At 70.7% G+C, this 213234-nt stretch carries 188 protein-coding genes, 3 tRNA genes and 2 pseudogenes (1 of these 193 only partly in view); 103 read left to right on the forward strand and 90 right to left on the reverse strand.

Annotated features, from left to right (window positions below; translation table 11 throughout):
• Together ACFY5C_RS12100 and ACFY5C_RS12105 are read left to right on the forward strand one after the other, a co-directional pair.
• On the forward strand, positions 1 to 2518 hold the 3' portion of the coding sequence (locus ACFY5C_RS12100) for a M14 family zinc carboxypeptidase (protein ID WP_389443486.1). Its footprint begins 92 nt before the window's first position; the window shows 2518 of its 2610 coding nt (coding positions 93-2610); its start codon lies off the left edge, out of view; its stop codon occupies positions 2516 to 2518.
• A 9-nt stretch (positions 2519 to 2527) separates the two neighbouring features.
• The gene (locus ACFY5C_RS12105; RefSeq protein WP_389443488.1) at positions 2528 to 3679 is read left to right on the forward strand and encodes a serine hydrolase domain-containing protein; all 1152 of its coding nucleotides are present in this window, start codon (positions 2528 to 2530) and stop codon (positions 3677 to 3679) included.
• A gap of 68 nt (positions 3680 to 3747) precedes the next feature.
• Here the strand turns inward: ACFY5C_RS12105 and ACFY5C_RS12110 are convergent, their stop codons facing one another.
• Both ACFY5C_RS12110 and ACFY5C_RS12115 read right to left on the reverse strand, forming a co-directional pair.
• Positions 3748 to 4167, reverse strand: coding sequence for an organic hydroperoxide resistance protein (locus ACFY5C_RS12110; RefSeq protein ID WP_389443490.1), 420 nt, complete (start codon positions 4165 to 4167; stop codon positions 3748 to 3750).
• A gap of 128 nt (positions 4168 to 4295) precedes the next feature.
• The gene (locus ACFY5C_RS12115) at positions 4296 to 5294 is read right to left on the reverse strand and encodes an NADP-dependent oxidoreductase (protein ID WP_389443492.1); all 999 of its coding nucleotides are present in this window, start codon (positions 5292 to 5294) and stop codon (positions 4296 to 4298) included.
• A 101-nt stretch (positions 5295 to 5395) separates the two neighbouring features.
• Between ACFY5C_RS12115 and ACFY5C_RS12120 the strand changes: the two genes are divergently transcribed.
• From ACFY5C_RS12120 to ACFY5C_RS12130, 3 genes are all read left to right on the forward strand, one after another.
• Entirely contained in the window at positions 5396 to 5836 is a 441-nt protein-coding gene (locus tag ACFY5C_RS12120) for a MarR family winged helix-turn-helix transcriptional regulator (protein WP_389443494.1), read from the forward strand.
• A gap of 174 nt (positions 5837 to 6010) precedes the next feature.
• Entirely contained in the window at positions 6011 to 8653 is a 2643-nt protein-coding gene (locus ACFY5C_RS12125) for a LuxR C-terminal-related transcriptional regulator (protein ID WP_389443496.1), read from the forward strand.
• A gap of 56 nt (positions 8654 to 8709) precedes the next feature.
• Positions 8710 to 8907 carry a hypothetical protein gene (locus tag ACFY5C_RS12130; RefSeq protein WP_389443498.1) on the forward strand — a complete coding sequence of 66 codons (198 nt, stop codon included), beginning with the start codon at positions 8710 to 8712 and terminating at the stop codon, positions 8905 to 8907.
• Between the two features lie 41 nt (positions 8908 to 8948).
• On the opposite strand, the gene ACFY5C_RS12135 is transcribed toward ACFY5C_RS12130, so the two are convergent.
• Complete coding sequence (locus ACFY5C_RS12135; protein WP_389444116.1) at positions 8949 to 9362, reverse strand: SHOCT domain-containing protein; 414 nt, start codon at positions 9360 to 9362, stop codon at positions 8949 to 8951.
• Between the two features lie 325 nt (positions 9363 to 9687).
• Between ACFY5C_RS12135 and ACFY5C_RS12140 the strand changes: the two genes are divergently transcribed.
• Positions 9688 to 11625 (forward strand): glycoside hydrolase family 15 protein, encoded by a 1938-nt coding sequence (locus tag ACFY5C_RS12140; protein ID WP_389443500.1) that lies wholly within the window; start codon positions 9688 to 9690, stop codon positions 11623 to 11625.
• A gap of 41 nt (positions 11626 to 11666) precedes the next feature.
• Here the strand turns inward: ACFY5C_RS12140 and ACFY5C_RS12145 are convergent, their stop codons facing one another.
• The 3 genes from ACFY5C_RS12145 to ACFY5C_RS12155 form a co-directional block, all read right to left on the reverse strand.
• Complete coding sequence (locus tag ACFY5C_RS12145; RefSeq protein WP_389443502.1) at positions 11667 to 12986, reverse strand: hypothetical protein; 1320 nt, start codon at positions 12984 to 12986, stop codon at positions 11667 to 11669.
• 102 nt (positions 12987 to 13088) lie between these two features.
• Complete coding sequence (locus ACFY5C_RS12150; protein WP_389443504.1) at positions 13089 to 13505, reverse strand: hypothetical protein; 417 nt, start codon at positions 13503 to 13505, stop codon at positions 13089 to 13091.
• A 131-nt stretch (positions 13506 to 13636) separates the two neighbouring features.
• Positions 13637 to 15073 carry a DUF2252 domain-containing protein gene (locus ACFY5C_RS12155; RefSeq protein WP_389443506.1) on the reverse strand — a complete coding sequence of 479 codons (1437 nt, stop codon included), beginning with the start codon at positions 15071 to 15073 and terminating at the stop codon, positions 13637 to 13639.
• 151 nt (positions 15074 to 15224) lie between these two features.
• On the opposite strand from ACFY5C_RS12155, the gene ACFY5C_RS12160 reads away from it, so the two are divergent.
• Positions 15225 to 16607: a diacylglycerol/lipid kinase family protein gene (locus tag ACFY5C_RS12160; protein ID WP_389443508.1), complete on the forward strand. Its 1383-nt coding sequence runs from the start codon at positions 15225 to 15227 to the stop codon at positions 16605 to 16607.
• Between the two features lie 26 nt (positions 16608 to 16633).
• Here ACFY5C_RS12160 and ACFY5C_RS12165 read toward each other — a convergent pair whose 3' ends face one another.
• Positions 16634 to 17713 carry a hypothetical protein gene (locus ACFY5C_RS12165; RefSeq protein ID WP_389443510.1) on the reverse strand — a complete coding sequence of 360 codons (1080 nt, stop codon included), beginning with the start codon at positions 17711 to 17713 and terminating at the stop codon, positions 16634 to 16636.
• Between the two features lie 313 nt (positions 17714 to 18026).
• On the opposite strand from ACFY5C_RS12165, the gene ACFY5C_RS12170 reads away from it, so the two are divergent.
• The 10 genes from ACFY5C_RS12170 (at position 18027) to ACFY5C_RS12215 (ending at position 31035) form a co-directional block, all read left to right on the forward strand.
• Positions 18027 to 19190 (forward strand): mandelate racemase/muconate lactonizing enzyme family protein, encoded by a 1164-nt coding sequence (locus ACFY5C_RS12170; RefSeq protein ID WP_389443512.1) that lies wholly within the window; start codon positions 18027 to 18029, stop codon positions 19188 to 19190.
• The gene (locus ACFY5C_RS12175) at positions 19187 to 20191 is read left to right on the forward strand and encodes a zinc-binding dehydrogenase (protein WP_389443514.1); all 1005 of its coding nucleotides are present in this window, start codon (positions 19187 to 19189) and stop codon (positions 20189 to 20191) included. The genes ACFY5C_RS12170 and ACFY5C_RS12175 overlap by 4 nt, the downstream gene beginning before the upstream one ends.
• A gap of 129 nt (positions 20192 to 20320) precedes the next feature.
• Entirely contained in the window at positions 20321 to 21283 is a 963-nt protein-coding gene (locus ACFY5C_RS12180) for a hypothetical protein (protein ID WP_389443516.1), read from the forward strand.
• A 139-nt stretch (positions 21284 to 21422) separates the two neighbouring features.
• Positions 21423 to 22535 (forward strand): multiple monosaccharide ABC transporter substrate-binding protein, encoded by a 1113-nt coding sequence (chvE, locus tag ACFY5C_RS12185; protein WP_389443518.1) that lies wholly within the window; start codon positions 21423 to 21425, stop codon positions 22533 to 22535.
• A gap of 32 nt (positions 22536 to 22567) precedes the next feature.
• Positions 22568 to 24118: a multiple monosaccharide ABC transporter ATP-binding protein gene (gene mmsA / locus ACFY5C_RS12190; RefSeq protein WP_389443520.1), complete on the forward strand. Its 1551-nt coding sequence runs from the start codon at positions 22568 to 22570 to the stop codon at positions 24116 to 24118.
• Positions 24115 to 25359 carry a multiple monosaccharide ABC transporter permease gene (gene mmsB / locus ACFY5C_RS12195; protein ID WP_389443522.1) on the forward strand — a complete coding sequence of 415 codons (1245 nt, stop codon included), beginning with the start codon at positions 24115 to 24117 and terminating at the stop codon, positions 25357 to 25359. Before mmsA ends, mmsB begins: the two co-directional genes overlap by 4 nt.
• A 69-nt stretch (positions 25360 to 25428) precedes the next feature.
• The gene (locus tag ACFY5C_RS12200) at positions 25429 to 26574 is read left to right on the forward strand and encodes an aldose epimerase family protein (protein ID WP_389443524.1); all 1146 of its coding nucleotides are present in this window, start codon (positions 25429 to 25431) and stop codon (positions 26572 to 26574) included.
• Between the two features lie 183 nt (positions 26575 to 26757).
• Positions 26758 to 28428 (forward strand): pyridoxal phosphate-dependent aminotransferase, encoded by a 1671-nt coding sequence (locus ACFY5C_RS12205; RefSeq protein WP_389443526.1) that lies wholly within the window; start codon positions 26758 to 26760, stop codon positions 28426 to 28428.
• Between the two features lie 136 nt (positions 28429 to 28564).
• Complete coding sequence (locus ACFY5C_RS12210) at positions 28565 to 28942, forward strand: hypothetical protein (protein WP_389443528.1); 378 nt, start codon at positions 28565 to 28567, stop codon at positions 28940 to 28942.
• Positions 28939 to 31035 (forward strand): caspase family protein, encoded by a 2097-nt coding sequence (locus ACFY5C_RS12215; protein WP_389443530.1) that lies wholly within the window; start codon positions 28939 to 28941, stop codon positions 31033 to 31035. Before ACFY5C_RS12210 ends, ACFY5C_RS12215 begins: the two co-directional genes overlap by 4 nt.
• A 6-nt stretch (positions 31036 to 31041) precedes the next feature.
• Here ACFY5C_RS12215 and ACFY5C_RS12220 read toward each other — a convergent pair whose 3' ends face one another.
• The 4 genes from ACFY5C_RS12220 to ACFY5C_RS12235 form a co-directional block, all read right to left on the reverse strand.
• Positions 31042 to 31593, reverse strand: a complete 552-nt coding sequence (locus ACFY5C_RS12220) for a zinc ribbon domain-containing protein (RefSeq protein ID WP_389443532.1) — start codon at positions 31591 to 31593, stop codon at positions 31042 to 31044.
• Complete coding sequence (locus tag ACFY5C_RS12225; RefSeq protein WP_389443534.1) at positions 31590 to 32543, reverse strand: M48 family metalloprotease; 954 nt, start codon at positions 32541 to 32543, stop codon at positions 31590 to 31592. The genes ACFY5C_RS12220 and ACFY5C_RS12225 overlap by 4 nt, the downstream gene beginning before the upstream one ends.
• 350 nt (positions 32544 to 32893) lie before the next feature.
• Positions 32894 to 33871, reverse strand: coding sequence for an arabinan endo-1,5-alpha-L-arabinosidase (locus ACFY5C_RS12230; RefSeq protein ID WP_389443536.1), 978 nt, complete (start codon positions 33869 to 33871; stop codon positions 32894 to 32896).
• 103 nt (positions 33872 to 33974) lie between these two features.
• On the reverse strand, positions 33975 to 34466 hold the full coding sequence (locus ACFY5C_RS12235; protein ID WP_389443538.1) for an ATP-binding protein: 492 nt from the start codon (positions 34464 to 34466) through the stop codon (positions 33975 to 33977).
• A gap of 130 nt (positions 34467 to 34596) precedes the next feature.
• Between ACFY5C_RS12235 and ACFY5C_RS12240 the strand changes: the two genes are divergently transcribed.
• Both ACFY5C_RS12240 and ACFY5C_RS12245 read left to right on the forward strand, forming a co-directional pair.
• Entirely contained in the window at positions 34597 to 35433 is an 837-nt protein-coding gene (locus tag ACFY5C_RS12240) for a Scr1 family TA system antitoxin-like transcriptional regulator (RefSeq protein WP_389443540.1), read from the forward strand.
• Complete coding sequence (locus ACFY5C_RS12245; protein WP_389443542.1) at positions 35430 to 35687, forward strand: DUF397 domain-containing protein; 258 nt, start codon at positions 35430 to 35432, stop codon at positions 35685 to 35687. The genes ACFY5C_RS12240 and ACFY5C_RS12245 overlap by 4 nt, the downstream gene beginning before the upstream one ends.
• Here the strand turns inward: ACFY5C_RS12245 and ACFY5C_RS12250 are convergent.
• From ACFY5C_RS12250 to ACFY5C_RS12265, 4 genes are all read right to left on the reverse strand, one after another.
• Positions 35663 to 38545 carry an NACHT domain-containing protein gene (locus ACFY5C_RS12250; protein WP_389443544.1) on the reverse strand — a complete coding sequence of 961 codons (2883 nt, stop codon included), beginning with the start codon at positions 38543 to 38545 and terminating at the stop codon, positions 35663 to 35665. The genes ACFY5C_RS12245 and ACFY5C_RS12250 overlap by 25 nt on opposite strands.
• Complete coding sequence (locus tag ACFY5C_RS12255; RefSeq protein ID WP_389443546.1) at positions 38542 to 38880, reverse strand: trypco2 family protein; 339 nt, start codon at positions 38878 to 38880, stop codon at positions 38542 to 38544. Before ACFY5C_RS12255 ends, ACFY5C_RS12250 begins: the two co-directional genes overlap by 4 nt.
• Before the next feature lie 42 nt (positions 38881 to 38922).
• The gene (locus ACFY5C_RS12260; protein ID WP_389443548.1) at positions 38923 to 39921 is read right to left on the reverse strand and encodes a winged helix-turn-helix domain-containing protein; all 999 of its coding nucleotides are present in this window, start codon (positions 39919 to 39921) and stop codon (positions 38923 to 38925) included.
• Between the two features lie 140 nt (positions 39922 to 40061).
• Positions 40062 to 40439, reverse strand: a complete 378-nt coding sequence (locus ACFY5C_RS12265; RefSeq protein WP_389443550.1) for a peptidase inhibitor family I36 protein — start codon at positions 40437 to 40439, stop codon at positions 40062 to 40064.
• A gap of 213 nt (positions 40440 to 40652) precedes the next feature.
• On the opposite strand from ACFY5C_RS12265, the gene ACFY5C_RS12270 reads away from it, so the two are divergent.
• Entirely contained in the window at positions 40653 to 41417 is a 765-nt protein-coding gene (locus tag ACFY5C_RS12270) for an intradiol ring-cleavage dioxygenase (RefSeq protein ID WP_389443552.1), read from the forward strand.
• Between the two features lie 71 nt (positions 41418 to 41488).
• Here the strand turns inward: ACFY5C_RS12270 and ACFY5C_RS12275 are convergent, their stop codons facing one another.
• The 6 genes from ACFY5C_RS12275 to ACFY5C_RS12300 form a co-directional block, all read right to left on the reverse strand.
• Positions 41489 to 42148 (reverse strand): DUF4360 domain-containing protein, encoded by a 660-nt coding sequence (locus ACFY5C_RS12275; RefSeq protein ID WP_328881902.1) that lies wholly within the window; start codon positions 42146 to 42148, stop codon positions 41489 to 41491.
• 195 nt (positions 42149 to 42343) lie between these two features.
• On the reverse strand, positions 42344 to 43228 hold the full coding sequence (locus tag ACFY5C_RS12280; protein WP_389443554.1) for a sulfite exporter TauE/SafE family protein: 885 nt from the start codon (positions 43226 to 43228) through the stop codon (positions 42344 to 42346).
• An 86-nt stretch (positions 43229 to 43314) separates the two neighbouring features.
• Complete coding sequence (locus ACFY5C_RS12285; protein ID WP_389443556.1) at positions 43315 to 44829, reverse strand: alpha-N-arabinofuranosidase; 1515 nt, start codon at positions 44827 to 44829, stop codon at positions 43315 to 43317.
• 106 nt (positions 44830 to 44935) lie between these two features.
• Entirely contained in the window at positions 44936 to 45823 is an 888-nt protein-coding gene (locus ACFY5C_RS12290) for a carbohydrate ABC transporter permease (protein ID WP_389443558.1), read from the reverse strand.
• Positions 45820 to 46767: a carbohydrate ABC transporter permease gene (locus tag ACFY5C_RS12295; protein ID WP_389443560.1), complete on the reverse strand. Its 948-nt coding sequence runs from the start codon at positions 46765 to 46767 to the stop codon at positions 45820 to 45822. Before ACFY5C_RS12295 ends, ACFY5C_RS12290 begins: the two co-directional genes overlap by 4 nt.
• Positions 46764 to 48122, reverse strand: a complete 1359-nt coding sequence (locus ACFY5C_RS12300; RefSeq protein ID WP_389443562.1) for an extracellular solute-binding protein — start codon at positions 48120 to 48122, stop codon at positions 46764 to 46766. Before ACFY5C_RS12300 ends, ACFY5C_RS12295 begins: the two co-directional genes overlap by 4 nt.
• A gap of 249 nt (positions 48123 to 48371) precedes the next feature.
• On the opposite strand from ACFY5C_RS12300, the gene ACFY5C_RS12305 reads away from it, so the two are divergent.
• The 4 genes from ACFY5C_RS12305 to ACFY5C_RS12320 all read left to right on the forward strand — a co-directional run bounded on the left by ACFY5C_RS12305 (position 48372) and on the right by ACFY5C_RS12320 (position 52610).
• Positions 48372 to 48983 (forward strand): toxin-antitoxin system, toxin component family protein, encoded by a 612-nt coding sequence (locus ACFY5C_RS12305; protein WP_389443564.1) that lies wholly within the window; start codon positions 48372 to 48374, stop codon positions 48981 to 48983.
• Entirely contained in the window at positions 48980 to 50209 is a 1230-nt protein-coding gene (locus ACFY5C_RS12310; protein ID WP_389443566.1) for an MAB_1171c family putative transporter, read from the forward strand. The genes ACFY5C_RS12305 and ACFY5C_RS12310 overlap by 4 nt, the downstream gene beginning before the upstream one ends.
• Positions 50206 to 51609 carry an NAD(P)/FAD-dependent oxidoreductase gene (locus tag ACFY5C_RS12315; protein ID WP_389443568.1) on the forward strand — a complete coding sequence of 468 codons (1404 nt, stop codon included), beginning with the start codon at positions 50206 to 50208 and terminating at the stop codon, positions 51607 to 51609. Before ACFY5C_RS12310 ends, ACFY5C_RS12315 begins: the two co-directional genes overlap by 4 nt.
• 254 nt (positions 51610 to 51863) lie before the next feature.
• Entirely contained in the window at positions 51864 to 52610 is a 747-nt protein-coding gene (locus ACFY5C_RS12320; protein WP_389443570.1) for a phosphotransferase family protein, read from the forward strand.
• Positions 52611 to 52683: 73 nt separating this feature from the next.
• On the opposite strand, the gene ACFY5C_RS12325 is transcribed toward ACFY5C_RS12320, so the two are convergent.
• Together ACFY5C_RS12325 and ACFY5C_RS12330 are read right to left on the reverse strand one after the other, a co-directional pair.
• Entirely contained in the window at positions 52684 to 53532 is an 849-nt protein-coding gene (locus ACFY5C_RS12325) for an SMP-30/gluconolactonase/LRE family protein (protein ID WP_389443572.1), read from the reverse strand.
• Positions 53529 to 54302 (reverse strand): IclR family transcriptional regulator, encoded by a 774-nt coding sequence (locus ACFY5C_RS12330; protein WP_369270835.1) that lies wholly within the window; start codon positions 54300 to 54302, stop codon positions 53529 to 53531. Before ACFY5C_RS12330 ends, ACFY5C_RS12325 begins: the two co-directional genes overlap by 4 nt.
• A 258-nt stretch (positions 54303 to 54560) precedes the next feature.
• On the opposite strand from ACFY5C_RS12330, the gene ACFY5C_RS12335 reads away from it, so the two are divergent.
• Positions 54561 to 56714 (forward strand): TerD family protein, encoded by a 2154-nt coding sequence (locus tag ACFY5C_RS12335; protein WP_389444117.1) that lies wholly within the window; start codon positions 54561 to 54563, stop codon positions 56712 to 56714.
• A gap of 63 nt (positions 56715 to 56777) precedes the next feature.
• Here the strand turns inward: ACFY5C_RS12335 and ACFY5C_RS12340 are convergent, their stop codons facing one another.
• A complete protein-coding gene (locus ACFY5C_RS12340; RefSeq protein WP_389443574.1) occupies positions 56778 to 57254 on the reverse strand; it encodes a hypothetical protein in 477 nt (158 codons plus the stop codon).
• 201 nt (positions 57255 to 57455) lie between these two features.
• On the opposite strand from ACFY5C_RS12340, the gene ACFY5C_RS12345 reads away from it, so the two are divergent.
• Positions 57456 to 58034 carry a DUF2269 domain-containing protein gene (locus ACFY5C_RS12345; protein WP_389443576.1) on the forward strand — a complete coding sequence of 193 codons (579 nt, stop codon included), beginning with the start codon at positions 57456 to 57458 and terminating at the stop codon, positions 58032 to 58034.
• A gap of 27 nt (positions 58035 to 58061) precedes the next feature.
• Here the strand turns inward: ACFY5C_RS12345 and ACFY5C_RS12350 are convergent, their stop codons facing one another.
• Positions 58062 to 59345: a PucR family transcriptional regulator gene (locus ACFY5C_RS12350; RefSeq protein WP_389443578.1), complete on the reverse strand. Its 1284-nt coding sequence runs from the start codon at positions 59343 to 59345 to the stop codon at positions 58062 to 58064.
• 2 nt (positions 59346 to 59347) lie between these two features.
• Positions 59348 to 59500: a hypothetical protein gene (locus tag ACFY5C_RS12355; protein ID WP_199830190.1), complete on the reverse strand. Its 153-nt coding sequence runs from the start codon at positions 59498 to 59500 to the stop codon at positions 59348 to 59350.
• Between the two features lie 200 nt (positions 59501 to 59700).
• On the opposite strand from ACFY5C_RS12355, the gene ACFY5C_RS12360 reads away from it, so the two are divergent.
• The 10 genes from ACFY5C_RS12360 (at position 59701) to ACFY5C_RS12405 (ending at position 72446) form a co-directional block, all read left to right on the forward strand.
• On the forward strand, positions 59701 to 60687 hold the full coding sequence (locus ACFY5C_RS12360) for a DUF3068 domain-containing protein (RefSeq protein WP_389443580.1): 987 nt from the start codon (positions 59701 to 59703) through the stop codon (positions 60685 to 60687).
• Between the two features lie 217 nt (positions 60688 to 60904).
• Complete coding sequence (locus ACFY5C_RS12365) at positions 60905 to 62056, forward strand: glycosyltransferase family 4 protein (RefSeq protein WP_389443582.1); 1152 nt, start codon at positions 60905 to 60907, stop codon at positions 62054 to 62056.
• Between the two features lie 46 nt (positions 62057 to 62102).
• Entirely contained in the window at positions 62103 to 62879 is a 777-nt protein-coding gene (locus ACFY5C_RS12370) for a class I SAM-dependent methyltransferase (RefSeq protein WP_389443584.1), read from the forward strand.
• A complete protein-coding gene (locus ACFY5C_RS12375) occupies positions 62876 to 67567 on the forward strand; it encodes an alpha-(1->3)-arabinofuranosyltransferase family protein (RefSeq protein WP_389443586.1) in 4692 nt (1563 codons plus the stop codon). Before ACFY5C_RS12370 ends, ACFY5C_RS12375 begins: the two co-directional genes overlap by 4 nt.
• Positions 67564 to 69159 (forward strand): condensation protein, encoded by a 1596-nt coding sequence (locus ACFY5C_RS12380; protein ID WP_389443588.1) that lies wholly within the window; start codon positions 67564 to 67566, stop codon positions 69157 to 69159. The genes ACFY5C_RS12375 and ACFY5C_RS12380 overlap by 4 nt, the downstream gene beginning before the upstream one ends.
• Entirely contained in the window at positions 69156 to 69893 is a 738-nt protein-coding gene (locus ACFY5C_RS12385; protein WP_389443590.1) for a class I SAM-dependent methyltransferase, read from the forward strand. The genes ACFY5C_RS12380 and ACFY5C_RS12385 overlap by 4 nt, the downstream gene beginning before the upstream one ends.
• 22 nt (positions 69894 to 69915) lie before the next feature.
• On the forward strand, positions 69916 to 70842 hold the full coding sequence (locus ACFY5C_RS12390) for a hypothetical protein (protein WP_389444119.1): 927 nt from the start codon (positions 69916 to 69918) through the stop codon (positions 70840 to 70842).
• On the forward strand, positions 70839 to 71081 hold the full coding sequence (locus tag ACFY5C_RS12395) for a Trm112 family protein (protein WP_389443592.1): 243 nt from the start codon (positions 70839 to 70841) through the stop codon (positions 71079 to 71081). The genes ACFY5C_RS12390 and ACFY5C_RS12395 overlap by 4 nt, the downstream gene beginning before the upstream one ends.
• The gene (locus ACFY5C_RS12400) at positions 71078 to 71881 is read left to right on the forward strand and encodes an FkbM family methyltransferase (protein WP_389443594.1); all 804 of its coding nucleotides are present in this window, start codon (positions 71078 to 71080) and stop codon (positions 71879 to 71881) included. The genes ACFY5C_RS12395 and ACFY5C_RS12400 overlap by 4 nt, the downstream gene beginning before the upstream one ends.
• Positions 71847 to 72446, forward strand: coding sequence for a hypothetical protein (locus tag ACFY5C_RS12405; protein ID WP_389443596.1), 600 nt, complete (start codon positions 71847 to 71849; stop codon positions 72444 to 72446). The genes ACFY5C_RS12400 and ACFY5C_RS12405 overlap by 35 nt, the downstream gene beginning before the upstream one ends.
• Here the strand turns inward: ACFY5C_RS12405 and ACFY5C_RS12410 are convergent.
• A complete protein-coding gene (locus ACFY5C_RS12410; protein WP_389443598.1) occupies positions 72443 to 73333 on the reverse strand; it encodes a RimK family alpha-L-glutamate ligase in 891 nt (296 codons plus the stop codon). The genes ACFY5C_RS12405 and ACFY5C_RS12410 overlap by 4 nt on opposite strands.
• Before the next feature lie 132 nt (positions 73334 to 73465).
• Between ACFY5C_RS12410 and ACFY5C_RS12415 the strand changes: the two genes are divergently transcribed.
• Positions 73466 to 74542 carry a MerR family transcriptional regulator gene (locus tag ACFY5C_RS12415; protein ID WP_389443600.1) on the forward strand — a complete coding sequence of 359 codons (1077 nt, stop codon included), beginning with the start codon at positions 73466 to 73468 and terminating at the stop codon, positions 74540 to 74542.
• Between the two features lie 21 nt (positions 74543 to 74563).
• On the opposite strand, the gene ACFY5C_RS12420 is transcribed toward ACFY5C_RS12415, so the two are convergent.
• Entirely contained in the window at positions 74564 to 75277 is a 714-nt protein-coding gene (locus ACFY5C_RS12420) for a FadR/GntR family transcriptional regulator (RefSeq protein WP_389443602.1), read from the reverse strand.
• 183 nt (positions 75278 to 75460) lie between these two features.
• Between ACFY5C_RS12420 and ACFY5C_RS12425 the strand changes: the two genes are divergently transcribed.
• The 6 genes from ACFY5C_RS12425 (at position 75461) to ACFY5C_RS12450 (ending at position 82194) form a co-directional block, all read left to right on the forward strand.
• Positions 75461 to 76843, forward strand: a complete 1383-nt coding sequence (locus ACFY5C_RS12425; protein WP_389443604.1) for an SLC13 family permease — start codon at positions 75461 to 75463, stop codon at positions 76841 to 76843.
• Positions 76844 to 76972: 129 nt separating this feature from the next.
• A complete protein-coding gene (locus tag ACFY5C_RS12430) occupies positions 76973 to 78418 on the forward strand; it encodes an acyl-CoA synthetase (protein ID WP_389443606.1) in 1446 nt (481 codons plus the stop codon).
• Positions 78411 to 79751 carry a carboxyl transferase domain-containing protein gene (locus ACFY5C_RS12435; RefSeq protein WP_389443608.1) on the forward strand — a complete coding sequence of 447 codons (1341 nt, stop codon included), beginning with the start codon at positions 78411 to 78413 and terminating at the stop codon, positions 79749 to 79751. Before ACFY5C_RS12430 ends, ACFY5C_RS12435 begins: the two co-directional genes overlap by 8 nt.
• A gap of 130 nt (positions 79752 to 79881) precedes the next feature.
• On the forward strand, positions 79882 to 80325 hold the full coding sequence (locus ACFY5C_RS12440; protein WP_389443610.1) for a hypothetical protein: 444 nt from the start codon (positions 79882 to 79884) through the stop codon (positions 80323 to 80325).
• 170 nt (positions 80326 to 80495) lie between these two features.
• Positions 80496 to 81530, forward strand: a complete 1035-nt coding sequence (locus ACFY5C_RS12445; RefSeq protein WP_389443612.1) for a rod shape-determining protein — start codon at positions 80496 to 80498, stop codon at positions 81528 to 81530.
• A gap of 352 nt (positions 81531 to 81882) precedes the next feature.
• Positions 81883 to 82194 (forward strand): DUF1876 domain-containing protein, encoded by a 312-nt coding sequence (locus tag ACFY5C_RS12450; RefSeq protein ID WP_389443614.1) that lies wholly within the window; start codon positions 81883 to 81885, stop codon positions 82192 to 82194.
• On the opposite strand, the gene ACFY5C_RS12455 is transcribed toward ACFY5C_RS12450, so the two are convergent.
• Together ACFY5C_RS12455 and ACFY5C_RS12460 are read right to left on the reverse strand one after the other, a co-directional pair.
• A complete protein-coding gene (locus ACFY5C_RS12455) occupies positions 82191 to 82925 on the reverse strand; it encodes a response regulator (protein ID WP_389443616.1) in 735 nt (244 codons plus the stop codon). The two genes, ACFY5C_RS12450 and ACFY5C_RS12455, sit on opposite strands and share 4 nt — an antisense overlap.
• Complete coding sequence (locus ACFY5C_RS12460) at positions 82922 to 84613, reverse strand: ATP-binding protein (RefSeq protein WP_389443618.1); 1692 nt, start codon at positions 84611 to 84613, stop codon at positions 82922 to 82924. Before ACFY5C_RS12460 ends, ACFY5C_RS12455 begins: the two co-directional genes overlap by 4 nt.
• 163 nt (positions 84614 to 84776) lie before the next feature.
• Here ACFY5C_RS12460 and ACFY5C_RS12465 point away from each other — a divergent pair, with 163 nt between their 5' ends.
• The 9 genes from ACFY5C_RS12465 (at position 84777) to ACFY5C_RS12505 (ending at position 95428) form a co-directional block, all read left to right on the forward strand.
• On the forward strand, positions 84777 to 85739 hold the full coding sequence (locus tag ACFY5C_RS12465; RefSeq protein ID WP_389444121.1) for a Bug family tripartite tricarboxylate transporter substrate binding protein: 963 nt from the start codon (positions 84777 to 84779) through the stop codon (positions 85737 to 85739).
• Complete coding sequence (locus ACFY5C_RS12470; RefSeq protein WP_389443620.1) at positions 85736 to 86275, forward strand: tripartite tricarboxylate transporter TctB family protein; 540 nt, start codon at positions 85736 to 85738, stop codon at positions 86273 to 86275. Before ACFY5C_RS12465 ends, ACFY5C_RS12470 begins: the two co-directional genes overlap by 4 nt.
• Before the next feature lie 7 nt (positions 86276 to 86282).
• Positions 86283 to 87788, forward strand: coding sequence for a tripartite tricarboxylate transporter permease (locus ACFY5C_RS12475; RefSeq protein ID WP_389444123.1), 1506 nt, complete (start codon positions 86283 to 86285; stop codon positions 87786 to 87788).
• An 85-nt stretch (positions 87789 to 87873) separates the two neighbouring features.
• Positions 87874 to 88263, forward strand: a complete 390-nt coding sequence (locus tag ACFY5C_RS12480) for a universal stress protein (protein WP_389443622.1) — start codon at positions 87874 to 87876, stop codon at positions 88261 to 88263.
• A gap of 563 nt (positions 88264 to 88826) precedes the next feature.
• Positions 88827 to 90578: a VanW family protein gene (locus ACFY5C_RS12485; RefSeq protein ID WP_389443624.1), complete on the forward strand. Its 1752-nt coding sequence runs from the start codon at positions 88827 to 88829 to the stop codon at positions 90576 to 90578.
• 163 nt (positions 90579 to 90741) lie between these two features.
• The gene (locus tag ACFY5C_RS12490; protein WP_389443626.1) at positions 90742 to 92556 is read left to right on the forward strand and encodes an APC family permease; all 1815 of its coding nucleotides are present in this window, start codon (positions 90742 to 90744) and stop codon (positions 92554 to 92556) included.
• Between the two features lie 338 nt (positions 92557 to 92894).
• Positions 92895 to 93800 (forward strand): NADP-dependent oxidoreductase, encoded by a 906-nt coding sequence (locus ACFY5C_RS12495; protein ID WP_389443628.1) that lies wholly within the window; start codon positions 92895 to 92897, stop codon positions 93798 to 93800.
• Between the two features lie 79 nt (positions 93801 to 93879).
• Positions 93880 to 94941 (forward strand): alkene reductase, encoded by a 1062-nt coding sequence (locus ACFY5C_RS12500; RefSeq protein WP_389443629.1) that lies wholly within the window; start codon positions 93880 to 93882, stop codon positions 94939 to 94941.
• Between the two features lie 7 nt (positions 94942 to 94948).
• Complete coding sequence (locus tag ACFY5C_RS12505) at positions 94949 to 95428, forward strand: MarR family winged helix-turn-helix transcriptional regulator (protein WP_389443631.1); 480 nt, start codon at positions 94949 to 94951, stop codon at positions 95426 to 95428.
• 177 nt (positions 95429 to 95605) lie between these two features.
• Here ACFY5C_RS12505 and ACFY5C_RS12510 read toward each other — a convergent pair whose 3' ends face one another.
• The 4 genes from ACFY5C_RS12510 to ACFY5C_RS12525 form a co-directional block, all read right to left on the reverse strand.
• Positions 95606 to 95881: a hypothetical protein gene (locus ACFY5C_RS12510; RefSeq protein ID WP_389443633.1), complete on the reverse strand. Its 276-nt coding sequence runs from the start codon at positions 95879 to 95881 to the stop codon at positions 95606 to 95608.
• Between the two features lie 10 nt (positions 95882 to 95891).
• Entirely contained in the window at positions 95892 to 96497 is a 606-nt protein-coding gene (locus tag ACFY5C_RS12515; RefSeq protein ID WP_389443635.1) for a DUF5994 family protein, read from the reverse strand.
• A gap of 147 nt (positions 96498 to 96644) precedes the next feature.
• Positions 96645 to 96992: a hypothetical protein gene (locus ACFY5C_RS12520; protein WP_389443637.1), complete on the reverse strand. Its 348-nt coding sequence runs from the start codon at positions 96990 to 96992 to the stop codon at positions 96645 to 96647.
• Positions 96993 to 97351: 359 nt separating this feature from the next.
• Positions 97352 to 97921: a DUF5994 family protein gene (locus tag ACFY5C_RS12525; protein WP_389443639.1), complete on the reverse strand. Its 570-nt coding sequence runs from the start codon at positions 97919 to 97921 to the stop codon at positions 97352 to 97354.
• A gap of 317 nt (positions 97922 to 98238) precedes the next feature.
• Here ACFY5C_RS12525 and ACFY5C_RS12530 point away from each other — a divergent pair.
• Positions 98239 to 98485: pseudogene (locus ACFY5C_RS12530) on the forward strand (DUF5994 family protein); the annotation flags it as partial.
• 153 nt (positions 98486 to 98638) lie between these two features.
• Here the strand turns inward: ACFY5C_RS12530 and ACFY5C_RS12535 are convergent.
• Positions 98639 to 99817 carry a N(5)-(carboxyethyl)ornithine synthase gene (locus ACFY5C_RS12535; protein WP_389443641.1) on the reverse strand — a complete coding sequence of 393 codons (1179 nt, stop codon included), beginning with the start codon at positions 99815 to 99817 and terminating at the stop codon, positions 98639 to 98641.
• A gap of 245 nt (positions 99818 to 100062) precedes the next feature.
• On the opposite strand from ACFY5C_RS12535, the gene ACFY5C_RS12540 reads away from it, so the two are divergent.
• On the forward strand, positions 100063 to 100347 hold the full coding sequence (locus ACFY5C_RS12540) for a hypothetical protein (protein ID WP_389443643.1): 285 nt from the start codon (positions 100063 to 100065) through the stop codon (positions 100345 to 100347).
• A gap of 148 nt (positions 100348 to 100495) precedes the next feature.
• On the opposite strand, the gene ACFY5C_RS12545 is transcribed toward ACFY5C_RS12540, so the two are convergent.
• The 3 genes from ACFY5C_RS12545 to ACFY5C_RS12555 form a co-directional block, all read right to left on the reverse strand.
• Positions 100496 to 100572 (reverse strand) — tRNA-Ile (locus ACFY5C_RS12545).
• Positions 100573 to 100751: 179 nt separating this feature from the next.
• A tRNA-Asn gene (locus tag ACFY5C_RS12550) sits at positions 100752 to 100824 on the reverse strand.
• A gap of 5 nt (positions 100825 to 100829) precedes the next feature.
• Positions 100830 to 100902 (reverse strand) — tRNA-Asn (locus tag ACFY5C_RS12555).
• A 160-nt stretch (positions 100903 to 101062) separates the two neighbouring features.
• On the opposite strand from ACFY5C_RS12555, the gene ACFY5C_RS12560 reads away from it, so the two are divergent.
• The 4 genes from ACFY5C_RS12560 (at position 101063) to ACFY5C_RS12575 (ending at position 106867) form a co-directional block, all read left to right on the forward strand.
• On the forward strand, positions 101063 to 101371 hold the full coding sequence (locus ACFY5C_RS12560) for a YtxH domain-containing protein (protein WP_389443645.1): 309 nt from the start codon (positions 101063 to 101065) through the stop codon (positions 101369 to 101371).
• A gap of 201 nt (positions 101372 to 101572) precedes the next feature.
• A complete protein-coding gene (locus ACFY5C_RS12565; RefSeq protein WP_389443647.1) occupies positions 101573 to 103027 on the forward strand; it encodes an FGGY-family carbohydrate kinase in 1455 nt (484 codons plus the stop codon).
• A 178-nt stretch (positions 103028 to 103205) separates the two neighbouring features.
• Complete coding sequence (locus ACFY5C_RS12570) at positions 103206 to 104939, forward strand: ABC transporter ATP-binding protein (protein ID WP_389443649.1); 1734 nt, start codon at positions 103206 to 103208, stop codon at positions 104937 to 104939.
• Complete coding sequence (locus ACFY5C_RS12575) at positions 104939 to 106867, forward strand: ABC transporter ATP-binding protein (RefSeq protein WP_389443651.1); 1929 nt, start codon at positions 104939 to 104941, stop codon at positions 106865 to 106867. Before ACFY5C_RS12570 ends, ACFY5C_RS12575 begins: the two co-directional genes overlap by 1 nt.
• A 156-nt stretch (positions 106868 to 107023) precedes the next feature.
• Here the strand turns inward: ACFY5C_RS12575 and ACFY5C_RS12580 are convergent, their stop codons facing one another.
• The 5 genes from ACFY5C_RS12580 to ACFY5C_RS12600 all read right to left on the reverse strand — a co-directional run bounded on the left by ACFY5C_RS12580 (position 107024) and on the right by ACFY5C_RS12600 (position 114115).
• Positions 107024 to 108334, reverse strand: coding sequence for an RNA polymerase sigma factor (locus ACFY5C_RS12580; protein WP_389443653.1), 1311 nt, complete (start codon positions 108332 to 108334; stop codon positions 107024 to 107026).
• A gap of 113 nt (positions 108335 to 108447) precedes the next feature.
• Entirely contained in the window at positions 108448 to 110349 is a 1902-nt protein-coding gene (dnaG, locus tag ACFY5C_RS12585; protein WP_389443655.1) for a DNA primase, read from the reverse strand.
• A 29-nt stretch (positions 110350 to 110378) separates the two neighbouring features.
• Complete coding sequence (locus tag ACFY5C_RS12590; protein WP_389443657.1) at positions 110379 to 111644, reverse strand: NAD(P)/FAD-dependent oxidoreductase; 1266 nt, start codon at positions 111642 to 111644, stop codon at positions 110379 to 110381.
• A 171-nt stretch (positions 111645 to 111815) separates the two neighbouring features.
• The gene (locus ACFY5C_RS12595; protein ID WP_389443659.1) at positions 111816 to 113069 is read right to left on the reverse strand and encodes a deoxyguanosinetriphosphate triphosphohydrolase; all 1254 of its coding nucleotides are present in this window, start codon (positions 113067 to 113069) and stop codon (positions 111816 to 111818) included.
• A 173-nt stretch (positions 113070 to 113242) separates the two neighbouring features.
• Positions 113243 to 114115: a sirohydrochlorin chelatase gene (locus ACFY5C_RS12600; RefSeq protein WP_389443661.1), complete on the reverse strand. Its 873-nt coding sequence runs from the start codon at positions 114113 to 114115 to the stop codon at positions 113243 to 113245.
• 223 nt (positions 114116 to 114338) lie between these two features.
• Between ACFY5C_RS12600 and ACFY5C_RS12605 the strand changes: the two genes are divergently transcribed.
• From ACFY5C_RS12605 to ACFY5C_RS12615, 3 genes are all read left to right on the forward strand, one after another.
• Positions 114339 to 115025: a vancomycin high temperature exclusion protein gene (locus tag ACFY5C_RS12605; RefSeq protein WP_389443663.1), complete on the forward strand. Its 687-nt coding sequence runs from the start codon at positions 114339 to 114341 to the stop codon at positions 115023 to 115025.
• 175 nt (positions 115026 to 115200) lie between these two features.
• Complete coding sequence (locus ACFY5C_RS12610) at positions 115201 to 115497, forward strand: hypothetical protein (protein WP_389443665.1); 297 nt, start codon at positions 115201 to 115203, stop codon at positions 115495 to 115497.
• A 202-nt stretch (positions 115498 to 115699) separates the two neighbouring features.
• Positions 115700 to 117898, forward strand: coding sequence for a molybdopterin oxidoreductase family protein (locus tag ACFY5C_RS12615; RefSeq protein ID WP_389443667.1), 2199 nt, complete (start codon positions 115700 to 115702; stop codon positions 117896 to 117898).
• Between the two features lie 436 nt (positions 117899 to 118334).
• Here ACFY5C_RS12615 and ACFY5C_RS12620 read toward each other — a convergent pair whose 3' ends face one another.
• Positions 118335 to 118769 (reverse strand): gamma-glutamylcyclotransferase family protein, encoded by a 435-nt coding sequence (locus ACFY5C_RS12620; RefSeq protein WP_389443669.1) that lies wholly within the window; start codon positions 118767 to 118769, stop codon positions 118335 to 118337.
• 285 nt (positions 118770 to 119054) lie between these two features.
• Here ACFY5C_RS12620 and ACFY5C_RS12625 point away from each other — a divergent pair, with 285 nt between their 5' ends.
• The 3 genes from ACFY5C_RS12625 (at position 119055) to ACFY5C_RS12635 (ending at position 122850) form a co-directional block, all read left to right on the forward strand.
• Positions 119055 to 120701: a M4 family metallopeptidase gene (locus ACFY5C_RS12625; protein WP_389443671.1), complete on the forward strand. Its 1647-nt coding sequence runs from the start codon at positions 119055 to 119057 to the stop codon at positions 120699 to 120701.
• Positions 120702 to 121488: 787 nt separating this feature from the next.
• Positions 121489 to 122007 carry a hypothetical protein gene (locus ACFY5C_RS12630; RefSeq protein ID WP_389443672.1) on the forward strand — a complete coding sequence of 173 codons (519 nt, stop codon included), beginning with the start codon at positions 121489 to 121491 and terminating at the stop codon, positions 122005 to 122007.
• 81 nt (positions 122008 to 122088) lie between these two features.
• Positions 122089 to 122850, forward strand: a complete 762-nt coding sequence (locus ACFY5C_RS12635) for a class F sortase (protein WP_389443674.1) — start codon at positions 122089 to 122091, stop codon at positions 122848 to 122850.
• Here ACFY5C_RS12635 and ACFY5C_RS12640 read toward each other — a convergent pair.
• Complete coding sequence (locus ACFY5C_RS12640) at positions 122788 to 123234, reverse strand: winged helix-turn-helix transcriptional regulator (RefSeq protein WP_389443676.1); 447 nt, start codon at positions 123232 to 123234, stop codon at positions 122788 to 122790. The genes ACFY5C_RS12635 and ACFY5C_RS12640 overlap by 63 nt on opposite strands.
• A 97-nt stretch (positions 123235 to 123331) precedes the next feature.
• Between ACFY5C_RS12640 and ACFY5C_RS12645 the strand changes: the two genes are divergently transcribed.
• Complete coding sequence (locus ACFY5C_RS12645) at positions 123332 to 124234, forward strand: NAD(P)-dependent oxidoreductase (RefSeq protein WP_389443678.1); 903 nt, start codon at positions 123332 to 123334, stop codon at positions 124232 to 124234.
• Between the two features lie 21 nt (positions 124235 to 124255).
• Here ACFY5C_RS12645 and ACFY5C_RS12650 read toward each other — a convergent pair whose 3' ends face one another.
• Entirely contained in the window at positions 124256 to 125038 is a 783-nt protein-coding gene (locus tag ACFY5C_RS12650; RefSeq protein WP_389443680.1) for a sulfite exporter TauE/SafE family protein, read from the reverse strand.
• A 230-nt stretch (positions 125039 to 125268) separates the two neighbouring features.
• Between ACFY5C_RS12650 and ACFY5C_RS12655 the strand changes: the two genes are divergently transcribed.
• The 3 genes from ACFY5C_RS12655 to nirD are packed head-to-tail and all read left to right on the forward strand — an operon-like array spanning position 125269 to position 129436.
• Positions 125269 to 126480: an NAD(P)/FAD-dependent oxidoreductase gene (locus ACFY5C_RS12655; protein WP_389443682.1), complete on the forward strand. Its 1212-nt coding sequence runs from the start codon at positions 125269 to 125271 to the stop codon at positions 126478 to 126480.
• A complete protein-coding gene (gene nirB / locus ACFY5C_RS12660) occupies positions 126480 to 129086 on the forward strand; it encodes a nitrite reductase large subunit NirB (RefSeq protein ID WP_389443684.1) in 2607 nt (868 codons plus the stop codon). Before ACFY5C_RS12655 ends, nirB begins: the two co-directional genes overlap by 1 nt.
• Complete coding sequence (gene nirD / locus ACFY5C_RS12665; RefSeq protein WP_389443686.1) at positions 129083 to 129436, forward strand: nitrite reductase small subunit NirD; 354 nt, start codon at positions 129083 to 129085, stop codon at positions 129434 to 129436. The genes nirB and nirD overlap by 4 nt, the downstream gene beginning before the upstream one ends.
• An 80-nt stretch (positions 129437 to 129516) precedes the next feature.
• Here nirD and ACFY5C_RS12670 read toward each other — a convergent pair whose 3' ends face one another.
• The 4 genes from ACFY5C_RS12670 to ACFY5C_RS12685 form a co-directional block, all read right to left on the reverse strand.
• Entirely contained in the window at positions 129517 to 130446 is a 930-nt protein-coding gene (locus ACFY5C_RS12670; protein ID WP_389443688.1) for an oxidoreductase, read from the reverse strand.
• Positions 130447 to 130484: 38 nt separating this feature from the next.
• On the reverse strand, positions 130485 to 130922 hold the full coding sequence (locus tag ACFY5C_RS12675; protein ID WP_389443690.1) for an LAETG motif-containing sortase-dependent surface protein: 438 nt from the start codon (positions 130920 to 130922) through the stop codon (positions 130485 to 130487).
• Positions 130923 to 131065: 143 nt separating this feature from the next.
• Positions 131066 to 132886, reverse strand: coding sequence for a SulP family inorganic anion transporter (locus ACFY5C_RS12680; protein ID WP_389443692.1), 1821 nt, complete (start codon positions 132884 to 132886; stop codon positions 131066 to 131068).
• Positions 132883 to 133488: a carbonic anhydrase gene (locus tag ACFY5C_RS12685; RefSeq protein ID WP_389444125.1), complete on the reverse strand. Its 606-nt coding sequence runs from the start codon at positions 133486 to 133488 to the stop codon at positions 132883 to 132885. Before ACFY5C_RS12685 ends, ACFY5C_RS12680 begins: the two co-directional genes overlap by 4 nt.
• 192 nt (positions 133489 to 133680) lie before the next feature.
• On the opposite strand from ACFY5C_RS12685, the gene ACFY5C_RS12690 reads away from it, so the two are divergent.
• The 3 genes from ACFY5C_RS12690 (at position 133681) to ACFY5C_RS12700 (ending at position 137440) form a co-directional block, all read left to right on the forward strand.
• Complete coding sequence (locus ACFY5C_RS12690; RefSeq protein ID WP_389443694.1) at positions 133681 to 134643, forward strand: response regulator transcription factor; 963 nt, start codon at positions 133681 to 133683, stop codon at positions 134641 to 134643.
• Entirely contained in the window at positions 134640 to 136124 is a 1485-nt protein-coding gene (locus tag ACFY5C_RS12695) for a sensor histidine kinase (protein ID WP_389443696.1), read from the forward strand. The genes ACFY5C_RS12690 and ACFY5C_RS12695 overlap by 4 nt, the downstream gene beginning before the upstream one ends.
• Before the next feature lie 155 nt (positions 136125 to 136279).
• Positions 136280 to 137440 (forward strand): alkaline phosphatase PhoX, encoded by a 1161-nt coding sequence (locus ACFY5C_RS12700; RefSeq protein WP_389443698.1) that lies wholly within the window; start codon positions 136280 to 136282, stop codon positions 137438 to 137440.
• A gap of 156 nt (positions 137441 to 137596) precedes the next feature.
• Here ACFY5C_RS12700 and ACFY5C_RS12705 read toward each other — a convergent pair.
• The 3 genes and pseudogenes from ACFY5C_RS12705 to ACFY5C_RS12715 all read right to left on the reverse strand — a co-directional run.
• Positions 137597 to 137824, reverse strand: a pseudogene (locus tag ACFY5C_RS12705) (alcohol dehydrogenase catalytic domain-containing protein); the annotation flags it as partial.
• 189 nt (positions 137825 to 138013) lie between these two features.
• Entirely contained in the window at positions 138014 to 138487 is a 474-nt protein-coding gene (locus tag ACFY5C_RS12710) for a hypothetical protein (RefSeq protein ID WP_389443700.1), read from the reverse strand.
• An 11-nt stretch (positions 138488 to 138498) separates the two neighbouring features.
• On the reverse strand, positions 138499 to 139473 hold the full coding sequence (locus ACFY5C_RS12715; protein ID WP_389443702.1) for a Ku protein: 975 nt from the start codon (positions 139471 to 139473) through the stop codon (positions 138499 to 138501).
• Between the two features lie 204 nt (positions 139474 to 139677).
• Here ACFY5C_RS12715 and ACFY5C_RS12720 point away from each other — a divergent pair, with 204 nt between their 5' ends.
• Positions 139678 to 140313, forward strand: a complete 636-nt coding sequence (locus tag ACFY5C_RS12720; protein ID WP_389443704.1) for an MSMEG_1061 family FMN-dependent PPOX-type flavoprotein — start codon at positions 139678 to 139680, stop codon at positions 140311 to 140313.
• A 226-nt stretch (positions 140314 to 140539) separates the two neighbouring features.
• Here ACFY5C_RS12720 and ppdK read toward each other — a convergent pair whose 3' ends face one another.
• On the reverse strand, positions 140540 to 143260 hold the full coding sequence (gene ppdK / locus ACFY5C_RS12725) for a pyruvate, phosphate dikinase (RefSeq protein ID WP_389443706.1): 2721 nt from the start codon (positions 143258 to 143260) through the stop codon (positions 140540 to 140542).
• Positions 143261 to 143666: 406 nt separating this feature from the next.
• Positions 143667 to 144869, reverse strand: a complete 1203-nt coding sequence (locus ACFY5C_RS12730) for an ROK family protein (RefSeq protein ID WP_389443708.1) — start codon at positions 144867 to 144869, stop codon at positions 143667 to 143669.
• Between the two features lie 120 nt (positions 144870 to 144989).
• Here ACFY5C_RS12730 and ACFY5C_RS12735 point away from each other — a divergent pair, with 120 nt between their 5' ends.
• The 3 genes from ACFY5C_RS12735 to ACFY5C_RS12745 all read left to right on the forward strand — a co-directional run bounded on the left by ACFY5C_RS12735 (position 144990) and on the right by ACFY5C_RS12745 (position 150842).
• Complete coding sequence (locus ACFY5C_RS12735) at positions 144990 to 146597, forward strand: hypothetical protein (protein WP_389443710.1); 1608 nt, start codon at positions 144990 to 144992, stop codon at positions 146595 to 146597.
• Entirely contained in the window at positions 146594 to 148531 is a 1938-nt protein-coding gene (locus tag ACFY5C_RS12740) for a glycogen debranching N-terminal domain-containing protein (protein WP_389443712.1), read from the forward strand. The genes ACFY5C_RS12735 and ACFY5C_RS12740 overlap by 4 nt, the downstream gene beginning before the upstream one ends.
• A gap of 175 nt (positions 148532 to 148706) precedes the next feature.
• The gene (locus tag ACFY5C_RS12745) at positions 148707 to 150842 is read left to right on the forward strand and encodes a sulfatase-like hydrolase/transferase (RefSeq protein WP_389443714.1); all 2136 of its coding nucleotides are present in this window, start codon (positions 148707 to 148709) and stop codon (positions 150840 to 150842) included.
• Positions 150843 to 150858: 16 nt separating this feature from the next.
• On the opposite strand, the gene dusB is transcribed toward ACFY5C_RS12745, so the two are convergent.
• Positions 150859 to 152025: a tRNA dihydrouridine synthase DusB gene (gene dusB, locus ACFY5C_RS12750; RefSeq protein WP_389443716.1), complete on the reverse strand. Its 1167-nt coding sequence runs from the start codon at positions 152023 to 152025 to the stop codon at positions 150859 to 150861.
• Positions 152026 to 152089: 64 nt separating this feature from the next.
• Between dusB and ACFY5C_RS12755 the strand changes: the two genes are divergently transcribed.
• Complete coding sequence (locus tag ACFY5C_RS12755) at positions 152090 to 153535, forward strand: MFS transporter (protein WP_389443718.1); 1446 nt, start codon at positions 152090 to 152092, stop codon at positions 153533 to 153535.
• A gap of 8 nt (positions 153536 to 153543) precedes the next feature.
• Here the strand turns inward: ACFY5C_RS12755 and ACFY5C_RS12760 are convergent, their stop codons facing one another.
• Positions 153544 to 154452 (reverse strand): helix-turn-helix transcriptional regulator, encoded by a 909-nt coding sequence (locus tag ACFY5C_RS12760; RefSeq protein WP_389443720.1) that lies wholly within the window; start codon positions 154450 to 154452, stop codon positions 153544 to 153546.
• Positions 154453 to 154553: 101 nt separating this feature from the next.
• Here ACFY5C_RS12760 and ACFY5C_RS12765 point away from each other — a divergent pair, with 101 nt between their 5' ends.
• The 3 genes from ACFY5C_RS12765 to ACFY5C_RS12775 all read left to right on the forward strand — a co-directional run bounded on the left by ACFY5C_RS12765 (position 154554) and on the right by ACFY5C_RS12775 (position 156955).
• The gene (locus tag ACFY5C_RS12765; RefSeq protein ID WP_389443722.1) at positions 154554 to 155981 is read left to right on the forward strand and encodes an MFS transporter; all 1428 of its coding nucleotides are present in this window, start codon (positions 154554 to 154556) and stop codon (positions 155979 to 155981) included.
• Positions 155982 to 156116: 135 nt separating this feature from the next.
• Entirely contained in the window at positions 156117 to 156335 is a 219-nt protein-coding gene (locus ACFY5C_RS12770) for a hypothetical protein (protein ID WP_389444126.1), read from the forward strand.
• Entirely contained in the window at positions 156332 to 156955 is a 624-nt protein-coding gene (locus ACFY5C_RS12775; RefSeq protein ID WP_389443724.1) for a GNAT family N-acetyltransferase, read from the forward strand. The genes ACFY5C_RS12770 and ACFY5C_RS12775 overlap by 4 nt, the downstream gene beginning before the upstream one ends.
• A gap of 4 nt (positions 156956 to 156959) precedes the next feature.
• Here ACFY5C_RS12775 and ACFY5C_RS12780 read toward each other — a convergent pair whose 3' ends face one another.
• Together ACFY5C_RS12780 and ACFY5C_RS12785 are read right to left on the reverse strand one after the other, a co-directional pair.
• Positions 156960 to 157559: a TetR family transcriptional regulator gene (locus tag ACFY5C_RS12780; protein ID WP_389443726.1), complete on the reverse strand. Its 600-nt coding sequence runs from the start codon at positions 157557 to 157559 to the stop codon at positions 156960 to 156962.
• Positions 157560 to 157600: 41 nt separating this feature from the next.
• Positions 157601 to 158608 carry an aldo/keto reductase gene (locus ACFY5C_RS12785; RefSeq protein ID WP_389443728.1) on the reverse strand — a complete coding sequence of 336 codons (1008 nt, stop codon included), beginning with the start codon at positions 158606 to 158608 and terminating at the stop codon, positions 157601 to 157603.
• A 160-nt stretch (positions 158609 to 158768) separates the two neighbouring features.
• On the opposite strand from ACFY5C_RS12785, the gene ACFY5C_RS12790 reads away from it, so the two are divergent.
• Positions 158769 to 159815, forward strand: coding sequence for a chitinase (locus tag ACFY5C_RS12790; RefSeq protein ID WP_389443730.1), 1047 nt, complete (start codon positions 158769 to 158771; stop codon positions 159813 to 159815).
• 3 nt (positions 159816 to 159818) lie between these two features.
• On the opposite strand, the gene ACFY5C_RS12795 is transcribed toward ACFY5C_RS12790, so the two are convergent.
• Both ACFY5C_RS12795 and ACFY5C_RS12800 read right to left on the reverse strand, forming a co-directional pair.
• Complete coding sequence (locus tag ACFY5C_RS12795) at positions 159819 to 160430, reverse strand: LysE family translocator (protein WP_389443732.1); 612 nt, start codon at positions 160428 to 160430, stop codon at positions 159819 to 159821.
• 206 nt (positions 160431 to 160636) lie between these two features.
• Positions 160637 to 162019 carry a glycine--tRNA ligase gene (locus tag ACFY5C_RS12800; protein ID WP_389443734.1) on the reverse strand — a complete coding sequence of 461 codons (1383 nt, stop codon included), beginning with the start codon at positions 162017 to 162019 and terminating at the stop codon, positions 160637 to 160639.
• Between the two features lie 162 nt (positions 162020 to 162181).
• On the opposite strand from ACFY5C_RS12800, the gene ACFY5C_RS12805 reads away from it, so the two are divergent.
• From ACFY5C_RS12805 to ACFY5C_RS12820, 4 genes are read left to right on the forward strand one after another with little or no spacing between them, the layout of a single operon-like run.
• A complete protein-coding gene (locus ACFY5C_RS12805) occupies positions 162182 to 163147 on the forward strand; it encodes a metal ABC transporter substrate-binding protein (RefSeq protein ID WP_389443736.1) in 966 nt (321 codons plus the stop codon).
• Between the two features lie 19 nt (positions 163148 to 163166).
• A complete protein-coding gene (locus tag ACFY5C_RS12810) occupies positions 163167 to 163934 on the forward strand; it encodes a metal ABC transporter ATP-binding protein (RefSeq protein ID WP_389443738.1) in 768 nt (255 codons plus the stop codon).
• Positions 163934 to 164836 (forward strand): metal ABC transporter permease, encoded by a 903-nt coding sequence (locus ACFY5C_RS12815; protein ID WP_389443740.1) that lies wholly within the window; start codon positions 163934 to 163936, stop codon positions 164834 to 164836. The genes ACFY5C_RS12810 and ACFY5C_RS12815 overlap by 1 nt, the downstream gene beginning before the upstream one ends.
• A gap of 59 nt (positions 164837 to 164895) precedes the next feature.
• On the forward strand, positions 164896 to 165312 hold the full coding sequence (locus ACFY5C_RS12820) for a Fur family transcriptional regulator (RefSeq protein WP_389443742.1): 417 nt from the start codon (positions 164896 to 164898) through the stop codon (positions 165310 to 165312).
• Positions 165313 to 165321: 9 nt separating this feature from the next.
• On the opposite strand, the gene ACFY5C_RS12825 is transcribed toward ACFY5C_RS12820, so the two are convergent.
• From ACFY5C_RS12825 to ACFY5C_RS12855, 7 genes are all read right to left on the reverse strand, one after another.
• On the reverse strand, positions 165322 to 165861 hold the full coding sequence (locus ACFY5C_RS12825) for a YcxB family protein (protein ID WP_389443744.1): 540 nt from the start codon (positions 165859 to 165861) through the stop codon (positions 165322 to 165324).
• A gap of 28 nt (positions 165862 to 165889) precedes the next feature.
• On the reverse strand, positions 165890 to 166729 hold the full coding sequence (locus ACFY5C_RS12830) for an isoprenyl transferase (protein ID WP_389443746.1): 840 nt from the start codon (positions 166727 to 166729) through the stop codon (positions 165890 to 165892).
• Positions 166730 to 166745: 16 nt separating this feature from the next.
• The gene (recO, locus tag ACFY5C_RS12835; protein ID WP_369270916.1) at positions 166746 to 167492 is read right to left on the reverse strand and encodes a DNA repair protein RecO; all 747 of its coding nucleotides are present in this window, start codon (positions 167490 to 167492) and stop codon (positions 166746 to 166748) included.
• A complete protein-coding gene (locus ACFY5C_RS12840; protein WP_389443748.1) occupies positions 167489 to 167620 on the reverse strand; it encodes a hypothetical protein in 132 nt (43 codons plus the stop codon). Before ACFY5C_RS12840 ends, recO begins: the two co-directional genes overlap by 4 nt.
• 67 nt (positions 167621 to 167687) lie before the next feature.
• Positions 167688 to 168317, reverse strand: coding sequence for a DUF1266 domain-containing protein (locus ACFY5C_RS12845; protein ID WP_389443750.1), 630 nt, complete (start codon positions 168315 to 168317; stop codon positions 167688 to 167690).
• Positions 168318 to 168346: 29 nt separating this feature from the next.
• Positions 168347 to 168562, reverse strand: coding sequence for a hypothetical protein (locus ACFY5C_RS12850; protein ID WP_328427765.1), 216 nt, complete (start codon positions 168560 to 168562; stop codon positions 168347 to 168349).
• Entirely contained in the window at positions 168559 to 168765 is a 207-nt protein-coding gene (locus ACFY5C_RS12855; protein ID WP_389443752.1) for a hypothetical protein, read from the reverse strand. Before ACFY5C_RS12855 ends, ACFY5C_RS12850 begins: the two co-directional genes overlap by 4 nt.
• A gap of 114 nt (positions 168766 to 168879) precedes the next feature.
• On the opposite strand from ACFY5C_RS12855, the gene ACFY5C_RS12860 reads away from it, so the two are divergent.
• The gene (locus tag ACFY5C_RS12860; protein WP_389443754.1) at positions 168880 to 169713 is read left to right on the forward strand and encodes a helix-turn-helix domain-containing protein; all 834 of its coding nucleotides are present in this window, start codon (positions 168880 to 168882) and stop codon (positions 169711 to 169713) included.
• Positions 169695 to 169970: a DUF397 domain-containing protein gene (locus ACFY5C_RS12865; RefSeq protein WP_389443756.1), complete on the forward strand. Its 276-nt coding sequence runs from the start codon at positions 169695 to 169697 to the stop codon at positions 169968 to 169970. The genes ACFY5C_RS12860 and ACFY5C_RS12865 overlap by 19 nt, the downstream gene beginning before the upstream one ends.
• On the opposite strand, the gene ACFY5C_RS12870 is transcribed toward ACFY5C_RS12865, so the two are convergent.
• From ACFY5C_RS12870 to ACFY5C_RS12900, 7 genes are read right to left on the reverse strand one after another with little or no spacing between them, the layout of a single operon-like run.
• Positions 169954 to 170820: a DUF6879 family protein gene (locus tag ACFY5C_RS12870; RefSeq protein ID WP_389443758.1), complete on the reverse strand. Its 867-nt coding sequence runs from the start codon at positions 170818 to 170820 to the stop codon at positions 169954 to 169956. The two genes, ACFY5C_RS12865 and ACFY5C_RS12870, sit on opposite strands and share 17 nt — an antisense overlap.
• Entirely contained in the window at positions 170804 to 171808 is a 1005-nt protein-coding gene (locus tag ACFY5C_RS12875; RefSeq protein ID WP_389443760.1) for a hypothetical protein, read from the reverse strand. Before ACFY5C_RS12875 ends, ACFY5C_RS12870 begins: the two co-directional genes overlap by 17 nt.
• Before the next feature lie 32 nt (positions 171809 to 171840).
• The gene (locus ACFY5C_RS12880; RefSeq protein WP_389443762.1) at positions 171841 to 172818 is read right to left on the reverse strand and encodes an SCO2521 family protein; all 978 of its coding nucleotides are present in this window, start codon (positions 172816 to 172818) and stop codon (positions 171841 to 171843) included.
• 1 nt (position 172819) lies between these two features.
• The gene (locus ACFY5C_RS12885) at positions 172820 to 173800 is read right to left on the reverse strand and encodes an SCO2522 family protein (protein WP_389443763.1); all 981 of its coding nucleotides are present in this window, start codon (positions 173798 to 173800) and stop codon (positions 172820 to 172822) included.
• Entirely contained in the window at positions 173797 to 174714 is a 918-nt protein-coding gene (locus ACFY5C_RS12890; protein ID WP_389443765.1) for an SCO2523 family variant P-loop protein, read from the reverse strand. The genes ACFY5C_RS12885 and ACFY5C_RS12890 overlap by 4 nt, the downstream gene beginning before the upstream one ends.
• 4 nt (positions 174715 to 174718) lie before the next feature.
• Positions 174719 to 176569 (reverse strand): SCO2524 family protein, encoded by a 1851-nt coding sequence (locus tag ACFY5C_RS12895; protein ID WP_389443767.1) that lies wholly within the window; start codon positions 176567 to 176569, stop codon positions 174719 to 174721.
• Between the two features lie 48 nt (positions 176570 to 176617).
• Positions 176618 to 177394 carry an SCO2525 family SAM-dependent methyltransferase gene (locus ACFY5C_RS12900; protein WP_389443769.1) on the reverse strand — a complete coding sequence of 259 codons (777 nt, stop codon included), beginning with the start codon at positions 177392 to 177394 and terminating at the stop codon, positions 176618 to 176620.
• Positions 177395 to 177463: 69 nt separating this feature from the next.
• Here ACFY5C_RS12900 and ACFY5C_RS12905 point away from each other — a divergent pair, with 69 nt between their 5' ends.
• Positions 177464 to 177970, forward strand: a complete 507-nt coding sequence (locus ACFY5C_RS12905; RefSeq protein ID WP_389443770.1) for a GNAT family N-acetyltransferase — start codon at positions 177464 to 177466, stop codon at positions 177968 to 177970.
• A 31-nt stretch (positions 177971 to 178001) separates the two neighbouring features.
• On the forward strand, positions 178002 to 179483 hold the full coding sequence (locus ACFY5C_RS12910; RefSeq protein ID WP_389443772.1) for an alpha/beta hydrolase: 1482 nt from the start codon (positions 178002 to 178004) through the stop codon (positions 179481 to 179483).
• An 8-nt stretch (positions 179484 to 179491) separates the two neighbouring features.
• On the opposite strand, the gene ACFY5C_RS12915 is transcribed toward ACFY5C_RS12910, so the two are convergent.
• Together ACFY5C_RS12915 and ACFY5C_RS12920 are read right to left on the reverse strand one after the other, a co-directional pair.
• On the reverse strand, positions 179492 to 179926 hold the full coding sequence (locus ACFY5C_RS12915) for a VOC family protein (RefSeq protein WP_389443773.1): 435 nt from the start codon (positions 179924 to 179926) through the stop codon (positions 179492 to 179494).
• 14 nt (positions 179927 to 179940) lie between these two features.
• Positions 179941 to 181119, reverse strand: coding sequence for an abortive phage infection protein (locus ACFY5C_RS12920; protein WP_389443775.1), 1179 nt, complete (start codon positions 181117 to 181119; stop codon positions 179941 to 179943).
• A gap of 153 nt (positions 181120 to 181272) precedes the next feature.
• Between ACFY5C_RS12920 and bla the strand changes: the two genes are divergently transcribed.
• Complete coding sequence (gene bla, locus ACFY5C_RS12925; RefSeq protein ID WP_389443777.1) at positions 181273 to 182154, forward strand: class A beta-lactamase; 882 nt, start codon at positions 181273 to 181275, stop codon at positions 182152 to 182154.
• A gap of 17 nt (positions 182155 to 182171) precedes the next feature.
• On the opposite strand, the gene ACFY5C_RS12930 is transcribed toward bla, so the two are convergent.
• The 4 genes from ACFY5C_RS12930 to ACFY5C_RS12945 all read right to left on the reverse strand — a co-directional run bounded on the left by ACFY5C_RS12930 (position 182172) and on the right by ACFY5C_RS12945 (position 186573).
• A complete protein-coding gene (locus ACFY5C_RS12930; protein ID WP_389444128.1) occupies positions 182172 to 182597 on the reverse strand; it encodes a helix-turn-helix transcriptional regulator in 426 nt (141 codons plus the stop codon).
• 123 nt (positions 182598 to 182720) lie between these two features.
• A complete protein-coding gene (locus ACFY5C_RS12935; protein ID WP_389443779.1) occupies positions 182721 to 185084 on the reverse strand; it encodes an ATP-binding cassette domain-containing protein in 2364 nt (787 codons plus the stop codon).
• 73 nt (positions 185085 to 185157) lie between these two features.
• Positions 185158 to 185568, reverse strand: coding sequence for a VOC family protein (locus ACFY5C_RS12940; RefSeq protein ID WP_328427750.1), 411 nt, complete (start codon positions 185566 to 185568; stop codon positions 185158 to 185160).
• A 207-nt stretch (positions 185569 to 185775) separates the two neighbouring features.
• A complete protein-coding gene (locus ACFY5C_RS12945) occupies positions 185776 to 186573 on the reverse strand; it encodes a FadR/GntR family transcriptional regulator (protein ID WP_389443780.1) in 798 nt (265 codons plus the stop codon).
• Positions 186574 to 186812: 239 nt separating this feature from the next.
• Between ACFY5C_RS12945 and ACFY5C_RS12950 the strand changes: the two genes are divergently transcribed.
• From ACFY5C_RS12950 to ACFY5C_RS12970, 5 genes are read left to right on the forward strand one after another with little or no spacing between them, the layout of a single operon-like run.
• Positions 186813 to 188441 carry an ABC transporter substrate-binding protein gene (locus tag ACFY5C_RS12950; RefSeq protein ID WP_389443782.1) on the forward strand — a complete coding sequence of 543 codons (1629 nt, stop codon included), beginning with the start codon at positions 186813 to 186815 and terminating at the stop codon, positions 188439 to 188441.
• Positions 188442 to 188451: 10 nt separating this feature from the next.
• Positions 188452 to 189411 carry an ABC transporter permease gene (locus ACFY5C_RS12955; RefSeq protein ID WP_328427747.1) on the forward strand — a complete coding sequence of 320 codons (960 nt, stop codon included), beginning with the start codon at positions 188452 to 188454 and terminating at the stop codon, positions 189409 to 189411.
• Entirely contained in the window at positions 189408 to 191396 is a 1989-nt protein-coding gene (locus ACFY5C_RS12960) for a dipeptide/oligopeptide/nickel ABC transporter permease/ATP-binding protein (protein ID WP_389443784.1), read from the forward strand. The genes ACFY5C_RS12955 and ACFY5C_RS12960 overlap by 4 nt, the downstream gene beginning before the upstream one ends.
• Positions 191393 to 192412: an oligopeptide/dipeptide ABC transporter ATP-binding protein gene (locus tag ACFY5C_RS12965; RefSeq protein WP_389443786.1), complete on the forward strand. Its 1020-nt coding sequence runs from the start codon at positions 191393 to 191395 to the stop codon at positions 192410 to 192412. The genes ACFY5C_RS12960 and ACFY5C_RS12965 overlap by 4 nt, the downstream gene beginning before the upstream one ends.
• Positions 192412 to 193347 carry a dihydrodipicolinate synthase family protein gene (locus ACFY5C_RS12970; protein WP_389444130.1) on the forward strand — a complete coding sequence of 312 codons (936 nt, stop codon included), beginning with the start codon at positions 192412 to 192414 and terminating at the stop codon, positions 193345 to 193347. Before ACFY5C_RS12965 ends, ACFY5C_RS12970 begins: the two co-directional genes overlap by 1 nt.
• Before the next feature lie 277 nt (positions 193348 to 193624).
• Here ACFY5C_RS12970 and ACFY5C_RS12975 read toward each other — a convergent pair whose 3' ends face one another.
• Genes ACFY5C_RS12975 through ACFY5C_RS12990 form a run of 4 tightly spaced genes read right to left on the reverse strand, consistent with a single transcriptional unit; the run spans position 193625 to position 198910 of the window.
• Positions 193625 to 194830, reverse strand: a complete 1206-nt coding sequence (locus ACFY5C_RS12975) for an exo-alpha-sialidase (RefSeq protein ID WP_389443788.1) — start codon at positions 194828 to 194830, stop codon at positions 193625 to 193627.
• A gap of 39 nt (positions 194831 to 194869) precedes the next feature.
• Positions 194870 to 195529, reverse strand: coding sequence for a response regulator (locus tag ACFY5C_RS12980; RefSeq protein WP_389443790.1), 660 nt, complete (start codon positions 195527 to 195529; stop codon positions 194870 to 194872).
• A complete protein-coding gene (locus tag ACFY5C_RS12985; protein ID WP_389443792.1) occupies positions 195526 to 196767 on the reverse strand; it encodes a sensor histidine kinase in 1242 nt (413 codons plus the stop codon). Before ACFY5C_RS12985 ends, ACFY5C_RS12980 begins: the two co-directional genes overlap by 4 nt.
• 46 nt (positions 196768 to 196813) lie before the next feature.
• Positions 196814 to 198910, reverse strand: coding sequence for an MMPL family transporter (locus ACFY5C_RS12990; protein ID WP_389443794.1), 2097 nt, complete (start codon positions 198908 to 198910; stop codon positions 196814 to 196816).
• 207 nt (positions 198911 to 199117) lie between these two features.
• On the opposite strand from ACFY5C_RS12990, the gene ACFY5C_RS12995 reads away from it, so the two are divergent.
• The gene (locus ACFY5C_RS12995) at positions 199118 to 199540 is read left to right on the forward strand and encodes a DUF6234 family protein (RefSeq protein WP_389443796.1); all 423 of its coding nucleotides are present in this window, start codon (positions 199118 to 199120) and stop codon (positions 199538 to 199540) included.
• Positions 199541 to 199550: 10 nt separating this feature from the next.
• Here the strand turns inward: ACFY5C_RS12995 and ACFY5C_RS13000 are convergent, their stop codons facing one another.
• Positions 199551 to 200249 carry a TerB family tellurite resistance protein gene (locus ACFY5C_RS13000; protein WP_389443798.1) on the reverse strand — a complete coding sequence of 233 codons (699 nt, stop codon included), beginning with the start codon at positions 200247 to 200249 and terminating at the stop codon, positions 199551 to 199553.
• Positions 200250 to 200540: 291 nt separating this feature from the next.
• The gene (gene leuA, locus ACFY5C_RS13005; protein WP_389443800.1) at positions 200541 to 202262 is read right to left on the reverse strand and encodes a 2-isopropylmalate synthase; all 1722 of its coding nucleotides are present in this window, start codon (positions 202260 to 202262) and stop codon (positions 200541 to 200543) included.
• Between the two features lie 320 nt (positions 202263 to 202582).
• On the opposite strand from leuA, the gene ACFY5C_RS13010 reads away from it, so the two are divergent.
• Genes ACFY5C_RS13010 through ACFY5C_RS13025 form a run of 4 tightly spaced genes read left to right on the forward strand, consistent with a single transcriptional unit; the run spans position 202583 to position 206554 of the window.
• The gene (locus tag ACFY5C_RS13010) at positions 202583 to 203653 is read left to right on the forward strand and encodes a M4 family metallopeptidase (RefSeq protein WP_389443802.1); all 1071 of its coding nucleotides are present in this window, start codon (positions 202583 to 202585) and stop codon (positions 203651 to 203653) included.
• Between the two features lie 21 nt (positions 203654 to 203674).
• Complete coding sequence (locus tag ACFY5C_RS13015; RefSeq protein ID WP_328427737.1) at positions 203675 to 203941, forward strand: protealysin inhibitor emfourin; 267 nt, start codon at positions 203675 to 203677, stop codon at positions 203939 to 203941.
• 46 nt (positions 203942 to 203987) lie between these two features.
• On the forward strand, positions 203988 to 205304 hold the full coding sequence (locus ACFY5C_RS13020; RefSeq protein WP_389443804.1) for a GH1 family beta-glucosidase: 1317 nt from the start codon (positions 203988 to 203990) through the stop codon (positions 205302 to 205304).
• The gene (locus ACFY5C_RS13025; RefSeq protein ID WP_389443806.1) at positions 205301 to 206554 is read left to right on the forward strand and encodes an MFS transporter; all 1254 of its coding nucleotides are present in this window, start codon (positions 205301 to 205303) and stop codon (positions 206552 to 206554) included. Before ACFY5C_RS13020 ends, ACFY5C_RS13025 begins: the two co-directional genes overlap by 4 nt.
• A gap of 91 nt (positions 206555 to 206645) precedes the next feature.
• On the opposite strand, the gene ACFY5C_RS13030 is transcribed toward ACFY5C_RS13025, so the two are convergent.
• A complete protein-coding gene (locus ACFY5C_RS13030; RefSeq protein WP_389443808.1) occupies positions 206646 to 207500 on the reverse strand; it encodes an NAD-dependent epimerase/dehydratase family protein in 855 nt (284 codons plus the stop codon).
• A 119-nt stretch (positions 207501 to 207619) separates the two neighbouring features.
• Here ACFY5C_RS13030 and ACFY5C_RS13035 point away from each other — a divergent pair, with 119 nt between their 5' ends.
• Positions 207620 to 208468, forward strand: coding sequence for a helix-turn-helix transcriptional regulator (locus tag ACFY5C_RS13035; RefSeq protein WP_389443810.1), 849 nt, complete (start codon positions 207620 to 207622; stop codon positions 208466 to 208468).
• 197 nt (positions 208469 to 208665) lie between these two features.
• On the forward strand, positions 208666 to 209142 hold the full coding sequence (locus ACFY5C_RS13040; RefSeq protein ID WP_328427733.1) for a hypothetical protein: 477 nt from the start codon (positions 208666 to 208668) through the stop codon (positions 209140 to 209142).
• A gap of 55 nt (positions 209143 to 209197) precedes the next feature.
• Here the strand turns inward: ACFY5C_RS13040 and ACFY5C_RS13045 are convergent, their stop codons facing one another.
• Positions 209198 to 209536: a P-II family nitrogen regulator gene (locus ACFY5C_RS13045; RefSeq protein ID WP_389443812.1), complete on the reverse strand. Its 339-nt coding sequence runs from the start codon at positions 209534 to 209536 to the stop codon at positions 209198 to 209200.
• The gene (locus tag ACFY5C_RS13050; RefSeq protein WP_389444132.1) at positions 209533 to 210864 is read right to left on the reverse strand and encodes an ammonium transporter; all 1332 of its coding nucleotides are present in this window, start codon (positions 210862 to 210864) and stop codon (positions 209533 to 209535) included. The genes ACFY5C_RS13045 and ACFY5C_RS13050 overlap by 4 nt, the downstream gene beginning before the upstream one ends.
• 165 nt (positions 210865 to 211029) lie before the next feature.
• On the opposite strand from ACFY5C_RS13050, the gene era reads away from it, so the two are divergent.
• Entirely contained in the window at positions 211030 to 211998 is a 969-nt protein-coding gene (era, locus tag ACFY5C_RS13055; RefSeq protein WP_389443814.1) for a GTPase Era, read from the forward strand.
• A gap of 306 nt (positions 211999 to 212304) precedes the next feature.
• The coding region (locus tag ACFY5C_RS13060; RefSeq protein ID WP_389443816.1) for a PhoH family protein at positions 212305 to 213234 on the forward strand (930 nt) is incomplete at its 3' end.

Below are 213234 nucleotides of genomic sequence, written 5' to 3' on the forward strand. Positions count from 1 at the left end.
GGCGGGCTCCCTGCTCCTCACCCCGCAGACCGCCGTCGCGGAGCCCCGGCCCCCGGGCCCCTCCCCGGTCCATCGCGAGGCCGCGCTCGACCGGGATGCGGCGCGCACGCCTGCGAGCGCCGCCCAGCGGGCTCTCGGCACCGCCGAAGCGCCCTCCGAGGCGATCGGCGACGACAGCCGCGGCTACCCGCGCCGGCAGGTCCTCACCCCCGACCCCGAGAACCCGGCCGACAAGTCCATCAAGTTGGGCCTGACCCCGTACCACGCCATCGCGCCGAAGCTGAACGCCCTGCAGGCCCTCGGCGACCGCGTGAGCGTCGAGATCGCGGGCCGCTCGGCGGGCGGGCACCGGCTCTACCTCGTCACCGTGACCGCCCCGGAGACCGCCCGCCAGGCCCGCACGCAGGCGTCGATGCGCGAGCTCATCGAGAACGCGCCCGCCCTGGCCGCCAAGTCCCGGGAGATCAAGGAAAGTTACAAGGCGCCCGTCTTCCTCAACAGCAACATCCACGGCAACGAGTGGGAGGGAACCGACGCAAGTCTGAAGCTCGTCGAGCGGCTCGCCACCGCCACGGACGCCAGGACGCGCGACCTTCTCTCCCACAGCCGCCTGTACTTCAACATCACCGCCAACCCGGACGGCCGTATCGCCGGAACCCGCGCCAACGCGGGCGGCTTCGACATGAACCGGGACTTCGTCACCGCCTCCCAGCCCGAGACGCGGGCGATGCGGCAGATCATGGTCGACAAGCAGCCGGCCGTCCTGCTCGACCTGCACGGCTACGTCAACGGCACCCTCATCGAGCCCACCACTCCCCCGCACGGCGAGAACTACGAGTACGACCTGTTCCTGAAGAACACCTACGCCAATGCCCTGCGCATGGAGGCCGCCGTCAACGGCCTGGGCTACACGCCGCAGAAGGACGGGGTCCAACCCGCGCAGATTCCCTTCCGGGACCAGGAGGAGGGCTGGGACGACTGGCCTCCCATCTTCACCCCGCAGTACGCGGCCTTCCACGGCACGGTCGCCGCGCACACTGTGGAGATCCCGATGCAGGTGAACAACAACGCCTACAACACGCTGCCGCAGGCCGAGCTGCGGCGCCGCTCCGCGATCAACGTCGACGTCGCCGGGGCGGCCCTGCGCGCCACCCTCGACTTCGTCCAGGAAAGGCGTACGTCTCTCGTCGCCGACCAGATCGAGGTCTTCCGGCGGGGAGCGGCGGGAGCCGCGCAGGTGCCGGTGTCCGAGGAGACCGTCCCGGGCGTCCCCGGCATCGGCCCCGAGGACGTCTACACGACCACCTTCCCCCGCGCCTACGTCATCCCGGCCGGCACCGGTGCCCAGCGCTCGGCCCCGGCCGCCGCCCGCCTCGTCGACCACCTCCTCGCCAACGACGTGCGGGTCACCCGCGCGGCCCACTCCTTCCGGCTGGAGGGCCGTCCGTACGCCAAGGGCTCCTACGTCGTCGACATGCGCCAGCCCAAGCGCGGCCTGGTGAACGCGCTGCTCGCCGACGGGCGGGACATCAGCGCCGAGGTCTCGGCGATGTACGACATCTCGGGCTGGAGCCTCGGCCGTCTGTGGGGCGCGGCGGTCGAGACCCTGCCGCGCATGCCCTACGGCACAGCCCTGCGCCCCGTGCGCGCGGCGGCCCCCGTCGCGTACGCCGCCCCGCGCGGTGACCTCCGGCTGCGGCTCGACGACCCGAACGAGGTCGCTGCCCTCAACGCCCTGCTGCGGCAGGGCATCGAGGCGCGCCGTGCCGCCGACGGCAGTGCGATCGTGCCGGGCTCGGCACGGCGACAGGCCCTGGAAGCAGCCCGCGCGTACGACGTCGCCTTCCACTCGACGAAGCTCACCGGCACGGCCCCGCTCCACCGCACCCGCGTCGCCGCCGCCGTCACCGCGGGCGAGCTGTTCGCGTTGCGGGAGATGAACTTCGAGGTCACGCCGGTCTCGACGGACGTGCTGAACGCCGGGTTCGACTGGTCGTCGGTGGACGTGCTGTTCGTGTCGGCGGGATTGGACTACGGCGACCTCACCGCCCCCGCCCGCACAGCCCTCGACGCCTTCCTCGACGGTCACGGGCTGGTCGGGCGGGGTGCCACCGGTGCCGCGCTCAACACGGCGACGGGGCTGCTGGCGGCGAAGCCGGTCGAGGGCAACGGGGACGCCAACGGTGTGGTACGCGTCGTGAATTCGGGCAGCACTCTGATGTCCGGCGCTTTGGGCCACGGCTTCGTCTACGCGCCCGTGTGGTTCACCGACCTCGGTCCGGGCGTGCGGGTCGAGCAGGCGTACGCGCCCGGGAACCCGCTCGTCTCCGGGCACTGGCGGGCGTCGGCGGACGGCTCCGGCGGGCCGGCGGACGCGGCGGGGCGGGCGTCGGTAGTGAGCGGGCGGGGAGCCGTGCTGTTCGGCACGGAACCGCTCTTCCGGGACCACCCCAAGGGAGAATTCGCCCAGGTCGGCAGGGCGTTGTTCGGTATGGCGCAGGCCAGCGGCACCAGATGAGGAGAGCGGATGACACCAGTGATCCACGGCACCGTAGCGGACGGCTTCGAGCGGGTTCGTGAGGAGTTCGCCGCGTTCGTGTCGGGTGAACTCCCCGACTACGAGGGCCAGTTGTGCGCGTATATGCATGGCCGGAGGGTCGTCGACCTGTGGGCCGGTGACGGCTGCGAGGCCGACTCCCTCTACGGCGTGTTCTCGTCCAGCAAGGGGGCCGCTCACCTCGTGGTCGCGCTCCTGATCCAGGACGGCACACTCGAAGCTGACCGCAAAGTGACGTACTACTGGCCGGAGTTCGGCGCCGAGGGCAAGGGCTCGCTGACCCTGCGCGATCTGCTCGCCCACCGGGCCGGGCTGGTCGGGCTCGACGCCGGGTTCAGCGACGAGGAGCTGGCCGACGACCGGGCCATCGCCGAACGCCTCGCCGACCAGCGGCCGTTCTGGCGCCCCGGCACGGCCTTCGGCTATCACGCGCTCGTCGTCGGGGCGCTCACCGGCGAGGTCGTACGCCGTGCCACGGGCCGTACGCTCCAGGAGGTGTACGAGGAGCGGGTCCGGGCGCCGTACGGCCTGGGCTTCCACCTCGGGCTGCCCGCGGAACTGGATCACCGCTACCGCTCGGTTCTGCCGATGGCGCCGACTCCGGAGCAGCAGGCGGTGCTGGACTCGGTGCCGCAGGGCCCGCACACGCTGTCGTCCATCGCCTTCAACACGCATGTACCGGAGCCGGGGGGACTGGCGGACTACCCCAACTCCCGTACCGTGCGCGCCAACGGGCCCGCGTCGGCGGGCGGCGTCGCCTCCGCGCGCGGGCTCGCCGGCATGTACGCGGCGGCGATCAGCGAGCTGGACGAACGGCCGCCCCTGCTCAAGCCGGACACCATCGCCGAGGTCGGGCAGATCCACTCGACCGGGTACGACCTGGTGGCCCGGGCCCACAAGTCGTACGCCCTCGGCTTCCAGGCGACGGCCGACACCTGGTACCCGTTCCTGGGCGCCGGCACCTTCGGCCACAGCGGCGCCGGGGGCTCCCAGGCCTTCGCCGACCCCCGCAGCGGCCTGTCCTACGGCTACACCCGCCGCCGCTGCGCCTTCCCGGGCGGGGCGGCACCGGAGAACCAGCGGTTCGTGAGGGCGGTGCATTCGGCAGCGCCGGCGAGCTGAGCAGCGGGCACGACAGAGGCCGCACCCCGTGTACCGGGGTGCGGCCTCTGTCGTACGGAAGGAACTGCTCAGACCAGCGTCACGGTGATGTTGCCGCGGGTCGCCTTCGAGTACGGGCAGACCTGGTGGGCCTTGTCGAGCAGGTTGCGGGCCGTCGCGGCGTCGACGTTCGGGATGGCCGCCGAGATCTCCACGATGATCCCGAAGCCGTCGTCGTTCTTGCCGATGCCGACCTTCGCGGTGACGGTCGAGCCGGTGATGTCGGCCTGCTCCTGGCGGGCGACGACGCCCAGGGCGCCCTGGAAGCAGGCGCTGTAGCCGGCCGCGAAGAGCTGCTCCGGGTTGGTGCCGGCGCCGCTGCCGCCCATCTCCTTGGGCGGGTTCACGACGACGTCGAGCTTGCCGTCGTCGGTGGCGACCCGGCCGTCGCGGCCGTTCTCCGCGGTGGCGACGGCGGTGTACAGGACCTCGGACTGCTGGATGGACATGCGGTGTCTTCCTCCTCGGTCCGCCGCGACTCGCGCCCACGATCGCGACGGATTTCGGAAAGAAGTTACCGCATGTCGGAAATCCAGCACAGGGCCCGCCCGGATCCCGGCACAGGACCGGCCCGGCCCTACAGCTTGACGATCATCTTCCCGGTGTTGTCGCCCCGCAGCACCCCGAGGAACGCCTCCAGGTTGTTCTCGATGCCCTCGACGAAGGTCTCGCGGTACTTGAGCTGCCCCGAGGCGACCCAGGGGCCGACCTCCTGGACGAACTGCGGCTGCAGGTCGTAGTGGTCGCCGACGAGGAGGCCCTCGATGCGGGCGCGGGTCGCGATGAGGCGGGCGAGGTTCTTCGGGCCGGGGGCGGGCTCGGTGTTGTTGTAGACCGAGATCATGCCGCAGACGGCGATCCGGCCGTGGAGGTTGATCTGCCCGATGGCGGCCTCGAGGTGGTCGCCGCCGACGTTGTCGAAGTAGACGTCGATGCCGTCGGGGGCGGCCTCGCGCAGCTGCTCGGCGACCGAGCCGTTCTTGTAGTTGAAGGCGGCGTCGAAGCCGTACTCCTCCACGAGGAGCTTGACCTTCTCGTCGGACCCGGCGGAGCCGATGACCCGGGAGGCACCCTTGAGCCTGGCGATCTGCCCGACCTGGCTGCCGACGGCACCGGCCGCACCGGACACGAAGACGGAGTCGCCCTCCTTGAAGACGGCGGTGCGCAGCAGGCCGGCATAGGCCGTGAGGCCGGTCATGCCGAGGACGCCGAGGTACGTGGACAGGGGCGCGGCGTCCGGGGCCACCTTGACGGCGCTCTTGGCGTCCACTGCCGCGTACTCGCGCCATCCGAAGAAGTGCAGGACGTGGTCGCCGACGGCGATGCCCTCGGCGTTGGACTCGACGACCTCACCGACGGCGCCGCCCTGCATGACCTTGCCTAGCTCGAAGGGGGCGACGTAGGACTTGGCCGCCGACATGCGTCCGCGCATGTACGGGTCGACGGAGAGGTACTTGTTCCGTACGAGCACCTGGCCCTCGCCGGGGGTCGGCATCTCGGCCTCGACCAAGGCGAAGTCCTCGGGCTTGGGCCAGCCGACGGGGCGGGAGAGGAGGTGCCATTCGCGGTTGATCATCGGGGGTGCGCCTTTCCGTCCGTGCGTTTTTACTTCAGTACCTGAAACAACCATGCTCCTGAATATTTCAGGATGTCAAGTAATGGGGGTACGCTGAGAGCATGGCCACCATTCCGCAGAAGACCCACCGTCCCGATGACCTGACCCTGGAAGTCGTCGACCTCATCGGCTCGGTCGTGGCCCGCTATCACGAGGAGTACGAGGAGGCCGCCGCCGAGCACGCCCTGACCGGCGCGCAGGCGCGGCTGCTGAGCCTGCTGTCGCTGGAGCCGCTGCCGATGCGGAAGCTGGCACAACGGCTGCGCTGCGAGCCGTCGAACGTGACCGGCATCGTGGACCGGCTGGAGTCCCGCGGGCTGGTGGAACGCCGGCCGGACCCGGCGGACCGGCGCGTGAAGCTGGCCGCGGCGACCGACGAGGGCAGCCGCGTGGCGCGCAGCCTGCGGGAGTCCCTGCGGTTCGCCCGGGAGCCGCTGGCGGGGTTGTCGGACGAGGAACGGCTGGCTCTGCGGGACCTGCTGCGGCGGATGCTGAACGCCTAGACATCCCGTGGACGCCCGCGAGCGTCCGCGACGCCCGTGATCGCTTGCGGGCGGGCCGGTCCGGGGTGACGATCGGATGGTGGGTGTTGAGGGAGTCGTATCGCTCGGGCATCCACGAGGCGTGTGATGGGTGCGAAGTCACGCTCCGCCGACGGGAGCCACGGCGATGCCGTCATGAGGGCGGTGACCCCGGGCGGTGACCCGGTTCTCGCCGCACGGTTCGCCGTGCCGGCGGTCCCCCGGACGTTCGTGCGCAGGGCACGGCTCCTCGATCAGCTGGCCGAGGGCCTGCGCACTCCGCTGACGCTGGTCAACGGGCCCGCTGGAGCCGGCAAGACCCTGCTGGTCGCCGACTGGCTCACGGCCCGCGAACCGGGGGACGTCGCCTGGCTGACGGTGGAACCGGAGGACAGCGCTCCCGGCGTGTTCTGGACCTATGTCCTGCATGCCTTCCGGCATCACGGCATCGCCCTGCCCGCGGACATCGGCAGCCCCGCCCGCCCCGGCGAGGTGGACCACTCGCTGCTGGCACGGGTCGCGGCCTGGCTGGACGGACGGGACAGGCCGGTGACCCTCGTCCTGGACGAGTTCGACCGGGTGGCCGGATGCGCCGAGGTGGCCGACGGGCTGCAGTTCGTGCTCCGCCACGCGGGTGACGGCCTGCGCCTGATGGTCGTCAGCCGTACGGAGCCGCTGCTGCCGCTGTACCGCTATCGGGCCGCCGGTGAGCTCGTCGACATCCGGGGCGCCGACCTGGCGTTCCGCGCCGAGGAGACGGCTGCCCTCGCCGACCGGCACGGGCTGGCGTTGTCGGGCTCGGGCGCGCGTGTGCTGACCGCGCGCACCGGAGGCTGGGCGGCGGGGCTGCGGCTGTGCACCCTGGCCGCGCAGCGGGCCGACGACCCGGAGGGCTTCCTTGCGGAGTTCGAGCCGGGGCACAGCACGGTGGCCGACTTCCTGCTGGGCGAGGTGCTCCGCACCCACCCGTCCGAGACCCAGGATCTGCTGCTGCGCGCGAGCATCCTGGAGGAGATCCACCCCGAGCTGGCCAACGCCCTCACCGGGCGGGTCGACGCGGAGCCGATTCTGGAGGGTCTCCAACGGGCGAACGCGTTCGTCGAGCCCATCGGGCACTCCTGGTACCGGCTGCACCCGCTGTTCGCCGAGATCCTGCGGGTGCATCTGGGCGTGCGCCATCCCGGTCTGGAGCCCGAGCTGCACCGTACGGCCGCCCACTGGCTGAGCAGGGCGGGGCTGCTCGACGAGGCCCTGTCGCATGCGGCGGACGCGGGCGACTGGGAGCTGGCCGCGGACGAGTTCATCGGCAGGCTGGCGATCGGCCGGCTGCTGACGGGGCTGTCCGCCGAGCGGCTGGACGGCCTGTTCGCCAGGATGGCGCCGGAAACGTCCGGGCCGGCCCCCGATCTGGTGCGCGCGGCACGCGAGTTGGCCCATCACGACGTCGAGCGGGGCGTCACCTACCTGCGGCGAGCGGAGGAGAACCTGCCCGCCGGCGACTCCGGCGACGCCGCCGCGGTGCGGCTGAGCTGTGCGGTGCTGCGGGTGCTGGCCGCCCGGGTGGCGGGCTCGGCGGACCTGGCCGAGCTGGCGGCGAAGGCCGTCGCGGAGGCGGAGCGGGCCCTGCCCCCCGACCGGCTGGAACAGTGCCCGGAGCTGACGGCCCTCATGCTCACCGACCTCGGGTCGGCGCAGCTGTGGGCAGGCCGCTTCGATGCCGCGCGCTCGACGCTGTCCGAGGCCGTCCGCTCCCCGCAGGAGCCCTCGACGGCCTTCGCCCGGCACGAGGCGCTCAGCCGCCTGGCGCTGATCGACTTCCTGCAGGGGCGTCCCGGCCGGGCCGAGTCGCATGCCCGGGGCGCGGTCGCCGAGGCGGAGCACTCGGGGCTGCCGGCGTCCGACCGGTCCGGGATGGCACAGCTCGTCCTGGCCGCCGTGGCCATCGACCGCGACGACCTGGCGGCCGCTCAGGGCCATCTCGACCGGGCCGCCGCCACGTCCGCCGCCTCCCGCGATCCCGTGGTGGCCGTGGAGCTGGCGATCCTGCGTTCGCGGATGCTGTTCGCGAAGGGGGACCCCCGCTCGGCGCTGCTGGCCCTCGACGACATGGCGAGGCAGCCGCTGGTCTCCGTCGAGCCCTCACCCTGGGTGAGCGACCGCATTGCGATGGCCATGGCCGCGGCACATCTGGCCGACGGCGATCCGAAGGCCGCGGTGAAGGTCTTCGAGGACCGGCCGGCAAACGGTTTGGAGAGCCTGGTGGCCGAGGCCAGGGCGCGGGTCGCCGCCGGTGAGGGCGAACGGGCCCTGCGCATCCTGGACGAACTCGACCTCCCCGAGCACCGCGACGCGGGACCCGTCATCGACGTATGGACTCTGCTGACCCGGGCGCAGGCCGCCGACGCGCTCGGCGATTCCGCCGCCGCCGAGGGCCTGCTGCTGCGGGCCCTTGCCGCCGCGCGCCCGCATCACCTCCGGCGGCCGTTCCTGGACGCCGGGCCCTGGGTCAGGCGGCTGCTGCTCCACCGGCCGGCGCCGGCCCGGGAACATGCCTGGCTGACCGGCGCGCTCACGCCCGGGCGGGAGGAGTCCGTGGGCCCGCGCCCGGAAACGCTCAGCGCGCGGGAGCGGGACGTCCTGGAGCGGTTGGCGCAGCTCATGTCCACCGAGGAGATCGCCGCCGACCTGCATCTGTCGGTGAACACGGTGAAGACGCACCTCAAGAGCATCTACCGCAAGCTCGCCGCCACCCGGCGCGGCGAGGCGGTCCGCCGGGCCCGTGAGTTCGGTCTGCTCTGACGTGTCACCTCGCCCGGGTGATGTCACCCGGGCCGCCGGTCGCCGAGCATGAGGTCATGCGCTACGAGATCCGCGTCGACGGGCAGATGTCGGACGAGTTGACCACGGCGTTCCCCGAGTTCGACAGCTTCGTCGTCCCCAACCAGACGGTGCTGTACGGCCAGGTCGACGACGAGGCGCATCTGTACGGGCTGTTGATCCGGTTCCAGTCCCTGGGGCTGCGCATAGCCGAGTTCCGCCGGCTTCCGGAGTGAACCTTCCGCAGGCGGGTGCGGGTCCCGTGCCGCCGTACGGCTCAGCCCGCGAGCACCTTCGCCTTGGCCCGCTCGTACTCGGCGTCGGTGATGTCGCCGTGGTCGTGCAGCCCGGCGAGCTTGGTCAGCTGGTCCGCATGGGTCGTCCCGGTGGGTCCGGTCGTCCTGGTCGTCCCGGTGGGTCCGGTCGTCCCGGTCGACGGGCCTTCGGCGGCCACCTCCTGGACGTAGGAGCGGAACGCCTCCTCCTGCCGCCGCTGCTGGCGCGCCTCCCGCTCACCCATGCCACGCCCGCGCGCGACCAGATAGATGAAGACGCCGAGGAACGGCAGCACACAGACGAAGACCGCCCAGCCCGCCTTGCCCCAGCCGCTCATGCTGTCGTCCCGGAAGATGTCCCCGAAGACCCGGAACAGCATCACGAACCACAGCACCCACAGGAAGAACCAGAGCATCGTCAGGAAAGCGTTGAGCAGCGGATAGTCCACGGTCGCCTCCACCTGCCGGCCGTCGTGGGGCCACGGCGGCACTCCAAGCCTGATGTCCTCCACGCTGCTCCAGTGGCCCCGGGACGGCATCACCCGGAACGGGTGGGGTGCAGCCGTCGTCCGCGGCTGCCGGTGCGTGGTGCGCGGTGCCCGGTGCGGACCGCGCAGCCGCTGCCGCAGGGGTTCACCTGCCAGGGGTGAAGCCTTGCCCCGAGCGCTTTCGAACAATGAACGTCGAGCCGTGTCAGGCGCGCTTCGGCTCCCGGGGCCCACCAGGTGGAGGGAGGCAGGCATGGGCGACCGCTATCCGCCCATCGCCGAGCACGGAATGGTCGGCGACCTGCAGACCGCCGCGCTGGTCTCGTCCGCCGGAACCGTCGACTGGTGGTGCACGCCGCGCTTCGACTCGCCCAGCGTCTTCGCCTCACTGCTGGACAGCGAGCGCGGCGGCCACTGCCGGTTCGCCGTGGAGCTCCCGGAGGGCGAAAGGCTGACGGTACGACAGCTGTACCTGTCCGACACGGCGATCCTGATCACGCGCTACATGGCCCCCGGCGGCGTCGGCGAGGTCGTCGATTTCATGCCTCCTGTCGACTCCCCGACGCCGACGGACCGGCACCGGCTGATCCGGATCGCCCGCGTCGTCCGGGGCAGCCTGCCCTTCACCTTCGCCTGCCGCCCCCGCTTCGACTACGCCCGCGCCCCGCACACCCTCACGCGCCCGGGGGACGACGCCCGCTCGGCGGTCTTCCACGGCCCGGGAATCGACCTGCATCTCCAGGGCACCGGCGGGGTCGCCTTCCACGCGGACGGCCACGACGTCACCTGCCGCTTCACCCTCTCCGCCGGGCAGGCGGTGGCCGTCGTGCTGACCGCTACGGCGAGCGGCGGCGCCCCCGGCCCCGCGCCGACCCTGGCCGGCCTGGTCGACGACATGGCGTCGTGCCGCACCTTCTGGCTGTCCTGGCTGCGCCCCTGCACCTACCGAGGGCGCTGGCAGGACACCGTGAACCGCTCGGCGATCGTGCTCAAGCTGCTCACCTACGCCCCCACCGGCGCGCCCATCGCCGCCGCCACCATGGGACTGCCCGAGCAGATCGGCGGCGAGCGCAACTGGGACTACCGCTACACGTGGGTGCGTGACGCCTCGCTCTCCGTGCGGGCACTGATCGATCTGGGCTTCGAGGCGGAGGCGTACGCGTACCGCCGCTGGCTGCGCGACCGCGTCGACGCCGGGACCACCGCGACCGGCGACCCCCTGCAGATCATGTACCGGGTGGACGGCGACCCTCATCTGACCGAGGAGACCCTCGACCATCTGGAGGGCTACCAGGGCTCACGGCCCGTCCGGGCCGGCAACGCGGCCGCCGGCCAGCTCCAGCTCGACATCTACGGCGAGGCCGCCGACGCGCTGACGGTGCGCGGCGACATCGGGGCGATCCGCGGCTGGGACGCCATGCGTGACGTACTGGACTGGCTCTCCGACCACTGGGACCGGCCGGACGAGGGGATCTGGGAGACCCGAGGCGGCCGGCAGAACTTCACCTACAGCCGCCTGATGGCCTGGGTCGCCTTCGACCGGGGCATCCGCGGGTCGATGGCCCACGCCCGCCCGGGCCGGATCGGCCACTGGACCGACACGCGTGACGCGATCTTCCGGCAGATCGTCGAACGCGGCTGGCACCCCGAGCGCCGGGCCTTCGTCCAGCACTACGACACGGACGTCCTGGACGCCTCGCTGCTGCTGATGCCCCGGGTCGGCTTCATCTCACCGCACGACCCGGACTGGCTCACCACCCTCGACGCCATGGAGGAGGAGCTGGTCAGCGACAGTCTCGTCTACCGCTACGACCCCAAGGCCTCCCCCGACGGACTGCGCGGCTCCGAGGGCACCTTCAACCTCTGCAGCTTCTACTACGTCGAAGCCCTGGCCCGCAGCGGCCGGCTCGGGCGGGCCCGGTACGCCTTCGACAAGATGCTCACCTACGCCAACCCCGTCGGCCTCTTCGCGGAGGAGATCGGACCCTCGGGCGAACAACTCGGCAACTTCCCCCAGGCCTTCACCCACCTCGCCCTGATCACCGCGGCCACGGCCCTGGACGAGCAGCTCGGCCGGGCCGAGGCGAGTCCGACACACGGCGCCGGCCAGTACGCGAAGCCCCACGGCTACACGGCGCCCGCCCCGTCGGCCGACGGCGACGGCGATGGCGATGACGGTGACGGCGCCTGACAGTCAGGCAGGACAAGACCCTCGACTTGGCTGCTCGGGCATCACCCCTCACGGGTGGTGGGCCCCGGTCCGGATGGGCCGGTCACGGGTGGGCCTCCTGGCGGGTGGGCCTCCTCGCGGGTGGGCGGCGAGGCCTCGGCCCGGCCGCCGGCCGCGAGCAGCGCGAGGACCGTCAGAGTGCCGAGCAGGACGAGCGCGAAGGCCAGGATCGTGAGCGGGGTGGGGCGGTTCCACACGGCGAAGACGAAGGTTAGGACCGCCAGCGCGGACAGGGCGATCGACCGGCGGTGGGTCTGTGCCCACGCGCCGACCCGGCCGGCCCGGATCTCGTGCCGGTAGGCCCAGGTGGCGAGCGAGTCCGCGGTGCGGTCGCAGGCGCGCCGGATCGCGACCGGCAAGCGGCCGGGGCCGATCAGGTAGGCGCCGAGCGCGACCACGATCCCGAGCACGATGGTCGTGCGCAGGGCGGCCTTCAGGAAGCGCAGCAGTGTGTCGAAGACGGCCGCGGCGGCCGCGTCCGACTGCACGGCGGCCGGGAGGTGGTCCAGGTAGTAGCGGCGTACGACGACCAGGGCGATGACCACCACCAGGCAGGCGAAGGCGGCGCCCAGCGCGGTCCAGGCGAGCGCGCGCCGCCGGCCGCGGGCCAGGAGCACCCCGGCCGCGCCGATGACGACGGTGAGGACGGGCAGCCAGTAGCCGACGACGTCCAGCAGATGTGCGCCGTCGCGGACCTTCTCCAGCTCCTCGGACTGGAACAGCACCAGCTGCTTGTCGACCTGGGGGATCGCCTTCGCGGGCGACAGGCCGGCGTTGACGAGTTCCTCTTTCACCTGCTCGACGAGCGCCCCGACGTCGAGTGTGACCGTGCCGCCCGCGACCCCGACGGCGCCCCGGCCCTCTCCGGTCAGGGCGTGCACGACGGCGCGGTGGGCCTCTTTGTTGGCGTTGCGCCACACGGTGTCGAAGGCACCGCTGTGCACGATCCGCGTGACGACTCTCTTCACCGCGCCGTCCACGGCCGAGTCGATCTGCGGCCCCAGCCCCTGGATGGCGGTGGCGGCCTGGGGCGGCAGGCCCTGGGAGCGCAGCCAGTCGGCGAGCTCCGCGGCGGCCCGGTCCCCGTCGATGCGCACGTCCACCGCCTCGGAGATCCGGTCGACGGCGGCGGCCTGGATGGCGGGCTCGGTGGCCAGCGGGGCGACCGTCTTCACGTACCGGTGAGTGTCGAGTGCGATGTCGTGGACCCACACCGTGATCAGCGCGACGGGTACGAGGATGCAGGTGACCACGATCAGCACCGCGGAGGCCGTGGCTCGGGCGATGCGCCCGGGCGCGGAGGGCTGGTGCGCGGCGCTCATGCGGACTCCAGGTGTTCCGGGGTCCCCGCCCTCCCTTCAATTGCGTCCGTGCACCGCGCAAACGGCATGCCGAACTGGCCCATACGGGCGCCGGTGAAGGCGCTAATCGCCGAATTGGTCCCGCTTCACCACGCACAGGGCCCAGATGATGAACGCGTACAGCGCGATCAGCGTGAGCGACCAGACCGGGTAGTACGGGATGGACAGGAAGTTGGCGATCAGCAGCAGTGCCGCGATGCCGATGCCGACGACCCTCGCCCAGGTCTTCGCCCCGAACAGGCCGAAGCTCACGACCACGGCGAGCGCCCCGAACAGCAGGTGGATCCAGCCCCAGCTCGTCAGGTCGAACTTGAAGACGTAGTTGGGCGTGGAGACGTACACGCCATCGTTCGCGATCGCCATGATCCCGCGGAAGACGTCGAGGATCCCGGAGATGAAGAGCATCACTCCGGCGAACAGTGTCAGGCCGGTGGCGGCTGTCTGCTTCCCCTCACCGTGGCGGGTAGCGGTGGTGGCCATGTCCGGCCTCCTTTCCTCACGGGGCTGCTGCACGCAGCCGTACATCACCGAGCCTGATCCCTTGGGGCCACGCTCGTCGTCACCCCCGAAGGGTGAGGACGCGCCGACCGCGGCGTTGCTGCCCAGCCCCGTCACACCGCCAGGTCGCTCCGGGCGGTGACACGGCCCGTGGTGACCGCGTCGGTCAGAGCCTGGTGGTCGCGTTCGTTCTGGTCGGCGTAGGAGCGGGCGAAGTGGGCCAGGGCGCGGTCGAAGGTGTCGCCGCGGCCGAGGTAGGCGGCGATGGCGATCGGGTCGCCCGAGCGGGCGTGGGCGCGGGCGAGGGAGGCGCCGCACAGCCGGGCGAACAGGCCGAGGGTCCGGGCGCCCATCGTCTCGGGGCGGGCGATGCCCTTCCAGTCCCGCAACTGCCGTATGTAGAAGTCGCGTTGGCGGTCGTCGATGCCCGTGACGTGTTCCCAGCCGAGGAAGATGTCACCGGCGGCCTGCATGAGCCGCTGCCCGGCGACCACCCGCTCGCCCTGGTTCTCGTACGTGCTCGCACCGCAGTGGGGGGCGAGGACCGAGTCGCCGGCCTCCTTGGCCTGGAGCAGGAGCGGGTCGTCGTCGTCACGGCCGAGCAGCAGGATGATCCAGCAGCGGGTGCCGACGCTGCCGACCCCGACGACCTTGCGCGCCACGTCGACCACGCGGAACCGGCTCAGCAGATGCCGCCGCTCCGACGACAGGCTGGTCCGGTAGTCGTTGACCAGCCCCCGCAGGGTCTGCGCCACATCCTCGCCCTCCGCCCCCGGCAGCAGCTCCGAGAGCGGTGTGATCAAGGGGGGATCCGAGATGATCCGGGGTGCGCCGTCCACGACCCGGGTCAGTTTCGCGGCCGCCTGCAGACTCGTCCGGCCGCGTGCCTTCTCCGCAGCCCGCACGGCCCGCCGCTTGTCCTGCTTGCCCGGCCGCTCGGGCAGCAGCTCCTCGATCTGGTCGAAGTCGTCCCGCGCGTACCAGACGTCGAGGGTGCGCTGCCCGGCGAACTCCCGCATGCGCTCCCGGTAGGACCCCACACCGGCCTGGACGACGGCGTCGCAGTCCTGCGCCGAGAACCCGTTGGCCCGTCCGGCGATCACCAGACTCGCAGCCAGCCGTTTGACGTCCCACTCGAACGGGCCCGGCAGGGTCTCGTCGAAGTCGTTGATGTCGAAGACCAGGTGGCGTTCCGCGGAGCCGAGGAGCCGGAAGTTCAGCAGATGCGCGTCCCCGCACAGCTGGGCGTACAGCCCGGTGTGCGCACCGGCGCCGAGATCGGACGCCATGATGGCCGCGGCTCCGCGGTAGAAGCGGAACGGCGATTCGAGCATCCGGCCGTACCGGACGGGGACCAGTTCGGGGACCCGTTCGGCGGACTGCCTCTCGATGATGTCGATCGGATCGGGCCGCTTCTCGTCGGGCGCGAAGACGGCCTGCTCGGAGCGCGGCACCCGGGCGCGCGCGTCCTTGCCGAGGGCCGCGCGCTCGGCCGGGGTGAGCGGACGGTCGTGCATCACCGAGAGCGGACCGCGGTGCGTGCTGGCCATGGTCGGACCTCCTTGCCCGCAGGGTCGACCGGCCCTCCCTGCCCGCATGGGCGACCGGCTCCCCTGCCCCGCATGCTCACAGCCCCGCGCTCCGGTGGGATCACCCGGAGCAGGTGATGCGGAGCCCGGGCGCGCGAGGTGGGATGCCGCTGTGGGCGGTACGCGAAAGCCCGCCGGGACGTCCGGCACGCCGGATGGTCCCCGTGCGGCGGCTCAGCGGTGGGCGGCACGCCTGGCCCTGCTGGTCGCGGCAGCCGCGATCGCCGTGCTGCTGACGGCCGCCGGCATCAAGAGCCTCGCTCTGGTGGCCGTCGGCCTGGCGGGCCTCGCCGCGACAGCCGCAGCCCTGTGGTGGGCGCTCTCCCGGCGCGGCCTGGCCCGGCTGCTGGCCGCCGCACTCGCCGCCCTGCTGCCGATCGCCCTGCTGCTGAACTACGCCGTGGTGGGCCTGCTCTGGGCCGCGCTGTCCGCCGTGACGCTGTGGATCGCGGCGCTCCTGATCGGACGGGCCGCCCTCGCCGCGGACGCCGGCCGGACCGGCCCCCGGGAACACCCGGCCGCACCGCCGCGAACACCGTTCCTCATCATGAACCCGCGCTCCGGCGGCGGAAAGGTCGGCAGATACGACCTCGTGGCCAAGGCCCGATCCCTGGGCGCCGACGTCGCCGTACTCGATCCGGATCACCCGCAGGACGTCGCGGAGCTCGCCGAGCGGGCCGTGGCGAGGGGCGCGGACCTGCTGGGGGTCGCGGGAGGGGACGGCACGCAGGCACTGGTGGCGGGTGTGGCGGCCCGGCACGACCTGCCGTTCGTCGTCATCTGCGCGGGCACCCGCAACCACTTTGCCATGGACCTCGGCCTCGACCGGAGCGACCCGTCGACCTGCCTCGACGCGCTCACCGACGGCGTCGAAGTACGGATCGACCTCGGGCTCATCGGCGAGCGCGTCTTCGTCAACAACGCGTCCTTCGGCGTGTACGCGGCGGTCGTGCAGAGCCCCGCCTACCGCGACGACAAGGTGCCCACCATTCTCCGGGAGCTCCCGGACCTGCTGACCCATCAGGTCGGGCCCCGGCTGACCGTCCGCGCGCGGGACGTGGTCCTCGACGCTCCTCAAGGAGCCCTGATCAGCAACAACCCCTACGAGTGGGGCGACGCGGCCGGTCTCGGCCGGCGGGCGCGGCTGGACTCCGGTGCCCTCGGCGTCCTCGGCGTCCAGGTCGACAACGCCGCGCAGGCAGCCGAGCTGCTGCGCGGCCCGCAGTCGCGCGGGCTCACGGTGCTGGCCGTGCACGAGGCGGTGGTCGAGGCCGACGCCCCTGACATCCCGGTCGGTGTGGACGGCGAGGCCCTCCTGCTGCCCACGCCCGTCGTCTGCCGCATCACGCCCGGCGCCCTGCGGGTCCGCGTGCCGCGCGACCGTCCGGGCGTGCCCGTGGCGAGGCCGCGGATGGACTGGCGGACGCTGGGCCGGCTGGCGTTGCCCCGCACTCGTGACCCAGGCGGTCACGAGCATCCTCATTCGCGAAGGTGAACGATCCTGGTCGGCCTACGGCCGGTTCACGTGCACCACCACAGGAACCGGTCGCAGGTCTCCGTGGGCGTCGGGTCCGGGGTCGGGTCCGACGTGGTCGGTTCCTCGCTCGGGGTCGTGGGGTCAGGGTCGGACGGCGGGGTGGGCGCCGAGGTGGTGTTGCCCGAGCCGCCGCCCGCCGGCGCCGACTGGCCGTCCTTGTCGGGGGTCTGGTCCTCGTCCTTCTTCTCGTCCTCGTCCTTGGGCGACTTGGAGGACGAAGGCGACGCAGAGGGACTCGCCGACGGCGAGTCCCCGTCCGTCCGCGGCGTCCCGTCCGTCGCCTCCGGGGACGCGGTCACCTCTTCCGACGCCGCGCCCTCCGCCGACTCGTCCCCGGCGGCCGCGGGCTTGGGGCTCGTGCCCGGGGCGTCCATGCCGAGTTCCGCGAGGCTCAGACCCCCGGCGGCCAGGACGAAGCCCGCGGCCACCAGCAGGACCCGGCGACGGCGGCGACGGTGCGCGGCAGCCTTGCGATCGCGACGGCTGGCGCCGGCCGACGCGGACCCGTCGTCCAGGTCGTCGCCCTCGTCGCCGTCCACTTCCTCGTCGTACGCGTCGTCATGCGAGTCCTCGTACTCGACGACGTACTCGTCACGGCCGCGCCCCCGGCCACGCCGTTGCGCCGCCCGCCGCGCGGCCCGTCCACCAGCCGGCGGGACCGGCGCAGCCTCCGAGGACAACTCGCCGGTGTCCGCAGCCTCTGCGGTCTGCGCGGGACCCGCTTCGTCGTAGCGGTCGTCGTAGCGTTCGTCGTGGCGACTCGCGCCGTACTCGCCGCCGCCGTACTGCCCGGCACCGCTCCCGTGCTGCCCGGAGCCTTCCCCGTACTGCCCGGAGCCGACCCCGTACTGCCCGGAGCCTTCCCCGTACTGACCGGTGGCGCCGCCGTACTGGCCCTCGTACCCCTCGTACGCCCCCCGGCCCCCCACACCCCGCTCGGCCATCTGCGGGTACACCTCGTTCGGGGCGCCCGCGTACACGCGCAGCTCTTCGATCGCGGCGCCGCACCCCGGGCAGGCGAGGGCGCCATTCAGGTGCCGTCGGCACGGGTGGCAGTAGTCCATGACGCGGGAAGACTAGGTTCCGCACAGGCACCGTAGATAGTCACAGCTGTGAAAGTTGTGTATGGAACTTTCCGTTCCGGCATGGCGAGTTGACGGATATGCCGGGACTCGCCAGACACGCCCCCCACACTCCGCGACCGACTGCCCGAAATCCGTATCGAAAGCGGTGTCGAAACCGTTATGCGTTCGACCCATTGACACTCCCGGCGCCGCCTCCCTACTGTCACGTCAGCATTTCGAACGTGTGACGAAATTTCGAACACGCCGGGATGCGAACCCAAATGAGCCGACGACGCAGCAAGGGGCAACTGCCGTGCGCATCACCGGAATCAGCACACACGTGGTCGGGACGCCGTGGCGCAACCTGACATACGTCCTGGTGCACACCGACGAAGGCATCACCGGAGTCGGCGAGACCCGGATGCTGGGCCACACCGACGCGCTGATCGGCTACCTGCGGGAGGCCGAGGCCAACCACATTCTCGGTTCGGACCCGTTCGCTGTCGAGGACCTGGTCCGCCGCATGAAGTACGGCGACTACGGGCGGGCCGGCGAGATCGTGATGTCCGGGATCGCCGTGGTGGAAATGGCTTGCTGGGACATCAAGGGCAAGGCCCTCGGCGTGCCCGTGTGGCAGCTGCTCGGCGGCAAGGTCACCGACAAGGTCAAGGCGTACGCCAACGGCTGGTACACCACGGAGCGGACGCCGGAGGCGTACCACAAGGCCGCCCAGGGCGTGATGGAGCGCGGGTACAAGGCGCTCAAGATCGACCCCTTCGGCACCGGCCACTTCGAGCTCGACCACGAGCAGACCCTGTACGCCGTCTCCCTGATCGAGGCCGTGCGCGACGCCATCGGCCCCGAGGCCGAGCTGATGCTGGAGATGCACGGCCGCTTCTCCCCCGCCACCGCCGTACGCCTCGCGCGCGAGCTCGCACCCTTCAAGCCGGCCTGGCTGGAGGAGCCCTGCCCGCCGGAGAACCTGAAGGCGCTGGAGAAGGTCGCCGCCAAGGTCGACATGCCGGTCGCGACCGGTGAGCGGATTCACGATCGCATCGAGTTCCGTGAGCTCTTCGAGAGCCAGGCCGTCGACATCATCCAGCCCGACGTCGGCCACATCGGCGGCATCTGGGAGACGCGCAAGCTCGCCGCGACGGCCGAGACCCACTACGTACTCGTCGCGCCCCACAACGTCGGTGGCTCCGTCCTCACCGCCGCCTCCCTCCAGGTCGGGTTCACCTCCCCGAACTTCAAGATCCTGGAGCACTTCAACGACTTCGCCGACGCGGAGATCAAGAAGGTCGTGAAGGGCGCCCCGCAGGTGAATCCCGAGGACGGCTGCTTCCACCTCTCCGACGCCCCCGGCCTCGGTGTCGAGTTCGACGCCGACGCCGCCGCCGAGTTCCCGCAGCAGCAGGCCCGCTTCGACCTGTGGGCCGAGGGCTGGGAACAGCGCAAGCCCAAGGGCACGCAGTGAGCACCGCCGTCGTCGTCGAGGCGCCCGGCGAGCACCGGCTCACCGAGTACACGCCGCGCGAGCCGGCGGCCGGCGAGGCGCTGGTCCGCGTCCACGCGGTCGGCATCTGCGGCAGCGACCGCGAGGTGTACCAGGGCAACCGGCCCGAGGGATACGTCCGTTACCCGCTCACGCCGGGCCACGAGTGGTCCGGGACCGTCGCGGCGGTCGGCGCCGGGGTGCCGGACTCGCTGGTCGGCCGCAAGGTCGTCGGCGAGGGCTTCCGCAACTGCCAGGTCTGCGACCGCTGTCACGCCGGAGAGACCACGCTGTGCAGCGCGGGGTACGAGGAGACCGGGTTCACCCAGCCCGGCGCCATGGCCGCCACGCTCACGCTCCCGGCCCGGCTGCTGCACGTCCTGCCGGACGACTGCGACCTGACGGCCGCCGCCCTGCTGGAGCCGGCCGCCTGTATCGCCGCCGCGGCGATCAAAGCCAACGCGCTGCCGGGCGAGCGCGTGGCGGTCGTGGGGACCGGAACGCTGGGCATGTTCGCCGTTCAGTTCCTGAAGGCGGGCTCGCCTGCCGAGCTGCTCGTGGTGGGCACGCGGGGCGACCGGGAGGCGCTGTCGCGGCAGTACGGGGCGACCGACTTCCGCACGAAGGACCAGCCGCTCCCGGACGACTTCGACGTCGTCATCGAGACCGCCGGGTCCGCCGACGCCGCGCGTACCTCCGCCGCCCTGCTCAGGCGCGGCGGGCGCCTCGTCCTCACGGGGATCCCGGCGCCGGGCGCCCACGGACTCGACCCGACCGATCTCGTCGTACGGCAGTTGGAGGTGCACACCGTGTTCGGGGCGCCGCCGGATGCCTGGGCGCACACGGTGCGGGTGTTCGCGGCGGGGCTGCTCGATCCGCTGCCGCTGGTCACGCACGAGTTGCCGCTTCAGGAGTTCCCGCAGGCGATCGAGCTCGTCGGGTCCGGAGATCCGAAGGTGGGCAAGGTCCTCCTTCGCCCCTGAGTGCCCCTCAGCCGTACGCCGGTACGGGGGCAACCTGACGGTCCCCGTACCGGCGTACACCCAAGGTCCTGGCCCCGCACACCCTGAGCCGCGAACCTCGTCCGACATATCGAACAAGAAGGACAGCTTGTGACCGACGCTTCCGCAGCCCGCCGACCCGGTGAGCAGGCGCTCGCCGCCCTCGGCCTGGCCGCGCCCGACCTCTCCCCCGCCGACGCCTCGCCCCACACGTTCCCTGGCGGCGGCCGCTGGCGCACCGAGATCCCCTCGTGCGAGGGTCCCGAAGCGCTGGCCGTCGTCCTGAAGGAAGCCTCGCTGCTCGACGTGCCGATCCACCGGATCAGCCAGGGCAGCGGCGTGTGGATGCTGACCGACACCGAGATCACCGAGATGGTCCAGGCAACGGCCGAGCGTGACATCGAGCTCTGCCTGTTCACCGGCCCGCGCGGCACCTGGGACATCGGCGGCTCCACGCGCACCGACTCGCGGGGGGCCGGCCTGCGCGCCCGGGGCCACGACGCCGTCGCCGGTTGCATCGAGGATGCGGTACGGGCCACGGAGTTGGGCGTGAAGTGCCTCCTGGTCGCCGACGAGGGCGTGCTGTGGACGCTGCACCGGGCGAGAGCCGCCGGGATCATCCCGGCCGACACGACGCTCAAGGTGAGCGCGCTGATCGGACCCGTCAACCCGGCCGCTTACGCGGTGTACGAGAACCTCGGCGCCGACTCGGTCAACGTGCCCAGCGACCTGACGCTCGACCATCTCACCGAGATACGGCGGGTTTCCGCCGCCCCCATGGACATGTACATCGAGGCCCCCGACGACCTCGGCGGCTATGTGCGGATGTACGAGGTCGCCGAGCTGATCCGGCGCGGCGCACCGCTCTACCTGAAGTTCGGGCTCTCCAAGGCCCCCGGCATCTATCCCTACGGCCACCACATGCGGGACCTGACGCTGGCCACCGCCCGGGAACGCGTACGGCGCGGACGGCTGGCACTGGACCTGCTCGCACGGCACGGAGCTGACGGCGACATGGCGCCTCTCGGTTCACGGCTGCCCGGAACGCTGAGGCGATTCGAAACTCCCGCATAACGTTCCGGACAAACCCCCTTCACAGAAGAAGACGCAGTCGAACACAATCCCACACACCCTCGCTCTACTCCGTTCAGTCCTCGAAGCGTCTTCGCACCGCCCGACCGAGCCCTGCTCACACACATCAAGGATGATGATCATGCGTACTCGCAGAGCCGCACTCGCCGCCATAGCCTCCGCCGCGTCCCTCGCGCTGACCCTGACCGCCTGCGGCCAGAGCGGCGAGGGCGGCTCCAAGGAGGACTCGGGCAGCTCCGAGGGAGCCACCATCGGCATCGCGATGCCGACCAAGTCCTCCGAGCGCTGGATAGCCGACGGCAACAACGTCGTCGCGGACCTGAAGTCCAAGGGCTACAAGACCAAGCTGGTCTACGGCGAGGACGACCCGGACCAGCAGGTCTCGCAGATCGAGAACCTGATCACGCAGGGCGTCAAGGCGCTGATCGTCGCGGCCATCGACAACAAGTCGATGAACAACGTGCTCCAGCAGGCCAAGGACGCGGACATCCCGGTGATCTCCTACGACCGCCTGATCCTCGGCACGGAGAACGTCGACTACTACGCGTCGTTCGACAACGAGAAGGTCGGCGAGCTCCAGGCCGACTACATGGTCGACAAGCTCGGCCTGAAGGACGGCTCCAAGAAGGGCCCGTTCAACATCGAGCTGTTCGCCGGCTCCAACGACGACAACAACACCCGCTACTTCTTCGGCGGGGCGATGAAGGTCCTGCAGCCCTACATCGACAAGAAGCAGCTCGTCGTCCGCTCCGGCCAGACCAAGCTGACCCAGGTCACCACCCTGCGCTGGGACGGCGGCACCGCCCAGAAGCGCATGGACGACATCCTGACCTCGGCCTACAAGAGCGAGCGCGTCGACGCGGTCCTCTCGCCGTACGACGGCATCTCCATCGGCATCCTGTCGGCGCTGAAGTCGGACGACTACGGCTCCAAGAGCAAGCCGCTGCCGGTCGTCACGGGTCAGGACGCCGAGGTCGCCTCGGTGAAGTCGATCATCGCCGACGAGCAGTCGATGACCGTCTACAAGGACACCCGCGAGCTCGCCAAGGTCGCCTCGGGCATGGTCGACGCCCTGCTCAACGACAAGAAGCCCGAGGTCAACGACACCAAGACCTACGACAACGGATCGAAGGTCGTCCCGGCGTACCTGCTGGAGCCGGTCGCGGTCGACAAGACCAACTACCAGAAGGAGGTCGTCGACTCCGGCTACATCAAGGAGAGCGACCTCAAGTAACCGCCGGCCCACTCTGATTGGAAGGCACGACCATGGCGGGACCCGTCCTGGAAATGCGCTCGATCGTCAAGACCTTTCCCGGCGTCAAGGCGCTGTCGGACGTCACGCTGACCGTCCGGCAGGGCGAGGTCCACGCCATCTGCGGGGAGAACGGCGCCGGCAAGTCGACCCTGATGAAGGTCCTCTCCGGCGTCCACCCGCACGGTACCTACGAGGGGGACATCCTCTTCGAGGGGGAGGTCTGCGAGTTCAAGGACATCCGGGCGAGCGAGCACCGCGGCATCGTCATCATCCACCAGGAGCTGGCGCTGTCGCCGTTCCTCTCCCTCGCGGAGAACATCTTCCTCGGCAACGAGCACGCCAAGGGCGGGTTCATCGACTGGCGGGAGACCCTGCGGCACGCCACCGAGCTGCTGCGCCGGGTCGGTCTCTCCGACCACCCGGACACCCGCGTCGCCGACATCGGCGTGGGCAAGCAGCAGCTGGTGGAGATCGCGAAGGCGCTGTCGAAGAAGGTGAAGCTGCTCATCCTCGATGAGCCGACCGCGGCCCTGAACGACGAGGACAGCGGCAAACTCCTGGATCTGATCCTGGAGTTGAAGAAGCAGGGCATCACCTCGATCATCATCTCCCACAAGCTCAACGAGATCCGCAAGGTCGCCGACTCGGTGACGATCCTGCGCGACGGGCAGACCATCGAGACGCTCGATGTGAAGGCCCCCGAGACCACCGAGGACCGGATCATCAGCGGGATGGTCGGCCGGGACCTGGAGCACCGCTTCCCCGAGCGCACCCCGCACGAGCCGGAGAAGGGCGCGGCCCCCGCCCTGGAGATCCGCAACTGGACCGTGCACCACCCGATCGACCAGCAGCGCAAGGTGGTCGACGATGTGTCACTGTCGGTGCGGCGCGGGGAGATCGTCGGCATCGCGGGCCTGATGGGCGCCGGCCGCACCGAGCTCGCGATGAGCGTCTTCGGGCGGACGTACGGCCGTTACGCGGGCGGCACGGTCCTCAAGGACGGCACTCAGATCCGTACGAAGTCCGTCCCCGAGGCGGTCAAGCACGGCATCGCGTACGTCACCGAGGACCGCAAGCACTACGGCCTGAACCTCATCGACACCATCAACCGCAACATCTCGCTCAGCGCGCTGGGCAAGGTCGCCAAGCGGGGCGTGGTCGACGAGCACGGGGAGCGGCAGGTCGCCGAGGGCTTCCGCAAGTCCATGAACATCAAGGCGCCGACCGTCTTCGAGCCGGTGGGCAAGCTGTCCGGCGGCAACCAGCAGAAGGTCGTCCTCAGCAAGTGGATCTTCGCGGGTCCCGATGTGCTGATCCTGGACGAGCCGACGCGAGGCATCGACGTCGGCGCCAAGTACGAGATCTACACGGTCATCGACCAGTTGGCCGCCCAGGGCAAGGCGGTCGTCTTCATCTCCTCCGAGCTGCCGGAGCTGCTCGGCATGTGTGACCGCATCTACACGATGGCCGCGGGGCGGCTGACCGGCGAGTTCTCGCGGGCCGAGGCCTCGCAGGAATCGCTGATGCGTCAGATGACAAAGGACAAAGAGGTAACCCGATGAGCACGGATGTGACCGCCAAGAGCCCGGCCCCCGCGCCGCCGGGCAAGAGCTCGGGGGCCGCGGGCGCCGGCCTGCTCCAGCTGGTGATGGACGGTATGCGCCGCAACATGCGGCAGTACGGCATGCTGATCGCGCTCGGCCTGATCGTGGTGCTGTTCGCCGTGTGGACCGAGGGCGACCTGCTGCTGCCGCGCAACGTCTCCAACCTGGTGCTGCAGAACAGCTACATCCTGATCCTCGCGATCGGCATGATGCTGGTCATCATCGCGGGCCATATCGACCTGTCGGTGGGATCGCTGACGGCGTTCATCGGCTCGATGGCGGCCGTGTTCATGGTGAAGAACGATCTGCCGTGGCCGGTGGCGGTGATCCTCTGCCTCGCCATGGGCGCCCTCGCGGGTGCGGCACAAGGGTTCTTCATCGCCTACGGCGGCATACCGTCCTTCATCGTGACCCTCGCGGGCATGCTGATCTTCCGAGGTCTGACGGAGATCTTCCTGGAGGGCCAGACCCTCGGCCCGTTCCCGGAGGGGCTGCAGAAGGTAGCCAACGGCTTCCTGCCCGAGGTCGGACCGAACACCAACTATCACAACCTCACACTTCTGCTCGGCTTCGCGATGGTCGCCTTCGTGGTCTTCCAGGAGTTCCGTGACCGCCGCCGGCAGCAGGAGTTCTCCCTCGAGGTCCCGCCCTTCAACCTGTTCCTGCTGAAGCTGGTCGCGCTCGGCGCCGCCATCCTCACGCTGACGCTGCTGCTCGCCAGCTACAAGGGCGCCCCGATCGTGCTGCTCGTCCTGGGCGTGCTGCTCGTCGGCTTCGGCTACGTGATGCGCAACGCGATCATCGGCCGCCACATCTACGCCATCGGCGGCAACCTGCCCGCGGCCAAGCTGTCGGGTGTGAAGGACAAGAAGGTCACCTTCCTGGTCTTCCTGAACATGGGCATGCTCGCGGCCCTGGCGGGTCTGGTCTTCGCCGCCCGCTTCAACGCGGCCTCTCCCAAGGCCGGCCTCAACTTCGAGCTGGAGGCGATCGCGGCCTCGTTCATCGGCGGCGCGTCGATGAGCGGCGGCGTCGGCACCGTCCTCGGCGCGATCATCGGTGGCCTGGTCCTGGGCGTGCTGAACAACGGCATGAACCTCGTCGGCATCGGCACCGACTGGCAGCAGGTCATCAAGGGCCTGGTGCTGCTGGCGGCGGTCGGGTTCGACGTGTGGAACAAGCGCAAGGTCGGTTCGTAAGTCCAAGGGGCCCTGTCGGAAGGCGGGGCCCTTCCACTCTCGGTTCAACTTCCTGAGCAGGAGCCGCACATGGACATGAGCAGACGTACGGTCATAGCCGGAGCCGCGGCGGCGGGGATCACCGCCGCGACCATCGGCAGCGCACACGCCACGGGAGGCAGGACCCCGGTGAAGTCGCTCTTCGGCAAGCTTGCCGACGGCACCAAGGTCCACAGCTGGTCGCTGGCCAACGGCGGCACCCGCATGAAGGTCCTCTCCTACGGCGGCGTCGTGCAGTCCCTGGAGATCCCGGACCGCCGCGGCCGGCTCGCCAACGTCTCCCTGGGCTTCGACAACATCGAGGACTACGCCGCGAAGAGCCCGTACTTCGGCGCCCTGATCGGCCGGTACGGCAACCGCATCGGCAAGGGCAGGTTCACGCTCGACGGCAAGGCCTACCAGGTCAACGTCAACGACGGCGAGAACAGCCTGCACGGCGGCGCGCAGGGCTTCGACAAGCGCGTGTGGGACGTCGAGCCGTTCACCAAGGGCTCCGACGTCGGCCTGCACCTGTACTACACGTCCGTCGACGGCGAGATGGGCTACCCGGGCACGCTCAAGGTGAAGGTGACGTACACCCTCACCAAGTACGGCGACTGGCGCATCGACTACGCGGCCACCACCGACAAGGCCACGGTCGTCAACCTCACCAGCCACGTCTACTGGAACCTCGCCGGCGAGGGCAGCGGCACGATCGAGAACCACCAGCTGAAGATCGACGCCTCCCGCTACACCCCCGTCGACTCGGGCCTCATCCCGACCGGGCAGCTGGCCCCCGTCGGGGGCACCCCCTTCGACTTCCGCCGCACCAAGGCGATCGGCGAGGACCTGCGCGAGGCCCACCAGCAGCTGCTGTACGGCAAGGGCATCGACCACAACTGGGTCCTCGACAAGGGCATCTCGCCGCGCCCCGAGTGGATCGCCACCCTGAAGGACCCGTCCTCCGGCCGCACCCTGCGCATGGCGACCACCGAGCCGGGCCTGCAGTTCTACTCCGGCAACTTCCTCGACGGCACCCTCGTCGGCACGAGCGGCCGTACCTACCGGCAGGGTGACGCGCTGTGCCTGGAGACGCAGCACTTCCCGGACTCGCCGAACAAGCCGTCGTTCCCCTCGACGGTGCTGCGACCTGGGCAGACGTACCGTTCGACGACGGTCCACTCGTTCAGCTGCTGAGCCCGTTACGACCGTCTCTGACGGTTCTTCACAGGTGGCACACAAGTTCTCACCGATTCCTCAGTGGTTGAACAGCGCCACCCCAGCCTCCGTATGTAAGGGCGGCCCGTGCTCCCCCGCGCGGGCCACCCAAAGACGACGGGCCCGGTCGTCCCCGCCGGGCCCGCCCCATACGGAGGTTCCATGGCCGACAACGTCACCTCGCTGTTCCGCAGCACCGCGGCACACAGCCCGTCGATGGCGGCGCTGACGCGTGAGGGCGGCGACGGGGCCGGTCCGGTCGACTTCTGCATTCCCTGCAACCCGTACTTCCCGACGCCGGAGATGTTCCAGGACATGGGGGCCCGGCTGCGGGACATCATCACGTACTACCCGAGCAGCGCGGACACGATCACGGCCGAGCTGTGCAGTCTGCTCCAACTCCCGCCGCAGTGCGTGGCGATGGGCAACGGCTCCACGGAGCTGATCACCTGGATCGACCACCTGATGGTCCGGGAGTCCCTCGCCATCCCCGTCCCCACCTTCGGCCGCTGGACCGACCAGCCCATGGAGACCGGCAAGCGGGTCGACATGTTCCCGCTCCAGGAGTCCAGCGGCTTCGCCCTCGACCTCGCGCAGTACGCCGAGTTCATCCGCGCCCGGGGGACGCGGGTGGCGGTCATCTGCAACCCGAACAACCCCGACGGCGGCTACCTCCACAAGCACGCGCTCGTGCAGTTCATGGACGCCATGGCCGACCTGGACCTCGTCATCATCGACGAGAGCTTCCTGGAGTTCGCCGACGCCGAGCAGGAGCCCTCGGTCGTCCAGGAGGCGATGATCCGCCCCAACGTGATCGTCCTGCGCTCCCTCGGCAAGAACTTCGGCCTGCACGGCATCCGCTTCGGCTACCTGGTCGCCAACCCGGCGCTCGCGGGCATGGTCCGCTCGATGCTGCCGAAGTGGAACCTCAACGCCTTCGCCGAGCACGTGGTGTTCATGCTGAAGAACCACGGCGCCGAGTACGCGCAGAGCCTGCACCAGGTGCGCAGGGACCGCCTCGACATGGCCAGCCAGCTGTCCTCGCTCCCCGGCCTGACGGTCTACCCGTCGCAGGGCAACTTCCTCTTCGTACGCCTCCCCGTGGGCGCCGAAGGCACCGTGGTCCGGGATCGGCTGCTCACCGAGCACCGGATCCTGGTCCGCGAGTGCGGCAACAAGATCGGTTCGTCCAGCCGCTTCCTGCGACTCGTGGTGCGCCCCCAGGTGGACGTGCGTCGCCTGGTGTCCGGCCTGGAGCAGGTGCTCTACGGGTCCAGGAGGGGAGCCGCCGTACCCGAGCTGGGTACAGGGACCAACTACAGCTCGGGTACGGCGGCCGTGGACCGGTTGGTCAGCTCCACGAACGGTGCGGGGATGCCGGGGCTTGCCGCCCAGGCCATGGCGTCGCCCATGCCGGCACCTGCGCCTGCACCGGCTCAGCCTCAGCCGGTGGCGCCGGCCGCTGCCGCGGTGCCTCCGCAGGGTATGGGGATGCCCATGCCCGCGCCGGTTCCGGTGACTCCGGCCCCGGCGCCCACGCCCATGCCCACGCCGATGCCCACACCTGTGCCCGTACCTGTGCCCGTACCGGCGGCTGCGCCCGCTCCTGCTCCGGCGCCCGCTCCGACACCGTTCCCGTCGCCCATGGCGCCGATGGCACCCGCCGCGGCGGCGATGCCCGCGCCTACGCCGCCCGGCGTGCCGGCCCGCGGTGGGCTTACGGCCGCGCAGGTGCGGGGGACTACTGGGCCGGGGCTTACTCCGGCGCCGGCGACGGGGTGGCCGAACAGTCAGAGTTGGCCGAATGCGGCGGGGATGGGGCAGGTCGGGTGAGCCCGGCGCAGGTTTGGTGGAGCTGAACTCGCCCACGGATGCGGCCTGTTCGACCGTCCTCGACCCGCCCGCCCGATCTCCCTGAATCTCCGCGATCCGGCCTCGGCGGAAGCACCTGCCGTGGCACAGTACAAACGTGGACATCACCATCACAGTCAAGTCCGACCAGGTCGAAGCGGACCTGCGTTCCTTGCAGCAGTGGCTCCTTCGGGAGCCCGGTCTGCGGCAGGTCCGTTTTACCCGCCCGGCGCCCGTGACCCGCCCGGGCGACATGGGTGGGGTCAGCGAAATCCTCCTCGCGTCCTTCGGGGCGGGGGGTGCCGGGGCGATGCTGGCCGAGACCGTCTCGGTGTGGCTGCAGAGCCGTGTGACGCCGGTGAGGATACGGATCGAGGGCCCGCGGGGCAGCGTAGAAGTGGAGGCGAGCGTCAAGGATCCCGCCGCCTTGATCAACCGGGTTCTTGAGGAACAGTCCGGCCCCGAGGACGAGGCACCCGCTGACGAGGCGTCGTGACCGACACCGCCGATCCGCTCCAGTCCATGGCGGTGCTGATCGGCAATGGGGTGTACGAGGACCTGGATGGTCTGCCTTCTGTCGGCAACAACCTCACCGATCTGGCCGAGGCGCTCCGTGACGCGGCCAGATGGGGGCTGCCTCCGGAACGCTGCGTCGTCCTGCCGGACAAGAGGGATCCGGCCGATGTCAGCACCGTACTGGCCGAAGCCGCGGGTGAGACCCTGGACACCCTGCTCGTCTATTACGCCGGGCACGGACTGATCCATGAGGACACCGGCGAACTGATTCTGGCCACCGGCCGCACAAGCCCCAAGCTGCCGCTGCTCACCGGGCTGAGATACTCCGACGTCCGGGACATCCTCGCGGTCCGTCGGGCCCGAAGACTCGTGGTCGTCCTCGACTGCTGCTACAGCGGGCGAGCGGTCGGCGTCATGGCGGACGCGTCCTCGCTAGTCATGGGGCAACTGGGCATCGAGGGGACGTACGTTCTGTCCTCGACGGTTTCCACCCTGCCGAGCAAGGCCCCCGCGGGCCACCGGCACACCGCGTTCACGGGTGGGCTGCTGGAGGTCATCGGCAACGGAGTCCCCAGCGGACGGCCGTATCTCACCCCTGGGGACCTCTTCGACTGGACCCGCAAGATCATGATCGACCGTGGCTGGCCACGACCGGCGCAGTGCCACGAAGACACGGTTCGGGAGCTCCAGCTCATGCGCAATCCATGGTCGGGCGCGCTGCGATGGTTCTCACAGCGTCGGCGCGGCGCCCCGGGGAGGGACGAAGCCGCGGAGACGAGGACGGACGCCTCGGATCTCGTCGTGGGGATCCACGTCGGGGTGAGCGCGGTGCGGCCCCTTCTCGGCCCCGGCGGCCCGGACTCCCTCGCCGCACTCGAAGCGGTCGTCGAGAAGACCGTCCCCCGGTGGCTGCCGGGTATGGAACTGGTCCATGGCGTGATGACGGACATGCGCCGGGACTACGGCGACGGGGCCGCGACCGCCGCGATCGTCGCCGATGAGCTGCTCTCCGCGATCCATACGGCGGTACGCGCCGGCGCCCGCTGGGAGGAGGTCACCGACCGCGTCGAGGAGGAGGCCGCTGCCGTCCTGCGCCGACTGGACCGGCCGCGGCGGGACGACCTGAGAGCGCCCTCGCAGGCAGAACTGGACCAGGCCGTGACGACCACCCTCGGGGACGCCGAGGAAGGGAAGTTGGTGATGTCGGCGGTCACCCGCGTGGGATCGGACCAGGTCGAGATCGCCGCCGGCACCCGAGCCGCCGCCGACCCCGAACCGGGGCTTTCCTTCGTCAGCAGGCTCACCCTGGACACGTCGGTCCTGGTGCCGAACTCCGCCAGTCGTCCCGTGGCCCTCCACGAGCCGTATGTTCTCGTCGCACCGGAAGGAAAGGTGCCGGTCGAGGAGTTGCAGCCGATCGGCTGGCGTGAGCGGAAACCGCTCCTGATCATCGCACCGCGTGTCGACGTCTTCGCCATGAGCTCCCTGCACAATCTCTTCGCGGGGACAGTGGTGGTGCGCCCCACGGACGCCGTCGTCGACTGGGACGCACTGTGCGCCCGGACCGGCCACGCTCTGTTGACCGGGCACCCGCTCGGCCTGGCCGGCCGGGCGCTGGTCACACCGTCCTCCACCACGGTGACCGGGCTTCCCGGGACGGCACCGTCCGACAGCGGGCGGCTCCGCGTCTATGCGGGCCCGACCGGAAGTGCGGCACACGTGGCGGCGGTCCGGGCGCTCGCCGTCGCCCGCTCGGCGGCCCGCACCGGTGTGCTGTCCGGCGGCGGGACCGGGCTGTACCGCGCCGGGCAGGCACTCGGCGCGGACGCCGTACTCTTCCGGGCCGCGCTCGCCGCCCCGCTGCGGCAGCTCGTACGCAACGCGGGCCAGGATCCCGACCGTGTGACGGCCCTGCTGGACACCGACCCGGCCGATGTGTCGGCCGGGTTCGAGTGCGTCAGTGGCGCGGTGACCGACCTGCGGAGCGCGGGAGTGCTGGATCCGCTGGCCACGGTACGGGGCGTGGTGGAGAACGCGGTCGCCGCGGTCTCCCGCTACGTGGCGACCATGTGACCGGCGCTAGGTGGCTGCCATGTGGTCCAATCGCGGAGCGCCGCACTTCGTGCAGAAGTCGGCGCCGGTGGACCGTGCTTGGCCGCACCGATGGCAGAACCCAGGCGATCCGTCGGGTGACTGGGCAGGCCCACCCGCGGTGTCCGGCCGACCCGCCAGTCGGGACAGGCGGTTCAGACTCAGCTCGGTCACCTTGATCGCCTCGTCGTCCAGCCCGGCCTGGTTGATGAGCCCCCAGATCTGCGTCAGCAGAACCGGCCAGGTGACGAGCATGGCGATCGCGAGGGGTACCGCCTGCTTGCCGAAGATCCCGACTCCCGCCCGGACCAGCGTCCCTGTCGGCTGCGGCAGGATCTCGATCTTGAGCGCGGTGCGCAGACCGAGCGCCTTCTTGAACACGCCACCCTTGGTGATGCTGACCTCGTGTCCGCCGGCCGGCACCGCGATACAGACGGTCTCGTAACCCCGTTCCTTGAAGTGGGCGACCACATCGTCCGCCACCGGTGCAAGGTCGGGAACCACGACGGCGATGAGTTTCTCGCTGCTGAACGCGCTCATGAGCCTGCCCCCGCCGTGGTCCTGAGCTCGTTTCCGCAGCCCTGGCAGAACAGCCAGTCGGCCCGGACCGGACGGCCGCATCCGCTGCAGTCGTCCCTGTCAACCCCGCCGGTCCCTGTGCTGCCTGAAGCCTGCGCGATCGCTCGGACTTGCCGGAACGTCTCCGACTGCGCCCAGCGCCCGATCTCCCGCAGCCGCAGTGCCGGGTTCGGGTGGGTCATCTCCTTGTCGATCTGTCGCAGGAGGAAGCGGTCGAGCTTCGTCTCGTTCATCACCGCCTCGAACTCGTCGGCCTGGGAGGCGAACGCGGCGTAGTCGATCTGCTCCTTCGGCAGCCACTTGGGGATCCCGTGGAGGTGGAAGAGGGCGCGCTGAAGTTCCTCGGGGCCTCCCATGAACATCACCGCGGCCCGGTCCGCGGTGAGTTCGCTCTTGCGGTACCAGTCCAGCAGCGCCACCTTCAGCGGTTCCGAGAACAGCGCGGCCACCATCCCGGCCTTGCCGCCCAGCGATCCCATGCCGCTGAACAGCGCGATCGACATCTGCCGGTAGAGCACGTGCTCGGCAAGTATGTGGCCGCATTCATGAGCCAGCACCGCCTGGATCTCGTCCTCGGGAAGGTCCAGGAGCAGCTCGTTGTGGATCACGATGCAGGTCCTGGAGTGCCCCATCGTCATCGCGTTGGCCGGTCCTGACATGAGATACAGCTCGGGCTCCTCGATGCCGAAGGACGCGCAGATCGGCGGCAGCAGTTTGTGGACGTCCGGCACCTGGCGCGGGCCCAGACGGATCGCGCTGGACAGCAACATGGCACGGTCGCGGCGGTCCGCGACCAGGCTGCGGTACTTCTTCACCCCCATCTGGAGCCCCGGGATCTTCTCCAGCTGCTGTCGGGCAGCGAGATCAAGGGGATGGAGAATGTCATGGATGTCGAAGGACGCGTGTTTCACAGGTTCCCCCCAGAGGTGCGGCCATTGCAGGCCGACGCCCCGGGAGTCCCCCGTTCCGCCCGGCCCGTCTGCATCGTGGTGCAGCGGGACGCCCGCCCGGATCCTCTTTTGACGGGAAATACGCCGCCCGGCTCAAGGGATCAGCCTGTCGCCGGTCAGGGGGTACGGCAACGGGCTGACGGGAAATCACCTCGCGCTGCAGCCGGGGGCGTGGTCGTGGGTCCCCGACCGCACCGCGCGGTCAGGGATCCAGAGGTCGGCGCCCTTCTGCGCCTTCACCGGGTTGGCGAAGGAGGCCGCGCTCGCGGACGGCTGCCCGATCGAGAAGGCCGGCTGCAGCGCTGCCGGCGTCAGTAGGCGACCGGCCAACCCGTGGCCCAGTTCAAGAGGTTGACGCCCAGCTTGGGTGTGCCGTTGTCGTTGGCGTCGTAGTAGTGGTAGACGATCAGGTCGCCGTCCACGTCGTTCATGATCGACTGGCCGCCGGGGCCGACGACGCTGCCGTGGGACTCCAGGACCGGGGTCCCGCCGTTGTTCATCATCGAGACGCCGCTCTTGTCGACGTAGGGGCCGGTGACGCTGGTGGCGCGGCCGGCCTTGACCTTGTACGTGGAACTGGTGCCTGCGCAGCAGGTGTCGTAGGACGCGAAGAGGTAGTAGTAGCCGCCCCGCTTCACGATGAAGGGCGCCTCCACGGCCTTGGTACCGGTCGGGCGGGAGGCGAGGGAGTAGCGGGTGGTGTTGGAGGAGAGCTGCTTCCCCGTCGACGGGTTGATCTGGATCATCTTGATCCCCGTCCACCAACTGCCGAAGGACAGCCACCACTTGCCGTCGTCGTTCACAAAGAGGTTCGGGTCGATGGCGTTGAAGTCGCTTGAGGAGCTGGACGTGTAGACGGCCCCCTGGTCGGTCCAGCTCCCGGGCTGACCCGTGGTGGAGGTGGCGAGGCCGATGGCCGACGTGTTGGAGCCGAACTTCGAGACGGAGTAGTACATCAGGTACTTGCCGCCGTGGTACGAGATGTCCGGCGCCCAGGCCTCCGGCACGGAGGAGTAGGTGGACCACCAGCCCGGCCGGGAGGAGAACGCGTCGGCGCCGTTCCTGAAGGCGGTGCGGTCGCTGGAGGTCTTGTTGGCGATGCCGCCGCCGGTGGCGTAGAGCAGGTACTGGCCGGACGAGGTGCGGAGCATCGTCGGGTCGTGGGTGACGATGTCGCCCGTGACGCGGCCGGGGTTGGGGTACGCGGTCGCCGAGGACGGGATGAGGGCGAGGAGAGCGGCGGCGGGGAGTGCGATCAGGGCTGTGCGCTTGCGGAGGGTGCGGGGCATGCGGGTCCTCCTTGCGGTGGGGGTGACAGGCCGGACCGTTGGCCGAAATATCGGACGGCGCTCGCCAGTTCGAACGGGAACGTAGAATCGAACCCCTTGCGCGTCAAGGCTGTTGACCGGTTCCGCGCATCCGGATCAGAGCCGACCATGCGGGCAGGTCGACCTCGGCGCAGACGGTCTTGCCGGGCGACTCGTCCCGCTCCACGACCTCCCACCGGTCGGCCAGCGCCTCGACGAGGACGAGGCCGCGGCCGTGTTCGTCGAGGGGGCGGGGAGGCGGTACGTCGCCGGGCTTCGGGGGATGGGACTCGGTACGGGTGTCAGTGACCTCCACGCGGATGCTGCCCGTGGGCAACGACAGCCTCAGCTCGAAGTCCCGGCCGGGGACACGGCCGTGCGTAACGGCGTTCGCGGCCAGCTCGGCCACGATCAGAGCGACGGCGTCGGAGGCGTCACTGCCGTGCGGGACGCCCCAGGCGCGGAGCTGGTTCAGGGCGAGATGCCGGGCGAGGCGGGCGCCGCGCGGGGTGGCACTGAGGCGCTGGGTGAACACACGTACGGTGACCGGGGGTTGGGGGGTGTGGTGTGCGGGCATACGCTCAATCTGGCGCGTGGGGCAGGCAGTTCACCAGGTGAGAGGCGCGTACGCTGCGGCAGCGTACGTGGTTACGGACTGGACAGTACTCATCACCACCCGTGACCATGAGCGCGGGAGGTGACCGACCGTGGTCGATGGCGTGGTGGGTACGGGTGGCGAGCCGGAGTCGTCAGACAGTCTGCGGACGTTCGGCGCCGTGGTCCAGGCGTTGCGGGAGCATGCCGGGTTGAGCCGGGAGGAGTTCGGGGATCTGGTGGGGCTGTCCAAACACACGGTGGCTTCGGTGGAGTTGGGGCGGCGGATGCCGGATCCGACGTTCGCGGATCGGGCGGAGGGGGTGACGGGGAATACGGGGGCGTTGCGGAGGTCGGCGCCGTGTCTGAGTCGGCAGCCGGGGTTGGCGGCGTGGTTTCGGCGGTGGGCGCGCCTGGAGGCTACGGCGATCACGCTGTACACGTACGAATGCCGGCTGATTCCGGGGTTGTTGCAGACGGAGGCCTACGCGCGGACGTTGTTCACGAACCAGCTGCCGCCCATGGACGACGAGCAGATCGAGGCGCAGTGGGCAGCGCGCGCCGAGCGGCAACGACTGCTGCGGGAACGGCCGAACACGGCATTCGCCTTCATCCTGGAAGAGCACCTCTTCCGGCGGCGCACGGGCGGATTGGAGGTCACGCGGGAGCTCATCGACCACGTCCTAGCGATCGCCGAACTGCGGAACGTGGAGATCCAAGTCATGCCGACGGAGCAGGAGACGCACGCGGGGCTGGACGGCCCCATGCGGCTGCTGGAGACTCCGGAGAACAAGTGGTTCGCCTACTGCGAGGGGCAAGAAAGCGGCCAGTTCATCGCTGACTCGAAGGTGGTCAGCATGCTCCAGATGCGGTATGCCAGGATGCGCTCACAGGCTCTCACCCTGAAGGACTCAGTGAGCCTGCTGCAGCGGATGCGAGGAGAGCTATGAGCACCAGCGAACTGGCCTGGTTCAAGAGCAGCTACAGCGGCGGATCCGGCGATGACTGCGTCGAAGTGGCTCTCGCCTGGCACAAGTCCAGCTACAGCAGCGGCGGCGACGGCGACGGCGACTGCGTAGAGGTCGCCACCCTCCCCCACACCATCCACGTCCGTGACTCGAAGGCGCCCAAGGACCGTCAGCTCGCGCTCTCGCCGGACTCCTGGGAGGAGTTCGTTTCCTACTGCACCACCATCCGGAACTGAGGTCCGAACGCGTTGCCAAGCGCTTCGGTGCCCAGGGCCTTCGGGTCGGGCTGTTCCGTGGCGCCTTCCTCAAGTTGCAGTGTCAGCCCTTTGAGGTTCGGAAAGACGCGAGGCAACTGCGTCATGTCGGCATAGTCCCGTACCCCGTTGAGCTGCAGGCGCCGGATGTTGGGCAGCGGCGTCAGGGAGGTCAGCAGGTCGAGTGATCCCTTCGGCAGGTCGAGTTCCAGGACGCGCAAGCGCTGCCGGGTCCGCAGGAAGTGCAAGTGGGTGATCTTCCAGTTCCTCCGGAGGATGATCACCTCGACATGCTGCGTCGGCAGGTGGGCGTCCAGCTCCTCTGCGGTGTACGACCCGTCCACGGTGATCGCCCGAAGCGGTTCGAGGTGAGGCAACTGGACCAGCTGCGAACTGCTCTGAACGTACAGGGAGTGGATACCGGATCCGGCCAGTACTTCGCGGGCGTACTCTTCCGCAGGCTGGTGTATCCAGCCCTGGGCGATCGGGAGCCGCACGTCGATCCCGGGATGCGAGGCGAACCTCCTCAGCTTCCCCCGAGCCTCCGCCGCACGGATTCTCGTCAGGGCCTCGACGACGTACTCGTCGGAACCGTCCCCCTCTCCCGGCCCCGGCAGCAGTTCCACGGCCCAGGCCCCGAGGCTCGCGATGTCACCGGCCTCCGAGTAGTTTCGCGGCGGCATCAGGGTCCGTACCCGCCCCCGCACGACCTCCATCAGCACCGCGTCCAGTGACAGCAGGCTGGTGGCGCACTGGGCGGCCAGGACGTGCAGGTACCACTTCTCCTCCCGCCCGTCCACGACGTCCCCGTACTGGACCAGCCTCTCGATGAGCAGTTGCGCGTCCGTGCGCGTCGCGTGGCCGACGGCCAGGACGATCACGTCTCGCCAGGCTTCGTCACCTGCGTGATTCAGCAGTTCCAGCACGTACCCGCTCTCGTGGAACTCCTTCGCCGCGAGGTAGTCCTGGAAAGTCCGGTGGATGAACTGGATCGCGTCGTCCGCCCGTTCCTGGAGAACGCCGCTGCGTTCGACCAGGAAGCGCAGCACCCGCAGGGGCGACGCCTGGGCACGGATCTGCGGCATGTCCCGCATCGCGAGGGCGAGTTGGTGCGTTGCCAGCTTGGGGGTCATCTGCTGCTGGCCGGTCCGCACGAGCCAGATGGAAAGCCGCTGGAGTAGAGCATGCTGTGCGTCCGAGTCGAGGCTGATGTCATCGGTACGGGAGACGCCGCGCGCGGCGTCTCGGCCGCCTAGGAGCATCCCGAGCGCGGCACGGTACAGCGACCAACGCGTCGTGGGCAGGAGGCCGCGGCGGCGACGGTGGAGTGCGCAGATCACTCCGGACAGCAGTGGAGTACGGGCGAGGTCGCGAAGCGCCGCGTTCTGCTCCAGCTGGTGGGCGAGATCCTGCTCCAAGGAAGAGAGGAGCTCCTTCTCGTCACCGCACCGGCGAGCTTCGTAGAGGTGCTCGGACTCCAGACGGGCCGCGTTGTGCCAGGCGATCACGAAGGACTGGATGTCCTCGTCGCTCATGGGCAGCAGCGTCAGCTCGGTGAAGCCCTCCGAGCGGAGCCAGTCCTTCTCGACCGCGTCGGGACGCACGGTGGCCAGGCACCGGGTTTGCGGGTACCGATCCAGCAACGCGGAGAGCCAGCGGCGCGCCTTCTCCCGTTCGTCCGGAGGGACTTCGTCCAGGCCGTCCACGAGGAGCAACCCGCGGTCGGCCTCCAGGACGCGGCTGGCCCAACCTTCCGGTGCGTCGTCCGAGATGACCCGCCCGGCGGACAGGAGCTCCGACACGGCCGGGAACGGTCCGCCCCGTGCGTATACCTCGCGCATGGGGATGACGAAGGGCACAAGGCCGTTCAGCTGGGCGAGCTCCATGGTGAGGGTGCCGTTCGCGGCGTGGGCTGCCAGCCACCAGACGAGAGTGGTCTTGCCGGCACCCGCCTGGCCGCGCAGCAGAGCGCGGGGGCGTGTCTTCAGCAGGGGCTCGATGCGCTGCGCCGAGGCCCTGGCCCCCTTGTGTCCGTCCTGAGCGGCGGCCTCGGCCTCCAGACTCAGATAGGCAGTGTCGAGGTCCCAGCGGGACTCGGTGCGGCCGAGTTCCTCGATGCCGAAGATCTCGGTCTTGCGGTACTGCGCAGCCAGGTCCTTGGCGTACCGGGCCTCGAACAGCTCGTCCTTGGGGTGGACGTCCGTAATCTCCTCGAACGTTGGATTCCAGCGGACCCGCCGTACCGACGTCATCGCGGCTTCGATCGGGGCCGCCTCGATTCGGAGGTGGGAACGGCCCCGGGGCACCTGGGTCACGACGCCGAGGAGCACCGCTCCGGCGAAGACCGGCGCCCCCGACAGCCCGGCCAGCGGTGAGACTTGCTCGCCCCGTTCGTCGGCGGCGGGCACGTCGAGTTCGCAGACGAGGAGGTTCCGCATGCGCCCGGCCATGGGCAGCACGGTCGCGCGGTACTGCTCGTACTCGAGGTCGTCGCCCCAGCCCCCGTAGCGCTGGCTCTGGGGAAACCCGACGATCTGGCAGTGCGACAGCGGCGAGGCCGAGGCTACGCGGCCCACGCGAGGCCGTCCCAGAGGCGCTGCCCGCTCGGCGCTGATGACCGCCGGGTCGGCCCTCAGCAGAGCTGCATCGAGAGCCTCGTCATCCCAGATGATCTCGCATTCGACCGGCTTCCGGCTCGACGGGTGGATCACCTCGACGACATCGCTGCCGTCCACCACGTGCCTCGCGGTGAGAACCAGGCTGCGGCCGAGCAGCACACCACTGCCCTGCCCCTCCCCGACGACCACCACGGCCAGGTCCGAGATCCTGCCCGCGATCATTGCGCGTCGCCGTCCGTGCCGAACCGGGCCACACTCCCCCGGTTATCGTTCTGTACCTTCCACGGCCGTCCGGTCCGAGCGTTGAGCGCCCTCAGAGTCACCGCCACCCGATGGGTCCGAGTCGTGCCCCGACCCGCGTCGACGCCGGCCTCCACCACCCAAGCCTTCACCTTGGCCCCGCCCGTGACCTCCTTGCGCAGCTCGACACTGAACTCCAGCTCGATGTCCCCCACCTCGAACGTCACGTCCTGCCCGGACGAACGAGCCGCCGCAGTGATCAGTTCGTCCCGTACCGCCTGCACAGCGTCGGCCAATTCGATCCGGTTGTCGGTCATGTGGTCAACGCTAGAGAGACCTTGTAGCCCGCCGCCATCGGTTCACGCCATCCGCGGGGGTCGCGAAGCGGCGTGACCGTCCAGCAGCGCAAGCCCCAGCGGAGTGACGGAGTGCAGCGCCGCCTTGCCCGCCCTGCACGTGCTCAGTAACCCGGCCTTGCGCAGGATGCCGACGTGATGGCTGGCCGTGGCCGGTGAGATGCCCGCGTCGTGGGCGAGTTCGGTCGTCGTCACGCCATGCTCGGCGACCGATTCGAGGATCCCGGCGCGGGTGCGCCCGAGGAGGGCGTTCAGAGAGCGGAGCCCGGTGGCGCCCCCGCTCAGAACAGTCTCGTGGGTCATCGGGTAGACGACGACGCACGGCAGCGCGGGATCCTTCAGCAGCGTCGGCTTGCGCCAGCAGAAGTACGACGGGAGGACGAGGAGCCCGCGTCCGTCGAGGCGGACGTCACGGTCCGCGCCCAGCCCCGTCACCTCCAGTACGGGCCGCCGCCAGACGAGGCCGGGGTGGAGGGCGCCGAGCAGCGCGCCGAGGTCGCCGTCGGCCAAGTACCGCCCGTGGACGGCACGTTCGGCCCCGAAACGGGTGCGGACGCGGCCCCACCACGGGGCCAGCGCGGTCGCGAAGTACGCCCGGAAGACTCGCGCGAGATGGCCGACGGCCTCCCTGTCGCCCTCGGCGAGGGACCGGGCCCAGGGCGGCAGGTGGCGGCCCGCGCGGGACAGTTCCACCAGGTCGCCGCGCAGCCGCTGCCGTGGCGTGGACAGCAGGGCACCGATTCCGGCGTCCAGGCCGCCCGAGCCGGCGGCCGGGGTGAGGAAGTCGGCCGAGTAGCCGACGGGCGGGGCCATGCGGAGCAAGGGACGTACGGCGGCGGGCAGTTCGCGTCGCACCCGGCGTCGCCAGCCGCCGAAGACGGCGGAGCCGGTGTCCGTCTGCAGCATGTGCATGCTGAGCAGCGCCTCCCACATGGGGTCGGGAGCCTGCGCCAGCCTGATCTGGGCGAGATCGTCGTCGGTGAAGTGAATGCGTACGGCCATGTGAGCCATCCCCGTTCGGCACGTCGTGCACTCACATGCTCCGGGGTTCGTGGCCTCCTGACACCCTCAGAAGTCATGGGGCGCGCCCCGCCGCACGGCCACGTGCGGCGGGGCGCTTCCGGGAAGTCCGGCAGGGCTCCTCAGCACTCCTCGACGGAGCTGACCTGGTCCCGGACGGGCGACGCGAGGTCGAGCGCCTGCCCGTCCAGGATCACCTGGATCTCGTTCTCGTAGTCCGCGTCCCGGTACAGGCACCACGAGCTGCCGGAGATGTTCTTCACCGACCACACGTGGTCATTGAGACCGCCCGCCAGCTGGCCCAGGTTGGACGCGCCGTCCGCCAGCGAGTAGTGCGCGCCCCCGCCCTGCCCGTCGTGGTAGATGCAGAACTCCGAGGGGTCGCAGGGCCAGGTCGCCGGGTCCCCGGCCGCCTGGGCGGAGGTGGGCACGGCGAGCATGGCGGCGGTGCCGACGAAGGCGGCTACGCCGAGGGCGAGTCGGCTCTTGCGGATGGACATGAGGTACTTCCTTTCCCCGTTGTTCCCCGTTGTTTTCTCGTACGCCGACCAGCCTGGGCCCGAGTGCCCCACCCCCGCACGCGCCTTCGATCTCCGTCGAATCGATACGCCGTGAGGGCATGCAAGTGACGTGTCTGACAAAAAACTTGACGGATGCTCACTTTGCTCAACTGACAGCCCATCAACAGAATGCCTGCCTACGGTGCCGGGCTCATGACAGACACTTCAGGGACAACCCCCACCGTGATCGGGCGCCGTACCGTGCTCATCGCCACCGGCGCCACGGCCGCATCGCTGGTCGTCGCCGCCGCGCCTGAAGCCCCCACAGCCGAGGCGGCCGACCCGGCCCCCGTCGCCGCCGCGGCCGTCTGCACACTCACGAAGGAGATGACCGAAGGCCCCTACTACCTGGACGGACAGCTCGTCCGCGCCGACGTCGGTGAGGACAAGACCGGCATCCCGCTGGAGCTCACGCTCACCGTCGTCGACGACAGCACGTGCGCGCCGCTGAACAACGCCCTGGTGGAGATCTGGCACTGCGACGCCCTCGGCGAGTACTCCGGCTTCGTCGGCAACAACGGCCACGACGAGCCCGACAACGGCACCTTCCTGCGGGGCGGCGTGCTCACCGGGTCGGACGGCGTCGCGCGCATCACGTCCGTGTACCCCGGCTGGTACCGCGGCCGGTGCGTCCACATCCACGTCAAGGTGCACACCGACGTCACGCTCACCGACGACGGCTCGTTCACCGGCGGCCAGGAACTCCACACCGGTCAGCTCTTCTTCGACGAGGCGATCACCACCCGGGTCGCCGCGCTCGCCGTCTACGCCGCGAACACCGTCCCGCGCACCACCCTCGCCCAGGACTCCATCTACGACGACGCAGGCGCCGCGTCCGGGCTGCTGACCCTGACCGCCCTGGGCAGTTCGCCCTCCGCCGGATACGCCGGGGCGCTGACCCTCGGCGTGGAGAGCTGACCCGACCCGCACCGACACCAAGCCGCGCCCGGCTGCCATCCGCGGGCGCGGCTCGGCGTGCGTAGGTGCTGCTACTTGCCCGGGCACTCCTTCCACGCCAGGTGGTACACCGTGCTGATGTCACCGTCGGTCGAGTCCATGGTCATGAAGCTGACCTTGCTCGGAGACGACGAGCCGGCGTTCACGCGCAGCTCGGTGTTGATGTTGAAGTTGCGCTGCTTTCCACAGGGCGCCCAGATCAGCTGGGCCCAGTCGGTCTCGTCGGTGGCCTGCCAGTTGTCGTTGAGGGGGCCGCTGAAGGGGTGGCTGCGGAACTGCGTGTTCGGTGAGCCCTGGAAGTAGTACGAGGCTCTCTGCATGGCGTTCGCGCCGGACTGGAGGGAGGCGAAGCCGCGGTAGTCGGCGCTGGCGATGGCGTAGGTGAAGCCACCGGGGACGTGCACGACCAGGCTGAGCTGGCAGTTCTTACGGAACGCCGTGGGGTCGGAGTTGCCGCCGACCTGGGCGAGGTAGTCGCTGTAGGTCACCGTGAAGGCGGTGTTGTCCTCGGAGACGGCGACGGCGGTGGTGCCCTGGGGGCAGCCGGAGCCGTTCACCGTGGCGACCTTGATGACGATCTTGTCCGGCGGCGGGTCTTCGAACGCCGGCGCGGCCTGAGCGGGCAACGTCGCCGTGAGCAGAGCGGCCAGCGCGCCGCCGCTCAGCAGGAGTCGCAGGAGTCCACGTGCCATGGAGCTCTCCTTGGGGATGGGGGGTGGCTGTGCCTCGGGCCCCGTTTTCAAGCCGGTTGAATCTTTGAAGAAACAGTGACTTTTCTGTGAAGGCCGAAGGCGTTCGCATCGTAGGGGGCCGCGCATGGCATGGCCACGACGAACTCCGGCCATTCACAGGCGAGTTGAGTGATGCCGGTACGTCCGTCCGGTCGGTCAGGTGCCGACCGGCTGACGCTCCGCGGCGGGCTCGGCGGCGGCCGCGTTCCGCTCCTTGAGGTGGGCGCGTACCGAGTACGCCAGGGCGGCGGCCCACAGCGCGTACAGGGCGGCGTAGAGCACGTCACCGGGCTGCAGGGTGCGGGCGTTGGTCACGACGATCACTCCGCCGACCGCCGATCCCAGCACCCTCGGCGGCAGCAGCCGCACCAGCCAGGCGGCGAGGGGCGCGGCGACCAGACCGCCCAGCAGGAACGCGGCGACCCACAGGGCGTCGATGCCCTGGGAGCCGAGCGAGAACAGGAAACCGAGGCTCGCGGCCACCGCCACGAGGAACTCGCTGGTGTCGATGGAGCCGATGACCCTGCGCGGCTCCATCCGGCCGGAGGCGAGGAGGGCGGGCGTACCGACCGGGCCCCAGCCGCCTCCCCCGGTGGCGTCGAGGAAGCCGGCGACCAGCCCCAGCGGGGCCAGGAACCGGTGCCCGAGCGGCCTGCCCAGCCGGCCCTTCGGCAGCCCCCGGAAGGTGAACCGGACCAGGACGTACACGCCCAGCCCCAGCAGGATCGCGGACATCACCGGCTTCGCGACCTCCGTCGACAGCCGGGACAGCACGGTCGCCCCGAGGAACGCACCCACCGCGCCCGGTACGCCGATCCGCGCGACCACCCTCCAGTCGACGTTCCCGAAGCGCCAGTGCGCCGCCCCCGACATCAGCGTCGTACCGATCTCGGCGAGATGGACGGTCGCGGAGGCGGCGGCGGGGTTGGTGCCCAGGGCCAGCAGCAGCGTGGTCGAGGTCACCCCGTAGGCCATGCCGAGGCTGCCGTCCACGAGCTGGGCCCCGAGGCCCGCGAGGGCGAGCAGGATCAACGTGCGCATGGGCGGCGACGGTAGGGCCCCAAGCTGAGCAAAGCCTTAGGGAAGCTGAACGCAGCCTTGGGGCCCTGTGAAGATCGTCCGTCCGGTCAGCTCAGGCGGATCACGTTCCAGGACAGCGGTTCCAGTACGGCGGTGAGGCCGCCGTCCTCGAGTGCCGTGCCCTCGACGGCGTGCGGGATGACCCGCTCCGGCTCGTCGAGGGTGTTGCGGGCGTCCGGGTCGGCGTCCGCGAGGGCGCTGTGCTCGACCACCGTCGTCAGGTCGAGGCCGTTCAGCGCGACCTCCAGAGGCAGGGGCTCGGTGCGGCTGCGGTTGACCGCGAAGACGGTGACCGTGCCGTCCTCGGCGCGCACGGCGGTGGCGTGCAGCAGGTCGGCCTCGCCGTACTTCTTCGTCTCGAACGTCGGGGAGTCCACCCGGACGTCCAGCACCTGGCCCCGGCCGTACTCGGCGGCCTGCGCGAACGGGAAAAACGTCGTCTGCCGCCACGCCGGGCCGCCCGGCTCGGTCATGATCGGAGCGATGACGTTGACCAGCTGGGCGAGGCAGGCGACGGTGACGCGGTCGGCGTGCCGCAGCAGCGCGATGAGGAGCGAGCCGAAGACGACCGCGTCCATGACGCTGTAGTTGTCCTCCAGCAGCCTCGGGGCCTCGGGCCAGTCCCGCTCCCCGATGCCGTCCGCGTGCTCGTGCCAGTCGGGGATGTACCAGACGTTCCACTCGTCGAAGGAGAGGTTGATCTTCTTCTTCGACTTGAGGCGGGCGCCCACGTGGTCGCAGGTCGCGACCACGTTCTCGATGAAGGACTCCATGTCGACGGCGGAGGCGAGGAAGGAGTCGACGTCGCCGTCCTCGGGCCAGTAGTAGGCGTGCAGCGAGACGTAGTCGACGAGGTCGTACGTCTCCTGAAGGACCGTCGCCTCCCACTCGGCGAACGTGGGCATGCCCTGGCTGGAGGAACCGCACGCCACGAGTTCGACCTTCGGGTCGATCTGGCGCATCGCGCGGGCCGTCTCCGCGGCGGTCCTGCCGTACTCCTCGGCCGTCTTGTGGCCCGTCTGCCAGGGGCCGTCCATCTCGTTGCCCAGGCACCACAGCCGGATGCCGAAGGGGTCCTTGTCGCCGTGGGAGACGCGGAGGTCGGAGAGTGCCGTGCCGGCCGGGTGGTTGGCGTACTCCTGGAGTTCGAGGGCCTCGGCGACGCCGCGGGTGCCGAGGTTGATGGCCATCATCGGCTCGGACCGGGGGCCGATCTTGCGGAGGAAGTCGATGTACTCGGACAGGCCGAAACGGTTGGACTCCGTCGAGTGCCAGGCGAGGTCGAGGCGGCGGGGGCGGTCCTCGGCGGGGCCGACCGAGTCCTCCCACTTGTAGCCGGAGACGAAGTTGCCGCCGGGGTAGCGGATGGTGGTGACGCCGAGTTCGCGGACGAGGTCCAGGACGTCCCTGCGGAGGCCGGTCTCGTCGGCGGTGGGGTGGTCCGGTTCGAAGATGCCGGTGTAGACGCAGCGGCCGAGGTGTTCGACGAAGCTGCCGAAGACACGGGGGTTGACCTGGGCGATGGTGAAGGCGGGGTCGAGGGTGAAGCGGGCGGTGAGCATGGGCGCCTTTCGGGGTGGGCGGTGCTGTTTCGTTGGCGGCTGCGGGATTGAGGGGGCTGGTCGCGCAGTTCCCCGCGCCCCTTGGGGGCGTTGCCCTCCAGGGCGTCTACTGGCCCGCCAGGCCCGTGTGGGCCACGCCCCTCACGATCTGGCTCTGGAACAGGACGAACGCGGCGATCAGAGGGAGGCCCGCGATGATGCCGCCGGCCATGAGCTGGGGCCAGACGATGCCGAAGGCGTTCTGGACGGTGGCGATGCCGTTCGGCATGGTCATCAGGTCGGGGTTGTTGGTCACCATGTACGGCCAGATGAAGTTGTTCCAGGAGGCGATGAAGGTGAAGATCCCCACCGCCGAGAGGGACGGTTTCGACAGGGGCAGGACGATCGTGAAGAAGATCCGCCAGCGGCCGGCGCCGTCGATGAAGGCCGCCTCCTCCAGTTCGCGGGGCAGCGACTGGAAGAACTTGTAGAGGATGTAGACCATCGCCGCGGGCGCGCACTGGGGCAGGATCATCCCCCAGTAGGTGTCCACCATGCCGAGCGACTGCACGGTGGTGAACAGCGGGACGCCGAGGACGGCCGGGGAGAACATCAGGCCCGCCATCGTGACCGCCATCAGGGCCGACTTGCCGCGGAACTCCGTACGGGCGAAGCCGTATCCGGCGAGCGACGACACCAGCAGCACGATGAACGTGACGCAGACGGACACCACGACCGAGTTCACGAACCAGTTGGGGATGTTGCCGGCCTCCAGGACCGCCTGCCAGGAGTCCAGCGTGAAGTCGTCGGGGATCCAGTGCGGGGCAGCCACCGATTCGGTCGGGGTCTTCAGGGAGGTGGACAGGGCCCAGAGCAGGGGGGCCACCCAGATCGCCGAGAGGGCCGCGGCGACCAGGGTCAGGGCGATCTGGCCGGGGGTCCAGGTGCTGCGGGGCCTGCGCGGCACGGAGGTCGTCGCGGTCGTCGGGACTGTCGGGGCCGTCGGGGCCGTCATCGGGCGCCCTCCTCGCGGTTGCGCAGCAGCCACATCCGTCCGAGGGCGACGACCGCGATGATCAGGAACAGGATGAAGGAGATCGCGGAGGCGTAGCCCACGCGGTAGCTGGTGAAGCCCTGTTCGAGGGTGTACTGGACGAAGGTGCGGGTCGCTTCCTCCGGTCCGGGCCCGAACTGGTACATGACCACGGCCTGGTCGAAGACCTGGAGCGAGGCGAGGATCTGGAGCGCGATCACCAGGCCGGTGATGTTGCGCAGGTTCGGCACGGTGATGTGGAGCAGACGCTGGAAGGCGTTGGCCCCGTCCAGCTCGGCTGCCTCATAGAGGTGCTGGGGGATGTTCTGGAGGGCGGCCAGGTAGAGCAGGAAGCTGAAGCCGACCGTCCACCACAGGGTGGCGACGACGACGGCGAGCAGGGCCGTGGACTTCTGGGTGAGCCAGGGGGTGTCCAGGCCGAGGACGTGGTTGACCATGCCGTTGGTGGGCTGGAAGAGCCACCACCACAGGTTGCCGATCACAGCGGACGGCAGCAGGAAGGGGGCGAAGAAGCAGAGCCGCCACAGCCACTTGAAGTGCACGGTGTGGTGGGCGACGAGCGCCATCAGCAGGGCCGTGACGACGATGGCGGGGACGACGTAGAGGGTGAACTGCACGCTGTGCGACAGGGAGTCCCAGACCAGGTCGTCCTTGAGCGCCTCGCGGTAGTTGTCGAGGCCGACGAAGCTCGTGTGGTCGCCGGAGATGTTGGCGTCGGTGAAGCTGAGGTAGAGGCCGCGGACGACCGGCAGGATGACGAAGAGGCCGTACAGGACGAAGAACGGGGCGACGAACCAGCCGCCGTGCTGGAAACGGTTGCCCCAGCGCAGTCTGGCGGAGCCGGCGGCGGTGGCGGCGCGGGGGCGCAGCACCCCTTGGGCGACCGTGGTGGTCGTACTGCTCATGCGCCCGCTCCCTTCAGTTCCTGGGCTGCCGTCAGCCCGGTCATGGGGTTCTTGGCCGCGAGCAGTTGGTGCAGGAGGGACTTCATCCGGCGGGCCGCCGCGTCGGGCTTCGCCGAGCCCAGGGTGGACGAGGCGATGACCGGGCCGAGGCGGGTGGCGAGGATGCCGGTGGAGCCCGCGAACCAGATGTGGGGTTCGGTGGCCGGGTGCTCCATGGCGGGCCCGGAGTACTCGTTCTGCGGGGTGAGTTCGAGGTAGCCGGCGTCCTTGAAGGTGGGCAGATAGGCGGGTACGTGGCCGCCGTTCGCCCAGGTGGTGGCGTGGGAGACCATGTAGGCGGCGAGTTCGTAGGCGCCCTCGTTCGGGGCGCCGCCGCGGTCGGCCTGGTGGGGCAGGACGAAGGCGTGCGACTCGACGTGGGTGGCCGGGGTGCCGAAGACCGGGGGCAGGGGCTGGGCACCGTACTCGATCTTCTCGCCGTTGAAGTACGGCACCGACCAGTTGCCCTCCCAGGTGAAGGGTGATCCGGCGATGAAGGCCTCGCCGTCCGCCTCGCCGACGGTGACGTAGCCCTCGGTGACGTTCCTGCGGAGGAACTCAAGGACCTGGGTGGCCTTGTCGGTGTCGAAGGTGACCTGGGTCCGGCCTTCGTCGAAGTACGTGCCGCCGAGCTGCTGGTAGAAGGAGACGAAGAACCACCAGGCGAAATTCTGGTCGTTGGCGTGCAGCCCGAGGGTCTGCTGCCCCTTCTTCAGCTGCCCCTTGGCCGCCGCGAGGATCTCGAACCACTCGTCGGGCGAACCGGCGGCGGGCAGCCGCCCGTCGGAACCCAGCAGGCCGGCCTTCTCGCACACGTCCTTGCGGTAGAAGTTCAGCTGGACGTGGATGTCGAGGGGCAGGGCGTACAACTCGCCGTCGACGATGCCGCGCCGCCACAGCACCGGGTTGAAGTCCGCCTCCCGTACGCCGTACTCGGCGAGCAGACCCACGTCCCAGGGGTCGAGCAGACGGCCCGGCGCGAAGCCGGGGATCCGGCCCTGGTGCATCACCGCGAGGTCCGGCGCGCGGTTGCCTGCGGCGGCCATGGCGAGCTTGGTGTAGTAGGGGCCGCCCCAGGTGAGGGTGGAGTCCTTGACGGCGACGTCCGGGTGCCCCTTGCGGAAGGCGTCCACCATCGCGACCTGGTTGGTGCCGTCGCCGCCCTGGAAGAGGTTCCAGTAGCGCACCCGGGTACGGGCACTGGACGCGAGCGCGTCGGCACCCGTACCGAGCGCCGCGAACCCGAAGCTGCCGGCCACCGCCAACCCGCCTGCGGTGGCCAGAAGTTGCCTGCGATTGAGGTCAGGTCGTCCCATTCCCTGCCCTAACTGATTGAGTAGATGCCTCGGCCTGTTCGGTATGTCGACTTGCGCTCGCAACTTCGAACGGGACCGTAGGCTGCAAGCGCTTTCCAGTCAATGGCTTGTGCACGAAAGCGGGGTTGGCGGTCTTGGGCGGAAGTGGTCGTTCCCCGTTTAACTACGGTCGCCGGACCACATGACGCGGACACTTCGGGACGCGTAGGCTCGAACAGCCCGCCGACGGGCGGAGGAACAGGGGGTGCGATGGACATCGCGGGCGCGCGCACGAGGGCGGCCCGGGTCGCTGCGGTGCTGCGGCTGCGGCGCTCCCGTTCCGGTTCCGCGATGCGCGACCTGGCCTCCGACCTGAGCGCCGCCCTGCGGGCCGGACCCCAGCCCCCGGCCGACGTACGCGAGTTGTGTCATGCGCTGTGCGCGGAGATGAGCGCGCGGCGCGGCGGGCGGCCCGTCGAGCTGCGGTTCGAGCGGTTCCCCGACGAGATCGAGGTGACCGGGCTGTGGGTGGAGTTCCAGGACTTCGACCTGGTCATCGTCGAGGAGCGGGCCGAGGCGATGCAGCAACTGGTCATCCTCGGCCATGAGTTGTGGCACATGTACGCCGGCCACGGCCACCACCACACCGATGGCACGGCGGCCGCGCACGCCCTCGCCGGCACCCCTGGCTGGAAGGGCATCGCCCTCGCGGTAGCCGCCCGCAACGGCTCCCGGGAGCGGGACGAGGCCGAGGCGGACGACTTCGGGCACCGGCTGGCGGCCGCTGTCCGGCCGCTGTTGTCGGGGCGGGGGGCGGGCGCGGCGCTCGGGCCGGTGCAGCGTTCGCTGGGGTATCGCGGGAACGGGAGGACGGCGCGGTGACTGTACTGGCGTCGACCTCCTCGAGGCTCTTCGGCGATGTCCACATCTCCTTCTGGATCCCCACCGTCGCCCTGGCCGCCGCCCTGGCGATCAAGCTGCCCAGCATCCTCAGGATGTGGCGGGATCCCCTGCTGCGCGCCGTAGGCGGCCTGCTGCTGTTCGCCTGCGCGGTGTTCGTCTTCGCCGCCCCGGGCACCATCGCCTGGACCAACCGCGTCACCGGAGTGCCGAACATCTCGGCCCCGTGGGTGTACTCACTCATCACCGCGCTGTGCGCGTCCTGGCTGCTGATGATCATCGCCTGGCGCAACGGCCTGTCCAACCGCTCGGCCGCCACACGCCGGGCGACCCGCTGGGTCGTCTCCGTCTACGCGGGCGTGGTCATCACCCTGTGGGCGCTCTTCGCGCTCGCGGACGCTCCCGTGGAACGGCTGCGGGACCTGGACACGTATTACGCCACGACGCCCTTCATGCGCGAACAGATCCTGCTGTACCTGCTCGCGCACACCGTGGCCTGCACCATCACGGCAAGGCTGATCTGGAACTGGATCCGCACCGAGGGCCTGGACGCCTGGCTGCGCTGGGGCCTGCGGTTCCTGGGCGTGGGTTATGCGACGAACCTGCTCTTCGACGCGTCCAAGCTCACCGCCGTCGTCGCCCGGTGGACGGGCCACGACCTGGACTGGCTGAGCACCGACCTGGCGCCGTCGGCCGCCTGCGTCTCCGCCTCGCTGGTCGCGGTGGGCTTCATCATCCCGCACGCCGGCCAGTACCTGCACGAGCGCTGGCGCATCCGGCGACGACACCGGCACCTGCGTCCCCTCTCCGTGCTGATGCGGTCCGTCAACGGCGCACGCGAGCCCTTCACCCTGCGCGGCACCCCGGAACTGCGGCTGATCCGCCGAGAGACGTTCGTCCGCGACGGGCTGTTGCAGGTGTCCCGGTACCTCGACGAGGACCTGCGCGGGCGGTCGTACGACGCGGCCCTGGCCCTCGGCTTCGAGCCCACCCGGGCGGAGGCCCTCGCCGCGGCCGTGACGATCCTGGACGCCGTCGACATCAGGCACCGGTCCCCGAAGGCCGACGCCGGCACTTCCCCGTCCGGCCCGGACACCGCGTATCTGCTGCGGGAGATCCAGGCCGTGTCCCGAGCCCTCCGCCATCCCAACGACATCGAGGCGGTACGCGCCCGAGCGACCGCCCCGGCAGAGAGTGCCCCCGCATGAATGAACGCTCCGCCCCAGACGTCAGAACCGCCGTCGTCCTGGGGGGATCCCACACCGGCATGCTCGCGGCCCGCGTGCTCGCCGGAGTCGTCGACCGTGTGCTCGTCGTGGACCGGGACACCCTGCCCGGCGACCCCGGCCCCCGCAAGGGGCTGCCGCAGGCGCGGCATGCGCACATGCTGTGGTCGGGCGGGGTCCGGGCCATGGAGGAGTTGCTGCCGGGGGTCACCGACGTGCTCCGGGACGCCGGGGCCCGCCGGCTGCCGGTCACGACGGACGTGGTCGCCATGTCGGCGCGGGGCTGGTTCCGGCGCTGGCCCGAGTCCCACCATGTGATCCTGGCCGGCCGGGACCTGCTGGACGCGACGATCCGGGCGCAGGTCCTCGCCGACGAGCGGATCGAGCTGGTGCGGGCGGAGGCGGTGGGGCTGGCCGGTACGGACGCTGCCGTGACGGGCGTACGGATCCGGGCGCACGACGGCGCCGAGCGCATTCTCCAGGCAGGCCTGGTCGTCGACGCCACCGGCCGCGGCTCCGGGGCGCCCCGGTGGCTCAGGGCCCTCGGTCTTCCCGCACCTCAGCGGCGCGAGGTCGACTCCGGGCTGGCGTACGCCAGTCGGCTCTACCTCGCGCCCGAGGACGCCAGGGACGGCTTCCCGGTCGTCAATGTGCAGCCCGACCCGCGGGCCGGCGGACCGGGCCGGGCGGGCTTCCTGCTGCCGATCGAGAACGGCCGGTGGATCGTCACCCTGTCCGGCACCCGGGGCGGCGAACCCACCGACGTGGCCGAGGACTTCGTCCCGTGGGCCCGCGAGAAGCTGCGGCACCCGCTGATCGGCGAACTGCTCGAGAACGCCGAGCCGCTGTCCGACGTGTCGGTCACCCGTGCCACCGTCAACCGCCGCTACTTCTACGAGCGGATGCCGGTGTGGCCCGAGAACTTCGTCGTCCTCGGCGACGCCCTCGCAGCGTTCAACCCGGTCTACGGCCATGGCCTGGCGGTCGCTGCCCAAAGCGCCCTGATCCTGCGGGACGTGACACATCGTCAGGGATGGTCGGCGCCGGGCCTTTCACGCCGCGTACAGAAGGCGGTGGCCCGCCCCGTCGGCGCGGCGTGGGATCTCGCCATCGGGCAGGACGTCTTCTACCCGGGCGCAACGGAGAGCGGCCCCACCTTCCGCGAACGGCTCGTGGCCGCCTACGTGGACCGCCTCATGCACACCGCGACCGGCAACGGCCGAATCGCCCGCCGAGTCACGGATGTGACGTCCCTGGAGCGCGGCGCCGAGGTACTGCTGTCCCCGTCCGTCCTGCTGGCCGCAGCAATCGGCCCGCTCAAACCGGCGCTGACAGGGCCCCCGTTGACGGCGGAGGAGCGGAAGGCGGCGGGGCTGGGGTAGAGGCCTTGAGGGCCCGGGCTGTTGGGCTTGCCCGGGTGCGGCGCCTTGCGGTCGGCGTCGCGCACGAGGCCGCGGGGGGGGGGGCGGTCGGCGTCGCCCACCAGGCCGCGGAAGGGCACAGTCGGCGTCGCCCACCAGGCCGCGGAAGGGCACAGTCGGCGTCGCCCACCAGGCCGCGGGAGGGCACAGTCGGCCGCGCAGTCGCACGCGATATTCCCGGCGACGTGGACGGTCGGTTCGGGATACTCGGCGCCATGGATGAGGTCGAGGTCGTGGTCGCCCATTCCGAGCGCGCGACCCTGCGCGTCGGCGACGTGTTCCTGAAGGTGGACGCCGATCAGGCGCGCCTCGACGTCGAGGTCGAGGCGATGGCCCTGGCGTCCGTCCCGACCCCGGAGGTCCTGTGGCGCAAGCCGCCCGCGCTCGCGATCGCCGCGGTCCCGGGGACGGCGCTCGGCCGCCTCGGCGAGCCGTCGAACGCGTCCACGGCGGCGTGGGCCGCGGCGGGTGCCGCCGTCCGGAAACTGCACGACGGGCCGTTGCCGCCCTGGCCCGGCCGGGCCGGCCGGGGCCTCGACGACTTGGCGTCGGAGCTCGACGTCGAATGCGAGTGGCTCGTGGCGAACGGCGTCCTGCCCGCCGATCTGGTCACCCGCAACCGCCAGGTCGCCGAGGCCGCGCTCCGGCCGTGGACTCCGGCATTCACGCACGGCGACCTGCAGATCGCTCACGTGTTCGTCGACGGCGACGAGATCACGGGCATCATCGACTGGTCCGAGGCGGGCCGGGGCGATGCCCTGTACGACCTCGCCACCCTGGCGCTCGGACACGAGGAGCACCTGGGCGACCTCGTCGCCGGCTATGGCGCCGACGTCGACATGGACGTGCTCCACGCATGGTGGTCGCTGCGAAGCCTGCTGGGGGTTCGCTGGCTGATCGAGCACGGCTTCGACCCGTTCGCGCCGGGCTGCGAAGTCGACGTTCTGAGATCCCGGATGTGAGGCTGCGTCGGCCCGACTGTCATTCATGCGCCTACGGCACGGGCAGCCGCCTCCCCCGTGACGACAGCACGCCTCAGCCCCTGAACGCCGGCTGTGCCAGCCCCTTCCCCGCGCCCGGCACCACGAACACCGAACCCGACAGCGCGGGCGGTGAGGCGAGGCCGACGCGGGCCGTCGTGATGTACAGGTCGGTCAGGTCGGAGCCGGCGAAGGCGCACGCCGTCACCCGGGGCACCGGAAGCCGGACCACCCGGTCCAGCTCACCGTCGGGCGTGTACCGGCGCACCGCCGCGCCCTCCCACAGCGCCACCCACACACAGCCCTCGGCGTCGACCGTGAGCCCGTCCGGGAACCCGGCGCCGTCCTCGATCTCGACCAGCGGGCGTCGGTTCACGGCCCGCCCGTCCGCGAAGTCGAAGACGTCGACACGTCGCGTCGGGGAGTCGATGTAGTACATGAGCCGGCCGTCCGGACTCCAGCCCGTGCCGTTGCTCACCGCCACGTCGTCGAGGACCACCTCGACCGAGGCCTCCCCGGTGATCCGGGACAGGGTGCCGCCGCCCGGCGCCTCGTCGTAGCGCATGGTGCCCGCCCACAGGGACCCGTCGGGCGCGACGGCGGCGTCGTTGGCGCGGCGGCCGGGGACGGGTTCGTGATGCAGCCAGCGGAAGCTGTGGTCCGGGTCGAGCAGCGCCACGCCGTCGCGGAGGTTGAGGACGAGCCCGCCGCCGACGCGCGGCTTGACGGCGCCGACGTGCTGGTGGGTCGTACGGACCGTGCGACGCCCGGAGACGGGGTCGTAGGTGTGTATCCGCCCCCCGAGGATGTCGATCCACACGAGCCGGCCACTCACCGGATCCCAGGTCGGGCCCTCACCGAGCGCCGCCTCCGCGCGCACCGCCACCTCGTACGGCGCCGTCACGCAACGCTCCGGTGCCCAAGGCGCTCGGACAGTTCCGCGGCCCCCTTGGCGGAGAGCTGCTCCAGCTCGGCACGCCGCTCGTCGCTCCAGCGGATCATCGGCACGGAGATGGACAGGGCGGCGACGACCTGCCCGGTCCGGTCCCGCACGGGCGCGGCCACGCACGACACGTCCGGGTTGGACTCCCGGCTCTCGACGGCGATCCCCCGCTGCCGAATCTCGGCGAGGGCCTCGCGCAGCGCGCCGGGGTCGGTGATGCTGTTGGGCGTCATGGCGACGAGCTCGGCCCCGTCGGGGATACGGGAGGACAGCTCCGAGTCGGGAAGGGAGGCCAGCAGCATCTTCCCGACGGACGTGCAGTGGGCAGGCAGCCGACGGCCCGCCGCGGACACCATCCGCACCGCGTGCGTCGAGTCGACCTTGGCGATGTAGATGACGTCCGTGCCCTCCAGGATCGCCACGTGCACGGTCTCGTCGCAGGTCTCGGCGACGGACCGGGCGACCTGCTGGCCCTCGGCCGCGAGGTCGAGCTGCTCGGCGTACCGGCTGCCGAGCTGGTACGGCCGCACACCCAGGCGGTACCGTCCCGGCTGCCCCGGCACCTGGACGATGTACGACCGAGCCGCCAGAGTGGTCACCAGCTCATGCACGGTGGTCCGCGGCAACTGGAGCTTGCGCACGATGTCGGGGGCGGAGAGCGTCCCGTCCCCGTCGAGGAAGAGCTCGAGAATGTCGAGAGCCCGGGTCACGGCTGGTACGAGGCGTCCCACGTGCGGCCCCCTCCCTTGCATGCGAGGCTGCGTTCGAGATTTCAACAGCCGATCGGAATAACGAACACAGGCTACTCAAAGTGCGTTTCCCCCGGCAATGGCCTTGCGCAGACGGGCTGGAAAGCCCCGCAGGCGCGATGCACGGCCAGTACCGTTACCCGTGTGCGGCACGTCACACTGTGCCGCATGGGGAGGCGCCGGGGGTGGCCGCATACGGCACGCCCCCAGGTGAGCGATAGGGGGGTTTGTGTGCGCGAAATGACCAAGGGCTCGAACGTGGCCCTGAGTGCGCTGAGTGAAGACGTCGGCTCGGTGATCGTGAGCCTGGGCTGGGTCAGCCCGACCGGAGAGGGCGACGCCGATGTATCCGTCTTACTGCTGGACACGAACGGAAAGGTCCGCAGCGACGCCGACTTCTACTTCTACAACAACCCGGTAGCTGCCGACGGCAGCGTGCAGCTCCTGGGGAAGACTCCCACGGAGGACGGTAACGAAGACCGGATCTGCTTCGATCTGACGGCGGTCCCGCCGGAAGTCGACCGCATCGTCGTGGCCGCGAGCCGGTACGGCGAAGCCCGCTTCGGAGAACTGGACGCCCTGCGGGTACGGCTGGCCGACGCGGCCGGCGAGAGCCTCCTCCGCTTCGCCATCGACGACGCCGGCGAGGTGAGCGCGATCATCTTCGGCGAGGTGTACCGGCGCGGGGAGGAGTGGAAGTTCCGGGCCGTCGGCCAGGGCTATGACACTGGTCTGGCCGGCCTGGCGACGGACTTCGGGGTCGACATCGACGACGACGCGGCCGAGGTGGAAGCGGCGCAGGCGGGGGCGGAAGACCCGGGGGCGGAAACCCTGTCCGGAGCCGTATCCGAGCCCGCGTCCGGGTGCCAGTCCCCCTCCCCCGGTGAGCAGCAGACAACAGTCACGGCGGTCGAGGCGCCGGCCGGGGGCAGCAGCAGTGATCAGCCGGACCCCGCGGCCCCGGCCACCACACCGGGCACGCTTGAGGCGATCCCTGCGCCCCGCCGCCCCGAGAGCGCCGAGACCGAGCCGACGAGGCAGCCTGCAGTGCGGGCCTCGCGGCCGCGTACGGCGAAGAAGAAGGTCACCCTGCCCAAGGTGACCAGGACTTCGCTGGCGGAGAACGACTCCTGGAGGCCTGCCAGGCTCTTTCCCGTGTCGGCGCTCAAGAGCGACCGGGAACGGGAGACCCGCGCCACCTCGGTGCTGTTGGCGGTGATGGCCCAGGTGCCACGATTCGGCAGGCGCCTCACGGCCGCGTTCGGGGCACCCTCCGGCCGGATGGAGACATTCACCGAGGTGTCCCTGCCGCATGGCGACACGCCTCGGCGCCCGGACGGAGTGATCCGCATCGAGCGCGCCGGCAAGCTGTGGACGGCCCTCGTCGAGACCAAGACCAACGGCAACCCCCTCAAGGCCGACCAGGTGCAGGCCTACATGGACATCGCCGCCCGGCGCGGCTACGAGGCCGTGATCACGGTGTCGAACGACGTCGCGCTGGAGGGCAGTCCCCTGGTCGACATCAAGATCGACCGACGGCGCAAGCACAAGGTGGCGCTCTGGCATCTGTCGTGGGCCGAAGTGGCCTACCAGGCACAGCTGCTGATCCGGCACGAAGGGGTCGGCAATGCGGCGCGCACCTGGCTGCTGGAGGAACTGCTGCAGTACCTCCAGCACGAGAACTCCGGCTGCCACGGTTTCCAGAACATGGGCTCCGCCTGGGTGCCGGTACGCAACGGCATCAGCGACGAGACCCTGTGCCAGGGTGACCCGCGCTCCCTCGAAGTGATCGAGAGTTGGGAGCGGCTCATCCGCCAGGTGTGTCTCAGGCTCGGCGGCGAACTCGGGCAGAAGGTCCTGCCCGTCCAGCGCGCCAGGCGTGGCACCGATCACGGAACCCGCCGGATTCAGCTGGCCGACCAACTGTGTCTGGAGGGGCGGCTCCAGGCGGAGCTTCGTGTCGAGCAGGCCCCGGGTGTGCTGACCATCGGCGCCGATCTGCGCACCGGCAAGCTGCGTACGTCCGTCGAGATCCCCGCTCCCGAGCAAGGCTATCCCCTGAGCTGGGCCAAGCGCCTGGTCCGCCGTCTCGCCGAGGCACCGGCGGACCTGCACGTCGAAACCCTGCTGGAAGGCGAGACTGGCGGTCCGCGCGGCACCCTGGAACGCCTACGCCCCGAACCGGCGGACCTGCTCCCCAAGAACACGGCGACCCCGATCAGCGGCTTCCGGTTGTCCCTCTTCAAGGGCATGGGGAGCAGCCGGGGCAACACCGAGTCGGGCTTCATCCGCAGCGTGGACGAAGCGGTACACCGCTTCTACACGACGGTCGTGGTCCACCTGGACCAGCCCGCCCCGCGACGAGCCGCGCCGAAGGAGCCGGCGCGTACGTAGGTGCGGACGGGGGCCGTCCGGGTACGGCCCCCGTGGTGCAGCGCCTCGATCGGGCCCTCAGCCCTACGGCTTCCCCGCCCCCGTCCGGACGTACGTCACGTCGAAGTCCGTAGTCCACTGCGCACCGTCGGGAGACTGCTCCCACTGGCCCTCGATCATGTTGCCGTCGGGGCTGATGGTGGCGGTGAGGCGTTGGTGGAAGCCGGGGGCCGAGCGCCACTGGTGCCAGGTGCGGTCGGTCATGGTGGCTCGGTAGGTGCGGGCGACGGCGCGGCCGTCGGCGTAGAGGGCGGTGAACTCCTCGGCGGTGTCGTCGTAGCCGATCAGGGAGACGGTGGGGAACGGGGCGTTCGGGCCCCACTCGCCCGGGAGAGATGTCTCCGGGACGACATCCGAGCGCTGGACCAGGAAGGCGCCGTTCTCCAGCCAGGCGAACTCCGTCCTGAAGGGGCCGACGCTGCGGCCGACGGCCCACAGGTCCCACTCGCCGACGAAGGCGTCGAGCTGTCGCAGGGCGGGGTGGGGTGACGGTTGGCGCATCAGGGACTCCTCTGCTCGGAAGCGGGGCGCTTCTTCTCGTATCCCCGCTACTGCGGTGATGACCTGGCCCGGCGGCCGGAATCATCGCCCTCGCGCGGCGAACGGAGCAGGGCGGGCGGCGCCGGGTACGCCGACGTCAGTACGCGGGGTTACTCCCGCCGTCAGACGTCCTTGGCGACCTGGCCCGGCACGGTGGTGTCCATGCCTTCCACCTCTTCCAGGTCTTCCGCGTCGTCAAGGAAACTGAGCCGGCCCGCCCGCCGGGCCGCCCTCGTCGTCCATGTCATCGCCTCCGCCGGCTGGCTCGGGCTCACGCTCGGGCTGCTCGCGCTCGGCGTCACCGCGGGCACCACCGGGTCCGCGGTGACCGTGGAGGCGTCCGTGCGGGCCATGAAGCTGTTCGCCGACTGGCTCCTGCTGCCGGTCGCCTTCCTCACGCTGCTCAGCGGGCTCGTGCTGGCACTGGGCACGCAGTGGGGGCTGGCGCGGCACCGCTGGGTCTACGTCAAGTTCTGGGTGACCCTGGGCACGACCACCGCCACCGTCTTCGCGCTGCGCCCCGGCGTGAACTCCGCGGTCGCGGCGGTCGCCGCGGGCGGGCCGCTGCCCGACGCCGGTGACGTCCTGTTCGGGCCGATCGTGTCGCTGTCGGCGTACGTCTTCATGACGGTGATCTCGATCCTCAAGCCCTGGGGACTCACCCGCCGAGGCCGACGCCTGCGCGCCGCGTCCACCCGCACCCCGCCCCACCGCACGGACCCCGCCCGCCAGCCCGCCTGACAGCAGGTACTGAGCACCCAACACCTTCTACCTCGGCGCCTCCCCCAGCGCCCCCCTCAGCCGCTGGGCCCGCAGCACCAGCTCCAGCTCGAACCGTCGATCCGGGTCGTCCATCTCGTCGCCCCACAACTCCCGGATCTGGCGGAGACGGTAGCGAACCGTCTGCGGGTGGACTCCCAGGCGGGCCGCCACCTCCGGCGCCCCGCCCCTGGTCTCCAGCCAGGCCAGTAGCGTCTCGGCCAGCCGCCGCCCATGCGTGGGGCCGCAGTGCTGCAGCGGTGCCAGGCACCGCACCGCCAGGTCGTCGATCAGTTCCTCGGGCTGCAACAGTACGAGGGCTTCCGTGTGCTCGGTGCAGTACAGGACGTCACCGGCCGGCAGCAGCCGCCGTTCCATCAGGCGTACGGCCGCCTCGGCCCAGCGCAGCGACTTCGCCGCGTCGGCGAGGGGCACCGGGGGGCCGATCGCGCCCGACCAGCCGGTCAGGGCCCGGTGCAGCAGTTCGGGGCGGCCGCCGGCGTCCGGCTCGGGGACGACCATGCGCGGCTGCTCGTACTCCATGTCGAGCAGCACCCCCTGCCCCACCGCCGGCGCCACCGCCTCCCGCGCCGGGCGCAGTAACACGCCCACGGCGACCTTCTCGGGCAGCGGCCAGCCGATCCGGGCCGCACGCTCCGTGAGGGCATCCGCCGGATCGCCCCGGTGGTGTTCGGCCAACAGCAGTTCCATCAGACGGCGTTGCAGACGCAGCCGCTCGCCCGCCTGCCGTGCCGCCGCCTCGGCATAGCCGCGCACCGACTGGTCGACCAGGCCGTCCAGGTACTCGTAGCCGGCGTCCACCAGCTCGTACATCGCGGGCGGCGGAATGTCGACGCGCTGGCCGATCTCGGCGAAACGGCGCCAGGCCAGCCGTACGCCCAACCGGTAGATCGCCTGCAGCGAGTCCAGGGAGCGGCCGTTGTAGCCTTCGCCGCGGCCGAAGTCCTGGAAGACGCCCGGCGGTACGGTCGGGCGGCCCTCCGACTTCTCCAGGTGCTCGACGAAGACCTCGATCGCGCGCCGGATGCCCACCAGGGCCATCGGCTCACCCGACTCGTCGAGGACGACGGGCAGTTGGGGGTACTCGCGCTGGATCTCGCGCAGGATCTGCTCGGCGAGGGCCGGGGCGTCCGCCATGACCAGCTCCGCGAACCGGCGGACCTGGAAGCGGGGTACGTCACGCCAGGCCGAGCGGGCGGGAGCGGCCTGGGTGGCGGGGGTAGCCGGGGCGGCAGGGGAAGCCGTGACTGCCGGGGAGCGGGGCGCGGCCATCGTCAACTCCCCTGGCCCGCTTGCTCATACGTGATCAAGGGTGTGTTCGGCTGGTCGGGAGTCGCTTCCAGCAACGCGACGACACCGAGCGCGGCACCCACCGCGAGTACGGCGGCGAGCGTGACGGTCAGCGCGGCGGCGAGCAGTCTGGACATCGCAGGGTCAGCCTCTCTGCATCCGGAGGTCGTCCCACCCCGGTGGTGCCAGCCTGTACCCGACCCCTGCCTGTCGGCTTCAGTCTCGACAAGCCGGGACATCCCGTCAAGACATTGACACTTCGTCAAGGGAACCCCTACGGTTCCCGGCCCAAGAACGGCCAGGCATCGACCACGCGTCAACCCCACAGGAGTGCCGGATGCGCCGTACAGCCTCACCTCTCTCGTTGATCCTGCTGGGCCTCGGCACGTTTCTGCTGGTACTGGCGCCCATGCTCGCCTGGTACGTGGCCCCGCGTGCCGCCGTGAACCCCATCGACATCGACACCACCGCCGTCTACAAAGGCACCGGCAGCGTCTTCGACACCGACAAGGTCGAGACCGTGCCGGACCAGAACATCACCGTCACCCAGCGCGTGCGCGGCAATGTGGCGGAAAGTGAGCGCAGCGGCAACGCCGTCTGGGACGTCATCACCACCGTCGACACCGACAAGTCGCTGCCTGCCGCCGACCCGCACGACGCACTGGACTTCACCCCGCACCGCTGGGTGATGGACCGCAGCACGACGAAACCGGTGCACTGCTGCGAGGAGACGCCGTACATCGAGGGCGAGGCGTACCTGAAGTTCCCGTTCGACGTGGAGAAACGCTCCTACCAGTGGTGGGACAACACCGGCGGGACCACGATCACCCTGCGGTACGACGGCACCGAGAAGATCCAGGGCTACACGGGATACCGGTTCACCGGGACGGTCGCGCCCCGCAAGGTCGGCACCCGGCTCGTCCCCGGCACCCTCGTCGACGAGCCGGACCGGCCGCAGGTGCTGGCCGAGGAGTGGTACTCCAACCACGGGTTCAGGCTGGTGGTGGATCAGGCCACCGGCCGTGTGATCTACGCGCAGACCGGCCCGCGCCGGACCCTGCGGGCGCCCGGCGGCGAGAAGGACGCGGCGGTGCTGCTGGACAGCGAGAAGATCGCGTTCACCACGGCCACGCAGAAGGAGGCCGTACGGCAGGCGAAGCGGGACAGCGGTCTGCTGCGCATGGTGGGCGAGACGCTGCCGATCGGGACTGCCGGGGCGGGATTCGTGCTTGCGGTGGTGGGTGGCGTTTTGGTGGTGCGAGGACGGAAGCATCCTGAATCGCCCAGTACGGTCGAGATGCCCCAGCCCTCGCTCACAATGTGACGTGACGTCAGCTCTAATAAAGCCCGAAATTGTCACGTCGGTGAGTAGCCGTGGCGAACGTGCAGGCGAAAACTGTCCAACCCCACCCGGACACAGCCTGTCCACACCCCACGCACAACGACCGTAAGCAGTCCAGGACCTTTGATACTCCCCACAGGAACCCAAACCCTCCCTCCCCCACGCTGAGTTCCGCACCCTGAGACGAGTTGGAGCACGCATGCCCCAGCACGTGCCCTCCCAGCTGCGCGCCACTCTCCCCTGGGCGTCGCAGCAGCACCCTCCGGCGCTTCCCCCACATCCGCGCCGAATCGTTTTTCTCGCCCACCGTGACCTGGGCAACCGATCCGCCGGCGGCTCCGAGCTGCTGGTCGACCGCCTCGCCGACGGCCTGACCCACCTCGGCCACCAGGTCACCCTCCTGTGCGGGGGCCCCGCGGCCTACCGCGACTACCGGGTCGTGTCCGCCGGCGGTTCCTACGGCCACTACCTGCGTGCCCGGTCCGCCTTCGCCCGTCAGGTCGGTGACTGCGATCTGCTGGTCGAGGTCTGCAACGGGATGCCGTACTTCGCCCCCCTCTGGCATCGCGGGCCGACGTTGTGCCTGGTCAACCACGTCCACACCGATCTGTGGAAGATGCGGTTCGGCGGGGCGCTGGCTCCTGCCGCCCGCCTCGGGCGAAGACTGGAGCACTGGGCGCTGACCGGTGCGCAGCAGCGGAGTCTGATGGTCGCCGTCTCTCCCTCGACCGCGCAGGCGCTGCGCGGGATCGGCGTCGACCGGGAACGTATCCGTGTCGTGCACAACGGAGTGGAGGAGCCCGGCCCCCTGGGTGACCGCTCGCCCGAGCCGCTGTTCGTGGCGGTGGGACGGCTGGTCGAGTACAAGCGGATCGACCTGCTGCTGCGGTTGTGGGAGCGGGTGCGGCCCGTGACCGGAGGGCGGCTCGTCATCGTCGGGGACGGGCCGGAGCGGGCGTCCCTCGAGCAACTTGCCGGGCCCGGAGTCGAGTTCGCCGGTCATGTGTCGGAGGCGGAGAAGCACCGGCTGCTGTGTGCGGCGTGGCTGCTGCTTCATCCCTCGGCCGTGGAGGGGTGGGGGCTCGTCGTCACCGAGGCCGCGACCCGGGAGACGCCGACCATTGCCTTTGATGTGCCTGGGCTGCGGGATTCCGTCGTGGACGGGGAGACGGGGGTGCTCGCCGCCGGGGAATCGTCCTTCGCGGCCGCGTGGTGCACGCTCGCGTTGTCCGGGCATCGGCGGGAGTTGATGGGCAAGGCCGCGCGGGATCGGGCCGCACGGTATCGCTGGGATCGGACTGTGCGGCAGTTCCTGGCGGTTGCCTCGGAGGCCGTGCGCCGTGACGCCTAAACGCCGTAGTGGGTCGGCCGGCTCGCGAGTGCCGGTGCGTCGTGGCTTGTCGCGCAGTTCCCCGCGCCCCTTTCGGGGCGCTTCACCACCCCCAGTTACCAAGGACCCCTCCTTTCGGCGGTCCCTTGCTCTCTTCCGGGCGTTCCTGCATGAGCAGGACGATCCCGAGGCCTGCTATTCACTGCTTGCCCGTGACGCCGTCGATCAGGTCGAGGCCTACGACGGTCCCGTCGCCGGCCGTACCGTCGTGGACGTCGGCGGTGGTGGCGGGTACTTCACCGACGAGTTCCGGCGGCGAGGTGCGTACGCCTACCTCTTCGAGCCGGACGTGGCGGAACTCGGTGCGAAGCCGCCCGAAGGGGCCGTCGTCGCCGACGGGTACCTGCTGCCCCTGCGCGACGGCGTCGCCGACGTCACCTTCTCCTCCAATGTGCTGGAGCACGTGGCCGATCCGCAGACGTTCCTCAGTGAACTGGCCCGGGTGACCCGCCCCGGTGGGCTGATCTACGTGTCGTTCACGAACTGGCTGTCCCCGTGGGGCGGTCATGAGTGGGCCCCCTGGCACTACTTCGGTGCCGAGCGGGCCCGCGCCCGCTACCGGCGCCGTACCGGACGGGCCCCCAAGCACACCCTCGGCGAGAACCTGTTCGCCGTGCACATCGGCGCCACCCTGCGTCAGGTCCGCGCCCGTGACGACGTAGAGATCGTCTCGGCGCGCTCCCGCTACTGGCCGTTCCTCGCGGAAACCGTCGTGAAGGTGCCCGGCATACGCGAGTTCGCCACCTGGAACCTCCTCCTCATCCTCAGGCGGTGCCCACCATGACGACGACCACGGTCCAGGCTCCTCCCCCGGCAGCCGTGCCCACCTCCGCGCCCGCCTCGGGCCCGCCGGAGGAGCCGCGCTCGCGGCGCTGGCTGCTGGGGTTCTGGGCCGTGGTGTTCGTGCTGTTGCTGGCGGTGCAGCCGGGGCGGCAGACCTTCGACACCAAGCTGGGTGTGACCGTCGATCCGGGGCAGTTCCTCGCCGACCTGGGGCAGTTGTGGCAGGACGAGGGCAGTTTCGGCGGGATCCAGAATCAGTACTCCGGCTATCTGTGGCCGATGCTGCCGTTCTACTGGCTGACCGATGTCGTACGGCTGCCCGTGTGGCTGGCGGAGCGGCTGTGGCTGTCGCTGATCGTGACGGTGGCCTTCTGGGGTGCGCTGCGGCTGGCCGAGCGGCTTCGGGTGGGCAGCGGTGCGTCGCGGCTGGTGGCGGCCGTGGCGTATGCGCTGTGGCCCGTCTTCACCGTCGTCGTCGGGTCCACGTCGGCCGCCGCGCTGCCCGGTGCCCTGCTGCCGTGGGTGCTGCTGCCGCTGACCGACGAGCGGTATGCCGCGCGGGTCGCCGCGCTGCGGTCGGCCCTGATCATCCCCTTCATGGGTGGCGTCAATGCGGCCTCCACCCTGGCCTCGCTGCTTCCCGTCGGGCTCTATCTGCTCTCCCGGCCGCCCGGGCCACGGCAGCGAAAGCTGATCGCGTGGTGGGTGCCGGGGGTCTTCCTGGCGACCGCCTGGTGGGTGATCCCGCTTCTGCTGCTCGGCACGTATGGCGAGAACTTCCTTCCCTACGTGGAGAGTTCGCAGACCACGACCGAGACCATGGCGGCGACGGAGGCGCTGCGCGGCGGCGGGAACTGGGTCGCCTATCTGCACTTCGGTGAGGCCTGGCTGCCGGCCGGATGGGCCGTCGCCGCGTCCGTCGTCGTGATCGTCGGCTCGGCGCTCGCGGCGGGGCTGGGCCTTGCGGGACTGGCCCGGCGGGACATGCCGGAGCGGCGGTGGCTGGTGCTGACCGTGGTGACGGTCGCGCTGATCCTGCTCGCCGGGTACGGCGGGACGTTCGGGGCACCCTTCCACGGGGTCGTGCAGGACTGGCTGGACGGCTGGCTCGTCCCCTTCCGCAACATCTACAAGTTCCAGACGGGGCTGGCCCTGGCGCTGGTGCTGGGCCTCGCCCACCTGGCGGGTGTGGCGGCCGAGGCGCGCGGGGCACGGCCGGTGCGGGGGCGGCGGTTCGCGCCGCTGATCGCGGCCGTGCTGGTGCTGCCGGGGCTGATGTGGCCGTACCTCAACGGCTCGATCCTCAACCCCGGGTCCTTCAAGGAGATCCCCAAGCACTGGCAGGCCACGGCCGACTGGCTGGAGAAGTACTCCCCGGACGCCCGCGCCCTCGTCGTGCCGGCCACCGCGCACGGCATCCACACCTGGGGCTCGACCATCGACCAGCCGCTGGACGTCCTCGCCGACTCGCGCTGGGCACAGCGGGACTACGTCCCCTTCGGCACCCCCGGCAACCGGCGTGCGATGGACGCCGTGGAGCAGGCACTGGTCAGCGGCGGCCAAGTGCCGGGTCTGGCGGACTACTTGAGCCGGGCCGGGATCTACTACGTGGTCGTCCGCAACGACCTCGACCCCGACCAGATCGGCCACGTGCCGACCACGACGGTGAAGCGGACCCTGGAGCAGTCCGGATACGAGCGGGTGACGGGCCTCGGGCCGGTCACGACCGGCGGGACGATCGCCCCGGGCACTCCGCTGCAGGTGGAGGGGCTGTATCCGCGGCAGCGGGCGGTGGAGATCTACAAGCCGGCCGGGCAGGACGTGCCGCGTCCGCACCAGGCCGGGCTGCAACCGGTCGCCGACACGGCCGTCGTCTCCGGCGGACCGGAGGCGCTGCTGCCACTGGCCTCCGAACTGCGCGGCAGGGCGAGCGTGCTGACCGGTGACAACCACCCGGGGCTCGGCTCGCCTCCGGTACAGGTGATCGGTGACGGGCTGCGGCGGGCTGACACCCGGTTCGGGCTGGTCAACGCCAACACGTCGTACACGTACACGCGCGGCGAGCGCAACGCGCCCGACGCCGCGCAGGACGCGGGCGAGAAGCCGCACCAGATCCTGCCGACGTCCGGCCTCGACCACCAGACGGTGGCCGAGCTGCGCGGCGCACGGTCGGTGACGGCCTCGTCGTACGGCAGCTGGCTCTTCCACCTCCCGCAGTTCGATCCGGTGAACGCCTTCGACGGCAACCCGGACACGGCGTGGACCGAGGGCTCGGAGGGGTCGCCGGTCGGCGAGTGGCTGCGGATCGCGTTCGCGGGCGGCTCGTACGACATGCCGTCGTCGGTCAAGGTCAGGCCGCTGCCGCAGGAGGGTGTGCGGGAGGCGGCGACGCGGGTGCGGGTGGAGACGGAGAAGGGGGCGGCGAGCTCCGTCCTGCGGCCCGACGGAACGACGCAGACGGTCAAGGTGCCTGCGGGCGAGACGAGTTGGATGAAGCTGACGATCACGGACTCCGTGTCCCGTCGGCCCGGTCTGACCGGGGCGGGCTTCTCCGAGATAGACCTGCCGGACGTACAGGTGACCCGGCTGCTGCGGCTGCCCGCCGACGCCGGGAAGTCGGGGGCGGCCGCCGAGATCGTCTCCCTGTCCCGTACGGCCGACCCCACGGGCCTGTCGCCGACGGGCACGGAGGCCGGCCTGCACCGGCGCTTCACGACCTCCACGGCGGGGACGTACGAGATGCGGGCGAGTGCGGTGCCGGTGGCGGGTGAGGAGCTGGACCGGCTGCTGTACGAGGTGGCGCCGGAGCAGCAGAACCGGATCGTCGCCACCGCCGACTCCACCGCGCGGCTCGGGGCGGGGCTCTCGCCGCGCAACCTCACCGACGGCGACCTGACCACGGCGTGGATCGCCGGTGACCGGCCCACCGTCCACCTGCGCTGGCCCGGAAAGCAGGCCGTGGGGGAGATCGTGCTGGCGCCGGCGGGCGGTCTGGCCACGCGTCCGACCGTGGTGCACATCAGCTCGCCGGACGGTGCGGTGATCGCGGGGGTCGACGAGAACGGCTGGGTCCGCTTCCCGCCCATCACTACCGACCGGCTGGACATCACCATCACCGAGACCGCCCCGCTCACCCTCTACAACCCGATGGTGGACGAGGACCTGCGGCTGCCGGTGGGCCTGACGGAGGCCTACATCCCGGCCCTCGACCAGTACCGGACCCCGAAGCCCAGGGAGTCCCGGCCGTTCTCGCTGCCGTGCGGGAAGGGGCCGGTGGTCGCGGTGGACGGGGAGCTGTACCGGACGAGCGTGCGCGGAACGGTACGGGACCTGATGGAGCGGCGCCAGGTCGATGTGACGCTCTGTCAGCAGGGGCGCGACGACACCGAGCTGCAGCTGTCGGCGGGTGATCACCGGGTGGAGGGCGGAGACGCGGGGCCGCTCACGCTGACCGCGGTGACACTCACGCGCGGCACGGTCTCCGAGGCCTCGGCCACCGGGCGTCAGCTGGGCATACGGGACTGGCTCGGCGACCGGCGCGCGGTGACCGTCGGGTCGGGCGCGGCGAGCTACCTCACGACGTACGAGAACTTCAACGACGGCTGGCACGCGACGCTGGGCGGCAAGGAGCTGACGCCGGTACGGCTGGACGGCTGGCAACAGGGCTGGCGGATCCCGGCGGGCGCCGGCGGCACGGTCGAGCTGTCGTACGAGCCGGCGGTGATGTACGAGGGCGGGCTGATCGGCAGCGCGGTCGCGATCGCGCTGCTGGCCGGGCTGGCCCTGTGGCGCCGCCGCGCACCGAACCCGGACGAGCCGCAGCCCGTCCCGCCGCTGCCCGGCCTGTGGCTCGGCACAGTGGCCGTGACGGTGGTGGGCGTCCTCATCGCCGGCTGGTTCGCCCTGCTGGTACCGGCTCTGGCGCTGGTGGCTTGGCGCAGGCATGCGCTGCTCGTGCCGATCGCGTTCGTGGCCCTTGCGGGAGCGGGAATCGCGGCGGCGGTCGGCGCCGGGGAGCCGGTGGGTGCGCAGGTGGGCGCCTTCGGGCCGGTGGCCCAACTGCTGGCGCTGATCGGGCTGTTCGCCGGGGTGGTGGGGGTCCGGGAGTCGGCGGCGGCAGCTCAGGGAGCGGGCCGCTCGGGTGGGCCGGCAGGTCTGGGCGGCACCGGCGGATTCGCCGCCGGGCCGGGAGCGGCGGGCGGATTCGCCGCCGGGCCGGGAGCGGCGGGCGGATTCGCCGGCGGCCCGGGTGGGCCGACAAGCCCCGGCAGCCCGGGAGGGCCGACAAGCCCCGGCAGCCCGGGAGGGGGCGCCGGCGGCCCAGCGGCAGCGGGCAATCCGGCGGCACCCGGCGTCTCCGGCCCAGGATCCGGCCGGCCCGGCGACACGGCCGTGCTGCCGCCGGTCGACGGGGACGGCGCCGGGCCGGAGTCCGCCGCACCGGCAGCGCCTCCTCGCCCCTTGCCGCAGCGGGAGCGGGGCCGCAGTCCCATGGGGACCGAGCCTCCCGGGCCGACGGGCCGTGGCGACTCGGGGCCGACCGTCTCCGCGCGCGGTCCCGGTGGCGCGGTTCCGGATCCGCCGACCGCGCGGATCGCACCCCGCAAACCGCGCTTGGAGGCGACCGGGCCCGAGACCCCGCCGGAGTCCGACGACACCGGGAAGACCGGGAAGGGCGAAGCCACATGACCGCACTGCAGCAGCCCGCACGCGCCGAAGGTCCGCTGCGGCCGCCGGCACGCGTGCCGTTCCCCGTCGTGGACGAGGTCGCCCGGCACTGCCTCCAGGAGGAGGAGCCGGAGACGGTGCACATCGAGGTCCATCTGCCGGGGCCGCTGGACGCGGGGCGACTGCGTACGGCCTTCTCGGAGGCCCTGCGCCGGCATCCACGCATCCTCATGCGGGAGGCGCCGGCGCGGTGGTACCGGCGTCGGTACGAGTGGGAGCTGACGGCGGAACCGGACGTGGAGGTGGTGAGCTTTCCGGCGCCGGGACGTGACGCCCTGCGGGACGCACGCACGCGCGCCCTGACCCAGGCACCGCCGCTGTCGCTGTCGCCGCCGATACGGCTGGAGGTGGTGGAGGGCCCGGGGCCGGTGGAGGGCAGCGAGGCGACGGACGCCGTCGGTGCCGGCATGGCTGCGGGCAGCCGCACCAGCGCAGCCGCGGGCACTCACGCCGCCGCAGGCACAGGCGCCCCCGGCGCCGCACGCGCCGGCACTCACGCCACCGCGGCCGCGGGATCCGGAGCCGCCACAACCCCGGGCACCCGTGCCGCCGCAGCAACTCCCGCCCCCCAGCCGGCGGCACCTCGCCGGGCCGGGCAAGCGCCCCGACCCGGCACCGGCCAACGCCCCGGCCCCGGCCCCGGCCCCAAAGGCACCGTCCTCTTCCTCACCATCAACCACACCGCCCTCGACGGCCCAGCCTGCCTCCGCGTGCTGGCCACCGCCGCCGAGCTCTACAGCGGCAAGGACAACTCCCCCGCCGCACCCCCGACCCGCACCACTGCTGAAGTGCCCCCGCTCCCCGAGGACGCCCCCTCCAACTGGTCCCACCCCGCACGGGTGGCGCAGGGCACCCCCGAACCCTCCCCCGGCAACGGCATGCTCGTCACCGAACTCCCGCTCCCGCACCGCCCCAAGGGCTCCCCCTACACGGTCAACGACCAGCTGATGGTCACCACCGCGCTGACCATCGCCCACTGGAACCGCGAGCACGGCGCCCACCCCCGCCCCTTGCGGATCACCATGCCCGTGGACGACCGCCCGCGTGACGCCACCATGCCCATCGGCAACGGCACCCGGCTCGTGGAAGTCCCCTTCAGCCCAGCCGAGCTGGCCGCTCACGGCCCGGACGACATGCCCGCCCTGCTGCACCGCACGGCCACCCGCACCCGTGCCCTCAAGTCCCTGCCCCGCCCCCAACTCGGCCACGGCGCCTCCCTCCTCACCGCCCCCTGGGCGCCGGTCGGAGTCCGCGCCGCCCTCACCCGCGGCCTGCGCAGAGCCGCCGCGCCCTGGACCTCGACCACACTGCTCAGCAACATCGGCCGCATCCCGTACCCCCTGGACTTCGGCGAGGAGGCCGGCCGCGCGCACGCCGTGTGGTTCTCGGCGCCCGCCCGGATGCCCCGCGGCCTGACCGTCACCACGGCCTCCACCGCCGGCCGCCTCCACCTCGCCCTGCGCTGGTCGCGCGCCCTGCTCAGCCACGGCGACGGCGCCCACCTGAGGGACCTCTTCGAGCACTACCTGCACAGCACGGAGGTGACCCCGTGACGACCTCGCCCGTGAAACCCCCCGAACTGCGCGACTTCTACGAGAACCCCGCCGTCCCCGTCGCCTCCGGCACCCCCCGCAGCCGCCGTCAGGCACGCATGCTCGCCGAGGCCCTGGGGCCGGCGTCCGCCGAACGGACGGCCACGATCCTCGACATCGGCTGCGGCGACGGCACCGCCGCGGCCACCGCCGCCCCCTGCCTCCCCGGCCACCGCATCGTCGGCATCGACTGGTCCCAGGACGCCCTGCGCCGGGCCCGCACCCGGATCCCGTACGCCGTCCGCGGTGAACTCACCGACGGCGGGCTGCCGTTGCGGACCGGCTCGGCCGACGCCGTGCTGTTCAGCGAGGTGATCGAGCACCTCGTCGACCCGGACGCCGCCCTGGACGAGATCCGCCGCGTGCTGCGTCCCGGCGGCCACCTGATGCTCTCCACCCCGAACCTCGCCGCCTGGTACAACCGCGGCCTGCTGCTGGCCGGGGTGCAGCCGGTGTTCTCCGAGGTGAGCCTGCGGGGCATCCACGGCCGGCCGGGGCGGGAGGTCGTGGGGCACCTGCGGCTCTACACCGCCCGTGCGCTACGGGAGTTCGTGGCCGCGTCGGGCTTCGAGGTCGTACGGCTCGCGGGCGCCCCCTTCCACGGCGTACCGCGCCCGCTGCGCCCCCTGGACCGGCTGGCCTGCGCCAGACCGCCGCTCGCGTCGATCCTGCTGCTGCACGCACGACGGACCTAGGGGGCTCACCATGTGGTGGGGAGTGGCCGCGGCCCTGATGGCGAACACCCTGTACAGCCTCGGTTTCGTCCTGGAGAAACGGGCGCTCACCTCCCTTCCGCAGGTGAGCATCCGGCAACCCGCCCGGCTGCTGCGGCTGGTGCTCGGCAGTCCGCTGTGGATCGGCGGCTCGCTCGCCCTCGCCGCCGGTTTCGGAGCGCAGCTCGTCGTCTACCGCACGCTGCCCATCGCCGCCGCGCAGGGCATCTTCGTCTCCGGGCTCGTGCTCCTCGTGCTGCTCTCCGCACGGCTGCTGGGCGAGGAGACCAGCGGGCGGGAGCGGTACGCGCTCGGCGCGATCCTCGCCGCGCTGCTGATGGTCGTGCTGTCACTGCGGGAGGGCCCGGGCGGCGCCGAGGCCGTCGGCCGGGCCGCCCCGTATCCGCTGATCCTGCTGGTGTGCGTGCCCTCACTGGCGGCGGGCGTGTGGCTGTACAACTCCGCCGAGCGCAGGGCCCGGCACCGGCACCGGCTGCCGACGACCGGCGTCGAGTACGGGGTGGCGGTGGGGCTGCTGTACGGGGTCAGCTCGCTGGCCATCAAGGGCGTGTCGAGCTACCTGACGACGAGCGGAATCGGCGGCGCCGTGCTGGATCTGCTGCGCTCCCCGTACCCGTACCTCCTCCTGTTCACCGGCGCGTTCGGGCTGGTCATGTCGCAGGCGGCGCTGCAACGCTGCCGGGCCTCGCTGATCGTGCCGGTGTGCACGACGGTGACCTGCCTGTACACGGCCGTACTCGGCACGCTGTCGTTCGGCGAGGCGCTGCCCGAGGAACCGCTGCGGCTGGCGCTGCGGGTCGCGGGTACGGCGCTCGCCGTCGTCGTACTGCTGTCGATGCCCAGGCATGACCCACCGGCCGCACCCTCTCCCCAACCCTCCATCGGCGCCAAGGAGTTGACCCCACCATGAAGCCCGACGACCCGTTGCTCCAGATCCTGGCGTGCCCGCTCGACAAGGGGCCGTTGCACCTCGTCGCGCCGGAGGGACCGGGCAGGGCGGAGCAGGAGGCGGCGGCCGAGGCGCTCTACAACCCGCGCCTGCACCGCCGCTACCCGATCGTGGACGGCATCCCGCAGCTGCTGCCGGCCTCCGGGGAGCAGGTCTCCGACGACGAACACGAGGAACTGCTCAGGCGGATGGTCCCATGACCCTGGCCGCGAACATCGCCCCACTGCTGCCCACCCGCCTGGTCGCCGCCGTCGCCCGGGCCGTGTACCCGCGCTTCGAGCCCGAGCTGGCCCGGCTGGCGGAGCTGTGTCCCGCCGGGTGCGGGACGGCCGTGGACGTCGGCGGGTGGTACGGCCCGTGGACGCGGCGGCTGTCGAGAAGGGCCCGCCGGGTGGTGACCGTGGAACCGGTCCCGCACCTGGCGCGGCTCCTCGCCGCGACGGCCCCGCCCAACGTCCGGGTCGTGCAGGCCGCGGCGGCCGAGCGCCCCGGCGCGGCCCGGCTCTGGCTGCCGCCGCACGACGCGGGCGACCGGGGGGTGTCCTCCCTGGTCCGCCGGAACATCCATGCCACGGCCCTCCCGGTCAGCTGTGTCACCCTCGACGAACTCGGCCTCAAGGACGTCGGGTTCGTCAAGGTGGACGTGGACGGCAGCGAGCTCGCGGTGCTGCGCGGCGCGACCGGCATCCTCGCGCGTGACCGGCCCGCCCTGTTCGTCGAGCTGGAGTCCCGCATCCAGCCGATCGCCCCGGTGCTGACATATCTCTCCCTGCTCGGCTACGACGGCTGGGTCCTGCCCGGCCGCGACTGGATCCCCCTGTCCGCGTTCCCGCTGGAGGCCCACCAAGCCGAGGCCGCCCACGTCGTCACCCACGGCCTGCTGCGCCGGGTGCTGCCGTTCCGAGGCCCGCGATACGTCAATTCGGTCCTCTTCCTTCCCGACGGCCGCCGCCCCGTGGGCGACGATGGACCGCATGCCCTCCGGAAAGCACCCCGCTAGCCCCTTCACCCCGCTCGACTTCCAGCTGGTGCTGCTGCGCCGCATGGCCGACCACAACCCGGACCTGGTGGACAGCGCCCGCCACGAGCTGGGCGTCTCGATCGCCGACATGCGCGAGGCCAACCGGCGCTGGCAGGCGATGGTCCGCTCCCCGCGAGCACGTGGGGCCGCCTCCCGCTACCGCTCGGTGCTGGGCGCGCCCGATTCGGTCATCACCCGCAAGGTCGGCGACCTGGAGTGCGAGGCCTGGCTGTGGCCGGTCCCGCTCTGGCCCGACCTGCGCTTCGAGGTGCTGCTCGCCCCGAACGGGGCGGCGTGGAACGAGTGGCTCGTCCGCGCCCCGGGAGCCGAGGCCCCCACCTTGCGAACCCTGTCCGACCTCACCCCCTGGTCCTGCACGGTCGACGAGGCGGCCCGCGCCTTCGCCCCGGCCCGGCCCCTGGAGGGGACGGCCCCGACGCGGTGGGGGCTGGCGTTCGCGGCGCCGGACGGGGAGGGGGTGCGGCGGGAGGTGGTCGCGGAGTTCAGCTGGGGGTTGTTGCAGCGGGTGGCGGTCCGCGGCTAGCCGACGGCCGCCGCGAGGATCGCCTCCACGACCCCGGGCACCGACCCGGGGTGCAGCGACAGGAACAGATTCGGCTCGACGAGCTCCAGCTCCATCACCCGCGGCTGCCCGCCCGGCCCGTCCTCCCCGTCGACGAGGTCCACACGCGCGTACAGCAGCTCGGCGGTGTGCGGTACGGCGGCCAGGGCGCGTTCGGCGACGGCGAGTTCGGCCGGGGTCGGGGTCCAGGGTTCGAGGCCGGGGTGGGCGACCTTGCGCTCGTCGTACGGCGTGCCGGGGGTCAGGACGGCGCCCTTGCGGCTGGCGTGCAGCAGGCGTCCGCCGAAGAACTGCAGGGCCCGCTCCCCGCTGACGTCGATGCCCTTCACATACGGCTGCACCATCGCCGTGAGCCCCTCGGCGTGCATGCGCGTGAGGTGCCGTACGGCAGTGTCGTGCTCGTCGGGCGTGTACCGGGCGGCGAAGCGGGCTCCGGCACCGGAGGTCGGCTTGATGACGTACTCGTCGCCGAGGGGGAGGCCGGCGGCGCTCGGGGTTGCGCCGGGCGCGAAGTAGCGGGTGGGCACCACGGGCACCCCGGCCGCGGCGAGGTCGCCGAGGTAGCGCTTGTCGGCGTTCCACCTCACCACCTCGGCCGGGTTCGCCAGCCGGGTGGCCTTGCCGCAGCGCTCCGCCCAGGCCAGGAACTCGGCCGCGCGCCAGCTGTAGTCCCAGGTGGAGCGGATCACGGCGAGGTCGTACCCGCTCCAGTCGACCTGCTCGTCGTCCCAGTACACGGACTCCGCCTCGGCCCCGGCCTCCCGCAGCGCCCGCACCAGCACCGGGAGGTCGCTGTCGACGCTGACGTCGGGGCCTGGGCGGCAGGTGACGAGGGCTGTGCGGGCCACGGCGGGTTCCTCCGGTCAGGACGGTTGTTCGATGCGCAGGCTAACAAGCGCATCCGGAACCGGGACAGCCCGCTTGACCTTCACCTTTGGTGAAGCCACAGCCTCGGTGCAAGGAACCTCAGGGGGTCGGAAATGCACATGGAACCGCCGACGAAGGGCTTGCTCACGATCGGAGCCTTCGCCAAGGCCTGCCGCCTCTCGCCGAAGGCCCTGCGGCTCTATGACGAGCTGGACCTGCTGCGTCCGGCCCGGGTCGACCCCGACACGGGGTACCGCTACTACGCGCCGGCCCAGTTGGAGGAGGCACGCCTGGTGGCGTGGCTGCGCCGGCTGGGCATGCCGCTGACCCGGATCCGCGGGGTACGCGGGCTCGGGCCGGGGGATGCCGCCCGGGAGATCCGCGCGTACTGGGCGCGGGTGGAGGCGGAGACAGCGGAACGGCGGGACCTCGCCGAGTTCCTGATCAACCATCTGGCGACACCGTCGAGGAAGGACACCACCATGCTGGAACTCCGCTACTGCGCGCACTCGGACCGAGGCCGCGTCCGCCCCGCCAACCAGGACACCGCCTATGCGAGCACCCGGCTGCTCGCGGTGGCCGACGGCTTCGGTCCGGCGGGCCTGCCCGCGAGCAGCGCGGCCGTGGCGGCGCTGCGCTTCCTGGACACGGCCGAGCTCCCGGCGGGCAACGTGCTCAACCTGCTGGAGGAGGCGGTGCGGGGCGCCACGGAGGCGGTCCGGGACGCGGCCGGCGACGACACCGGCACAACCCTGACGGCCCTCCTGTGGACGGGCTCCCGCCTCGCCCTGGTCCACATCGGCGACTCCCGCGCCTATCTGCTCCGCGAAGGTGCGCTCTTCCGCATCACCGACGACCACACGGTGGTGCAGTCCCTGATCGACGAGGGCCGTCTGACCCCGGAGGAGGCCACCACCCATCCCCAACGCGCCCTGCTCCTGAAGTCCCTCTCCCCGGCCGCCCCGGCGACCCCGGACCTCCGCCTGCAGGACGCCGAGCCCGGTGACCGCTACCTGCTCTGCTCCGACGGCCTGTCCACCGTCGTCCCCGACGCGCGCATCCGCGACCTCCTCACCACCGCCCCGTCGCCGGACACCGCCGTACATGCCCTGATCGACGCGGCGAACGAGGCGGGCGGGCCGGACAACGTGAGCTGTGTGGTGGCGGACGTGGTGGAGCCGGCGGTCTGATGCAACGCCGGGCCGCACAACCTACGGCTCCCGCTCCTCCTCCGGCTCCCAGTCCAGCAACCGCACCTTCGCCACCGTGCGGACATGGCGGCGCATGGCCGCGGCCGCCCGCCCGGGCCGCCGGTCGGCGATCGCGTCCAGGATGGCCTGGTGCTGGGCGAGGGAGCGGGCGGGGCGGTGGGGCTGGCGGAGCGACTCCGTGCGGCTCTCGGCGATCTGGTCGGCGATGGAGCGCATGAACTCGGCCAGGATGCTGCTGTGGGCGGCGGCGGTGACCGCGGCGTGGAAGAGGCGGTCACCCTCCACGCCGTGACCGTCGCCCGCGATCTCCTCGGCCATGTGCGCGAGGGCCGACCGCATCGCCGCGAGGTCCTCGTCCGTACGGCGCTCCGCGGCCAGTTCGGCGAGTTTCGTCTCCAGCGCCTCGCGGGCCTCCAGTACGTCCGGGAGGCGCCTGCGGCGCTCGACCAGCTTCTCGACGGGCTCCGCGTCGAGGCTGTCGCGGACCAGATACGTGCCCCCGCCGTGCCGCGCCTCCACCAGGCCCTGGACCTCCAGGACCACGATGGCCTGCTTCACCGAGGCCCGGCTGACACCCAGCCGCTGTGCCAGGTCCCGTTCGGGCGGCAGACGGTCACCGGCACGCAGGCCGCCCTCGGTGACGTACTGCCGCAGCCGGTCGAGCACCTGCTCGTACAGGCGCTGCTTGGCCATGGGGCGCAGGGCGTCGGTCACGGGGTCCCCCTCTCGTCGGGAGCGTAACACCGGCACCCCAAGTGGACGAGTGGCTGAGCCAATTCATGCGCGACCCCTTGACGCGCCCGCCGAGCGCGCCCACGCTAACCAGCCAGGCGCCCCAATTGGCTCAGCCACTCGTCCACTCATTCCATCGCTCGGGACCCAAAGACGGGAGCCCGCATGTCCCCCGAACTCATCTCGATCCTCGTCCTCGCCGTGGTGTTCGTCATCGCCACCACCCGCTCGATCAACATGGGCGCGCTCGCCTTCGCCGCCGCCTTCGCGGTCGGCACCCTCGTCGCCGACCTCGACACGGACGGCATTTTCGCCGGTTTCCCCGGCGACCTCTTCGTCGTCCTCGTCGGCGTCACGTACCTCTTCGCGATCGCCCGCTCCAACGGCACCACCGACTGGCTGGTGCACGCCTCGATCCGGCTCGTCCGGGGCCGGGTGGCGCTCATCCCCTGGGTCATGTTCGCCCTCACCGGCGCCCTCACCGCGATCGGTGCCGTGAGCCCGGCCGCGGTCGCGATCGTCGCGCCGGTCGCACTGAGCTTCGCCGCCCGCTACGGGATCAGCCCGCTGCTGATGGGCGCGATGGTCGTGCACGGCGCCCAGGCCGGCGGCTTCTCACCGATCAGCATCTACGGGTCCATCGTCAACGGCATCGTCGAACGCGAGAAGCTGCCGGGCAACGAGGTCACGCTGTTCCTGGCCTCGCTTCTCGCCAACCTGGTCATCGCCTCCGTGGTCTTCGTGGTGTGTGGAGGAGTGCGCCTGTGGCGCGAGGGCGAGCAGGACGCCGGAAAGGGGCGCGGGGCTGCGATCGATGTGCGGCTACCGCCGCGCGTGCGCGACCAGCCACGGCGAAGCGGCACGGGGACGACGACAGAACCCGACACCCAGACCTCCCCCACAACCACCGCAACCGTCACCCGCGAGACCACCCCCACCCCCACCCTCCTCCTCACCCCACCCCGAATCGCCACCCTCGTCTCCCTGGTAGCCCTCGTCGTCGCCGTCCTCGTCCTCGACCTCGACGCGGGCCTGACCGCGATCACTCTCGCCGTCGTCCTCAGCGCCGTATGGCCGGACGACAGCCGCAAGGCGGTCGGCGAGATCGCCTGGCCGACTGTGCTGCTGATCTGCGGCGTGCTGACGTACGTCGGCGTGCTGGACGAGATGGGCACCATCACCTGGGCGGGCGAGGGCGTCAGCGGCATCGGTGTGCCGCTGCTGGCCGCCGTCCTGCTCTGCTACATCGGCGCGCTCGTGTCGGCGTTCGCCTCGTCCGTCGGCATCATGGGCGCGCTCATCCCGCTCGCCGTGCCGTTCCTGGCGCAGGGCGAGATCGGGGCGGTCGGCATGGTGGCGGCGCTCGCGGTGTCGGCGACCGTCGTGGACGTGAGCCCGTTCTCGACGAACGGAGCGCTGGTACTGGCCGCGGCACCGGACGTCGACCGTGAGCGTTTCTTCCGGCAGCTGATGGTGTACGGAGGGATCGTGGTGGCGGCGGTGCCCGCGGTGGTGTGGCTGGTGCTGGTCGTGCCGGGCTGGGGGTAGGTCGTAGACCCCCGTGCACGACGCGCCAGGCGGCCAGGCGGCCAGGCGGCCAGGCGGCCAGGCGGCCAGGCGGCCAGGCGGCCAGGCGGCCAGGCGACAACAGGCAGAGACAGCTAAGGAGTACGACACGTGTCCTCTCTCTTCCCGGCCCTGACGGCCGGTCCAGCGGGGCGAGTTGCCCTGCGGTTCGGTGACCGGGCCCTGACGTACGCGGAGCTCGCCGCCGCGACCGGCGCCCTCGCGGGCCGGATCGCGGGCGAGCGCCGGGTCGCCGTGTGGGCGACGCCGACCCTGGAGACCGCTGTCGCCGTGGTCGCGGCGCTGGAGGCGGGGATCGCCGCCGTACCGCTCAACCCGAAGTCGGGAGAGAAGGAGCTGGGCCACATCCTGTCCGACAGCACGCCGAGTCTCGTACTCGCCGCACCCGGCGATGAACTCCCCACACAGGTCACCGAGTTGGCGCGCGTGAACGTGGACGTCCGGGCCGCCTCGCCCCGTCCGGCCGAGCAGGCCGGCGAGAGTGATCCGGCCCTCGTCGTCTACACCTCCGGCACCACCGGCCCGCCCAAGGGCGCGGTCATCCCCCGCCGGGCGATCACCGCCACCCTGGACGCGCTCGCCGACGCCTGGCAGTGGACCGGCGACGACACTCTCGTGCACGGCCTGCCCCTGTTCCATGTGCACGGACTGGTCCTCGGCATCCTCGGCCCGCTGCGCCGCGGCGGTTCCGTGCGCCACCTCGGCCGGTTCGACACGGACGGCGTCGCGCGCGAGCTGAACGACGGCGCGACGATGCTGTTCGGAGTGCCGACGATGTACCACCGCATCGCCCAGGCACTCCCCGAGGACCCGGGGCTGGCGCAGGCGCTCGGCAAGGCCCGCCTCCTGGTCTCCGGCTCGGCGGCCCTGCCCGTGCACGACCACGAGCGGATCACGGCCGCGACCGGACAGCGGGTCATCGAGCGGTACGGCATGACGGAGACGCTGATGAACACCAGCGTCCGCGCGGACGGCGAGCCGCGGCCCGGTGCGGTGGGCGTGCCGCTGCCGGGTGTGGAGCTGCGGCTGGTGGAGGAGGACGGGACGCCGATCACGTCGTACGACGCCGAGACCGTGGGCGAGATCCAGGTGCGCGGGCCGAATCTCTTCACCGAGTACCTGGGCCGCCCCGACGCGACGGCTGCCGCGTTCACCGAGGACGGCTGGTTCCGCACCGGTGACATGGCGGTGCGCGACCCCGACGGCTACGTCCGGATCGTCGGCCGCAAAGCCACCGACCTGATCAAGAGCGGGGGTTACAAGATCGGGGCGGGCGAGATCGAGAACGCGCTCCTCGAGCACCCAGGTGTACGGGAGGCCGCCGTCACCGGCGAACCGGATGCCGACCTGGGCGAGCGGATCGTGGCCTGGATCGTGCCGGCCGATCCCCAATCACCGCCGGGCGCCGACGCGTTGGCGGACCATGTCGCCGCCCGCCTGGCCCCCCACAAGCGACCGCGCCGGGTCCACTACCTCGACGCCCTCCCCCGCAACGACATGGGGAAGATCATGAAGCGGGCCCTGACCGATGACTGAGCGGCGCCCGTCGGCACGCGAGACGATCGCGCTGGTCGCCGACGACTCCACCTTCACCGAACTCGCCTACCCGGCAAGGGACTGCGGGCCGAACGCCCCGCTCGACTGGCAGGGCTACGACGACTCACGCGCGCGCGGCGCGGAACGCACCGGCGAGGAGGAGTCGGTCGTCTGCGGCACCGCGAGCGTGGCGGGCACCCGCGCCGTGCTGCTGGCCTTCGAGTTCGGCTTCCTGGGCGGCTCACTGGGCCAACGCACCGGGGACCGTTTGGAGTCGGCGTACACCCACGCCCGCGCCCACCGCCTCCCGGTCGTCCCGCTGGTCGCCACGGGCGGGAGCCGGATGCAGGAGGGCATGTTCGCGCTGACCCAACTCCAGCGCGTGGCACGGCAGTCGACGCTCACCCGGGAGGCGGGGCTGGCGCAGATCGCGGTGCTCCGGGACCCGACGACCGGCGGCGGCTGGGCCACCCTCGGCGCCGGCGCCGACGTGACCCTGGCCCTGCCCGGCGCCCAGGTCGGCTTCGCGGGCTCCCGGGTCCGCCCGCCCGACGCCGACCCTGCGGCGTACACGGCTCAGGCGCAGGTGGCGGCGGGGGCGGTGGACGCGGTGGTCCGGCCGGAGGAGCTGCGGGAGGAGCTGGGGCGGTGGCTGCGGCTGCTGTCGGGACCGCCCGCGCAGGAGGCGCCGGTGCCCCGAGCCCTGGGCGCCCCCGACCTGCCGGCCACCGGCTGGGAGGCCGTACGGCGGGCGCGTGCCCCGCAACGCCCGCACGCCGGGGCCTACTTGGACGCCTACTTCACCACGCGCGTCACGATCAGTGGCGACCGCTGCGGCGGCACGGACCCCGAGGGCATCCGCTGCGGCTTCGGCAGCCACGACGGCCGTACGGTCGCCTACGCCGCCCAGTTGGGCACCGCCACCCGGCCCGCCGGCTACCGCACCGCCACCCGCCTGCTCCGCCTCGCGGACCGGCTCGGCATCCCGGTGCTCACCCTGGTGGACACCCCGGGCGCCGCCAACGACGCGGAGGCGGAACGGCAGGGGGTCGGCGCGGCGATCGCGGACCTGTTCGCCGCGGTGGCCGGCGCCCGCGTCCCGATCACCACGCTGGTCATCGGCGAGGGCGGCTCGGGCGGTGCGCTGGCACTGGCGGCACCGGGCAACACGTGGGCGACGCCCGACAGTTACTTCTCGGTGATCGCGCCGGAGTTGGCGGCGGCGATTCTGAAGCGGGGGGTGGACGAGGTGGAGGCGACGGCGGATCAGCTCCGGATTCGGCCACAGGATCTGGTGGAGCTGGGGGTGATCCGGGGAGTCGTCCAGGGGTAGGGGGAGGTGAGTCGAGAGGCGGGGCCAGGCACGGAGGCGGGGAGGGACCGGAAACCGGGACAACCCCGACAGCCGTCCGGAACAATGGCCATGCTCGACGGACGACGAGTAGCGGGATGACGGGGGCGTCATGACAGGCCTGAAGGGTGCCGAGCGGCACGCCCGGATCGAGTGCGGGGGCCGGGTGTCCGGCGCGGGTCCCGCCGCGAAGCTCCGGCTGACCCTGCTCCAGTCCGAGGTCTGTCTGGCGGGCTTCGGCGTGACGCCCCGCGCGGCCCGCACCCGCCCGCACTTCGAGACGTCGCTCACCGCGCCGGCGCCGGTGATCGTGTGGACGCGGCGGGGCTGCGACCCCGACTGTCTGCGGCGCGCCCTGAAGCACGACCGCCGACGCGCCTCCGCCGGCGTCCTGATCACCTCCACCGCCGCCGAGGCCACCGCCGCCCAGCGCATCGGCCTCCCGGTCATCGGCTACGCCCTCTCCCCCGCCGCCGGCCGCCGCCTCCGCAAGGCCGGCTGCGACGTGATCGTCGACTCTCTGCGGCCCATACTCGACGCCGCCCGCTCTTTGTGACCCGACACACCGAACTGACCGCCCATCAGAAACAAAAACCCCCATTCAGCGGCACCCCACCCGGCCCCCTCCAGAAGGCGCCCCCCTCCCCCCGGCCCGCACGATCGATGTCACAAAGGCCCGCCACCCGACCCGGCGGACCCACGGTCTGCGCTCTCGGGAGGACCCCCATGACCGCCACACTGGAGCAGCTGCGTCGCTGCCACTTCGCCGTCGACCTGGGGGCAGCCAGGACCCGCGTCTATGTGAAGGGCGCCGGACTGGTCGTCGACCAGCCCTCGGCAGCCGCCGTCAACACCCGCACCGGCGCCCTCATCGCGGTCGGCGAGTTCGCGGAGAAGATGACCGGCCGCACCCCGGACTACATCCGCGTCGTACGGCCCGTCTCCGGCGGCACAGTCGTCGACATCGAGATGGCGCAGCGCATGCTGCGGCACCTCCTCGGCGACAAGATGCGCCGCGCCCTGCGCCGCAAGCCCTTCCTGCGCGCCGCCGTGTGCACGCCGCACGACGCCGACCCGCTCGCGCAGCGTGCCGCCATAGAAACCCTGGTCGGGCTGGGGGCCCGGCGCGTCGAGCTCGTCGACACCCTCATCGCCGCCGCGGTCGGGTGCGGTCTGCCCGTGGAGCAGCCCGAGGCCAGCATGATCATGGTGTGCGGGGCCGCCGCGACCGAGGTCGCCGTGCTCTCCCTCGGCAACATCGTCGCCGCGGAACGCATCCGCGTCGGCGGCGAGGCCGTGGACCACGCGATCGTGCAGCACCTGCGCCACCAGCACGAGCTGATGCTCCCCAGCCAGAACGTACGGCCCCTGCAGCTCGCCCTGTCCGGCAACGGCCTCACCCCTCAGGGCCCGGCCTCCACCGAGATCCACGGCCGGGACGTCTGCACCGGCCTCGCCCGTTCCGTCCAGGTCGACACCGCGGCCGTGCGGGACGCCATCCAGACCCCCCTCACCGCCGTCCTCGACAGCATCGGCAAGGTGCTGCGCGACTGCCCGCCGGACCTGGTCGCCGACCTCGCCGACCGCGGGATCATGATGGTCGGCGGCAGCGCGCTGCTGCCCGGGTTCGACGAGATGCTGCGGCAGGCCACGAGCATGCCGGTGCACATCGCCGAGCGGCCCGACGTCTGCGCCGTACAGGGCCTCGGCACCATGCTGGAGGGCAAGGTCGAGCCCTTGGAGCTCGACCCGGTCACCTGAGTCAGTACGGCAGGATCCGCCCCGAAGGAGTGCGCCGGTCGATCTCGCCCCTCGTGTCGCGGGGAGCGGCAGGCCGGCGGGTGACACGAACGCGAACGTGGGTCTGGCGGTTCATGGCGCCCTCCTCGTATCCCGGGTCCGTTGCGACCAGCCTTCTCTCCGCAACCTTTCGGCACATCGTGCCCACGGAGGCACTTGTCATGCCTCCGTAGCGGGAGCGGGTGCGCGCGGGGCTACTTCCACGGGAGGAGAGCGCCCCTGGGGGAACTCGGCGACTTGCCGCCGGCGCCGGCGCCGGCGAACGGGCGCACGCTCGTCAGCGGGGTCCCCGACCCGTACGGAAGTGATCTCGATGGAAGACAAGCACTGGACCGTCCACATCCACATCACCGAGGACGGCGACGACACCCGCGCCGAGGCCGTACTCACGACTCAGGGACTGACCACTCAGGACACATCCGAGGACATGCGGGCCGTGACCGGCCGGGGCACGGCCCACCGCAACCCCGTCGACCGGTCCGTCCCCGAGATCGGCGACGAGCTCGCCGCGAGCCGCGCCCTGGAGGACCTGGCGACCAGGCTGCACGACATCGCCTCCGACGACATCGTCCAACTGGCAGGCCCGGTCGATCAGGACGGCAGCCTGGCCTGGGAGCGGCCCTAGCCGTCCAGCCAGCGGTACCGCCGCTCCGGTCGCCCCGCGTGCCCGTACCGCAGGGACACCTCCGCCTGCCCCGTGACGCTGAAGTGCTCCAGGTACCGTCGGGCGCTGACCCGGGAGACCCCGAGGCGGGCCGCGCACTCGGCGGCGGAGAGGCTGCCGTCGGCCGTGCGCAGCTCGCGTTCGATGAGCTCGGCGGTCTCCACGCTCATGCCCTTCGGCAGGGTGGCCCCCGCGGCGGCCGGCGTCGCGCCCCGTGCCAGCGCCCGGTCCACGTCGGACTGCCCGCTGACCACGGCCGCGTACAGGTTGCTCCGCCGGGCCGCGTACTGCTCGAGCCGCGCCCGCAGGTCCCCCGCGTCGAACGGCTTCAGCAGGTAGTCGACGACGCCCTGGCGTACGGCGTCCCGGACCGCCTCGGACTCACGCGCCGCGCTGATCACCATGACGTCGCAGTCGTGCCCTGCGCTCCGCAGCCGCGGGATGATCTCCAGTCCGAACATGTCGGGGAGATAGAGGTCGAGCAGGACGAGGTCGGGCTGCAGCTCGGCCACCGCGGTGAGCGCCTGCTCCCCGCAGTTCGCCGTGCCGATCACCCGGAACCCGTCGACGTCGTTGACGAATCCGCGGTGGATCCGCGCCACCATGAAGTCGTCCTCCACGATCAGCACGTCCAGTACGTCCCGTGCGTCCCGTGCGTCCCGTGCATCCTGTGCGTCCCGTGCGTCGATCATCGGACTGCCTCCGTCACTCGTTCGACCGGCCGGCCGACGGACATCCGGGCGGTGAACATGGCGCCCGCCTGCGTGTTGGTCACCGACACCTCGCCGCCCCGGCGTTTGCACACCAGCCGGGTGAGCGCCAGGCCGATCCCCCGGTCGCCGCCCTGCGCGGCCTTGGTGGTGAACCCGTGCGAGAACACCTCCTGCGCGAGCTCCGGAGCCACGCCCGGCCCCGAGTCCCGTACGACGATCTCCACGCTGGAGGCGTCCTGGCGCAGTTCCACCTCCACCCAGGCCTCGTGGTCGTCGTCCCCCGCCCTGGAACCGCCGGCGGCGGCGTCGACGGCGTTGTCCACGAGGTTGCCGAGTACGGTCGCCACGTCCGCGGAGTCCGTGGGCTCCAGCCGGTCCAGTGCCGTGCGCTCGGAGATCTTCAACCGCACCTTGCGCTCCGCGGCGAGCGCCGACTTGGCCATGAGCAGCGCGGCGACGGCCCGGTCACGGACCCGGCTGGTGAGGTTCAGGTCGAGCGACTCGCGGTGTTTGCGCAGGGCGCGGACGTACCGTACGACCTCGTCGTGCTCGCCGATCTGGATGAGCCCGGAGATGGTGTGCAGCTGGTTGGAGAACTCGTGGGCCTGGGCGCGCAGCAGCTCGGTGGTGCTGCGGAAGGAGCCCAACTCCCGCTCCAGCTGGGCCAGTTCGGTGCGATCGCGCAAGGTCGTCACCGAGCCCAGGCGGCGGCCGTCCTTGGTGACGTCCATCCGGTTCATCACCAGGACCCGGCCCCGGCGTACGACGACCTCGTCCCGCCGTGCGAGATCGCCCGGCTCGTCCTCGGGCGCGGTCCCGGCCAGGACGTCGTACAGCCGCCCCTCGATCCCGAGGTCGGCCAGGCTCATCCCGACGCACGCCTCGGGCAGGTCCAGGAGTCTGCGGCCGACCGAGTTGACCAGCGTGAGCCGCTGCTGCGGGTCGAGGGCCACCACGCCCTCGGCGATCCCGAACAGCATCGCCTCCCGGTGTTCGGCGAGCCCGGCGATCTCGCGCGGCTCCATGCCGAAGGTCTGCCGTTTGATCCGGCGGGCCAGCAGCCAGGAACCGGCCACGCCCAGGACGCTGGCGACGCCGAGGTAGACCAGCAGATAGGACGAGGCGCCCACCAGCCGCTGCCACACCGACGGCGAGGCCCGCCCGATCATCACCGTGCCGAGGTGGTCTCCGGCGTTGCCCGACTCCGCGCCGAGCACCGGCGCCTGTGCCACCAGCTGGATGACGCCGTTCACCGGCAGCTCGCCGGACCAGCCGCGGCCCCCGGCGACCCGCGGTCCGTTGGACGGCATCCGCGTGCCGACCAGCGTGGGGTCGGTGGCGGCGACGATCTTTCCGCGTGTGTTCGCCACCGCGGCGGACGTGACTCCGGACCTGGTCAGCGTGGACTGCAGGAGGGGAGCCAGCATCTCGGCCGGAGCGGGCCGCACAAGCTGGGTGCGCACGAGCGGGTTGCCCGCCATCTCCTCGGCGAGCGCGGTCACCCGGCGTCCCTCGACCCGGTCGAACGTCGCCTTCGACTGCGCGAGCGACACCGCGGCCACGGCGGCCAGCACGATCACCACAATGGCGAGCTGCCATACGAGCAGCTCGCCGGCGAGAGTCTGACGCCGCTGTTTTCGGGACGGTGACCGTGACGCTATGACCACTATGAACTCAACCTTCAATGGTCACACAACCGAGACGGGGTGTCTCAGGAACCGCACAATCATGGCGCCGGAACGGGCCGAGCGAAAGAGATGAGCCATGAGAACTCGACGAGCCGCACGAGCCGCACGAGCCGCACTTGTCGGAGCACTGGCCGCCGTGTCGATGGTCGCGGTCAGCGCCTGTGGCGCCACCGCCGACAAGGAGGAGTCCGGAGGCGGAAGCGGGTCCGGCAAGCCCGTGACCGGCCTCCGGCTCATGGTCCCCAACACCCCGGGCAGCGGTTACGACCTCACCGCCCGCACCGTCTCCCAGGTCATGCAGGACACCAAGGTCGCCTCCGGCATCCAGGTGTTCAACCTGCCCGGCGCCAGCGGCACCGTGGGCCTGCAGCGCCTGGTGAACGAGAAGGGCAACGGCAAGATGGCCATGCAGATGGGCCTCGGTGTCGTCGGAGCCTCGTACACCTCCAAGTCGAAGGCGACGCTGACCGACACCACCCCGGTCGCCAAGCTGATCGAGGAGGCCGGCGCGATCGTCGTGCCGAAGGACTCGCCGTACAAGACGATGGACGACCTCGTCACCGCCTGGAAGAAGGACCCCAAGAAGCTTGCCGTGGGCGGCGGTTCGTCGCCGGGTGGCCCCGACCACCTCCTGCCGATGCAGCTGGCGAAGGCCGTCGGCATCAAGCCGAAGGACGTCAACTACATCTCGTACGACGGCGGCGGCGAGCTGCTTCCGGCCATCCTCGGCAACAAGATCGCCTTCGGGGCCAGCGGTTTCGGTGAGTTCCTCGACCAGATCGAGGCCGGGCAGGTGCGGGTCCTCGCGGTGACCAGCGAGAAGCCGATCGACGCGCTCAAGGACGCCCCCACCCTGAAGGACTCCGGAATCGACCTGGTCTTCACCAACTGGCGTGGCATCGTGGCTCCTCCGGGCATCACGGACGAGCAGAAGCAGACCTGGGTCGACTCGATGACCAAGATGCACGACTCCGAGGAGTGGAAGGCCCAGCTGGAGAAGAACGGCTGGGTGGATGCCTTCGCCACCGGCGACGAGTTCGGCACCTTCCTCACCGAACAGGACAAGGCGGTCGCCGACCTGCTGGCAGAGCTCGGGCTGGCATGAGTTCCGAGGTGAAGGACGAACGGACCGCGGAGGGCTCCCCTCCGCCCCGGGAGGGCGGGGACCGCGCACAGTACGGCGTGTGCGTGTTCCTCGCCCTGCTGGGCACCGCGGTGATCGTGGACGCCCTCGGCATCCCGCACATCACCAGCGGCACCGACCCGGTCGGCCCGCGCGCGGTCCCGCTGATCCTGGGCGCGCTGCTCGTGCTGCTCGCCGTGTTGTACGCCGTCGACGTGGCCCGGGGCGGCCGCGGTGAGCCGGAGGCCGGCGAGGACGTCGACCTGTCGGGCGGCAGCGACTGGCGCACCGTAGTCCTGCTGGTCGCGGTGTTCGTGGCGAACGCGCTGCTCATCGAGCGGCTCGGCTGGGTGATCAGCGGCGCCCTGCTCTTCTGGGGCACGGCGTTCGCCCTCGGCAACCGCCACTACGTCCGCAACCTGCTGATAGCGGTGACGCTCTCCCTCACGACCTTCTACGCGTTCGCGATCGGCCTCGGCGTGAACCTTCCCGCCGGTGTCCTGCAAGGAATCCTGTGAGGCCGCGATGGACAACCTGAACAACCTCATGCAGGGCTTCGCGGACGTCATGGCCCCGCTGAACCTGTTGCTCGCCCTGGTCGGCGTGGTCGTCGGCACGGCGGTCGGGGTCCTGCCGGGCATCGGCCCGGCGATGACGGTGGCCCTGCTCCTGCCGGTCACCTACGGCATGGAGCCGGTGCAGGCCTTCATCATGTTCGCCGGCATCTTCTACGGCGGCATGTACGGCGGCTCGACGACGTCGATCCTCCTCAACACCCCCGGCGAGTCGTCGTCCGTGGTCACCGCGATCGAGGGCAACCGGATGGCGAAGGCGGGCCGCGCGGCCCAGGCCCTCGCCACGGCGGCGATCGGCTCCTTCGTGGCCGGCACGATCGGCACCCTGCTGCTGGTCCTGATCACCCCGTTCGTGGTCGACTTCGCCGTCAGCCTCGGCGCCCCCGACTACTTCGCGCTGATGCTGCTGGCGTTCATAGCGGTCACGTCGGTGCTGGGCTCGTCCCGCATCCGGGGCTTCATCTCCCTGCTCCTGGGCCTGACCATCGGCCTTGTCGGCATCGACTCGGTCTCCGGCCAGCAACGACTCACGCTCGGCATACCGCAGTTGGCCGACGGCATCGACGTCGTCGTGGTCGCGGTCGGCATCTTCGCGGTCGGCGAGGCCCTGTGGGTGGCCGCCCACCTGCGCCGCAAGCCGGCCGAGGTGATCCCGGTCGGCCGCCCCTGGATGGGCCGGGACGACTGGAAGCGCTCGTGGAAGCCGTGGCTGCGCGGCACGGCGTACGGCTTCCCGTTCGGCGCACTGCCGGCCGGCGGTGCGGAGATCCCGACCTTCCTGTCGTACGCCACCGAGAAGCGGCTCACCAAGCACCCCGAGGAGTTCGGCAAGGGTGCGATCGAGGGCGTGGCGGGCCCCGAGGCCGCGAACAACGCGTCGGCGGCGGGCACGCTGGTCCCCATGCTGGCGATCGGCCTCCCGACCAACGCCACGGCGGCCGTGATGCTGGCCGCCTTCCAGTCGTACGGCATCCAGCCCGGCCCCCTGCTCTTCGAGCGCGAGGCGAGCCTGGTCTGGGTCCTGATCGCGAGCCTGTTCATCGGCAACCTGCTGCTCCTGCTCCTGAACCTCCCGCTGGCCCCGGCCTGGGCGAGGCTGCTGCAGATCCCGCGGCCGTACCTGTACGCGGGCATCCTCTTCTTCGCCTCGATGGGCGCGTACGCGGTCAACGCCCAGCCTCTGGACCTGTTCATCCTCCTCGCCCTGGGCCTGCTGGGCTTCGCGATGCGCCGGTTCGGACTGCCGGTCCTGCCGCTGATCGTGGGCGTGATCCTGGGCCCGCGCGCGGAGCTGCAGGGCCGCCGTTCCCTGCAGCTCTCCGGCGGCGAGTTGTCGGGGCTGCTGGGCGGCCCGGTGTCGTACACGGTCTACGCGGCGATCGTGCTGATCCTGGCGTGGCCGCTGATAGGCAGGTTCGTGGTACGCCCCCTGCGCAGGCGGGTCACCCCCGCGTGACGCATCCAGACATCCAGACCCGAGACGTCCAAGACGTCCAAGACGTCCGACGCATCCGAGACATCCGAGACAGCTGGAGATCGAGATGACCATCCTGGTCGGCTACGTCCCCTCCCCCGAGGGTGAGGCGGCCTTGCGCGCGGGGATCGTCGAGGCCCGGCGGCGTGGCGAGAAGCTGCTGGTGGTGAACACGACCCGGGGCGACGCGTACGCGGACCCGCGCTTCGCCCAGGAACCCGACCTGTCGCAGGTGCGCGAGGACCTCGCGGCGCAGGGCGTGGACTTCGACATCCGCCAGGTCCTCGGCGCCCGTGACGCCGCCGCGGAGATCATCGACATGGCGGCGACGACGGACGCGTCCCTGGTGGTGATCGGCCTCCGCCGCCGCAGCGCGGTCGGCAAGCTGATCATGGGCTCGGCGGCGCAGCAGATCCTGCTGGGGGTGGACTGCCCGGTCCTCGCCGTGAAGGCGTAGGGCCAGGGCCTGCCATCATCAGGTCGGCTGGAAGGTACTGCGCCGTTCAGCCGACCCGAGCGGGCCGGCTCCCGCGACGCCGGCGTGATCCGGACAACAGGCCGTAGGCACCCACACGCTCCACTCCGGCGCACCGGCACACCGGCACACCGGCACACGGCCACGTGCTCGCCGCAGCCGACGAGGACGACGCGTCGACTCCGTACGCAGAGGCAGGGCCCCAGCGCCACGCCGGACCGGGCATCCGGGACGCCACCCCGGGCCAGGTGCCTGACACACCACCCCGAACCTGCCCGGCCCGGCCCGTGTGCGATCCCGCACACCCGCCGCCCGGGCGGCACCGGGCGCACGCCCACTCCTGACGCGTTCAGCCGCTCCTGAGGGCGCCCCGTCGGGGCCGTCCGTATGCCCCGTCGGCAAGACACGGCGCGTGATCCGAAACATACGTGGCCTGGGACATATACGTTTTCGCCCGATTATGGCTAGCTGGATGTGTTTGCCTCACGCACAGCGACGCGTCATCCGACCCGCCGCCGTCCTGTCATCGTCCGCCCGGGAGACCCATGCGCCTGCGCGCCCCCTCCGAACCACCGAACGCCTCGCCACCCCGTATCGCCTCCATTCCGCCCCTTGCCCTGGCCGGCGGCGCCCTGGCCCTGGGTGTCGGTGGGCTGTATCTCGCCGGGCTGCTGCTCGCGGGCGGGGACATAGATGCCGGGACGACGGTGCGCGGTGTGGACATCGGGGGCCTGAGCCGCGCGGAGGCCATCGAGAAGCTGGAGCAGCGGCTGGGGCCGGCCGGCTCGCGGGACCTGGCCGTGACGGTAGGTGACCGCAAGGGCACGGTCGATCCACGGCAGGCCGGCATCGCCTTCGACTTCGGGGAGACCGTCGACCGGGCGGCGCGCACCCACGACGCCGATCCGTTCACCGTGATCGGCGGCCTCTTCCGCTCGGGCGGCAGCGTCGACCCGGTCGTGGACGTCGACGAGGACAAGGCCCACTCCGCCCTCGGCACGCTGGCGAAGTCCCTGGACCAGAAGGTCCGCGACGGCGCCGTCACCTTCACGGACGGCGAGGTCCACGAGATCGCGCCGCACAACGGCTACGCGCTGGACAAGGACGCCGCGGTCGAACCCCTGCGCACGGCCTTCCAGAACGGCGAGGCCGACGCCGTCACCACCCTGCCCACCCGCGAGACGAAGCCCAAGGTCACCGACCGGGAGATGCAGCGGGCGGTACGCGACTTCGCGCGCCCGGCCATGTCGGCGCCGGTCACCCTCGTCGCGGCCGGTCATCGCTTCACGATCGAGCAGCCCGTCCTCGGCGAGTACCTGACGATGCGCCCGGACGACGGCGGCCGGCTCACCCCGAGGCTGGACGCCAAGGGCCTGCGAGCCGACCCCGAGGTGGACCGCCCGCTGTCCGTACTGCCCAGCACGGCCCGCAACGCCGATCTGCGCCTCGTCGGCAACAGGGTCGCGGTGGCCGAGGACGGCCGGGCCGGTCACGTGGTCACCGACAAGGCGCTGAGCAAGGCCGTCATGCCCCTGCTCAGGAGGTCGGGCGCCGCCCGCAGCGGCGAGATCGCCACCCGGGTGACCGAGCCGCAGGTGAGCCGCGACAACGTCGAGCGGCTCGGGCTGCGCGAACAGATGTCGTCCTTCACCGTCAACTTCGAGCCGGCGCCGTACCGCTCGCGGAACATCGGCCGCGCGGTGGAACTCATCAACGGCTCCGTCGTCATGCCGAACAAGACCTGGAGCTTCAACCGCACCGTCGGCGAACGCACCGAGGCCAACGGCTTCGTCGACGGCGTCATGATCCTCAACGACGAGTTCCACAAGGCCCCCGGCGGTGGTGTCTCCGCCGTTGCGACGACCATGTTCAACGCGATGTTCTTCGCGGGGGTCGACCCCGTCGAGTACGGCGCCCACTCGTTCTACATCGAGCGCTACCCGGAGGGCCGCGAGGCGACGGTCGCCTGGGGCAGCCTCGACCTCAAGTTCAACAACGACTCCGGCAACGCCATCTACATCAAGGCCGAGTCCACCGACACGTCCGTCACCATCACCTTCCTCGGCACCAGGAAGTACGACGAGATCGGCTCGATCACGGGACCGCGCACCAACGTCAAGGAGCCGGAGAAGAAGGTCAGCACCGACGAACAGTGCGTGCCGCAGACTCCGCTGGAGGGATTCGACGTCACCGTGCAACGGGTGTTCGTCGCTGACGGCCGAGAGCTGAAACGAGAGCCCTTCCGCACCCACTACAAGCCGCGTGACGAGATCGTCTGCGAGCCGCAGTCGCCCTAGCATGATCGACTCCGCTGCAACCCGTCCAGCACGGTCAGGGTGCGGGTGCCCGACGGCTCTCCGAAGCTGGAGGTCGGCGGTCACCTCATTCTGAGCGGAGAGAGACCTTGAGCGTTGCCGTTCATCGGCGGTCGCGCCCGGCGAACGACGCGGTGAGCCCGTCATGACGCTCGGGGAGGGCTCCAAGAAGCGACATCCCAAGGTCCCGCGGCGGCACGGTGAGGGCGGGAAGTCCCACCTGACCGTGGCCCAAGGGCTGGCTGCCCTGTCGCTGGACGCGCTCAGCTCGGTCGCGTACGGCCCCGAGGCCATCGTGCTCGTGCTGGTGGCCGCCGGATCGGGCGCGCTGAGCGCACTCTTGCCGATCACCTTGGTCATCGCCGCACTGCTCGCCGTACTGGTGGTCTCCTACCGCCAGGTGATCGCCGTACACCCGGACGGCGGCGGAGCCTACGCCGTGGCGAAGAAGGACCTGGGCCGACAGGTCAGCCTGCTGGCCGCGGCCAGCCTGATCGTCGACTACGTCCTCACCGTCGCCGTCAGTCTCGCGGCCGGCGCCGCGAGCCTCGCCTCCGCGTTCCCCGCCCTTGCCGGTCACGAGCCGGCCGTGTCCCTGATCGCGCTGGTCGTCATCACAGCCGTCAATCTGCGCGGCATCGCGGACAGTGCGCGGGTGCTGATGCTGCCCATGGTCCTGTTCGTGGTCAGTGTGCTCGCCGTCATCGTCGTGGGCCTGTTCCGGGAAGACCCCGTGGCGACCGTTAGAACGCACGAGTCCTTTCCGGCCGTCGAGGCGCTGGGACTGCTCCTGGTACTCAAGGCGTTCTCCGCGGGTTGTTCGGCGCTGACCGGAGTGGAAGCCATCGCCAACGCCGTCCCGATGTTCCGGAAACCACGGGTGAAGCGGGCCCAGCACACCGAACTCCTGCTGGGGTTGCTGCTGGGCACCCTCCTCGTCGGTCTGGCGTTGCTGATCCACCGTCATGACGTGGTGCCGCGCGGCGGTGCCACACTGCTGGCCCAGCTCACCGCCGGCGCCTTCGGGACCGGGTGGGTCTACTACGCCATCAGTCTCCTCGTCACCCTTGTGCTGGGCATCGCCGCGAACACGAGCTTCGGCGGTCTACCGGTCCTGATGAGCCTGCTGGCCAAGGACGACCGGCTGCCCCACATCTTCGCCCTCCGCTCCGAGCGGCCCGTCCATCGTTGGGGCGTCGCCGCCCTTGCCGTGCTGGCCGGCGCCCTGCTGCTCATCGTCGACGCCGACACCCAACGCCTGATCCCGCTCTACGCCATCGGGGTCTTCGTCGGCTTCACCATCAGTCAGATCGGCCTCGTCCGGCACTGGCGCACGCAGCGCCCCGACAGATGGTGGACGCGGGCGCTGATCAACAGTCTCGGAGCCGTACTGACCGCCGTCGCCGGTGTCGTCCTGCTCGCCACCAAGTTCACCGAGGGCGCCTGGATCGTCGTTCTGATCGTGCCGCTGCTGATGCTGCTGTTCTCCCGAATCGAGCGGTACTACACGTTCGTCAAGGACAAGCTCAGCCTGGACGCCACCCCACCGCGCCCCACACGCACCCGCGGGCTGGTCATCGTGCCCCTGGGGGGCGTCGACGCGGTCGCCGTGTCCGCCCTCGAGGCCGCGTACGCGCTGGGTGACGAGGTCGTCGTGGTCGCCGTGTTCGACGATCAGGCGAAAGCCGAGTCCATGCGTGCCGACTGGGCACGGTGGGACCCCGGTGCGCGGCTCGACATCGTCGACAGCCCTCAACACGCCCTGGTGCACCCGGTCATCGACTACGTCGAGCAGATTCCCCTCGAAGGCAGGCCGGTCACCGTTCTCATCCCGCAGGTGGAGCCGAGGCACAGCCGCTACCGGGTGCTCGAGAACCAGCGGGGCTTTCTGATGGCCGGCCTGCTGAGCGCCCATACCGGGGTGATCGTGTGCCTCCTCAAGCTGGAGCTGGACGTGTGAGTCCGAGCGCCCACCGACGGTGCCCCGCGGGTGAGGCCCTCGGCCACCGCGGGTTGTGCCTGCGGTTGTGCCTGCCACCGCACGGCCCGGCCGACTCACATTGCCGCACAGGAGCCAGTCCTGGCTCGGCACTTGGCGGCGCGCGTACCTGAGGGCCGTTCCCCGCGAAGGTCGTCCTGCGAGGCGATGAACACGGTAGGCCAGGACCATCGCCTACGCCCCTTCCGGATCTGATCCTTTTCGACATCGACAGCGAATACTTGGCTAGCCACATGTTTGCTGTTACGTTGATTATGTGTCCAGCCACCTAAATGGGCGGTGACACGAGAGGAGACGTCATGAGAGCCATCCTGTTCGACCGTTTCGGCGGCACGGAAGTGCTGCACGAGGCGGACATCGAGGTGCCGCAGCCCGGCTCCGGGCAGATCCGCGTCCGCGTCAAGGCGGCCGGGCTGAACGCGCTGGACGGCAAGATCCGCTCCGGGGCCATGGAGGCCGTGTTCCCCACGCCGCTCCCCGCCGTCCCCGGTGGCGAGCTCGCCGGCGTGGTGGACGCCCTGGGTGAGGGCGTGCAGGACGTGCAGGTGGGCGACGAGGTGCTGGGCTGGTCGGACACCGGCTCGTACGCCCAGTACGCGCTGGCCACCACGGTGGCCCCCAAGCCCGCCGGCCTCGACTGGCAGCACGCGGCCGCGCTGCCGGTGGCGGGCGAGACAGCCGAGCGGGTCCTGAACCTGCTGGGCGTCACCGCCGGGGAGACGGTACTGATGCACGGCGCGGCCGGAGCGGTCGGAACCCTGGCGGTCCAGCTCGCCACTGCCCGCGGAGCGCGTGTCATCGGCACCGCCGGCCCCGCCAACCAGGACTACCTCGCCTCGCTCGGCGCCACCGCGACCCTCTACGGCGAGGGCCTGGTCGCGCGGGTCCGGGCGCTGGCCCCCGACGGCGTGGACGCGGTGTTCGACCTGGCCGGGAAGGGAGCCCTGGAGGACTCCATCACCCTGCGGGGCGGCACCGAGCGCATCGTCACCATCGCCGACTTCCGCGCGCACCAGCACGGCATCACCTTCGCCAACGGCCCCCAGGAACGCTCGGCCACCCGCCTGGCCGCCCTGGCCCGGGACGCCGCGACCGGCAAGGTCGTCACCACCGTCACCGCCTACCCGCTCGACCAGGCCGCCACGGCCCAGCAGGTCAGCGACGCCGGGCATGTCCGGGGCAAGCTCGTCCTCACCCTCGACTGATCACGCCGCCACTCCCTTCCGCCACGCCCTCCCCCCTTTACCGATCACCACCTGTTCATCACCGTACGAAGGACCCTTCATGCTGAACTCCCTGTGGACACCCACCACCGTCGGTGCCCTCTCCCTCCCGCACCGCCTGGTCATGGCGCCCATGACCCGTGACCGCTCCACCCCTGAAGGCGTACCCACCGAGCTGAACGCCGAGTACTACGCCCAGCGGGCCTCGCACGCGCTCATCATCACCGAGGGCACCCAGCCCTCCACCGACGGCCAGGGCTACCTCCTCACCCCCGGCATCCACAATGACGAGCAGATCGCCGGGTGGCGCAAGGTCACCGACGCCGTGCACGAGGCCGACGGGCGGATCGTCATCCAGCTGATGCACACCGGACGTATCGCCCACCCCGACAACACCCCGCACGGCCGTCAGCCGGTCGCCCCCTCGGCGATCCAGCCGCAGGGCGCGATGTTCACCGCGTCCGGGCCCCAGGAGATGCCCGCGCCCCGTGCTCTGTCGACGCAGGAGGTCGCGGCGACCGTCGACGACTTCCGCCGCGCCGCAGCGGCCGCCGTCGCGGCAGGCGCCGACGGCGTGGAGATCCACGGCGCCAACGGCTACCTCGTGCACCAGTTCCTCGCCGACAACACCAACCAGCGCACCGACCGCTACGGCGGCTCCCTCGACAACCGCATCCGCTTCGCCGTCGAGGTAGCCGCTGCCGTGGCCGACGAGATCGGCGCCGACCGCACCGGCCTGCGCATCTCCCCCGGCAACCCCTACAACGACATCGCCGAGTCCGACACCGCCGAGCTGTATCCGGCGCTCCTGCGCGCCCTCAGCCCGCTCGGCCTCGCCTACCTCCACATCCTCCACGCGGGCGACGAGGAACTGCTGGGCACCCTGCGCGCGCTGTGGCCGACCACGCTGATCCTCAACCGGGCCGGCACCGACCTGCCCACCCGCGCCAAGGACGTCGACAACGGCACGGCCGACCTTGTCTCCGTCGGCGCCCTCGCGCTCGCCAATCCGGACCTGGTCGAGCGGCTACGCTCTGACGCGCCGCTGAACACCCCCGACCCGGCGACCTTCTACGGCGGCGGAGTGGCCGGCTACACCGACTACCCCACCCACACCGTCTGAGGAACCGATGCCCGCCCCCACACACCGCACCCCCTCCACGGCCAGCGAGGGGCCGATGAGCTACGCGATCTTCCAGCTCGCCCGCGCCCACCGCGCCCGCGCCGCCGCCATGCTCCGCGAGATGGACCTGCATCCGGGACAGGAACTGCTGCTCATGCAACTCCTCGACCGGGACGGCCAGACCCAGTCCGAACTGCTCGAAAGCGTTGGCCTGGACCACTCCACCGTCTCCAAGTCCCTACGCCGCATGCAGGACGCGGGCCTGCTCATGCGCGAGCCGGCCGCACACGACCGGCGCGTCATGGTCGTCCACCTCACCGACAAGGGCCGTGCCATGCGCGAGCCCTTGGCAGCGATGTGGCGGGCCCTGGAGGAGACCTCCGTAGTGAACCTGTCGGCGCAGCAGGCAGAGTCCTTCGTCCGCACCGCCTACGCCATCGCCGACGCGATCAACAGCCGCGCTCTTCCGCAGGAAGAGTCCGAGTAACTCACCTCGGCGTACACTCCGGTTCCCGCCTGGAGTGCGAATCGTTCCGGCGTTCCTGCGAAGTGGACAGAGCTGCAGAGCACTCGGCTCATTCAGACCCGTGCTGAACGAAGCCGGCCGCCCCGGCTGTCGAAAAAGCCCGGTGAGCCGAGCCGGCGGAGGTGGCGGTACCCCCGCTCAGCCCCGTATGTCAGGTACGGCTGTGTCGGCGGCGCGGCGGGAAGCGGCCACGGCCCCGTCGCGGTGGTCCCGTCGCTCGCCGGAGGTCGGCGACTCGGACCGGCCGGGTTCCGCCGGGGGTAGTGGCGTGCCGCGTCCGCGGCGGCCGGGCAGGGGGGCGCTGTAGTGGTGCACGGCGATTCTGGCGGCGTGCTGGATGTTGAGCCGGTGGATCACGTATGCCGCCGCTGCGATGAGAACCACGAAGGCGGCGACTGCCAGGAAGGCGTTCATGGCGGCCGCCTCACATACCGACGATCAGGCGACTGGGCCGACTGGCTCGACTGGGCGGACCGGGCTGGGGCGGAGCCTCCGCGGACACCGCGGGGGCTCCGCCCTCGTATTCCCATGCCTCGTCCGGGTCCAGTGGCTCGTCGGTAGCGGCGACGCCGTGCCGGGTCTCGTCCGCGGCGATGAGCGCGCTCGCGGTCAGGGGCGGGCCGTCGTAGTCGGACGCGGCAGCCATCAGCCGGGCCGCCGACTCCGCCCCGGTTTCGGGCGGGATGATCAGCAGGTCCCAGCGGCCGGTGCCGTAGGAGAGGAGCAGCAGCTTGTGCGGGTCGATTTCCGGGGTGAACCAGCCGACCTTGACGATGTGGCCGTCCACGGGAACCTGGCGCGGGATGACCGGCCAGTACTTCGGGTTGACGGCGATGCGGGTGATGCGGCCCCACAAGGGGTCCAACGCGTCGCTCAGCGCGGGCAGTTCGCTCAGCAGATCCCGGGAGCGGGGCCACCAGGCACCGTCCAGGAGTCCGCGGGAGGTGCCGTCGGTCTTCAGGGCGAGACGCGCTGCCGGGGTTGCGACGGGCTCGGGGTGCGGCAGGGTTGAGTGCAAGGTCGCCGACATGATGCGGACCCGTCTCCGGGCCGCCTCTGCGGCGGCCCGGGTTTCATCTTTCGCCGAGAACGACCCGGCGTGGAAGCCGGTGTGCGAAATGCTCTCGGTACTGTCGACACTACTCCGCGCTCGGCCGCGACGGGGAGTAGTGGCCGCCTAGATGTGGAGCAGTCGCTGGGTGATCTCCCGGTACTGCCTCAGTGCGTGCCGAAGTTCGTCGGACGGTGCGTCGGGGTTCTGGTCCTGCCAGCCGGCGCGAAGGAGACGCCGTCGTTCCGCGAGGGCGTTCACGAGCTGGGCGGTGGCTTCGTCATAGGCGCTCTCGGCCTCTTCCAGCGCCTCGAGCGGGGTGTCGGCGAAGGTGTTGAGGGCGTGCCGGAGACGCTGGACGATCTTGTCCTGTTCGTCCGACGGGAGCAGCGGCTCCGGGCTCGGGCTGCGGCGTCCGGCCGGGCCCGGAGTCTGGCCGGCGGATTGCCGGGCGCGTGTCTGGTCGTACATCATCGGGGCCCGCTTCCGTTCCGCCCGAAGGCGTGCTTGGTCTTCTCGACGGCCTGTTTCAGGCTTCCGGAGACGCGGTCGTTCCTGCCTCGGCGTTGCAGTCGCCTGTTGCGGGTGACTCGGCCGAGCTCTTCCGTGATCCTGCCCTTCATCGTCTGCGCCTGGTTCCTGATGCTCCGTGCAACGATCATGGTCGGCCTCGCTGTTGTCCGGCGGGTGGGTACTCGCGGGGTCCGGGCGAGGCGGAATGGCGGAATGCTTCGCCGTGTGTTCCGGAGTTGCATGGCCCGGCACCGTGCGGTCTTTCCGCGTCCGGCGACGGTCCGTGTCAACGCGGCGGCCACGCGATCCGGGCCGCCTCTTTACGGCCGGGGCGGTGGCGCAAATGGCCGCATCTGTGCCGCCAGGTAGTCGGTCCGTCCGGTGTCGGCGTCGGCGTCGGCGTCGGTGTCCCAGGATGTGGAGGGTTCGTCGGCCTGTTCCGCCGTCATGAGAGCGGTCGCGGTCGACTGCGGGGCGGTGCTCGCGCTCGCGGCGGCCATCAGCCGGGCGGCCGAGGGGGCGGTGGTCTCCGGGGGAATCACCAGGAGGTCCCAGCGGCCCGACGTTCCGGACAGCAGCAGGATCTTGTGCGGGTCCAGCTCCGAGGTGAACCAACCGACCTTCACCACATGGCCGTTGACGAAAATCCGTTGCGGGATGACCGGCCAGTAGCGGGGGTTGACGGCAATACGGGTGATCCGTCCCCACAGCGGGTCCAGTACGTCGGCCAGCGCGGGGAGTTCGTGGCTCAGGTCACGTGAGCGGGGCCACCAGGCGCCGTCCAGCTCGGCCTGTCCCGAGGAGGGGCTCACGGGTTTGAGGGCGAGGCGTGCGGTCGGAGCCCTGAAGGGCACGGCGCGCGGCGAGGGATGGTCGGTGGTCGCGGACATCGTGCGAACCCGTCTCCGAACCCCTGCGCGTGAGCAGTTGCCCGGTGCCGTTGCTCACCAGGAACGACACCGGTATCGGGGCCGGTGCGCGAAGTGCTCCCGATGGGTTCACGCTACTCCCCGAAGAGGCCGAACGGACCGCTTCCGGAGATACCCTCACGTCCGGCGGCCGTCCTTGCCCGAGGAGCGGCTGGTCTCCAGCCAGGACCGCGCCGGTTCTGCCGCGCTGGTGGTGTCCACGGTGAGCTGGAGGCGGATCCCTCCCTCGGCGTCCGCGGGATAGCTGCGCTGTTCTGTGGTGGCGAAGCAGTGACGGGGACGCGCTGCCGACGCGACTGCTCGTCGACGACCGCGTCGTCCATGTCGACTCCTTCCCGGTCGGCGACGACACCGTCCTCGTCACCAGGGGCGATCAGGACTACTTCTCCCTCCTCGTCGTCCCACCGCACGCGACGCCCGAGGCGGCACGCACCGCGATGGCCGATGCCGTCCGCGCCGACAACCTCACGCACCGAACAGATCCTCATCGATACCGGTACCGACCGGGCAGCGCCGAAGACTTGACGCCGGTCAGCCGGGGCGGCCGTCGTGCCAGTCCGGTGCCGGTGCCGGGATGACCGTGCTGTTGCCCTGCGACCGGGGCGGAAGGCGACCGGCGCCGACCGCGGCGACTCGGGACCGTGGTCGCAGGACGACTGAACGCCAGATGCCCCGCCGCTACGGCCGCAATGCCGCCCTGGTCTCCTCGTGACCATGCGGGTACTTTGCGGTGCGGTGCTGGAAGGCGAGCACCTTGGGGTTTTGGACGACGCCACGGCGGATCTCGATGGCGCGCCGGATCGTGTCGTCGGTGTCCCAGCCGTCGGGGCCCTGGAGCACGACGTCCAGATACGGCAGGAGGGCCTCGCTGTTCTCCCAGGTCGCGGAGTTCCACAGATAGGAGGGGCTGTGGTCCACCGCGTAGTACCTGACGTGGTCGCCGACGGTGAACATCGGGTCGGTGAAGGTGGTGGGCCGGGCCCAGTCGAAGCCCATGCCCTCGTCGCAGGAGACGTCGATGACCAAGGTGCCGGGGGCCAGCTTTGGCAGGTCCTCGTCTATCAGGAACATCAGCGGCGCGTCGGTGTCCTGCAGCACGCAGTTGACGATGATGTTGTGCCCGGCGAGGAACTCGGCCAGCGGCAGCGGGCCGTCCTCAGTGAGGGCGACACTGCGTCGCGGGTCGAGGGTGTCGTCGGCTTTGTCGTGGTCGAAGTGGACCATCCGCGCGGAGTGGATGGGAGAGCTGACGGCGGTGACGCCACGCGCGGTGAGCACGTCGACGTCGTGCACGCCCAGGCCGCTGAGCGCGGTCACTGCGCCGCGGGCGGTCGCGCCGAAGCCGATCACGACCGCGCGCTGCCGCCGCCCGTAGTCGCCTGTCACTCCGGTCAGCTGCATGGCGTGCAGGACCGAGGAGTACCCGGCCAGCTCGTTGTTCTTGTGGAAGACGTGCAAGTTGAAGGCGCCGCTGCGGGTCCAGTGGTTCATCGCTTCGAAGGCGATCAAAGTCAGCCGCCGGTCGATGGCGGTCTGGGTGAGCCTCTCGTCCTGGACACAGTGCGGCCAGCCCCACAAGACCTGACCCTCGCGCAGTTCCGCCAGGTCTTCGTGGAGTGGTTTGGCCAGCAGGATGACATCGCAGTCGGCGATGAGTTCCTCGCGCGTGCGAAAGCCCGCGACGAGCGGGGCGAGCTGGCTGTCCGGGACGCCGAAGTGCTCTCCGTAGTTTTCCTGGAGGTAGATGCGCTTGCGGAGACCGGCGTCGATGCGGTCAAAATGAGCGGGGTGAACGGGCAGACGATGCTCGTTTTCCTTGCGGGTCTGCGACATGATTCCGAGCGTGAGCTGCTGCAAAATGCCCCTTTGGTTGCTCCCTGTTTAGCACACCGGGGCAGTCCCGCAGCCGGTCGCGACGGGCGGGGCAAGGGGCCGGCGCACGGGCGGGAGTGGGTCCGGGCGACATGCCCGTGGCCCCTGTGCGCTTCCGGGCGGCGGCAGTTCAGGGCGGGGGGAGCGCCGCTGGACGCCACTGCCTGTTCGTGTGGACCTTCGACTGCAATCTGGAGTGCAACTTTTGTGACACCCCGTACACGTGGGCCGTGACGGAAGAGAAGGCGGCGAAGACCCTCAGTCGACAGCTGTACGAACGGGATGACCCGGCGTACGGCATGAAGTTGATGGAGCCGGACGAGGTCCTGCCCCGTCTGCAAAACTTCAACGACCGCTACTCGGAGGAGCAGCGAGCGGACTTCTCGCTCACACGCATCACAGTCGCCCGCCCAGAGTCACCGGGCGTGGACGACTGGACGCTGCCGACGGGACTGCCGCCGACGGCCACCGGGACCGCCCGACGGGCTCCGACGAGGAGTCGGGAAGCAGCGTGAGAGGCCTTCCGTCCACTGATCCCGCGTCGTGTCCACTACCTGTCCACTGGATCTTGGTCTGAACAGATGAACGGGGGGCACCACTATGGAGTGGTGCCCCCCGTTCATACGTTTCCGCAGGCAGAAACGGTTCTGCTCGCGTAGTTAGTGGTGGGGCGGGTGGGACTCGAACCCACGGCCGACGGATTATGAGTCCGCTGCTCTAACCGGCTGAGCTACCGCCCCATAGCGGCGTGTCGCGTACAAGTGTGCGCGCCGTCTGCCGCAGCATAGCCGCTCATACGATCTCCTGCTTCGTATGGTCGACTTCGCATGCCCTCAAGGACTCCCCCCGCGACCTGCACGGTTCCCGCGACAGGTGATCACACATGAAAAAGGACCCCATCGGGGTCCTCTTCAGCATGCTCCCCCGACTGGACTCGAACCAGTAACCTGCCGGTTAACAGCCGGCTGCTCTGCCAATTGAGCTACGGAGGACCGAGCTCCCCCGACTGGACTCGAACCAGTAACCTGCCGGTTAACAGCCGGCTGCTCTGCCAATTGAGCTACGGAGGAATGCCTCGTTTGCATCGAACGTACCTACCTGGGTATTCGCCAGGGGGCGTGCGCTCGCTGCGACACATACATTAGCGCAAGCAGGGGGGTGCTCCGCCAATCGGTTCCCCCCCGGCGCCGACGCCGCACCAGGGACCTACGCAAGGGAAGGGTGGCCGCCATGCGCTACCGACTCACGTTCGTCATCGGAATCGCCGTCGGTTACGTCCTCGGCACACGCGCCGGACGAGAGCGCTACGAGCAGCTCAAGAAGTCCGCGCGCCAGGTCGCGCAGAACCCCGCCGTCCGCAACACCGCGGAGACGGCGGCACACCAGGGCCGCGTCTTCGCCGGCAAGGCCTACCACACGGTGAGCGACAAGATGGGCGAGCGCGTCCCCGAGTCCGTCGCCCAACGAGTCCGCTCCCTGCGCGAACGCAGCGCCCACAACGGAGGCGCGGAGGACGACTGGGGCACCAGCAACACGTAACGGGAGCTGTCGGATGCTTGGGGTATCGGTACCTCCACGGCGCCGGGCCCTGGCACGCCGCCAGGGGCGCGGGGCTGTATCGATTTGCGGCCCCGCCGCGTGGCGCGACCAGCCCCACACAACCCGCACCCGGAATCCTGCACGCACCCCCTACGACGCCCACGGCCCAAGACAGCGCAGCGCTACGGCACAATTTGGGCCATGGGGATAGTCGCCGGGTTGGACAGTTCGCCCGATTTCACTCGCATCGTCGTCTGCGACGCGGACACAGGTGCCGTGCTCAGGCAGGGTTATGCCCCGCACCCGGTGGAGTCGCCGGACGGAACCGGGCGCCCCTCCGACGTGGATCCGCAGGCCTGGCTGCTCTCCCTCGGTGAGGCAGCCGGCGGCGGGCTGCTCGAAGGTGTGCAGGCCATCGGCGTGTCGGCGCAGCAGAACGCGGTGGTGCCGCTCGACGCGCAGGGCAACACCGTGCGCCCGGCGATGGTCGGCGGCGACAAGCGGGCGCAGGTCGCGGCGGCCGATCTGATCGACGCGCTGGGGGGACGCGAGGCGTGGGCGCAGGCCGTGGGGTGTGTGCCGCAGGCCCCTCAGCCGGTGACGAAGCTTCGCTGGCTCGCCAAGACCGAGCCGGAGAACGCCGTACGCGCGGCCGTTCTCCTGCAGGCGCACGACTGGCTGGTGTGGCAGCTGCTCGGCCGTCCTGTGAGAAGGACCACGGACCGGGGCGGCGCCTCCGGCACCGGCTACTGGTCGGCGGCGACCGGTTCCTACCGCGGCGATCTCGTCGAGCTGGCGCTCGGCCACCAGGCGATGCTCCCCGAGGTGATCGGGCCCGCCGAAGCGGCCGGTACGACGCCGGAGGGGCTGCTGATCTCCGCGGGGACCGGCGAGACCATGGCCGCCGCCTTCGGTCTCGGCATCGGGCTGGGTGACGCGGTCGTGTCGCTGGGCGCCTCCGGATCGGTGATGGCCGTGCACCCCGAGGCGCTCGTCGACAGCAGCGGGATGATCACCTCGCTGGCCGACGCGACCGGCATGCACCTTCCGGTCGTCACCACCCTCAACGCCGTACGCACCCTGCGCGGCGCCGCCGAACTCCTCGGCGTGGCCGATCTGGAGGGCCTGTCCGACCTGGCGATGAAGTCGACGCCGGGCTCGCACGGCCTGGTGCTGCTGCCCTATCTGGAGGGCGAGCGCACGCCGCATCTGCCGCACACGGCGGGCATGCTGGCGGGGCTGCGGCGGGAGTCGATGAAGCCGGAGCATCTGGCGCGGGCGGCGTTCGAGGGCATGCTGTGCGGGCTCGCGGACGCGCTGGACGTGCTGCGCGGCCGGGGTGTCGAGGTGCGGCGGATCTTCCTGCTGGGCGCGGCGGCCGAGCTGTCGGCCGTGCAGGCGGCGGCGCCCATGCTCTTCGGGGCGCAGGTCGTCGTACCGCAGCCCGCGGACTACGCGGCGATCGGCGCGGCTCGGCAGGCCGCCTGGGCGCTGGGCGTGTCGCAGGGCACGCTCGACCCGCGCACGCCGCCGGTCTGGCAGGGCGCATCCGCGCAGGTCCTGGAGCCGGGTGAGGAGCTGGCGGTGGGGCAGGCGGTGCGGCAGCAGTTCGTGTCGGTGCGGGAGCAGACGCATCCGGGGGCGTTCCGGCCGTAGTGCTGGGGCCCGCGGGCCGCGGCCCGGTGGAACGTAAGAGACCGGTATGAGTTCGCACCCGGAAGGCCGTATGAAGCGGCGCTGACGGATTAATCGGTTGGGGTAACGCGGCCGGAGTGTTCGACGATAGGGGCCAGGGGCAACCAATCGCCCCTTCGTCGACGCCGAGAGAAGCAGCGTGCTCATACGACTTCTGCGGACCTACCTCAGGCCCTACCGAAAACCCATCGCCTGGCTGGTGCTGCTGCAGTTCCTGCAGACCTGCGCCACGCTCTACCTGCCCACGCTGAACGCGGACATCATCGACAAGGGTGTCGTCACCGGCGACACCGGCTACATCCTGTCCTACGGCGCCCTGATGATCGGCATCTCGCTGGCGCAGGTCGTGTGCAACATCGGTGCCGTGTACTACGGCGCCCGGACCGCGTCGGCGCTCGGCCGCGACGTGCGGGCGGCCGTCTTCGACCGGGTGCAGTCGTTCTCGGCGCGTGAGGTGGGCCACTTCGGCGCGCCCTCGCTGATCACCCGTACGACCAATGACGTCCAGCAGGTGCAGATGCTGGCGCTGATGACGTTCACGCTGATGGTGTCGGCGCCGATCATGTGCGTGGGCGGCATCGTGCTCGCCCTCGGCCTGGACGTGCCGCTGTCCGCGGTGCTGGTGGCCGTGGTCCCGGTCCTCGGCATCAGCGTGACCTTGATCGTCCGGCGGCTGCGGCCGCTGTTCCGGACCATGCAGGTGCGGCTGGACACGGTGAACCGGGTGCTGCGCGAGCAGATCACCGGCAACCGCGTGATCCGCGCCTTCGTGCGCGACGAGTACGAGCAGCACCGCTTCCGCAAGGCCAACGTCGAGCTCACCGAGATGGCGATGGGCACCGGCAATCTGCTCGCGCTGATGTTCCCGATCGTCATGACGGTGGTGAACCTGTCGTCGATCGCGGTGGTGTGGTTCGGAGCCCATCGCATCGACAGCGGCGGGATGCAGATCGGTGACCTGACCGCGTTCCTCGCCTATCTCATGCAGATCGTGATGTCCGTGATGATGGCCACCTTCATGTTCATGATGGTGCCGCGCGCGGAGGTCTGCGCCGAGCGCGTCCAGGAGGTCCTGGACACGTCGTCGAGCGTGGTGCCGCCTCTCGCGCCGGTGCGCGAGCTGCGCCGGCACGGTCATCTGGAGATCCGCGGCGCCGGGTTCCGCTACCCGGGTGCCGAGGAGCCGGTGCTGAAGTCCATCGACCTGGTCGCGCTGCCGGGCGAGACGACCGCCGTCATCGGCTCGACGGGCAGCGGGAAGTCGACCCTGCTGGGGCTCGTCCCACGGCTGTTCGACGCGACCGACGGGCGGGTGCTCGTGGACGGGGAGGACGTGGCGGCCATCGATCCCCAGTTGTTGGCCAGGACCGTCGGGCTGGTGCCGCAGAAGCCGTACCTGTTCGCCGGGACGGTCGCGACCAACCTGCGCTACGGCAATCCCGACGCGACGGACGAGCAACTGTGGCAGGCGCTCGAGGTGGCGCAGGCCAAGGAGTTCGTCGAGCGGCTGGAGGGCGGGCTGAACGCGCCCATCTCGCAGGGCGGGACCAATGTCTCCGGTGGTCAGCGGCAGCGGCTTGCGATCGCGCGGACGCTGGTCCAGCGTCCGGAGATCTATCTCTTCGACGACTCCTTCTCCGCCCTCGACTACGCCACCGACGCCGCCCTGCGTGCGGCGCTCGGGCGCGAGACCGCCGAGGCGACCGTCGTCATCGTCGCCCAGCGGGTGGCGACCATCCGGGACGCGGACCGGATCGTCGTGCTCGACGAGGGACAGGTCGTCGGCACGGGCCGGCACCACGAGCTGATGGCGGACAACGAGACCTACCGGGAGATCGTGCTCTCCCAGCTGACGGAAGCGGAGGCTGCCTGATGGCCGGGCCGATGGGGCGGATGATGGCCGGCGGCGGCCCCGACCAGCGCTCGCTGGACTTCAAGGTGTCGGGCAGACGGCTGGTCGCGCAGTTCAAGCCCGAGCGGGTCACCATCTACGCGCTGCTGGTCTGCGTGGTCGTGAGCGTGGGCCTGTCGGTCGCCGGACCGAAGATCCTCGGTACGGCCACCGACCTGGTCTTCGCCGGCATCGTGGGCCGGCAGTTCGAGTCCGGGATGAGCAAGGAGCAGGTCCTCGCGGCCATGCGGGAACGCGGCGACAACCAGATCGCCGACATGCTGCGCAGCACCGACTTCACGCCGGGCCAGGGCATCGACTTCGGCGCGGTGGGGAACGTACTGCTCTTCGCGCTCACCGTGTTCCTCGTCGCCGGTGTGCTGATGGCGGGGGCGACGCGGCTGGTGAACCGTGCCGTGAACCGGACGATGTACCGGATGCGTGAGGACGTCCAGACGAAGCTGTCGCGGCTGCCGCTGTCGTACTTCGACAAGAGCCGGCGCGGTGAGGTGCTGTCCCGGGCGACCAACGACATCGACAACATCGGGCAGACCCTCCAGCAGTCGATGGGCCAGCTCATCAACTCCGTGCTCACCATCATCGGTGTGCTGGCGATGATGTTCTGGGTGTCGTGGCTGCTGGCACTGGTCGCGCTGGTGACCGTGCCGCTGTCGTTCGTGGTCGCCACGCGCGTCGGCAAGCGGTCGCAGCCGCACTTCGTGCAGCAGTGGCGGACCACCGGCAAGCTCAACGCGCACGTCGAGGAGATGTACAGCGGGCACACCCTGGTGAAGGTGTTCGGGCGGCAGGAGGAGTCGGCGCAGCAGTTCGCCGAGCAGAACGAGGCGCTGTACGAGGCCGGGTTCAAGGCGCAGTTCAACAGCGGGGTCATGCAGCCGCTGATGCTGTTCGTGTCGAACATCAACTACGTCCTGGTGGCGGTGGTCGGCGGTCTGCGGGTGGCGTCCGGCTCGCTGTCCATCGGTGACGTGCAGGCCTTCATCCAGTACTCGCGGCAGTTCTCGATGCCGCTGACGCAGGTCGCGTCGATGGCGAACCTGGTGCAGTCGGGTGTGGCGTCGGCGGAGCGGATCTTCGAGCTGCTGGACGCCGAGGAGCAGGACGCGGACCCCGTGCCGGGTGTGCGGCCCGAGGAGCTGCGCGGACGGGTGGCGCTGGAGGGCGTGTCCTTCCGGTACGACCCGGAGAAGCCGCTGATCGAGGACCTGTCACTGGCGGTGGAGCCCGGGCACACGGTCGCGATCGTGGGCCCGACGGGCGCCGGCAAGACGACTCTCGTGAATCTGCTGATGCGCTTCTACGACGTGTCGTCCGGGCGCATCACCCTCGACGGGGTCGACATCGCCCGGATGTCCCGGGACGAACTGCGGGCCGGGATCGGGATGGTGCTGCAGGACACGTGGCTGTTCGGCGGCACGATCGCGGAGAACATCGCGTACGGCGCCTCCCGGGAGGTCACCCGGGGCGAGATCGAGGAGGCGGCTCGGGCCGCCCACGCCGACCGGTTCGTCCGTACGCTGCCCGACGGGTACGACACGGTGATCGACGACGAGGGCAGCGGGGTCAGCGCCGGCGAGAAGCAGCTGATCACCATCGCTCGGGCGTTCTTGTCGGACCCGGTGATCCTGGTCCTCGACGAGGCGACCTCGTCCGTCGACACCCGTACGGAGGTGTTGATCCAGAAGGCGATGGCGAAGCTCGCGCACGGGCGGACGTCGTTCGTGATCGCGCATCGGTTGTCGACGATCCGGGACGCGGACACGATCCTGGTGATGGAGAACGGCTCGATCGTGGAACAGGGTGCGCACGGGGAGTTGTTGGCGGCGGACGGGGCGTATGCGCGGTTGTACAAGGCGCAGTTCGCTCAGGCGGTGGCGGAGGTGGACTGAGTCCGCGTTCGGGGGTGCCACATGGCGTCGCGGGGCGGCTGCGGGTCCATTGTGGCTGGTCGCGCAGTTCCCCGCGCCCCTTGGGTACGTGCAGCTGACGCCCCTTCAGGGGCGCGGGGGACTGCGCGGCCAAACCCCACCGGCCCGCGGACGGCGTCAGTCCAGATAGCCCCGCAGCTGATCCGCGAACGCATGGTCCCGCAGCTTGTTGAGAGTCTTCGACTCGATCTGCCTGATCCGCTCCCGCGTCACGCCGAAGATGCGGCCGATCTCCTCCAGGGTGCGGGGGCGGCCGTCCGCGAGGCCGTAGCGGAGTTGGACGACCTTGCGTTCCCGTTCGCCCAAAGTCGACAGCACCGCTTCCAGGTGCTCCCTGAGCAGCAGGAACGCCGCCGACTCCACAGGTGACGCCGCGTCGCCGTCCTCGATGAGGTCGCCGAGCGCCACGTCGTCCTCCTCGCCCACCGGCGCATGCAGCGACACCGGTTCCTGGGCCAGCCGCAGCACTTCGCTGACCCGCTCGGGCGGGATGTCGAGGTGGGCGGCCACCTCCTCCGGCGTCGGTTCGTAGCCGCGTTCCTGGAGCATGCGGCGCTGGACGCGGACGACCCGGTTGATCAACTCGACGACGTGGACCGGCACTCGGATGGTGCGGGCCTGGTCGGCGAGGGCGCGGGACATGGCCTGGCGGATCCACCAGGTGGCGTACGTCGAGAACTTGTAGCCACGGGCATAGTCGAACTTCTCGACGGCCCGGATCAGGCCGAGGTTCCCCTCCTGGACGAGGTCGAGCATGGTCAGCCCGCGGCCGACGTACCTCTTCGCCACGGACACGACGAGGCGCAGGTTCGCCTCGATCAGGCGCCGCTTGGCCATCCGGCCCATGACGACCAGGCGGTCCAGGTCGAGGGCGAGGCGGCTCTCCAGGTCGGGGGCGGTGCTCAGCTTCTCCTCGGCGAACAGGCCGGCCTCGACGCGGCGGGCGAGCTCGACCTCCTCGGCCGCGGTGAGCAGGGGGATGCGGCCGATCTCCCGCAGGTACTGGCGGAACAGGTCGGAGGAGGGTCCGCTGGTGTCGGCGGCGCGGGTGCGGGCCGGCAGCGGTGCTTCCACCGGCTCGGCGGTGTAGGCGCCGTCCAGCGCCCCGACCGGCGGCTCCGCGGGCTCGGGCGATGCCTCCGGCTCCGACTCGGGGTGGTGCGCGACACGGCTCTGCGGCGGGACCGCGACGAGAACGTCGGTCTCCGCGTCCGGCTCCGTGCCGTCCGTACTCTTGTCGGTCTCGATCAGGGTCTGGGTCTGCACGGGGGCGACCTCCAGGATGATCGCTGCCGAGGCGTACGGCAGCGCTGCTTCGAGGGCGGAGTCGGCGGCCTCGCCGCTGTCCGTCCCGTACGCGATGAGCGGAACCGCGGGGGTGTGGGACCCGTGGGGAACGGATCGGCCGCGCTCCGAGGACTCAGGCACCGGAACCCAGTGTGGAGTACGACACATCGCCGCCACGAGGGGCGTGCGGTGACTTTTTGCGTCCGGTCCGTGACCGCGTGGATACCCCGCCGTAGCGGATGCCCGTGGATCCGTCAGAGCGCTGCGGCGCCCCGACCCTGCAATGCCTGGTCGTACTGCTGCAGCACCCACAGCTCGTTCTGCACGGCGGCCAGTTGGGCGGGGTCGCCGCCCGTCGACAGGCGGGTCATCTGGGACTGGATGTCGCGGATCCGGCGTTCCACGGCGCGGCGGCGGACCTGGACCAGAACCGTGCCCGCGTACACCTCGTCGACGGTGCGGCGCATGATCGGCTCGACCGCCAGCTCCGTGACCATCGCGCGGACCTGGTCGTCGGGGGCCGCCTCGCGGACGCGGACCAAGTACTCCTGCGGGTCCCGGACGCCGAACTCCGCACCGCCCGCGTCCATGATCGTCTGGCGTACGGCGGCATAGGGCGCGGCGGTGAACTCGTCGACTCCGTATGCGTCGAAGGCCGGGGAGGCCAACTCGGGACGCTGGAGGGCGAGTTTGAGGAGCTCGCGCTCGGTGGCGTAGACGGGGTTGCGCAGGGTGAGGGCCGGGCCGGAGGCGCGGGGGCCGGGGGCGGCGTCGTACTGCCGGGCGTCGCGGGACTGCGGGGCCGGGCCCCGTCCGCCCCGGTCGCGGGCCCAACGCGCCAGCTGTGCCACCCGCTTGACGACGAACTGGGTGTCCAGGATGCCGAGCATGCCGGCCAGCTGGACGGCGACCTCGTGCTGGGCGCCGCTGTTCTTGATGCGGGCGACGATCGGGGCCGCCTCGTCCAGGGCGGCGGCGCGGCCCGCGGGGGTGTCCAGGTCGTAGCGCAGGACGATCTGGCGCAGTGCGAACTCGAAGAGCGGGGTGCGGGGTTCGGCCAGGTCGGCGACCGCGTCGTCGCCCTTCGCCAGGCGCAGTTCGCAGGGGTCCATGCCGTCCGGCGCGATGGCGATGTACGTCTCCGCCGCGAACTTCTGGTCGTCCTCGAAGGCGCGCAGGGCCGCTTTCTGGCCGGCCGCGTCGCCGTCGAAGGTGAAGATGACGCGGGCCGAGCCGTTGTCCATGAGCAGCCGGCGCAGGATCTTGATGTGGTCGCCGCCGAAGGCCGTACCGCAGGTGGCGATGGCGGTGGTGACGCCGGCGAGGTGACAGGCCATGACGTCCGTGTAGCCCTCGACGACGACCGCGCGGCTCGACTTCGCGATGTCCTTCTTGGCGAGGTCGATGCCGTAGAGGACGTTGGACTTCTTGTAGATCGCCGTGTCGGGGGTGTTGAGGTACTTGGGTCCGTTGTCCGCCTCGTACAGCTTGCGGGCGCCGAAGCCGACCACGTCGCCGCCGATGTCGCGGATCGGCCACATCAGGCGGCCCCGGAAGCGGTCGATGGGGCCGCGGCGGCCCTCCTGCGACAGCCCGGACAGGAGCAGTTCCTTGTCGGTGAAGCCCTTGCCGCGCAGATAGCGGGTCAGGTGGTCCCAGCCCTGGGGGCTGTAGCCGACGCCGAAGTGGACGGCGGCGCCCTGGTCGAAGCCGCGCTCGGCGAGGAAGATCCGGCCGGTGTCGGCCTCGGGGCTGCTCGCGAGCTGCTCGGCATACCACTCGGCGGCGATCTTGTGGGCCTCGACCAGGCGGATCCGCTCGCCGCGCTGGTGCGACGGGTTGTACCCGCCCTCCTCGTAACGCAGGGTGATGCCGGCCTGGGCGGCGAGCCGCTCGACCGCCTCGGAGAACGAGAGGTGGTCGACCTTCATCACGAACGTGATGGTGTCGCCGCCCTCCTGGCAGCCGAAGCAGTGGAAGAACCCCTTGCTCGGGCTGACCTGGAAGGACGGCGACTTCTCGTCATGGAAGGGGCACAGCCCCTTGAGGTTCCCGCCCCCGGCGTTGCGCAGCTGGAGGTACTCGGACACCACGGCGTCGATCGGGACCGCGTCCCGTACCGCCTTCACGTCCTCGTCGTTGATCCGTCCTGCCACGCGTGAATTCTACGGTGGTGGACTGACAGCTATGGTGCGAGGTTTTCGAGTGGAATGTGCGGGTCGGCCAGGGCGTCCGTGTTCACCTGTGCCTTCGAGCTGATCAGCTGCTGGATGGGGTCTGTGACGTCCCACACGTTCACGTTCATCCCGGCCAGCACCCGGCCGTCCTTCACCCAGAACGCGATGAACTCCCGCTTCCCGGCGTCCCCGCGGATCACCACCTCGTCGTACGACCCCGGCGGCGCCCATCCGCTGTACTCCATCCCCAAGTCGTACTGGTCGGAGAAGAAGTAGGGCACGCGGTCGTAGGTGACGTCGCGGCCGAGCATCGCGCGCGCCGCCGCCGGGCCGCCGTTGAGCGCGTTGGCCCAGTGCTCCACGCGCAGCCGGGTGTCGAAGAGGGCGTGCGGGAAGGAGGCGACGTCGCCGGCCGCGTAGATGTCGGGGTCGGAGGTGCGCAGCCGCTCGTCGACCACGACGCCGCGGCCGTACGCGCGGTGGGCGATCTCCAGTCCGGCCGATTCCGCCAGCGAGGTGCGCGGGGCTGCGCCGATGGCCGCCAGGACGTCGTGCGCGGGGTGCTCCTCGCCGTCGTCCGTGCGGGCGGCCAGCACCATGCCGTCCTGGCCGACGATCTCCGTCAGCCGCCGCCCGAAGTGGAAGCGCACCCCGCGCTCACGGTGCAGCTCGGCGAAGAGCGCGCCCAGCTCGGGGCCCAGCACGCCGTGCAGCGGCGTCGGCTCCGGCTCGATCACGGTGACCTCGGCGCCGTACTCGCGGGCCGCTGCCGCGACCTCGAGGCCGATCCAGCCGGCGCCGGCGATCACGATGTGTCCGTTGTCGCGGCCGAGGGAGGTGAGGACGCCCTTGAGGCGCTCGGCGTGCGCGAGCCGGCGCAGGTGGTGGACGCCGGTCAGGTCCGTGCCCGGAATGTCCAGGCGGCGCGGCTCGGCGCCGGTGGCCAGCAGGAGCTTGTCGTAGTGGACGACGGTGCCGTCCTCGCCGAACCGCACCGTCTTCGCCGTACGGTCGATGCGGTCGACGGTCTGGCCGAGGTGCAGCTCGATGTCGTTGCGCGCGTACCAGGCGGGTTCGTGTACGAAGACGCTGTCGCGCTCCTCCTTGCCGAGGAGGTAGCCCTTGGACAGCGGCGGCCGCTCGTACGGGTGGTCGCGCTCGTCGCAGATCAGTATCACCCGCCCGGTGAAGCCCTCCGCTCGGAGCGTCTCGGCCGCCTTCGCGCCGGCGAGTCCGCCTCCGACGATGACGAATGTCTGATCCGCGTCGACCACTTGATGCCTCCTCGTAAGGGTGCCGCCACATGAGCGTCCCGCACGCAGCGTGATGCGGGAAGAGGGGGTGACCCGATCAGGCCACGCAGGGTCACTTTCGAGTGCCCGTTCGCCACAGGTGTCTCACCGGTACCGGTCGGGTGAGCGCACCGCCCCTGTGTCCCGGCCCCTTCAGGCCCGCTGTGTGAACCGTGCGTGCAGGGTGCGGGCCGCCGCGTCCGTCAGGGAGGCGATCTGGTCGACGATCACGCGCTTGCGGGCGCGGTCGTCCTCGGCCTCGTCGAACAGGGCCCGGAACTGCGGGTCCAGCCCGTCGGGCGCGCGGGCGGTGAGCGCCTCGGCCAGTTCGGCGACGACGATGCGCTGGTCGGCGCGCAGCCGTTCCTGTTCGGCGCGCTGCATGACGTACCGGTCGGCGACGGCCTTGAGGACCGCGCACTCCAGGCGCGTCGCGTGCGGTACGACGAGTTCGGCCGCGTAGCGGGAGAGCCGGCCGGCGCCGTACGCGGCGCGCGTGGCGCTCTCGGCGGCCAGGCAGAACCGGCCGATGAGCTGACTGGTGGCGTCCTTCAGGCGGGCCTGGGCGACGGCCGAACCGTCGTAGCCGTGCGGCCACCACGGTTCTTCCTGGAGCCGGTCGAGGGCTGCGGCCAGCTCGGCCGGGTCGGTGTCCTCGGGGACGTACCGCCCGATGGCGACCGCGAAGATCTCCTGCCGCTCCGGGTCGGCGTGCAGGCAGTTGGGGTCGATGTGGCCGGCGTGCAGGCCGTCCTCGACGTCGTGCACCGAGTACGCCACGTCGTCGGACCAGTCCATGACCTGGGCCTCGAAGGTGGTGCGGGTGCCGGGGGCGTCCTTGCGGACCCAGTCGAAGACGGGCCGGTCGTCCTCGTAGACGCCGAACTTCGGGGACTTCGGGTCGGTCGGACGCGCGCCGCGCGGCCAGGGGTACTTGGTGGCGGCGTCGAGGGTGGCGCGGGTGAGATTGAGGCCCACGGAGCCCTCCGGGGTGAACCGCTTGGGTTCGATGCGCGTGAGGAGCCGCAGGGACTGGGCGTTGCCCTCGAAGCCGCCGCAGTCCTCGGCGAATTCGTTCAGCGCCACTTCGCCGTTGTGGCCGAAAGGGGGGTGGCCGAGGTCGTGGGAGAGGCAGGCCGCTTCCACGAGGTCGGGATCGCAGCCGAGGGCTGCGCCGAGCTCTCGGCCGACCTGGGCGCACTCCAGGGAGTGGGTCAGACGGGTGCGGGGGCTGGGGTCCCAGGCCTGGCTGTGGGTTCCTGGGGTGACTACCTGTGTCTTACCGGCGAGTCTCCGTAGGGCCGCGGAGTGGAGCACGCGGGCGCGGTCGCGTTGGAAGGCCGTGCGGCCCGGTCGTTTGTCGGGCTCGGCTGCCCAGCGTTCGACTGCCGACTCGTCGTAGTACATGCACCGACAGTACGGGCAGGCACTGACAAACGGAGGGCTGTGTTGCGCCTACCCGTCTGCCGGATTCTGTTGGCTTGCGTGTGCGGGTCGTGGGGGCTTGTCGCGCCCACGCGGCGGAGCCGCACATCGATACAGCCCCGCGCGCCGGAGGGACGTCCGCCTGCACCGGCGTTCTAAGCCGACGCCAAGGCCGGTTCCGTGGTGGCCGGGGCTGCCAGGGTCTGGTCGTAGCGGTGCAGGATCAGGCGGGCCATCGCCTGATGCGTGCCCAAGGGCGCGGACGCGATCCATGGGGCCGTCTGCGCGCACTCCGTCGCGAAGCGGCCCGGGGCCGTGAAGTAGGACGCGACCGCTACCCGTGTGCGGCCCCGGGCTGCCAGGGCGGTGATGGCCTCCGGGACCGTCGGGGCCGCCGTGGTCGCGTAGGCCGGGACCACCGGGACGCCCAGGCGGTTGGCCAGGAGGTGGGCCGTGCGGGCCGTGTCGACCTTGGAATCGGGGTCGCGGGAGCCGGCCGCGGCCAGGACGACCGCGCTCGCTCGGCGGGTGGGCTCGTCCATGCGGTTGCGCCAGCCGGCCTCGACGAGGCGGGCGTACAGGGCCTCGACCAGTAGGGGGTGCGGGCCCAGTGCGGGGGCCACGCGCGCGTGGACGCCGGCTTCGGCGGCCATCTCGGGGATGTCCCGCTTGACGTGGTAGCCGCGGCTGAGGAGGAGGGGGACGAGGATCGCCTCGCGGGTGCCGAGGGCGGCGAGGGTGTCCGGGAGCAGGGGCTCGTTCAGCTCGATGTGGCCGAGGTGAACCGGCAGACCGGGGCGCAGGGCGCGGACCTTGCCGAGGAGCGCGCGGACGGTGCTCAGGGCGCGCGGGTCGCGGCTGCCGTGGGCCACGACGACGAGCGCGGGCGGCTCGGGGCGCCGTCTGCCGTCGATCGAGACGAGGCTGAGCTGGCTGGCGAGCTGGCTGCTGATCCGGTTCATGATGTGCGCCGTACTGTCGAGGTGGACCGTCGTGGACTCGTCGTGAAGCGGGTTCGACGCCGTCATGAACCGATGGTGGCGGCGGGACGTTGCCTTCCCGTTGCGCGGGAATGACGGGTTTTTACACCGGGTTCACCGTGGGGGGTCCGGGGTGTGTGAGGTGGGGTGACCTGCGGTTTCGCAGGGCGAGTGAAGCTGGTCACGTCGGCTTGGGTGAACCGCGGGGGCTGACAGGACGTCCCTTTGTGTCGAGGACAGGCGGTTCGCCGACGGGGGAGGGACCATCCACATGCGCCGACCGAAGCTGCGAGGACCACGTCTGCCGCGCAGCCGCGCAGGGCGGCGGCGACTGGTGCAGGCCGTGATGTCGGCGTGCGTACTGGGGCTGCTTCCGGCCACCTGGATGTACGTCGTGACGGGCGACCGGCTGCGCACCACGGCCGACGTGCCGCGCACCGATGTCGCCGTCGTCTTCGGCGCCGGCCTGTGGGAGGGCGAGCCGTCCCCCTATCTCGCGCACCGCCTCGACGCGGCGGCACAGCTGTACCGCGAGGGGCGGATCGAGGTCGTCCTCGTCACCGGCGACAACAGCCGCGAGGACTACGACGAGCCCGACGCCATGCGGACGTATCTGACGCGGCACGGCGTTCCCGACTCCCGCATAGTCAGCGACTACGCCGGTTTCGACACCTGGGACTCCTGCGTCCGCGCGAAGAAGATCTTCGGCGTCGACGAGGCGGTGCTGATCAGCCAGGGTTTCCACATCCGGCGGGCGGTCGCGCTGTGCCAGGAGGCGGGCGTGACGTCGTACGGCGTCGGGGTCGACGACCGGCACGACGCCACCTGGTACTACGGCGGCACGCGGGAGATCTTCGCGGCCGGAAAGGCGGCCCTGGACGCCGTGTTCGAGCCGGATCCCCGGTTCCTCGGGCAGCGCGAGGCGGGGGTTGCGAACGCGTTGGCGGCGGAGCGGTGAGGCGCCCGGCCGGGGCGGCTCACGCTCTTACGCGCATGTTTTGACGCGCGCACGCCAGCCAACTGCGTGAAGAGCCCAGTGGGAGCTTTCCGTAGTCGCTCAACTACCCATAGTGTCCACGGCAGTGCGGGGGCGGACCGGACCGCCTGCCGCGATCTGGGGGAAAGGACACGTGATGACTCGTCTTCGCTCGCTGTTCGCCACGGCCGCCGTGGTGGCACTGCTCACCGGAGCGACCGCGGCGGGAACCGCCACCGCGGCCGAGGCCGCTGAGGCGAGGGAGCCGGGCTGCGCCCACGTCGTCGCCTACGGCTACGGCTGGGCCGACATCTGGAACGAGTGCGGCTACACGATCTACGCGACCGTCGAGGTCGACGGGTTCGACCCGCCGTGCATCCAGATCGGTCCGGGCGCGACCGAGAGGATCGGCCTGGAGCCCGGCGACACTCCGTACTACGCCTACGAGTGCTGACCAAGGGCGTCCTCTGACCAAGGACCGTCCCTGACCGGGCGGGAGCGGGGCCTTCGCCCTGCTCCCGCCCTTCGGCATGCGGGGCCGCGCCGGCCAGAACGGCCCGCCTCACGGCGCCCCGACGCCGGCGAAGAGGTCACCGTCCCGGGCGCGTAACAGGGAGCCGTGCCGCACGTAACACGTCCGAAGCACGCTGAACGACATGCCGAACTCCGCGACGCCCACGCACTGCCCGTACTGCGCCCTGCAGTGCGGAATGAACCTCACGCCCCTGCAGGGCGGGGGTGTCGCGGTGGTCGAGCGGCCGGACTTCCCGGTGAACAAGGGGGCACTGTGCGGCAAGGGCCGTACGGCCCCGGCAGTGCTGGAATCGAGCGTCCGTCTCACCTCGCCGCTGGTGCGGTCGGGCGGCACGCTCGTGCCGGCCACCTGGGACGAGGCGCTGGACCGCGTCGCGGAGGGGCTGGCCCGCACGCGCACGGAACATGGCCCGGACGCGTGCGGGGTCTTCGGCGGCGGCGGCCTGACGAACGAGAAGGCGTACAGCCTCGGCAAGTTCGCGCGGATCGTGCTCGGCACCTCGCAGATCGACTACAACGGCCGCTTCTGCATGTCGTCGGCGGCCGCGGCCGGGATCAAGGCGTTCGGCCTGGACCGGGGGCTGCCGTTCCCGCTGGAGGACATTCCGCGGACGGGCTGTGTCATCCTCGTCGGCTCCAACCTCGCGGAGACGATGCCGCCCTCGCTCCGCTTCTTCAACGAGCTGCGCGAGAACGGCGGCACGCTCATCGTCATCGACCCGCGCCGCACGAAGACCGCCGAGCAGGCCGACCTGCACCTGGCGCCCCGCCCCGGCACCGACCTCGCGCTGGCCCTCGGGCTGCTGCACCTGGTCGTCGCCGAGGGGCGGGTGGACGAGGAGTACGTCCAGGAGCGCACGGCCGGCTGGGAGGAGGCACGGGCCGCGGCGATGGCGCACTGGCCGGAGTACGTGGAGCGGATCACGGGGGTGTCCGTTCCTCAACTCCGGGAAACCGTCCGGATGTTCTGCGAGCCGGAGCACGCGATGGTGCTCACCGCGCGCGGGCCCGAGCAGCAGTCCAAGGGCACGGACACCGTGGGCGCGTGGATCAACCTGTGCCTGGCGACCGGGCGGGCGGGCCGGCCGCTGTCCGGATACGGCTGCCTCACCGGGCAGGGCAACGGCCAGGGCGGGCGCGAGCACGGCCAGAAGGCCGACCAGCTGCCCGGCTACCGCAAGCTGGACGACCCGGCGGCGCGGCGGCATGTCGCCGAGGTGTGGGGCGTGGACCCGGACAGCCTGCCCGGGCCGGGGCGCAGTGCCTACGAGCTGCTGGACGCGCTCGGCACGGATATCAAGTCGCTGCTGCTCATGGGCTCCAACCCGGTGGTGTCGGCGCCGCGTGCCGCGCACATCGAGGACCGCATCAAGTCCCTTGATTTCCTTGCGGTGTGCGACGTGGTGCTGTCGGAGACGGCCGCCCTGGCGGACGTCGTCCTTCCGGTCACCCAGTGGGCGGAGGAGACCGGTACGACGACCAACCTGGAGGGGCGGGTGCTGCTGCGCCGGCGCGCGATCAGCCCGCCGGAGGGCGTGCGCACCGACCTGGAGGTCATGCACGAGCTCGCGGCACGGCTGGGTGACGGAAAGGGCACGGCCCCGGAGAAAGGCTTCCCGACCGACCCCGAGGAGGTCTTCGAGGAACTGCGGCGGGCCAGTGCGGGCGGGGCGGCGGACTACTCGGGGATCACGTATCGCAGGCTGGCGGAGGAGAACGGGGTGTTCTGGCCGTGCCCGGCGGTGGCCGACGCCGACGACGAGGGCACCACGGACTGCGAGGACGCCTCGCTGGACGTAACCGCAGCGGCCGGTGACGAGGACCCGGCGCGGGACGGCGAGACCGCCGGCGCGGTGCATCCGGGCACGCCCCGCCTCTTCCTCGACCGGTTCGCCACGCCGGACGGCCGGGCGCGGTTCGTCCCCGTGTCGTACCGGGCGGTCGCCGAGGAACCCGACGACGAGTACCCGGTCCTCCTCACGACCGGCCGAGTCGTGGCGCAGTACCAGTCCGGCGCCCAGACCCGCCGCGTCGACGAGCTGAACGCCGCCGCGCCGGGCCCGTTCGTGGAACTGCACCCCCGGCTGGCGGCGCGGCTCGGGACGGCCGAGGGCGATCCGGTGGCCGTGGTCTCGCGCCGGGGCCGTGCGGTGGCCCCCGCCCGCATCACGACCGGCATCCGCCCGGACACCGTCTTCATGCCCTTCCACTGGCCGGGCGAGGGCCGCGCCAACACCCTGACCAACCCGGCACTCGACCCGACGTCACGGATGCCGGAGTTCAAGGCGTGCGCGGTGCGGGTGGAGGCGGTGAAGTCTTAGGCGGGCCGGGGTTGTCGGGGACGGCTGCCCGGCCCGGTGGGGGGCGGGGCGGCCGCTCGGCTCGGTCGGGGGGAGGGCGGGCCTATGGGGCGGGGCGGCCGCTCGGCTCGGTCGGGTGGCGAGGGCGCTTCGGGCGGGGACGGCCGCTCGGCCCGGTCGGGTAGCGAGGGCGCTTCGGGCGGGACGGCCGCTCGGCCCGGTCGGGTGGCGGGGGCGATTCGGGCGGGGCGGCCGCTCGGCCCGGTCTGGTGGCGAGGGCGATTGGGTGGGGACGGCCGCTCAGCCCGGTCGGGTGGCGAGGGCGATTCGGGCGGGACAGCCGCTCGGCCCCGTCGGGTAGGCGGGGGCGATTCGGGCGGGACAGCCGCTCGGCCCGGTCGGGTAGGTGGGAGCCAATGGAGCACCGGCGCCCGACACAGCCACGCCGGCACCCGGCTCAGCCCGGCGGCCGCCTCGCCCAGTCGCCGCTCTCGATGAGCCTGCCGCGGGTACGCAGGCGGGCCGCGACCGGGGGCGCCGCGACATACACCCACGCCTTTACGGCCGTTCCGTCGGTGTCGCGGACCACCTCGCGGGCGACGCGTTCGTAGAGGCTGTGCGGGTCGTTCGGGGCGTACTCCTCAAGGTGGTCCAGGGCGGCGAGGAGCGCGGGGTACTCCTCGGGGCGGGCCGTGACGAGATCGCCGTACACCGTGCCGCGCCCGCCCGCGCCCTCGACTGCGTACGGGTAGCCGGGGCCGTCGTACAGCACCGCCCCGGCCAGTCGTGCCGGTTCCTCGGTGAGGGTGCGGCCGCGCAGGAAGGCGTCGTGGTTGGGCTCGCCGGGGCGGAGGGTGCCGTAGACGAAGAAGGGCAGGGGCGGCGGGGTCACTTGGGGCCGTCTCCTCGGCGCGGGCGCCGGCGCGGCGCAGGGCTGGGGCAGGGCGGTGGCCGGGGGCTGGGGGCGGCCGAGGCGCAGCGTACCGACCGGGGGCGCGCGATCGGGGTACCGGCCTCGGCGGCGCGGTGGGCACGGGTGCGCACACCAGGATCACCGCCTTCGCAGAAACGGTCCTCTCCCCTCACACACCTGCACGTACTCACCCTGTCCACGGCATGCGCACGGCCCCTTGAATCTTGGTCATCTTCTGTGCTCCCGCCCGTTCGAAGGAGACCGATGAGCCGAATACGGCCGCACCTGAGTGGTTCCCGACTCGCCACGGCCGGCATCGTCGCCGCCACCGCCACCCTGCTGGCCACCACGCTCGCCCCCAACGCCGGCGCGGACGACATTCCGACCAGGGCCACCGCGCTGAAGAACGCGGCGTCGGCCCTGAAGGAGCACGCGGGGAGCCTGGGGCTGACGGCCGCGCAGGACACCGCCGTGCGGGACGTGATCGTGGACGCGGACGGCGCCCAGCACGTCCGCTACGACCGTACCTACCGCCAACTCCCGGTCCTGGGCGGCGACTTCGTCGTCCACCTGGCGAAGGACGGTACGTATCGCAGCGCCTCCCGCGCGACGAAGGACGCGCTCTCCCTGTCGAGCGTGACGCCCAGGGTCTCCGCACCGAAGGCGGCCGACCTCGCGGCGACCGTGCTGCGTGCGGCCAACGTCGGCGAGACGCTGAAGAGGCTCACGTCCAAGCCCGAGCTGGTGGTCGACGCCCTGCACGGCGCCCCGAAGCTGGCCTGGCGGACCGACGCGGTCGCCCAGGACTCCGCCGGCAACCCGGTCGCCCACACGGTGCTGACCGACGCCCGCACCGGGACGCGGATCGACGCGTGGGACAGCATCGAGAAGGCGTCCGGCGACGGGAAGTCGCTGTACGCGGGCACGGTGCCGCTGGAGACGACGGCGGCGGGGTCGGCGTACCAGTTGAAGGACGCCACGCGCGGAGGCACGTACACCGGGGACGCGGCGAACAAGACCGACCTGTGCATCCTGACCATCTGCCTCAACCGCGCCCCGTCGACGGTCTTCACGGACGCCGACAACCGCTGGGGCACCGGTGCGACGAGCGACCGCTCGACGGCCGCGGTGGACGCGCAGTACGGGACGGACGTCACGTGGGACTACTACAAGGACGTCCACGGCCGTAAGGGCATCGCGGGTGACGGCAAGGGCTCGTTCAACCGCGTGCATTACGGGAACGACTACAACAACGCCTTCTGGGACGACAGTTGCTTCTGCATGACGTACGGCGACGGTGACGGCACCCAGCTCGGACCGCTGGTGTCGCTGGACGTGGCCGGCCACGAGATGACGCACGGCGTGACGTCGAAGACCGCCGCGCTGACGTACTCGGGCGAGTCCGGTGGCCTGAACGAGGCGACGTCGGACGTCTTCGGGTCGCTCGTGGAGTTCCACGCGGGCAACTCCTCGGACCCGGGCGACTATCTGATCGGCGAGAAGGTCGTCCGGTCGGGGCTCGGCCGGAACGCCCTGCGGTACATGGACAAGCCGTCGAAGGACGGTGTCTCGGTGGACTGCTGGAGCGCGGGGACGGCGGAACTCGACGTCCACTACTCGTCGGGCGTCGGCAACCACTTCGCATATCTGCTGGCTGAGGGCAGCGGGGCGAAGACCGTCAACGGGGTCGGCTACAACTCCCCCACCTGTGACGGCTCTTCGGTGACGGGGATCGGCCGCGGGAAGCTCGGCAAGATCTGGTACCGGGCGCTGACGGTCTACATGACGTCCTCGACGAACTACGCGGGGGCGCGGTCTGCGACGCTCAGTGCGGCGAAGGACCTCTACGGGGCCGGGAGTGCGGAGTACTCCGCGGTGGGGGCGGCCTGGCGTGCGGTGAACGTGGGCTGAGTCGCCGGGGAGTTGACGGCGGCCCGGCGCGGTGGCGGTGGGAGTGCGTGGCCGGGTGCGGGCCGTCCGTGGCTGGTCGCGCCCACGCGGCGGAGCCGCAAGTCGATACAGCCCCGCGCCCTTGGGTCGGCTGAGTTCACGGAGGCTGGGCAGCGGGGTCGGATAGGCTCCGCTGCCGTCCGGCCCTCCCCCTCGCCGTAGGGCTCGGGGGAACCGTCCGGCTGAATCGGCTGCCCGTCTGTCCTCCGGTCCGTCATCCGGCCTCGGTCCCGACGTGCCCTCGGCATCCTTCCGCTGAGCCACCCGTCGGTTCTGCCACGCCTCGCCTGCCCGGGACCCTCCGCTCCGCCTCGGCCGCCTCTCCCCCGGCCTGCACTCTGCCCCCTCGCCTGCCGCGCCGCCTGTCCCCGGACCGACCTCGGCCCCGGCGCATCCGTCGGGCCCCGCCCCGGAGCCGACCCGCCTGCCCTTCCCCTCGCCCGCCGGCCGGCCCGTCACCCCCTCGACCCCCTCGCCCCGGGCACCAAGTCACCCGTTCACACCCCCACCCCCCACCCAACGCATTCTCTCCCCCCAACGCACCCTCCACCCGGCAATGACCTGCTGAAACAGTGCCCGCACCACGCTCTCCCCCCTCCCTCACGACACCCGTTCACCCCATTTCCGGCGCCTTCTCGGGAAGCGCTCGTGGCGTGATGGCTCTTTGCTCGGAAGGGCAGGGCTCGGCCGAGGCGGCGGCACTTGGGGGTGCCGCGGGTCGTGAGTCCGTGTGCTCGGAGGAGCTTCGATGCGACGTACCGCCCGTCTGCTGACCGGGACCGCGCTGGCCGTCGGCGCCGTCGGTCTCGTCGTCACACCCGCGTACGGCGGCGACGGTGGTGACCTGAAGGTCTCCCCGGCCTCGGTCGTACCGGGCGGGCAGGTCACCGTGGACACGGCAGCCTGCCGGGACGGCGGTGCCGCGGGCGACGCCAGCGCGGTCGGCGCCGGTTCCTTCTCGCTGGCGCCGAGCACGCACGAGAAGGCCGCGACCGGGCAGTTCCGCGTGCCGCCGAGCGCGCAGCCGGGGACGTACGAGATCGTCGCGACCTGCGCCGACGGCGGGCGGAAGGTGACGGGCGACCTGGTCGTCACGCTGACGGCCGCGAGCGGGCAGGTGCATCCGAGAGGAAGTGTGAAGACGGGGGTCGGCGGCGCTTTCGGCCGCGATCCCGTGCAGACCGCGGCCGGCGTGACGGCTCTCGCCGTCGCCGCTGCGGGCGGTACCTGGCTCCTGCATCGCCGGGCGAGAGGCGACGGGATCTGACGGACACCCTCCGCTGTCCGTCGCCGGTACCGCACGTCCCCTCCCCCTCCGGGTCCGACGCCCCTCGCGGCCCGGAGGGGGATGAGGGCGAACCGAGGAGAGTCCCGGGAGGCTCATGTGCGCAGTCGAAGTCGTCGCAGCCGCAGGAGCGTCGGCAACGCCGCCATAGCCGCCGCCACCGCCCTCGCCCTGTGCTCCGGCGCCTGGCTCCTGACCAACGGCACCGAGACGCACGCCCCGCCGCAGCCATCGCAAGCGCAGGCGGGTGCCAGGAAGGATGCCGACGCCAGGTCCCACGCCGAGGCCCGCAGAACAGCTGCCGCCGACGCGACCCCCGGCGCCGACCGGACCGCCCGCCCCGGCGACCCAGCCGCCGCCCCCGCACTCCCTCCCTCCCCTCCCGACCACATCCGCATCCCCTCGATCCGCGTCTCCGCTCCCCTCATGGGCCTCGGTCTGACGAAGGCGGGCAGCCTCGCTGTGCCGCCCGCCGAGCAAAAGAACCTCGCCGGGTGGTACGAGGCCGGCACCACGCCCGGTGAGACCGGCACCGCGATCGTCGCCGGCCATGTCGACAACGCCGAAGGGCCCGCCGTCTTCTACCGCCTCGGCGCCCTGAGGAAGGGCAGCACGATCGAGGTGGACCGGCGCGACGGCGGCACGGCGCTGTTCTCGGTCGACGCCGTCGAGGTGTACGACGCGAAGGCCTTCCCCGACGAGAAGGTGTACGGTCCGGCACCGCGCCCCGAGCTACGGGTGATCACTTGCGGTGGCGGTTACTCACGGACGACCGGGTATCAGGGCAACGTCGTCGTGTTCGCGCATCTCACCGGCAGCCGCTGAATCCGGCGTCGCGGACCCGTGCGCCTCCTCCGCCGACACCCCGGCCGGCTCCCCCGCGCCACCCAGGATGTTCTCCCGGCCCCAGACCCCGAGCGGGCCCAGCGCCGCGTTGAGCGAGACCCCGAGGGGTGTCAGCGAGTACTCCACCCGCGGCGGCACCTCGTCGTACGCCTCGCGGTGCACGATCCCGTCCGCCTCCAGCTCCCGCAGCTGAGCCGCGAGCACCTTCTCCGTCACGCCGGGCAGCTCGCGTCGCAGCTCCCCGAAGCGGTGCGGCCGCTCATGCAGCGCCCAGAGGATGAGCACCTTCCACTTCCCCCCGACCACGTCCATCGCCGCGTCGATCCCGCAGACGTACGCCCCCGGCCGCCTTCCGATCCCCATGCTGCCGTCCTCCTGCCTGGACTCATTCCCCGTGGTAACCACCCACTCCAAAGTGCGTACTTGAGCGGGCGATCCCCCTACCACGAGCCTAAACGCCATGACTGACAACGCCCCTGCACACGGCACGACCCCGACCCCGCTCAGCCTCCTCGGCACCGGCGCCATGGGCACCGCCCTGGCCCGCGCCTGGCTCGCCGCCGGGCATCCGCTCACCGTCTGGAACCGCACGCCCGCCCGGGCCGAACCCCTGGCCGCCGAGGGCGCGACCGTCGCCGCGAGCGCCGCCGACGCGGTGGCCGCGAACCGGCTGGTCGTCGTCTGCCTCCTCGACGACGCCTCGGTCGGCGAGGCCCTCGACGGTGCCGACCTGTCCGGCCGTGACCTGGTCAACCTCACCACCGGCACCCCCGCCCAGGGCCGCTCCCGCGCCGCCTGGGCAACAGCGCGCGGCGCCCGTTTCCTGGACGCCGGGGTCATGGCCGTACCGCCGATGATCGGGGACGCGGAGTCGGGCGCGTACGTCTTCTACAGCGGCTCCCCCGAGCTGTTCGAGGAGCACGGCGAGACCCTCGCCGTCCCGGCCGGCACCCGTTACGTCGGCGCGGACCCCGGCTTCGCCGCGTTGCACGACGTGGCGCTGCTGAGCGCGATGAACGGCATGTTCGCGGGGGTGCTGCACGCCTTCGCCCTGATCCGCCGCGAGGACATCGCCCCGACGGACTTCGCACCGCTGCTCGTGTCGTGGCTCGGCGCGATGGCGCCCGCTGCGCACACGGCCGCCGAGCAACTGGACAGCGGCGACTACGGCAAGGACGTCGTGTCCAACCTCGCCATGCAGGTCGCGGGCAATTCCACCCTGCTGGCCACGGCCGAGGAGCAGGGCGTGAGCGCCGAGCTGCTGGCGCCGTACACGACCCTCATGGAGCGGTGGCTGGCCGCGGGACACGGCGACGAGGACACCACCGGCATGGTCGAACTGCTCGACCTGCGGCAGAAGTAGGCCCGGTCAGGGGGCCTCGGCCTACGCCAGCCACTGCTCGTACGCCAGCTTCGCCACCAGCGCGAACACCACCGTCAGCAGCACCACCCGCACGAATCCGCTGCCCTTCTTCAGCGCCGTACGGGCCCCCAGCGTGCCGCCCGCCAGGTTGAACACGGCCATCACCGCGGCCAGCTGCCACAGGACCGTGCCCTGCCAGGCGAAGGTGGCGAGCGCTCCGGCGTTGGTGCAGCAGTTGACGATCTTCGCGGTGGCGGAGGCGGTGACGAGGTCGAGGTGGAGCATCGCGGTGAGGGAGAGGACCAGGAACGTACCGGTGCCGGGGCCGATCAGCCCGTCGTAGAACCCGATGCCCAGGCCGGCCAGGCCGATCGCGGCGAGGGTCCGGCGGCGGGAGGCCGGGCCCGTCGCCGGTGCGGTGCCGAACGCGGGGCGCAGGATCACGAAGGCGGCCACGGCGAGCAGCACCACCATGATCACGGGCTTCAGCACCTCGGTGCTCATCCCGGCCGCGAAGAAGGCGCCGCCCGAGGAGCCCGCGAGCGCCGCGAGACCGATGCGCACGGCGAGCCGTACGTCCACGGGTGCCTTGCGGGCGTACGTCACCGCGGCGCCCGAGGTGCCGACGATCGCGACCGCCTTGTTGGTGCCGAGCGCGTACGCGGCCGGGGTGCTCGCCGGAAGGCCGAGCAGCAGCGCCGGGAGCAGCAGGAGGCCTCCGCCGCCGACCACGGCGTCGATCCAGCCGGCCGCGAGGGCCGCGAGGCACAGGGCGACGACCATGGTCAGCGATATGTCGGGCATGATCGCGACCCTAGGCAGCCGATGCGTGTGCCGTCCATGTACATGAGCAGCATCTGAGGTTCGGTGCCTGAGGAGCCTGTGCGGTTCGGCGTCGGCCCGGATCTCACAGCCCGCCCCCTTCGTGCCCTGCGAACCCTCACACCGCACCCGCACGCTCGCTGAGGGCAGCGTTCCTCGTGGGAAACAGATGCGATGCGGTCGGGAAACACCCGCACCGCACGCTCGATGCCATGACCTCGAATACGCGTGTGGTGGTGATCGGCGCCGGCCTCGCGGGCGTACGGCTCGCCCGGCGGCTCGGCGAGCTGGGCACGCCCGTGACGCTCGTCGGCGACGAGGAGCACCGCCCGTACAACCGGGTGCTGCTCGCCGAGGTGCTGGCCGGACGGTACAGCCCCGACGTGATCGCCCTCCCGGCGCCGGCGGAGCTCAGGCGTGGCCGGGTCACCGGCATCGACCGCGAGGTGCGAGCCGTACACCTCGCGGACGGGTCGGAGATCGCATACGACACGCTGGTTCTGGCCACCGGTTCGAACCCGGTGCTGCCGCCCCTGCGCGGTCTGTTCACGCCGGACCAGGTCCTGCCCGAGGGTGTGCACGCGTTCCGGACCATGGACGACTGCCTGGGCCTGTCCAAGGCCGTACGTCCCGGTGTCCGGGCCGTCGTGATCGGCGGCGGGCTCCTCGGGGTCTCCGCGGCCCGTGCCCTCGCGCTGCGCGGCGCACAGGTCGTGCTCGCCCAGCAGTCCGAGCGGCTGATGGAGCGGCAGCTCGACCCGGCTGCCTCGAAGCTGGTCCGGCGCCATCTCGTCGACCTCGGCGTGGAGGTGCACACCGACCTGCGCGTGCGTGACGTGCGCTGCGTCGGCGGCGCGGTCCGCTCGGTGGAGATGGCCGACGGATACGCCCTCGACGCCGACCTCGTGGTCCTGGCCTGCGGGGTGCACCCGCGCGCGGGGCTCGCGCAGCTCGCGGGACTGGACGTCCGCAAGGGGATCGTCGTCGACGACGAGCTCCGTACGTCCGACTCGCACATCCGGGCCGTCGGCGACTGCGCGCAGCACGACGGCACCGTGTACGGGCTGGCCGCACCCGCGCTGGAACAGGCCGACGTCCTGGCCGAGTTGCTGGCGGGCAACGGCAGCGCCCGTTACACCGGCACCCGGGCCCTGACCCGGCTGACGCTGGCCGGTGAGGGCTTCTTCGACCTCGCCGCGTTCGGCGAGACGGAGGCCCGGCCCGGCGACGACGTCGTGCAGCTGACCGACGCCACCCGCGGCACCTACCGCAAGGTCGTCGTCCGCGACGACCGCCTGGTCGGCGGGGTTCTCGTCGGCGAACTCGGCACCGTCGGCGCGCTCGCCCGCGCCTGGGAGGGAGCAGAGCCGCTCCCCGACGACGCCCCGCTGCTCCACCTGCTCACCAACGATGGAGGCTCCTGATGACCGCCACCCCGGAGGCCACGGAGGCCACCCCCACGATCGTGCTCGTCGGCCACGGCATGGTCGGCCAGCGCTTCCTGGAGGCGCTCGCCGAGCGCGGCCTGACCGCCACGCACCGCGTGGTCGTGCTGTGCGAGGAGCCGCGTCCGGCGTACGACCGCGTGGCGCTCACTTCTTACTTCTCGGGCAAGTCACCCGAGGACCTCTCCATGACCGACATGGAGTTCATCAAGGACCACGGCATCGAGCTGTACGTCGGTGACCCGGCGGTCTCCGTGGACCGCGAGGCCCGCAAGGTCACCGCCAGGTCGGGTGAGGTCTTCGAGTACGACAGCCTCGTCCTCGCCACCGGCTCGTACCCCTTCGTACCTCCCGTCCCCAACAAGGACGCCGCCGGCTGTTTCGTCTACCGCACGATCGAGGACCTGCTCGCGATCGAGGAGTACGCGAAGACGAAGGCCACGAGCGGTGCCGTGGTCGGCGGCGGTCTGCTGGGTCTGGAGGCCGCCGGTGCGCTCAAGGGACTCGGCGTCGAGGCGCACATCGTGGAGTTCGCGCCACGGCTGATGCCGGTGCAGGTCGACGACGGCGGCGGCGCGGCGCTGCTGCGCACCATCGAGAACATGGGCCTTACCGTCCACACGGGCGTCGGCACACAGGAGATCGTGGTCGGCTCGGACGGCGCCGTCACCGGCATGAAGCTGTCCGACGGCTCCGAACTCGCCACCGACATGGTGGTGTTCAGCGCCGGTGTCCGCCCCCGCGACCAGCTGGCCCGCGACTGCGGCCTCACCGTCGGCGAGCGCGGCGGCATCACGGTCGACGAACAGTGCCGTACGGTCACCGACCCGCACGTGTTCGCGATCGGCGAGTGCGCGCTGGCGTCGGACGGCCGGGTGTACGGCCTGGTGGCCCCCGGCTACGAGCAGGCGGAGACCGCCGCGGCGACGATCGCGGCCGACGAAGCCGCCTTCATCGGCGCCGACTTGTCGACAAAGCTGAAGCTGCTGGGCGTGGATGTCGCCTCCTTCGGCGACGCGCACGGCACCACCGACGACTGCCTGGACGTCGTGTACTCCGACTCCCGCGCGGGCCTGTACAAGAAGCTGGTCATCGGCCGCGACGGCACGCTGCTCGGCGGCATCCTGGTCGGTGACGCGGACGCGTACGGCACGCTCAAGGCCTTCACCGGCTCGGTGCCGCCGGTCTCGCCCGAGTCGCTCGTCCTGCCCGCCGGGGCCGGCGCCCCCGCCCAGCTCGGCCCGTCGGCGCTGCCGGACGAGGCGGTGATCTGTTCCTGCCACAACGTCACCAAGGGCACGATCCGCGGTGCGGTCACGGAGCACTCCTGCACCACCGTGCCCGAGGTGAAGAAGTGCACCAAGGCCGGCACGGGCTGCGGCTCCTGCGTCAAGGTCCTCGGCCAGCTGGTCACCGCAGAGCTGGAGGCGTCCGGCGTCGAGGTCGACAAGGGCCTGTGCGGCTGCTTCTCGCAGACCCGCGAGGAGCTGTACGAGATCGTCCTCGCCCTGCGCGTCAACACCTACCAGGACCTGCTGGACCGCTACGGCCGTGACGGCGCCCGGGGCGGCGACGGCTGCGAGATCTGCAAGCCGGCGGTGGGGTCGATCATCGCGTCGCTGGCGCCCACGATCGGCGCGAGCGGCTATGTCCTGGACGGCGAGCAGGCGGCGCTCCAGGACAGTAACGACCATTTCCTCGCCAACATCCAGAAGAACGGCTCGTACTCGGTCGTACCGCGTATCGCCGGCGGTGAGATCACCCCGGAGGGGCTGATCGTGATCGGCGAGATCGCCCGCGACTTCGGCCTCTACACGAAGATCACCGGCGGCCAGCGCATCGACATGTTCGGCGCGAGGGTCGAGCAACTTCCCCTCATCTGGGCCCGGTTGGTGGACGCGGGCTTCGAGTCCGGCCACGCCTACGGCAAGTCGCTGCGCACGGTGAAGTCCTGCGTCGGGCAGACCTGGTGCCGCTACGGCGTCCAGGACTCCGTCCGCATGGCGATCGATCTGGAGCTGCGCTACCGGGGCCTGCGCTCGCCGCACAAGCTGAAGTCGGCGGTGTCCGGCTGCCAGCGGGAGTGCGCGGAGGCCCAGTCGAAGGACTTCGGCGTGATCGCCACCGCCAACGGCTGGAACCTCTACGTCGGCGGCAACGGCGGCGCGACCCCGCGCCACGCCGACCTGCTGGCCCAGGACCTGTCGGACGCCGAGCTGATCCGCCTGATCGACCGCTTCCTGATGTTCTACATCCGCACCGCGGACCGCCTGGAGCGCACGAGCGTGTGGCTGGAGCGGATCCCCGGCGGCCTGGACCACGTCCGTGACGTGGTCGTCGAGGACTCCCTCGGCATCTGCGAGGAGCTGGAGTCCCTGATGGCGGCCCATGTCGCGAACTACCGCGACGAGTGGTCGGAGACCATCAACGACCCCGAGAAGCTGGCCCGGTTCGTGTCCTTCGTGAACGCCCCCGACACCCCCGACCCGGTCGTCGGCTTCGTCCCCGAGCGCGACCAGATCAAGCCCGACCTGCCGCTGCTGACCATCGGCCACCGACCCCTGGAAGGAAGCGCCCAGCGATGACCCTGGCACCCGAGACGACCGACCTGAAGGTCCAAGTACGCCTGGACGCTGACTGGTTGACGGTCTGCGACCTCACCCATCTGCTCCCCGGCCGCGGCGTGGCGGCCCTGCTGCCGAACGGCGGCCAGGTGGCCCTGTTCCGCGACCGCGCCGGCCGGCTGTACGCCATCGACAACCGTGACCCGTTCTGCGGCGCCGCAGTCCTCTCGCGTGGGCTGACCGGCACCCACCAGGGCCGGCCGTTCGTCGCTTCGCCCCTGCTGAAGCAGCGCTTCGACCTGGAGACCGGGCAGTGCCTGGACGACGAGGGGGTGCGGGTGACTGCGTACGAGGTGCGGGCTGCCGCGTAGCGGACGTCGCGGAGGTGGCTTCGTGGAGGTGACCTCGTGAAGGTGGCCTCGTGAAGGTGGCCTCGTGAAGGGCCTCGTGCTCACACCTTCAGGGCGTCGTACACCACCCCGGTCAGCCGCTCCGAAGCCTCCCAAAGCAGCTCGCCCGCGCGGTCGTTGCGGGTCCAGGGGGCCCGCCGGGACGGGGCGGGTGAGCCGCGCCAGCCGCCGAAGGACGACGGGCCGGTGAAGGAGTCGGGGCGGACGTCGGGGGCGGTGGCGGCGTACAGCGTGGGCAGCGCGCCGGCTTCGGCGGACTGGGCGAAGACGCGGTTGCCGAGTCGCGCGAACCACTCGCTCGCCCGGCTCCCCGTCATCCGCGGCCCCGCGGTCTGCAGATTGGTGTCCGCGTATCCGGGATGGGCGGCGGCCGCCACCACCGCCGCCCCCTGCGCCTCCAGCCTGCGCGCCAGTTCATGCGTGAACAGCAGGTTGGCGGTCTTGGACCGTCCGTAGGCGATCCAACGCCGGTACCGGTGCTCGCTGTTGAGGTCGTCGATGTCGATGTTGGACACCGCGTGCAGCGGACTGGAGACGGTCACCACCCGCGCGCCGGGCACCCCCAGCAGCGCGGGCAGCAACAACCCGGTGAGCGCGAAGTGCCCCAGGTGGTTGACGCCGAACTGCGTCTCGAAGCCGTCCGCCGTGGTCCCGTACGGCAACGCCATCACGCCGGCGTTGTTCACGAGCAGGTCGAGACGGTCGTAGGGGAAGGACGCGGCGAACTCCCGCACGCAGCCCAGGTCCCCGAGGTCCAGCCGCCTCAACTCGACGTGCGCATCCGGCACTTCGGAGACCAGCCGCGTCACGGCAGCCGCACCCCGCACCTCACTCCGGCACGCGAGCACCACCCGGGCCCCCTTCCGCGCCAGCTCACGCGCGGTGACGTAGCCGAGCCCGCTGTTGGCCCCGGTGACGACGGCGACACGTCCGCTCTGGTCGGGGATGTGCTGTGCGTTCCAGCCGGGCATCAGGAGCTCCTTCGGGATGGGGGCGGCTCCGGCCCAGCCTACGAGCGGGCGCCGGTCCGGCGCAGCCTGCGCACCGCCACCAGTACCCCGCCGCCGGCGAGCAGGGCGGCCGCGCCGCCCGCCGCCAGGTACGGGGTGCTGTCGTCGCCGCCGGTCGCGGCGAGATCGGTGCCGTCCTGCCCCGTCGCCTCGTCGGAGGTGTCGTCGGCGGACGGAGCCGCGCCGCCCTCCGACTCGGCGTCGTCGGCCGGAACGAAGTCCGAGGGCGGGCTGTCGCAGCCGAGGCCGTCGCCGTCCCGGTCGAGGTGGGTGCCATAGTGCTTGTCGCCCTTCGGGATGTCGGAGTACCCGTTGGCGTAGGCCTCGGTGCAGTTCTCGAACGGGTGGTCACCGTCATGGGCAGCGGCGGTGGCCGGCAGAGCGGCCAGCGCCAGCGCGGCGACGACGATGGCGCCGGGCTTGCGGAGCAGGTTCACGGGAGGGTCCTTCCCTGATCGTGCGTGAGGTGACGAACGTAGCCAGGGGCCGCAGTTGCGGAGGAGATATGAAGGACCCGTGATGCGAACGTGACGTGACCGGAAGGTAGCTCTCCGTATGCAGGATCACCGCATGCAGGCGCTCAGCGCACGAGAGGCGATCGCCGGGCGTAGTCGTCGTAGTCGCCGTAGTCGTCGGGCAGGGGATGTGTGTCCAGGTAGAACCACTGAGCCCCGGGCCCTGGCAGCGGGGCCGTTTCGGCGGTGACCGACGGCTCCGGCGGGACGGGCGCGGGTACCTCCGTACGCCCCGGCCCCGGCATCAGCAGCTCCACCCGCAGTCCCAGCCCCCGCTGCTGCGCAGTGAACTCCTCCACCTGGTTGCGGCAGGCGTGGTCCAGATGGGTCACGCCGGTCAGGTCCAGGCGGATGCGCGGCTTGCCCGACGCCGCCGCGCCTTCCAGTGCCTCGATGACCTGCGGCAGCCGTAGGAAGGTGGCGTTGCCGGCCATGACGACCTTCGCGGTGTCGTCCTCGACGTGGTGCCGGATCACCGTCTGGGACATGCGCAGGGCCGCCAGTACGATCCCGGCCGCGAGACCGATGAGGACGCCCTCCAGCAGGGCGGTCGCCACGATGACCAGCGTTGTCGTCGTCATCACCACGAACTCGCCCCGGTCCTGGCGCCACATCTTCGGGAACTCGTCCGGCGCGAACAGCTTCCAGCCGCTGTGCACGAGGACGCCCGCGAGCACCGAGATCGGGATGAGCGCCAGGACCTGCGGCAGCAGCAGCGCGAACGCCAGCAGCCACAGGCCGTGCAGGGTGCGGGAGATGCGGGTCTTGGCGCCGGCCTGGACGTTCGCCGAGCTTCGGGCGACGACCGCGGTGATCGGGAGGGCGCCGAGGATGCCCGCGACGGTGTTGCCGGCGCCCTGGGCGATGAGTTCGGTGTTGTAGCGGGTGCGCGGGCCGCTGTGCATACGGTCCACGGCGGCCGCGGTGAACAGGCTCTCCGCGGAGGCGATGACCGTGAAGGTCAGGATGGAGCCGATGACCGCGGCGTCCACGAGACCCGCGAACTGCTCGGCTCCCGGTACCTGCACCGACGCCAGCAGATTGCCGACCTGGAGCGTCTTCACGTCCACGCCGGGCAGCGCGGCGACCGCGATGCCGATGCCGACCGCCACGAGCGCGGCCGGGACCTTCCTCGCCGGGCCCGGCACCTTCTTCCACAGGAAGCTCAGCACGATCGTGGCGGCGCCGAGCAGCGTGGCGATCATCGCCTGCGGGTTGGTGAGGATGTCCGCGAACAGGCCCGGGATGCCCGCCATGTTCTCGATCGGCGTGCCCGGGGCCTTGGCGTCGGCCATCGGGTAGGCCTGGCTGAACATCAGCGGCAGTCCGATGCCCGCCAGCATGCCCTGGACCACCGCGAGGGAGATCGCCTGGAACATCCGGCCGAGGCGTACGACGCCGAGGACGATCTGCAGGATGCCCGAGAACAGGACGATCACGCCGAGCATCGCGACGCCGTGCTCCAGCACCGTCTCCGCGACCAGCGCGGCGAGCCCGGCGGCCGGTCCGCTGACCTGGAGCGTGCTGCCCCGGACCGCGCCGACGACCAGGCCGCCGATCACCCCTGAGATGATCCCGAGTTCGGCGGGGACGCCGGAGGCGACGGCCACGCCGATGCACAGGGGCAGGGCGACGAGGAAGACGACGAGGGAGGCGGTGATCTCGTTGGCGAGGTCGACCTTCGCGGCCCCGGCGCTCTTGTTGCCCGACGGCTCGGCGGCACCCCCGGCACCCCCGGCACCCCCGGCACCCCCGGCGGCCGCGTTGCCCGGCGACTTGGCGGTACTCACGCCCACCCCATGGTCCGGCGGCGGCTTCGCGGCGCCCCCGACCCACGGCATGCTCACCTTCGTGCGCGTACGCCCGCGCGCATGCGCCCCGCTCATCCGGCATGCACCCGGAACCGGCCGTCGTCCTCCAGCTCGTGCACCTGCCCGGTGTCGACCTCGTAGTACCAGCCGTGCAGTCGCAGTCGCCCTCCGTCCAGCCGCTGCCGGACCACGGGGTAAGTCCGCAGCACGGCAAGCTGGTTGACGACGTTGCCCTGGGCCACGTCCGGCAGCGACGGGTCGTCGGAGGCGGCCGTGAGGAGCGGCGCCAGTTCGGGGCGGGCAAGCTGGAGCCAGGCGTCCACGCCCGGCAGTGCGGACAGGTCGTCGCCGGACTTCAGCGCGCCCATCGCGCCGCAGTGTGAGTGACCGCACACGACGATGTCCTGAACCCCGAGCACCTCCAGTGCGTACTCGATGGTGGCCGCCTCGCCGGAGGCACCAGGGCTGCCGTACGGCGGCACGATATTGCCCGCGTTCCGCAGCTCGAATATCTCTCCGGGCCGGGCGCCGGTAATCAGGGCGGGTATGACCCGCGAGTCCGAGCAGGTTATGAAGAGCGCCTCGGGATATTGCCCTTCAGCCAGTTTCCGGTATTCGCCGTTCTCGAAATCGACCCGCCGCTTGAACGAGCGGGCGCGGTCCAGCAACGCCTTCAACGGTGCCTCCTTGGTGGGGAGTTCGGCCAGTTCACAGCACCGTAGAGGGGACCGCACCAGAGGAAGGTTAAGTGAAACCCAGCGCCTGTCCAGTAATTGGACATTCTTTGTCGCAACGCCCTGCAAGCGCTTGTTTCTTGTAGCGTGTCGACGTCAGGGCAGAGAATGCAAATTCACGGAGAGACAGGACGCATGGGCATACGAGTGCTGCTCATCGAGGACGACGAGACGATCGCCGAACCGCTCGCCGAGGGCCTCGGCCACTTCGGCCTGACGGTGGATCACGTGACCACCGGCGCCGAGGGACTGAGAAGGCCGTACGGCGATGTCGTCCTGCTCGACCTCGGGTTGCCGGACATGGACGGCATCGACGTGTGCCGCGGCATCCGGCGGGTCTCGGACGTCCCGGTCATCATCCTGAGTGCGCGGGGTGAGGAGGCCGACCGGGTCCTCGGACTGGAGCTGGGGGCGGACGACTATCTGGCAAAGCCTTTCAGTGTGCGGGAGTTGGTGGCGCGAGTGCGGGCGGTGACGCGGCGGACCCAGCGCACCGAGACGGTGGCCGAGCCGAGCGCCATGGCGGCGCCGGTGGGTATGGCGGCACCAGGAGGCATGGCGGGACAAGGCGGTATGACGGCACAAGGGGGTATGACGGCACAAGGGGGTATCACGGCGCCGGTCGGTATGGCGGCGCCGGTCGCGCGTGGACGTACGGAAGCGCTGGTGGAGCGGCTGCGTACGGAGGCGGCGGCCGCCCCGGCGGCCCCGCCGCCACCCGCACCTCTGTCGCGCGAGACCGCGCCGGACCCGTCGTACGAGGCCGCTCCCTCACCCTCGTACGCCCCCGGCCCCCTTGTCGTGGACCGGCGCACCCGTCAGGTCTGGGTCGGCGAGGTCCCCGTCACCCTCACCCCGAAGGAGTTCGAGCTGCTGGCGCTGCTGACCGAGGATCCCGGCGCGGTCTACTCGCGGCAGCAGATCCTGGACCGGGTGTGGGACCCGCATTACGAGGGCCCGACCAAGACGCTGGACGTCCATGTCGCCGCGCTGCGGAAGAAGTTGGGGCACCCGGCATGGATCCAGACCCTGCGCGGGGTCGGTTTCCGGCTGGCGGTGCAGACCGAGCCGGGCGGGCCTCGGGTGTCCTCGCCATGACCCGCCGGCTGCTGCTCAGCTACCTCAGTCTCGCCGCGCTCGTCCTGGTCTGCCTGGAGATCCCGCTGGGCTTCGTCTACTCGCGCAGCGAGCGGGAGCGGGTGGTGAGCGCGGCGAAGGACGAGGCCGAGTCGGTCTCCGCGTACGCCTCGCTGTCTCTCAGCACGGGACGGGCCGAGCGGGATCTGCCGCGCAGGGTGGTGCGCTGCGCCGAGCGCATCGGCGGGCAGGTGGTGATCGTGGACGCATCCGGCGCCCTGCTCGCCACCTCGCATCCGCGGGCGGCGGTGATGTCGTCCAACCTCGCCTCCCGCCCCGGTATCGCGGCCGCCCTGCGCGGCACGTCGACCGTGGACGTGCGTACCTCGACCATCGGCGGCGTCGAGTATCTGTCGGTCGCCGGGCCGGTCATGCGCGATGAGCGGCTGCAGGGTGCCGTGTGGCTGACGCTGCCTACGCAGACGGTGCACGAACGTGTCCGTCACGTCTGGCTGTTGCTGGCGCTCGGCGGGCTCGGGGTCCTCACGGCGGTCGCGGTGGTCGGGTTCGCCATCGCTTGCTGGGCAGGACGGCCCATCCGTGAACTGGAGCGCGCCACCCATGAGTTGGCCGAGGGCGGGCGGGCGCGTCCGGTGACGATGACGAAGGGTCCGCCGGAGGTCCGCCGGCTGGCCGCCGCATTCAACCGGACGGCGGCCCGGCTCGCTCATCTCCTCGCCGCTCAACGGGCGTTCGCGGGCGAGGCGTCGCACCAGCTGAAGACGCCGCTCGCGGCGTTGCGGCTGCGGCTGGAGAACCTGGAACCGAACGTCTCCGACCGCGGCATCGGCAGCCTCACCGCGGCCGTGACCGAGACGGACCGGCTCGCACGGATGGTCGAGGGGCTGCTGGCGATGGCCCGCCTGGAAGAGGACTCCGCGACGCCCGCCCCGGTCGACGTGGGCGCGGTCTGCGCGGAAAGGCACCGCACCTGGCTGCCGCTGTTCGAGCAGCAGCGGGTCTCCCTGGTGCTGTTCGCGGGCAGTGTGGGGCCGGTTCTCGCGGTGCCGGGAGGGGTCGAGCAGATCGTGGACAACCTGCTCTCCAACGCCCTGCGCGCCTCCCCGCCCGACAGCACGGTCGCCATCGAGCTACGGCTCCATGTGCCGGTCCGCCGCGCCCTGCGTGATGCCCGCCCCGCCTGGGTCGACCTGCACATCACCGACGAGGGGCCCGGCATGACCTCGGAGCAGCGGGCCCGCGCCTTCGACCGCTTCTGGCGCGCGCCGGGCGCCCCCAAGGGCGGTACGGGACTGGGCCTTTCGCTGGTCCATCGGCTCGCGCACGCGAGCGGCGGTGAGGCGAGCCTGCACGCCTCGGCCGCGGGCGGCCTGGACGCGGTGGTCCGGCTGCCGTCGGCGGAACCGCCGCGCGAGGCGCACGGACCGGGTGTCGAGCGGCCCGGACAGCGCAGGCGGGGGGTCCCGGCGCTGCGCGCATGACCTGCCCGCCCATGGAGGGCTCCGAGGTGCGCCGTCCGACGGCCACCAACTGGCCACGGTCCGTCCACCATGCTCCCTTAGGTTCCATGCCGCTCCCCTGGCACGACCCCGTCGTCGACCGGCGGCGGGGCGGTACGGCACCTCTTGGAGAGACAGTGGAACGTCGTAACCTCCTGCGTGCGGCCGTCCTCGGCGGCTCTGCCGCCGTGTTCGGCGGAACCCTGTGGCGCGGCGCCGCGTACGCGGCCCCGGCCCAGCCCGGCACCGGCCCGTACGGGGCGCTGGGCTCCCCCGACGCCAACGGCATCAGGCTCCCCAGCGGCTTCACCAGCCGTGTCATCGCCCGCTCCGGGCAGACGGTCTCCGGTACGTCGTACACCTGGCACAACGCCCCCGACGGCGGCGCCTGTTACGCGGACGGGTCGGGCTGGATCTATGTCTCCAACTCCGAGATCAACCCATCCGGCGGCGCGAGCGCGGTGAAGTTCTCGTCGGCGGGTGCGATCACGGGCGCATACCGGATCCTGTCGGGCACCCGCCAGAACTGCGCGGGCGGCAGGACTCCGTGGAACACCTGGCTGTCCTGCGAGGAGGTGTCCCTCGGCTACGTCTACGAGACGGACCCGTGGGGCGTCCAGGCGGCGGTCCGCCGTGCCGCGATGGGCCGCTTCAAGCACGAGGCGGCGGCCGCGGACCCGGTGCGCAAGGTGATCTACCTGACCGAGGACGAGACGAACGGCCGCTTCTACCGCTTCGTCCCGACGACGTGGGGCGACCTGTCCTCCGGCACCCTCCAGGTCATGGTCGCGGGCAGCGCCACCTCGGGCTCCTTCACCTGGGCGAACATCCCCGACCCGGACGGCTCCCCGACCGCCACCCGCTCCCAGGTCTCGGGCTCCAAGTCCTTCAACGGCGGCGAGGGCTGCCACTACGCCGACGACACGGTGTGGTTCACGACGAAGGGCGACAACCGGGTCTGGCAGCTCAACCTCACGTCGAACACCTACGAGCTGGCCTACGACGACTCCCTCGTCACCTCCGGCACGGCCCCCCTCACCGGCGTCGACAACATCACCGGCTCCTCCTCCGGCGACCTCTTCGTCGCCGAGGACGGCGGCAACATGGAGATCTGCGTCATCACCCCGGCCGACGTCATCGCCCCGTTCCTGCGCATCGACGGCCAGTCGGGCTCGGAGATCACGGGCCCGGCCTTCTCCCCCGACGGCACCCGCCTGTACTTCTCCAGCCAGCGGGGTACGAGCGGGAGTTCGTCGGGCGGGATCACGTATGAGGTGAAGGGGCCGTTCCGCGCGTAACGGTCACGCTGAGCACTGCATGTCATCCCCTCACGCGACAGCAGTGGGGGATGACATGCAGTGCGGGGATGGCATGCCCCGTCCCTTCCGCCCCTCACGGTCAGGGGCGGATGAAGGCCTTGAGGACCCGGCGGTCGGCCATGGCCCGGTAGGCGTCCCTGCGTCGACGCCGTCGAAGCCGTAGCGCCCACCGTTACGGCATGAGATGTGCAGGCCCTGGGCGCAGTAGTCGCAGGTGTTGTCGCTGTAGGTGAACGGGGCGACGACCAGGTCACCTGCCTTCAGGCCGGTCACGTCCGCGCCGGTCTCCTCGACGATGCCGAGGAACTCGTGGCCCATGGGGCGGCCCGTGCCGGTGGCGGGCATCGACTGGTAGGGCCACACCCCGCGGCACGCGCCCTGACCGCGCCACAGCCGACGGAACGTCCCGCTCCGGCCCCGAACGCCACCGGCCGACAGCCGTAGCCGGCACGGCGGGTCGCCTCAGTCCGTAGCTCTCATGCTGCTGAGGGAAATGCCACGCTTCAACGACGACGCTGCCTGCGGGACCCTTCCCAGCCGGCCGGTGGGCTGTCAGCTCCTGGCTCGCCGCCGGGACGCCTCCCAGGCCTGCTCCTGCCAGAACAGCACCAGGAAGAGCACCAGGACAAGGTCGTCGGACAGCCGCTCGCTGTCGTCATGCAGCCGCACGCGAATGGGACGAGAGCCGAGTCGGTCGTAGAAGACTTCGAGCGGGCCGATGCCACGAACGCGACTGCCGCCTGTGTCGTGCCTGAGCTCATAAGGTCCGATGCGCAGCAGGCGGGCACCGAACCTGCTGCATTCACAGTTCCACTGGCCGACGGTGCGAGGCTGGGTGGACCACGTGCGGTAGGTGATTTCGATGCCGTCCACGGCCCGCAAGCTGGTGCTGAGCCGCTTGTACTCAAGCGGCCATGAACCCAGGGCGCGAGGTGTGCTGTCCAGCCACTCCCGTCGCCCGTAGGAGATCTCCACGTCGCCGATGCTCCGCAGCAGCCCCTTGCTGTACGTCAGCTCGATGTCCATGCGGGCTCCGCCTAGGCGCTGCGGGGCCGGCGCGCGGAGGTCTTCTTCGCAGTGCTCTTCGTCGCAGCGCTCTTCTTCGCAGCGCTCTTCTTCGCAGTGCTATTCGTCGCGGCCGTCTTCTTGGCGGGCTGTTTCCTCGCCGGTGTCTTCTTGGCTGTGGCCTTCTTCGTCGGCAGCTCGTGCACCTCGGCCGGGCCTTCGCCGCGGGAGGCTTTCGCCTTGGCCACGGACTCGTTGAGGGCGGCCATCAGGTCGAACACCTTGCCCTCGCTGTCCGCGGGCTCGGGTGCCTCGGGAAGGGGCTTGTCCTCGCGCTTGGCTTCGATGATCTGCGCCAGCGCGTCGGTGTACGCGTCGTGGAACTCCGGGCCCTCCAGGGCTTCGCGCGTCATGCTGTCGATGAGCGCCAGCGCACCGTCGATCTCGCTCTCGGTCACTTCCACGGGCGGCGGCAGCAGCTCGGCGGGGTCACGGATCTCGTCGGGCCAGTACATGACGTGCAGCACGAGCGCTTCGTCCCGCACGCGCAGCATGCCGAGCCGCTCGCGCCCGTGCCACGCCCACTTGGCGATGGCCACCCGGGACGATCTGCCCAGGGCCTCGCGCAGCAGCTTGTACGGCTTCGCCGCGACCTGGCCCTTGGGGGTGAGGTAGTACCCGGCGCCGATGCGGATCGGGTCGATGGACTCCAGCGGCACGAACGCCTCGATCTCCACGGCCTTCGCGGTGGGCAGCGGCAGGTTCTCGAGGTCGGCGTCGCTGATCGGGATGATGTGGTCCTTGGCCAGCTCGTAGCCCTTGCCGATCTCGCTCTCGTCGACCTGACGGTCCTCGATCTCGCAGATCTTCCGGTAGCGGACCCTGCCCATGTCCTCCAGGTGGTACTGGTGAAAGCTGATGCTGTGGTTCTCCGTGGCACTGGCCACGTTGACCGGCACCGTGACCAGGCCGAACGAGATGGCTCCGGACCAGATCGATCGGGGCATGACAGACCTCCGCGGCTACCCCGAGCAGGACCAGCCTATGAGTGCCACGCTCAGCACGCATGCGCGCGCACGCCTCGGGCATGGCCCCCGGCGTCGTGGCTGTGCCCAACCCAGCTGTGCAGCAGGCTGGGTTACGGCCTTCCCTACTGGTTCAAGTGCCCGCGCACGGCCGGATGTTCGACCCACAGGGCTATGCTCGCCAGAGTGGATGACAGCCTGATACCCCAAGCTCTGACCAGTGAGGCGCAACTCCGAGAGTTGTACGCGGATCCCGGAGAGCGGGCGGTACGCAAAGAACTCGACCACATCGACGAGATGTCGCGCCGCCTCATCGCGGTCTCGCCCGTGGTGTTCGTCGCCACCAGCGATGCCGATGGCCGCTGTGACGTGGCCCCTCGGGGCGGCACCCCCGGTTTCGTCACGGTCCTCGACGAGCGTCACGTAGTGATTCCGGACGCGACGGGGAACAATCGGCTGGACAGCTATCGCAACATCCTGGCCAACGGGCACGCCGGGCTCAACTTCGTCATCCCCGGCCGGGACACGACGCTTCGTGTCAACGGCGCGGCCTGGATCACGGCCGATGAAGACCTGCTGGCGCGGCTGACCCCGGTCGGCAAGCCGCCGAAAACTGCGCTGGTCGTGCGGGCCGACGAAGTTTACGCCCACTGCCCCAAGGCGTTCGTCCGGTCGAAACTCTGGCGCCCCGAGGCATGGCCGCTCAAGGAGGAGCAGCCGACGCCGGCCGAGGTCACCCTTGCTCATCAGCGCGACCCCAGCTTGACGATCGCCGAGGTCGAGCAGGATCAGCGTGACTCCCTCCTGTACCGACTGGCCTGATGCGGTAGTCCACCGCGAGTGCTGTGCAGGACGGGCCTGCCCGCGGCAGATGCCCCATCGGCGCGGGGCCCCTGTCGTGACGGCTCGTGACGGGTTCAGCCACCGACGCAGGAGAAGGCGGCACCCCCGCACAGGGTGCCGCCCTCCTTGGTGCACCGGAGTCGCCGCCCATCGGTCTTGAGGGTCGGGGACAGGCGACGACTCCGGAGTTCAGTGGCCGTGCGGCCTAGCGGTGGTCGCTGCCCACCGACTGGGAGGCCGCGCGGCCGGCCTCGAGGCGGGCGACCGGGATGCGGAACGGGGAGCAGGAGACGTAGTCGAGGCCGACCTCGTGGAAGAAGTGGACCGACTCGGGGTCGCCGCCGTGCTCGCCGCAGACGCCGAGCTTGAGGTCGGGACGGGTGTCGCGGCCGGCCTTGGCCGCGGCCGCGACCAGGGAACCCACGCCGTCCTTGTCGATGGTCTCGAACGGGGAGACGCCGAAGATGCCCTTCTCCAGGTAGGCCGTGAAGAACGAGGCCTCTACGTCGTCCCGGCTGAAGCCCCACACCGTCTGGGTGAGGTCGTTCGTGCCGAAGGAGAAGAACTCCGCCGCCTCGGCGATCTGACCGGCCGTGAGGGCAGCGCGCGGGAGCTCGATCATCGTGCCGATCGAGAGCTTCAGCTTCGTCCCGGTCGCCGCCTCGACCTCCGCGATGACCTGGTCGGCCTCCTCGCGGACGATCTCCAGCTCCTGGACGGTGCCGACGAGCGGGATCATGATCTCGGCGCGCGGGTCGCCCTTGGCGTTCTTGCGCTCGGCCGCCGCTTCCGCGATCGCGCGGACCTGCATCGTGAACAGGCCGGGGATGACCAGGCCCAGGCGTACGCCGCGCAGGCCCAGCATCGGGTTCTGCTCGTGCAGGCGGTGCACGGCCTGGAGGAGGCGGAGCTCGTTCTCGTGGGGTTCCTGGCGGGACTCCGCCAGGGCCACGCGGACCGAGAGTTCCGTGATGTCGGGGAGGAACTCGTGCAGCGGCGGGTCGAGGAGACGGACCGTCACCGGCAGGCCGTCCATCGCCGAGAAGAGCTCGACGAAGTCCTTCTTCTGCAGCGGCAGCAGCTCCGCGAGGGCTGCCTCGCGCACCTCCTCGGTGTCGGCGAGGATCAGCTTCTCGACCATCTCGCGGCGCTCACCGAGGAACATGTGCTCGGTGCGGCACAGGCCGATGCCCTGGGCGCCGAAGCGACGGGCGCGCAGCGCGTCCTCGGCGTTGTCCGCGTTGGCCCGCACCCGCAGCCGGCGCTTGCGGTCCGCGAAGGCCATGATGCGGTGCACCGCCTCCACCAGCTCGTCGGCGTCCTGCGCACCCGCGTGCATCCGGCCCTCGAAGTACTCCACGACCGGGGACGGGACCACCGGGACCTCGCCCAGGTAGACCTTGCCGGACGACCCGTCGATGGAGATGACGTCGCCCTCCTCGACGACGTGTCCGCCCGGGACCGTCATCCGGCGGCGCTTGGTGTCGACCTCCAGCTCCTCCGCGCCGCAGACACAGGTCTTGCCCATGCCGCGCGCCACCACGGCCGCGTGCGAGGTCTTGCCGCCGCGCGAGGTGAGGATGCCCTCGGCCGCGATCATGCCGTCCAGGTCGTCGGGGTTGGTCTCCCGGCGGACCAGGATGACCTTCTCGCCCGAACGGGACCACTTCACCGCGGTGTACGAGTCGAAGACCGCCTTGCCGACCGCCGCACCCGGCGACGCCGCGATGCCCCGGCCGACCTGCTCGACCTTGGCGTCGTCGTCGAACTTGGGGAACATCAGCTGCGCGAGCTGGGCGCCGTTGACGCGCTGGAGCGCCTCCGCCTCGTCGATGAGGCCCTGGTCCACGAGCTGGGTCGCGATCCGGAAGGCGGCGCCCGCCGTGCGCTTGCCGACGCGGGTCTGGAGCATCCACAGCTGACCGCGCTCGATGGTGAACTCGATGTCGCAGAGGTCCTTGTAGTGGTTCTCCAGCGTCTCCATGATCTGCATCAGCTGGTCGTACGACTTCTTGTCGATCGACTCCAGCTCCGCCAGCGGGACGGTGTTGCGGATGCCCGCGACCACGTCCTCGCCCTGGGCGTTCTGCAGGTAGTCGCCGTAGACGCCCTGGTGGCCGGACGCGGGGTCACGGGTGAAGGCGACGCCCGTGCCCGAATCGGGGCCCAGGTTGCCGAAGACCATCGAGCAGACGTTGACGGCCGTACCCAGGTCGTGCGGGATGCGCTCCTGACGGCGGTAGAGCTTGGCCCGGTCGGTGTTCCAGGAGTCGAAGACCGCGTGGATGGCGAGGTCCATCTGCTCGCGCGGCTCCTGCGGGAAGTCCCGGCCGGCCTCCTTCTTCACGATCTTCTTGAAGGCGGTGACCAGCTTCTTGAGGTCGGCGGCCTCCAGGTCGGTGTCGACCGTGACCTTCTTGGCCTCCTTGGCCTTGTCGAGGGCCTCCTCGAAGAGCTCGCCGTCGACACCGAGGACCGTCTTGCCGAACATCTGGATCAGGCGCCGGTAGGAGTCCCACGCGAACCGCTCGTCGCCCGCCTGCTCGGCGAGGCCCTTCACGGACTTGTCGGAGAGTCCGATGTTGAGGACCGTGTCCATCATTCCGGGCATGGAGAACTTGGCGCCGGAACGGACCGAGACGAGCAGCGGGTTGTCGGCCTGGCCGAGCTTCTTGCCCATGCGGGACTCGAGGGCGTCGAGGTGCGCACTCACCTCGTCACGCAGTGCCGCGGGCTCCTCGCCGCTGTCGAGGTAGACCTTGCAGGCTTCCGTCGTGATCGTGAAGCCGGGGGGAACAGGAAGCCCCAGGTTGGTCATCTCGGCGAGGTTCGCGCCCTTGCCACCCAGGAGGTCCTTGAGGTCCTTGTTTCCCTCGGTGAAGTCGTAAACGAACTTCGCTACGTGGGGTTCTTTGTTTTCCGACACGGTCTCGACTCCCTCGAGGACGCGGTGGCTGCCCTGACGGCGAGGAACATACCCAGATCGAAGGCGCCTGGGTACGTCTACTCACGCGTCATGCGCCTGTAACCACCCGTCCGCCAGTGGATCGAAAGTCAAGGCTTGGCAAGCCGTGACGGGCGGATGTTTTCACTTCTTGAACGCAAGAGGGTCCAGGGGTGCGGTATTTCGCTCACATGAGCAGCCATCCCGCACGTTTGATTTCGATCGATGAACGATCAAGGGGTGGCACCGAGTGCCACCCCTTGGAGAAGTGCAGCCGCTCAAGATCCGCTCATCTGAGCGCAACCCTTATCAAGGGTGGCGAGAATCACGCTGCCACAGCCGACGAGATTTCACCATGCGGACGTGCCTCGAGACGGAAACAGGGACGTCACACCCCCAGCGCGAGCAGCCGTTCCTCCACCCGCGAGGGCGCGTACAGATGCTCCACGACCAGCGCCCCGGCGCCCACGAGCCCGGCCCGCTCCCCCAGCCGCGAGGTCACGACGCTCAGATGAGCCGTGGAGCGCGGCAGCGCCCGCTGGTACAGCAACTCGCGTACGCCGGTCAGGAACGGCGTCCCGGCCAGATCCCCGGCGATCATCAGCACCCCGGGATTGAGCAGCGTCACGACCGTCGCCAGTACGTCCCCGACCTGCCGCCCGGCCTCCCGTGCCAGTGCGGCCGCCCCCGGATGGCCTGACGCCAGCACATCCCGCACATCAGAACCGGAGGCCGCGGGCACCCCCGCCTCGGCCAGCCGCCGGGCCACGGCACCACCACTGGCGACGGCCGCGAGACAGCCGTACGACCCACACCGGCACAGCGCGTCCGCGCCCGCCGGCACCCGGATGTGGCCGAGGTCGCCGGCACCCCCGTCGACGCCCCGGTAGATCGAGCCGTCGACCACGACCCCGGCGCCGATCCCGGTCGAGACCTTGACCAGGACGAACGCCGAGCAGTCGGAGAAACCCGCGCGCCGTTCGCCGTACGCCATGAGGTTGGCGTCGTTGTCGACCAGTACCGGGACCGGCGCGGCGCCGGTGGCCTCGGTGAAGGCCCCCGCCAGACGTCCCGTTATGTCGTAGCCGTCCCAGCCGGGCATGATCGGCGGCTGGACGACCCGGCCGGTCCCGCTGTCCACCGGCCCCGGCACCGCGAGCCCGATCCCGCCCACCTCGTCGGCCCGGCGCCCGGCCTTCTCCAGCAGCTCGGCGAACCAGCGCCCCAGCTCGCCCAGCACCAGGTCCGGCCCGTCCTCGATGACCAGCGTGCCGGTGTGCTCGGCGAGGATCTCGCCGGTCAGGGAGAGTACGGCGGCACGCGCGTGCCGGGTCTCCAGGTCGGCGGCCAGGATCACGGCGTGGGCGTCGTCGAACTCCAGCCTGATGGAGGGGCGGCCGCCCAGCGGGGAGCCCACGGGGCCGCCGGCGCCCTCACGCAGCCAGCCGGCGCGGAACAGGCGGTCGAGGCGCTGGCCGACGGTGGCCCGGGAGAGGCCTGTGGCCTGTTGGAGCGCTCCGCGCGTGACGGCTCGCCCGCTCCGCACCAGTTCGAGCAGTTCCCCGGCACTTGCCTGACCCCGTGCGCTCATGCACACCCCCTTGTGCTACTCAACTTTGCATTACATATTGGGTTTTGCGTGTTAAATAGACGTAACTCTACGGTAGCCATGACCGAACCGGTCGGCCGGACGTCTTTCGGGGAGCCCCGAGTGGATCGCACTGCCCAGCTCACAGCCCGTCCCGTGGCGCGTGACATTGCATACGATCCGCCTCCCGCGGCGGATACGCTGCACGTCAGGGCCGCCCGGGTGCTGGACGACAATTGGACGGGCACCTCGACGGTGCCCTCGCACAGCCTGTATCCCCACCAGTGGTCCTGGGACTCGGCGTTCATCGCGATCGGCCTGAGGCACGTCTCACCGCTGCGGGCCCAGACGGAGCTGGAGACGCTGCTCGACGCCCAGTGGGGTGACGGGCGGATCCCGCACATCGTCTTCAACCCCTCCGTGCCGCTCGACGCCTACTTCCCGAGCCCCGACTTCTGGCGCTCCTCGACCGCGGGGCACGCTGCGGGCGCCCCGCGCACCGTTCAGACCTCCGGCATCGTGCAACCACCGGTGCACGCGCTGGCGGCCTGGCTGGTGCACCGCGCCGACCCGGGACTGTCCCGGGCGCGCGGCTTCCTCACCCGGATCTATCCCCGCCTCGCCGCGTGGCACCGCTATCTGCTGCACCGGCGCGACCTCGGCGCAGGCGGCCTCGCGTCCGTCGTGCACCCCTGGGAACAGGGTATGGACAACAGCCCCTGCTGGGACGCCCCGCTCTCCCGGATCGCCCCGGCCCCGGCCCGCTCCTTCCGCCGCGCCGACCTCGACCACGGAGCGGCCGAGGACCGGCCGACGGATCTGGACTACGGGCGGTATGTGCGGCTGGCGACGGACTACCGCGACGGCGGGTACGCGGACGGCGGCGGGGACTTCGCGGTCGAGGACCCCGCCTTCAACGCCCTGCTCATCGCCTCCGAGCACGCGCTGGCAGAGATCGCCCGGGAGCTGGGCGCGACGGGCACGGCCCGGCACGCGCGCGCCGAGCGGCTCACGGTGGCGCTGGTCGAGCGACTGTGGGACCCGGCGGAGGGCATGTTCTTCTGCCGGGACGTGCGGAGCGAGGGGCAGAGCGACGCACGGGGCGTGGGGCGGAGCAACGGCCAGGGCGTGGCCCGGAGCGACACACAGGGCGTAGGGCAGAGCAACGGCCAGGGCACGGCGCGGAGCAACGCACAGGGCGTAGGGCAGAGCGACGCACAGGGCGTGGCGCGGAGCAACGGCCTGGGCGTAGGGCGGAGTGACGGCCCGTCGGACGGGGAGCTGATCCGCGAGCGCAGCGTCTCCGGCCTCGTCCCCCTCCTCCTGCCCGCCCTCCCCAGCGACATCGCCGCCGCGCTGGTGCGGACGCTGGGCGGACCGCACTTCGGCCTCGGCGGCACGACGCGCCTCGTGCCGAGCTACGACCTTTTGGGCGAGGCCTTCGAACCGCACCGCTACTGGCGGGGCCCGGCCTGGTTCAACACGAGCTGGCTGCTGGAGCGCGGGCTCCGGCTGCACGGCGAGCGCGGCCGGGCCGACGCCCTGCGCAGGGCGATCCTGCACACCGCCGACGCCTCCGGGTTCGCCGAGTACGTGAGCCCGTACACCGGCGACGCCTGCGGAGCCACCGGCTTCAGCTGGACCGCCGCGCTCGCGCTCGACCTGCTGCACGACCACCCCGCGTGGGACAAGAACGCCGTCAGGAAACTCAAGGGAGGGGACCGGGGATGACGGACCGCCATCATCTGCTCGTGCACGGAGGGACGTTCGCCGCCGTGGGCGACGGCGGGGACATCAGCGGCGTACGGGCCGCTGGTTCCCCGGAGGGGTTATTCGTACGCGACGCCCGGCATCTGAGCCGCTGGCAGCTCACCGTGGACGGCGCGGTGCCCGAGGCGCTCTCCCCGGTCGCCGACGGGGACACGGCCCGCTGTGTCCTGGTCCCGCGCGGCGGCCGCAACGAGCCTGCGGCCTACACGCTCTTCCGCGAACAGGCCGTCGGGGACGGCTCGTTCATCGAGTCCCTGCGCGTGACCAGCAACCGCCCGGTGCCGACGACGATCCGCCTGGCGATCACCGCCGACGCCGACTTCACCGACCAGTTCGAGCTGCGCTCCGACCACCGCACGTACGCCAAGACCGGCGCCACCCGCTCACGCCAAGTCCTGGACCACGGTGTGGAGTTCGCGTACCAGCGAGGCGAATGGCGTTCGATCACGACCGTGACGGCCGAGCCCGCACCCGACGGCGTGGAGGAGACCGGCACCGGCGCCCGGCGCCTGGTCTGGACCCTCGAGCTCGACCCGCACGCCACGGCGGAGCTGACCCTCCGGGTGATGGCCCGCCCCCACGGCGACAAACGCGCACTGCGCGTCCCCCGATCCCCCGCGGCCCTGTCCGCCCAACTCCTGTCCCTGGAGGGCGAGTTCGCGGAAGGCGTGGCCTTCCCGACCGGCTGGCCCGAACTGGCCGCCGCCTGCGCCCGGGGCCTGGCCGACCTGGCCGCGCTCCAGGTCCCGGCGACGGGCCCGGACGGCGAGGAACTGCGCGTCCCCGCGGCCGGCGCCCCCTGGTTCCTGACCCTCCTCGGCCGCGACGCACTCCTCACCTCGCTCTTCGCCCTCCCCTACCGCCCCCGCCTGGCCGCCGCCACCCTCCCCGCACTGGCCGCGACCCAGGCGACGGAGACGGTCCCCGAGTCCGTCGCCCAGCCCGGCAAGATCGTGCACGAGGTGCGACACGGCGAGCTGGCGCACTTCGGGCAGGTGCCGTACGGCCGCTACTACGGCTCGGTGGACGCGACCCCGCTGTTCCTGGTCCTCCTCGGCGCGTACGTGGAACAGACCGGCGACACGGCCATGGCCCGCGCCCTGGAGCCCCACGCCCGCGCGGCGATCGGCTGGATGCTGGACCACGGTGGGCTGACCTCCCGCGGCTACCTGGTCTACCGCGCCGACCAGGGCGGCCTCGCCAACCAGAACTGGAAGGACTCCCCCGGCGCCATCTGCTCGGCCGACGGCACCCGGCCCGGCGGCCCCGTGATGGCGGCGGGCGCCCAGGGCTATGCGTACGACGCCCTGCGCCGCACGGCGTGGCTGGCCCGCACGGCGTGGCAGGACGAGACCTACGCGGCCCTCCTGGAACAGGCTGCGGGCGACCTCCGTGACCGTTTTCAGCGGGACTTCTGGATGCCGGAGCGCTCTTTCCCCGCGCTGGCGCTGGACGGCGGGGGCCGCCAGGTAGACGCGCTGGCGTCGGACGCCGGTCATCTCCTGTGGTCCGGGCTGCTGGACAAGGAGTACGGCGAGGCGGTGGGCCGCCGCCTCCTGGAGCCGGACTTCTTCTCGGGCTGGGGAGTGCGCACGCTGGCCTCAGGCCAGGGGGCGTACCACCCGCTCTCCTACCACCGGGGGTCGGTCTGGCCGCACGACAACGCGCTGATCACCCTGGGCCTGGCCCGCTACGGCCTGCACGACGAGGCCCGCGCGGTGGCCCACGCCCTGGTCGACGCGGCGACGACCACCGGCCACCGCCTCCCGGAGGTCCTCGCGGGCTACGGCCGCGACACCCACGCGGAACCCGTGCCGTACCCGCACGCCTGCGTACGCGAGTCCCGCTCGGCGGCGGCCCCGCTGGCGCTGCTGACGGCGGTGGGCGGGGCGTAGACGGGCTGCCGCGGGCCTGTTGGCCTGCCGTTTGCCCAGCGTTTGCCGAGCGCTGGGGCACTGGAGCTGAACACCGGCCGGGGGCCGACCGTACGGGATGACGGCGGGCCCCCAGCCTCCCCAGCGAGGCCCGCCGCACCACTCCACCAGGGGCCTCGCACGGAAGGACCTTCGGGTGCCTGTCTTCACGCGCCTACGTCAGCTGCCCGGCAAGAAGAACAACTTGCCCGACGAGACGGCCGCCCCCAGCGAGCCCCCCGCGACGGCAACCGACGGGGCCTCCCCGCAGCCCCCTCCTGCATCCACCAGCGAGACCGCGTCCGCAAAGTGCGAGGACGCGACACAGAAGCCCCCCGCCCCCACCGACGAGAACACGACCGACGAGAACGCGACCACCGAGACCACGACCACCGACAGCGAGGCCACCCCGCACGACCCCCCCACGCCGTCCCACAAGACCACGACCACCAACAGCGAGGACGCACTGCGGGAGCCCCCCGCCCCCTCCGACGAAGCCGCACCCCTCCCCCAGGAACCCGCGGCCGCCGACGGCGAGGACCCTCCACAGGGGCCACCCGCACCCGGCGACGAACGCGGCACGGGTGGTGCGGGTGGCAACAACCCGGGCGAAGGCGAAGGCGAAGCCGAGCCCGAGGCGAAGCCCGCAACCACCCGCGCCCTCAAGATCAGGCGAACCCTCCACTGGACGGCCACCACCCTCGCCACCGCCCTGATCCTCGGCGCCCTCCTCCTCCCCAACACCCTCCCCGCCCTGCAGCCGAACAGGTTCACCCGCATCCCCGCGGAGGCGATCATCGGCGCGGTCGTGCTGCTCGCCCTCCCCCGCCGCCCACGCATGGCCGCGGCCACGCTCTACGGCATCGGCCTCGCCGTACTCACCGTGCTGAACCTTCTCGACATGGGCTTCAACGAATACCTCGGCCGCGGCTTCAACGCCGCCCTCGACTGGGACCTCCTCCCGGACGCCCAGTCGTACGTCGCCGACACGATGGGCGGCGCCGTGGCCACCGGTGCGGCAGTGGGCGGCGTGATCCTGATCCTGCTGCTGATGGCCCTCATGGCAGCCGCAACGATCCGGCTCAGCACCCTGCTCGCCCTGCACAAGGCAAGGGCCACCCAGGGCGCGCTCATGGCCGGCACGGTGTGGATCACCTGCACCGCACTCAACCTCCAGGCCTTCGGCATGCCGATCGCGTCCGACCACGCGGCCGGCGCCTTCAGGACCCACGCCCAGCGGACGGTGGACTCTCTCCAGGACGAGGCCCGCTTCGCCGAGGAGGCCAAGGCCGACACCTTCGGCAACACGCCCCCCGACCAACTCCTGCCGGACCTGCGCGGCAAGGACGTCGTCTTCACGTTCATCGAGAGCTACGGCCGCAGCGCCATCGAGGACCCGGTCACGGCCCCCGGCGTCGGCAGGACCCTGGACGCGAGCAACGAGGCCCTGGCCGAGGCGGGCTTCCACGCGAAGAGCGGCTGGCTGACCTCGGCGACGTTCGGCGGCAGCAGCTGGCTCGGCCACTCCACGACCATGTCGGGCCTGTGGATCGACAACCAGCGGCGCTACCGCACCGTCACCGCCGGCGAGCACCTCACCCTCACCAAGGCGTTCCAGAAGACCGGCGCCTGGGACACGGTCGGGGTCATGCCCGGCGTGCAGAAGGGCTGGCCGGAGTCGAAGTGGTACGGCCTCGACAGGCTGTACAACGCCTGGCAACTGGGCTACAAGGGACCGAAGTTCAGCTGGTCGACGATGCCCGACCAGTACGCCCTGGAGGCCTTCCAGCGCCAGATCCACGGCAAGAAGCGCGACAAGCCGCTGATGTCCTTCGTCATCCTGACCTCCAGCCACCAGCCCTGGGCCCCGCTGCCGAAGATGGTCGACTGGGACGATCTGGGCGACGGCTCGGTCTTCGACCCGATCCAGAAGGCCGGTAAGAAGGCGGGGGACGTCCTCACCGACACCACGAAGTCCCGTGAGGAGTACGGCAAGTCCGTCGAGTACTCGCTGACCAGCCTCACGCAGTGGATGGAGCGCTACGGCACCGACGACACCGTCCTCGTCTTCCTCGGCGACCACCAGCCGATGGCCCGCGTCAGCGGCAACCACGCCGGCCGTGACGTACCGATCTCCGTCGTCGCCAAGGACCCCAAGGTCCTCGACAGGATCGCCGACTGGAACTGGACGGACGGCATCGAGCCCGCCAAGGACGCCCCGGTCTGGAAGATGAGCGCCTTCCGGGACCGCTTCCTGACGGCGTACGGCTCGACACCGCACGCCTCGGACTAGGCCGCGTCCGCAGCGTTCAGCCCCCGGACGTGTCCAACTCCGCGTCCTCGCCCACACCCGCGCAGTCGTACGGGTCCTTCAGCCAGCCGTCCGGCAGCACCACCCGGTTGTTGCCGGACGTACGGCCACGGGGCCCGTCGGCACCGGTCGGCCAGGGCTGGTCGAGGTCCAGCTCGTCCAGCCCGGACCGGAGTTCCTCGAGCGACGACGTGACGGCGAGCCGCTTGCGCATCTCGGAGCCGACCGCGAAGCCCTTCAGATACCAGGCGACGTGCTTGCGGAAGTCGATGACGCCACGCGCCTCGTCCCCGATCCACTCACCCAGCAGCGTGGCATGCCGGACCATGACGTCGGCGACCTCGCGCAGGCCGGGCCGCGCGACGGCCTCCGTACGCCCCTCGAAGGCCGCGACCAGATCGGCGAACAGCCAGGGCCGCCCCAGGCACCCACGCCCGACGACCACCCCGTCGCACCCGGTCTCCCGCACCATCCGCACCGCGTCCTCGGCCGACCAGATGTCGCCGTTGCCGAGCACCGGGATCTCCGGCACGTGCTCCTTCAGCCGCGCGATGGCGTCCCAGTCGGCGGTGCCGCCGTAGTGCTGGGCAGCCGTACGGCCGTGCAGGGCGATGGCCGTCACGCCCTCCTCGACGGCGATCCGGCCGGCGTCGAGGTAGGTGATGTGATCGTCGTCGATGCCCTTGCGCATCTTCATCGTGACCGGCAGGTCACCCGCCCCGCTGACCGCCTCCCGCAGGATCGCCCGCAGCAGGTTCCGCTTGTACGGCAGCGCGGAGCCGCCGCCCTTGCGCGTCACCTTCGGCACCGGGCATCCGAAGTTCAGGTCTATGTGGTCGGCCAGGCCCTCCTCCGCGATCATGCGGACGGCCTTGCCGACGGTGATCGGGTCGACGCCGTACAGCTGGATCGAGCGCGGCTTCTCGGTCGCGTCGAAGTGGATCAGCTGCATGGTCTTCTCGTTGCGCTCGACCAGCGCCCGGGTCGTGATCATCTCGCTGACGAACAGCCCCTTGCCACCGCTGAACTCCCTGCACAGCGTGCGGAAGGGCGCGTTCGTGATCCCGGCCATCGGGGCCAGGACGACGGGCGGCTGCACGGTGTGCGGACCGATCGGCAGGGGCGGGACGACGGGCGTGACAACGGGCGAGGCGGTCATGGACATCCACCCATTCTCACGTACCGGACCGGGTGCGGCGAAATTCATTAGTTAGGCGTACTATTCAAGGATGCCGGAGCTCAGCCCACGCCGCCGAGTGCTGGTCCTTGCGATCTGCTGCATGAGCCTGCTGATCGTGAGCCTCGACACCACGGCCCTCAACGTCTCCCTGCCCTCGATGCAGCGCGACCTCGGCGCGAGCACCTCGGGTCTGCAGTGGACGATCGACGCCTACACACTCGTCCTGGCCTCCCTGCTGATGCTGGCCGGCTCCACGGCGGACCGGATCGGCCGCAAGCGCGTCTTCATGACCGGCCTGGTCCTTTTCACCATCGGTTCGGCGCTGTGCTCCGTCGCACCCACCCTCGACTCGCTGATCGTCTTCCGGATGGTGCAGGCCGTGGGCGGCTCGATGCTCAACCCGGTCGCGATGTCGATCATCACCAACACCTTCACGGACCCACGCGAACGCGCCCGGGCGATCGGGGTCTGGGGCGGGGTCGTCGGCATCTCGATGGCCGCGGGACCCCTGGTCGGAGGCCTGCTCGTGGACGCGGTGGACTGGCGCGCGATCTTCTGGGTCAACCTGCCGGTGGGCCTGGCCGCCCTCCTCCTCACCCTCCGCTTCGTCCCCGAGTCCCGGGCCCCCAAGGCCCGCCGCCTCGACCCGGTCGGCCAGATCCTGGTGATCGCGCTGTTCGGCTCACTGACGTACGCGATCATCGAGGCCCCGAACGCCGGGTTCTCGTCGGTCCTGCCGTTCGCGGCGCTGGCGCTCGCGGCTCTCCTGGGTCTCCTGTGGTACGAGCCGCGCCGCGCCGAGCCCCTCATCGACCTGCGGTTCTTCAGGTCGGCGCCGTTCAGTGGGGCGACGGTGATCGCGATCGGCGCGTTCGCCGCGCTGGGCGGATTCCTGTTCCTGTCGACGCTGTACCTCCAGAACGTACGCGGCCTGAACGCCCTGCACGCGGGCCTGTGGATGCTGCCGATGGCCATGCCGATGTTCCTGTGCGCGCCGCTGTCCGGGCGGCTGGTCGGCAGTCGGGGGCCGCGGCTGTCGCTGGTGGTCGCGGGTGTCGCGATGACCGGCAGCGCAGCGCTGTTCGCCGTGTTCGAGGCCGAGACGTCCAATGTCACGCTGCTGCTCGGGTACGCACTGTTCGGCGTCGGATTCGGGTTCGTCAACGCACCGATCACCAATACGGCGGTCTCGGGAATGCCGCGTGCGCAGGCCGGGGTCGCGGCCGCCGTGGCCTCCACGAGCCGTCAGATGGGGCAGACGCTGGGCGTTGCCGTGGTCGGGGCGGTGTTGGCCTCCGGGGTGGGGGCGGCGTCGTACCGCGAGACGTTCGTGTCAGCCGCCGGGCCCGGGTGGTGGATCATCACCGGGTGCGGGCTGCTGGTCCTTGTGGTGGGGGCGTTGACCAGTGGGCCGTGGGCTCGGCGTACCGCTGAACGTACGGCTGAGCGGCTGCAGTCGGCGGAGGTTCGCGACGCGTCTCGCGTCAGTGCGTAGTTCGACGGCTAACGGCCGGTGGGGGCTGGTCGCGCCCCTGAGAGGGCGATTTCGTGCAGCTTCTCCAAACGCACCCTCGATTCCTCGTCCGCGGGCACGTACGTCACCATCCTCGGCCCCACCTCCGGGCTCAGCCACAGGTCCGTGTGGTCGACGACCACCCGCCCCACATGCCGGTTGAGGAACTCCTTGCGCTTGCTGCGGTGGGCCACCACCTCGTGGCGGTCCCAGACCTCGCAGAACTCCGGGGACTCCGTACGCAGCCTCTTCAGCAGCATCTTCCAGGCGGGCTCGGCGAGATGGCCGGCCATTGCGGCGCGGAAGCGGGCGGCCATGAGACGTTGGGCCTCCTCCAGGTGCACGATCGACGACTGCCACTCCTCGTGCGTGTACGAAAGGATCAAGCAGTTGCGGTCCTCGGGCGGCACCGCCTCCAAGTCGCAGAGCAGCAGACCGTAGGTGCGGTTGTGGGCGAGGATGTCGTAGCGGCTGTTCTGCAGGCAGGCCGGGTACGGCTCCAGTTGCTCCAGGACGGCACGCATCGCGGGGGTCACCGAAGGGCAGGTCGTCGCCGGCGTCGGATCCACCGCCCCGGCCAGCTGGAAGATGTGGGAGCGCTCGCTGGGGTCGAGCATCAGGGTGCGGGCGAGGGCGTCGAGGACCTGGACCGAGACCTGGATGTCGCGTGCCTGTTCCAACCAGGTGTACCAGGTGACGCCGACCGCCGAGAGCTGGGCGACCTCCTCGCGGCGCAGGCCAGGGGTGCGGCGTCGGCTGCCGCGGGGCAGGCCGACCTGCTCGGGGGTGATGTGCTCGCGACGGTGGCGCAGGAATTCGGCGAGTTCGTGGCGCCGGACCGCCGAGGCGGTTCGGGCGAGCGGGGTCGGGGGGACCGTCTCCTGGGCCATCGTCGTCATGCCTCCAGCCTGCCGCCGCCCGGACCCTGTTTCCAGGTGGTTCTTCTACCAGGATAAGGACACTCTGGTACCACTCTCGCAACGGCCGCAGTCTCGTAACCGTGACCGAAACCATCACTGCGCACAAGGCCCGGACGACCGCGTCACCACCCTCGCTCGGCGGCCTCGGGCTCTTCACGGTGCTGCTGGGCGCGGCGCTTCCCCTCATCGACTTCTTCATCGTCAACGTGGCTCTGCCCACCATCGGCCACGACCTCGCGGCGAGCGAGGCCGTGCTCGAACTCGTCGTCGCGGGCTACGGGTTGGCGTACGCCGTGCTGCTCGTCCTCGGCGGGCGGCTCGGTGACCTGTTCGGCCGGCGGCGGCTCTTCCTGGGCGGCATGGCGGCGTTCGGGCTGACCTCGCTGGCGTGCGGCCTCGCGCCCAGCGCGTGGACGCTCGTCGCGGCGCGGGTCGCGCAGGGCGCGGCGTCGGCGGCGATGCTGCCGCAGGTACTGGCCACCATTCAGGCGGCCACCAGCGGTCAGCGCCGTGCGAAGGCCATGGGCCTGTACGGCGCGACGGCCGGCCTTTCGATGGTGGCCGGGCAGATCCTCGGCGGTGTGCTCGTCGCCGCCGACATCGCGGGCACCGGCTGGCGCTCGGTCTTCCTGGTCAACGTCCCCGTCGTCCTCGTCGGCCTCTTCCTGGCCGCCCGCGCGGTCCCGGAGACCCGCTCCCAGCGCCCCGAGCCGCTGGACGGACCCGGCACGGTCCTGCTCGCCGTCTCCCTCCTGGCGCTGCTGGTCCCGCTCACCGAGGGCCGGGCGGCGGGCTGGCCGCTGTGGACGTGGCTGTCGCTGGCGGCGTTCCCGTTCGTGGCGGCGGCCTTCTACGCGGTGGAGCGCAGGGCGGACCGGGCGGGGCGCACTCCGCTGGTACCGCCGAGCCTGTTCGCGCTCACGTCCCTGCGGCGCGGCCTGGTGATGATCGTGCCGTTCTCGATCGGCTTCAGCGGCTTCATGTTCGTGATCGCGGTGGCGTTGCAGCAGGGCGCGGGCCTCGGCCCGGTCGCGGCGGGAGTGGCTCTCGTCCCGATGGCGGTGGTGTTCTTCTTCGTCTCACTGGCCGGCCCCCGGCTGGTCGCCCGTCACGGCACCCGCGTCGTGACCGCCGGTGCGGTGATCCAGGGAGCGGGCGTGGCCCTGATGGCGCTGGCCGCCTGGCGCTTCTGGCCGGACTTCGGCTTCGTCGAGCTGCTGCCGGGCGCGGCGGTCGCCGGTGCGGGGCAGGCCCTCCAACTCCCCGTCATCTTCCGGATCGTGCTCTCCGAGGTGCCGACCGCGAGGGCGGGTGTCGGCAGTGGCGTGATGATCACGACCCAGCAGTCGTCGCTGGCCCTGGGTGTGGCGACGCTGGGCACGCTCTTCCTCTCCCTGGCGTCCACGATGGGCATGGGCGACGCCCTGGTCACCACGCTCCTGGTCCAGTTGGCCGGAGTGGTGCTGACAGGCCTGCTCAGCCTGCGTCTGCCGCGCACGATCGGCTGAGCGAGTTGTGAGGGTGTGGCCACAGGTTGGTCAACGCACCGGGAAAGTGTCCCTGTTGATGTTGGTCTTGCTGCACACTCCTTGCTGCGCGAGGGCGCACACGCAGACTCGATGTCCCGGGACGCTGGAGGCGTCATGCTGGAGATCAACCAGAGCAAGGTGAGCCGCTGGGACCACCACGGGCGCGAGCACGTCGTACGGGTACAGCGCAAAGGCGCGCAGCGCTCGATCAGATGCGACACCTGCGGCTGGCGCAAGAGCACGCAGTTCCTGCCCTGGCTGAAGGCGGAGGAACACCTGGCGGAGGCGCACCAGGCGACCGTGGACCCGGCCGGCAACCAACCGGACCGATGACCCACGTCCGCCCCTGTCGTCCCGAGGACCGGGAGGCCGTCGAGGACATCTGCGTCCGCACGGCCCACGAGGGCGGCGACAGTCGGCCGTACTACCGGGACCCGGGCATCTTCCCGGCGACCTTTGCGCTTCCCTACGTCGCTCTGGAACCGGACCTCGCGTTCGTCCTGGACGACGGGGCGGGCCGGGCGGTCGGCTACGTCCTCGGCACCGCGGACACGCCCGGTTTCGTGGCGGCCTTCCGCACCGAGTGGCTCCCTCTGGTCGCCGCCCGGCACCCCGAGCCGCCCGGCACCCCGGCCACCCCGGACGAGCAGCTGGTCCATCTCCTGCACCACCCGGAGCGCATGCTCGTCCCGCAGGTCGCGGCCTACCCGGCCCACCTGCACATCGATGTGCTCCCCGATTGGCAGGGCCGGGGGCACGGCCGCGCCCTGCTGCGCACCCTGCTGACGGCGCTGCGGGAGAAGGGAGTTCCGGCCGTGCACCTCTCGATGGTCACGGCCAACGCCCCGGCCAGGGCCTTCTACGACCGCCTCGGTTTCCACGAGATCGACGTCCCGGACCCGGGTCCGGTCACCTACCTCGGGCGCGCGACCACACGGCTCGACCGCCTGTGACGGTTCAGCCTCGCGCCCGCAGTCCCCGGATCAGCAGGTCCACCACGGCCTCGAACTCCCCGTCCACACCGGGCCGTACCCACTCGCCTGCGTAGTGCGGGTCGTGGAACCGGTCGGTCGCCCGGAAGAGGGCGAAAGCCGTGGTGGCGGGGTCCTCCGCGGCGAAGGCGCCCGCGTCGGCGCCCGCGCGGACGATCTGCGTCAGCTGGCCGGTGAGTTCGGCGACGTGCTCGCCGACGACCGTCTCCGCGGTCTCGGTGGTCAGCACCGAGTACGTGGCGAAGAGCTCCGGGTCGTCGAAGGCCTTGCGGCGCTTGGCGGCGAACAGCGCCGCGAGCCACTCGCGCACCCGTGTCTCCGGATCCAGGTCAGGGGCGGCGACGATGGCGGCCAGGACCTCCGTCGTCCGGTCCAGCCACCTCTTCGTCACCGCCTCCCGCAGCGCCGCCTTGGTACGGAAGTGCCGGTAGACGCTGCCATGGCTGACGCCGAGCGCGCGGGCCACGTCGACCACGGTGGCCTTGGCCGGTCCGTGGCGGCGCAGCACCTCCTCTGTCGCTTCGAGGATGCGCTCGGCGGTCAGGGTCGTGGGCGTCTGCGACATGCCCTAGACCGTACCTGGCCCGGGGCCCGGCGCCGGAGCCACTACTTGCTGCCCAGGTGCGCCATCTGCGCGGCCGGGTAGCGGTCGCCCGCCGCCGCGTCCGCCGGCACCGCCTCCTCGATCGCCGTCAGGTCCGCCGCGTCCAGCGTGACGTCGAGCGCGCCCAGCGACTCGGTGAGCCGCTCCCGGGTGCGGGCACCGACGAGCGGCACGATGTCGTCGCCGCGGGAGAGCACCCAGGCGATGGCGATCTGGGCGACGGAGACGCCCTTCTGCTCGGCGATCTTCCGCAGCGCCTCGACCAGCGTCAGGTTGTGCTGGAGGTTCTCGCCCTGGAAGCGGGGCGAGTGGGCGCGGAAGTCGTTCGCCGCGAGTTGCCGGTCCGGGGTGAAGTGGCCGGAGATCAGACCGCGGGACAGCACGCCGTACGCGGTGATGGAGATCCCCAGCTCACGGGTGGTCGGCAGGACCGACTCCTCGATGCCGCGGGAGATCAGGGAGTACTCGATCTGCAGGTCGGCGATCGGCGCGGTCGCGGCGGCCCGGCGAATGATGTCGGCGCCGACCTCGCTGAGGCCCACGTGGCGGACGTACCCCTTCTCGATCAGTTCCGCGATCGCGCCGACCGTCTCCTCGATCGGTACGTCGGGGTCGAGCCGGGCGATCCGGTACACGTCGATGTGGTCCACGCCGAGGCGCTGCAGTGAGTACGCGGCGAAGTTCTTCACGGCGGCGGGGCGGCCGTCGTAACCGACCCAGGCGCCGTCCGGGTCGCGCAGGGCGCCGAACTTCACGCTGACCAGGGCCCGTTCGCGCAGGTCGGCGGGCGCGGCGCGCAGGGCCTCGCCGATCAGCATCTCGTTGTGGCCCATGGCGTAGAAGTCGCCGGTGTCGAGCAGGGTCACGCCGGCCTCCAAGGCGGCGTGCACGGTCGCGATCGACTCGGCCCGGTCCGCGTCGCCGTACAGCGCGGACATGCCCATGCAGCCGAGGCCGAGGGCGGAGACCTGGGGGCCGGTGGTTCCGAGGGAGCGAGTTTGCATCGTCATGTCATCCACCATGCCCTAACAGCTGACAGATTTCAATATCTGTCATTCCATACTTGTCAGGCTGAGCTTCGGAATGGTCCAGACCTATTGACGGGAGGTCTGGACCACGAGCACTGTCATGCCTACGACACCTCACCGCACCCCCCACCGGGAGGCCCGTATGCTCCGCCGCGCCCTGCGCCTGCTCGCCACCGCCCTGGCGACCGCCTGTCTGACCCAGCTCCCCGTCGCCGCCCCCGCCTCGGCCGCCGACACCTGCGCCGTGAAGTCGAAGCCGTCCGGAAAGGTCCTCCAGGGCTACTGGGAGAACTGGGACGGCGCCGCCAACGGCGTCCATCCGCCCTTCGGCTGGACCCCCATCACCGACTCCCGCATCGCGGCCCACGGCTACAACGTGATCAACGCGGCCTTCCCGGTCATCCGCTCCGACGGCACCGCGCTCTGGGAGGACGGCATGGACACGGGCGTGAAGGTGGCGACGCCCGCGCAGATGTGCGCGGCGAAGGCGTCGGGTCAGACGATCCTGCTGTCGATCGGCGGCGCGACGGCCGGCATCGACCTCAGCTCGACCGCCGTTGCGGACCGTTTCGTCGCGACGATCGTCCCGATCCTGAAGAAATACAACTTCGACGGCATCGACATCGACATCGAGACGGGCCTGGTCGGGAGCGGAAACATCAGCCAACTCTCCACATCACAGGCCAACTTGATCCGCATCATCGACGGGGTCCTGGCCCGGATGCCGTCGAACTTCGGCCTCACCATGGCTCCCGAGACGGCGTACGTCACCGGGGGCAGCGTCACCTACGGCTCGATCTGGGGCGCCTACCTGCCGGTCATCAAGAAGTACGCCGACAACGGCCGCCTGTGGTGGCTGAACATGCAGTACTACAACGGCAGCATGTACGGCTGCTCCGGCGACTCCTACTCCGCCGGCACCGTCCAGGGCTTCACCGCCCAGACCGACTGCCTCAACAATGGCCTGGTCATCCAGGGCACGACCATCAAGGTCCCGTACGACAAGCAGGTCCCGGGCCTGCCCGCCCAGTCCGGCGCGGGCGGCGGCTACATGGCCCCGTCCCTGGTCGCCCAGGCCTGGCGCCACTACGGCACGTCTCTCAAGGGCCTGATGACCTGGTCGCTCAACTGGGACGGCTCGAAGAACTGGACGTTCGGCGACAACGTGAAGTCCCTGCAGGGGCGTTGAGGCTCACTTGGTCGTGAGGGCGAGCTTCGCCCCCAGCGCCACGAACGACCCCGCGAAGCTCCGCCGCAGCCACGTCATCACCCTCGGCCGGGAGGTGACGTGGCTGCGCACGGACGCCGCCAGGACGCCGTACGCCGCGAAGACCAGGAACGTCGCCAGCATGAACACGCCGCTCAACGCCAGCATCCGCACCAGCGCGTGCGGCTCGTGCGGGCTCACGAACTGCGGCAGGAACGCGAAGAAGAAGATCGTCAGCTTCGGATTGAGGATGTTGATCAGCACGGCCCGGACGATCACCTGCCGCGCCGAGTTGGGGGTGGTGCCCTCCTCGACGGCGATGGCGTCCTTGTCCCGCACGGTCGCCCAGGCCATGTAGAGGAGATAGGCGACACCGGCGTACTTGAGGACCTGGAAGGCAGCGGCGCTGGCATTCAGCAGCGCCGCCAGACCGGTCACCGTGGCCAGCACATGCGGCACGATCCCGAGCGTGCACCCGAGCGCGGCGACAACACTGGCCCGCCGTCCCCGGGAGAGCCCAGCAGCAAGGGTGTAAACGACGCCGGTGCCGGGGGTGGCGACGACGACAAGGGTGGTCAACAAGAAGGCGATGGTCATGCCCGCCACCTTCCGCCCACGGGCACCCCGCCAACAGGTCCAATCACCCACGCCCGAAGAGGACCAATCACCGGCACCCCACAAACGCAGAGTTCCCCGCACCCCCTCAGGGGCGCGGGGAACTGCGCGACAAGCCACGACGAACCCGCGGCAGGCGAATCACCCAAGCAAGGCAGAAGCAGCCCCGCTCAGCGGTCCGGCAACACCTAGCAACCGACCAGCCGCGCGGCGAGGTACCCCTCGATCTGGTCCAGCGACACGCGCTCCTGCTTCATCGAGTCCCGCTCACGCACGGTCACCGCATTGTCGTCCAGCGTGTCGAAGTCGACGGTCACGCAGAACGGCGTACCGATCTCGTCCTGGCGACGGTAGCGGCGCCCGATCGCACCGGCGTCGTCGAACTCGATGTTCCAGTTCTGCCGCAGCGCCTGCGCGAGGCCCTTGGCCTTCGGGGAGAGCTCCGGGTTGCGCGAGAGCGGCAGCACGGCGACCTTCACCGGCGCCAGACGCGGGTCGAGCCGCAGCACCGTCCGCTTCTCCATCTTGCCCTTGGCGTTCGGCGCCTCGTCCTCGACGTACGCGTCGAGCAGGAACGCCAGCATCGCGCGGCCGACACCGGCCGCGGGCTCGATGACGTACGGCGTCCAGCGCTCGCCGGCCTCCTGGTCGAAGTAGGAGAGGTCCTGGCCGGAGGCCTTGGAGTGGGCGTTCAGGTCGTAGTCGGTGCGGTTGGCGACGCCCTCCAGCTCGCCCCACTCGCTGCCGCCGAACGAGAAGCGGTACTCGATGTCGGCGGTGCGCTTGGAGTAGTGGGAGAGCTTCTCAGCCGGGTGCTCGTACCAGCGCATGTTCTCCTCACGGAGACCGAGGCCGGTGTACCAGTTCCAGCGCTCCTGCATCCAGTACTCCTGCCACTTCTCGTCCTCGCCCGGCTTGACGAAGAACTCCATCTCCATCTGCTCGAACTCGCGGGTGCGGAAGATGAAGTTGCCGGGCGTGATCTCGTTGCGGAAGGACTTGCCCATCTGCGCGATGCCGAACGGCGGCTTGCGGCGCGAGGTGGTCTGCACCTGACCGAAGTTGGTGAAGATGCCCTGGGCGGTCTCGGGGCGCAGGTAGGCGATCGAACCGGAGTCCTGGGTCGGGCCGAGGTGCGTCGAGAGCAGACCCGAGAACTGCTTGGGCTCGGTGAACTGGCCCTTGTTGCCGCAGTTGGGGCAGTTGATGTCGGCGAGGCCGTTCTCCGGGGCGCGGCCCTTCTTCTCCTCGTACGCCTCCTCCAGGTGGTCCGCGCGGAACCGCTTGTGGCAGGAGGTGCACTCGGTGAGCGGGTCCGTGAAGGTGGCGACGTGGCCGGAGGCGACCCAGACCTCGGGGGCCAGGATCACGGACGAGTCGATACCGACCACGTCCTCGCGCGACGTCACCATGTAGCGCCACCACTGGCGCTTGAGGTTCTCCTTGAGCTCGACACCCAGCGGCCCGTAATCCCATGCGGCACGCTGACCGCCGTAGATCTCACTGCAGGGAAATACGAAGCCACGGCGCTTGCTCAGGCTGACGATGGTGTCGATCTTGTCGGCGGCCACGGTGCTCTCTTCATTACGACGACGGGCGACGAAGCGAGGCGCTTCACAGCGAATGCTTCAGGGTACCGGCGGGGCTGGCCCCTCAACCAAATCGGTAGCCCTCTGTGGACAGCCCCTCACGCTTGTTGACAATCGTTTCCACCTTTGCTGAAAATGACTGTCATGAACGTACGACGACATCACATATCCGGGCTTGCTCTGACGGCCGTCACCGCGCTCGGTATCGGCACGCTCTCCGCCTGCTCCTCGGACAGTGCGGCCGCAGGCAACACGGACAAGTTCGACGTCGTCGCGTCGTTCTACCCCATGGCCTTCCTCGCCGAGCAGATCGGCGGCGACCATGTCAACGTCTCCAGTCTGACCGAACCCGGCCAGGAGCCGCACGACCTGGAGATCAGCGCCAAGCAGACCGCGCAGCTGGAGGAGTCCGACGCGGCGCTCTACCTGAAGGGTCTCCAGCCGTCCGTCGACGAGGCCATCGGGCAGGCGGGCCTGAAGACGACGATCGACGCCGCCACGCTGACGACGCTGGAGGACCACGGCGCCGTCGAGGACGACCACGGCCACGGTGGCGAGGAGGAGCACGCGGAGTCCGAGCAGGAGCACGCCCGCGACCCGCACATCTGGCTGGACCCGGTGAAGTACGCCGAGGTCGCCAAGGGCGTCGGCGCCGCCTTCGAGAAGGCGGACCCGGACCACGCGGCCGACTACAAGAAGAACACCGAGGCGCTGGTCAAGAAGCTCGACGGGCTGAACACCGAGTTCGCGGACGGGCTCAAGAACACCAAGTCCAAGGTCTTCTTCACCAACCACGCCGCCTTCACCTACCTCGCCGAGCGCTACGGCCTGACCATGGAGGCCATCTCCGGCCTCGACCCGGAGAGCGAGCCCAGCCCGGCCCGGATCAGGGAGCTCCAGGAGGAGGCCAAGGCCGACGGGGTCACCACCGTCTTCTACGAGACACTGGTCTCCGACAAGACCGCGAAGACCCTCGCCGACGACGCGGGCCTCAAGACGGACGTCCTCGACCCGTTGGAAGGCATCACCGACAAGTCCAAGGGCGACGACTACTTCCAGGTCATGGAGGCCAACCTCAAGGCGCTGCGGACCGCGCTGGGGGCCAAGTGACCGACCTACGGAGGACGGCATGACCGAGCCCGTCATATCGCTGCGCGGCGTCCGCGCCGAGCTGGGCTCGCGCCCCGTCCTGCGCGGCATCGACCTCACCGTGGGCCACGGTGAGGTCGTCGCCCTGCTCGGGGCCAACGGCTCGGGCAAGTCGACCGCCGTGCGCAGCATCATCGGCCAGGTGCCGGTCAGCGCCGGCGAGATCGAGCTGTTCGGCACCCCGCGGGCCCGCTTCCGCGACTGGGCGCGGGTGGGCTACGTCCCGCAGCGCACGACAGCCGCGGGCGGCGTGCCCGCCACGGTCGGCGAGGTCGTCTCCTCGGGCCGCCTGTCACGCACCCGCTTCGGCGTCTTCCGCAAGGCCGACCACGCTGCCGTACGCCGCGCTCTGGACCTGGTCGGCATGACGGACCGGGTGAAGGACTCGGTGGGCGCCCTGTCCGGCGGCCAGCACCAGCGGGTGCTCATCGCCCGCGCCCTGGCCTCCGAGCCCGAGCTGCTCATCATGGACGAGCCGATGGCGGGCGTGGACCTGGCCAGCCAGGAGGTGCTCGCGCAGACGCTCACGGAGCAGGTCGCCGGCGGCTCGACGGTCCTGCTGGTCCTGCACGAACTCGGCCCGCTGGAGCCCCTGATCGACCGGGCGGTGGTCCTGCGCGACGGCTGCGTGACGCACGACGGCCCGCCCCCGAAGGCCGTCGGCCAGCACGCGCTGCCCGGCCACGACCACGTACACCCGCACGCGGCTCACGACGCCGAACCGATCCGGACGGGGCTGCTGAGCTGATGGACTTCCTGAACTACGACTTCATGCAGCGGGCGCTGCTCGCCGCCGTCCTGGTCGGCATCACCGCGCCCGCCGTCGGCATCTACCTCGTCCAGCGCCGCCAGGCCCTGATGGGCGACGGAATCGGCCACGTGGCGATGACCGGTGTCGGCCTCGGCTTCCTGCTCTCCTGGTCGCCGGTGTGGATGGCGACGCTGGTCTCCGTCCTCGGCGCGGTCCTGATGGAACTGATCCGCTGGTACGGCCGCACCCGCGGCGACATCGCCCTCGCGATGCTCTTCTACGGCGGTATGGCCGGCGGCGTGATGTTGATCAACCTCGCGCCGAACGGCTCGAACGCCAACCTGACGTCGTACCTCTTCGGCTCCCTGTCCACGGTGAGCGAGTCGGACGTGACGGCGATCATCCTGCTCGCCGCGTTCGTGGTGCTGGTCACCCTCGGCCTGCGCCGCCAGCTGTTCGCGGTGAGTCAGGACGAGGAGTTCGCACGGGTCACTGGCCTCCCGGTGCGCGCCCTGAACCTGCTGACGGCGATCACCGCGGCGGTGACCGTGACGGTGGCGATGCGCGTGGTCGGGCTGCTGCTGGTGAGCGCGCTGATGGTGGTGCCGGTGGCGGCCGCCCAGCAACTCACCCGGAGCTTCGCGGCGACGTTCGCGATCGCCGTCGCCATCGGTGTCACGGTGACGATCGGCGGCACGGTCACGTCGTACTACCAGGACGTCCCGCCCGGCGCGACGATCGTGCTGCTGACCATCGGCGCGTTCATCGCGCTCACCGCCCTGGCGACGCCACTGGCCCGCCGCAGGGCCCGCGCCCTGGCCGCGGCGCACCCCGAAGGCGATCCCGCGGAGTGCGCGATTCCGGCCAGCCGGGATGCCACGGGCAAGGTCGGCGTCTGACTGCCGGCAGTCCGGGCTGGCACAATGGCCCGGCAAGTGCAGACCTGAGGAGGCAACCGGTGACGACCGTTGGACCGCCCGTTAAGGGCCGCGCCACTCGGCAGCGGGCCGCCGTGGCGGCGGCCCTGGACGAGGTCGACGAGTTCCGCAGCGCGCAGGATCTCCACGACATGCTGAAGCACAAGGGCGACTCGGTCGGGCTCACCACGGTCTACCGCACCCTGCAGTCCCTCGCCGACGCCGGCGAGGTCGACGTCCTGCGCACCTCCGACGGCGAGTCGGTCTACCGCCGCTGCTCGACGGGCGAGCACCACCACCACCTCGTCTGCCGCGTCTGCGGCAAGGCCGTCGAGGTCGAGGGCCCGGCGGTGGAGAAGTGGGCGGACGCCATCGCGGCCGAGCACGGCTTCGTGAACGTGGCGCACACGGTTGAGATCTTCGGCACATGCGCGGAGTGCGCCGCGTCGAAGAGCTGATCCCAGGAGTCAGACGCGGGTCAGGTTGCGGTCGAGGATCTCCCGCAACCTGTCGGCGTCGGCGGGTTCCTGAATGCCGCGCTTGGGCAGGACCGCGACACCAACAGCGGTGTTGTCACCGCTGAGCAGGACGAACACCTCCGCGGCCTCCGCGTAGCGTGGCATCCCGGCCCAGTTGATCGTCGTGGTGCCGGCGTCGTTGGCGATGCTCACTCCGGTGTCCGTCACCAGCGTGCGGCAGGTGCCCTGCCGCTGGGCAAACCGATGCAACTGGCGGGCCTGGAACCGGGGGATGGCCGCCACCATCACCGCCGCCACGAGCAACCAGAGGATGACTATGGGCGATCCGCTGCCCGTGGCGATCGCGAGCGCCAGCATCAACAGGGCCAGGACGGCCATGGCGCCGGGCAGCCACCGTTGCATGCGTCCCGACCGGCTGGCGCGCAGCCGCGCCCGCAGCGCTTGATCAAGGTCCTTCACGGTCGGCTGGTACACCAGCTCGACGACGTCCTGCTCCTGAGTGGCTTCCCGCCCCATGTCCATGACCATGAGGCGGGATCGTACCGTCAGCCGGTGACTAGGAGTCCTCCTGCCGGCCCTCCATCGCCAGCAGCTCCTCGTTCGGGATCGCCCCGCCGAACCGCCGGTCGCGGGAGGCGAACTCCACGCACGCGCGCCACAGGTCACGCCGGTCGAAGTCCGGCCACAGGACGTCCTGGAAGACCATCTCGGCGTAAGCGCTCTGCCAGAGAAGGTAGTTGGAGGTGCGCTGCTCACCGCTCGGGCGCAGGAACAGGTCCACGTCCGGCATGTCCGGGTAGTACAGGTACTTGGCGAAGGTCTTCTCGTTGACCTTGGACGGGTCCAGCCGCCCGGCCTTCACGTCCGCCGCGAGGGCCTGCGCGGCGTCCGCGATCTCGGCCCGGCCGCCGTAGTTCATGCAGAAGTACAACGTCAGCCTGTCGTTGTCCTTGGTCTGCTCCTGGGCGATCTGGAGCTCCTTGGCGACGGACTTCCACAGCTTCGGCATCCGGCCGACCCACCGCACCCGGATCCCCAGCTCGTCGAGCTGGTCGCGGGTCTTGCGGATGAAGTCGCGGTTGAAGTTCATGAGGAAGCGCACCTCGTCCGGCGACCGCTTCCAGTTCTCGGTGGAGAAGGCGTACAGGGAGATCGCGCCGACGCCAATCTCGATCGCGCCCTGAAGGACGTCGAGCACCCGCTCGGCACCGACCTTGTGGCCCTCGGTGCGCGGCAGCCCGCGCTCCTTCGCCCAACGGCCGTTCCCGTCCATGACGATCGCCACATGGTTGGCGACCAGCTCGCCGGGGAGCTTCGGCGCGCGGGCACCGGACGGATGCGGCTCCGGGGCCTTGTACTCGCGGCGCCGGCGCCCCAGGAACCCACTCACAACCATGTGCTTTCCGTCTCCCTTACTTTTCCACGTACCGAAGCGAGCGCAGCCCGCGCTCCAGGTGCCAGTGCAGATAGGCGGACACGATCCCGCTGCCCTCCCGGACGTACCGCGACTCGCAGGCGTCCGCCGTCTCCCAGTCTCCCGTAAGGAGCGCGGCGAGCAGTTCGAGTGTCTGCGGCGACGGTACGACGCTACCGGGCACCCGGCAGTCGACACAGACCGAGCCCCCGGAGCCCACGGAGAAGAAACGGTTCGGGCCGGGCATACCGCACTTCGCACAGTCGCTGAAGCTGGGGGCGTAGCCGTTGACGGCGAGCGACCGCAGCAGGAAGGCGTCGAGAACGAGGTGCGGGGCGTGCTCGCCGCGGGAGAGGGTGCGCAGGGCCCCGACGAGCAGCAGGTACTGCTGCACGGCCGGCTCGCCCTCGTGATCGGTGAACCGCTCGGCGGTCTCCAGCATGGCCGTCCCGGCGGTGTAGCGCGCGTAGTCGCTGACGATCCCGCCGCCGTACGGAGCGATCGTCTCGCTCTGCGTGCACAGCGGCAGCCCGCGCCCGATCAGCTCGCTCCCCCGCGCGAAGAACTGCACGTCGACATGGGAGAAGGGTTCGAGCCGCGCCCCGAACTTGGACTTGGTCCGCCGCACCCCCCGCGCCACGGCCCGCACCCGCCCGTGTCCACGGGTGAGCAGGGTGATGATCCGGTCGGCCTCGCCGAGTTTCTGTGTCCGCAGGACGATGCCGTCATCCCGGAAGAGACTCATTCCGCACCCCCGCGGGCCTTCGGCCGGGGGCCCGAGGGTTGTCCCCCGGGGCAGCACAGCATGATCCGGTCCGCTTCGCCCAGCTTCTGGGTGCGCAGGACGATGCCGTCATCCCGGAAGAGGCTCATCGCGGGCCTCCGTGGGCTTGCGGCCGAGGGAACAGACTCATGGGGTCATTCTCTCGTACGCCCGGAGTCAGCGGGGGCGGTCGGGGTGGCTGATGGTGCCCCAGGGGGCGAGGTTCCACGGGCTGGAACGATTCGCCGGGTCCAGCAGCGCCCGGAGATGCGCGTCGGCGGTGGCCTGCGGAGCCGGGAGGTCGGCGGCGGATTCCGCCCGCCCCTGCAGCCCCTCCCGCCAGACCTGCCGGCCGAGCAGATAGTGGGCGGCGTACTCCTGCCAGGAGCCGTACGTCCCCACCACCGCCGGCACGATGTTCTTCAGTGCGGTCCAGGCGTCCGGCTCGTCGATCAGCCCGCAGGCGAAGCCACGGCGGGTGATGTCGACGTAGAGCGCGGCGTCCCAGGCGAGCGGCGCGACGCCGGTGACCTGCAGGGCCCGCGCCCGGTAGCCGCTGCGGGACAGGTCGTCGAGCCGGTCGACCAGCTCCTCACGCGAAGTGATCTCCCACTGCTCCGCCAGCCAGCGCCGGGCGCTGTCGTCGTCGATCCGCGTGTACGGGTAGAGGGTCTTCCGCGAGGCGCCGCTGTCCCGGCTCACCGGCGCGCTCAGGGACACCATCCACAGCTGGTGCGTGCTGAGCGGCACGGGGTAGCGCCGGGACGCCTTCGCCCCTCGCCTCCTCCATCTCTTCCACAAGCCCATGCCGCCGCACCTTACGGGCCCGCCCTACGTCAAGGAACCTCCCCCCGGCTGCGTGCGTTGGCGTACGCCGTCGCCGCGCGCAGCCGCTCGGCGGGGGTGGCCGTACGCACGGCGCCCGGCTCGGCGTCCCATTCCTTCCCGCCTCCGTACGGTCTCAGCTGTACATACGGCCCCTCATGTCCCATCACGACGCCGATCCTCCCTCTGCGCGTGTCCACGACGTACGACCCGATCGGTGGCTTCACCGCAACACCGCCGCGAGGCGGTGCGCGGTCTCGACCGAACACCGGCCCAATTCGACGAGCGGGCAAGGGGCTTCACGCGCAAGACTCGCCGGATCGATCCGGAGTGTCGGAAGCGTAATTCCTGCCTTCTCCAGCACCGCCCGCAATTCCTTCACTGCTTCCTCCGCTTCTTCGACGCAGTGCGCCGAGTGTCGTGCCGTCACGTTGCTCCCCTGCCCTTTGGGTTTCACTCATTACATCTCCATGGTGACCTGCGACGCCTACACTCGGCAGGAGTCTGTGCTCTACAAGTGCAGGGCAGTACAAGGGGGTTGGCCATGGCCAATGGTTCGCGGCCGGCTGCCTGGGAGTTCTTCGGCGCGGAGTTGAAACGGCGAAGGGAGGACGCCGGTCTCACCCAGGTGGAGTTAGGGGCTCGGGTATTCGTCTCCGGCGGATACATCGGCCAATTCGAACAGGCCATTCGGAAGCCTCAGCGGGATGTCGCGCAACGGATTGATGAGGCCCTGCAAACCGACGGTATTTTCGAGCGCCTTTGGCGAAAGCTCATCAAGGAGCAGCCGTATACGGAGTACTTCGCGCATGTGGTGGAGCTGGAACAGCTGGCGACGGAGATCTGCGAGTACGCGCCGATGGTCGTGCCCGGGCTCCTTCAGACGCCGGAGTACGCGCGGGCGGTGTTCCTGGCGAACAATCCGTTCGCCACCGACGAGTACATCGAGGAGTTGGTCAGAGGCCGCATGGATCGGGCTCGGATCCTAAAGGGCGCTACACGGCCCGTGTATTGGGCGGTTCTCCACGAGACATGCCTTCGCGTCCCGGTCGGCAGCCCGGAGGTCATGGCCCGCCAGCTAGACCGGATCGTGGCGCTGGTGCGGGAGCGCACGGTGCTGGTTCAGGTGCTGCCGTTCGCGGCTGGGGCACACGCACAGATGGGCAAATTGATGAAGCTCATGGCCTTCGAGGACGCCCCGCCAACTGTCTATACAGAAGGCGTGTTTTCGGGGACTCTGCTGGACGATCCGGCCGTGGTGAAGCGAACCCAGGCGCATTACGATCTCCTCAGGGCCACCGCACTGTCGCGGGAGGACTCCCTGGCCCTGATCGAGTCGGCAGCGGAGGACTACAGACGATGCGAGCCTACGACCTGAGCAACGCCCGGTGGCGCAAGAGCACCTACAGCGGCGGCGCTGGCGGGGAGGACTGCGTCGAGGTCGCGTACGACTTCCCAGGGGCCGCCCGCTGGCACAAGAGCAGCTACTGCGACGGCAACGGCGGCGACTGCGTCGAGGTCGCCGACGGAGTCCCCGGCGTCGTCCCCGTCCGAGACACCAAACTCGCCTCGGACAGCCCCGTACTCCTCATCCCCGCCCACGCCTGGCGCGGGTTCCTCACGTCTCTGAGGTGACCCGCGGAGCCGTCTGCTGACGCTCCGCCTCCGCCCACAGGTCGGTGAACTGGGTGACGTGGTCCTCGATGTGGTCCGGTTCGGCGCTCAGCAGTGTGCCGTCCGGGTTGGACTCCTGGTCCGGCTTGGTCTCGTAGCAGAGTTCGCCGTCGAAGACGATGAAGTCGCTCACCCTGGGATTCGACTCCATCAGTGACCGCACCACGATGCGGGCGTCGATGCCCCGCCTGCGGTGGTCCTCGCACAGCCCTCTGAGCTCCGGCGTGACCTCGTACTCGTCCCGCACCACGAACAGCCGCCGGATCTCGACGCCCCGCCTCTTGATCGCCTTCTCCTGAGCGGCGAGATACCGCTCGGCGGGCCCGCTGCTCCAGAACTCCCGGTCCACCGAGGTGCTGGTGGCGTCGAGGGTCATCTTGACGCAGTCGGTGATGTCGATCAGCCACTCGTGGTTCTCGCCGGGGCAGTCCGCGCTGCCGCTGCCGAGGCCTTCCATCATCTTGGCGAGCCGGCCCAGTTCCTTCTCGGCGAAGGCCTGCATGATGTCGCCGCCCTGCTCCCGGACCTTGGTGTAGCCGAGGACCAGCCGGGTCACCTCGTCGGAGCGCAGCACCGAACCGTCGACCTGGCTGAACAGGGTCGTCGCGGCGAGGATCTCGTTGAAGCGCCGGTCGAGGCTCTCGAACCGTTGCCCGAACTCCACGAGGTACTGCACGACCAACGTCGTGACTGCGACGAGAACGGACATCGTCCACTGCCACCCGCGGCTGCTGTCGCTCAGGACACCGATCAGGAGGAACGCGCATCCCCCGGCCGACACCGTGACCAGCGTCTTACGGACGGGGTTCACTCGGGGGTTCCTCCAGACGGACGTTCCAGAGACTCTCGAAACGTTCCATGCGGCGAATGCGGATCTCCTCACGGTCATCCAGTTTGGCGTTGGGATAGTGGTGCTCCGCGTCCGTGGTCATCTCGAAGCGCAGCGCTCCGTCAAAGATGACGAATTCGGGCGTGGGTCCTCTCCTGATCTCGCGCGGCAGCTCGGACAGGGCTACCACACCGGCCTTGATCAAGTTGCTCCGTTGGTCACTGAGGATTTCCTTCAGCTTGTCGTTGAGGTGCTGGTCGTCGAAGTCCTGAACGATGAACAGGCGCCTGACCTCCACGTCGTGCTCACGAATCACGTCGCGTTGCACGCCCAGGTAGTGCTGTGCGGTCGCGGTGTCCCAAAATGCCAGGTCGACGAAGGTGCTGGTGGTGTCGATGCTCTGACGGGCGCACTTGGTGAGAGCGATGAGGGTGTCGTTGTTCTCTCCCTCCCAGTCGGCAGTCCCCGAGGCCAGTTGGGTCATCGTCTCGGCCAGCCGCGCGATCTCGGCCTGTGCGAACCTCTGTATGAAGCCCTGGCCCTGTGATCCCACTCGCGCGGCGTTCCTGACCAGGCGTAGGACCTCGTCCTCCGGCATCCTTGAGTCCGTCAGCTCACCAAACAGGCCAGTCACCACCCCGACCCGCCGAAAGCCCTGATCCACCAGTTGCGTCATCTCGCGGTGGTGCGCGCTCAGAGCCTCCCTCAGATCACGCCCGTTGTGCTGCTGGCCCCTCTCCACCGAGTCCAGTCGTCGTTCGAAGTCGACCATGTACTGGACTATCAGCGTTGCACCGCCGAGGACGACGGCAAGCGCGAGCTGCCACAGGTCTTCGTCGGACTGGTCGATCAGGTTGGTGATCACGTAGGTGACCGTCCCCACGGCCAGCGTGATCAGAATCTTCAGCACGACCGGGGGTATGTGCAGTCCGCGCGTCGCCGGACCGGGGGTTCCCGGCTCTCCGTCCATGCCTGCCCCTTCTTCCACCGGAGTCGTTGGAGCTACTGAGTCAGCGCGGGGAGAGCGCCTTGTGCGACAACAAAACTGTGAAGCGCCAGTCGGTCCCGGATGCGCCGGCTCAGGTTCTCCCACTGGCGGGAGAAGCCCGGTTTTTCTTCGAGCACGTCCCACAGGTGACCCAGCGCGGGGTCCACATGTGCGCGAGGCATCCACAGATGCAGCAGATGAACCACGACCGGATGCAGTGCCTCGACCACCGAGGGCCCGTCTATGGCGTCGATCCGGTTGTTGTCCAACATGTGCTGAACAGTCGTCAATAGCCAGTCGTGCAGGGCGAGATCCTCGCAGAGACCGGCAGCCGCCGCAGGGGGTATATCCGCAGGCAGCCGCAGCTCCATGGTCCGCAGGCCGCCCTCGGCCACCGTGAAGTTCGTCAGCGCCGCGCGCTCGCCCGTGGTGGCCCGTCGGGCCACCCAACGCAGCCTGGTGGGGCTGGACTTGAAGGGCACCCTGCGGTCCAGGAGCGGGTGTCGGCGGAGCTCGGCCAGCAGACCCTCAGCGATCATCCCAAGGTCGAGCTCGCCGCGCCCCGCGCCCTTCAGCATCCCCTCTGCCGTGGCCCCTTGGGCCAGCTTGCCGAACGGCTCGACCAGGCCAGGCCGTACCAGGTACTGGCCCCAGGGACGGCGGACGTCGGGGCCGACGGCAGGAAGGCTGAAGTAGGCGGTCGACTGCAGCAGTCGGCCCTCGGTCAGTGCGGCGCGGGCGGCCACCGTGCCCACGGCGCGCACTTTGGCGCCGTTGGAGGCGGGCAGTCGGCAGTCCACCCCGGTCAGCACGTCGGGCGAAAGGGCGTACATGCCGGGACGCTCGGAGACCCGGACATGCTCGTCGCTACGCAGCCTGAGCAGCTGGGCGGCGGCCCTGGCGTCCAGCGTCTGGAGGGACGGCAACAGACATGTGCGCACCTCGCCGCAGACGAGAACCGCACGCACAGGCTGTCCCGGCGCCGCAGTCATCTCAGGTCTCCTCGGTGTCCGAGGAGCTGCCGGGCTCCTCGTAGAAGACGTAGGCGGCACGCTGCGCGACCGCCGGGGGCACCGGCATCCCCTCGGCGGCGGACCGCTCGGCGACCTGTCGCAACGCCCCGGCGTCGACGTCGATCTGGTCGAGGGTGAGCCGTACGGCGTCCTCGACAGCGAGGAAGCGGTTGGGCATGAGGGTGCAGGTGCGGTAGGCGCTGAAGGCCGCCTTCGTGTCGGTGAGCTTGATCAGCGGCGGCAGCCGGTCCCATTCGTGCGGGAAGTCCCCGCCGTCCCAGTCCCTCGGCACCAGGACGGGCTCCCCCAGATGCCGAAGCAGCCCCAGCCGGGCCAGTTGCCATACCGCGGCCAGGAATGGGCAAGACCACAGGCGCCGCCCGTCCTTCTCGGACCACAGCTCGACGTCCATGAAAACGGAGTGGTTGCGGGCGGCGGTCTCCTGGGGCGGTTCCCAGCCCTTGACCGCGCCCAGGGCGCTGCGGGACGTCGAGGGGGTGCGCTGGCCGTTGGCGAGCCAGCCGGTCTGGCTGACGGGCGGGCGGGAGCCGTAGCTGCCGGGCGGCGGGGACTCGACGAGGCGGTGCATGACCGATTCCGCCAGTTCGATGCGGTCGGCGACCGCGCAGGCCGACTCGCGCGCGAGGTAGTCGATGACGAGGCCGGCCTTCTCGGCCTCCTTCAGCACCATCGGGATCAGCTCGGCCGGGGTGGAGAAGCGGGTGAAGTAGTCGTCGATCAGGAAGCAGGTGCTGATGCGGGGGCGCTTGCTGCGGCGGCCGGCCGAGGCGCGCACCGCGTCCGCCCACACCCGGACCTCCGCGAAGTGATCGCCCAGCCGCTTGGGGCCCGCCTCGAAATCCTCCATGTAGAGGTGGCCCAGCTCCAGGGAGAGGTGGGACAGCGGCACGGACTGGGTGCGCAGCTCGGCGGTGGTCTCCTGGAACACGGCTTCGCTCACGCCTGCTCCCAGTACTTGTCGTCGGTCAGACGCGCGGCGAGCTGACTCAGCGCCTGCCAGGTCTCCTGGTTGGCGATCTGGCTGTCGAGCACGTCCTCGTCGGTGATGAGCTGCTCACGCCACTGCAGCACGGGTTCGAGGGGCACCGAGCCGAGGACCTGGCTGTAGCCGATGCCGTGCTTGGAGGCGAGGTGCTTGAGGTCGCCGTCGGTCTTGCGCATCCATGCCGACTGGGTGGGCGAGACCTGTGACCACAGCGGTGATTCCGGGTCGGGTACGGCGGCCCGTACGAAGCGGATGGCGTTGCGCAGAGCCTCCTCGCGATGGCCGCGCTCGACGCCTCCGGCGACGATGCCGCGCTTGCCGAAGACGAGGCTCGCGGCGGCGGCCACGTGTTTGCGAGTCCAGCGGTGGAAGATCAGCCAGCGGGCCGTGACCTCTGTCATCTCGGGCTGCGCGGTGGCCTCCAGGGCCATGTCGACGGCGTAGGAGCGGCCGGCGCTGAGATCGACGATGACCAGGTCGAACTCGTAGTAGAGCGTCATCAGCAGGTCGACGCAACGGCGCAGGTTGTGGTCGTCGGTGGCGAATTCGCCGCCGCTGACGTCGCCGGGCATCAGCACCAGTCGGCCGCAGCCGGGCGGCGGGAAGCGCAGTACCTGGTGCTCGGTCTCGGACCAGACGTTGATACGGGCCGGTTCGCTGACCTCGCCTGTGAGATAGGCGTGCAGGCCGAGGTCATCGGTGGCCTCACGGGCGTCGACCACATCGAAGACGGCCGCCGCAGTGGGCGAGCCGAAGTCGAAGTCCAGGTAGCAGACGTCGTCCCCGGCCAGCGCCCGGTGAAAGGCGAGGTTGGCACTGGTGACAGTACGGCCCGCGCCTCCCTTGTCGGAGGCCGCAAAGATCAGCACAGTGTCACACTCCCCGATCCGCGGCCTCGCGAGCGCGGGCGAGCGAGTCGAGCTGGGCGAGTACGTCCAGCGTCAACGCATAGGCTGTGCCCGGCTGTTCGTCGATGACACTGCGGGCCCGACGCAGCGTGACCTCGATGTTCCTGAGCTGCATCCCGTGCCTGCCGTCGCCTGTGGGCGCGGGCTCCATCTGTTCGATGCCGAGGAGGTGCGCGGCCTCGCTGACCAACGCCCTTGCCAGTTCGGCGAGTTCGGCACTGCGGATCGGTGGCTGGCGGTACATCTGGTAGGCCTGGACCATGACCTCGGTGACCCGTTCGGTGATGCTCCACGACACTGCTGGGCGCCGCTTGTGGAGCTGCGCATCGGGATAGACGGCGTGGACGTTGTCCCACAGGCCGGTACCTTCGCCGTCACGGATACGGCGGCGCCACATGTGGTCGAAGACGCCTTCGGCGAGGCTGAGCAGCCGGTCGTGCGAGGTGTGGTTGCGCGAGAGCGTGCATAACTGGATGGTCCTTTTCAGCAGTTGCGCCGAGAAGTCGTTCATGGACCACTGCAGGGGCGGGCCGATTCGCTCGCTGCCCTGCAACGGCAGGGCGACGCCCACGTTGTGCAACTGGTGGACCATAGGGTCGTCGCGCACCATCCGGCTGGTGATGCGGCCGCGTTCGGCGAGGCGTTCCATCACGCCGACGGTGCGGGTCAGGTCGTCGTCCGTGGCCCGGCGCCGCATCAGGTCGTGCACGAGGATCGCGGCGACGGAGAGGGAGAAGTACTCGGACTCCAGCTTCTGTCCCGTCGTACGCCAGGGGATGTCCTCCAGAGGCCAGCGGTCGTCGTCGAAGCGGGCTATGCCGGACCAGTACTGCTGGGTCAGCTCCCAGCGCAGCCGCAGAGCCTCGGCGAGCTGCTGCTGTTCGGTGTTGAGCAGGCCCAGGGTGAGGGTGCGGTCGGAGAACAAGTCCTGGATTCCGTCCAGGGCGACGACGGTGAAGTAGAGATACGGCACCGGGGCGGCGATACCCTCCGGCTGCGGCCCGATGGGTTCGTCGGTCTCGACCTCGGGGGCGTCCCTCACCATGCTCCACGCCCAGCCGCACTCGAAGAGCTGGTTCTCGTCCTTGAGGCCTTCCTGGACGTCGATGCCGAGGAACACGCTCTCGTTGATCGCCGCGCGCAGTGAACGGAAGCGGTTCTGGAACTTGTTCAGCACCTGCCGCTGCGACAGCCGTCCCTGGCCGAGGAGTTCGCAGAGCGTACGGCCTTGGGGCGCGTCGGGGTCGAAGACGTTGACGACGAAGGAGCGCAGCAAGCTCACCATGGCGGCGGTGAGCCGGTTGCTGGTGGCCTGGCGCAGCTCGACGATCGCCTCCCTGATATCGCTGCGCCGAGTCCTGGTCTCGTAGACCCTGAGGAAGCCGAGGGTGGCGAGGCACAGGGTGATCGACATGGAAAAGGAGTCGACCACGCCGACCTGACGTTGTTCCTCGGTGACTTCCTCGTTCATGATCTGGGGGCCGAAGTAGTGTCCCCCGGCAAAGGTCGGCCTCTTGTCGTCGCCGGTGTGCCTGCGCATGAACTCGGCGACGGCCGTGACGAGGTTGGCCGGGATGTCCAGCCGGCTGCCGGCCTTCTTCAGAGCTTGCTGGACATCCTCCTGTGTGGTGTCCGGGTCATCCACGCGGAACGCGGGGATCTCCGTGGCCGGGTACAGCAAGCAGAGCAGCCGCTCGGCGTCGGCCACGCTGCTCTCTCCGCCCCATTCACCCCAGTCCCACTCCCCACGCTCGAAGGAGTGACGAGCCACTGCCTGCCATATGTCCAGCAGATGCTGGCGTGGCTTGATCTGCATCCCCCGCCCCCCCTACAGATCACGTCGCATCGCCGTGTCAGAGAACCTCTAATTACCCCCGCCGCGGAAGCCGCAAGCCACGATCATGGACGTATAACCGTCACGCACCGCGTTGGGCTGCCCAACGGTGAATATCCTGAGCCCTTCGGCATAGGTCTCGACGGCGGACCGGATCTCCGGCTCGCCGACGTCGCAGGCGGGAAAGTGCGTGTTCCCGACGAAGTACCCCTCGGAGTGCTCCATGAACGCCGCCGCGAAGGGGGCACCCGGCGTGAGTGCCAGCAGGAAGCACTCGACGGCCTGCCAGAACTCCTCGTGGCTGGTCGACAGGGATTCGGCGACGAAGAACATGGTCCCGAGCGACCACTGTTCCCGCCGGGCGCTCAGCGCGAAGAGATCTCCGTTCTCGACTCGTGTGACCTCGGCGAACCTGTCCCTCGGGTCGCCCGGAAGCGCGGCGTACCCGGCGTCCTCGCAGAACAGGTCCCAGAACCCGTCCCAGTCCTGGTCGTAGCCGAGTTGTTGCGCCTCCAAGTAGTCGACATTCGGCTCCGCGCGGTCGAGCAGCGTGATCTCCTCACACCACGGCATCATGGAAAAGGCCGGATAGAGATTTGCTCCGGCCCCGACGTCGATCCCCCGGATCGAGCGATCCGGGTTGGCGCGGAAATGATCACCAAAGTGGGCGCGGACGATCGAAATGATCTCCCGGTCCTCTGGGATCACGCTCTTGTAGTTGTGATCGACGTAAGCCTTTGGGTCGAATGCGTCCCACGGGGCTTCCGCGTTCAACTGCGACAGGTTCCCGGGTGATCCCAGATGCATTGCCCAAAGGTACCAAGATCGGAGACTCCGGACTTGAACTCACCTACCCCAACAGGCAATTCTGGGCGAATGCCCGCTCGTGACGTCCCTCAGATCCGGTCGGCCAACGAAGACGATCTGCCCGAAGTCCTCCGCCTGGACCGGGAGGTCTTCCCGGAAGACCCGTATCCGTACTTCGTCCTCCGCCAGCACTTCGACGGGCACGGCGACCGCATACTCGTGATCGACAACGGGAAGGGGCTTCAGGGTTACGCGCTGTTCGTCACTACATCGGACGGACGTGCAAGTTGGGTCTTGAGCCTGGCCGTGAGCGCCGACCAGCGCGGCCAGGGGCTGGGCCGGCGGCTGATGGGGGCGGTGCTGGCCAAGTTGCGCAGCGAGTGCGTGCATGAGGTGCGCCTGACCGTGGATCCGACGAACGATGCGGCGATCAGGCTATACGAGTCCCTGGGGTTCTCCCGCGAGGGAGAAGAACGTAAGAACTACCTGGGGCCCGGGAAGCACCGCCTCATCATGACGCTGGAGTTGAGGACGGGGGTAATCCCCAGGATGAACTCGGGAGTTGCCCGGATGTGACGCTCCGTGAAGGTCCGTCAGGCTGCTGTGCATGAAGCAGATCACGAAGAGTGCCGCCCTGATCGCAGCCGCCTCCGGAGTCGTCTTCGGGCTCGTCACCCCGCTGACCGCGTCCGCCACCGGCTCACCCACGCCCCTGAAGTGGACCAAGTGCGAGGGCGAGGGGCTCGATCCGCGCCAGCAGTGCGCGACCCTCGCCGTCCCGATGGACTACGCCGACCCCGGCGGGCCGAAGATCGACATCGCCGTCTCCCGCATCCCCAGCGAGAAGCCGTCCGCACGCCGTGGCGCCCTGCTGCTGATCGCCGGCGGGCCGGGCGGCGACAGCCTGGGCGAACCCTCGGACAAGGGGCAGAGGCTGCCGAAGAAGGTGCGGGAGACCTACGACCTGATCGGGTTCGCGCCGCGCGGCAACGCGCCCTCCACGCCGGTGAGTTGTGAGGTCGAGCACCGTGACCTCGCGCGCACGGCGCTGCGCCCCTGGCCGGCCCCGGACGGGTCCGTCACCGAGAACATGGCCACCGCACGGCGCATCTCGGACGCCTGCGCCCGCAACGGCGGCGAGCTGATGAAGCACATCAGCACCAGGAACAACGCCCGCGACATCGACAGCATCCGAGCCGCGCTCGGCGAACGCAAGCTGTCCGCCTGGGGCGACTCGTACGGCACCTACATCGGCGCCACCTTCGCCGAGCTGTTCCCGCACCGCACGGACCGCATCGTGCTGGACAGCAACGACAACCCCGACCCGGTGCGAGCGGAGCGCGCCTGGCTGGAGTCGTTCGAGGCGGGCGTCGAGGACAACTTCCCCGAGTTCGCCAAGTGGGCGTCCCGGCCGGGCAACCCGGACCGCGTCGCCGGCACACCGGCCGAGGTGCGCTCGCGGTTCCTCGCCCTCGCCGCCCGCTTGGACCGCGAGCCCCTTCCCTGGCCCGGCGCCAACCCGGCGGAGCTGGACGGCAACGGCCTGCGCCAGACGATGCTGGACAGCCTGTACGACCCCGAGGACTACCCGGTGCTGGCCAAGCTGATGCTGGCCGCCGGCAAGGGCACGCTGCCGCCCGCGCCGGAGAACCCGCCGGAGGCGCTGCTGCAGAACTACACCGCCGTCGGCGCCGCGACCATCTGCAACGACGCCGCCTGGCCGCGGTCGGCCGCGGTGTACGAGAAGGGTGTCGCCGAGAGCCGCGCGAAGTATCCGCTCACCGCGGGCATGCCGAGGAACGCGATGGTCTGCGCGGCGTGGCCGTGGCAGCCGTCGGAGGCGCCGCCGCGGGTGACCGACCGCGGGCCGTCGAACATCCTGCTGATTCAGAACGAGCGGGACGTGGCCACACCGCTGAGCGGCGCCCTGAAGATGCGCGAGGCCCTCGGCCGGCGGGCCGTCATGGTCACCGTGAACTCCACGGGCCACGGCGCCTACCTGGAGAACGGCAACGCGTGCGGCGACGCGACCGTCTCCCGGTTCCTGGCGACCGGCGAGCGTCCGCCCCGGGACACGTACTGCAAGTAGGTCAGCGTTCAGCGTTCGGTCAGGGGCGCCGGGGACTCCTGGACCGCCCAGCCGTTGCCGTCGGGGTCCTGGAAGAAGAGGAAGGAGGTCCAGCTCTCCTCGCCCCGGCCCTCCGCCCAGCCGGACGCGCCCACATGCATCACCGGGCTCACGTCGATCCCGCGCTCCACCAGTTCCGCCCGTGCCGCCTCGATGTCCGTGACGCAGAGCTGAAGGCCGTGCAGCGAGCCGGGCGCCATCCGGGACTGGCCCGGGGCGTCCGGCATGCCGGACTCCAGCACGATGGAGCAGCGGGAGCCGGGTGGGGTGAGCTGGACGAAGCGTGCGCCGTCGAAGAACGGCGCGTCGATGTCGACGCGGAAACCGCACTTGTCCCTGTAGAAACTCTTTGCCCGGTCCAGGTCCGTGACCGGTACGCCGATCAGCTCAAGGGTCCAGTCCATACACGCGCACCTCCTCAGCCATGGTCACCCCGCGAGCCGGTCCCCGCCCGTCGGCCGTACTGCCGGGCCACCGCGTGGAAGGCCTCCTTCGGCTCCCAGTGCCAGTTGGAGGACGGGTCGTCGGGGCGGTCCTTGATGGCCTTGGTGATGCCGTAGCTCGCCAGGTCGAGGTCGTAGCGCGGGTTGTCGGCGCGGTGCGGGGCGTCCGCGGTGACGAACTCGAAGGCCATCGCCGCATACAGGCCCATCGACTCGAAGACCTCCAGCAGATCGACCAGGTAGGCGGCCTGCGTGCGCTCGCTGCGCACCGGGTCGCCCTTGATCTCGTCGGGCTCCTTCGTGTAGTCGACGATGTCCCAGCCCATGCCGGCCGTCTCGGGCGCGCCGAGGTACGCGCACGTGCCGAACTCGGTGATGGCCAGGGGCTTGCCCCAGCGCAGATGGCGACGCAACTCGCGTACGTAGTCGGCCGGTCGGCGGAAGTACGAGTAGTAGTCGATGCCGACGACGTCGAAGAGGTTCCAGTCGACCGGTTCGAACTCCTCGTCCTGGGCCGCGGCATAGCTGAGGCGGCCGTGGAAGACGGAGCGGCCGACGGCGGCGGCCTTCTTGGTGAAGCGGGCCAGGCGGCGCTGCATCATCGCCATGTCGACATTGCCCTTCTGGAGGTTGTCGACGCGCTCCAGGACCGTCGCGCCGGGGACGATCCCCGGCACGAACAGCCAGAACTCGCAGCCCACGCTGAAGTCGACGCTCGCGCCCTGCCGACGCAGCCGCTCCGCGAACCGGCCGCACTGCGCGATGCTGTCCAGGATCTCCCGCTGCGGCACGTCGCCGAGGGTCGGCTGGAGCCAGACGTGCAGCCCGCGTTCGGCGGCCTCGGCGGCCGTGGCGGTGAGGCGCTCGACACCGTCGCCGGTGACGTCGATGGTGTCGGCGTGCAGGTCGTCGCGGATCACCCGGACGTCCCTGCGCATCCGGGCGGCGCTCCACGCGGTGCCGGGTGTCTCACCGGCGCCGACGGTGTAGACGACGCCCCGGTGCTTCAGGCCTCGGTGCCCGTGCCCGTGCCCGTGCCCGTGCCCTCGCCCGGTCGCCGCGGCCGTACCGGCGGGCAGTACCGCCCCCGTCAGCCCGACGGCCGCCGCCCCCGCCAGAAACCGTGCCCTGCTGATCCCCTTGGTGTTCTCCATACGGCCACTGTGGCGAGCGGGGGCCGCAAGCGCCGTCGGCCGATGGTCTACGGCGCCGCAACCAAGGGATGACGGGCGGCGTCGGTCAATGAAGAGATCGTCGACGACCCACGAGCGAAGGAGAGCAAGATCCGAGTCTCCGCCAAGACCCCGATGACCCGACGCACCCTCCTCACGGCCGGCGCCACCGCCACCGCGGCCGCCCTGCTCGCGAGCTCCCCCGCCCACGCCACCGGCGGCACCGACGCCACCGCCGGCCTGCGCGCGCTGGAGCGCCGGCACGGCGCCCGCCTGGGCGTGTTCGCGCACAACCTCGCCACCAGGCGGACCGTCCGGCACCGCGCCGACGAACTCTTCCCGATGTGCTCGGTGTTCAAGACGCTGTCGTCCGCGGCCGTCGTGCGCGACCTCGACCGCGACGGCGAGTTCCTGCGCCACCGCATCCACTACACGGAGGCCGACCTGCCGAAGGAGGGCTCCGACAAGACCAGGGAGAACCTCGCCACGGGCATGACGGTCGCCGAACTGTGCGAGGTCGCCATCACCTACAGCGACAACGGCGCCGCCAATCTCCTCCTGCGCGAACTCGGCGGCCCGACCGCCGTCACCCGCTTCGCCCGCTCCCTCGGCGACCGGGTGACACGCCTCGACCGCTGGGAGCCGGAGCTGAACTCGGCCGAGCCGTCGCGGGTCACGGACACCACGAGCCCCCGCGCGATCGGCCGGACCTACGCCCGCCTGGTCCTCGGCGACGACGCCCTGAACCGCGCCGACCGCGAGCTCCTCACGCACTGGCTGCTGAGCAACACGACCAGCGGCAAACGCTTCCGCGCCGGGCTGCCCCCGACCTGGACGATCGCGGACAAGACGGGGTCGGGTTCCTACGGCACCACCAACAACGTCGGCCTCGCCTGGACCCCCGAGGGCACCCCCCTCGTCCTCGCCGTCCTGTCCACGAAGCCCGACCGGGACGCCGCGTGGGACGACGCCCTGGTGGCGGAGACGGCCAGGCTGCTGGCGGAGGCGCTCACCTGAGTCGCCGCGCTGGCCCGTCAGGACGCCTGCGGCTGCGCCGAGCTGCTGACCGGTGCCTTACCGGCGACCGCCGCCGCCCGGCTGAACGGCACTTCCCGGTTCCGCAGCGGCCTGGTCACCTGTTTCGCAACGCACGACGGCATCCCCGCCGTCGCGTCCGCCGCGTGCCGCCGGTAGGCGCTGGGCGTCATGCCGACCAGCTCCGTGAAGCGCGTGCTGAAGGTGCCCAGCGACGAACAGCCGACCGCGAAGCACACCTCGGTGACACTGAGGTCGCCGCGGCGCAGCAGCGCCATCGCGCGCTCGATCCGCCGCGTCATCAGGTAGCCGTACGGCGACTCGCCGTAGGCCAGCTTGAACTCGCGGCTGAGGTGCCCGGCCGACATGTGCACGCCGCGCGCGAGCGCCTCGACGTCCAGCGGCTGGGCGTACTCCCGGTCCATCCGGTCACGGACGCGGCGCAGCAGCACGAGGTTGCGCAGCCGCTGTTCCTCGGACGTCGAGTTGGATCGCACAGCCACATTCTCGCGGGCGAGATCCCGGCCCGTCCAGAAGCACATCGCGGGTCACCCGCCGACGTAGGCCGCGAGGTGCTCGCCCGTGAGGGTCGAGCCGTCGGCGACCAGGTCCGCGGGGGTGCCCTCGAAGACGATCCGGCCACCGTCGTGACCGGCACCGGGGCCGAGGTCGATGATCCAGTCGGCGTGGGCCATGACGGCCTGGTGGTGCTCGATGACGATGACCGACTTGCCGGAGTCGACGAGCCGGTCGAGCAGGCCGAGCAGCTGCTGGACGTCGGCGAGGTGGAGGCCGGTGGTCGGCTCGTCGAGGACGTAGACGCCGCCCTTGTCCCCCATGTGCGTGGCCAGTTTCAGCCGCTGCCGCTCACCGCCGGACAGCGTGGTCAGCGGCTGGCCGAGGGTGAGGTAGCCGAGGCCGACGTCCGCCATCCGCTCGACGATCTTGTGCGCGGCGGGGATCCGCGCCTCGCCCGCGCGGAAGAACTCCTCCGCCTCGGTCACCGACATCGCGAGCACCTCGCTGATGTCCCGGCCGCCGAGGTGGTACTCCAGCACCGAGGCGTCGAACCGCTTGCCCTCGCAGTCCTCGCAGGTGGTGGCGACGCTCTGCATGATCGCCAGGTCGGTGTAGATGACACCGGCGCCGTTGCAGGTGGGGCAGGCGCCCTCGGAGTTGGCGCTGAACAGGGCCGGCTTCACGCCGTTGGCCTTGGCGAAGGCCTTGCGGATCGGGTCGGCCAGTCCGGTGTACGTCGCCGGGTTGCTGCGCCTGGAGCCGCGGATCGGGGTCTGGTCGACCGACACGACGCCCTCGTCGGAGGGGATCGAGCCGTGCACGAGCGAGCTCTTGCCGGAGCCGGCGACGCCGGTGACGACGGTCAGCACGCCGAGCGGGATGTCGACGTCGACGTCCTGGAGGTTGTTCGCGCCCGCGCCGCGGATCGGCAGCGTGCCGGTGGCCTTGCGGACCGTGTCCTTCAGGGTGGCCCGGTCGTCGAGATGCCGCCCCGTGACGGTGTCGCTCCCCCGCAGCCCCTCCAGCGTGCCCTCGAAGCACACGGTGCCGCCCGCCGTGCCGGCGCCGGGGCCGAGGTCGACGACGTGGTCGGCGATGGCGATGGTCTCCGGCTTGTGCTCGACGACGAGCACGGTGTTGCCCTTGTCCCGCAGCCGCAGGAGCAGGTTGTTCATGCGCTGGATGTCGTGCGGGTGCAGGCCGATGGTCGGCTCGTCGAAGACGTACGTGACGTCGGTGAGCGAGGAGCCGAGGTGGCGGATCATCTTGGTGCGCTGCGCCTCGCCGCCGGACAGGGTGCCGGAGGCGCGGTCGAGCGAGAGGTAGCCGAGGCCGATCTCCACGAACGAGTCCAGGGTGTGCCGGAGCTTGGCGAGCAGCGGCGCCACCGACGGCTCCTTGAGCCCTCGGGCCCATTCGGCCAGGTCACGGATCTCCATGGCGCACGCGTCGGCGATGTTGATCTTGCCGATCTTCGAGGAGCGGGCCAGTTCGCTGAGGCGGGTGCCGTCGCAGTCGGGGCAGCGGGCGAAGGTGACCGCCCGGTCCACGAAGGCCCGGATGTGCGGCTGCATCGACTCGCGGTCCTTGGACAGGAAGGTCTTCTGGAGCTTCGGGATCAGCCCTTCATAGGTGAGGTTGACCCCGTTGATCTTGACCTTGGTCGGCTCGCGGTAGAGGAAGTCGTGCCGCTCCTTCTTGGTGTACTTCCGGATCGGCTTCTCCTTGTCGAAGAACCCCGACTCGGCGATGACCCGGACCACCCAGCCGTCCCCGGTGTAGGTGGGGATGGTGAACGGGTCCTCGGAGAGCGACTTCGAGTCGTCGAACAGCTGCGTGAGGTCGATGTCGGAGACCGTGCCCCGGCCCTCGCAGTGCGTGCACATACCGCCCGTGCGGCTGAAGCTGACCTTCTCGGTCTTCGTCTTGTCGGCACCCCGGTCGATCGTGAACCCGCCGCTCGCGGAGACCGAGGCGACGTTGAAGGAGTACGCGGCGGGCGGGCCGATGTGCGGCTTGCCGAGCCTGCTGAAGAGGATGCGCAGCATCGCGTTGGCGTCGGTGGCGGTGCCGACGGTGGAGCGGGGGTCGGACCCCATGCGCTGCTGGTCGACGGTGATCGCGGTGGTCAGCCCGTCCAGGACGTCGACCTCCGGCCGCGCGAGGTTGGGCATGAAGCCCTGCAGGAACGCGCTGTAGGTCTCGTTGATCAGCCGTTGCGACTCGGCGGCGATCGTGTCGAACACCAGCGAGCTCTTGCCCGAGCCGGAGACACCGGTGAACACCGTCAGGCGGCGCTTCGGAATCTCGATGCTGACGTCCTTGAGGTTGTTCTCGCGCGCGCCGTGCACGCGGATCAGGTCGTGGCTGTCGGCAACGTGCGGCTCGGTCATCGTGAAGACTCCATCTGCAACTCGGTCGGGAACGCTGCCGGCAAGGGCGGGGGCGGGCTGGACGGGCTGGGTCTCAGCCCCGCTCCTGGATACGGATCAGGTTGCCCGCCGGGTCGCGGAACGCGCAGTCGCGGATGCCGTACGGCTGGTCGGTCGGCTCCTGGACGACCTCGGCGCCGCTCGCCTGCACCTTCTCGAAAGTGTCGTCGACGTTCGAGGTGGCGAGCAGGATCCAGCCGTAGGTGCCCTTGGCCATCATCTCGGCGATGACACGGCGCTCGTCCTCGGTGATGCCGGGGTCGGCGGTGGGGGGTGCGAGGAGGATGGACGTGCCGGGCTGGCCGGCGGGGCCGACCGTGATCCAGCGCATCTTGTCCTGCCCGACATCGGTACGGACCTCGAAGCCGAGCGCGTCGCGGTAGAAGGCGAGGGAGGCCTCGGGGTCGTCGTGCGGGAGAAAGCTGGCGTGAATGCTGATGTCCATGGCGGTCACGCTAGCGGCGCGCAGGTGCGGGCGCTTCTCGATTCCTGACCCGGTTTCTTTCGCCCCCGCCGCCCCTACCCGTCCCGTCCTTGAAGGGGCTCCGCCCCTTCGACCCCGGCCAGGGGGCTCTGCCCCCTGGACCCCCGCTCCTCAAACGCCGGAGGGGCTGGATCTTTCAGCCCGTCCGGCGTTTGAGGACGAGGCCGTTCAGGCCGAAGGGGGGTCTGGGGGCGCAGCCCCCAGGGACGGGAAGGGCAGGGGCGGCGGGGGCGGAAATCGCTCCTGCCCCGCCCGCGCCGCGATCCCCCGGAAATGCACCGCCATCGCCCGCTGCGCCCCCTCGACATCGCGCGAGCGCAACGCCGTCACGATGTCCCGGTGCCGGCCGGCCGTCAGGTCGGGCGAGGGGTCGTCGGGGCGGCCGCGGGCGCCGGACACCCGCCGGAAGACCGTCCAGAACGCGGCAAGCAGCTGCGGCACGAGGTCGTTGCCGAGAGACGCGTACAGCAGCTCGTGGAACTCGCGGTCCAGGTCGGGAAAGGCGCGCCCCGCCCGCCCCGCCGCCTCCATCCGCGCCACGACCGCCTCCAGCCGGTCCAGCTCGGCCTCCGTCAACGTCGCCGCCACCCGCCGGATCAGCCCCTCCTCCAGCACCTCCCGCACCTGAAGGATCTCCGCCAGCGCCCCCGAGTCGTCATGGTCGTGCCGGGCCAGCGTGCGAAACGTCAGACCGTCGATCAGCGGAGTGAGCGAGGCCTGGCCGACATACGTCCCGTAGCCGTGCCGGATCTCCACGATGTCGAGGGCCTGGAGCGCCTTGAGCGCCTCACGGACGGAATTGCGGCTGACGCCCAGGTCCTCCATCAGCTCCGCCTCCGTGGGCAGCAGCGCGCCCGCCTGGAGCCTGCGGTCGATGATCAGCTGCATGACCTGCCGCTGGATCCGGCTGTTCCTGGACTCCTCGGACGTACGGCTGTTCCTGGGCTGCCCGGGCATGCGGCGCATCGTACGCGCACCCGGACGTCCCACGTCCCATGTCTGCCCCAACGGCCCCTGACGGGGGGTCAACTCGCGCCATTTCACAGCGCCATTGGTCCGACCTGTGGCAGATGCGCCATTCGTGTGAGATCCCTTGACCACCCCCACCACCCCACCTATGGTCGCGCTGACCGTCAGGACGTAGGACGTCGTATCTCCTCACACCATCCATCGCCGGAGCACACCACCCCACCGCTGGAGGACCCGTGCGCGACGTGACCCACGACGTGCCGGCGCTGCACCGCCGGTCGTTCCTGAAGTACACCGGTGCGCTGAGCGCGGCCGCCGCCGTCTCAGCGTCGCTGTCGGCCTGTTCGTCGGGGCCCCAGTCCACGAACGAGACCGGCGGGGGCGGTGGCCAGAACCGGACGCTGACTGCGGTCATCGGCTACGGCAACGACGGCAGCTGGGACCCGACCCAGACCGCGTCCGCCTTCTGCATGGCCGCCAACAACCACATCTACGAGGGGCTGCTGGACACCGACCCGATCTCGCGGGAGCCGTACGCCGCGCTCGCGACCCAGGTGCCGGCCGACCCGAACGCCACGACGTGGAAGTTCACCCTGCGCGCGGGCGCGAAGTTCCACGACGGCAAGCCGGTCACGGCCGACGACGTGGTCTTCGTCTTCGACCGGATCCTCGACCCGAAGACCCAGACCCTCGCCAAGGGCTTCTTCGCGAGCTGGCTGAAGGAAGTCCGCAAGATCGACGCGCAGAACGTCGAGCTGGTCCTCAAGTTCCCCTTCCCGGACGGGATTTCGCGGCTCACCCTGGCCAAGATCATGCCGAAGCACGTCTTCTCCCAGCCGGGGGGCTGGGAGGACGCCATCGCGGGCAAGGCGATCGGCTCGGGGCCGTACCGGCAGACCGCGCACCACCCGAAGTCCAACACCACCTTCGAAGCGTTCGCCGATTACAACGGCCCGCGCAAGGCCGCCTTCAAGAAGATGAACTGGCTCACGATCGTGGACGCTGCGCCGCGCGTGGCCAGGATCTCGGGCGCCAGTGCGGGTGCGCAGATCGCCGACAACATCCCGTACGCCAACATCGGGCAGCTGGAGGGCGGCGGGCTGACGGTGGCGGGCGGCGCCGGGATGAACAACCTCTTCCTGATGTTCAACACCAAGCACAAGCCCTTCGACGACGTACGCGTCCGCCAGGCGCTGCACTACGCCATCGACACCGGGAAGATGATCGAGGTCGCCCTCAAGGGCCACGGGAAGCCGGCGTCGTCCTTCCTCAACGAGGCCAACCCCACCTACCGGCGCGCGAAGACCGTCTACGACTACGACCCGGACAAGGCGAAGGCGCTGCTGAAGGAGGCCGGGGTCAGCGGGCTGAAGATCGAGATCCTGGCCGTCAACGTGAGCTGGATCGTCGACTGTCTGCCGACCATCAAGGCGTCCTGGGACGCGATCGGCGTCAAGACCACCCTCTCCCCGCAGGAGACGACGGCCGTCTTCACCAAGATGGACCAGAAGCAGGACTACCAGGTGGTCGCCGCCGCCTCGAACCCCAACCAGTTCGGCCTCGACGCCGACCTGATCATGCACTACAACTACGGCCCCGAGAACCTGTGGATGCAGTACACGCGGTGGGCCGACAACTCGATCGCCAAGGCGCTCTTCAAGGACATGGACCGGGCGACCCGGGAGCCGGACGCCGAGAAGAAGAAGACGATCGTGCAGGACTACATCGACGTCGTCGCCGAGCAGGCCGTGCTCTACCCGGTCGTCCACAACGAGCTGATGACGGCCTGGAACCCCAAGCAGCTCACCGGGATAAGGGCACAGCCGTACCCCGGCATCAACCTCCTCCAGGCCAAGTGGGCCTAGGAGCCCTTCTGTGATCACCGTCGTAAGGATCCTGGCCCGCCGCGTCGTGCTGCTCGTGCCGCTGATGCTGGGCATCGTGCTGTTCGTGTTCCTGGTCATGCGGTTCTCGGACGTCGACCCGGCGTCCGCGTTCTTCCAGGGCGCGAACCCCACCGCGCAGCAACTGCACGACTTCCGCGAGGAGAACGGCCTGCTGGACCCCCTCCCCGTCCGCTACGTCGCCTTCATCGGCGACCTGCTCCACGGCGACATGGGCATCAGCGCCCTGACCCGGGCGCCGGTCGTCGACCAGGTCATGACCGCGCTGCCGCTGACCCTCCAGCTCACCTTCCTGGGTCTCGGCATCGCGGTCGTCCTGTCCCTGGTCGGCGGCGTGACGGCCGCCATCTACCGCGACCGGCTCCCCGACCAGATCATCCGCGTCGTCTCGCTCACCGGCGTCGCCGCTCCCGGCTTCTGGCTGGCGCTGCTGATGATCCAGTACCTGGCCGTCGACCTCGGCTGGTTCCCGACCGGCGGCTACATCAACCCGGCGGACTCCTTCACGGGCTGGCTCAAGACCATGACCCTCCCGGCCCTCGCCCTCTCGCTGCCGGTGGCGGCGCAGCTGACGCGGATCGTGCGGACGTCGGTGGTGGAGGAGCTGGACAAGGACTACGTCCGCACGGCGATCGGCAGCGGGCTGCCGCCGCGGGTGGTGGTCGGGCGCAACGTCCTGCGCAACGCGCTCATCAACCCGCTGACGGTCCTCGGCCTGCGCGTCGGCTACCTGCTGGGCGGCGCGGTCGTCATCGAGACGATCTTCTCCCTCCCCGGCATGGGGAAGCTGATGATCGACGCGGTGAAGAACGGTGACCCGGCGGTCGTCCAGGGCGTCGTCCTCACCACCGCGACCGGCTTCGTGGTCGTCAACCTCGTCATCGACATCCTGTACCTGCTGGTCAACCCGCGCCTGCGGGAGGCGACATGACGTTCAACCGCAAGCGTCTCGCCGAGGCGCTGTCCCGGCCCGGCATCCGGCTGCGCGGCTGGCGCCGGCTGCCCCTGCTGTCGAAGGTCGCCGTCTGCTTCCTGGCCGTGGTGGTCCTGACCGCCCTGCTCGCCCCGGTCCTCGCCCCGCACGACCCGCTCGACCAGCAACCGCCGATCGACGGCACCGGGCATCCGTCCGCCGAGCACTGGATGGGCCAGGACAGCCTCGGCCGGGACATCCTCAGCCGGCTGATGTACGGCGCCCGCTGGTCGCTGGCGATCGGGCTCGGCGCGACCGGGCTCGCGCTCGTCGTGGGTGCCCTGATCGGCGCGATCGCGGCGACCTCCCGCAAGGCGGTCGACGAGACGCTGATGCGCTGCCTGGACGTGGTGATGGCGTTCCCGGGCATCGCGCTGGCCGCCGTGCTCGTCGCGGTCTTCGGCGGCGGGATCACCGTCCTGATCTGTGCGATCGCGTTCCTCTTCACGCCGCCGGTGGCCCGAGTCGTGCGGGCGAACGTCCTCGACCAGTACGGCGAGGACTATGTGACGGCGGAACGGGTCATCGGCGCCCGCACCCCGCACATCGTCATCAGGCACGTGGCGATCAACTGCGCCGCGCCGGTGCTGGTGTTCTGCACGGTCCAGGTGGCGGAGGCGATCGTCTTCGAGGCGTCGCTGTCCTTCATCGGCGCCGGCGTCCGTCCCCCCGACCCCTCCTGGGGCAGTGTCATCGCGGACGGCAAGAACATGGTGCTCACCGGCGGCTGGTGGGCGACCGTCTTCCCCGGCCTGCTGATGCTGGTGACGGTGCTCTCCCTGAACATCCTCTCCGAGGGCGTGTCGGACGCATGGGCGGCGCCCTCGGCGCGCGAGGTCGACGTACGCAAGCACGACGACCGCCTCGAGGCGCCGGAGCCGGGCAGCGGCGAGGTGCTGCAACTGCCGGGGCTGACGGAGGCCGCGGCGCGGCTGCGGGCACGGGCCCGGCCGTTGCCCCAGGGGCAGCTGCCGGTGCTCGCGGTGGAGCACCTCGCGATCGGGTTCGAGGGCCGGCACGACGGCGTGGACATCGTCGACGGCATCAGCTTCGAGGTGCAGCCGGGTGAGGTGCTGGGCCTGGTCGGCGAGTCGGGCTGCGGCAAGTCGCTCACCGCCCTCGCGGTGATGGGCCTGGAGCCGAAGGGCGCCCGGGTGCGCGGGCATGTCCGGTTCAACCAGCGGCAGTTGGTGGGCGAGCCGATGCGGGTGCGCCGCAAACTGCTGGGCCACGAGATGGCGATGATCTACCAGGACGCCCTGTCCTCCCTGAACCCGGCGATGACGATCCGCTCCCAGCTCAAGCAGGTCGTACGCCGCGGAGGCCGCCGCACCCCCCACGAACTCCTGGGACTGGTCGGCCTCGACCCCGACCGCACCCTGCGCAGCTACCCGCACGAACTCTCCGGCGGGCAACGCCAGCGTGTCCTGATCGCCATGGCCCTGTCCCGCGATCCCAAGCTGATCGTCGCCGACGAGCCGACGACCGCCCTGGACGTCACCGTGCAGGCGCAGATCATAGAGCTGCTGCTGAGGCTGCGGGAGGAACTGGGCTTCGCGCTGATCCTCGTCTCGCACGACCTCGCGCTGATCGCGGACGTCACCGACCGGGTGGTCGTGATGTACGGCGGCCAGATCGTGGAGACCGGCGTGACCGCCGACCTGGTGGAGGCGCCGGCGCATCACTACACGCGGGGCCTGCTCGGCAGCGTGCTGTCGCTTGAGTCGGCACAGGAGCGGATGACGCAGATCAAGGGCGTCGTCCCCTCCCCCGCCGACTTCCCGGCGGGCTGCCGTTTCGCGGACCGCTGCCCGCTGGCGAGCGAGGTGTGCCGGACGACGCCGCCCGACCTGGTGGGAACACCGACTCATACGGCGGCCTGCCATCACCCGGCGATCGTCTTGGCGCCGACAGACCGCTCCGAAAGCGGGGTCGTCCAGTGAACGCGCTGGTGGAGCTCTCGGACGCGCACGTCGTGCACAGGGCGCGCAGCGGCGGTCTGTTCAGCCGGGACAAGGTGTACGCCCTGACCGGCGCCGATCTCGTCATCGCGCCCGGCGAGACGGTGGGCGTGGTCGGCGAGTCGGGGTGCGGCAAGTCGACGCTTGCGAAGGTGCTGGTGGGCGTGCAGCGCCCGACGTCGGGCACGGTGTCCCTGCGGGGCCGCGACCTGTGGACGATGTCACCGGCCGAACGCAGGACGGCGGTGGGCGCCGGCACCGGGATGATCTTCCAGGACCCGTCGACGGCACTGAACAGGCGCCTGACGGTCCGGCAGATACTGCGGGACCCACTGGACGTGCACGACCGCGGCACGAGAAGCGAACGTGAGGACCGGGTCAGGGAGCTGATGTCCCTGGTCGGCCTCCCGCGCGCCCTGACGGACGCCCTTCCCGGCCAGCTCTCCGGCGGCCAGCGCCAGCGCGTGGCCATCGCCCGCGCGCTGGCCCTGGACCCCGACCTGGTGGTGGCGGACGAGCCGACGAGCGCGCTGGACGTCTCGGTGCGGGCCCAGATCCTGAACCTCCTCCTCGACCTGAAGGAGCGGCTGGGCCTCGCCCTCGTCTTCGTCTCGCACGACATCCAGACGGTACGCCGGATGAGCGACCGCGTGATCACCATGTACCTGGGCCGGATCGTCGAGGAGGCCCCGGCGACCGGCGTCACCGACGGCTCCCGGCACCCGTACACCCGCGCCCTCTTCTCCGCGACCCCCGGCCTGCTCGATCCCATCGACCCGATCCCGCTGGTCGGCCCGGTCCCCTCCGCGACACGGCCGCCGAGCGGGTGCCCCTTCCGCACGCGATGCTGGAAGGCGGACGAGGTGTGTGCCGAGGCGATGCCGGACTTCTCGGCCGCGTCGACGCCCGAGCACCGTTACAGGTGCCACCATCCAGTGGAGGAGGGCGAGGCCACGCGCGACCTCGTACGACAGAGCCACAGTTCCAGGGAGCCTTGATCATGATCCCCACCCCGCTCACCGGTGTCATCCCGCCCGTCTGCACGCCCCTGACACCGGACCGCGAGGTGGACGTCCCGTCCCTGCTCAGGCTGGTCGACCACCTGGTGGAGGCCGGGGTGCACGGCCTGTTTGTGCTCGGCTCCACGTCGGAGGCGGCGTACCTGACGGACGCCCAGCGGCGGATGGTGGTGGAGGCGGTGGCCGGGCACGTCGGGGGCCGGCTTCCGGTGCTGGCCGGTGTGATCGACATGACCACGCCGAGGGTGCTGGACCACGTACGCGAGGTCACTCGGGCGGGTGCGGACGCGGTGGTCGCCACAGCGCCCTTCTACGCCCGGACCCACCCCGCCGAGATCGCCCGCCACTACCGCCTGATCGCCGCCGCGTGCCCCGTCCCGGTGGTGGCGTACGACCTCCCGGCCGCCGTCCACGTCAAGCTCCCCGGCGACGTCATCCTGGACCTGGCCGCCGAGGGCGTCCTGGCCGGTCTGAAGGACTCCAGCGGCGACCTCGCCGCCTTCCGCGAGGTCGTCATCGGCGCCCGCACCCGTTCCGACATCACCGGCTTCAGCGTCCTGACCGGCTCCGAACTCATCGCCGACGCCGCCCTTGCGGTGGGGGCCGACGGGGCGGTGCCGGGGCTCGCGAACGTCGACCCGCGGGGGTACGTGCGGCTGTTCGAGCTGTGCCGGGCCGGGGACTGGCAGTTGGCCCGGGCCGAGCAGGAGCGGTTGTGCGGGCTGTTCGGGATGGTGACCGTCGGGGATCCCGGGCGGATGGGGGGTAGTTCGTCGGCGTTGGGAGCCTTCAAGGCGGCGCTGCACCTGCGGGGCGTCATCGACTGCGCGGCTACGGCGGAGCCGCAGGTGGCGTTGTCGACGGAGGAGGTTGAGCGGGTGGGGAAGTTTTTGGCGGGCGCGGGGCTGCTGTAGGGCCGGTTTTCGCCCCCGCCGCCCCTACCCGTCCCGTCCTCCAGGGGCTCCGCCCCTTCGACCCCGCCAGGGGGCTCCGCCCCTTCGACCCCGCCAGGGGGCTCCGCCCCCTGGACCCCCGCTCCTCAAACGCCGGAGGGGCTGAATTTTCCAGCGCCGGGCCAGGCAATCCAGCCCGTCCGGCGTTTGAGGACGAGGCCGTTCAGGCCGAAGCGGGGGTCTGGGGGCGGCAGCCCCCAGGTACGGGACGGGTAGGGGCGGCGGGGGCGAGAAAACCCTATTCCAGTTCCGCCGTCGGCAGCCTGCGGAACTCGATCGTCTCGTAAGTCCCGTCCACCCCCGTCTCGTACAGGATCCCGACGACCCGCCGCCCCAGCGACACCAGATCCGAGTACGCCGCCCGCTGCTGAGACAGCGTCAGCGCCTTCGTGAAGGTCGCCCCGCCATCCGTACTCCGCCACACCGCCATCGACTGACGCACGGTGGGCACGGAAGGCCCGGAGAAGAGCAACGCGCCCCGGGAACCGGAGAGTTGGAGGACGCTGCCCTCCACCACCGGCACCTCGTTCAACGCCGGCTGGACCGTGTAGGGCCGGTCCAGAGTCTCCCCACCGTCACTGGAGTGACTGTCGAGCCGGTTCCCGGCACTCATGCCGTGCTGATCCCGGGAGTTGAAGTACAGCCTGCCGTCGGGAAGTTCGGCCGCGGTGGACTCGTTGGCGTTGCTGAAACCGTCGTAGGAGTCGTCGACGAACCCCATCCGCCAGGAACGCCCGCCGTCGTCGCTGTAGATGGCGTGGGCGCCGTAGTACTTGGGCTCCTGCCCGGTGTCCCCGGACCCCGGCGCCGGCGCGGCCGAGTGGTTCGACGGGACGACCAGCCGCCCCGCATGCGGACCGTGCCGCAGCGCGATCGCGTGACCGGGCCCCGTGGCGTACCAGCGCCAGTTCGCCGGCTTCACCTGGCCCGTGATGTCCCGAGGGGACGAGAAGTGGCGGCCGTCGTCCGCGCTGCGCTGGACGAACACCCGCCGGCTCTGCTCCGGCGTCGCCTCGCCCCGCATGATCTGCGCCTCCGTCACGTCCCCGCTGTTGTAGGAGGTGACCAGCACGACCGCGCCGGTGCGCGGGTCCACCACGGGAGCGGGGTTGCCCCGTGTGTCCCCGTCCCCCGAGGCGACCACGGCCTGCGGGCCCCAGGTGCAGCCGCCGTCGAGGGAGCGCCTGAGGACGACATCGATGTCGCCGGTGTCGCCCGCCCCGTCGTGCCGGCCCTCGGCGAAGGCCAGGACCGTGCCGCGCGGGGTCGTGATCGTCGCCGGGATGCGGTACGTGTCGTAGCCGCCCTCGCCCGAGACGTACGGCACGGAGGACGTGCAGCCGGCCTCCCCCGCCGCGGCGTTGCCGGTCGCGACCAGCGGGGTGGTCAGGAGTACTGCGGTGACTAGGTACGTACGACTGAGTGAGCGCCTCAGGATGGTCATCGAGCTCCTTTGACGGAGGGTCAGACATTGCCCGGTCCGTCACAGGATCCCCGGTGTCACCATCCCTGACTCATAGGCCACGATGACCAACTGCGCCCGGTCGCGGGCTCCCAGCTTCCCCATGATGCGGCTGACGTGTGTCTTCGCCGTCAGCGGGCTGAGCCCCAATGCTTCCGCGATTTCCGTGTTGTTGAGCCCGCGGGCGACCAGCGTCAGCACTTCGCGTTCACGTTCGGACAGGCATTCGGGCCCGTCGGCCGTGGGCGCCGAAGGGCTGCGCAGGAACCGCTCGATCAGCCGTGCGGTCGGCCCCGGCGACAGGAGCGCCTCTCCCGCCGCCACCGTGCGGATGGCGTCGAGGAGTTCGGCCGGGCGGGTGTCCTTGACGAGGAATCCGGAGGCGCCGGCGCGCAGCGCGTCCACGATGTTCTCGTCGGTGTCGTAGGTGGTGAGGACCAGCACCCGTACTCCGGCCAGGTCCTCGTCGGCAGCGATCAGACGGGTCGCCTCGATGCCGTCCAGGTCGGGCATGCGGATGTCCATCACGACGAGGTCGGCGCGGGTGCCGCGGGCCAGTTCGGCGGCCTCGCGGCCGGTGGCCGCCTGGCCGACGACCTCCATGTCGGGGGCCGACTCGACCAGCATGGCGAACGCCTCCCGCACGAGCGTCTGGTCGTCCGCGAGCAGGACTCGGATCATCTCTGTCCTCCCCCGTCGCTTCCGACAGGCAGTACGGCGCTCACCCGGAATCCCCCCTCGTCGCCCGGTCCGGCGTCGAGTGTGCCACCCACGCTGCGGGCCCGCTCCCGCATGCCGACGAGGCCGTAGCCGGGGACGGGAGTTCGGGCGGCGGGGCAGCTGCCGTCGTCGGTGACCGATACGCGCAGGGCGCCCTGCTCCTCGTACAGCTCGACGCGTACGGCGGGTTCGCGCCCCGCGTGCCGGACCACGTTCGTCAGCGCCTCCTGCACGATCCGGTACGCGGCCGCCCCGACGGCCGGCGGCGCCTCCCGCACCCGTATCTCCGACGCCACCCGCGCACCGGCCAGCCGCGCCGCCTCCACCAGGTCCGGCACCCCGTCCAGCCCGGGCAGCGGGCCGCGTGCCTCGCCCACCGCGCCCTGCTCGCGCAGGAGTTCCAACGTCGTGCGGAGCTCGCCCCGCGCCGTGCGGCAGGTCCCGGCGATGTCGTCGAGCGACTTGGCGATCGCCTCGCGGTTCAGCCGCTCGGGGTCGGCGGTCAGGACGTGGGCGGCCACCGACGTCTGCACGCCGATGAGCGTGATGCTGTGGGCGAGCAGGTCGTGCAGGTCGCGGGCGATGCGCAGGCGCTCCTCGGCGACCCTGCGGCGGGCCTCCTCCTCGCGGGTGCGTTCGGCGCGCTCGGCGCGTTCGACGATGGCGGCGACGTACTGGCGGTAGTAGCGCACGTCGATGCCGGAGAAGAGGAACGCGAAGACCCAGCCGGAGATCCGCAGGAGCTCCGGCGTCCCGCCGGGGTTGGTGAGGGCGTTGAGGATCAGTGTCACCCCGAGGACGGCGGCGCCGGTGAGCAGCGTGCGGCGCACCGTGCCCGTCGCCGCGACCGTGTACAGCGCCACCATGGTCGCGAAGATGGGCGCGGCGTGGTTGTTCTCGAGGGCGTGGTACGGGGCGATGCAGACCATCACCACGAGCAGGACCAGCAGCGGACGGTGGCGCCGCCACACCAGGGGGACGTGGGCGGTGAGCAGCAGGGTCCAGCCGAGCGCGTCGGGCCGCCGCTCCTGGTCGCCGAGCAGGGCCATGACCGTGGCGAGCGCGGCCCAGGCCAGGGCCAGCAGTGCGTCGTTGCGGGTGCGGTGCGGGGCGCTCAGGGGGTCGCGGTTGATCGCGGCCATGGCCCACTCGCCGATGCGGGACCGCTGGACTGTCGTGGTTGCCTGCACGGGGTTCATCTTCCGGGACGATGGCGCCCCTCCGGGAGGGAGGGGCGCCGGTCGGTCAGGACACGGAGACGGCCACGGGCTCCGGTTCCTTCGGCGGGACTTGCGGCCGGGGTCCCCCGGGTGCGCGGGAGAGCCGGCCCGGCCACCACATCCCGCGCCCCAGCGCCACGCTCGCGCTGGTGACCAGGTACGTGCGGACCAGGAAGGTGTCCAGCAGCACGCCGACGGCGATGACGAAGCCCAGCTCGACGAGTGGGACGAGCGGCATGCTGGTGAGCACCGCGAAGGTGGCGGCGAGGACGAGCCCGGCGGAGGCGATGACGCCGCCCGTGGTGCGCAGCGCGGTGAGCGCGGCCGACGCCGGTTCGGCGCCGTTCAGGCACTCCTCGCGCATCCGGTGCATCAGGAAGATGCCGTAGTCGACGCCGAGGGCCACCAGGAACACGAAGGAGAGGAGCCCGAGTCCGGGATCCGTGCCCTCGAAGCCGAAGAGCGGCCCGAAGACGAGCCCGCCGATGCCGAGCGCCGCGCCCCACACGGCGACCACGGCCGCCACCAGGATCAGCGGCGCGACGAGCGAGCGCAGCAGGGCGATGAGGATCAGCAGCACGGACAGCAGCACGAGCGGTACGACGACCAGGCGGTCCCGGGCGTTGGTGTCCTTCAGGTCGATCTGCTCGGCACTCGGCCCGCCGACGTGGGAGCCGTCGAGTTTGTCGCGCAGGGCCTCGATGATGGCGGTCTCCCCGGCGGACTGGGGCGGTGCGGTGGCGAGGACGGAGATCTCCGTCCAGCCGTTTCCGGTACGGCCCTCCTGCGCGCTGTCGACGCCGTCGGTGCCACGGATCGAGGCGAGCGTCTCGGCGGCGCGGCCCTGCTGAGTGATGACGGTGATGGGCTGCGTGCCGCGCTCGGGGTAGGCCTTGCCGAGGGTCTCCATGGCGGCGACCGCGTCGGGCTTGCTGGTGAAGGAGTCCTCCTGCTTGAGGTTGCCGGGCAGGTTCAGGGCGCCGAGCGCGAGCGCGCCGAGCAGGACCGCGCCGCCCGCGAGGACGGTCAGGGGCCGGCGTCCGGCGGAGCTGCCCATCGCCGTGAACAGGGACCTGCGGGCCTTGGGCGTGCTGCCGTAGCGGGGCACGAGCGGCCAGAACACCCGCCGGCCGAGCAGTACGAGGATCGCGGGCAGCAGGGTCAGCATGGCGGCCAGTGCGCACAGCACGCCGACCGTGCCGAGCGGGCCCATGCCCCGGCTGGAGTTGAGATCGGCGGCGAGCAGGCACAGCAGTCCCGCGGCGACGGTTCCGGAGGAGGCGAGCACGGCGGGCCCACAGCCCTTGAGCGCGGCGGCCATGGCGTCGTAGGGCCGCTCGATCCGCCGTAGTTCTTCCCGGTACCGGGAGACGAGCAGCAGCGCGTAGTCGGTCCCCGCCCCGAAGACGAGAATCGTCATGATCCCGGAGCTCTGGCCGGAAACGGACGTTCCGAACCCCTGGTTGAGGCCGTAGGCGACGCCCATCGACAGATAGTCGGCCATGCCCGCGACGGCGAGCGGGACGAGCCACAGGAACGGGCTGCGGTAGATGAGGATCAGCAGCAGCGCGACGACGGCGGCCGTGGTGTACAGCAGCGGTCCGTCGAGCGAGTTGTAGACCTCGCTCGCGTCCGTGGCGAGCGCGCCCGCCCCGCCCACGTCCACGCTCAGTCCGTCACCCCCCTGAGCGATGTCCCGCACGGAGTTGACCAGTGTGTCCCGGGCCTTCTCGTCCTGGCCCGGTTCGGTGCTGGCGACCGGGTACATCAGGGTGGTGCCGTCCTGGGACGGAATGCCCTCCGGTTCGCCGGTGAGCTTGTGCGCGCCCGCGATCCGCTCGATCTGGTCGGCGGCGGTCTCCCTGTCATCCGCGCTCAGCCCGCCGTCCCGGTGATAGACGACGACCATCTCGGTGGCCTCGCCGCCGGGCAGCCGGTCCTCGATCTTGGCCACCTGCGTGGAGTCGGCGCTCGCGGGCAGATAGTCGACGGCACGGTCCCGCTGCACGTCCGCCAGCTTCGACGCGAACGGCGACGCGAGCGCCAGTACGGCGATCCACAGCCCCAGCACGAGCCAGGGCACGGCCCGCCGTCGTCGTGTACTTGTCCTTGCGGCCCCCATCTGACGGGCCTCCCTCCGCGTCGGCTGTCCGGGTCGCTTCCAGACTTCCGGCGCCGAGCTGCGGATTCGTCGGGCGGGAGAGCGAGTTGGGGCCTACTGCCGGGGTCGGCGCGACGGCGCGATTACTCCCTGGGGAGTACGGCGGGACACGGTGCCTGAGTATCCGTACTCAGGCACCGGCCCTGTCAGCGGGCAATGCTGGCCCACATGACCGCCCCCGTCGGCCTCCCGCCCTTCCGCGGTGCCAATGTGCCGCCCCCGTCCACCGGCCGCCGGCAGCTGCCCGTCGCGGCGGACATCGCCCTGGCGGTCGGGCTGCTCGTCCTCGACGTCCTCGGGGCGGTCGCGGCGTTCCTGCTGGGCATCGACGTCAGCGGCGACTGGAGACCGTTCGACCCGGGCGCGGACAACTCAGACGTCACGCTCGGATTCAACTGGCTCTACATCGGCGTCGCCGGCGGCGTCGTGCTGCTGACCGCTGCTCTGCCGTACCTGTTGCGGGCCTTCGTCAGCGTGGCCCTGCAGGTGCTCGTCGGCATGGTCGTCCTGGTGGTCGCGATGAGCGGCGCGCAGTACGACGCGGAGCGCGGCGTCCGGGCCGACGCGGTCGTATCCGTGACGTACCTCTGACGGCCCGGGCCTACGACGGCGTCCGCGCCGCCGCGGCCAGCAGCCTCGTCACGTCCTCCGCGCAGATGGTGAGGGCGGAGCCGACCGTCGCGAGGACGTCTCGCTCGGCGGGGGTGTAGGGACCGTCGGCCAGGGCGATGCGGGCGCCCTGGAGGAGGATCGATTCGCGGCCGGCGGGGGCGAGGTGCGGGGCGAGGGGGTCCAGGGCCTCGTGGAGCTCTATGGCCAGGCCGGCACCGCAGGGCTCGGAGAAGACCCGCCCGGTGTCCGCGGCCAGGGCCTCGACCAGAGCGTTGAGCTGTTCCTCCGTGCAGTCGTCGAAGCCGGCCGCCCGCACCGCGGCCGCGGCGGCCTCCAGGGACGGACGGGCACAGGTGCCGCCGGCGGCCAGCACCGCGAGGGCGACGGTGTGGACGGCGTCGCGGAGCATCGCGGAGAAGCGGGTGGTGGTGGGGTGGTCGAGGACGTCGGTGCCGAAGTGACGCCGGCAGGCCGCACACTCCACGACCGGGGCGGTCTCGCCGCGCGGCAGGACCGGCACGCCGAGCAGGGTGAAGCGGCGGTGCCCGGTCAGCCGCTGGTAGTTGCGGTCACCCCCGCAGCCCGGGCAGAAGAACTCGCCGTCACCGACGGCCGACCATGCGGTGCGGGTGCCCAGGATGCGCGCAAGCCTGGCGGCACGGCCGTCTTGTCCCCGTCCTGGCAGCACGTCGCACCTCCGTAGCCCCGCGGCAACATCGCCGCGCTTGCGTGATGTTAGCCACATCATGGAGGCGGAGTCAGCACCTGGACGAGACCTTTCCGTGACCTGCACAGGTCAATGGCCGAAAACGGACGGACCCCGCCCACCCGAAAAGAGTGAACGGGGCCTGTGAGCGCCGGGCGCGACAACGCCATCGAGGGGCGCGGGGAACTGCACGACAAGCCACGACGGGGCCGCGCTCACCCACTGGCCGACGGACCTACGGCGAACAGGGACGGCCGCCCCGCGGAGCGAACGTCAACGAGCCGCCCGGTTGACCGCGGACACGACCGCCTTCAGCGACGCACGCGTGGTGTTCGCGTCGATCCCGATCCCCCACAGGACCTGGCCGTCGATCGCACACTCGATGTACGAGGCGGCCTGCGCGGACGCACCCTCGCTCATCGTGTGCTCCTGGTAGTCCAGCAGCCGTACGTCGATGCCGATGGACTGCAGGGCGTTGAAGAAGGCCGAGATCGGACCGTTGCCGGTACCGGACAGGACGGTGTCGACGCCGTCGACCGTCGCCTCCACCTTCAGCGTGTCCACGCCGTCCGTGTCCGTCGTCGACTGACCGTTCTTGACCTGGATCCGACCCCACGGGTTCTGCGGGTTCGGCAGGTACTCGTCCTGGAAGACCGCCCAGATGTCACCGCCGGTGACCTCGCCGCCCTCGGCGTCCGTCTTCGCCTGGATGAGCTTGGAGAACTCGATCTGCATCCGGCGCGGCAGGTCCAGCTTGTGGTCGTTCTTCAGGACGTACGCGATACCGCCCTTGCCGGACTGCGAGTTGACGCGGATGACGGCCTCGTAGGAGCGGCCGACGTCCTTCGGGTCGATCGGCAGGTAGGGCACGGCCCACTCGATGTCGTCGACGGTGACGCCCTTGGCGGCCGCGTCGGCCTCCATGGCGTCGAAGCCCTTCTTGATGGCGTCCTGGTGGGAGCCGGAGAAGGACGTGTAGACCAGGTCGCCCACGTACGGGTGGCGCGGGTGGACCTCCATCTGGTTGCAGTACTCCCACGTACGACGGATCTCGTCGATGTCGGAGAAGTCGATCTGCGGGTCGACGCCCTGCGAGAACAGGTTCATGCCCAGGGTGACCAGGTCGACGTTGCCGGTGCGCTCGCCCTGCCCGAACAGGCAGCCCTCGATGCGGTCGGCGCCGGCCATCAGCGCCAGCTCGGCGGCGGCGACGGCCGTACCGCGGTCGTTGTGCGGGTGGACCGACAGGACGACGTGCTCGCGGCGGGACAGGTTGCGGTGCATCCACTCGAAGCGGTCAGCGTGCGTGGACGGCGTCGAACGCTCCACCGTGGCGGGCAGGTTGAGGATGATCTCGCGGCCCGGACCGGGCTGGTAGACGTCCATCACCGCCTCGCAGACCTCCAGCGCGAAGTCCAGCTCGGTGTCGGTGAAGATCTCGGGGCTGTACTGGTAGCCGAACTCCGTCTCCGGGCCCAGCAGCTTCTCGGCGTACTCGACGACCAGCCGCGTGCCGTCGACGGCGATCTGCTTGATGTCGTCCCTGGAGCCGCGGAACACCACCCGGCGGAAGACGGGGGCGGTGGCGTTGTACAGGTGGACGGTGGCCCGCTTGGCGCCCTTCAGCGACTCGACGGTGCGCTCGATCAGGTCCTCGCGGGCCTGGGTCAGTACGGAGATGGTCACGTCGTCGGGGATGGCCGCGGGGTCCTCGATGATCGACCGCACGAAGTCGAAGTCGGTCTGGCCCGACGCCGGGAAGCCGACCTCGATCTCCTTGTAGCCCATCTTGACCAGCTGGTCGAACATCCGGCGCTTGCGCTCGGGCGACATCGGGTCGATCAGGGCCTGGTTGCCGTCACGCAGATCGGTGGAGAGCCAGCGCGGGGCGGTGGTGACACGCTTCTGCGGCCAAGTGCGGTCCGGGATGTCGACCTGCTCGTAGCGGCCGTACTTGTGGATCGGCATGGAACTGGGCTGCTGGCGGTTGGCCATGATGCTTCGGGCTCCTCAGGGTGTCCGGAAGGACGGCCGACGACGCAACGCGAAGCTCCGCGGGGAGGGAGTCGACCTGTACTACAGGCCCTCGCCGCGGCAGCTAAGAAGGAGCAGCCCGAAACGCATGATGCGAAGCATGCTAGCCGAGCCGCTCCCCGTGCGGGGCGTCGTATCAGTATGCGGGACCCGGGGGACGAATGGGACAAAAAGTGCGCCATACCACTTCGTCACTGAGCGTGCCGCTCCCTATCCGTATATTTCACCAATCATGGTTGCGACTAGTGACAGCCTGCTGACGCAGTGCAATGGTGCCGGTCATGACGACCAACGGGGGCTTCGAGCCCGTCTTCTGCACCGTCGTACCGCCGCACGTCCTGGACAAACTGGCCCGGAACGACGACCCCGCACTCTCCGGCCCGGCTCGCCGGACCCTGATGCGCGACAGCGAGCTGCGCGGCAGGCGTCGCGTCACGACCGAGTTCGCCCTCGCGGCCGCCCCGACGGCGAAGGCACCGTCGGACCAGCCGCTGCGCACCATCTACGACGCCCGGCACCGGACGGCCCTGCCCGGCACCAAGGTCCGCGGTGAGGGCGCGGACCCCGGCCAGGACGCCACGGTCAACCGCGCCTACTCCGGCCTCGGCGCCACCTTCGAGCTCTTCCTCAAGGCCTACGCCCGCCACTCGATCGACGGCGACGGGCTGCCCCTGGACGCCACCGTCCACTACGACGAGAACTACAACAACGCCTTCTGGAACGGCGAGCAGATGGTGTTCGGCGACGGGGACGGCGAGATCTTCCTCGACTTCACCATCCCGATCGACGTCATCGGCCACGAGCTCAGCCACGGCGTCACCCAGTACACGGCCAACCTGACCTACTACGGTCAGCCGGGCGCACTGAACGAGTCCATGTCGGACGTCTTCGGCGCGCTCATCAAGCAGTACACGCTCGGCCAGACCGCCGCCGAGGCCGACTGGCTGATCGGCGCGGGCCTGCTGGCGCCCAGCGTCTCCGGCAAGGCCCTGCGCTCCATGAAGGAGCCGGGCAGCGCGTACGACGACGACGTCCTCGGCAAGGACCCGCAGCCCGCGACGATGGACGACTACGTCCGCACCGGCCGCGACAACGGCGGCGTCCACATCAATTCCGGCATCCCGAACCACGCCTTCTACCTGGCCGCCACCGCGCTCGGCGGCAACGCCTGGGAGAAGGCGGGACAGGTCTGGTACGACGTCCTGACCGGCGGCGAGCTGTCGGAGCGGGCCATGTTCACCGACTTCGCCAAGCTGACCGTCAAGGCCGCGCGCGAGCGCTTCGGCGACGGCGGCGAGGAGCTCCAGGCCGTGTCGAAGGCGTGGGAGCAGGTCGGGGTGCGGATCCAGTAAGTCCGTACTAGACAGGGACCCATGCGGATTTTGGTACGGCGCACGGGTGGTTTCGCGGGCATCGAGCGGCACGCCGAGGTGGACACCTCGGGGCGGCCCGACGCCCAGGAGTGGCACGCCCTGGCCGAGCGCGCGGTCGCGTCCGGCCGGGGCACGCCCCCCGTCGGGGTTCCGGACGGGTTCAGCTACCAGATCACCGTGGACGGCAAGACGGTGTACTGCTCGGATCCCCGGCTCACGGACGAACAGCGCAAACTGATCTCCAGGGTGCTGAAGGAAGGTGCGTAACCAGCGGTTCACGCCTGGGCGTTGACTTCTGTTACCAGCGGTACGGATGATCCCGCCCATGGCGACGAACCCGATACCCCAGTTCCCGGCCGGCTTCCTGTGGGGCGTCTCTACGTCCGCCCACCAGATCGAGGGCGCGGTGGGCGAGCGCGAGCAGTCCGTGTGGGACGCCTTCACGGCCGAGCCGGGCAGGGTGAAGGACGGCTCCACGGCGGCGGTGGCCTGCGACCACTACCACCGCTACCGCGAGGACGTCGCTCTGCTGGCCGACCTGGGCGTCGACGCGTACCGCTTCTCCATCTCGTGGCCGCGGGTGAACGCGCCGAAGGGCCTCGGCTTCTACGACCGCCTGGTGGACGAGCTGTGCGCGGCGGGCGTACGGCCGGTGCCGACGCTCTTCCACTGGGACCTGCCGGCCTCGCTGGACTGGCTCGACCGGGACACGGCGGCCCGTTTCGCCGAGCACGTGTCCGTGGTCGCCGAGCGTCTCGGTGACCGGGTGCAGAAGTGGATCACCCTCAACGAGCCCGCCGAGCACACCCTGCTGGGCCACGCCCTCGGCACCCACGCCCCCGGCAGACAGCTCCTCTTCGACGCCCTGCCCGTCGCCCACCACCAGCTCCTGGCCCACGGTCTCGCCGTACGGGCGCTGCGCGCGGCCGGTGCGAGCGACATCGGCATCGCCAACTCGCACGGCCCGACCTGGCCCGCGTCGCGGGAACCGGCGGATCTGGAGGCGGCGGACTTCTACGACGTCCTGCTCAACCGGCTGTTCGCCGACCCGTTGCTGCTGGGCGAATACCCCGAGGGCATCGGCGAGTTGATGCCCGGGGACGTCGAAGGCGACCTGAAGGTCATCGCCGAGCCGCTCGACTTCTACGGCGTCAACTACTACGCGCCGACCCGCGTCGGCGCCCCGCAGGGCACCGAGATCGAGTTCGGCGGGATCAGCATGCCCGCGGAACTGCCCTTCTCCGTACGGGAGATCGAGGGCGTGCCGACGACGGACTTCGGCTGGCCGGTGGTGCCCGAGGGCCTCACCGAGCTGCTCACCGGCTTCCGGGAGCGGTACGGCGACCGGCTGCCGCCGGTCGTCATCACCGAGAACGGCTGCAGTTACGAGGGCATCGACGACCAGGAGCGGATCGCCTACCTGGACGGCCACATCCGCGCGCTGCACCGGGCGGTGGAGGCCGGCGTGGACGTACGCGGGTACTTCGTCTGGTCGCTGCTCGACAATTTCGAGTGGGCCGAGGGGTACGCGCGGCGCTTCGGGCTGGTCCACACGGACTACGAGACGCTCACCAGGACCCCCAAGGCGTCCTACGGCTGGCTGCGGGACGTGCTCCGGGCCCAGCGGTGACGTCCACCCAGCCATTGGGTGCCCTGACCGAGCCCGTCGACCGGGTGGGCCGGGGCTGGACGGCGGCGCTGTCGCTGGCCAACGTGGCGATCTGGGTGGGCTGGTACGGCCCGTTGCAGATCCTGCTGGCCCAGCAGGCGGCGGACTTCGCGCCCGGCACCGGGATGTCGAAGGAGACGCTGCTGGCGTGGGTGACCGGTGTGGGCGCGGTCGTGTCGCTGGTGGCGAACCCGTTCTTCGGCGCGCTGTCGGACCGCACCACGGCCCGCTGGGGCCGCCGTACGCCGTGGATCGTGGCCGGCGCGGCGGGCGGCGCGCTGTCGCTGCTGCTGCTCGCCGGGGCGGGGGGACTGTGGGCGATGGCGGTCGGCTGGTGTCTGGTCCAGCTGACGCTGAACGCGTCCTTCGCCGCGGTGACGGCGGCGGTGCCGGACCGGGTGCCCCGGCTGCAACGGGGTGTGGTGGGCGGCTGGTTGGGGGCCGCGCAGATCCTCGGGGCGGTCGTCGGCACGGGGCTTGCGACGGCGGCGGGCGGGATCGCGGCGGGGTATGCGGCCTGCGCGGTGTTCACGGTGGCGGGTGCGCTGCCGTACGTCCTGCGGTACCGGGATCTGAGGCTGGCGGCCACGGACCGGCCGGCGTGGTCCTGGCGTTCGTTCACGCGCGGCTTCTGGCTGAGCCCGCGTCGCTACCCCGACTTCGGCTGGGCCTGGCTGACCCGCTTCCTGATCAACCTCAGCAACGCACTGGTGATCCTGTACCTCCTCTACTACCTGCGGGACCGCCTGCACCACGACGACCCCGAGCAGGGCGTCCTGATCCTCACCGCGGTGAACAGCGTGACCCTGGTGGCCACGGTCGTGGTGGGCGGCGCCTGGTCGGACCGGGTGGGCCGCCGCAAGCCGTTCGTGATGTGGTCCGGGGTACTGATGGCGGCGGCCACGGCCCTGCTGGCCGCCTGGCAGACCTGGCCGGGCGCGATCGTCGTGGCGGCCCTGCTGGGCCTGGGCCTCGGGGTGTTCATGTCGGTCGACTTCGCGCTGATGACGGACGTCCTGCCGAAGGCTCTCGACCGCGGCAAGGACCTCGGCGTCATCAACGTGGCGAACGCCCTCCCCCAGGTGGCGGCCCCCGCGCTCGCCGCCCCGATCGTCACCCACCTCGGCGGATACCGGGTGCTGTACCTGGTGGCGGCGGTGGCGGGGCTGGCGGGGGCGGTGCTGGTGGGACGCATCAGGGGCGTGGACTAGACGCCGCCAAGGGCGCGGGGCTGCATCAATTTGCGGCTCCGCCGCGTGGGCGCGACCAGCCACAGCGAACCCGCAGACGACCACGGACTCATCACAGCGCTCCGGCATCCCGCGCGGCATACACCGACGGAAACAACGGCCGATACCCCAGCTCCCTGCGAATCCGCTCCGTCGAGGTGATCGCGGCCCACGGATCGGGATCGGCACGGCCGTACAACTCCGCCGGGATCTCGACCCCGTTGAGCTGATGCAACTCGACCGCCGTCACGGGAACGTCGTCGGCGATGTTGTAGACCCGCCCCGCGATCCCCGGCGCGTGCAGGATCCGCAGCAGCCCCTGGGCCACGTCCGCGTGGTGCCCCATGTGCAGCCGCTGCGTCGCCGCCCAGTTCTTGGCCCACATCAGGGACTGCGCGAGATGCGGATCGCCCTCGCCGTAGACGAAGGGGAGCCGGCCGACACGTACGTCCATGCCCTCCAGCGCGAGCAACTCCCGCTCGGCCGCCGCCTTGGACTGCGGGTAGGCACCCCACATCGCGCCGCCGGGCCGGCTCTCGTCGTCCTCGGTCAGCGGGCGGCCGCGTCCGGTGCCGTACACCAGCCCCGTGCTGACCTGCACGAAGCGTCGCACCCCGGCAGCCAGCGCGGCACGCCCCAGCTCCACGGCCGCGTCCCGGTTGACCGCCCACGCCTCCTCGTCGGGGACCCCGCGGAAGGACGCCGCGACGTTCACGACCGCGTCCACCCCGGCGACACCCTTGCCGAGCGTCTCGGTGTCCCGCAGATCGCCGGCCACGACCTCGGCGCCCAGCTCCGCGAACGGTTCGCCCCGCGCCGCGTCCCGCACCAGCACCCGTACCTGCTCCCCCGCCCGGGACTGCGCGAGCAGCCTCGGCACGAAGCGCCGGCCGACCTGTCCTGTCGTACCCGTCACCAACGTCAGCATCTTCTGCTCCTCTCGTCACCGACCACCCTCGGACGGGGCCGGTGCGGGCGGGAGAGACCCGTTGATCAGGGGATCGGCAGTCCCTGGCTAAGCGGGCCGGACTACCGCAGGCTGGAGAGGTGAACCGAGCCGAACTCGCCGACTTCCTGCGCCGTGGCCGCGCCCGGCTGACCCCGTCGGACGTGGGTCTGACACCGGGCACCCGGCGTCGCACACCGGGCCTGCGCCGCGAGGAGGTGGCGCAGCTGGCGGGGATGTCGGTGGACTACTACACCCGGCTGGAACAGTCCCGTGGCCCGCGCCCGTCCCGGCAGATGCTGACGGCGCTGGCCCGCGCGCTGCGCCTGACCGCCGTCGAGAGCGACCACCTGTTCCACCTGGCCGGCGAGGAGCCGCCGCGCCGCGAGACGGCGTCGGCGCATGTCCGGCCCGGGCTGCTGCTGATCCTGGACCGGCTGCACGACACTCCGGCTCAGGTGGTGAACGACTGCGGCGAGGTACTCGCGCAGAACGCGATGGCCCGGGCACTGGTCGGTGACGTGATGTCCCGGCCGCGGCGTGAGCGCAACCTCACCCGCCGCTTCTTCCTGGACCCGACCGCCCGCTCGCTCTTCCCGGAGGAGGATCACGCGGGCCACGCGCGCGCCCATGTGGCCACCCTGCGGGCGGTGGCCGCGGCCCGCCCCGACGACCCGGAACCAGCCGCGCTGGTCGCCGAACTCCGGGCGTCCAGCGAGGAGTTCGCGCGGCTGTGGGAGGAACACGAGGTGTCGCAGCGCAACCGGGCGACCAAGCGTTTCCTGCACCCCCTGGTCGGCCTCCTGGAGCTGGACTGCGAGGTCATGGTCAGCCACGAGCACCACCACCTGCTGGTCGTTCACTCGGCACGGCCCGGGACCGAGGCCTACGAGCGCCTGCAACTCCTGCGGGTGGTGGGCCTGCAGGACATGTCCCCCAGCAAGGCCTGATCCGGTAGCTGACCTTCCGGTAATGGAGGCCGGAAATCACCCTTGCCGACCCTCGCCCCACGCGCATCAATGGAAACGGCGGTTCCGACGGACCGTCAGATTCAGCTCTCCACGCAGTGTGTCCGCATCCACCTGCCGAACAGTTCCCCCACCCCCACACAAGGAACTCCCCCACCCTTGAAAGGGACTGAATCCCCATGAGACGCATGCGCATCGGAGCAGGTGCCGCGCTGGTGGCCGGGACCCTCGCGGTCACCGGGCTGGCCTTCGCACCCGCCGCCCTCGCGGTCGCCCCCGGCTCCGCGACGATCACCGCCGACTGCGGCAGCTTCGGCGGTGGCGAGGCCACCCTCACCGCGACGCAGGACGGCACCGCCGCCACCATCACCGTCAACTCCTCAGCGATCACCGCGCCGATCGCGCTCGGGGAGGACTCCATCTCCTCGACGCTCACCCTGGTGAAGGCGAGCGGCGGCACCACCGCCTTCACCGGCACCGAGAACCCGGCGATGGCCGCCGGCGACCCCGTCCAGGTCGGCCCGCTCAGCGGCACCGTCGCCTCCGGGGACAGCCTGGAGGCCTTCGGCGGCTCGCTGACGATGACCGTCTTCGGCATCACCATCACCTGCACGGCGACCGGGCCGCAGTCGCCGGGCCCGTTCGTGTTCGACTGAGACGCGTGACGCACTGACGCTTCGAAGGGGGCGCGGTCCCGGCGCTGTTACGGCTTCAGAGCGCGTCGGGGCCGCGTTCGCCCGTCCGTACCCGTACGACCGTCTCGACCGGCAGCGCCCAGACCTTGCCGTCGCCGATCTTGCCGGTCTGCGCGGCCTTCACGACGGCTTCGATGACGTCCTCGGACAGCGCGTCCTCGACGACGACCTCGATGCGGACCTTCGGTACCAGATCGACCTGGTACTCCGCGCCCCGGTACACCTCGGTGTGGCCGCGCTGCCGGCCGTACCCGCTCGCCTCGGTCACGGTCAGACCGTGCACGCCGAGCTCCTGGAGGGCGGTCTTGACCTCGTCGAGCCGGTACGGCTTGACGATCGCGGTGATCAGCTTCATGCCTGCTTCTTGACCTTCTGCGCGGCGGAGGGGGAGGAGGAGACGGACGAGGCGAGGGACGCCGTGACCGGGGCGCCGTGCCCCAGGACCCCGTGATCGTAGGCGGTCTCGGCGTGCACCGTAAGGTCCAGGCCGGTGTGCTCCTGCTCCTCGCTCGCCCGGAAGCCCATCACCTTGTCGATCAGCTTGGCGATGCCGTAGGTGACGAGGAAGGCGTACGCGCCCACGGCCACGATCGCCACCGCCTGCTTGCCGAGCTGCGCGAGCCCGCCGCCGTAGAGGAGTCCCTCGGCCCCGCCGGTCATGGTGGCCGTGGCGAAGACGCCGATCAGGAGGGTGCCGATGACACCGCCGACGAGGTGGACGCCGACGACGTCCAGGGAGTCGTCGTAGTTGAACTTGAACTTCCAGCCGACGGCGTACGAGCAGACGACGCCGGCGGCGAGGCCGACGACGAGCGCGCCGAGCAGCGACACAGAACCGCAGGAGGGCGTGATGGCCACCAGTCCGGCGACGGCGCCGGAGGCCGCGCCCAGCGTCGTCGGGTGTCCGTCGCGCTTGTGCTCGACGAAGAGCCAGCCGAGCAGGCCGGTGCAGCCGGCGGCGAGGGTGTTGAGGAAGGCGGCGGCCGCGAGGCCGTTGGCGCCGAGGGCGGAGCCGGCGTTGAACCCGAACCAGCCGAACCACAGGAGACCCGCGCCGATCACGACCATCGGCAGGTTGTGCGGCCGCATGGCGTCCTTCTTGAACCCGAGCCGCGGGCCGAGGACCAGGGCCAGGGCGAGCCCGGAGGCACCGGAGGTGATCTCGACGGGGAGGCCACCGGCGAAGTCGAGGGCGCCGAGGCGGTCGAGAATCCAGCCGCCGGGACCCCAGGTCCAGTGGGCGACGGGAACGTATACGAGCAGCGCCCACACCGGCACGAACACCACCCACGCCCCGAACTTCGCCCGGTCCGCGATGGCGCCGCTGATCAGCGCGGCCGTGATGATCGCGAAGGTCAGCTGGAAGGTGGCGAAGAGGACGGTGGGGACGGTCCCCTGGACGCTGTCCGGACCGAGCCCGGCCATGCCGGCGTGATCGAGCCCGCCGATGAGTCCACCGAGGGTGTCCTCCCCGAAGGCGAGCGAGTACCCGCAGGCCAGCCACACGACGGTGACCAGGGCGATGGACACGAAGCTCATCATCAGCATGTTGAGGACGCTCTTCGTGCGGACCATGCCGCCGTAGAAGAGGGCCAGGCCCGGGGTCATCAGCAGGACGAGGGCGGTGGCGGCGAGCAGCCAGGCGGTGTCGCCGGTGTCGACGCTTGCGGCGGCGAGGGTCACGGTCGTCTCCAACGGTGCGGGGGCTCCTCAGAGGTTCACGGCTGTGCGTTTCGGGTCGTGCACGGCTGTGTTTCCGCGACGTTTCGTTGCGCGGGGGTTTCCGGAAGCTCACCGGACGGTCGGCGGTCGGTCTGTTGTGCGGCGAGGGTCTGTGGATCAGGGAGAATGGGCGCCATGAGCGTTCGCAGCCAGTCATCCGAGCCGTCCGCATCGTCGGGGGCACCCCACCGCGCCGGCTTCGCCTGCTTCGTGGGCCGCCCCAACGCGGGCAAGTCCACCCTTACGAACGCTCTGGTCGGCCAGAAGGTGGCGATCACCGCCAACCAGCCCCAGACGACCCGGCACACGGTGCGGGGGATCGTGCACCGGGAAGACGCCCAGCTGATCCTGGTCGACACCCCTGGGCTGCACAAGCCGCGCACGCTGCTGGGCGAGCGGCTGAACGACGTCGTGCGTACGACCTGGGCCGAGGTCGACGTGATCGGCTTCTGTCTGCCGGCGAACGAGAAGCTCGGCCCCGGTGACCGTTTCATCGCGAAGGAGCTGGCGTCGATCAAGAAGACGCCGAAGATCGCGATCGTCACGAAGACCGACCTCGTGGACAGCAAGACGCTGGCCGAGCAGCTCATCGCGATCGACCAGCTCGGCAAGGAGCTGGGCTTCGAATGGGCCGAGATCGTCCCCGTCTCGGCGGTCGGTGACCAGCAGGTGGGCCTGCTGGCCGACCTGCTCGTCCCGCTCCTTCCGGAAGGGCCGGCGCTCTACCCCGAGGGCGACCTCACCGACGAGCCCGAGCAGGTCATGATCGCGGAACTGATCCGCGAGGCCGCGCTGGAGGGCGTCCGGGACGAGCTGCCCCACTCCATCGCGGTCGTGGTGGAGGAGATGCTCCCCCGCGAGGACCGCCCCGCCGACAAGCCGCTCCTCGACATCCACGCCTTCGTCTACATCGAGCGCCCCAGCCAGAAGGGCATCATCATCGGCCCCAAGGGCAAGCGCCTGAAGGAGGTCGGCATCAAGTCCCGCAAGCACATCGAGGCACTGCTGGGGACGCCGGTCTTCCTGGACCTGCACGTCAAGGTCGCGAAGGACTGGCAGCGGGACCCGCGGCAGCTGCGGAAGCTGGGCTTCTGAGCCTGAGGCTCACATGTCAGCGCCGGTCCCGGCATTTCAGCCCGTCCGGCGTTTGAGGACGAGGCCGTCCAGGCCGACTGCGGGGGTCTGGGGGCGGCAGCCCCCAGGGACGGGACGGGTAGGGGCGGCGGGGGCGAGAAACCCGACCCGGGGTGACGGCGGGCGTACCCGACGTGCACGGATGGGGACCGTGGGGAAAAGGCCTACGGCCTTGTCAGTCCCCCGGCGTACTCTGGAAATCGCCAGACCGCCCACGTGGCGGGCGAGTCGTTTCGAGGAGGACGAGCAAGGCCTACGAGCCGGCCCATGACTCAGACACCCACAGCTCACACACCCGCGCAGGGGCAGGCGAGAGCACAGTTCACCGTCCCCGCCCAGCACCCCATGGTGACCGTGCTGGGGTCCGGCGACTCCCTGCTGCGCGTGATCGAGAAGGCCTTCCCGGCGGCCGACATCCACGTCCGGGGCAATGAGATCAGCGCGGTCGGCGACGCCGCTGAAGTCGCCCTCATCCAGCGCCTGTTCGACGAGATGATGCTGGTGCTCCGCACCGGACAGCCGATGACGGAGGACGCAGTGGAACGCTCGATCGCCATGCTCAGAGCGAGTGAGAACGGCGAGGGCCCGGAGGAGACCCCGGCCGAGGTCCTCACCCAGAACATCCTCTCCTCGCGCGGCCGCACGATCCGCCCCAAGACCCTCAACCAGAAGCGGTACGTCGACGCGATCGACAAGCACACGATCGTCTTCGGCATCGGCCCCGCCGGCACCGGCAAGACCTACCTCGCCATGGCGAAGGCGGTGCAGGCCCTGCAGTCCAAGCAGGTCAACCGCATCATCCTGACCCGGCCCGCGGTCGAGGCGGGCGAGCGGCTCGGCTTCCTGCCGGGCACGCTCTACGAGAAGATCGACCCGTACCTGCGTCCGCTGTACGACGCGCTGCACGACATGCTCGACCCCGACTCGATCCCCCGGCTCATGGCCGCCGGGACCATCGAGGTCGCACCGCTCGCGTACATGCGCGGCCGTACGCTCAACGACGCCTTCATCATCCTCGACGAGGCCCAGAACACCTCGCCCGAGCAGATGAAGATGTTCCTCACCCGCCTGGGCTTCGACTCGAAGATAGTCATCACCGGTGACGTCACCCAGGTCGACCTCCCGGACGGCACCAAGTCCGGTCTGCGGCAGGTGCAGGACATCCTGGACGGCGTCGACGACGTGCACTTCTCGCGG

This window comes from Streptomyces sp. NPDC012935 (genome assembly GCF_042900345.1).
Lineage (GTDB): Bacteria > Actinomycetota > Actinomycetes > Streptomycetales > Streptomycetaceae > Streptomyces.

Bases quoted from the DNA above. Each gene is read 5' to 3' on its own strand.
- ACFY5C_RS12105 (WP_389443488.1), top strand. From the start codon at position 2,528: ATGACACCAGTGATCCACGGCACCGTAGCGGACGGCTTCGAGCGGGTT.
- ACFY5C_RS12110 (WP_389443490.1), bottom strand. From the start codon at position 4,167: ATGTCCATCCAGCAGTCCGAGGTCCTGTACACCGCCGTCGCCACCGCG.
- ACFY5C_RS12115 (WP_389443492.1), bottom strand. From the start codon at position 5,294: ATGATCAACCGCGAATGGCACCTCCTCTCCCGCCCCGTCGGCTGGCCC.
- ACFY5C_RS12120 (WP_389443494.1), top strand. From the start codon at position 5,396: ATGGCCACCATTCCGCAGAAGACCCACCGTCCCGATGACCTGACCCTG.
- ACFY5C_RS12125 (WP_389443496.1), top strand. From the start codon at position 6,011: ATGAGGGCGGTGACCCCGGGCGGTGACCCGGTTCTCGCCGCACGGTTC.
- ACFY5C_RS12130 (WP_389443498.1), top strand. From the start codon at position 8,710: ATGCGCTACGAGATCCGCGTCGACGGGCAGATGTCGGACGAGTTGACC.
- ACFY5C_RS12135 (WP_389444116.1), bottom strand. From the start codon at position 9,362: ATGCTCTGGTTCTTCCTGTGGGTGCTGTGGTTCGTGATGCTGTTCCGG.
- ACFY5C_RS12140 (WP_389443500.1), top strand. From the start codon at position 9,688: ATGGGCGACCGCTATCCGCCCATCGCCGAGCACGGAATGGTCGGCGAC.
- ACFY5C_RS12145 (WP_389443502.1), bottom strand. From the start codon at position 12,986: ATGAGCGCCGCGCACCAGCCCTCCGCGCCCGGGCGCATCGCCCGAGCC.
- ACFY5C_RS12150 (WP_389443504.1), bottom strand. From the start codon at position 13,505: ATGGCCACCACCGCTACCCGCCACGGTGAGGGGAAGCAGACAGCCGCC.
- ACFY5C_RS12155 (WP_389443506.1), bottom strand. From the start codon at position 15,073: ATGGCCAGCACGCACCGCGGTCCGCTCTCGGTGATGCACGACCGTCCG.
- ACFY5C_RS12165 (WP_389443510.1), bottom strand. From the start codon at position 17,713: ATGGACTACTGCCACCCGTGCCGACGGCACCTGAATGGCGCCCTCGCC.
- chvE (WP_389443518.1), top strand. From the start codon at position 21,423: ATGCGTACTCGCAGAGCCGCACTCGCCGCCATAGCCTCCGCCGCGTCC.
- mmsA (WP_389443520.1), top strand. From the start codon at position 22,568: ATGGCGGGACCCGTCCTGGAAATGCGCTCGATCGTCAAGACCTTTCCC.
- mmsB (WP_389443522.1), top strand. From the start codon at position 24,115: ATGAGCACGGATGTGACCGCCAAGAGCCCGGCCCCCGCGCCGCCGGGC.
- ACFY5C_RS12200 (WP_389443524.1), top strand. From the start codon at position 25,429: ATGGACATGAGCAGACGTACGGTCATAGCCGGAGCCGCGGCGGCGGGG.
- ACFY5C_RS12205 (WP_389443526.1), top strand. From the start codon at position 26,758: ATGGCCGACAACGTCACCTCGCTGTTCCGCAGCACCGCGGCACACAGC.
- ACFY5C_RS12220 (WP_389443532.1), bottom strand. From the start codon at position 31,593: ATGAGCGCGTTCAGCAGCGAGAAACTCATCGCCGTCGTGGTTCCCGAC.
- ACFY5C_RS12230 (WP_389443536.1), bottom strand. From the start codon at position 33,871: ATGCCCCGCACCCTCCGCAAGCGCACAGCCCTGATCGCACTCCCCGCC.
- ACFY5C_RS12235 (WP_389443538.1), bottom strand. From the start codon at position 34,466: ATGCCCGCACACCACACCCCCCAACCCCCGGTCACCGTACGTGTGTTC.
- ACFY5C_RS12245 (WP_389443542.1), top strand. From the start codon at position 35,430: ATGAGCACCAGCGAACTGGCCTGGTTCAAGAGCAGCTACAGCGGCGGA.
- ACFY5C_RS12250 (WP_389443544.1), bottom strand. From the start codon at position 38,545: ATGATCGCGGGCAGGATCTCGGACCTGGCCGTGGTGGTCGTCGGGGAG.
- ACFY5C_RS12255 (WP_389443546.1), bottom strand. From the start codon at position 38,880: ATGACCGACAACCGGATCGAATTGGCCGACGCTGTGCAGGCGGTACGG.
- ACFY5C_RS12260 (WP_389443548.1), bottom strand. From the start codon at position 39,921: ATGGCCGTACGCATTCACTTCACCGACGACGATCTCGCCCAGATCAGG.
- ACFY5C_RS12265 (WP_389443550.1), bottom strand. From the start codon at position 40,439: ATGTCCATCCGCAAGAGCCGACTCGCCCTCGGCGTAGCCGCCTTCGTC.
- ACFY5C_RS12270 (WP_389443552.1), top strand. From the start codon at position 40,653: ATGACAGACACTTCAGGGACAACCCCCACCGTGATCGGGCGCCGTACC.
- ACFY5C_RS12275 (WP_328881902.1), bottom strand. From the start codon at position 42,148: ATGGCACGTGGACTCCTGCGACTCCTGCTGAGCGGCGGCGCGCTGGCC.
- ACFY5C_RS12280 (WP_389443554.1), bottom strand. From the start codon at position 43,228: ATGCGCACGTTGATCCTGCTCGCCCTCGCGGGCCTCGGGGCCCAGCTC.
- ACFY5C_RS12285 (WP_389443556.1), bottom strand. From the start codon at position 44,829: ATGCTCACCGCCCGCTTCACCCTCGACCCCGCCTTCACCATCGCCCAG.
- ACFY5C_RS12290 (WP_389443558.1), bottom strand. From the start codon at position 45,823: ATGACGGCCCCGACGGCCCCGACAGTCCCGACGACCGCGACGACCTCC.
- ACFY5C_RS12295 (WP_389443560.1), bottom strand. From the start codon at position 46,767: ATGAGCAGTACGACCACCACGGTCGCCCAAGGGGTGCTGCGCCCCCGC.
- ACFY5C_RS12300 (WP_389443562.1), bottom strand. From the start codon at position 48,122: ATGGGACGACCTGACCTCAATCGCAGGCAACTTCTGGCCACCGCAGGC.
- ACFY5C_RS12305 (WP_389443564.1), top strand. From the start codon at position 48,372: ATGGACATCGCGGGCGCGCGCACGAGGGCGGCCCGGGTCGCTGCGGTG.
- ACFY5C_RS12315 (WP_389443568.1), top strand. From the start codon at position 50,206: ATGAATGAACGCTCCGCCCCAGACGTCAGAACCGCCGTCGTCCTGGGG.
- ACFY5C_RS12320 (WP_389443570.1), top strand. From the start codon at position 51,864: ATGGATGAGGTCGAGGTCGTGGTCGCCCATTCCGAGCGCGCGACCCTG.
- ACFY5C_RS12335 (WP_389444117.1), top strand. From the start codon at position 54,561: ATGACCAAGGGCTCGAACGTGGCCCTGAGTGCGCTGAGTGAAGACGTC.
- ACFY5C_RS12340 (WP_389443574.1), bottom strand. From the start codon at position 57,254: ATGCGCCAACCGTCACCCCACCCCGCCCTGCGACAGCTCGACGCCTTC.
- ACFY5C_RS12345 (WP_389443576.1), top strand. From the start codon at position 57,456: ATGCCTTCCACCTCTTCCAGGTCTTCCGCGTCGTCAAGGAAACTGAGC.
- ACFY5C_RS12350 (WP_389443578.1), bottom strand. From the start codon at position 59,345: ATGGCCGCGCCCCGCTCCCCGGCAGTCACGGCTTCCCCTGCCGCCCCG.
- ACFY5C_RS12355 (WP_199830190.1), bottom strand. From the start codon at position 59,500: ATGTCCAGACTGCTCGCCGCCGCGCTGACCGTCACGCTCGCCGCCGTA.
- ACFY5C_RS12360 (WP_389443580.1), top strand. From the start codon at position 59,701: ATGCGCCGTACAGCCTCACCTCTCTCGTTGATCCTGCTGGGCCTCGGC.
- ACFY5C_RS12365 (WP_389443582.1), top strand. From the start codon at position 60,905: ATGCCCCAGCACGTGCCCTCCCAGCTGCGCGCCACTCTCCCCTGGGCG.
- ACFY5C_RS12375 (WP_389443586.1), top strand. From the start codon at position 62,876: ATGACGACGACCACGGTCCAGGCTCCTCCCCCGGCAGCCGTGCCCACC.
- ACFY5C_RS12380 (WP_389443588.1), top strand. From the start codon at position 67,564: ATGACCGCACTGCAGCAGCCCGCACGCGCCGAAGGTCCGCTGCGGCCG.
- ACFY5C_RS12395 (WP_389443592.1), top strand. From the start codon at position 70,839: ATGAAGCCCGACGACCCGTTGCTCCAGATCCTGGCGTGCCCGCTCGAC.
- ACFY5C_RS12400 (WP_389443594.1), top strand. From the start codon at position 71,078: ATGACCCTGGCCGCGAACATCGCCCCACTGCTGCCCACCCGCCTGGTC.
- ACFY5C_RS12405 (WP_389443596.1), top strand. From the start codon at position 71,847: ATGGACCGCATGCCCTCCGGAAAGCACCCCGCTAGCCCCTTCACCCCG.
- ACFY5C_RS12415 (WP_389443600.1), top strand. From the start codon at position 73,466: ATGCACATGGAACCGCCGACGAAGGGCTTGCTCACGATCGGAGCCTTC.
- ACFY5C_RS12425 (WP_389443604.1), top strand. From the start codon at position 75,461: ATGTCCCCCGAACTCATCTCGATCCTCGTCCTCGCCGTGGTGTTCGTC.
- ACFY5C_RS12435 (WP_389443608.1), top strand. From the start codon at position 78,411: ATGACTGAGCGGCGCCCGTCGGCACGCGAGACGATCGCGCTGGTCGCC.
- ACFY5C_RS12440 (WP_389443610.1), top strand. From the start codon at position 79,882: ATGACAGGCCTGAAGGGTGCCGAGCGGCACGCCCGGATCGAGTGCGGG.
- ACFY5C_RS12445 (WP_389443612.1), top strand. From the start codon at position 80,496: ATGACCGCCACACTGGAGCAGCTGCGTCGCTGCCACTTCGCCGTCGAC.
- ACFY5C_RS12450 (WP_389443614.1), top strand. From the start codon at position 81,883: ATGGAAGACAAGCACTGGACCGTCCACATCCACATCACCGAGGACGGC.
- ACFY5C_RS12455 (WP_389443616.1), bottom strand. From the start codon at position 82,925: ATGATCGACGCACGGGACGCACAGGATGCACGGGACGCACGGGACGCA.
- ACFY5C_RS12465 (WP_389444121.1), top strand. From the start codon at position 84,777: ATGGTCGCGGTCAGCGCCTGTGGCGCCACCGCCGACAAGGAGGAGTCC.
- ACFY5C_RS12470 (WP_389443620.1), top strand. From the start codon at position 85,736: ATGAGTTCCGAGGTGAAGGACGAACGGACCGCGGAGGGCTCCCCTCCG.
- ACFY5C_RS12475 (WP_389444123.1), top strand. From the start codon at position 86,283: ATGGACAACCTGAACAACCTCATGCAGGGCTTCGCGGACGTCATGGCC.
- ACFY5C_RS12480 (WP_389443622.1), top strand. From the start codon at position 87,874: ATGACCATCCTGGTCGGCTACGTCCCCTCCCCCGAGGGTGAGGCGGCC.
- ACFY5C_RS12485 (WP_389443624.1), top strand. From the start codon at position 88,827: ATGCGCCTGCGCGCCCCCTCCGAACCACCGAACGCCTCGCCACCCCGT.
- ACFY5C_RS12490 (WP_389443626.1), top strand. From the start codon at position 90,742: ATGACGCTCGGGGAGGGCTCCAAGAAGCGACATCCCAAGGTCCCGCGG.
- ACFY5C_RS12495 (WP_389443628.1), top strand. From the start codon at position 92,895: ATGAGAGCCATCCTGTTCGACCGTTTCGGCGGCACGGAAGTGCTGCAC.
- ACFY5C_RS12500 (WP_389443629.1), top strand. From the start codon at position 93,880: ATGCTGAACTCCCTGTGGACACCCACCACCGTCGGTGCCCTCTCCCTC.
- ACFY5C_RS12505 (WP_389443631.1), top strand. From the start codon at position 94,949: ATGCCCGCCCCCACACACCGCACCCCCTCCACGGCCAGCGAGGGGCCG.
- ACFY5C_RS12510 (WP_389443633.1), bottom strand. From the start codon at position 95,881: ATGAACGCCTTCCTGGCAGTCGCCGCCTTCGTGGTTCTCATCGCAGCG.
- ACFY5C_RS12515 (WP_389443635.1), bottom strand. From the start codon at position 96,497: ATGTCGGCGACCTTGCACTCAACCCTGCCGCACCCCGAGCCCGTCGCA.
- ACFY5C_RS12520 (WP_389443637.1), bottom strand. From the start codon at position 96,992: ATGATGTACGACCAGACACGCGCCCGGCAATCCGCCGGCCAGACTCCG.
- ACFY5C_RS12525 (WP_389443639.1), bottom strand. From the start codon at position 97,921: ATGTCCGCGACCACCGACCATCCCTCGCCGCGCGCCGTGCCCTTCAGG.
- ACFY5C_RS12560 (WP_389443645.1), top strand. From the start codon at position 101,063: ATGCGCTACCGACTCACGTTCGTCATCGGAATCGCCGTCGGTTACGTC.
- ACFY5C_RS12565 (WP_389443647.1), top strand. From the start codon at position 101,573: ATGGGGATAGTCGCCGGGTTGGACAGTTCGCCCGATTTCACTCGCATC.
- ACFY5C_RS12575 (WP_389443651.1), top strand. From the start codon at position 104,939: ATGGCCGGGCCGATGGGGCGGATGATGGCCGGCGGCGGCCCCGACCAG.
- ACFY5C_RS12595 (WP_389443659.1), bottom strand. From the start codon at position 113,069: ATGTACTACGACGAGTCGGCAGTCGAACGCTGGGCAGCCGAGCCCGAC.
- ACFY5C_RS12600 (WP_389443661.1), bottom strand. From the start codon at position 114,115: ATGACGGCGTCGAACCCGCTTCACGACGAGTCCACGACGGTCCACCTC.
- ACFY5C_RS12605 (WP_389443663.1), top strand. From the start codon at position 114,339: ATGCGCCGACCGAAGCTGCGAGGACCACGTCTGCCGCGCAGCCGCGCA.
- ACFY5C_RS12610 (WP_389443665.1), top strand. From the start codon at position 115,201: ATGACTCGTCTTCGCTCGCTGTTCGCCACGGCCGCCGTGGTGGCACTG.
- ACFY5C_RS12615 (WP_389443667.1), top strand. From the start codon at position 115,700: ATGCCGAACTCCGCGACGCCCACGCACTGCCCGTACTGCGCCCTGCAG.
- ACFY5C_RS12625 (WP_389443671.1), top strand. From the start codon at position 119,055: ATGAGCCGAATACGGCCGCACCTGAGTGGTTCCCGACTCGCCACGGCC.
- ACFY5C_RS12630 (WP_389443672.1), top strand. From the start codon at position 121,489: ATGCGACGTACCGCCCGTCTGCTGACCGGGACCGCGCTGGCCGTCGGC.
- ACFY5C_RS12635 (WP_389443674.1), top strand. From the start codon at position 122,089: ATGAGGGCGAACCGAGGAGAGTCCCGGGAGGCTCATGTGCGCAGTCGA.
- ACFY5C_RS12640 (WP_389443676.1), bottom strand. From the start codon at position 123,234: ATGGGGATCGGAAGGCGGCCGGGGGCGTACGTCTGCGGGATCGACGCG.
- ACFY5C_RS12645 (WP_389443678.1), top strand. From the start codon at position 123,332: ATGACTGACAACGCCCCTGCACACGGCACGACCCCGACCCCGCTCAGC.
- ACFY5C_RS12650 (WP_389443680.1), bottom strand. From the start codon at position 125,038: ATGCCCGACATATCGCTGACCATGGTCGTCGCCCTGTGCCTCGCGGCC.
- ACFY5C_RS12655 (WP_389443682.1), top strand. From the start codon at position 125,269: ATGACCTCGAATACGCGTGTGGTGGTGATCGGCGCCGGCCTCGCGGGC.
- nirB (WP_389443684.1), top strand. From the start codon at position 126,480: ATGACCGCCACCCCGGAGGCCACGGAGGCCACCCCCACGATCGTGCTC.
- nirD (WP_389443686.1), top strand. From the start codon at position 129,083: ATGACCCTGGCACCCGAGACGACCGACCTGAAGGTCCAAGTACGCCTG.
- ACFY5C_RS12670 (WP_389443688.1), bottom strand. From the start codon at position 130,446: ATGCCCGGCTGGAACGCACAGCACATCCCCGACCAGAGCGGACGTGTC.
- ACFY5C_RS12680 (WP_389443692.1), bottom strand. From the start codon at position 132,886: ATGAGCGGGGCGCATGCGCGCGGGCGTACGCGCACGAAGGTGAGCATG.
- ACFY5C_RS12690 (WP_389443694.1), top strand. From the start codon at position 133,681: ATGGGCATACGAGTGCTGCTCATCGAGGACGACGAGACGATCGCCGAA.
- ACFY5C_RS12695 (WP_389443696.1), top strand. From the start codon at position 134,640: ATGACCCGCCGGCTGCTGCTCAGCTACCTCAGTCTCGCCGCGCTCGTC.
- ACFY5C_RS12710 (WP_389443700.1), bottom strand. From the start codon at position 138,487: ATGGACATCGAGCTGACGTACAGCAAGGGGCTGCTGCGGAGCATCGGC.
- ACFY5C_RS12715 (WP_389443702.1), bottom strand. From the start codon at position 139,473: ATGCCCCGATCGATCTGGTCCGGAGCCATCTCGTTCGGCCTGGTCACG.
- ACFY5C_RS12730 (WP_389443708.1), bottom strand. From the start codon at position 144,869: ATGAGCGCACGGGGTCAGGCAAGTGCCGGGGAACTGCTCGAACTGGTG.
- ACFY5C_RS12740 (WP_389443712.1), top strand. From the start codon at position 146,594: ATGACGGACCGCCATCATCTGCTCGTGCACGGAGGGACGTTCGCCGCC.
- dusB (WP_389443716.1), bottom strand. From the start codon at position 152,025: ATGTCCATGACCGCCTCGCCCGTTGTCACGCCCGTCGTCCCGCCCCTG.
- ACFY5C_RS12755 (WP_389443718.1), top strand. From the start codon at position 152,090: ATGCCGGAGCTCAGCCCACGCCGCCGAGTGCTGGTCCTTGCGATCTGC.
- ACFY5C_RS12760 (WP_389443720.1), bottom strand. From the start codon at position 154,452: ATGACGACGATGGCCCAGGAGACGGTCCCCCCGACCCCGCTCGCCCGA.
- ACFY5C_RS12770 (WP_389444126.1), top strand. From the start codon at position 156,117: ATGCTGGAGATCAACCAGAGCAAGGTGAGCCGCTGGGACCACCACGGG.
- ACFY5C_RS12775 (WP_389443724.1), top strand. From the start codon at position 156,332: ATGACCCACGTCCGCCCCTGTCGTCCCGAGGACCGGGAGGCCGTCGAG.
- ACFY5C_RS12780 (WP_389443726.1), bottom strand. From the start codon at position 157,559: ATGTCGCAGACGCCCACGACCCTGACCGCCGAGCGCATCCTCGAAGCG.
- ACFY5C_RS12785 (WP_389443728.1), bottom strand. From the start codon at position 158,608: ATGACGATGCAAACTCGCTCCCTCGGAACCACCGGCCCCCAGGTCTCC.
- ACFY5C_RS12790 (WP_389443730.1), top strand. From the start codon at position 158,769: ATGCTCCGCCGCGCCCTGCGCCTGCTCGCCACCGCCCTGGCGACCGCC.
- ACFY5C_RS12795 (WP_389443732.1), bottom strand. From the start codon at position 160,430: ATGACCATCGCCTTCTTGTTGACCACCCTTGTCGTCGTCGCCACCCCC.
- ACFY5C_RS12805 (WP_389443736.1), top strand. From the start codon at position 162,182: ATGAACGTACGACGACATCACATATCCGGGCTTGCTCTGACGGCCGTC.
- ACFY5C_RS12810 (WP_389443738.1), top strand. From the start codon at position 163,167: ATGACCGAGCCCGTCATATCGCTGCGCGGCGTCCGCGCCGAGCTGGGC.
- ACFY5C_RS12815 (WP_389443740.1), top strand. From the start codon at position 163,934: ATGGACTTCCTGAACTACGACTTCATGCAGCGGGCGCTGCTCGCCGCC.
- ACFY5C_RS12825 (WP_389443744.1), bottom strand. From the start codon at position 165,861: ATGGTCATGGACATGGGGCGGGAAGCCACTCAGGAGCAGGACGTCGTC.
- ACFY5C_RS12830 (WP_389443746.1), bottom strand. From the start codon at position 166,729: ATGGTTGTGAGTGGGTTCCTGGGGCGCCGGCGCCGCGAGTACAAGGCC.
- recO (WP_369270916.1), bottom strand. From the start codon at position 167,492: ATGAGTCTCTTCCGGGATGACGGCATCGTCCTGCGGACACAGAAACTC.
- ACFY5C_RS12840 (WP_389443748.1), bottom strand. From the start codon at position 167,620: ATGAGCCTCTTCCGGGATGACGGCATCGTCCTGCGCACCCAGAAGCTG.
- ACFY5C_RS12845 (WP_389443750.1), bottom strand. From the start codon at position 168,317: ATGGGCTTGTGGAAGAGATGGAGGAGGCGAGGGGCGAAGGCGTCCCGG.
- ACFY5C_RS12860 (WP_389443754.1), top strand. From the start codon at position 168,880: ATGGCCAATGGTTCGCGGCCGGCTGCCTGGGAGTTCTTCGGCGCGGAG.
- ACFY5C_RS12865 (WP_389443756.1), top strand. From the start codon at position 169,695: ATGCGAGCCTACGACCTGAGCAACGCCCGGTGGCGCAAGAGCACCTAC.
- ACFY5C_RS12875 (WP_389443760.1), bottom strand. From the start codon at position 171,808: ATGGACGGAGAGCCGGGAACCCCCGGTCCGGCGACGCGCGGACTGCAC.
- ACFY5C_RS12880 (WP_389443762.1), bottom strand. From the start codon at position 172,818: ATGACTGCGGCGCCGGGACAGCCTGTGCGTGCGGTTCTCGTCTGCGGC.
- ACFY5C_RS12895 (WP_389443767.1), bottom strand. From the start codon at position 176,569: ATGCAGATCAAGCCACGCCAGCATCTGCTGGACATATGGCAGGCAGTG.
- ACFY5C_RS12900 (WP_389443769.1), bottom strand. From the start codon at position 177,394: ATGCATCTGGGATCACCCGGGAACCTGTCGCAGTTGAACGCGGAAGCC.
- ACFY5C_RS12905 (WP_389443770.1), top strand. From the start codon at position 177,464: ATGCCCGCTCGTGACGTCCCTCAGATCCGGTCGGCCAACGAAGACGAT.
- ACFY5C_RS12910 (WP_389443772.1), top strand. From the start codon at position 178,002: ATGAAGCAGATCACGAAGAGTGCCGCCCTGATCGCAGCCGCCTCCGGA.
- ACFY5C_RS12915 (WP_389443773.1), bottom strand. From the start codon at position 179,926: ATGGACTGGACCCTTGAGCTGATCGGCGTACCGGTCACGGACCTGGAC.
- ACFY5C_RS12920 (WP_389443775.1), bottom strand. From the start codon at position 181,119: ATGGAGAACACCAAGGGGATCAGCAGGGCACGGTTTCTGGCGGGGGCG.
- bla (WP_389443777.1), top strand. From the start codon at position 181,273: ATGACCCGACGCACCCTCCTCACGGCCGGCGCCACCGCCACCGCGGCC.
- ACFY5C_RS12930 (WP_389444128.1), bottom strand. From the start codon at position 182,597: ATGGACCGGGAGTACGCCCAGCCGCTGGACGTCGAGGCGCTCGCGCGC.
- ACFY5C_RS12935 (WP_389443779.1), bottom strand. From the start codon at position 185,084: ATGACCGAGCCGCACGTTGCCGACAGCCACGACCTGATCCGCGTGCAC.
- ACFY5C_RS12940 (WP_328427750.1), bottom strand. From the start codon at position 185,568: ATGGACATCAGCATTCACGCCAGCTTTCTCCCGCACGACGACCCCGAG.
- ACFY5C_RS12945 (WP_389443780.1), bottom strand. From the start codon at position 186,573: ATGCGCCGCATGCCCGGGCAGCCCAGGAACAGCCGTACGTCCGAGGAG.
- ACFY5C_RS12960 (WP_389443784.1), top strand. From the start codon at position 189,408: ATGACGTTCAACCGCAAGCGTCTCGCCGAGGCGCTGTCCCGGCCCGGC.
- ACFY5C_RS12975 (WP_389443788.1), bottom strand. From the start codon at position 194,830: ATGACCATCCTGAGGCGCTCACTCAGTCGTACGTACCTAGTCACCGCA.
- ACFY5C_RS12980 (WP_389443790.1), bottom strand. From the start codon at position 195,529: ATGATCCGAGTCCTGCTCGCGGACGACCAGACGCTCGTGCGGGAGGCG.
- ACFY5C_RS12985 (WP_389443792.1), bottom strand. From the start codon at position 196,767: ATGAACCCCGTGCAGGCAACCACGACAGTCCAGCGGTCCCGCATCGGC.
- ACFY5C_RS12990 (WP_389443794.1), bottom strand. From the start codon at position 198,910: ATGGGGGCCGCAAGGACAAGTACACGACGACGGCGGGCCGTGCCCTGG.
- ACFY5C_RS12995 (WP_389443796.1), top strand. From the start codon at position 199,118: ATGACCGCCCCCGTCGGCCTCCCGCCCTTCCGCGGTGCCAATGTGCCG.
- leuA (WP_389443800.1), bottom strand. From the start codon at position 202,262: ATGGCCAACCGCCAGCAGCCCAGTTCCATGCCGATCCACAAGTACGGC.
- ACFY5C_RS13010 (WP_389443802.1), top strand. From the start codon at position 202,583: ATGACGACCAACGGGGGCTTCGAGCCCGTCTTCTGCACCGTCGTACCG.
- ACFY5C_RS13015 (WP_328427737.1), top strand. From the start codon at position 203,675: ATGCGGATTTTGGTACGGCGCACGGGTGGTTTCGCGGGCATCGAGCGG.
- ACFY5C_RS13020 (WP_389443804.1), top strand. From the start codon at position 203,988: ATGATCCCGCCCATGGCGACGAACCCGATACCCCAGTTCCCGGCCGGC.
- ACFY5C_RS13030 (WP_389443808.1), bottom strand. From the start codon at position 207,500: ATGCTGACGTTGGTGACGGGTACGACAGGACAGGTCGGCCGGCGCTTC.
- ACFY5C_RS13040 (WP_328427733.1), top strand. From the start codon at position 208,666: ATGAGACGCATGCGCATCGGAGCAGGTGCCGCGCTGGTGGCCGGGACC.
- ACFY5C_RS13045 (WP_389443812.1), bottom strand. From the start codon at position 209,536: ATGAAGCTGATCACCGCGATCGTCAAGCCGTACCGGCTCGACGAGGTC.
- era (WP_389443814.1), top strand. From the start codon at position 211,030: ATGGGCGCCATGAGCGTTCGCAGCCAGTCATCCGAGCCGTCCGCATCG.